General features: G+C 66.8%; 193 protein-coding genes, 6 tRNA genes and 1 other RNA gene (1 of these 200 cut by a window edge). 110 read left to right on the top strand and 90 right to left on the bottom strand.

The window, feature by feature from the left end; all coding sequences use genetic code 11:
- Together ACOGI5_RS15965 and ACOGI5_RS15960 are read right to left on the bottom strand one after the other, a co-directional pair.
- Nucleotides 1-470, bottom strand: partial view of a hypothetical protein gene (locus ACOGI5_RS15965; protein ID WP_419865391.1) — the 5' portion only. The gene continues 43 nt to the left of window position 1, outside the view; the window shows 470 of its 513 coding nt (coding positions 1-470); it begins with the start codon at nt 468-470; the stop codon falls past the left edge of the window.
- A 24-nt stretch (nt 471-494) separates the two neighbouring features.
- Nucleotides 495-1097, bottom strand: coding sequence for a hypothetical protein (locus tag ACOGI5_RS15960; protein WP_419865390.1), 603 nt, complete (start codon nt 1095-1097; stop codon nt 495-497).
- 317 nt (nt 1098-1414) lie between these two features.
- On the opposite strand from ACOGI5_RS15960, the gene ACOGI5_RS15955 reads away from it, so the two are divergent.
- The 7 genes from ACOGI5_RS15955 (at nt 1415) to ACOGI5_RS15925 (ending at nt 7641) form a co-directional block, all read left to right on the top strand.
- On the top strand, nt 1415-2326 hold the full coding sequence (locus ACOGI5_RS15955; protein WP_419865389.1) for a hypothetical protein: 912 nt from the start codon (nt 1415-1417) through the stop codon (nt 2324-2326).
- 575 nt (nt 2327-2901) lie between these two features.
- Nucleotides 2902-3141 (top strand): hypothetical protein, encoded by a 240-nt coding sequence (locus ACOGI5_RS15950; protein WP_419865388.1) that lies wholly within the window; start codon nt 2902-2904, stop codon nt 3139-3141.
- Nucleotides 3141-4805, top strand: a complete 1665-nt coding sequence (locus tag ACOGI5_RS15945) for a protein phosphatase 2C domain-containing protein (protein WP_419865387.1) — start codon at nt 3141-3143, stop codon at nt 4803-4805. Before ACOGI5_RS15950 ends, ACOGI5_RS15945 begins: the two co-directional genes overlap by 1 nt.
- Before the next feature lie 107 nt (nt 4806-4912).
- A complete protein-coding gene (locus ACOGI5_RS15940) occupies nt 4913-5242 on the top strand; it encodes a hypothetical protein (RefSeq protein WP_419865386.1) in 330 nt (109 codons plus the stop codon).
- Between the two features lie 448 nt (nt 5243-5690).
- Nucleotides 5691-6242: a hypothetical protein gene (locus ACOGI5_RS15935; RefSeq protein ID WP_419865385.1), complete on the top strand. Its 552-nt coding sequence runs from the start codon at nt 5691-5693 to the stop codon at nt 6240-6242.
- A gap of 174 nt (nt 6243-6416) precedes the next feature.
- Nucleotides 6417-7121, top strand: coding sequence for a FadR/GntR family transcriptional regulator (locus ACOGI5_RS15930; RefSeq protein WP_419865384.1), 705 nt, complete (start codon nt 6417-6419; stop codon nt 7119-7121).
- 163 nt (nt 7122-7284) lie between these two features.
- Entirely contained in the window at nt 7285-7641 is a 357-nt protein-coding gene (locus ACOGI5_RS15925) for a WhiB family transcriptional regulator (protein WP_419865383.1), read from the top strand.
- 117 nt (nt 7642-7758) lie between these two features.
- Here ACOGI5_RS15925 and ACOGI5_RS15920 read toward each other — a convergent pair whose 3' ends face one another.
- Entirely contained in the window at nt 7759-8601 is an 843-nt protein-coding gene (locus ACOGI5_RS15920) for a hypothetical protein (protein ID WP_419865382.1), read from the bottom strand.
- 803 nt (nt 8602-9404) lie between these two features.
- Between ACOGI5_RS15920 and ACOGI5_RS15915 the strand changes: the two genes are divergently transcribed.
- Nucleotides 9405-11087: a hypothetical protein gene (locus ACOGI5_RS15915; protein ID WP_419865381.1), complete on the top strand. Its 1683-nt coding sequence runs from the start codon at nt 9405-9407 to the stop codon at nt 11085-11087.
- The gene (locus ACOGI5_RS15910; RefSeq protein ID WP_419865380.1) at nt 11084-13063 is read left to right on the top strand and encodes a hypothetical protein; all 1980 of its coding nucleotides are present in this window, start codon (nt 11084-11086) and stop codon (nt 13061-13063) included. Before ACOGI5_RS15915 ends, ACOGI5_RS15910 begins: the two co-directional genes overlap by 4 nt.
- Before the next feature lie 216 nt (nt 13064-13279).
- Here ACOGI5_RS15910 and ssrA read toward each other — a convergent pair.
- Nucleotides 13280-13643, bottom strand: a transfer-messenger RNA (tmRNA) gene (gene ssrA, locus ACOGI5_RS15905).
- Between the two features lie 114 nt (nt 13644-13757).
- On the opposite strand from ssrA, the gene ACOGI5_RS15900 reads away from it, so the two are divergent.
- Complete coding sequence (locus ACOGI5_RS15900) at nt 13758-14684, top strand: 50S ribosomal protein L11 methyltransferase (protein WP_419865379.1); 927 nt, start codon at nt 13758-13760, stop codon at nt 14682-14684.
- Here the strand turns inward: ACOGI5_RS15900 and ACOGI5_RS15895 are convergent.
- Nucleotides 14681-15445: an SDR family NAD(P)-dependent oxidoreductase gene (locus ACOGI5_RS15895; protein ID WP_419865378.1), complete on the bottom strand. Its 765-nt coding sequence runs from the start codon at nt 15443-15445 to the stop codon at nt 14681-14683. The two genes, ACOGI5_RS15900 and ACOGI5_RS15895, sit on opposite strands and share 4 nt — an antisense overlap.
- Nucleotides 15446-15529: 84 nt before the next feature.
- Here ACOGI5_RS15895 and ACOGI5_RS15890 point away from each other — a divergent pair, with 84 nt between their 5' ends.
- Nucleotides 15530-16576 (top strand): ABC transporter ATP-binding protein, encoded by a 1047-nt coding sequence (locus ACOGI5_RS15890; protein WP_419865377.1) that lies wholly within the window; start codon nt 15530-15532, stop codon nt 16574-16576.
- Here ACOGI5_RS15890 and ACOGI5_RS15885 read toward each other — a convergent pair.
- From ACOGI5_RS15885 to ACOGI5_RS15875, 3 genes are read right to left on the bottom strand one after another with little or no spacing between them, the layout of a single operon-like run.
- The gene (locus tag ACOGI5_RS15885; protein ID WP_419865376.1) at nt 16573-17751 is read right to left on the bottom strand and encodes a phytanoyl-CoA dioxygenase family protein; all 1179 of its coding nucleotides are present in this window, start codon (nt 17749-17751) and stop codon (nt 16573-16575) included. The genes ACOGI5_RS15890 and ACOGI5_RS15885 overlap by 4 nt on opposite strands.
- Nucleotides 17752-17764: 13 nt before the next feature.
- The gene (locus ACOGI5_RS15880) at nt 17765-19141 is read right to left on the bottom strand and encodes a replication-associated recombination protein A (RefSeq protein ID WP_419865375.1); all 1377 of its coding nucleotides are present in this window, start codon (nt 19139-19141) and stop codon (nt 17765-17767) included.
- A 34-nt stretch (nt 19142-19175) separates the two neighbouring features.
- The gene (locus ACOGI5_RS15875; protein ID WP_419865374.1) at nt 19176-19565 is read right to left on the bottom strand and encodes a VOC family protein; all 390 of its coding nucleotides are present in this window, start codon (nt 19563-19565) and stop codon (nt 19176-19178) included.
- 158 nt (nt 19566-19723) lie between these two features.
- On the opposite strand from ACOGI5_RS15875, the gene ACOGI5_RS15870 reads away from it, so the two are divergent.
- Nucleotides 19724-21406: a fumarate hydratase gene (locus ACOGI5_RS15870; RefSeq protein ID WP_419865373.1), complete on the top strand. Its 1683-nt coding sequence runs from the start codon at nt 19724-19726 to the stop codon at nt 21404-21406.
- A gap of 19 nt (nt 21407-21425) precedes the next feature.
- Here ACOGI5_RS15870 and ACOGI5_RS15865 read toward each other — a convergent pair whose 3' ends face one another.
- The gene (locus ACOGI5_RS15865) at nt 21426-21869 is read right to left on the bottom strand and encodes a PGPGW domain-containing protein (protein WP_419865372.1); all 444 of its coding nucleotides are present in this window, start codon (nt 21867-21869) and stop codon (nt 21426-21428) included.
- Nucleotides 21870-21996: 127 nt separating this feature from the next.
- On the opposite strand from ACOGI5_RS15865, the gene ACOGI5_RS15860 reads away from it, so the two are divergent.
- A complete protein-coding gene (locus ACOGI5_RS15860; protein ID WP_419865371.1) occupies nt 21997-22872 on the top strand; it encodes an MBL fold metallo-hydrolase in 876 nt (291 codons plus the stop codon).
- A 102-nt stretch (nt 22873-22974) separates the two neighbouring features.
- Here ACOGI5_RS15860 and ACOGI5_RS15855 read toward each other — a convergent pair whose 3' ends face one another.
- Nucleotides 22975-24087: an acyl-CoA dehydrogenase family protein gene (locus ACOGI5_RS15855; RefSeq protein WP_419865370.1), complete on the bottom strand. Its 1113-nt coding sequence runs from the start codon at nt 24085-24087 to the stop codon at nt 22975-22977.
- Between the two features lie 142 nt (nt 24088-24229).
- Between ACOGI5_RS15855 and ACOGI5_RS15850 the strand changes: the two genes are divergently transcribed.
- Complete coding sequence (locus ACOGI5_RS15850; protein WP_419865369.1) at nt 24230-28402, top strand: ABC transporter substrate-binding protein; 4173 nt, start codon at nt 24230-24232, stop codon at nt 28400-28402.
- A gap of 46 nt (nt 28403-28448) precedes the next feature.
- Here ACOGI5_RS15850 and ACOGI5_RS15845 read toward each other — a convergent pair whose 3' ends face one another.
- Complete coding sequence (locus tag ACOGI5_RS15845; protein WP_419865368.1) at nt 28449-29252, bottom strand: tyrosine-protein phosphatase; 804 nt, start codon at nt 29250-29252, stop codon at nt 28449-28451.
- A gap of 41 nt (nt 29253-29293) precedes the next feature.
- Between ACOGI5_RS15845 and ACOGI5_RS15840 the strand changes: the two genes are divergently transcribed.
- Nucleotides 29294-30277: an NAD(P)H-quinone oxidoreductase gene (locus tag ACOGI5_RS15840; RefSeq protein ID WP_419865367.1), complete on the top strand. Its 984-nt coding sequence runs from the start codon at nt 29294-29296 to the stop codon at nt 30275-30277.
- 48 nt (nt 30278-30325) lie between these two features.
- Here ACOGI5_RS15840 and ACOGI5_RS15835 read toward each other — a convergent pair whose 3' ends face one another.
- From ACOGI5_RS15835 to ACOGI5_RS15820, 4 genes are all read right to left on the bottom strand, one after another.
- The gene (locus ACOGI5_RS15835; RefSeq protein ID WP_419865366.1) at nt 30326-31597 is read right to left on the bottom strand and encodes a citrate synthase; all 1272 of its coding nucleotides are present in this window, start codon (nt 31595-31597) and stop codon (nt 30326-30328) included.
- 82 nt (nt 31598-31679) lie between these two features.
- Nucleotides 31680-33017, bottom strand: coding sequence for an acyl-CoA carboxylase subunit beta (locus tag ACOGI5_RS15830; RefSeq protein WP_419865365.1), 1338 nt, complete (start codon nt 33015-33017; stop codon nt 31680-31682).
- Between the two features lie 10 nt (nt 33018-33027).
- Nucleotides 33028-33945, bottom strand: a complete 918-nt coding sequence (locus tag ACOGI5_RS15825; RefSeq protein ID WP_419865364.1) for a LysR family transcriptional regulator — start codon at nt 33943-33945, stop codon at nt 33028-33030.
- A 332-nt stretch (nt 33946-34277) separates the two neighbouring features.
- On the bottom strand, nt 34278-36557 hold the full coding sequence (locus tag ACOGI5_RS15820; RefSeq protein WP_419865363.1) for an aconitate hydratase: 2280 nt from the start codon (nt 36555-36557) through the stop codon (nt 34278-34280).
- 181 nt (nt 36558-36738) lie between these two features.
- On the opposite strand from ACOGI5_RS15820, the gene ACOGI5_RS15815 reads away from it, so the two are divergent.
- A complete protein-coding gene (locus ACOGI5_RS15815; protein WP_419865362.1) occupies nt 36739-38526 on the top strand; it encodes a solute carrier family 23 protein in 1788 nt (595 codons plus the stop codon).
- Here the strand turns inward: ACOGI5_RS15815 and ACOGI5_RS15810 are convergent.
- The 13 genes from ACOGI5_RS15810 to ACOGI5_RS15750 all read right to left on the bottom strand — a co-directional run bounded on the left by ACOGI5_RS15810 (nt 38508) and on the right by ACOGI5_RS15750 (nt 57804).
- On the bottom strand, nt 38508-39593 hold the full coding sequence (locus ACOGI5_RS15810; protein ID WP_419865361.1) for a class I SAM-dependent methyltransferase: 1086 nt from the start codon (nt 39591-39593) through the stop codon (nt 38508-38510). The two genes, ACOGI5_RS15815 and ACOGI5_RS15810, sit on opposite strands and share 19 nt — an antisense overlap.
- A 47-nt stretch (nt 39594-39640) precedes the next feature.
- Complete coding sequence (locus ACOGI5_RS15805; RefSeq protein ID WP_419865360.1) at nt 39641-40447, bottom strand: M15 family metallopeptidase; 807 nt, start codon at nt 40445-40447, stop codon at nt 39641-39643.
- 70 nt (nt 40448-40517) lie between these two features.
- Nucleotides 40518-42467 (bottom strand): ABC transporter ATP-binding protein, encoded by a 1950-nt coding sequence (locus ACOGI5_RS15800; protein ID WP_419865359.1) that lies wholly within the window; start codon nt 42465-42467, stop codon nt 40518-40520.
- 57 nt (nt 42468-42524) lie between these two features.
- Entirely contained in the window at nt 42525-43505 is a 981-nt protein-coding gene (locus ACOGI5_RS15795) for a lysophospholipid acyltransferase family protein (RefSeq protein ID WP_419865358.1), read from the bottom strand.
- Nucleotides 43495-45084: a lactate racemase domain-containing protein gene (locus ACOGI5_RS15790; RefSeq protein ID WP_419865357.1), complete on the bottom strand. Its 1590-nt coding sequence runs from the start codon at nt 45082-45084 to the stop codon at nt 43495-43497. The genes ACOGI5_RS15795 and ACOGI5_RS15790 overlap by 11 nt, the downstream gene beginning before the upstream one ends.
- Nucleotides 45081-47459 (bottom strand): HAD-IB family hydrolase, encoded by a 2379-nt coding sequence (locus ACOGI5_RS15785; protein WP_419865356.1) that lies wholly within the window; start codon nt 47457-47459, stop codon nt 45081-45083. The genes ACOGI5_RS15790 and ACOGI5_RS15785 overlap by 4 nt, the downstream gene beginning before the upstream one ends.
- Nucleotides 47460-47510: 51 nt before the next feature.
- Nucleotides 47511-48497 carry a hypothetical protein gene (locus tag ACOGI5_RS15780; protein ID WP_419865355.1) on the bottom strand — a complete coding sequence of 329 codons (987 nt, stop codon included), beginning with the start codon at nt 48495-48497 and terminating at the stop codon, nt 47511-47513.
- 64 nt (nt 48498-48561) lie between these two features.
- Complete coding sequence (locus ACOGI5_RS15775) at nt 48562-49686, bottom strand: hypothetical protein (RefSeq protein WP_419865354.1); 1125 nt, start codon at nt 49684-49686, stop codon at nt 48562-48564.
- A 65-nt stretch (nt 49687-49751) separates the two neighbouring features.
- Complete coding sequence (locus tag ACOGI5_RS15770; protein WP_419865353.1) at nt 49752-51383, bottom strand: Mur ligase family protein; 1632 nt, start codon at nt 51381-51383, stop codon at nt 49752-49754.
- Entirely contained in the window at nt 51380-52081 is a 702-nt protein-coding gene (locus tag ACOGI5_RS15765) for an alpha/beta fold hydrolase (RefSeq protein ID WP_419865352.1), read from the bottom strand. Before ACOGI5_RS15765 ends, ACOGI5_RS15770 begins: the two co-directional genes overlap by 4 nt.
- 65 nt (nt 52082-52146) lie before the next feature.
- Nucleotides 52147-53874 (bottom strand): 2-isopropylmalate synthase, encoded by a 1728-nt coding sequence (leuA, locus tag ACOGI5_RS15760; protein ID WP_419865351.1) that lies wholly within the window; start codon nt 53872-53874, stop codon nt 52147-52149.
- Nucleotides 53875-54086: 212 nt separating this feature from the next.
- On the bottom strand, nt 54087-56189 hold the full coding sequence (ppk1, locus tag ACOGI5_RS15755) for a polyphosphate kinase 1 (RefSeq protein WP_419865350.1): 2103 nt from the start codon (nt 56187-56189) through the stop codon (nt 54087-54089).
- Between the two features lie 136 nt (nt 56190-56325).
- Complete coding sequence (locus tag ACOGI5_RS15750; protein WP_419865349.1) at nt 56326-57804, bottom strand: acetyl-CoA acetyltransferase; 1479 nt, start codon at nt 57802-57804, stop codon at nt 56326-56328.
- 158 nt (nt 57805-57962) lie between these two features.
- On the opposite strand from ACOGI5_RS15750, the gene ACOGI5_RS15745 reads away from it, so the two are divergent.
- Complete coding sequence (locus ACOGI5_RS15745) at nt 57963-58694, top strand: J domain-containing protein (RefSeq protein ID WP_419865348.1); 732 nt, start codon at nt 57963-57965, stop codon at nt 58692-58694.
- 6 nt (nt 58695-58700) lie between these two features.
- Here the strand turns inward: ACOGI5_RS15745 and ACOGI5_RS15740 are convergent, their stop codons facing one another.
- Genes ACOGI5_RS15740 through ACOGI5_RS15725 form a run of 4 tightly spaced genes read right to left on the bottom strand, consistent with a single transcriptional unit; the run spans nt 58701 to nt 63086 of the window.
- Entirely contained in the window at nt 58701-59546 is an 846-nt protein-coding gene (locus ACOGI5_RS15740) for a VOC family protein (protein WP_419865347.1), read from the bottom strand.
- A 24-nt stretch (nt 59547-59570) separates the two neighbouring features.
- Nucleotides 59571-61157 (bottom strand): sulfatase, encoded by a 1587-nt coding sequence (locus ACOGI5_RS15735; protein ID WP_419865346.1) that lies wholly within the window; start codon nt 61155-61157, stop codon nt 59571-59573.
- A gap of 57 nt (nt 61158-61214) precedes the next feature.
- Nucleotides 61215-61973 carry an SDR family NAD(P)-dependent oxidoreductase gene (locus ACOGI5_RS15730; protein ID WP_419865345.1) on the bottom strand — a complete coding sequence of 253 codons (759 nt, stop codon included), beginning with the start codon at nt 61971-61973 and terminating at the stop codon, nt 61215-61217.
- Nucleotides 61974-62033: 60 nt separating this feature from the next.
- Nucleotides 62034-63086, bottom strand: coding sequence for an LLM class F420-dependent oxidoreductase (locus ACOGI5_RS15725; RefSeq protein ID WP_419865344.1), 1053 nt, complete (start codon nt 63084-63086; stop codon nt 62034-62036).
- 135 nt (nt 63087-63221) lie between these two features.
- Between ACOGI5_RS15725 and ACOGI5_RS15720 the strand changes: the two genes are divergently transcribed.
- Genes ACOGI5_RS15720 through ACOGI5_RS15710 form a run of 3 tightly spaced genes read left to right on the top strand, consistent with a single transcriptional unit; the run spans nt 63222 to nt 64841 of the window.
- Nucleotides 63222-63425 carry a type II toxin-antitoxin system HicA family toxin gene (locus tag ACOGI5_RS15720; RefSeq protein WP_419865343.1) on the top strand — a complete coding sequence of 68 codons (204 nt, stop codon included), beginning with the start codon at nt 63222-63224 and terminating at the stop codon, nt 63423-63425.
- Between the two features lie 23 nt (nt 63426-63448).
- Entirely contained in the window at nt 63449-63664 is a 216-nt protein-coding gene (locus ACOGI5_RS15715; RefSeq protein ID WP_419865503.1) for a type II toxin-antitoxin system HicB family antitoxin, read from the top strand.
- 58 nt (nt 63665-63722) lie between these two features.
- Nucleotides 63723-64841, top strand: coding sequence for a 4-oxalomesaconate tautomerase (locus tag ACOGI5_RS15710; protein ID WP_419865342.1), 1119 nt, complete (start codon nt 63723-63725; stop codon nt 64839-64841).
- 32 nt (nt 64842-64873) lie between these two features.
- Here the strand turns inward: ACOGI5_RS15710 and ACOGI5_RS15705 are convergent, their stop codons facing one another.
- Nucleotides 64874-66184: a cytochrome P450 gene (locus ACOGI5_RS15705; protein WP_419865341.1), complete on the bottom strand. Its 1311-nt coding sequence runs from the start codon at nt 66182-66184 to the stop codon at nt 64874-64876.
- Nucleotides 66185-66250: 66 nt separating this feature from the next.
- Between ACOGI5_RS15705 and ACOGI5_RS15700 the strand changes: the two genes are divergently transcribed.
- Nucleotides 66251-66324, top strand: a tRNA-Val gene (locus ACOGI5_RS15700).
- 30 nt (nt 66325-66354) lie between these two features.
- Here the strand turns inward: ACOGI5_RS15700 and ACOGI5_RS15695 are convergent.
- The 6 genes from ACOGI5_RS15695 to ACOGI5_RS15670 form a co-directional block, all read right to left on the bottom strand.
- On the bottom strand, nt 66355-67218 hold the full coding sequence (locus ACOGI5_RS15695) for an alpha/beta fold hydrolase (RefSeq protein WP_419865340.1): 864 nt from the start codon (nt 67216-67218) through the stop codon (nt 66355-66357).
- Nucleotides 67219-67360: 142 nt separating this feature from the next.
- The gene (locus ACOGI5_RS15690) at nt 67361-68206 is read right to left on the bottom strand and encodes an MBL fold metallo-hydrolase (RefSeq protein ID WP_419865339.1); all 846 of its coding nucleotides are present in this window, start codon (nt 68204-68206) and stop codon (nt 67361-67363) included.
- A 9-nt stretch (nt 68207-68215) separates the two neighbouring features.
- The gene (locus ACOGI5_RS15685; RefSeq protein ID WP_419865338.1) at nt 68216-68995 is read right to left on the bottom strand and encodes an ABC transporter ATP-binding protein; all 780 of its coding nucleotides are present in this window, start codon (nt 68993-68995) and stop codon (nt 68216-68218) included.
- A complete protein-coding gene (locus ACOGI5_RS15680; RefSeq protein ID WP_419865337.1) occupies nt 68995-70404 on the bottom strand; it encodes an ABC transporter permease subunit in 1410 nt (469 codons plus the stop codon). Before ACOGI5_RS15680 ends, ACOGI5_RS15685 begins: the two co-directional genes overlap by 1 nt.
- Nucleotides 70401-71180, bottom strand: coding sequence for an ABC transporter permease (locus ACOGI5_RS15675; RefSeq protein ID WP_419865336.1), 780 nt, complete (start codon nt 71178-71180; stop codon nt 70401-70403). The genes ACOGI5_RS15680 and ACOGI5_RS15675 overlap by 4 nt, the downstream gene beginning before the upstream one ends.
- 106 nt (nt 71181-71286) lie before the next feature.
- Entirely contained in the window at nt 71287-72459 is a 1173-nt protein-coding gene (locus ACOGI5_RS15670; protein ID WP_419865335.1) for an ABC transporter substrate-binding protein, read from the bottom strand.
- 171 nt (nt 72460-72630) lie between these two features.
- On the opposite strand from ACOGI5_RS15670, the gene ACOGI5_RS15665 reads away from it, so the two are divergent.
- On the top strand, nt 72631-73605 hold the full coding sequence (locus ACOGI5_RS15665) for a LysR family transcriptional regulator (protein ID WP_419865334.1): 975 nt from the start codon (nt 72631-72633) through the stop codon (nt 73603-73605).
- On the opposite strand, the gene ACOGI5_RS15660 is transcribed toward ACOGI5_RS15665, so the two are convergent.
- Complete coding sequence (locus ACOGI5_RS15660) at nt 73602-75326, bottom strand: thiamine pyrophosphate-requiring protein (protein ID WP_419865333.1); 1725 nt, start codon at nt 75324-75326, stop codon at nt 73602-73604. The genes ACOGI5_RS15665 and ACOGI5_RS15660 overlap by 4 nt on opposite strands.
- Before the next feature lie 197 nt (nt 75327-75523).
- On the opposite strand from ACOGI5_RS15660, the gene ACOGI5_RS15655 reads away from it, so the two are divergent.
- The 7 genes from ACOGI5_RS15655 (at nt 75524) to pobA (ending at nt 82292) form a co-directional block, all read left to right on the top strand.
- The gene (locus ACOGI5_RS15655) at nt 75524-76579 is read left to right on the top strand and encodes an amidohydrolase family protein (protein WP_419865332.1); all 1056 of its coding nucleotides are present in this window, start codon (nt 75524-75526) and stop codon (nt 76577-76579) included.
- Nucleotides 76579-77262, top strand: coding sequence for a 4-carboxy-4-hydroxy-2-oxoadipate aldolase/oxaloacetate decarboxylase (locus tag ACOGI5_RS15650; RefSeq protein ID WP_419865331.1), 684 nt, complete (start codon nt 76579-76581; stop codon nt 77260-77262). The genes ACOGI5_RS15655 and ACOGI5_RS15650 overlap by 1 nt, the downstream gene beginning before the upstream one ends.
- 28 nt (nt 77263-77290) lie before the next feature.
- On the top strand, nt 77291-78205 hold the full coding sequence (locus ACOGI5_RS15645) for an MBL fold metallo-hydrolase (RefSeq protein WP_419865330.1): 915 nt from the start codon (nt 77291-77293) through the stop codon (nt 78203-78205).
- A gap of 9 nt (nt 78206-78214) precedes the next feature.
- Nucleotides 78215-79303 (top strand): 4-oxalomesaconate tautomerase, encoded by a 1089-nt coding sequence (locus ACOGI5_RS15640; protein WP_419865329.1) that lies wholly within the window; start codon nt 78215-78217, stop codon nt 79301-79303.
- Nucleotides 79300-80175: an amidohydrolase family protein gene (locus tag ACOGI5_RS15635; protein WP_419865328.1), complete on the top strand. Its 876-nt coding sequence runs from the start codon at nt 79300-79302 to the stop codon at nt 80173-80175. The genes ACOGI5_RS15640 and ACOGI5_RS15635 overlap by 4 nt, the downstream gene beginning before the upstream one ends.
- A 117-nt stretch (nt 80176-80292) precedes the next feature.
- A complete protein-coding gene (locus ACOGI5_RS15630; protein ID WP_419865327.1) occupies nt 80293-81042 on the top strand; it encodes an SDR family oxidoreductase in 750 nt (249 codons plus the stop codon).
- A gap of 77 nt (nt 81043-81119) precedes the next feature.
- On the top strand, nt 81120-82292 hold the full coding sequence (pobA, locus tag ACOGI5_RS15625) for a 4-hydroxybenzoate 3-monooxygenase (protein WP_419865326.1): 1173 nt from the start codon (nt 81120-81122) through the stop codon (nt 82290-82292).
- A 24-nt stretch (nt 82293-82316) separates the two neighbouring features.
- Here pobA and ACOGI5_RS15620 read toward each other — a convergent pair whose 3' ends face one another.
- Together ACOGI5_RS15620 and ligA are read right to left on the bottom strand one after the other, a co-directional pair.
- Nucleotides 82317-83174, bottom strand: a complete 858-nt coding sequence (locus ACOGI5_RS15620; RefSeq protein ID WP_419865325.1) for a class III extradiol dioxygenase subunit beta — start codon at nt 83172-83174, stop codon at nt 82317-82319.
- On the bottom strand, nt 83171-83602 hold the full coding sequence (ligA, locus tag ACOGI5_RS15615) for a protocatechuate 4,5-dioxygenase subunit alpha (RefSeq protein WP_419865324.1): 432 nt from the start codon (nt 83600-83602) through the stop codon (nt 83171-83173). The genes ACOGI5_RS15620 and ligA overlap by 4 nt, the downstream gene beginning before the upstream one ends.
- A gap of 131 nt (nt 83603-83733) precedes the next feature.
- Here ligA and ACOGI5_RS15610 point away from each other — a divergent pair, with 131 nt between their 5' ends.
- Entirely contained in the window at nt 83734-84678 is a 945-nt protein-coding gene (locus tag ACOGI5_RS15610) for a Gfo/Idh/MocA family oxidoreductase (protein WP_419865323.1), read from the top strand.
- A gap of 22 nt (nt 84679-84700) precedes the next feature.
- Nucleotides 84701-86005 carry an alkyl sulfatase dimerization domain-containing protein gene (locus tag ACOGI5_RS15605; protein ID WP_419865322.1) on the top strand — a complete coding sequence of 435 codons (1305 nt, stop codon included), beginning with the start codon at nt 84701-84703 and terminating at the stop codon, nt 86003-86005.
- A gap of 70 nt (nt 86006-86075) precedes the next feature.
- Here ACOGI5_RS15605 and ACOGI5_RS15600 read toward each other — a convergent pair whose 3' ends face one another.
- Nucleotides 86076-86402, bottom strand: a complete 327-nt coding sequence (locus tag ACOGI5_RS15600; protein ID WP_419865321.1) for a hypothetical protein — start codon at nt 86400-86402, stop codon at nt 86076-86078.
- A gap of 18 nt (nt 86403-86420) precedes the next feature.
- On the bottom strand, nt 86421-87062 hold the full coding sequence (locus ACOGI5_RS15595; protein ID WP_419865320.1) for a hypothetical protein: 642 nt from the start codon (nt 87060-87062) through the stop codon (nt 86421-86423).
- Nucleotides 87063-87185: 123 nt separating this feature from the next.
- Between ACOGI5_RS15595 and ACOGI5_RS15590 the strand changes: the two genes are divergently transcribed.
- Genes ACOGI5_RS15590 through ACOGI5_RS15580 form a run of 3 tightly spaced genes read left to right on the top strand, consistent with a single transcriptional unit; the run spans nt 87186 to nt 90708 of the window.
- Nucleotides 87186-88673, top strand: a complete 1488-nt coding sequence (locus ACOGI5_RS15590) for a circularly permuted type 2 ATP-grasp protein (RefSeq protein ID WP_419865319.1) — start codon at nt 87186-87188, stop codon at nt 88671-88673.
- Complete coding sequence (locus ACOGI5_RS15585) at nt 88670-89662, top strand: alpha-E domain-containing protein (RefSeq protein ID WP_419865318.1); 993 nt, start codon at nt 88670-88672, stop codon at nt 89660-89662. The genes ACOGI5_RS15590 and ACOGI5_RS15585 overlap by 4 nt, the downstream gene beginning before the upstream one ends.
- Complete coding sequence (locus ACOGI5_RS15580; RefSeq protein WP_419865317.1) at nt 89659-90708, top strand: transglutaminase family protein; 1050 nt, start codon at nt 89659-89661, stop codon at nt 90706-90708. Before ACOGI5_RS15585 ends, ACOGI5_RS15580 begins: the two co-directional genes overlap by 4 nt.
- A 16-nt stretch (nt 90709-90724) precedes the next feature.
- Here the strand turns inward: ACOGI5_RS15580 and ACOGI5_RS15575 are convergent, their stop codons facing one another.
- Nucleotides 90725-92260 carry an acyl-CoA carboxylase subunit beta gene (locus tag ACOGI5_RS15575; protein WP_419865316.1) on the bottom strand — a complete coding sequence of 512 codons (1536 nt, stop codon included), beginning with the start codon at nt 92258-92260 and terminating at the stop codon, nt 90725-90727.
- A gap of 59 nt (nt 92261-92319) precedes the next feature.
- Between ACOGI5_RS15575 and ACOGI5_RS15570 the strand changes: the two genes are divergently transcribed.
- Both ACOGI5_RS15570 and ACOGI5_RS15565 read left to right on the top strand, forming a co-directional pair.
- A complete protein-coding gene (locus tag ACOGI5_RS15570; RefSeq protein ID WP_419865315.1) occupies nt 92320-93702 on the top strand; it encodes an aminopeptidase P N-terminal domain-containing protein in 1383 nt (460 codons plus the stop codon).
- 66 nt (nt 93703-93768) lie between these two features.
- Nucleotides 93769-95070, top strand: coding sequence for an NAD(P)/FAD-dependent oxidoreductase (locus ACOGI5_RS15565; protein WP_419865314.1), 1302 nt, complete (start codon nt 93769-93771; stop codon nt 95068-95070).
- 84 nt (nt 95071-95154) lie between these two features.
- Here the strand turns inward: ACOGI5_RS15565 and ACOGI5_RS15560 are convergent, their stop codons facing one another.
- Nucleotides 95155-95922 carry an NUDIX hydrolase gene (locus ACOGI5_RS15560; protein ID WP_419865313.1) on the bottom strand — a complete coding sequence of 256 codons (768 nt, stop codon included), beginning with the start codon at nt 95920-95922 and terminating at the stop codon, nt 95155-95157.
- Nucleotides 95923-95989: 67 nt separating this feature from the next.
- Here ACOGI5_RS15560 and ACOGI5_RS15555 point away from each other — a divergent pair, with 67 nt between their 5' ends.
- Nucleotides 95990-97345: an LLM class flavin-dependent oxidoreductase gene (locus ACOGI5_RS15555; protein ID WP_419865312.1), complete on the top strand. Its 1356-nt coding sequence runs from the start codon at nt 95990-95992 to the stop codon at nt 97343-97345.
- Between the two features lie 69 nt (nt 97346-97414).
- Here the strand turns inward: ACOGI5_RS15555 and ACOGI5_RS15550 are convergent, their stop codons facing one another.
- Nucleotides 97415-99493 (bottom strand): polysaccharide deacetylase family protein, encoded by a 2079-nt coding sequence (locus tag ACOGI5_RS15550; protein ID WP_419865311.1) that lies wholly within the window; start codon nt 99491-99493, stop codon nt 97415-97417.
- 122 nt (nt 99494-99615) lie between these two features.
- Here ACOGI5_RS15550 and ACOGI5_RS15545 point away from each other — a divergent pair, with 122 nt between their 5' ends.
- The 5 genes from ACOGI5_RS15545 to ACOGI5_RS15525 all read left to right on the top strand — a co-directional run bounded on the left by ACOGI5_RS15545 (nt 99616) and on the right by ACOGI5_RS15525 (nt 107848).
- Entirely contained in the window at nt 99616-100611 is a 996-nt protein-coding gene (locus ACOGI5_RS15545; RefSeq protein ID WP_419865310.1) for a hypothetical protein, read from the top strand.
- 67 nt (nt 100612-100678) lie between these two features.
- Nucleotides 100679-101695, top strand: coding sequence for a hypothetical protein (locus ACOGI5_RS15540; RefSeq protein ID WP_419865309.1), 1017 nt, complete (start codon nt 100679-100681; stop codon nt 101693-101695).
- A gap of 9 nt (nt 101696-101704) precedes the next feature.
- Nucleotides 101705-102589: a hypothetical protein gene (locus tag ACOGI5_RS15535; RefSeq protein ID WP_419865308.1), complete on the top strand. Its 885-nt coding sequence runs from the start codon at nt 101705-101707 to the stop codon at nt 102587-102589.
- A gap of 21 nt (nt 102590-102610) precedes the next feature.
- Nucleotides 102611-105130, top strand: a complete 2520-nt coding sequence (locus ACOGI5_RS15530; protein WP_419865307.1) for a CaiB/BaiF CoA transferase family protein — start codon at nt 102611-102613, stop codon at nt 105128-105130.
- A gap of 93 nt (nt 105131-105223) precedes the next feature.
- Nucleotides 105224-107848, top strand: a complete 2625-nt coding sequence (locus ACOGI5_RS15525) for a CaiB/BaiF CoA transferase family protein (protein ID WP_419865306.1) — start codon at nt 105224-105226, stop codon at nt 107846-107848.
- 41 nt (nt 107849-107889) lie between these two features.
- Here ACOGI5_RS15525 and ACOGI5_RS15520 read toward each other — a convergent pair whose 3' ends face one another.
- The gene (locus tag ACOGI5_RS15520; protein WP_419865305.1) at nt 107890-111321 is read right to left on the bottom strand and encodes a carboxyl transferase domain-containing protein; all 3432 of its coding nucleotides are present in this window, start codon (nt 111319-111321) and stop codon (nt 107890-107892) included.
- Nucleotides 111322-111476: 155 nt separating this feature from the next.
- On the opposite strand from ACOGI5_RS15520, the gene ACOGI5_RS15515 reads away from it, so the two are divergent.
- Nucleotides 111477-112577, top strand: coding sequence for a zinc-binding dehydrogenase (locus ACOGI5_RS15515; RefSeq protein WP_419865304.1), 1101 nt, complete (start codon nt 111477-111479; stop codon nt 112575-112577).
- 7 nt (nt 112578-112584) lie between these two features.
- Here the strand turns inward: ACOGI5_RS15515 and ACOGI5_RS15510 are convergent, their stop codons facing one another.
- From ACOGI5_RS15510 to ACOGI5_RS15500, 3 genes are read right to left on the bottom strand one after another with little or no spacing between them, the layout of a single operon-like run.
- A complete protein-coding gene (locus tag ACOGI5_RS15510) occupies nt 112585-113238 on the bottom strand; it encodes a nitroreductase family protein (protein WP_419865303.1) in 654 nt (217 codons plus the stop codon).
- Between the two features lie 9 nt (nt 113239-113247).
- A complete protein-coding gene (locus ACOGI5_RS15505; protein WP_419865302.1) occupies nt 113248-113982 on the bottom strand; it encodes an SCO6745 family protein in 735 nt (244 codons plus the stop codon).
- 39 nt (nt 113983-114021) lie between these two features.
- A complete protein-coding gene (locus tag ACOGI5_RS15500; RefSeq protein WP_419865301.1) occupies nt 114022-114762 on the bottom strand; it encodes a dienelactone hydrolase family protein in 741 nt (246 codons plus the stop codon).
- Between the two features lie 70 nt (nt 114763-114832).
- On the opposite strand from ACOGI5_RS15500, the gene ACOGI5_RS15495 reads away from it, so the two are divergent.
- Together ACOGI5_RS15495 and ACOGI5_RS15490 are read left to right on the top strand one after the other, a co-directional pair.
- Nucleotides 114833-115648, top strand: coding sequence for an enoyl-CoA hydratase-related protein (locus ACOGI5_RS15495; RefSeq protein ID WP_419865300.1), 816 nt, complete (start codon nt 114833-114835; stop codon nt 115646-115648).
- 85 nt (nt 115649-115733) lie between these two features.
- Nucleotides 115734-117206: an amidase gene (locus ACOGI5_RS15490; RefSeq protein WP_419865299.1), complete on the top strand. Its 1473-nt coding sequence runs from the start codon at nt 115734-115736 to the stop codon at nt 117204-117206.
- Between the two features lie 44 nt (nt 117207-117250).
- On the opposite strand, the gene ACOGI5_RS15485 is transcribed toward ACOGI5_RS15490, so the two are convergent.
- The 7 genes from ACOGI5_RS15485 to ACOGI5_RS15455 all read right to left on the bottom strand — a co-directional run bounded on the left by ACOGI5_RS15485 (nt 117251) and on the right by ACOGI5_RS15455 (nt 124583).
- Entirely contained in the window at nt 117251-118186 is a 936-nt protein-coding gene (locus tag ACOGI5_RS15485; RefSeq protein ID WP_419865298.1) for a DMT family transporter, read from the bottom strand.
- Between the two features lie 111 nt (nt 118187-118297).
- The gene (locus ACOGI5_RS15480; protein ID WP_419865297.1) at nt 118298-119614 is read right to left on the bottom strand and encodes an alkyl sulfatase dimerization domain-containing protein; all 1317 of its coding nucleotides are present in this window, start codon (nt 119612-119614) and stop codon (nt 118298-118300) included.
- Nucleotides 119615-119705: 91 nt separating this feature from the next.
- Nucleotides 119706-120419: an ABC transporter ATP-binding protein gene (locus ACOGI5_RS15475; RefSeq protein ID WP_419865502.1), complete on the bottom strand. Its 714-nt coding sequence runs from the start codon at nt 120417-120419 to the stop codon at nt 119706-119708.
- A gap of 77 nt (nt 120420-120496) precedes the next feature.
- Nucleotides 120497-121213 carry an ABC transporter ATP-binding protein gene (locus tag ACOGI5_RS15470; protein WP_419865296.1) on the bottom strand — a complete coding sequence of 239 codons (717 nt, stop codon included), beginning with the start codon at nt 121211-121213 and terminating at the stop codon, nt 120497-120499.
- The gene (locus ACOGI5_RS15465) at nt 121210-122190 is read right to left on the bottom strand and encodes a branched-chain amino acid ABC transporter permease (RefSeq protein ID WP_419865295.1); all 981 of its coding nucleotides are present in this window, start codon (nt 122188-122190) and stop codon (nt 121210-121212) included. The genes ACOGI5_RS15470 and ACOGI5_RS15465 overlap by 4 nt, the downstream gene beginning before the upstream one ends.
- Nucleotides 122190-123116, bottom strand: a complete 927-nt coding sequence (locus tag ACOGI5_RS15460) for a branched-chain amino acid ABC transporter permease (RefSeq protein ID WP_419865294.1) — start codon at nt 123114-123116, stop codon at nt 122190-122192. Before ACOGI5_RS15460 ends, ACOGI5_RS15465 begins: the two co-directional genes overlap by 1 nt.
- Before the next feature lie 45 nt (nt 123117-123161).
- On the bottom strand, nt 123162-124583 hold the full coding sequence (locus ACOGI5_RS15455; protein ID WP_419865293.1) for an ABC transporter substrate-binding protein: 1422 nt from the start codon (nt 124581-124583) through the stop codon (nt 123162-123164).
- Between the two features lie 252 nt (nt 124584-124835).
- Here ACOGI5_RS15455 and ACOGI5_RS15450 point away from each other — a divergent pair, with 252 nt between their 5' ends.
- Complete coding sequence (locus ACOGI5_RS15450; protein WP_419865292.1) at nt 124836-125561, top strand: hypothetical protein; 726 nt, start codon at nt 124836-124838, stop codon at nt 125559-125561.
- A gap of 73 nt (nt 125562-125634) precedes the next feature.
- On the opposite strand, the gene ACOGI5_RS15445 is transcribed toward ACOGI5_RS15450, so the two are convergent.
- Nucleotides 125635-126069 carry a GlcG/HbpS family heme-binding protein gene (locus ACOGI5_RS15445; protein ID WP_419865291.1) on the bottom strand — a complete coding sequence of 145 codons (435 nt, stop codon included), beginning with the start codon at nt 126067-126069 and terminating at the stop codon, nt 125635-125637.
- Between the two features lie 142 nt (nt 126070-126211).
- Here ACOGI5_RS15445 and ACOGI5_RS15440 point away from each other — a divergent pair, with 142 nt between their 5' ends.
- The 6 genes from ACOGI5_RS15440 (at nt 126212) to ACOGI5_RS15415 (ending at nt 132910) form a co-directional block, all read left to right on the top strand.
- Nucleotides 126212-127162 carry an LLM class flavin-dependent oxidoreductase gene (locus ACOGI5_RS15440; RefSeq protein ID WP_419865290.1) on the top strand — a complete coding sequence of 317 codons (951 nt, stop codon included), beginning with the start codon at nt 126212-126214 and terminating at the stop codon, nt 127160-127162.
- Nucleotides 127163-127298: 136 nt separating this feature from the next.
- Nucleotides 127299-127871, top strand: a complete 573-nt coding sequence (locus ACOGI5_RS15435) for a VOC family protein (RefSeq protein WP_419865289.1) — start codon at nt 127299-127301, stop codon at nt 127869-127871.
- 108 nt (nt 127872-127979) lie between these two features.
- Nucleotides 127980-128948, top strand: coding sequence for a quinone oxidoreductase family protein (locus ACOGI5_RS15430; protein ID WP_419865288.1), 969 nt, complete (start codon nt 127980-127982; stop codon nt 128946-128948).
- Between the two features lie 100 nt (nt 128949-129048).
- Complete coding sequence (locus ACOGI5_RS15425) at nt 129049-130614, top strand: 4-hydroxyphenylacetate 3-hydroxylase N-terminal domain-containing protein (RefSeq protein ID WP_419865287.1); 1566 nt, start codon at nt 129049-129051, stop codon at nt 130612-130614.
- Nucleotides 130615-130805: 191 nt separating this feature from the next.
- Nucleotides 130806-132101: an LLM class flavin-dependent oxidoreductase gene (locus ACOGI5_RS15420; protein ID WP_419865286.1), complete on the top strand. Its 1296-nt coding sequence runs from the start codon at nt 130806-130808 to the stop codon at nt 132099-132101.
- Nucleotides 132098-132910: an alpha/beta fold hydrolase gene (locus tag ACOGI5_RS15415; protein WP_419865285.1), complete on the top strand. Its 813-nt coding sequence runs from the start codon at nt 132098-132100 to the stop codon at nt 132908-132910. Before ACOGI5_RS15420 ends, ACOGI5_RS15415 begins: the two co-directional genes overlap by 4 nt.
- Nucleotides 132911-133021: 111 nt before the next feature.
- Here the strand turns inward: ACOGI5_RS15415 and smpB are convergent, their stop codons facing one another.
- The gene (gene smpB / locus ACOGI5_RS15410) at nt 133022-133486 is read right to left on the bottom strand and encodes an SsrA-binding protein SmpB (protein ID WP_419865284.1); all 465 of its coding nucleotides are present in this window, start codon (nt 133484-133486) and stop codon (nt 133022-133024) included.
- A 118-nt stretch (nt 133487-133604) separates the two neighbouring features.
- On the opposite strand from smpB, the gene ACOGI5_RS15405 reads away from it, so the two are divergent.
- The 7 genes from ACOGI5_RS15405 (at nt 133605) to ACOGI5_RS15375 (ending at nt 138679) form a co-directional block, all read left to right on the top strand.
- Nucleotides 133605-133880 carry a ubiquitin-like small modifier protein 1 gene (locus ACOGI5_RS15405; RefSeq protein ID WP_419865283.1) on the top strand — a complete coding sequence of 92 codons (276 nt, stop codon included), beginning with the start codon at nt 133605-133607 and terminating at the stop codon, nt 133878-133880.
- Nucleotides 133881-133921: 41 nt separating this feature from the next.
- Nucleotides 133922-134869, top strand: a complete 948-nt coding sequence (locus ACOGI5_RS15400) for a PLP-dependent cysteine synthase family protein (RefSeq protein ID WP_419865282.1) — start codon at nt 133922-133924, stop codon at nt 134867-134869.
- A gap of 95 nt (nt 134870-134964) precedes the next feature.
- A complete protein-coding gene (locus tag ACOGI5_RS15395) occupies nt 134965-135711 on the top strand; it encodes a hypothetical protein (protein WP_419865281.1) in 747 nt (248 codons plus the stop codon).
- 60 nt (nt 135712-135771) lie between these two features.
- Nucleotides 135772-136521 (top strand): MBL fold metallo-hydrolase, encoded by a 750-nt coding sequence (locus ACOGI5_RS15390; protein WP_419865280.1) that lies wholly within the window; start codon nt 135772-135774, stop codon nt 136519-136521.
- A gap of 34 nt (nt 136522-136555) precedes the next feature.
- Nucleotides 136556-137284, top strand: a complete 729-nt coding sequence (gene rph / locus ACOGI5_RS15385; protein ID WP_419865279.1) for a ribonuclease PH — start codon at nt 136556-136558, stop codon at nt 137282-137284.
- Between the two features lie 68 nt (nt 137285-137352).
- The gene (gene rdgB, locus ACOGI5_RS15380) at nt 137353-137934 is read left to right on the top strand and encodes an RdgB/HAM1 family non-canonical purine NTP pyrophosphatase (protein ID WP_419865278.1); all 582 of its coding nucleotides are present in this window, start codon (nt 137353-137355) and stop codon (nt 137932-137934) included.
- A gap of 124 nt (nt 137935-138058) precedes the next feature.
- On the top strand, nt 138059-138679 hold the full coding sequence (locus tag ACOGI5_RS15375; protein ID WP_419865277.1) for an ATP-dependent Clp protease proteolytic subunit: 621 nt from the start codon (nt 138059-138061) through the stop codon (nt 138677-138679).
- A gap of 29 nt (nt 138680-138708) precedes the next feature.
- Here ACOGI5_RS15375 and ACOGI5_RS15370 read toward each other — a convergent pair whose 3' ends face one another.
- From ACOGI5_RS15370 to ACOGI5_RS15345, 6 genes are all read right to left on the bottom strand, one after another.
- Entirely contained in the window at nt 138709-139161 is a 453-nt protein-coding gene (locus ACOGI5_RS15370) for a hypothetical protein (RefSeq protein WP_419865276.1), read from the bottom strand.
- A complete protein-coding gene (rpe, locus tag ACOGI5_RS15365) occupies nt 139158-139880 on the bottom strand; it encodes a ribulose-phosphate 3-epimerase (protein ID WP_419865275.1) in 723 nt (240 codons plus the stop codon). The genes ACOGI5_RS15370 and rpe overlap by 4 nt, the downstream gene beginning before the upstream one ends.
- 73 nt (nt 139881-139953) lie before the next feature.
- Nucleotides 139954-141183, bottom strand: a complete 1230-nt coding sequence (locus ACOGI5_RS15360) for an acetyl-CoA C-acetyltransferase (RefSeq protein WP_419865274.1) — start codon at nt 141181-141183, stop codon at nt 139954-139956.
- Nucleotides 141184-141329: 146 nt separating this feature from the next.
- Nucleotides 141330-143642, bottom strand: coding sequence for a xanthine dehydrogenase family protein molybdopterin-binding subunit (locus ACOGI5_RS15355; RefSeq protein WP_419865273.1), 2313 nt, complete (start codon nt 143640-143642; stop codon nt 141330-141332).
- Nucleotides 143643-143794: 152 nt separating this feature from the next.
- Nucleotides 143795-144592 carry an alpha/beta fold hydrolase gene (locus ACOGI5_RS15350; RefSeq protein ID WP_419865272.1) on the bottom strand — a complete coding sequence of 266 codons (798 nt, stop codon included), beginning with the start codon at nt 144590-144592 and terminating at the stop codon, nt 143795-143797.
- 36 nt (nt 144593-144628) lie between these two features.
- The gene (locus ACOGI5_RS15345) at nt 144629-148675 is read right to left on the bottom strand and encodes a hydantoinase B/oxoprolinase family protein (protein ID WP_419865271.1); all 4047 of its coding nucleotides are present in this window, start codon (nt 148673-148675) and stop codon (nt 144629-144631) included.
- Between the two features lie 462 nt (nt 148676-149137).
- Between ACOGI5_RS15345 and ACOGI5_RS15340 the strand changes: the two genes are divergently transcribed.
- The 7 genes from ACOGI5_RS15340 to ACOGI5_RS15310 all read left to right on the top strand — a co-directional run bounded on the left by ACOGI5_RS15340 (nt 149138) and on the right by ACOGI5_RS15310 (nt 157483).
- Nucleotides 149138-149860 carry a hypothetical protein gene (locus ACOGI5_RS15340; protein WP_419865270.1) on the top strand — a complete coding sequence of 241 codons (723 nt, stop codon included), beginning with the start codon at nt 149138-149140 and terminating at the stop codon, nt 149858-149860.
- Between the two features lie 729 nt (nt 149861-150589).
- Nucleotides 150590-150943: a hypothetical protein gene (locus ACOGI5_RS15335; RefSeq protein ID WP_419865269.1), complete on the top strand. Its 354-nt coding sequence runs from the start codon at nt 150590-150592 to the stop codon at nt 150941-150943.
- Between the two features lie 110 nt (nt 150944-151053).
- On the top strand, nt 151054-152379 hold the full coding sequence (locus ACOGI5_RS15330) for an aspartate aminotransferase family protein (RefSeq protein ID WP_419865268.1): 1326 nt from the start codon (nt 151054-151056) through the stop codon (nt 152377-152379).
- Nucleotides 152379-153536 carry an aromatic ring-hydroxylating oxygenase subunit alpha gene (locus ACOGI5_RS15325; RefSeq protein ID WP_419865267.1) on the top strand — a complete coding sequence of 386 codons (1158 nt, stop codon included), beginning with the start codon at nt 152379-152381 and terminating at the stop codon, nt 153534-153536. The genes ACOGI5_RS15330 and ACOGI5_RS15325 overlap by 1 nt, the downstream gene beginning before the upstream one ends.
- A gap of 69 nt (nt 153537-153605) precedes the next feature.
- A complete protein-coding gene (locus tag ACOGI5_RS15320) occupies nt 153606-154940 on the top strand; it encodes an aspartate aminotransferase family protein (protein WP_419865266.1) in 1335 nt (444 codons plus the stop codon).
- Nucleotides 154941-155017: 77 nt separating this feature from the next.
- A complete protein-coding gene (locus ACOGI5_RS15315) occupies nt 155018-156490 on the top strand; it encodes an amidase (protein ID WP_419865265.1) in 1473 nt (490 codons plus the stop codon).
- Nucleotides 156491-156592: 102 nt separating this feature from the next.
- Nucleotides 156593-157483, top strand: a complete 891-nt coding sequence (locus ACOGI5_RS15310) for an acyl-CoA thioesterase (RefSeq protein ID WP_419865264.1) — start codon at nt 156593-156595, stop codon at nt 157481-157483.
- 58 nt (nt 157484-157541) lie between these two features.
- Here the strand turns inward: ACOGI5_RS15310 and ACOGI5_RS15305 are convergent, their stop codons facing one another.
- The 3 genes from ACOGI5_RS15305 to ACOGI5_RS15295 form a co-directional block, all read right to left on the bottom strand.
- Nucleotides 157542-158705, bottom strand: coding sequence for a CaiB/BaiF CoA transferase family protein (locus ACOGI5_RS15305; protein ID WP_419865263.1), 1164 nt, complete (start codon nt 158703-158705; stop codon nt 157542-157544).
- Nucleotides 158706-158716: 11 nt separating this feature from the next.
- Nucleotides 158717-159526, bottom strand: coding sequence for an alpha/beta fold hydrolase (locus tag ACOGI5_RS15300; protein WP_419865262.1), 810 nt, complete (start codon nt 159524-159526; stop codon nt 158717-158719).
- A 63-nt stretch (nt 159527-159589) separates the two neighbouring features.
- Nucleotides 159590-161044 carry an amidase gene (locus ACOGI5_RS15295; protein WP_419865261.1) on the bottom strand — a complete coding sequence of 485 codons (1455 nt, stop codon included), beginning with the start codon at nt 161042-161044 and terminating at the stop codon, nt 159590-159592.
- A gap of 179 nt (nt 161045-161223) precedes the next feature.
- On the opposite strand from ACOGI5_RS15295, the gene ACOGI5_RS15290 reads away from it, so the two are divergent.
- Both ACOGI5_RS15290 and ACOGI5_RS15285 read left to right on the top strand, forming a co-directional pair.
- Entirely contained in the window at nt 161224-161907 is a 684-nt protein-coding gene (locus tag ACOGI5_RS15290) for a hypothetical protein (protein WP_419865260.1), read from the top strand.
- 59 nt (nt 161908-161966) lie between these two features.
- A complete protein-coding gene (locus ACOGI5_RS15285) occupies nt 161967-164417 on the top strand; it encodes a CaiB/BaiF CoA transferase family protein (protein WP_419865259.1) in 2451 nt (816 codons plus the stop codon).
- A gap of 26 nt (nt 164418-164443) precedes the next feature.
- Here the strand turns inward: ACOGI5_RS15285 and ACOGI5_RS15280 are convergent, their stop codons facing one another.
- The gene (locus tag ACOGI5_RS15280; protein WP_419865258.1) at nt 164444-165448 is read right to left on the bottom strand and encodes an isopenicillin N synthase family dioxygenase; all 1005 of its coding nucleotides are present in this window, start codon (nt 165446-165448) and stop codon (nt 164444-164446) included.
- Nucleotides 165449-165596: 148 nt separating this feature from the next.
- Between ACOGI5_RS15280 and ACOGI5_RS15275 the strand changes: the two genes are divergently transcribed.
- Nucleotides 165597-166583 (top strand): NADPH:quinone oxidoreductase family protein, encoded by a 987-nt coding sequence (locus ACOGI5_RS15275; protein WP_419865257.1) that lies wholly within the window; start codon nt 165597-165599, stop codon nt 166581-166583.
- A gap of 72 nt (nt 166584-166655) precedes the next feature.
- On the opposite strand, the gene ACOGI5_RS15270 is transcribed toward ACOGI5_RS15275, so the two are convergent.
- Nucleotides 166656-168341, bottom strand: a complete 1686-nt coding sequence (locus ACOGI5_RS15270) for an AMP-binding protein (RefSeq protein ID WP_419865256.1) — start codon at nt 168339-168341, stop codon at nt 166656-166658.
- A 101-nt stretch (nt 168342-168442) separates the two neighbouring features.
- Between ACOGI5_RS15270 and ald the strand changes: the two genes are divergently transcribed.
- Nucleotides 168443-169555: an alanine dehydrogenase gene (gene ald, locus ACOGI5_RS15265; protein ID WP_419865255.1), complete on the top strand. Its 1113-nt coding sequence runs from the start codon at nt 168443-168445 to the stop codon at nt 169553-169555.
- A gap of 27 nt (nt 169556-169582) precedes the next feature.
- On the opposite strand, the gene ACOGI5_RS15260 is transcribed toward ald, so the two are convergent.
- A complete protein-coding gene (locus ACOGI5_RS15260; protein WP_419865254.1) occupies nt 169583-169975 on the bottom strand; it encodes a very short patch repair endonuclease in 393 nt (130 codons plus the stop codon).
- 254 nt (nt 169976-170229) lie between these two features.
- Here ACOGI5_RS15260 and ACOGI5_RS15255 point away from each other — a divergent pair, with 254 nt between their 5' ends.
- Entirely contained in the window at nt 170230-171420 is a 1191-nt protein-coding gene (locus ACOGI5_RS15255) for an amino acid ABC transporter substrate-binding protein (RefSeq protein WP_419865253.1), read from the top strand.
- On the opposite strand, the gene ACOGI5_RS15250 is transcribed toward ACOGI5_RS15255, so the two are convergent.
- The gene (locus tag ACOGI5_RS15250; RefSeq protein ID WP_419865252.1) at nt 171417-171986 is read right to left on the bottom strand and encodes a peroxidase-related enzyme; all 570 of its coding nucleotides are present in this window, start codon (nt 171984-171986) and stop codon (nt 171417-171419) included. The genes ACOGI5_RS15255 and ACOGI5_RS15250 overlap by 4 nt on opposite strands.
- An 84-nt stretch (nt 171987-172070) precedes the next feature.
- Between ACOGI5_RS15250 and ACOGI5_RS15245 the strand changes: the two genes are divergently transcribed.
- Nucleotides 172071-172640, top strand: coding sequence for a carboxymuconolactone decarboxylase family protein (locus ACOGI5_RS15245; RefSeq protein WP_419865251.1), 570 nt, complete (start codon nt 172071-172073; stop codon nt 172638-172640).
- A 14-nt stretch (nt 172641-172654) separates the two neighbouring features.
- Here the strand turns inward: ACOGI5_RS15245 and ACOGI5_RS15240 are convergent, their stop codons facing one another.
- From ACOGI5_RS15240 to ACOGI5_RS15230, 3 genes are all read right to left on the bottom strand, one after another.
- The gene (locus ACOGI5_RS15240; protein ID WP_419865250.1) at nt 172655-173200 is read right to left on the bottom strand and encodes a beta-class carbonic anhydrase; all 546 of its coding nucleotides are present in this window, start codon (nt 173198-173200) and stop codon (nt 172655-172657) included.
- Between the two features lie 46 nt (nt 173201-173246).
- Nucleotides 173247-173323: transfer RNA gene (locus tag ACOGI5_RS15235), tRNA-Lys, on the bottom strand.
- 58 nt (nt 173324-173381) lie between these two features.
- Nucleotides 173382-173457, bottom strand: a tRNA-His gene (locus tag ACOGI5_RS15230).
- A gap of 152 nt (nt 173458-173609) precedes the next feature.
- Here ACOGI5_RS15230 and ACOGI5_RS15225 point away from each other — a divergent pair.
- The 3 genes from ACOGI5_RS15225 (at nt 173610) to ACOGI5_RS15215 (ending at nt 175628) form a co-directional block, all read left to right on the top strand.
- Nucleotides 173610-174128 carry a glycine/sarcosine/betaine reductase selenoprotein B family protein gene (locus ACOGI5_RS15225; RefSeq protein ID WP_419865249.1) on the top strand — a complete coding sequence of 173 codons (519 nt, stop codon included), beginning with the start codon at nt 173610-173612 and terminating at the stop codon, nt 174126-174128.
- A 69-nt stretch (nt 174129-174197) separates the two neighbouring features.
- Nucleotides 174198-174626, top strand: coding sequence for a hypothetical protein (locus ACOGI5_RS15220; RefSeq protein ID WP_419865248.1), 429 nt, complete (start codon nt 174198-174200; stop codon nt 174624-174626).
- 51 nt (nt 174627-174677) lie between these two features.
- Nucleotides 174678-175628, top strand: coding sequence for an NUDIX hydrolase (locus ACOGI5_RS15215; RefSeq protein ID WP_419865247.1), 951 nt, complete (start codon nt 174678-174680; stop codon nt 175626-175628).
- A gap of 49 nt (nt 175629-175677) precedes the next feature.
- Here ACOGI5_RS15215 and ACOGI5_RS15210 read toward each other — a convergent pair whose 3' ends face one another.
- On the bottom strand, nt 175678-176151 hold the full coding sequence (locus ACOGI5_RS15210) for a cupin domain-containing protein (RefSeq protein ID WP_419865246.1): 474 nt from the start codon (nt 176149-176151) through the stop codon (nt 175678-175680).
- A 137-nt stretch (nt 176152-176288) separates the two neighbouring features.
- Between ACOGI5_RS15210 and ACOGI5_RS15205 the strand changes: the two genes are divergently transcribed.
- The 3 genes from ACOGI5_RS15205 to ACOGI5_RS15195 all read left to right on the top strand — a co-directional run bounded on the left by ACOGI5_RS15205 (nt 176289) and on the right by ACOGI5_RS15195 (nt 180039).
- Nucleotides 176289-176362, top strand: a tRNA-Arg gene (locus ACOGI5_RS15205).
- An 87-nt stretch (nt 176363-176449) separates the two neighbouring features.
- Entirely contained in the window at nt 176450-177133 is a 684-nt protein-coding gene (gene folE / locus ACOGI5_RS15200; RefSeq protein ID WP_419865245.1) for a GTP cyclohydrolase I FolE, read from the top strand.
- 26 nt (nt 177134-177159) lie between these two features.
- A complete protein-coding gene (locus ACOGI5_RS15195) occupies nt 177160-180039 on the top strand; it encodes an ATP-dependent DNA helicase UvrD2 (RefSeq protein ID WP_419865244.1) in 2880 nt (959 codons plus the stop codon).
- Between the two features lie 50 nt (nt 180040-180089).
- On the opposite strand, the gene ACOGI5_RS15190 is transcribed toward ACOGI5_RS15195, so the two are convergent.
- Nucleotides 180090-180746, bottom strand: a complete 657-nt coding sequence (locus tag ACOGI5_RS15190; RefSeq protein WP_419865243.1) for an NUDIX hydrolase — start codon at nt 180744-180746, stop codon at nt 180090-180092.
- A gap of 75 nt (nt 180747-180821) precedes the next feature.
- Nucleotides 180822-181664, bottom strand: a complete 843-nt coding sequence (locus tag ACOGI5_RS15185) for an LLM class F420-dependent oxidoreductase (protein WP_419865242.1) — start codon at nt 181662-181664, stop codon at nt 180822-180824.
- A gap of 276 nt (nt 181665-181940) precedes the next feature.
- Between ACOGI5_RS15185 and ACOGI5_RS15180 the strand changes: the two genes are divergently transcribed.
- Both ACOGI5_RS15180 and ACOGI5_RS15175 read left to right on the top strand, forming a co-directional pair.
- Nucleotides 181941-182132 carry a ferredoxin gene (locus ACOGI5_RS15180; RefSeq protein ID WP_419865241.1) on the top strand — a complete coding sequence of 64 codons (192 nt, stop codon included), beginning with the start codon at nt 181941-181943 and terminating at the stop codon, nt 182130-182132.
- A gap of 104 nt (nt 182133-182236) precedes the next feature.
- Nucleotides 182237-182310, top strand: a tRNA-Pro gene (locus ACOGI5_RS15175).
- Between the two features lie 7 nt (nt 182311-182317).
- Here ACOGI5_RS15175 and ACOGI5_RS15170 read toward each other — a convergent pair.
- The gene (locus ACOGI5_RS15170; RefSeq protein ID WP_419865240.1) at nt 182318-183814 is read right to left on the bottom strand and encodes a CoA-acylating methylmalonate-semialdehyde dehydrogenase; all 1497 of its coding nucleotides are present in this window, start codon (nt 183812-183814) and stop codon (nt 182318-182320) included.
- Between the two features lie 163 nt (nt 183815-183977).
- On the opposite strand from ACOGI5_RS15170, the gene ACOGI5_RS15165 reads away from it, so the two are divergent.
- The 4 genes from ACOGI5_RS15165 to ACOGI5_RS15150 all read left to right on the top strand — a co-directional run bounded on the left by ACOGI5_RS15165 (nt 183978) and on the right by ACOGI5_RS15150 (nt 186770).
- Nucleotides 183978-184502, top strand: coding sequence for a VOC family protein (locus ACOGI5_RS15165; protein ID WP_419865239.1), 525 nt, complete (start codon nt 183978-183980; stop codon nt 184500-184502).
- A gap of 3 nt (nt 184503-184505) precedes the next feature.
- Nucleotides 184506-185459, top strand: coding sequence for an SDR family NAD(P)-dependent oxidoreductase (locus ACOGI5_RS15160; protein WP_419865238.1), 954 nt, complete (start codon nt 184506-184508; stop codon nt 185457-185459).
- Nucleotides 185460-185513: 54 nt separating this feature from the next.
- Nucleotides 185514-186650, top strand: coding sequence for a glycine cleavage T C-terminal barrel domain-containing protein (locus tag ACOGI5_RS15155; RefSeq protein ID WP_419865237.1), 1137 nt, complete (start codon nt 185514-185516; stop codon nt 186648-186650).
- Between the two features lie 48 nt (nt 186651-186698).
- Nucleotides 186699-186770 (top strand) — tRNA-Gly (locus ACOGI5_RS15150).
- A gap of 142 nt (nt 186771-186912) precedes the next feature.
- Here ACOGI5_RS15150 and ACOGI5_RS15145 read toward each other — a convergent pair.
- Nucleotides 186913-187605 carry an ATP-dependent Clp protease proteolytic subunit gene (locus ACOGI5_RS15145; RefSeq protein WP_419865236.1) on the bottom strand — a complete coding sequence of 231 codons (693 nt, stop codon included), beginning with the start codon at nt 187603-187605 and terminating at the stop codon, nt 186913-186915.
- Nucleotides 187602-189194 carry a trigger factor gene (gene tig, locus ACOGI5_RS15140; protein ID WP_419865235.1) on the bottom strand — a complete coding sequence of 531 codons (1593 nt, stop codon included), beginning with the start codon at nt 189192-189194 and terminating at the stop codon, nt 187602-187604. The genes ACOGI5_RS15145 and tig overlap by 4 nt, the downstream gene beginning before the upstream one ends.
- A gap of 212 nt (nt 189195-189406) precedes the next feature.
- On the opposite strand from tig, the gene clpX reads away from it, so the two are divergent.
- The 18 genes from clpX to ACOGI5_RS15050 all read left to right on the top strand — a co-directional run bounded on the left by clpX (nt 189407) and on the right by ACOGI5_RS15050 (nt 210216).
- Nucleotides 189407-190672, top strand: coding sequence for an ATP-dependent Clp protease ATP-binding subunit ClpX (gene clpX / locus ACOGI5_RS15135; RefSeq protein ID WP_419865234.1), 1266 nt, complete (start codon nt 189407-189409; stop codon nt 190670-190672).
- Nucleotides 190673-190719: 47 nt separating this feature from the next.
- Nucleotides 190720-192093 (top strand): bifunctional folylpolyglutamate synthase/dihydrofolate synthase, encoded by a 1374-nt coding sequence (locus ACOGI5_RS15130; protein WP_419865233.1) that lies wholly within the window; start codon nt 190720-190722, stop codon nt 192091-192093.
- Nucleotides 192094-192155: 62 nt separating this feature from the next.
- On the top strand, nt 192156-192644 hold the full coding sequence (gene ndk / locus ACOGI5_RS15125; RefSeq protein WP_419865232.1) for a nucleoside-diphosphate kinase: 489 nt from the start codon (nt 192156-192158) through the stop codon (nt 192642-192644).
- A complete protein-coding gene (locus ACOGI5_RS15120) occupies nt 192644-193702 on the top strand; it encodes a rod shape-determining protein (RefSeq protein ID WP_323673053.1) in 1059 nt (352 codons plus the stop codon). The genes ndk and ACOGI5_RS15120 overlap by 1 nt, the downstream gene beginning before the upstream one ends.
- Nucleotides 193703-193713: 11 nt before the next feature.
- On the top strand, nt 193714-194625 hold the full coding sequence (gene mreC / locus ACOGI5_RS15115) for a rod shape-determining protein MreC (protein ID WP_419865231.1): 912 nt from the start codon (nt 193714-193716) through the stop codon (nt 194623-194625).
- A gap of 107 nt (nt 194626-194732) precedes the next feature.
- Nucleotides 194733-195203, top strand: coding sequence for a hypothetical protein (locus ACOGI5_RS15110; protein ID WP_419865230.1), 471 nt, complete (start codon nt 194733-194735; stop codon nt 195201-195203).
- On the top strand, nt 195196-197337 hold the full coding sequence (gene mrdA / locus ACOGI5_RS15105) for a penicillin-binding protein 2 (protein WP_419865229.1): 2142 nt from the start codon (nt 195196-195198) through the stop codon (nt 197335-197337). The genes ACOGI5_RS15110 and mrdA overlap by 8 nt, the downstream gene beginning before the upstream one ends.
- A complete protein-coding gene (rodA, locus tag ACOGI5_RS15100; RefSeq protein WP_419865228.1) occupies nt 197334-198503 on the top strand; it encodes a rod shape-determining protein RodA in 1170 nt (389 codons plus the stop codon). Before mrdA ends, rodA begins: the two co-directional genes overlap by 4 nt.
- Before the next feature lie 40 nt (nt 198504-198543).
- Nucleotides 198544-200601 (top strand): radical SAM protein, encoded by a 2058-nt coding sequence (locus ACOGI5_RS15095; RefSeq protein ID WP_419865227.1) that lies wholly within the window; start codon nt 198544-198546, stop codon nt 200599-200601.
- Nucleotides 200602-200662: 61 nt separating this feature from the next.
- Nucleotides 200663-201454, top strand: a complete 792-nt coding sequence (locus tag ACOGI5_RS15090; RefSeq protein WP_419865226.1) for a TIGR03936 family radical SAM-associated protein — start codon at nt 200663-200665, stop codon at nt 201452-201454.
- A complete protein-coding gene (locus ACOGI5_RS15085; RefSeq protein WP_419865225.1) occupies nt 201447-203273 on the top strand; it encodes an Rne/Rng family ribonuclease in 1827 nt (608 codons plus the stop codon). Before ACOGI5_RS15090 ends, ACOGI5_RS15085 begins: the two co-directional genes overlap by 8 nt.
- 73 nt (nt 203274-203346) lie before the next feature.
- Nucleotides 203347-203658, top strand: a complete 312-nt coding sequence (rplU, locus tag ACOGI5_RS15080; protein ID WP_419865224.1) for a 50S ribosomal protein L21 — start codon at nt 203347-203349, stop codon at nt 203656-203658.
- Nucleotides 203659-203703: 45 nt separating this feature from the next.
- On the top strand, nt 203704-203955 hold the full coding sequence (gene rpmA / locus ACOGI5_RS15075) for a 50S ribosomal protein L27 (RefSeq protein ID WP_419865223.1): 252 nt from the start codon (nt 203704-203706) through the stop codon (nt 203953-203955).
- Nucleotides 203956-204003: 48 nt separating this feature from the next.
- Complete coding sequence (obgE, locus tag ACOGI5_RS15070; RefSeq protein WP_419865222.1) at nt 204004-205260, top strand: GTPase ObgE; 1257 nt, start codon at nt 204004-204006, stop codon at nt 205258-205260.
- Nucleotides 205261-205381: 121 nt separating this feature from the next.
- Nucleotides 205382-206476 (top strand): glutamate 5-kinase, encoded by a 1095-nt coding sequence (gene proB / locus ACOGI5_RS15065; protein WP_419865221.1) that lies wholly within the window; start codon nt 205382-205384, stop codon nt 206474-206476.
- A gap of 61 nt (nt 206477-206537) precedes the next feature.
- Nucleotides 206538-207770 carry a glutamate-5-semialdehyde dehydrogenase gene (locus ACOGI5_RS15060; protein WP_419865501.1) on the top strand — a complete coding sequence of 411 codons (1233 nt, stop codon included), beginning with the start codon at nt 206538-206540 and terminating at the stop codon, nt 207768-207770.
- A gap of 98 nt (nt 207771-207868) precedes the next feature.
- On the top strand, nt 207869-208750 hold the full coding sequence (locus ACOGI5_RS15055) for an AAA family ATPase (protein WP_419865220.1): 882 nt from the start codon (nt 207869-207871) through the stop codon (nt 208748-208750).
- Nucleotides 208751-208779: 29 nt separating this feature from the next.
- Nucleotides 208780-210216: a vWA domain-containing protein gene (locus ACOGI5_RS15050; RefSeq protein ID WP_419865219.1), complete on the top strand. Its 1437-nt coding sequence runs from the start codon at nt 208780-208782 to the stop codon at nt 210214-210216.
- 9 nt (nt 210217-210225) lie between these two features.
- Here ACOGI5_RS15050 and ACOGI5_RS15045 read toward each other — a convergent pair whose 3' ends face one another.
- Nucleotides 210226-211656 carry a class II 3-deoxy-7-phosphoheptulonate synthase gene (locus tag ACOGI5_RS15045; RefSeq protein ID WP_419865218.1) on the bottom strand — a complete coding sequence of 477 codons (1431 nt, stop codon included), beginning with the start codon at nt 211654-211656 and terminating at the stop codon, nt 210226-210228.
- A complete protein-coding gene (locus tag ACOGI5_RS15040; RefSeq protein WP_419855998.1) occupies nt 211634-212500 on the bottom strand; it encodes a sigma-70 family RNA polymerase sigma factor in 867 nt (288 codons plus the stop codon). The genes ACOGI5_RS15045 and ACOGI5_RS15040 overlap by 23 nt, the downstream gene beginning before the upstream one ends.
- Nucleotides 212501-212853: 353 nt before the next feature.
- Here ACOGI5_RS15040 and ACOGI5_RS15035 point away from each other — a divergent pair, with 353 nt between their 5' ends.
- Both ACOGI5_RS15035 and rsfS read left to right on the top strand, forming a co-directional pair.
- Nucleotides 212854-213447, top strand: a complete 594-nt coding sequence (locus ACOGI5_RS15035) for a nicotinate-nicotinamide nucleotide adenylyltransferase (RefSeq protein WP_419865217.1) — start codon at nt 212854-212856, stop codon at nt 213445-213447.
- 2 nt (nt 213448-213449) lie between these two features.
- Nucleotides 213450-213869: a ribosome silencing factor gene (gene rsfS, locus ACOGI5_RS15030; protein WP_419865216.1), complete on the top strand. Its 420-nt coding sequence runs from the start codon at nt 213450-213452 to the stop codon at nt 213867-213869.
- A gap of 22 nt (nt 213870-213891) precedes the next feature.
- Here the strand turns inward: rsfS and ACOGI5_RS15025 are convergent, their stop codons facing one another.
- Complete coding sequence (locus ACOGI5_RS15025) at nt 213892-215022, bottom strand: DUF3048 domain-containing protein (RefSeq protein ID WP_419865215.1); 1131 nt, start codon at nt 215020-215022, stop codon at nt 213892-213894.
- Nucleotides 215023-215202: 180 nt separating this feature from the next.
- Between ACOGI5_RS15025 and galE the strand changes: the two genes are divergently transcribed.
- Nucleotides 215203-216210: a UDP-glucose 4-epimerase GalE gene (galE, locus tag ACOGI5_RS15020; protein ID WP_419865214.1), complete on the top strand. Its 1008-nt coding sequence runs from the start codon at nt 215203-215205 to the stop codon at nt 216208-216210.
- A 54-nt stretch (nt 216211-216264) separates the two neighbouring features.
- Here galE and ACOGI5_RS15015 read toward each other — a convergent pair whose 3' ends face one another.
- Nucleotides 216265-219480, bottom strand: a complete 3216-nt coding sequence (locus tag ACOGI5_RS15015) for a glycosyltransferase family 2 protein (RefSeq protein WP_419865213.1) — start codon at nt 219478-219480, stop codon at nt 216265-216267.
- Nucleotides 219477-221069 (bottom strand): hypothetical protein, encoded by a 1593-nt coding sequence (locus ACOGI5_RS15010; RefSeq protein WP_419865212.1) that lies wholly within the window; start codon nt 221067-221069, stop codon nt 219477-219479. Before ACOGI5_RS15010 ends, ACOGI5_RS15015 begins: the two co-directional genes overlap by 4 nt.
- 272 nt (nt 221070-221341) lie before the next feature.
- Here ACOGI5_RS15010 and ACOGI5_RS15005 point away from each other — a divergent pair, with 272 nt between their 5' ends.
- Genes ACOGI5_RS15005 through ACOGI5_RS14990 form a run of 4 tightly spaced genes read left to right on the top strand, consistent with a single transcriptional unit; the run spans nt 221342 to nt 226706 of the window.
- Nucleotides 221342-222697, top strand: coding sequence for a sugar transferase (locus tag ACOGI5_RS15005; RefSeq protein WP_419865211.1), 1356 nt, complete (start codon nt 221342-221344; stop codon nt 222695-222697).
- On the top strand, nt 222694-223701 hold the full coding sequence (locus ACOGI5_RS15000; RefSeq protein ID WP_419865210.1) for a glycosyltransferase family 2 protein: 1008 nt from the start codon (nt 222694-222696) through the stop codon (nt 223699-223701). The genes ACOGI5_RS15005 and ACOGI5_RS15000 overlap by 4 nt, the downstream gene beginning before the upstream one ends.
- A gap of 31 nt (nt 223702-223732) precedes the next feature.
- Nucleotides 223733-225448, top strand: a complete 1716-nt coding sequence (locus ACOGI5_RS14995) for an N-acyl-D-amino-acid deacylase family protein (RefSeq protein ID WP_419865209.1) — start codon at nt 223733-223735, stop codon at nt 225446-225448.
- A gap of 34 nt (nt 225449-225482) precedes the next feature.
- Nucleotides 225483-226706 (top strand): CaiB/BaiF CoA transferase family protein, encoded by a 1224-nt coding sequence (locus tag ACOGI5_RS14990; RefSeq protein WP_419865208.1) that lies wholly within the window; start codon nt 225483-225485, stop codon nt 226704-226706.
- A gap of 45 nt (nt 226707-226751) precedes the next feature.
- Here ACOGI5_RS14990 and ACOGI5_RS14985 read toward each other — a convergent pair whose 3' ends face one another.
- The 3 genes from ACOGI5_RS14985 to ACOGI5_RS14975 all read right to left on the bottom strand — a co-directional run bounded on the left by ACOGI5_RS14985 (nt 226752) and on the right by ACOGI5_RS14975 (nt 230069).
- Nucleotides 226752-228086: a bifunctional o-acetylhomoserine/o-acetylserine sulfhydrylase gene (locus ACOGI5_RS14985; RefSeq protein ID WP_419865207.1), complete on the bottom strand. Its 1335-nt coding sequence runs from the start codon at nt 228084-228086 to the stop codon at nt 226752-226754.
- A 151-nt stretch (nt 228087-228237) separates the two neighbouring features.
- On the bottom strand, nt 228238-229227 hold the full coding sequence (locus ACOGI5_RS14980; RefSeq protein ID WP_419865206.1) for a D-2-hydroxyacid dehydrogenase: 990 nt from the start codon (nt 229225-229227) through the stop codon (nt 228238-228240).
- Between the two features lie 47 nt (nt 229228-229274).
- Nucleotides 229275-230069: a 2-keto-4-pentenoate hydratase gene (locus ACOGI5_RS14975; RefSeq protein ID WP_419865205.1), complete on the bottom strand. Its 795-nt coding sequence runs from the start codon at nt 230067-230069 to the stop codon at nt 229275-229277.
- A 99-nt stretch (nt 230070-230168) separates the two neighbouring features.
- Between ACOGI5_RS14975 and ACOGI5_RS14970 the strand changes: the two genes are divergently transcribed.
- Entirely contained in the window at nt 230169-230612 is a 444-nt protein-coding gene (locus ACOGI5_RS14970; protein ID WP_419865204.1) for an ArsI/CadI family heavy metal resistance metalloenzyme, read from the top strand.
- Nucleotides 230613-230686: the final 74 nt, after the last annotated feature.

The following is a 230686-nucleotide window of genomic DNA, read 5'->3' as shown; positions in this document are numbered from 1 at the left end:
TCCACGGTGAACGACACCGAGGTGACCGTGCTGCCCGACTCGGAAGCCTCGTCGTCGTCGGAGGGCTCCGAGAAGGTGACGGTCACGGACTCGTCATCGAAGTCGTCGTCGGCGAGGGCCTCGATGCTGATCGACCCGCGGGTGGTGCGGGTGCCGTCGACGGTGGTGCCCTCAGACACGGTGACGCTGACCGCGGAAGTGTCGGAGACGTCCACGACCCAGTCGGTGAGCGCCGGGTCGCCGCTGCACCAATAGTGGGTGTAGTCGATGCTGCCGGTCGATCCCTCCGCCAGGCTCACTGAAGCGGGGCTGAAGCTGAGGCTGACTCGGCAGTTCGCCGACGTGGCGGCCAGCGCCATCGGCACGGCAATCGCTGCGGCACCGGTTGCGATGACGGCTGTGAGAATCAGCAGCGGCCGCCGCCTGCTCTTTCGGGTGCCGTGTCGGGAGGAATGAGGTCGTGATGGCATCAGCCTGCTGCACCAAACTCTCATCTAGTAGTCGGGTATCAATTTATCGGCACATCTGAGCCGATCTGTCAATGTTGTAGCAGATCCAACAGTGCTGGCCTCGCACTGCTCCGGAGGTGGCCTGCAGGGGATGTCCTGCTCGTTGAGCCATGTCGTCGGCCCAGTTCCGTTCCCGCTTTCGCTGAACATAGAGTTCTGAAGGACCTCAGCGAAGTCAGACGAGGCAGTCCGGAATCTTGGCGTGAGCCTGACCTGTCGCGTGCCCGGGCTCGAACAGGGCGGGCGGGCCGTCTGCAGCGTGAAGCTGTGTATGTCGTTGGTGCAGAACGTGGTCCGTCCCGTGGTCGCGGCGGAGTGGTCGACGACCAGACCGTCCTCGTCGCTCATCTCGAAGTCGAGGAAGAACGGGAACGGCACGTCGCACACCAAAGGACGTGCAACATAGGCGGTGCGGGCGAACTCGGCCACGGACCACACCGCCTGCCCGGCGGCCACATTGCGCGTCTGCGGGGCCCCATCGATTGTCCTGACACCGTTCTGCCAAACTAACCGATCAAACCAGGTCAGCAGATCGCGGCCGGCGCATGGCCGCTTTGTGCGCGACCTCGACGCGATCCAGTCCAACACCGAAGGACTCTGCGTGGTCTCGGCGCCGAATCGGTCGAATAGGAGGAACAGCATTGAACCTCGAAGATTGGCTTACCGTTGCCTCCGCACTGGCGGCGGTTCAATTCGCTTCATCAGGCATCAAGGAATTCAAGACAGCGAGGCGCCTGGAGCCGATCGCAGGCCTGACCCCGAGCGGTGTCGAAGAACTCGGAACCGTGCCGCTGCGCTTCACGGGCGCGGGATCCCTGCCCGCCCGCGTCTTCTTGTGGTGGTACTCGCGGTTGTGGCTTGGGCGCAAGTTCGCCAAGAGCGCGTTCCTTTGCGACACAGCATTCGTGGTCGACAAGGACTACCTCCGAAGGCCGAACGATGACTTCGAAATCGGCGACAAGCTGGTTGCACGGGTCGCTGTCTCGGAGGTGGCCGCTCACGCTTACCGATCATCGAAGCGGACAAGCCGCGGCAACGAAGCGACGGTTGTCCTTGCGCGACCGTCACATCAACCCGGAGACGATCATTACGAGATTCGCTTGATACCCGTCAGGGCGCGCGCGAGAGGCATTCCGTTCGACGAGGTAGACAAGCCCGAGCCCAACCGATGGCTTGAATGGATGATCATCTCTCCAACCAGGCCTCTTACAGATCCAAGCGGTCCTGGCGACTATCTGGATGTGCCGTCATCCGCATTCTGGCTCTTCGCCCGCGCCGACCCCCAAGCAGACATTGCGGCTTCGACTCGGAAGGGTTGGCTCAAGATTCCCGGGATGCGGCTCGCACATGCGTATGGATCGACGGTCGGCAAGGGACTGGCGTCGCTGGTCTTGAAGCTCCTCGTGCTTGCATCATTCGTTATCCCCCTTCGCAATGTCGATATCCCCAAGGCGCCTTCGTTGAGCACGGCGGACCTGGGGCAATTCATGGTCGAGACATTCCAATTTGTCGCCGCCTTGATCGTCACTGCGCTCATGTTCAAGGCGCTCTCGGCGGCAGTCTCACGGCGGTACAGGATCGAGCCGCCATTCGCCAAGGTTCCTGTGAGGCACAAGTGGATCGCCGAGGGAGCGATGGTGACCAAAGAGCTCTTGTGGCCGGGGTCCACCCGGCGCGCGCTCGCACTAGGTAATCGCCTTCGAGGAGTCGACTACTGGCGACAGTTCGTATTCGACACGCTGGAGCCGTTGAAGTTCTCAGTGAAGAACGCATTCGTCCGGGCTTGGAACGACTTTCGGCGGGCCTTGAGGTTCTGAACTCTGAGGCATCCAGCTCGGAAGTCTTTCGCCTCCCGTCTCGCGCAATCAGTGCTGCGCCCACCTCGCCCGGCAGACGCAGCCTCGATACGGCGGACCGACTCCAACCGGCAGATCGATTTCAGGATCACGCGTACGCCAGACACAGGGACTCCCAGAGTGACCGGCAGAACCGGCGCTTCCCCCGTTGGGGCTGGTGCTGGTGGAGCGGATCTGCTGGCAGTGGCGCCCGACCAATAGAGGCCCGACTGTCGGCCTGGCCGCGTTCGGGCATCCACTCCGACGGTGTGACGGCTGCCGAGTCCACAGTGCGAGATTGGCGACGGCCGTCCGCAACGTCGAACCACGCATCTCATTCAGCGTGACGCTGCGAACGGGTGGCTGCGGACCCCAACAGCGGACTCGGCGATCGCCGGCCTCTCAGTCTGATCGTCGCTGGCGAGCCCGCGAGGGTGAACGGGTTTCCGATTCGACCAAACTGACGTTGGTGTCCCGTCGACCTAGCCGCAAATCCTTGCTCGGCGAGGTCCGCTTGAGCGAGGATCCTCGGCCCCTGCGGAGCGGAGATCGGTCTGATGCCCAAGTGGAAGCCTTTTCGATTCACAACTGAGCAGGGGTGGGATGACGTCGAGCGTCTGCGCTCCGAAGCCGTCAACCGCACCCAGCCGCAAATCGTGCTGCACGGACACTGGCACCGAGCCAACCGCGAACATGTCAGCCAGCGCACCGAAATCATCGGCCTCACCAACGACGGACGGCATGACCACACGGCACTGCTCACGCTCAGCGACCCGCCCCGAGCGGACTACCTGTGATGAGCACCGAGTCGTACACGAACTCTGTCGGCGCGACGACCGTGGCGTGGATCAGCGACATCGGTCTGCGCGACGAACAACAGGACCGTGCCGTCGCCCACGTCCTAGTTGACCGATCTTGGCTGATCGCTGTCGCCGACGGTTTGGGCGGTCAGCCGAGGGGCGCGGAGGCATCTGCAGCGGCGATCAGCGTCCTGCCGGAGCGGGTTGCCAGTAAGGATGAGATGACCGCGACCTTCCATGCTGCGCAACAAATGGTGTTCGACCTCGCACCGGAGCAAGCGCGCTACAGGTTCGGCATGATCCGTCGCTGCCCCGCCAGCACGCTGTGCGTCGCTGCGTGGACTCCCGACGCGGGGCTGATCGTCGGTGCCGCCGGGGACACGGTGGCGGTGGTGCTGTGGCAGGAGGACGAGGCGTGGTGCGGACGCAGCATCTTCTTGCCGCATCGCAGCAACGGGATGATCGGCAACATCACTAGGTATCTCGGCACTCCGATTGGCAGAAAACGCGGGCTCGTGACCGACGCGGAACTGCCTGCTGTGCCATGCGCAGTGGCGATCCTCAGCGACGGAGCATGGGAACCGATCGTCACCGGGAGATACCTCGGCGAGTCGCCGCCGTCTGATCCGATCGCCGGCGCGGTCGTTGAGGCCCTCACCCCCGACGACACCGATGCCGACGCCATCGCTGCGCGGATCATCACACGAGCGCAGACAGCAGAACTCGACGACAACGCAACCTTGGCGGTCGTTCATGTCGCGCCAGCCGAGACGCGTCTGCAGCGCATGAGATCGCTGGCTCTCGATGACGCCGAGCGCAGGCTCGGACGGCTGCCTGCGGCGTTCATTTCCGCAGAAACTGCAGGGGAATGTCTCGGCATCAGCGTCGATGCTGCTCGAAGCCTGATGGCGGACATGGAGCGCAGCCGCCAATCGGTGCGTGTGTGCCGCGACGGCTGGGTGCTGACACTGCGCCAAAGAGAAGAACCGGAGCCGCCGTCACTGACCGCCTACCTGCACGACATGATGGAATACCTCGGTGTCGGCTACTACATCAGCTACCCCGCAGCCGCCGAGATACACGGATCGTCACACCATCCGGTCTTTCGGCAGCGAGTGAACGTCGAGGTCAACGACCTCGACAGCCTCGACAGCTTGGAACTCCGCTGCGACGAAGGTCCTGCTGATATGGCGATCACGTACCACCAGATCGACCCCGACCACGGCAGACGAGCGACGCTGCTCGACATCCAAGCCTGGTGTCCGACCGGCGACGGTCGCGGCAAACGCGAGACGTGCACCGCGCGCGTCGCCACCATCGAGACCGCCCTCTTCGACATGGTCGAGCATCCTGATCGGTGCAGCGGAATGGACCATGCCGCCACCATCGCCAGAAAGGCTCTGTACAAAGAGCTGCTCGACGCGGTCCTGCTTGCTGAAGCCTCCGACCGATACGAGCCGCAAGTCGCGCGGCGCGTCGGGTCGCTGCTGCAACATCTCCGCGGCTATCAGCACAGATTCGATCTGCGTCCGCTGCTGCGCCGTGTCCGCACCGGATCAATCGGACCCCCAATAGAGCTCTGCAACGCTGAAGTTGACCGGACCCGCAAGCCCGACCGGTGGGGCGTGACACACGCCCGCAAGCTCGACCCGGACTGCTGACTGCGATGACCGCTGACCGTCAAGCGCCGAAACCCGATACCGCTCCAGCGGGAACGTCCCGGGTCGATCGCGGCGTCGCAGACGGACTACGGCGTTTGGGTATCCAGGTGGACTCGGACTCTCTGATCGACCAGTTCGACTTAGAGCTTCTCGATCTCGACGCGTGGGCCGCTGATCCGAGGCTCCCGGATTCGATACGAAATTCCGACATTGAGACGGTCGCGGTGCCGTTGTCGCCCACAATCGAGGTGGCACAGGTGCAGGGCTGCACGGTGGAGCTGCGCCGCTGGCGGCACTGGAGCGTCTCAGCAGACGAACTGCGATCGAGCACGCACGCTGTGGTGCGAGTTCACGACACGCTCGCGTTCAGCTCGTCGATTTGCTGGCGGGTTGGTTCGATCTCCTGGGTGACGACGCCCTTCGCGCCGCGCTGGTGAGCCTTCTGGATTCACAGGCTCATGCGGAGAGCGGTGAGGTCGCCGACGCTCTGCTGTGCGCCCACGACGGCCTCGTAGCTGCGTCCTGGCTGCTGAGACACGCTTTGCTCCAGGCACTCGGCATCCCGGACGCTCCATCGACAGATACTGTTGTTCGTATGTCGGATGGTCAAGAGCCGCTGGACCCTGAACAAGCAGGAAGTGCCGACGGCCCGCAAAGCTCGATTCGGAGACTTCCTCCGTTGGAGGCATCGCCTTATCAGATTCTCCCCGGCTGAAGCTATTGACTATCGACACATAGGACGCATACCCGAGCAGCTGGACATTGCCCGACCGGGGCGCGCTGCTCGCGTCAACCTCTTGCACATGAGCCTGACTCGGTCCAGTTCGCCGAAAGCATGTTGTGCAGCGCCATCCTTCGAAGTCCGGAACCCGCAGGATGCGTTGAATGAACCAGGTTCACCTAGGTTCACCAAGTGTCGGAAGGTATGAGACGGCGAGCTTCGCGCTGAAAATCAATCTGTTGCCGAGCGAGCGGCTTGAGCATTTTCTGCATTCTTTCCGCCATCGATGCAAGCCGGTCGCTTGCCGAGTGGTCATTTGCAACACGTTTCCGTTCCGCATCGTGCGGAATGCCTACATGTTCTTGCTGGCGGCCATGGCAGCGTTCTCGAGTGTCCTCTTCTTCGCGTTCCGAGACCTAGGCACTGCGAGCTGGTCCGGAATCGTTGGCTCGGTCGCCTCCGCAGCCGTCGATGCCCTAGAGATCGCAGCAGCAACCGCAGCAGGATCCTGCACGATGCTCCTGCTGCTGATCGCGGCCAAGAACATGCACGCGTACTTCTACAGGGAGCGCCGCTATCACCGCGTCGCGAACCTCGGCGTGCCGTGGACAGCGACGGCGACTCGGTGTTTGGCCGACGGCAACCACATCCGTCACGGCTGGACCGTCCACGGATGGGATGTCCTCGGTGCATGGGCAAAGACTCGCCCGAAATAGGACGGGACCAGCCGCTCCCTCGATCGGGATCATGCACAGCGAATCGTGACGACGGTCAACCCCCCCGTACAAGCCTGGCTGAGTGTGTTCATCCGCACTCGCCCCGGTTGCCGCATTTGTAGTATCAGAACATTAATTGCACGGTGGCTCGTGTACGGCTGAAGGGATGCGCAGATGGACATCGACGTTCGCAGCGGCTCCGGTTTGCGTGAACGCACAGTCGAAGCCATCGGACTCGGGATCGTCGACGGCACCTATCCGCCCGGCCACCGGTTCGCCAACCAGGAAGACCTGTCGGCGCAACTGGGGGTCTCGCGCAATGTGCTGCGGGAGGCATTCGGCTCTCTTCGCGACAAGGGCCTGATCGAGGCTCGCCCCAAGGCCGGCACCATCGTGGCGGACACGGCTGCCTGGGCGATGTCCGATCCCGATGTTCTGCGCTGGAGCGCTGCCTCCCGCTCGGCGCCGACGACGCTGCACCACGTCGCCGAGGCGTGTCTGATCATCGAGCCGGCCGCGGCGCGACTGGCGGCGCTTCGGCGAAGCAACGCAGAGTCAGAGGAGATAGTTCGTCTGGGCGAGGCACTGGCGGAGTGCGCCGACGACGATCCCAAGCGCATCGAGACTGAACTGGCCTTGCGCCAGGCCGTTTTCCGCGCTGCAGCCAACCCAATTGTCGCTCACCTTGCAGAGACCATCAGAGGAGCGCTCGTGGGAAGCCCGGGGATGACCGATTCGGTGACCGGTGGTGCTGCGAACCCAATCGGCCTTTATTGCCGCGTGGCCGAAGCGATTCGCGACGGCGACGGCCCCGAAGCAGCTCGCGTCATGGCTGAACTGGTCGAAGCCTCAGCCGCCGACGTGCTGGACCAGCGCTGAGCATCAGATTTCTCGTTGGCGCGTAGGCGCCGCCGCAGCCAACCTCGGCGGACACCCCCAGGGTCGAGAAACTTCGGGGCTCGCAGGGACGGTCCCGTGGCGGATGTTGAGTTCCCGGCGCATCACGAAAGCAAATAATAGTATTATATGACAATATATGTGAATGGCAACTACTCTCAACCAGCTGATCGCCCTGTCCCGGGAAGCGTGGCGGGCAAGCGCAGCCTGCAAAGACGTCGATACGAACATCTTCTTCATCGGACCAGGCAAGTCGCCCGACGCCGCCCTCGCAATATGCAACCGATGCGAAGTCAAAGACGAATGTTTGCAATTCGCGCTCGACAACGAAGAAGACTTCGGAATCTGGGGCGGACTCAACGCCGACCAACGCAAACAGCTGCGTAAACGCGGCGACGCCAAAGAACCACCTCCGCTCGACACATCGAGAGCCCAAGAAAGCACTATCCCACCAGAACCGACCGCACTGCTGACCGCAAGCAAAACCCATTCCGCCGCATGAGGCTCACGGAAGCACCCGGGCGTTCGGGTTCCGCTTCAGACGCCGACGCTTGGCGGTCGCCGTTCGCAACCGGCGCATCTCGAGCGGTGTCGGTCTGGACCGGCGCGGCACCGGTTGTCAGCAGTGGCTGCACGGTCCTGGTTCCGTCGCGGATGCGCATGCTGGACACGGATTGGGAAAGGGACGAGCTGCGCCTTTCGGCAGCTCGCGCATCACTGCCGAGATGTCACGTCCGTGTTGGGAGAGCAGTGACAAGGCACGCTGTGCCGCGTCCAAGTGCGTCGGTCTCGCGCAGAGCAGCTGAACGGCTAGCTGCTCGATGCTGTCGAGTATTCTTGGAATGTCTTCTTCTCGATTCCCGGCGACGCAAAGCTCAAGTGCGCGTGTCGCACCGTCGACACGGTCAGACGGATCGAGGCGCCGCATCAGCGGGAAGTCGCCGTAACTCCCAATAGCGCTGAAGCAATGCAGGTCGAAGTTCCCGTGTTGTCTGATCCACAACAAGTCATGGAGACGTGCATGCAGAAGCACCTCCAGGTTCATGCTGGTGCACTCTTCCCAGATTTCCAGAGTCTCAGCGGGCACGTCTTCCAGCGCCATCGGGTAGCTGCACACGCCTTTCGATGAGCACCCCACAAGCCGTGGCGCATACGGACTCGGCAATGATTCAGCACCGAAACGACGTGGGTAAAGCTCGTATGAAAACGCAAGGGCCAAAGCTCGATACGCAGACTTCGCGGACGCATCACGACCGAACGCGCTGATCGCATCGAACAGATCACCGACTTTGAACGGCCGCGAAGCCGGCGTCAAGAGGTGAAACAAGCAGTAATCACCGACCCAGCTGAGCATGTTTCTCAAGTCTGTACGCCGGTTGTCTTGCTCACAGACTGGACAATCGCTCGCGCATTCGGGCTCCGAGCCACAATCGTCATCGTCAACAATGTGTTCTTCATTCATGAGACTGAGTATGAACACATTTTCAGCCGCAGGGTCGGAATTAGGTTCGATGGCGTATCGGGACAGTGCCTCGGAGCGAAACTGTCACATTTTCGCTTCTTCATCAACCCAACAACCCACCGACCAAATGCGAACCATTTTGCTGAGCAGTAGATCACTGAGAAAGACGAAACCCCAGCGATGCGCCTGCCAAAAGTTTCGCGGAGCAGACGCATCGCCGGAGTTTCAAGGAGTCACAACACTCACTGCATCCAGTATACCGCCGACAAGCAACCCTAGGGCCGCATTGCGCCGGGAACTCGAATACCACGCATCGACTCTGTGACATTGACTGTATGCGATGCCAATAGAGCGAACAAGGCACGCGCAAGCACATTTTGTACACCATTTGCTCTGGATTGATGTCGAATTAACCCAATGGAGCTTTGCTCTGTATCTGCCATAGGTGCAGATCACAGCGATATTCGTGTCGCCATTCAGTGGTTTGCGGTCAGTATGGCCAAGAGTTATCGCGGAAACCCTTGGCAAAATTCATCATTATGTACTATAATGACGGGCCTCTCATTTGAGCAATCTTCGCGGGTTGCTCATCTGAGATACGACAAACAACCTACACAACATTCACTATGTCCACCGACAACGGCTCGGCCGTATCCGATCAAAGCAGGCTCGCAGCAGCTCTCGGATCTGACGCGATCCGTTTCAAAACAGACACGATGTCTGTCAGCGAGCTTGAAATCGGATCGGGAAACGAAACGCTGCGGCCGTCTACAACGCTTGAGACGACAATTGATCAAATTGCGGTGCAACTGAGCCTTCGCTATTCGAACTCGGAGGAATCCCGCAAGACCTACCTGGGCCGCGCTCAGCGAATCTGCGCCGGCTTGGGTCTTGATGGTTATGTCTCATGGAACGAAATGCCGTCCGACTCGCTGCCCGAATGGTGCAACCGAGACGTCAGCGGGCACTTCGGCAAGCCGCAGCGCGCTCCGGCGAAGAAGACAGTGTCGGACAAGCGAAGCGCTGCGCGTGCCACCGTTCAGGCGGCATTCGACGCCGGGCTGATGAGCGAAACGCAGCGCGACCAGCTGCTCAACGCCCTAGTGCGCCGACAGCCCACAACGAATGCTGCAGGCCCATCTGGGAACGCGACGCGCAACCCGGTGATCCTGAAGGGTCCGCTCGCCAGCCGCAGTCAGGTCACCGAGGCTGAGCTGCAGCAGGTCATCGACACGATCCGCGCCACCTACCGCAACCAGCCAGGAGCACTTGCGGACCGAGAGCGACGAGCCCGAGTGTTCATGCGTTGGGCATTCGGCCACATTGTGAGCTCCTGGGACGAATTCAGAGACACGTTCGACGCAGATCTGGTCACTCGCTACTGGGAAGGACGCATCACCCCAGCGGTCGGCATCAGGCAGCCAAGTCGCGAATCGCCGACAGCGGCGAACAGCCGCCGACGCGGAGTAGCCGCGGCGATGGATGCCTTCGTCGAACTCGGCCATCTGGAACCGGACCATGAAGCTGTTCTGGCAGCACACCCGGATCGTCGCGGTCGCCTCGCCCCTGACGCTGCAGACAGCCAGTCCATCGAATCGGCTGTGGCTGCATGGCATCCCAAAGGATGGTCGAAGGACGAACTGAGGATGCTGCCCAAGATCCTGCCGACGGTACGCACCTGGGTGCTCGCCGCTCAACCGACATCCGTCAAATCAGCTCGCGTCTTCATGAGCACGGTTGCAGAGCACACGCTGTTCATCTACCGCCGCGACGACACGCTCGACAGCGAGCACGTCTTGCATCCAGACAACATCAACTATCGAATTCAGAAAAAGCTCCAAGGCTTCGCGAGGTCCACGGTCCGCACGATCCGGTCACGGCTGCTGCACGTCGGCAGAATCGTGGCGCCCTTGGTGTCACCGTCACCGCTGCCGCCGCTCAAGACTTCCGATGGCCAGCAGATCTACAGCGACGCGGAACAGGACGCCTTTCGCCAAGCCGCCGAGCTGGACTGGCCCACGAACCCGGCGGCCCGCATGTTTCTGGTCGGCGTCACCTGCGGCGCCGGGCTCAAAGGCACCGAAGCGGAACTGCTCGGCCCCGGCGACATCCACCCTGTGGACGGCCGTCGGCTCATGGTGCAGGTGACCGGGCCGAACCCCCGACTGGTTCCGATTCGGGCCGCATACACGGACCTGGTCCGCAAAGCAGTCGAGTCCGCAGACGGGCAACGGTTCATTCCATCTGCGGTGTACGGCACCGCTTCGAATCCCGCGAGACAGATCACCGTGCAAGGCGTCGGGGCGCTGTCGCTGCCCCGTGCGCGAGCCACCTGGATCGCTGATCTGCTGCGAGCGGACGTGTCGCTGCGAGTGCTGCGCAAGATCTGCGGTCCTCTTCACAAGGACACCCTCGATCGGCTGCTGGAACAGGTCGCGGGCGACATGGACGCGCAGGAAGCTGTGCTCAAGGGGCTGAGCGCATGATGGCCCTCGCCGCGTTCGACGCATGGCGACGTCAGATCGCCGACGCGGACCACAGTGTTCTGGACTTCGCCGAATGCTGGCGCCGCGAAATCCGAGCCGAACTGCCGCACGACCATCCGGACCCGTCCAACGGCTTGATCAAGCCGACGCACGAAGACATCCGCGACGCCGAAGCGGCAGTCGACCGTTTCCGGATCGCCGCACCGATCGAAAGGGCGTTCGCTTCGACACCTGGGCCGTCATCAAGACTTACCGTCCGAGCAATGCTCGTCGGCATCGTGCTCGGCGCGCTCTGCGGCCGCAGCTACAGCGTCGCGGACATCTGCTCAGCGCTCGCCGGCATGCCGGCCGATGCGGCGGTGCGCCTCGGAGTCCAGCCATCGGACCGGATGCTGCAGCCGATCTCCTACAACACCGTTCGCAAACAGCTCAAACGGCTTGAGAGGCTCCTCGATAAGGGCTTCACTGTCGACGGGAAGGACTATGACATCTACTGGTTCGCCGGATGCCTCGCGCTCGCCCCAGTGCCGCCTGAACTCGTTGACGACATCACTGCGATCGCCATCGACTCCACCGACTACGAAACGAACGCAAGATCGCGGGACTTCCGCAAGGAACGAGACGTCAAGAAGGACAAGTCAACCCATCCCGATGTCGCTGCCGGCAAACGGCTCCGCGACAAGGACATCAAGAAGCTCCGCAAAGCGGCGCCCGACCCGCTGGTCGAGCATCGTCTCGACTCGCTTCTGGAATCCGGGCTCGACGAACCCGATCTCAAGGAACTGCTGCCCGAAGAAGCCGTGTTCGGCACGAAGATCGGGAACTTCGGACCCGACTATCGGCTGATCCGCAGCTATGACATCGACGCGCGACCCGGACACAAGAGCGCCAAGGGCAAGTCCAAAGCAGGATTCTTCCTCGGCTACGACCTGCACCTCGCAGTTGCAGTGCGCGACTTCACGTTCCGAGGCGACCGGGCCAAAGCCAAACTCGGACCCGAAGTGCTGCCATTCATCCTGGGCGTCAGCGTCAAGCCAGCAGCAACGAATCCGGCCGTCGCCGGTCTGGAAGTCGCCGCAATGGCTCGCGGAATCGCACCGCAGATCCGTGATGTGATCGCCGACCGGGCCTACACCAACAAGGCGGACACCTTCAATCGGGCACTTCACTCGCTGGGCATCGACGTGGTCACGGACTACACCAAGGAGGAGCGGATCAGGGACCGGGTCGTCACGATCAACAGAACCCACCAGATTCGGTTCCACTGCGGGACGTTTCTGCATCCCTGGACGCCGCAGAGCCTGCGATCTCCTCCCGCCAAGTTCAAAGGCGAAGCGCTTGCCGACTGGTACAGGCAGCGCAACAGGTACTACCGATACACGCAGAACCAGAGCTACGACGACGGACGCAAACGGATGACATGCCCCGTGCATGACAAGCGAGCCAAGATCGCCGCCACCGCGAACTTCAACAACCGCCATGACGCTCCGCTTCTTCCGACGCCCAAAGGCAAGAAGCTCTGCTGCGAAGGGCACGTCACCATCAGCCTCGAGCTGCTCGACAAGTACCAGGACACCCCCTACGGGACCGCCGCATGGTTCCTCAGCTACGGACGACGCAACCAGGTCGAGAACGCGAACAAGGAACTGCGGCGCACCAGCGGACTCCACGACGAGTCATGCGTCAAGTTCGGGCTCGTCGCGCACATCATCGCTTCGGCCGCAGCCGTGTGCGCCTACAACATTCGCCAAGCCCGCAAACACCGAAAACAGCAAGAAAAGGCAGCGGCTGAGGCTGATGACCAAACAGCGGACACTCCAGCCAAGTCCACGGGCGCCGTGGCCGCCGAACACGACATCGTGCTCTTGACGCCGGCCGAGACCCGCCGCAACGGGCAACAAGACGAGTTTGAACCCGCAGCCGGCAACCTCGGACATGGCTACGGCGACCCGACCAGCCACCCACCGCCGACCTAGCTGCGTCACACTCACAGAAAACTGACGCAGACGGCTCAAGCCGTCTGCCTCAACGCGCCCGATCTCAGATGACCAGAGCCATCCCGGCCGAAACGACGTCGCGCAGCGTCACCCAGACCATCTAGAATGACGCCGGGAGCCAACAGTCAGCACCGAAAACAGCCAAAAATCGCTGTAACTGGCCGGAATAAGCGCACCTAACACGCCTAGAGCCCGCGGTGGAGGTGGCGGGAATCGAACCCGCGTCCTTCAACGTTTCGGTGAGTCTTCTCCGAGCGCAGTCGCTGGGGGATTGTCGGGCGATGGCGGGCAGCGACACCCTGCCAATCGCCGTAGCCGTCTGTGCGTGTCCCCGGCGCCCCGTCGGCACGGGCGGCGGGCGAGCCCTGCAGATGATGGCACCGACGCCCGCAGGACTGGGGCTATCGGGCCGAACTCACAACCTGAGATCAGGCTGCGAGCACCAGATCGTCTTGATCGACGTTGGCGTTTGTATTTTTTTCCGGCTCTTTTTCGTGGATCCGGAGACCACGGCTCGCTTCTCTCACTTCAACCGTCAAAGTCGAAACCGATCACCCCCAAGGCGGTTGCGAAGGCCACGCCGTGCGGCCTCCCTCGGCGGGTTACCACCCTAGCGATGGGCTGTGACGGGCCGAACGCGGCGTCATGACGGTCTGATGGCGAGAATGCAGGGGTGAGCGATCCGCCGCCGGTTGCGCTGTGGGGTGACGAGCGCTACGGCGGTGCATGCCTCGTGCTCGCCGACGATGTCGTGTTGGGGACGGCTGACGGCGGCGGGCTGCCAGATCGTGGCCTGCCCACCCCGTTGATGCCGGAGCAGCTGGCGGCAGCGGCGTTGGCGGTGGCGCACGAATGGCTGGGGCGGGGCCGCTGGGTGAGCCGGATTCGGGTGACTGACGACCGTTCCGCTCGAAGACTGGTGGCAGAGCTGCGCGCCGGCGGTCACGCCGTCGTGCTGGGACCGCCCGACGAGGCGCACGCTGTGGGCTGGCGGAACCGCAACCGTGCGGTGCCGGTCGGCGGGAAGCTGGCCGTTTGCTTCCCCTGGGCAGACGCCGACGCTCCCGCAGTGGTCGAGGTCGACCCAGGCGAGGCGTTCGGAGCAGGCACCCACCCGTCCACCCGGCTCCTCGCCGAGTGGCTCGCTGAGCGCATCACCGGTGGCGAGCGAGTGCTCGACGTGGGGTGCGGCAGTGGGGTACTGGCGCTGATAGCGGCTCGGCTGGGAGCTGCCGAGGCGGTGGGCATCGATATCGAGCCTGCAGCGATCTCGGCAGCCGAGGCCAATGCTCGCCGCAATGGCTTGGACAGGGTGTCCAGCTTCGGCACCTTCCCAGTCGGCCACGCCGAACTTGGCACATTCGACGTGGTTGTCGCCAACATCACCGCCGACGTGCTGATTGCCCTAGCCGGTGACATCGCCGCCCGCGTGGCGCCTGGAGGCCGGCTTGCCGTCAGTGGCATCTCAGCGGGGCAGGCTTCGTCCGTCGCCGCTGCCTATCGCCCCCATGGCATCGAACTGACCGATCCCGTCAGGCTCGACGATTGGGTCTCGGTCGATGGGCGGAGGACCCGAAGCGGAGAGATCCGAGGTGTCTAGGAGTTGGAAGCGGGGTAGTTGGCCCAGGCGGTGACGCCCTGGTAGCCGCCGTCGACCGTGATGGTCTGGCCGGTGACGTAGCGGGCTTCGTCGCTGGCCAGGAAGGCCACCACGTCGGCGATCTCTTCTGGCACTCCCCACCGGCCCAGAGCGATATGGCGCTCGAGGCCGTCGGCGAGGCCGGGGATCTCACGCCCCGCTGCCCACATCTCGGTGATGATGAGCCCTGGCGCCACAGCATTGACCCGGATGCCGAACCGGCCGTAGGTGGCAGCCTGCGAGCGGGTGAGCGAATCCAGCGCAGCTTTGGTCGCTCCGTACGTGGGCAGCTCGCTCACGCCGACCGAGCCGGCGATCGACGACATGTGGATCACCGAGCCGTGCCCGCGCTCGCCCATCTGGCGGGCCAGCGCCCGCGTGGTCTCCAGCGGTGCCAGGTAGTTGAGCTGCAGGACGGCCTGATCGCCGCCGGGTTCGCGCAGCTCACCTCGGCCTGCGTTGTCCACCAAGATGTCGACCCCGCCGAGTTCGCCGACAGCAGCGGCGGCCAGATCAGCGCCTGCTCCGGCTTCGGCGAGATCGCTCTGGATCACCACCGGGTCATGCGGCAGCTCGGCCGCTATCCGGTCCAGATCGTCGGTGGTCCTCGCAGCCAGCGCCACCCGCGCACCGTCCCGGGCCAATGCCCGGGCGCAATGCTCGCCGATGCCCCGGCTTGCGCCCGTCACCAACGCCGTCCGTCCGCTCAGCCTTGACGTCATTCCCAGTCCTTCCCTTCGCGAGGCATCAGTCTGCGTCAAGAAACCTGTTCAGGCAGGCGTCACCGAGTGCGTAGCGTCGTGCACATGGCAGACGGGCGAGGCGGCGGGACGCTTCGGATCACGGGTGCTCACGTTGACTTCGACGGCTTCAGAGCGCTGGACGGGGTGGATCTCGCCGTCGGCGACGGCGAGCTGGTGGTGCTGCTCGGGCCGTCGGGCTGCGGCAAGACCACGCTGCTGCGGGCCGCCTCGGGGCTGCAGCCGCTGGACGCCGGCCAGATCGAGCTCGACGGGCGTGACCTGACCGGTCAGCGACCCGACCAGCGCGGCATCGGCCTGATGTTCCAGGACGAGGTGCTGTTTCCCCACTTCGACGTGGAGGGCAACGTGGCGTTCGGGCTGCGCATGGCCAGAGTGCCCTTCGCCGAGCGGCGTCGGCGAGTGGCGGAAGTGCTCGAGCTGGTGGGCTTGGCGGGCTTCGAGGGCCGTGACGTGGCCACGCTGTCGGGCGGCGAGGCGCAACGGGTCTCGCTGGCTCGGGCGCTGGCTCCCGAGCCCCGGGTGCTGCTGCTCGACGAGCCGTTCGGCTCGCTGGACCGGCTGCTGCGGGAGCGGCTCATCAACGAGCTGCGCCCCGTGCTCGACCAGGTCGGCGTCACTGCCGTTCACGTCACCCACGACCATCACGAGGCGTTTGCCTTGGCCGATCGAATTGCGGTGATGGCGTCCGGCCGCCTGCTGCGGATCGGCACGCCCGAGCAGGTGTGGACCGATCCCCGCACCGCGCAGGTGGCCCGATTCTTGGGCCACACGAATGTGTTCGACTCAGAAGTGCCACCGGCGCTTGCCAGCGCCGCTGGCCGCTCGGACAGCTTCGTCCTGCGGGCCGATCGCATCGAGGTGGAAGCTGCTGACGATGACGGCACAGAAGTCACGGGCGACGAGACGGCGAAGCTGCCCGCCACGGTGGTCCGGCGTCGCTTCCGCGGCGACCGTTACGAGTTGCGGCTGGAAGCAGACATCGGCGGAGTCGCCACCACCCTGGACGCCATCATCCCCCAAGGCCCGGCAGTGGGCGCCAGCGTCAAGCTGCACATCAGCCCAAGCGCCGTACTCGCGCTCGATTCCTAGATGCCGAGGTTTTTGAGGTTGTAGTCCTTGATGGCCTCGCGGGCCGCGTCGTCCCAGACGAACTCGTGCTCACGCCCCGTGTTGGGCTGGTACACGAACGGTGTCTCATCGCTGAAACGCTTGGAACGGGCATCGATTGCCCAGCCGATCACCCGAGATCGCTCGGCGATGTAGGCCTCGTCGTACAGCGAGATCGGATTGTGGACGCCGCCGCTGCGCACGCCCAGCACCGAGCGGCGACGGTGGAAGCCGAAATTGATGGTGACCCGCGGCCGCTCCGACGTGTTCGCGAATGAGCCGTGGATGGCCTGGCGGCTGGTGATCGCAACATCACCGGGTCCACAGATGAGCGGCACCGCATCGGGCAGCCGGTCCGAGCCTGCTGCCTGGCACATCGCCTTGATGTCCACCTTGCCCATGCGATGCGAACCGGGCACCACCCACAGACCGTTGGTGGCATCGCAGCCATAGAGCTGAGCCATGAAATTGAAGCCGTGGGTGCCCTCGTCAAGCTCGGGATGGTCCCAGTGCGTCCAGCCGTCCTGGTGCCAGGCCACCGAGCCGCCGAGGCCTGGGTGCTTGATCCACACCACCTCATTGAACGGCGTGAAGTCAGCACCGTTCAGCGCTTGGGCGACACCCAGCAGGCCAGGGTGCGCGTACACCCGCAGGCAGGCCTCGGAGTACTGCAGCGAGCCGCTGATGACCTGCACCACCCACTCCGGTGCGCCGTCGGGGGCTGCGGGCTCGAACATCTTGAACGGATGGCGTCCGTGGGCGACATCGGTGCCGCCATAGGGATCAGACAGCGGGCGGACGAACGAGATGGCCTTGCCCGCGCGGCCGGCGTCGAGTGCCGGTCGGCCATGCCGGTCGATGTCGGAATCCGGACCGGTGGGGCAGCGGTCGAGCAGGCCGATGACGTCGGCCTCGATGTCGGCCAGCTCGGCGGCGCTGAGCACGCCGGTGAAGACGTAGAAGCCGCAGCGAGAGTAGGCCTCGGCAATGTCGGGATGAAGGCTGCCGTCGGACGTGAAGCGGATGGGGCCGCGGTTGCCGAGCGTCATCGCACGCTCGGTGCCGGCTGCGCGGTAAGCGACCATGTCGTCTTCGACATCGCCGTATTCGACGATGGGCACCTCGGTGAGTCCCAGCGTTGCTGCGTTCGCGGTCATGACCCCATTGTGGTCAGTCGGCAGCCGGTTCGCTGGATTGCACTTCGGAATCTGCCGGGCGCAAGTCGCGCTCACGGCCGTGCTCGGAGGGTTCCCAGTAGACGTTGTCTGCCACCTCGTCGGGCCGGTACTGCTGGGGCACCCAGCCGCTCGGGTCGTCATGCGGGTACAGGTAGCCCTCGCCGTGGCCAAGCGATGCGGCGCCCCGGTAGTGGGCATCTCGCAGGTGGATCGGCACCTCGCCCGCGCCGGCGGCGCGGGCATCGGCGTTGGCCCGGCCAAGCGCCACGGTCACCCGGTTGGACTTGGGAGCGGTGGCCAGCCGCACCACCGCATGCGCCAGGTTCAGCCCGGCTTCGGGCAGTCCCACATACTCGACGGCCCGCGCCGCAGCCTCAGCCACCAGCAGGGCCGAGCTGTCGGCCATGCCGATGTCCTCTGAGGCCAGGATCACCATGCGGCGGGCGATGAAGCGAGGGTCCTCGCCGGCGTCGAGCATGCGGGCCAGCCAGTACAGGCCGGCGTCGGCATCCGAGCCCCGCAGCGACTTGATGAACGCGCTGATCGTGTCGTAGTGGCCGTCGGCGCCGTAGCGAACCGCCTTGGCGTCCACCGCGTGCTCGGCGTCGACCAGTGTGACGTGCGTCCTCCCCGCAGCCGTGTCGAGCGCTGCATGGGCCGCGCCGCTGATCTCGATGGCTTCGAGCGCCTCTACCTCCTGACGGCGTGCGGCGAGCGCCACCGCCACCTCGGTGCTGGTGAGAGCGTGACGGCCGTCGCCGCCGCTGCGGGCAGCAATGTGCTCGATGGCATCACCGTCGGCGGACGCGTCCTCGGCGTCGAGCGCCCGGTCGATGAGCGTGCGCAGCGCGCCGTCGTCGAGCGGCACCAGGCGGAACAGCGTCGAGCGCGACAGCAGTGGCGGGTTCACCTCGAAATGCGGGTTCTCAGTGGTGGCGCCGATCAGCACGATCAGGCCGTCCTCGACTGCCGGCAGCAGCGCATCCTGCTGCGCCTTGTTGAAGCGGTGCACTTCGTCGAGGAACAGGATCGTGCCCCTGCTGTGCTCGCCGAGCCGCAGCCGGGCGTCCGCGATGACCTCTCGGACGTCCTTCACGGTGGCGCTCACCGCCGACAGTTCGCAGAACTCCTTGGCGGTGGATGCGGCGACCACCCGAGCCAAGGTCGTCTTGCCGGTGCCGGGCGGCCCCCACAGGATCACCGACGACAGGCGGTCGGCCTCGATCAGCTCCCGCAGCGGCTGTCCGGGGGCGAGCAGATGGTCCTGGCCGACGATCTCGTCAAGCGTCTGGGGCCGCAGCCGCGCTGCCAGCGGGGCCTGGCGGGCCAAGCGCTCAGCACCCGCAGCTTCGAACAGCCCCTCGCTCACGCCCCGACGGTACGCGCTCGTCGTGTCGGCGGGATCACAGCTCGGGGTGATCCACCTCGTAGGCGCGGATGCGCTTGGCGAAGCTCAGGTCGTGCCCGGCGGGATCGAAGATCGGGAACATGCGCTCACCCCAGGGCGCATCTCGCGGCGCAGCCTGCGGGGTCAGGCCCGCGTCGATTGCCTGCTGATACAGCGCATCCACGTCGTCGACATGAAAGATCACCCGGCCCCAACCGGTCTCGGCCTGGGCAGAATCATCCACGGCGATGAGGTTGACGAAGCACTCGCCGCTGCGCAGCGTGCTGAACGGCGCCTCGTCCCCGCCGTAGGTGAGCCGGAATCCCAGCGCCTCGTAGAACCGCACCGATGCCGCCATGTCGGCGGTCCGCAACGTGATCGCATTGATTGACTCGACGCCAGCCACCCACACATTCTCGCGGGAGCAGAGGGTTCTGCCGCCTCGCCAGCGGGCGCACCTACTCGCGCAGCTCCGTAGCATGAAGCAATGAGCAACTACGCCCACGTGGAGTTGCTTCCCACGGGCCCCGCCGATGTGACCAATCGGCACGTCAGGTCGCGGCGATGAGCAAGTACGCCCACGTAGAACTGCTGCCTACGGGTCCCGCAGACGTCACCTACCGGCACCTCACGTCCGACCATGTCTCAACTGTCACCGCCGCGGGCCGGCGCTTCCTGCAGGTCGAGCCCGAGGGGCTGCGGTTGCTCACTGCTGAGGCCATGCGAGACATCTCGCACCTGTTCCGCACCGGCCATCTGGCCTCGATCGCTGCAATCCTGGACGATCCCGAAGCTTCGGCCAACGACCGGTTCGTCGCCTTGGAACTGCTCAAGAACGCCAACATCGCCGCCGGGGGAGTGCTGCCGAGCTGCCAGGACACCGGCACGGCGATCATCTGGGGCCACAAGGGCGAGCGGGTGCTCACCGGCACCGCAGACGAGCCCGACTTCGAGGACGCCGCAGCCATCTCCCAGGGAGTTGCCGACACCTTTCTCACGTCGAACCTGCGCTACTCGCAGATGGCTCCGCTCGACATGTTCACCGAGCGCAACACCGGCAACAACCTGCCCGCCCAGATCGAGATCTACGCCTCGCCGGGCGACGAGTACGAGCTGGTCTTCATGGCAAAAGGGGGCGGCTCGGCCAACAAGAGCTTCCTGTTCCAGGAGACCAAGGCACTGCTGAACCCCGACAGCCTCACCCGGTTCCTCGACGAGAAGCTGCGCACGCTGGGCACTTCCGCTTGCCCGCCGTACCACTTGGCAGTGGTGATCGGCGGCACTTCGGCCGAATTCGCCGTGAAGGTGGCCAAGTACGCGTCGGCCAAGTACCTCGACACGCTGCCGACCGCCGGCGACGAGGCCGGCCACGGCTTCCGTGACCTCGAATGGGAAGGCCGCATCCTGGAGCTCACCCGCGAGTTCGGCATCGGCGCGCAGTTCGGCGGCAAGTACTTCTGCCACGACGTGCGGGTGGTGCGCTTGCCCCGTCACGGCGCCAGCTGCCCCGTTGGCATCGCCGTGTCGTGCTCGGCCGACCGCCAGGCACTCGGGCGCATCACCGCCGACGGCATCTTCCTCGAACAGCTCGAGACCGACCCCGCCCGCTTCCTGCCTGAGACGGAGGAGCAGGAGTTGTCAACCGGGGTCGTGCCCATCGACGTGGACCAGCCGATGGACGCCATCCGCAACCAGCTCACCCAGCACCCCGTCAAGACCCGCTTGTCGCTCACCGGCACGCTGGTAGTGGCCCGCGACATCGCCCACGCCAAGCTCAAGGAACGCCTCGACGCCGGCGAGGGGCTGCCCGACTACCTGCGCGAGCGGCCCGTGTATTACGCCGGTCCTGCCAAGACGCCGGAGGGCTACGCCTCGGGCTCGTTCGGCCCCACGACGGCGGGGCGCATGGATTCCTACGTGGAGCAGTTCCAGGCCGCCGGGGGCAGCCTCGTGATGCTCGCCAAGGGCAACCGGTCTCGCCAGGTCATCGAGGCGTGCGCTCGCTACGGCGGCTTCTACCTGGGCTCCATCGGCGGCCCGGCGGCGCGGCTGGCCAAGGACTCGATCCGCAAGGTCGAAGTGCTCGAGTATCCCGAGCTGGGCATGGAAGCCGTCTGGCAGATCGAGGTGGAGGATTTCCCGGCCTTCATCGTGGTGGACGACAAGGGCAACGACTTCTTCAGCGAAGTTTCGACCCCCGTGCTGATTTCTGCGAGCGAAGGGGCTTCGCCCCCGCTCGCGACATAAGGAACTGAGGGCCTTGCCCTCAGTTCCGCCAGAACAGGATCACGTCGAGCGGATTGATGTCGCCGACCGTGAACCAGATGGAGGCGGCGATGCCCGCCGCGGCCAGCAGGACCATCGTTGCGATGGTCGAGCGGGGCAGCCTGCCGTCGGCGTCGGACGGCAGTCGCTCGCGCACTTTGCGCAATAGGCGATCGGCCCAAGCAGCATCCCTCGCCAGGATCGCCAGGCCCACGGCGACAACCAGCATCCCCGGACCGGGCAGCGGCATCATGATGATGCCGAGCACCACCACGCTGAATCCGAAGCCCATCCGCACCAGCCGGAGCATCGAGCTGCGCCACGCCTTCTGACGCGTCGGTTCGCGCTCACCGGTCTCCAGCTCGGCCGCGATGGCAGCTTCGCGGAACCGCTCGCTGCGGGTCGGATCGCTCGGATCAGGCGTGTGTCGGTTGGGTTCGTTCATGGCTCCGCACGGCAGGGGTCGGCAAGGCGGCAATAGTGTGGCGCGTCGCAGGTGCTGCGCAACATCACCCCGTCGTACCGATGGGGATCAGCGCTGCGCTCCCGCCCCGCAACGAGGAGTTCCAACGATGCCGACCGTCGAGAAGTCCGCGCCGATCACCTGGACGGTGGGTGATGTCCGCATCACCCGCATCTCCGAGCTGGAGGTGCATTGGCCCTTCGCGGTCCTGCTGCCGGGGGCGGAAGATCTCATCGACGACTATGACTGGCTGCGACCCGATTTCGTCACCGACGACGGCCGCATGCGCCTGTCCATGCACTCGCTGGTGGTCGAGTCAGCGGGCATGCGCATCGTCGTCGATACCTGCGTGGGCAACGACAAGTCTCGCCCGGGCGCTCCGCCGTTCGAGCAGCTGTCCACGCCTTTCCTCGAAGACCTCACTGCCGCCGGATTCGCCCCCGAGACCATCGACGCCGTGGCCTGCACCCACCTGCACGTGGATCACGTCGGCTGGAACACGCGCCTCGTCGACGGCGAATGGGTGCCCACGTTCGGCAACGCCCGCTACCTGTTCGTGAAGAACGAGTTCGACTACTGGCGCGCCGAGCCGCAGGACTATGGCCCCGTATTCGAGGACTCGGTGGAGCCGGTCATGGACGCCGGCCTCGGCGACCTGGTGGCTGCCGATCACCGCATCAATGAGGAGGTCTGGTTCGAATCGACTCCTGGGCACACGCCCGGCCATGTCAGCGTGATCATCGAATCGGCGGGCGAGCGGGCCGTGATCACTGGCGACATGACCCACCACCCTCTCCAGTTCGCGCATCCCGACCTCGCGTCCTCCGCCGACTACAGCCGCGACGGCAGCTCCACCGCGACCCGCCTTGAGGCCTACCCCCGATGGGCCGACGGCCGCCTCATCATCGGCACCCATTTCGCTGGCCGCACCGCAGGCCGCATCGTCGCGACCGAGACGCCGAGCACCTGGCGCTTCGACCCCTGATTCGCCGCCCAGAGGCTGAGCCGGTAGGCGAAGCCGTGGCCCGAGCGGCCCGTGAGCCCGTTTCCAATGAGAATCGGGAACAAGAGCGGGAAACAGCAGCCGCTAGCCGCGAGGCTCGCGGGGCAACCGCAGGATCCGCTCGCCGATGATGTTGCGCAGGATCTGCGTGGTACCGCCCATGATCGTGTAGGCGGGCGAGTACACCACGTTGCGCGACACCCGGTTGGCGAGCATGGTCTCGGCTCCCGCCACGTCGCCCACGAAGCGGGCGACCTCCTGCTCGAACTCGGTGCACCACGTCTTGGTCACCGCTGAGTACTGCGGGAACGGCGTCTGGCGCAGCACGTTGCGCAGCACCATGTCGCGGCCGATCCGGTAGCCGGTCTCGATGCGGGCCATCCGCTGCCGGACGAGCGGGTCGGAGGTGTCGGCCCGGCCCTTCATGTCCAGGTAGAGCCGTTGGTTCGACGCCAGCCGGTCGATGCCGCCCCGCTCGTGCTCGAGCTGGCGCATCGTCTGGGAGAAGCTGTTGTTGAGCTCGCCCACCAGATGGGAGACGGGCACCTCCACGTCGTCGAAGTACACCTCGTTGAAGTGGGCGTCGCCCGAGGCATCTTGGATCGGCCGCACCTCGATGCCGGGTGTGTCCATCGACACGATCAGCTCGCTCATTCCCTTGTGCGGCGGAGCGGCAGGGTCGGTGCGGCAGATGAGATAGCACCAGTTCGCCGTGGCGGCGCCGCTGGTCCAGATCTTCTGGCCGTTCACGATGAAGCGGTCGCCGTCTCGCACGGCCGTCGTGCCGATCGCGGCTACGTCCGAGCCCGCGTCAGGCTCCGACATGCCGATGCACCAGCGGGACCTGCCCGCACGCATCTCGGGCAGAAACCGGGCTTGCTGTTCGGGCGTGCCGTAGGTGAGCAGCACCGGGCCGATCTGGCGATCCGGGAAGAACGAGCTGGCCATCGGAGCGCCCCCGAGCAGCAGCTGCTCGGTGACCACGAACCGCTCGACCTCGGGCCGCCCGTCGCCGCCGGCCTCGACGGGCCAGCACATGCCGATCCAGCCGCGCTCTCCCAGACGCAGCGTGAATTCCTCCGAGTAGCCCACCAGCCAGCTGTCGTCGATCGTGAACAGGTCGGCAGTGGCCTCGCGCACCCACCCGGCTGCTTCGTCGGCCAAGTCGGTCAGTTCCTGGGGCCAGCGGTAATCCATCGCCGAGACCCTACGGCGCACTAGCCAGACGATTCATGAGACCGCGTCTGCCGACCGGCAAGGTTCCACTGAGTCGCCGGGGACGAGCTGTACTCTCCGCGATCGTTCCCTCGCCTCACGAATCCCACGCAAGGACGTGCACATGACCCGAGCCCGTCGCGCCATCTCGGTCCGAGTGTTTGCCGTGCTGCTTGCCACCGCACTCACCTTGCAGCTGGTGGCCCCGGCTGCCGCCAGCGAACACGATGAAGAACCATCGGACCGCCAAGCGCTCGAGGAGCTGTTTGCGGCTACCGGTGGGGACAGCTGGAGCCGCAGCGACCTCTGGGGTTCCGATGCGCCGCTGGGCCAGTGGCACGGCGTCACCACCGACGACGAGGGGCGGGTGGTGCGACTCGACCTGGCCTCCAATGGTCTGTCGGGCGAGCTTCCGGAAGCGATCGGGCAGCTCACTCGCCTGCAGCGTCTCGATCTGGGTGACAACGGCATCCATGGCGAGATTCCTCGGGCCATCGGCGAACTCATCAATCTTCGGGTGCTCGACCTGCAGAACAACCGGCTCTACCGCCAGATTCCCGCTGAGATCGGCGAGCTCACCAACCTGTGGCTGCTCGACGTCAAGCACAATGCCCTCTGGGGCAGGAATCCCGCCGAACTGTGGCAACTCGAGAATCTGCGCGTCCTCGACATGCGGGGCAATCGCATGTCGGGCCCGCTGCCCCCGGAGCTGGGGAACATGTCCCGGCTCTCGCGACTGGTGATCAGCGACAACCTGTTCTGGGGCGAGATTCCCGCCGAGGTCGGCCAGCTCGGCAACCTGGAGTGGCTGGATGTCAGCAACAACAGCCTCTCAGGCGCGATTCCGGTCGAGATCGGCAACCTTGCCAGCCTGACCTGGCTCGACGGGAGCAACAACACGCTGTCGGGCGAGATTCCCGCCGAGTTGGGCAAGCTGTCGCGGCTCATCGCGCTCGATCTGCATGGCAACCAGATGACGGGGCCTCTCCCCGCAGCGCTGGGCGATCTCGGCGAACTCGAGTATCTCGTCATCAGCAAGAACCGCCTGTCCGGGGAGATTCCCGCCGACATGGGCCGGCTCGCCGAACTCAGGCATCTGCGCTTGGGGCACAATCAACTCGCTGGCGCGATCCCCCCGGCGTTAGGCGATCTGGACGAACTGCTCTACCTGCGGTTGAACGACAACCAGTTGACGGGTCAGATTCCCTCCGAAGTGGGCAAGCTCACGAGTCTCAGAGAACTCCGGTTGGAGCGCAACCAGCTCGAAGGCGCCATCCCGAGCGAGCTCGGCGAGCTCGGCAAGCTCCAACTCCTGAACCTGAGCGACAACCAGCTCTCAGGTGCCATTCCTGCCACGCTTGCGGGCGCAGGGCACCTCGTCGAACTCCGTCTCGACCGCAACCTGCTGTCAGGACGCATTCCGAGCGCGCTAGGTGCTCTCACGCGGCTGCAGCACCTCGACCTCAGCGACAACGTTCTCTACGGGCAGATTCCCTATGCGCTGTGGAACCTGACCGAGCTGCGCGAGCTGCGGCTGAATGACAACGAGCTGTCCGGCCCGCTGAAGACGGCAGTGGTCTATCTCACCAAGCTCGCCGAGCTCGACCTGAGCAACAACCGCCTCTCCGGCGAGATCCCCGTCACCATCACCCGCCTCGCGAGGCTGCGCGGCTTGCACATGGCCAACAACCGGTTGAGCGGGTCCATTCCCTCACAGCTCGGCAACCTCAGCCAGCTCGAGAGCCTCGATCTCAGCCGAAACTCGCTGACAGGGGCGTTGCCGGCAGGCCTGGCTCGGCTGACGACGCTCCAGCAACTCGTCGTACACGACAACCAGTTGTCCGGCGAGATCCCAGCGGTACTGGCGAACCTGGATCAGCTGATCAACCTCGACCTGTCCAGGAATGCCCTGACTGGCCACATCCCGCCCGAACTCGGCGGCATGGCCAATCTCCAGCGCATCTCGCTCAGCTTCAACGACCTCGACGGTCCCATCCCCGCCGAATTCGGCAACTTGACGAACCTGCGCATCCTCTTCCTGCGATACAACCGGCTGAGCGGCGAGATTCCGGCTGAGCTCGGCAATCTCAGCCTGCTGTTGCGGCTCAACCTGTGGCACAACGAGCTGACCGGCCCCATCCCGGTCGAACTCGGCAACCTGGTCAACCTCACCCGGCTCGACCTCGACGACAACCAGCTGAGCGGCGAGATCCCAGCAGAGCTCGGCAATCTCGTCGAGCTGACCGAGGTGTGGCTGCGGGGCAACGAGTTGACCGGTGGGATTCCCGCTGAAGTTGGCAACCTCACCAAGCTGCGACGGCTCTACCTCGACGGCAATCAGCTCAGCGGTGCCATCCCGGCCGAATTCGGCGCGCTCAGCAGCCTCAGGCGGCTCTGGCTCCAAGGCAACCAGCTCACCGGTCCCATCCCGGCAGGTCTCGCGGCTCTCCCGGGTCTTGAACAGATCATGCTCGGCGGCACCAACAAGCTGAGCGGCTGCATCCCCGCCGAATGGCGCGAGTTCGACTTCCTGGCCGACGATCTCGACAGCGTCGGGCTCTCCTTCTGCCTTTCCGACGCAATCTCGACGACGCACGAGATCGTGGACGAGCTGCGTCGCAATGCCGATGCCTTTTCCTACGAGATCGGCACCCGCGGCGGCGCGCTCACGCTGGCCACGATCTCTGAGCCGCTGACGTTCAACTTGGCGCTGTCCAATGACGCCGGCTCGTCGAACGTCTTGGGCTACCTCTTCGAGGGCCTCACCGAGACGTCGTGGCTGGACGATGAGGTCGAGCCGCTGCTGGCCGAGTCGTGGGAACGGTCTGACGACGGGCTGCGCTGGGTGTTCCGCCTGCGTGACGATGTGACGTGGCACGACGGCACGCCCTTCACAGCGCACGACGTGGACTTCACCTTCAACCGGGTCATCTACAACGACGACTTCAACGCGTCGAGCCGTGCCACCTTCGAGTTCCGTTATCTCAACGATGACGGAGAGTGGGAGACATCGAAGATGACGGTGGCAGCGCTCGACGATCACACCGTCGAGTTCGTGCTGCCCCAGCCGTTCGCACCGTTCCTGCGTTCGATGGGCACGTCCATCTACCCCAAGCACATCTTTGAAGGGCCCATCACCGCAGGCACCTTCACCGAGTTCTGGAGCATCGACACCGACCCATCCGAGATCGTCGGGACCGGGCCATTCACCATCGGCGAGTACACGCCCGGCGAACGGATCGTCTTCGAGCGCAATCCGCACTACTGGCAGACCGACGCCAAAGGCCAGCAGCTTCCGTACCTCGACCAGGTGGTGCACATAGTGGTGCCGGATCTGGCGTCTGAACTGGCGCTGTTCCGCGACGGCACAGCCGATTTCCACGGTGTGCTGGGCGAGGAGTACGCACTGCTGAAGCCGTTGCAGGAAGACGAGAACTTCACCCTGCACCGCCGGGGTCCCGGCTTCGGCACGACGTTCCTGACGTTCAACCAGAATCCAGGCTCGAACGACGCCGGTGAGCCGTTCGTGGACTCGACCAAGCTGCACTGGTTCAGCAATGTGAACTTCCGGCAGGCGGTCGCCCACACGCTCGACAAGACGGCCATGATCGACGGCGTCCAGCACGGGCGGGGCTACGCGCAGTGGTCGTCGGTGAGCCCGGCCGCCGGCGACTTCCACAACCCCGATGTGCGTCGCTACCCGTACGACATCGACAGGGCGAACGATCTCCTTGACGATCTGGGGTGGATCGACACCGACGGCGACGGCATCCGCGAGGACGACCTGGGCAATCCGATCTCGTTCACGCTGGTGACCAACGACGGCAACGCCGTGCGCCAGGCAGTCACCGAGATCATCCGTGACGGCATGGCTGCGGCGGGTCTCGACGTCACCTTCGAGGTGATCGGCTTCGGAGACTTGGTGTCGCAGCTCACCACCACCTACGACTGGGAGGCCATGGTCATCGGCTTCACCGGCGGCCCTGATCCCTACAGCGGCATCGGTCTGTGGCACAGCTCCCAGTCGTTGCATCTGTGGCATCCGTTCCAGGACGAACCTGCGACCGACTGGGAAGCCGAGATTGACCGGCTCTACATCGAGGCCAGCCAAGAACTCGATCACGACAAGCGAGTCCAGCTCTATCGCGAGGCGCAGGCCATCGCCGCGACCCACGTGCCGTTGATCTACACCACGCTCAGCGAGCGACTGGGCGCCGTGCGCAACGTGTTCCGCAACGCCACGCCGACGCTGTACGGCTACTGGGACATCCGCTACCTGTACCGCACTGATCTGTAGCCGACTCTGCGGGCGGCGCCGTGGGTGACGCTCGTCTCACGCACTCTCAGATCAGCAGGTTCGCTCGCAGCATCTCCAAGGACGCAGCGTCGAGACCGTGCGCGAGCAGGTATCCCTCGGCACCCGTCGCCGTGCGGCCGTTGGACTGGCGCCCGTAGCGGTCATCGAGCTCTGCCAGCACCGTTGCCATCACCCCGCGCGGCGCGCTGAGGATGGCCCGCACGTCGTCGATGTCGATGCCGATCTTGGCGAATTCCGGCGTCAGCTCGGCGATGCGCTGGTGCGAACGCAGCTCGTTCGACAAGCAGTAGTCGTCCAGCACCGCCTCACGGTCCACGCCGAGTGCTTCCAGCAGGAGCGCCGACGCGATCCCGCTGCGGTCCTTGCCGGCCGTGCAGTGGAACAGCATCGGCAGATGATCGACATCGGCGGCAATGGCCACGAGCTGAGCGAACCGCTCGCCGTAGGTGCTGATCATCTGCAGGTACAGCCCAGCCATGTCGTCTTCGCTGACCGACCGCAGCCGCCCCTCGAAGATCTGTTCCACCATGCTGATATCGCCGTCCACGGTGTCGCCCACCGGCAGCGAGATGTGCGAGGCCACGCCGGGCCACAGGCGGGAGCGATCCCGCTCGATCTCGGGCCCGGCACGAAAGTCGATCACCGTGCGGATGCCCCGGCTGCCCAATTCCTCGAGATCGTCGAGGGTCAGCGTGCTCAGCCGATCGGAACGGAACAGCGCTCCCATCCGCACATGGCGGCCTCGCTCGGCGGGGTAGCCGCCGAGGTCACGGCAGTTCCTCGCGCCCTCCAAGGTGACTACCGCATCTTGACGAGCATCCCGACGCACGGGCTCGCAGGGTAATCACTTCCCTACTACCGTCGCCGCTCATGCGCGCAGTGGTGATACCCGAATACGGCGGCGTCGACGTCCTGCGGGTGCAGGACGTGCCAGACCCGGTGCCAGGACCTGATGAAGTGCTCGTCGACGTGGCCTGTTCGGCGATGAACCGCGCCGACCTGCTCCAGCGGATGGGCCTGTACCCAGCACCCGGCCCCAAGCCCGAGTTCGAGATCCCGGGACTCGAGTTCGCGGGCACCATCGCCGCGCTGGGCGAGCGTGTCACCGGCTGGTCGGTGGGCGACGAGGTCATGGGCATCGTGTCGGGCGGGGCGAAGGCCGAGCAGGTCGTGACCCACGAGCGCATGCTGCAGCGCATCCCCTCAGGCGTTGATCTGCGCGACGCCGCAGCCATCCCGGAGGTGTTCATGACTGCCCACGATGCGCTGGTGACCCAGGGCGGGCTGGCCTCGGGCGGCACGGCGCTGGTGCACGCCGGTGCATCGGGCGTCGGCACCGCCGCCATCCAGATCGCCAATGCCATCGGCGCCCGCATCGCGGTCACCTGCTCGACATCCAAGGTTGCAGCCTGCACCGATCTCGGCGCCGACCTCGTCATCGACTACACGCAGGCTGACTTCGCCGACGAGATCGCGGCATGGACGGGCCGCCAGGGCGTCGACGTGGTGCTGGACGTGATCGGCGGCGACTACCTCGCCCGCAACATCGCCTCGGTACGCGTCCAGGGACGCATCATCCAAGTCGGCGTCATGGGCGAGCCGAAAGCAACCTTCGCGCTCGGCGCCCTGCTGCCCAAGCGGGCGTCGCTCATCGGCACCGTGCTGCGTTCACGGCCCATCGAGCAGAAGATCGACGCCAACCAGCGATTCTGTGCCGAGCTGCTCCCGCGCTTCGACGACGGATCGCTGCGACCGATCATCGATTCGCGCTTCGCCCTCGACGACATCGCCGAGGCGCACAACTACATGGCCACCAACGCGAACGTCGGCAAGATCCTGCTGGACGTGAGCTAGCAACCTGAGCCGGCGCCGCTCTCAATGCATGCGGCGGCGCAGAGGCGGCTAGCGGTGCTCGATCGGCACGTAGTCGCGCTGGTCAGGTCCCGTGTACTTCTGGCGTGGGCGGTAGATCTTCTGCTCGGGGTCGCCGAGCATCTCCACCCAGTGCGCGAGCCAGCCCGGCGTCCGCCCGATGGCGAACAGCACGGTGAACATGTCGAGCGGGAAGCCCATCGCCTCGTAGATCAGGCCTGAGTAGAAGTCCACATTGGGGTACAGGCGCCGGTCCTTGAAGTAGGAGTCGCTCAGCGCCACCTCTTCGAGCTTCATGGCGATGTCGAGCAACGGGTTGAGGCCGGTCACCTTGAACACCGCATCGGCGGTCTCCTTGATGATCTTGGCCCGCGGGTCGTAGTTCTTGTACACCCGGTGCCCGAAGCCCTGCAGCAGCACATCGCCGGACTTGGCCCGTTCCACGTACGCAGCCACATTGTCGAAGCTGCCGATCTCGTGCAGCATCCGGATGACCTGCTCGTTGGCGCCCCCGTGCAGCGGCCCGTACAGCCCGCAGGTGGCCGCCGCCACCGCCGAGTACGGATCGGCCCGGCTGGACCCGACCGTGCGCATCGTGGTGGTCGAGCAGTTCTGCTCGTGGTCGGCGTGCAGGATGAACAGCACGTCCAGCGCCCGTGTCAGCGTCGGATCGGGCTCGTAGTCGGGATCGGCCACGTTCCACATCATCCGCAGGAAATTGCCGGTGTAGGTGAGGTGGTTGACCGGGTACTCGTACGGCAGGCCCATCCGATTGCGGTAGGTGAACGCCGCCATCGTGGGCATCTTGGCCATCAGCCGGATGATCTGGACCAGCCGCGTGTAGGGATCGTCGATGTCCTTGGCTTCGGGGTAGAAGGTGGACAGCGCGGCGATGGTGGAGACCAGCGTGCCCATCGGGTGGGCGTCGTAGCGGAAGCCCTTGATGAAGCGCGTGATGTCCTCGTGCACGTAGGTGTGGAACGTGATGTGGTGGATCCACTCGGCCGCCTCGGCCTCGGTGGGCAGCTCACCATGGATGAGCAGGTAGGCGACCTCGAGGAAGCTGGACTGCTCGGCGAGTTGTTCGATGGGGTAACCGCGGTAGCGCAGGATCCCCTCGTCGCCGTCGATCTCGGTGATCTTTGAATCGCAGTTGGCTGTGGAGAGGTAGGCAGGGTCGTAGAACCACAGGCCTCGGTCCAGCTCGCGCAGTGCGGCCGCGGAGATCGTGCCGTCGACCACGGGAACGGTCACCGACTCTCCTGTGCGGTTGTCGGTGATCGTGAAGCTGTCCTGCGCCATCAGTCCCCCTTGTTCGCGCCGCCGAATGTACCCAATATGTCGCTCGGCCGCGAATTGGGCCCGCTATTGGCGGGCGTTTCAGTCAGAGGGGAGTGTTGTCGTGCCGGCGCTGGCGCAAACGCTCGCGCTTGGTCGAGAGCATGTCGAGCGTGTCGATGAGCTTGCGCCTGGTGTCGGCAGGGTCGATCACACTGTCCACATAGCCGCGTTCGGCGGCGACGTAGGGATTCAGGTACGTGTCCTCGTAGTCGGTGACGTAATCGGCGATCTCGTCCTCATCGGCGCCGCGGCGCAGGATCTGGGCCGCCTGGGATGCACCCATCACCGCCAGTTCGGCGCTGGGCCACGCCAGGTACACGTCGTTGCCCATCGTCTTGGAGTCCATGACGATGTAGGCGCCGCCATAGGACTTGCGCAGCACCACGGCCACCCGCGGCACCGTGGCGCGGGCATAGGCAAAGGCCAGCTGGGCGCCGTGGCGGATCATCCCGCGCCATTCGAGATCCTTGCCGGGGTAGAAGCCGGGCGTGTCCACCAGCGTGACCAGCGGCAGGCCGAAGGCATCGCAGAAATTGACGAAACGAGCGCCCTTCTGGCTGGCGGCGATGTCGAGTGTGCCGGCGATGCTCATCGGCTGGTTCGCCAGCACGCCCACTGAGTAGCCGCCCAGCGTGGCGAAGCCCGTGACGAGGTTCGGTGCCCACCCCGCCCGAAGCTCGGTGAGGCAGCCCTCGTCGACAAGCTCCGCGATGATGTCGCGCACGTCGTAGGCACCCGTCGGCACCGACGGCAGCATCTCGCCCGCAGCAGGGGTCAGGCGCTCACGCGGATCGTCGGTTTCGATGCGTGGCGGCAGTTCGTCGCAGTGCGGCGGCAGATAGCTCAGGATCTCGGTGAGCATGTCGAGCACACCCTCGGTGGATGTCACCGCAGACGCAGTTCCCGAGGCGCTGGCATGAATCGGGGCGCCGCCAAGTTCGTCTGGCCCGATGGCCACACCGGTCATCTCGCGCACCGGCACGGGGCCGCTTACGAAGGCGTACGCGTCGTCGGACATCACGACGACATCAGACAACCCGATCAGCAGGGCGATGCCCGAGATGGCTTGTCCTGTCACGCCGGCCAGGACCGGGACCACTCCCGAGCACCGCACGAGTACCCGCGCAGCTTCTCCCCAGCCGTGCAGCGCGGCGACGCCATAGTGCGCGTCGGCGCCGCTGGACGACAGCATGAGCACCACCGGCAGGCGCTTGGCGAGCGCCGTCTGCAGGCCGGCGACGATGGTCTCGCTGTCGGCGGGCGCAAGCGCGCCGCGCCGGTGGGGGCTGTCGGCGGAGATGAGCATGGCCGTCCGCTCGCCGAGCGTGGCGATGCCGGCCGTGACATGTCCACTTGCACCGGCGCGCAGCTGCAGGTCCACTGGCGCGAGGTTATGTGGCCGTGACACCGGGGATACGGCGGGACACGCTGCGTATCACCGAGCGAAGCATGTCGCGGGCCGCCGCCGCCGGCGCCGAGAGCATCCCGCGGCGACGGATGGCCAGTGCCACCTGTCGAGGCGGCAGATCGGCAACCGTCAGCACGCTCCAGTCGCCCCGGTCGGTCCAGACCGGTATGGAGGTGATGGGCACGATGGCCGGCCCGTAACCCTGGAATGCCAGGGTGGCAGTGAGCCGGATGCCGTCGAGCTGTGCCATCGTCCGCAACGACACGCCGCGCCGCGCCGCAGCCGAGTCGATGAGCATGCGCATCACCGAGCCAGGCGGCCCGAGCAGCAGCTCGTGCTGCTCGAGTTCGGCGAAGCTCACTTCTCGATCACCGAGCGCCGCAAGCGCGTGCCCGGTCGGGGCGATGACCACGAACTCTTCAGCGAACAGCGGCGTAGCCACCAGTTCCTCGTGGTCGAGTGGGGCGTTCACCACAGCCAGATCGAGTTCGCCGCCCTCGAGCAGGCGGGTGAGCGCCAAGGTCGTGGCATCGACCACCGTGGCATCGACATCCGGGTGGTGCCGGCGCAGCTCGTCGAGGAAGGGCGGCAGCAGCCAGCGTCCGGGAGTGCCGATGATGCCCAGATGCACGTCGCCGGTGACATGCGACGTCATCGACGCCACATCAGCCCGCATGGCTGCGATCTCGCCGTTGATGCGCTTGGTGCGAGCGAGCACGACCTCGCCCTCGGGGGTCAACGATCCCGCGGCGCGATCCACGAGCACAGCACCCAGCTCGTCCTCCAGTTTTGCGACGTGGCTGGATACGTTCGACTGCACGGTGTGCAGCGCTCGTGCCGCTGCCGAGAACCGGCCGTGTGCAGCTACCGCAGCCAGCGCATCGAGGTATTTCAGATCCATGCCGCCACGCTAGCGCCCGGATGCGGGCCATCTCCAAAAGAGATTGAAACTATCTGCGCTAACTGCTGGCCCGATAACAGGCGCCGGGGTAATTTGCTCCTGAGCGGTTACCCCACACCGCTTCACATATCGCACCGCCGCACGGTGTCCCCCCACCCAGGCGGGCGAGTGCCGGATCGGAGCCCCCGCTCCGACCGGCAACAGGTCGAAGCGTCCCCCACGCCCAGCGACCTCAGCGAAGAAGCCGGCCCTCCCCCCGGGCCGGCTTCCTCGCGTTGTGCTGCCCGCTCTAGCTCGCTGCGCTCGCGGGCCGCTCGGGCCCCGGGGCTCGCTCAGAGCGAGGCGCGGATGATGTTGAGTGCTGAGCCTGCCTTGAACCACTCGACCTGGTCGTCGCTGAACGTGTGGTTGGCCTGGAACGAGAACGTATCGCCCGATGGCTTGCGCACCTCGACGGTGACGGGGCGGCCCGGTGCCAGATCGGCGAGCCCCACCACCGAGATCCGGTCGTCCTCTTCGATGCGGTCATAGTCGGCGGGGTCGGCGAACGTGAGCGGCAGCATGCCCTGTTTCTTCAGGTTGGTCTCGTGGATGCGGGCAAAGCTGCGGCACAGCGCCACGAGGCCACCCCGGAAGCGCGGCTCCATGGCGGCGTGTTCGCGGCTCGAGCCCTCGCCCATGTTCTGGTCGCCGACCACCACCCAGTTCACGCCAGCGGAGTGGTACGCCTTCGCGATCTCCGGGTACGGCTGCGTCTCGCCGGTCAACTGGTTCTTGCCGTGCCCTACGTCGTAACCGTCGAAGGCATTCACTGCGCCGAGGTACAGGTTCCCCGAGATGTTCTCAAGGTGACCCCGGTAGCGAAGCCACGGGCCAGCCATGGAGATGTGGTCGGTGGTGAACTTGCCCTTGGCCTTGACCAGCACCGGGAGATCTGCGTAATCGCTGCCGTCCCACGCCGCGAACGGCTCGAGCACCTGCAAGCGGTCTGACGTCGGTGAGACCCGCACCTCGACACCGCCGCGGTCAGCCGGCGGGGCCACGAAACCGCTCTCGCCGGGATCGAAACCGGCCGGCGGCAGCTCGACGCCCACAGGCGTCGGCAGCGTGACCGGTTCCCCGGCATCGGTGTGCAGCACGCCATCCACGGGATCGAAGTCGAGCGTTCCCGCCAGCGACAGTGCCATGACGGTCTCGGGCGAAGTGACGAAGGCCAGCGTGGCGGCATCGCCGTCGTTTCGCTTGGGGAAATTGCGGTTGTAGGACGTGACGATCACGTTCGCCTGGCCGGGCACGTAGTTCTCGTCGCCGGACCGGTCCCACTGGCCGATGCAGGGTCCGCAGGCGTTGGCGAGCACGGTCGCGCCCAGGGCTTCGAAGTCGGCGAGCAGCCCGTCACGCTCGATGGTGGCTCGCACCTGTTCCGAACCGGGTGTCACGAGCAGCTGAGTCCGTGCCCGCAGCCCCTTGGCGGCGGCGTCCCGAGCGATCGAGGCGGCCCGGGTGATGTCCTCGTAGCTGGAGTTCGTGCAGCTGCCGATCAGCGCTGCGCTGATCTGAAGCGGCCAGCCCTCGGTCTGGGCCTCCGCGCCCAGAGCGGACACCTCGCGGGCGAGGTCGGGCGTGTGGGGACCGTTGATGTGGGGCCGCAGCTGCGACAGGTCGATCTCGATGACCTGGTCGTAGTGGGCGGCAGGGTCGGCCATCGCTTCGTCGTCCGGGCGCAGATGCTCGGCGACTGCGTCGGCAGCTGCGGCGACGTCTGCTCGGCCCGTCGCGGTCAGGTAGCGGGCCATGGCGGCGTCGTAGCCGAACAGCGACGTGGTGGCACCGATCTCGGCACCCATGTTGCAGATCGTTCCCTTGCCGGTGGCGCTCAGCGACTCGGCGCCGGGCCCGAAGTACTCCACGATTGCCCCGGTGCCGCCCGAAACGGTCAGGATCTCGGCGACCTTCAGGATCACGTCCTTGGGCGCGCTCCAGCCCGACAGCTCGCCGGTCAGGTGCACGCCGATGACCTTTGGCCATCGCACGTTCCAGGCGAAGCCGGTCATGACGTCGACGGCGTCGGCACCGCCGACACCGACTGCCACCATGCCCAGCCCGCCGGCATTGGGCGTGTGGCTGTCGGTGCCGATCATCATGCCGCCGGGAAAGGCGTACTGCTCGAGCACGACCTGGTGGATGATGCCGCTGCCCGGTTTCCAGAAGCCTGCGCCGTAGCGGGCGCACACGCTCTCGAGAAAGTCGTAGACCTCCTCGTTGTTCTCCGACGCGGCGAGCAGATCGCGCTTGCCGTCTTCGCGAGCTTGGATGAGATGGTCGCAATGGGTCGTGGTGGGCACCGCCACCTGGTCCAGCCCGGCGGTCATGAACTGCAGCCAGGCCATCTGTGCAGTGGCGTCCTGCATGGCGACACGGTCGGGAGCCAGGTCGACGTAGGAGACACCCCGTTCGAGCTCCTGTTCACGGTGGGACAGGTGCGCGATCAGGATCTTCTCCGACAGCGTGAGCGCTCGGCCCAACCGCTCACGCCCGAATGCCACGGCGTCGGCGAGTCCGGCGTACACCCCTTCGATCAGCTCGATCGGAGTACTCGCATAAACAGCCATGAACGTCTCCCGGTTGCTGGCGACGCCGTCGGCAGGTGGTCGCCACTGCAGCGGCAGCTCGGCTCCGAACGGCGGGGTTCTCAATCTAGAGGTTCACCCCGTGCTCACTCCCGGAGCCAGGCCGCGCAGCGCGGGACTCTCAGCCAAGCTTGTGGATAGTCATTGTTACTAAGGTCATTGCGTGACTGCGGGTGGTGCCCCGCTGGCACCGACGTACGAACCGGATGAGATTCCGACCGGACGGATAGCCGCGGGCATCGCCGGCCAGCTGTCTCTGCTGATGGTGGTGCCGCTGGCGATCCTGCCGGCGCTCGTCGCCCAGCTCGCTGGCGAGACCGATGCGGTGGCAGCGCGCGCGGTCGTGGCCTCGATGGTCGTGTGCGGTGGCACCACCCTGCTGCTGACCATGCGACTCGGGCGGCTCCGCAGCGAGAGTCTCTACGTGGCGACGGTGGACCTCGTCAGCCTGCCGTTCTGCATCCTGGCGCTGGCCAGCGGGGGCCCGGCCACGCTGGCGGCACTCGTCGTGGTCTCAGGGCTGTTCCAGATCGTCATCGGCCTGCGGCTCTCGTACCTGCGCCGCGTGGTGACGCCGCAGGTGAGGGGCACGGTGCTGATCCTGGCGTTCGCATCGCTGGTGCCGGTGCTCGCCGACGCAGGCACCTCGCTGGAAACCCGTCTCGACTGGTTCGTGCCCATCAGCGTGCTGGTGACCGTGGCAATCATCGTGGTCATCGCCCTGTGGGCACCGAGATCGTGGCGCATCTGGGCCCCGGCGGCGGGGGTGGGAGCGGGCCTGGTCGGGGCCATTGCTGTGGGTGCTTACGACTTCGACCTCGTGGCTGACGCTGCCTGGGTGGGCCTGGCCGACATCGGCAGCAGCCCGGGCATCGACATCCACTACCAGACCTTTGTGACGATGCTGCCCTCGTTCCTGATCGTCTCGTTCGCGATCCTCGTCCGCTCCCAAGGCGTCTCGTCGAACACCCGGCTGGTGTCGTGGCGGACGCCACGAGCCCTGGACTTCCGGGAGCTGCAGCGCGCCAACTGGCGCACCGGCGTCGGCACCATCCTGTCGGGTGCCGCGGGCTCCCTGCCGGTGACCATTGCCGGCGTGGGACCTGCGTTCATCAACCAGACCCGGTGCGCATCGCGCCGCGTGGGCATCGTCGCCGGCTGCTTCTTCCTGGTCGCCGCCTTCGTGCCCAAGCTGTGGGCGATTGCGGTCGCGATTCCGCGGCCGATCTTGGCCGCCTATGTCATCGTGGCCCTGGTGCCCCTGGTGGTGCGCGTCGTCATCAGCTCGGTGCAGCGGCTGCGCAGCGTACGTGACGCTGTGCTCATCGTGGCGCCGCTCGCCGTCGGGTTGAGCGTGGAGTTCGGGGTGCTCTCGCTCCCGCAGGGTGCGGTGTGGGAGGCCATCTCGCAGAACGGGTTGACCGCGGGAAGCCTGATTCTGGTCATCGCTGCCGTGGCGAACAGCTTGATGGACCGGCGGGCAAGCATCGAAATCGAGCTCACCGCTGCGAGCACCGCCGAGCTGCGGCAGTTCGTGACGGCATTCGCACAGCGACGCGGGTGCAACGCCCGCAGCGTCGAGCGACTGGAGGCCGTCGCGGAGGAGGCGCTCGCGGTGATCAGCGAGCAGTCCCCGTCCGCGCTTGCCGGCCTGCGGCGCTGGGCGCAGGTGACGCTCGGCATCAACGGGTCGCGGGCCACGCTGGAGTTCGTGTGCGCTCCGAGCGGCGGCCAGAACTTGGAAGAGCGCATCGCACTGCTGGCCGAACCGGAAGCCGAGACTGTCGAGACCGCGATCGAGCGGGACGCCGCGGTGCGGCTGCTGCGGCACTACGCCAGCGACGTCGGCCACCGCCAGTACCTCGAGGCGGAGATCCTCACGGCTGTCGTGGCGGTTCGCGGGTCGCGCCACCGGCAGTGGCTCTTGGAGCGTCAGGGGCGGACTTCGTAATAGAGGTTCGCGGCGTCGTTGAAGTCGTGCTCGGTGAAGCGTGTGAATCCTGCGGCTGCAGTCATCTCCCGGGCTTTGTCGGGGTAGAGGCCGAGGGTGCCCAATCCCATGCCGCCAGGTTCGCTCAGCGCCGATTGCAGGCAGCTCGTGATGGAGAAGCCGTAGAACATGGCCAGCATTGGGTTGCGCTGATCGAGGTTGAAGTCGCCCTTGGAGCGGATGTCCTTGATGAGCAGCGTGCCGTCGGCGTCGAGTGCGGCCCGGATGGCATCCAGCGCGATGTCGGGACGGGGCATGTCGTGGAGGCAGTCGAACGTGAGCGCTAGATCGAAGTCGCCTGTGGCGGGCACGTCGGCAGCGCCGGCCTCGATGAACGTCGTGTTCTCCAGACCCGCGTCCTCCGCACGTTCGGTCGCCTGCTGTACGGCGATGGCCGACGGATCGAAGCCGACGACCTCGGAATTGGGCCACTTCTCTGCGATCAAGCAGGCCGACACGCCCGCTCCGCAGCCGACGTCCAGCACCTTGGCGCCGCGTTCCAGCTTGTCCACGACGCCGTCGAGACCGTTCAGGATGACCGAGGTGAGATTCTGGCGGCTGAATGGCCCGGTGGTGCGGGCAAGGCCGGCTGCCGCCCGGGGACCTTGCTGCTCGTAGGTCATGCCGATGCCGGTGCGGAACGAGTCGAGGATCAGATCCAGGACCTGGTCGCCGAGTCCTCCGCGAAAGGCGCCCATGGCGAAGTGCAGCGAGCCCTCTTCGTCGACGAGCAGTGCCTCGGCCTCGGCCGACAGCGAAAAGGCGCCATCGTCGTGATCGACGAGGCCGGCCGCTGCCACGCCATAGAGCCACTCGCGCACCAGCCTCTCTGCCAGACCGGTCGCCTCAGCCAGGTCATGGCTCGTGGCGGGCTGGGTCTCCGAGAGGGCGGTGAACAGCCCCAGTTGGTCGCCGATGTGCAGCATCGCCGACACCATCTCGCCCTTCTTGTACGTCCACACCTGGAAGGCGAGCTTCTTCAGGAGGTCGGGATCGATATCACGCCGCTCGGTTGCAGTCTCAGCCATCCGCTAGAAGCTACTCGCCACGTTGCCGCCGCTCCCTGGCCGGGAGTTCAGTTGCTGCAGAGGGGATCGTCGCCGGCGGGGGGCTGGTGGAAGCACAAGATCGCCTCGACGCCGACGTAGGTGAACTCCCACGGCTCGGGCACCGGGCCTTGCCGGCCGCCGTCAGGCGGGTAGCTGGGAATCCAGCCGTGCTTCTTGGCATTGGCGAAGTTGTCGGCCGATATCCACCTGTAGGCGGGGGACGAGCCGAAGTGACGGTGACCTGCTTGGCCGATGTCGATCGCGTATCCCGTGTGGTGCTTGGAGTATCCCGGCGGCGCTGACATCTTCAGCCGCTCTGCCAGATCGTCCAACTCGTACGGCGTTTCGAGCGGCCGAAGGAATATCTCTCGCTGATACCGGTGCCCCCGGTAGGCGGACTTCAGCTCCAACTCGAAACCGTGGTCGGCAGCGTCCTGCTGCAGAGCCAGCCATGCAGCAGCGGCAGGCCGCTGCAGCGCTAGCCCGTCATCGATGAGGCGCATCAACGCGTAGTTCGCGGGGAGCGGCCGGCGCTGGTAGCCGCGCTCGACGGCCTCAGCACGAATGTGCTCGTCCATCTCCGCCGACTCGGTGATCGCCGGCGTGGCCGAGATCGACGACAGGTTCGGCAGCGCAGCCATCCGGAACAGCTCGTTGAACTCCTGCCCAGTGAAGTGCGGGAAGGACAGGGAGTCGACGCCGGCGGGCGCGGGCTCGCGCCAGCGGGACTTGGGCTCGTCGATGAGCGTCGGGGGTGCCCACGGTCCGGTGATCGGTTCGTCGACCCGCGCGTGCGTCTCGGCGACGACGGCCCCGAGAGCCGGCGGCGCCATGAGAGATGCCAGACCGAAGGTGAGCGCTGCGACGACCCACCGGCAGCGTCGCCAGCACGGGGACGGGACGTCAGACAACACCAGCGGGTTCATCCGTGCCCACGAGCGTGCGGTACAGGTCGGCGTAGAGGCCATGTGCGGCGAGCAGATCGTGATGGCGTCCCTGCTCGACGAGGCGGCCGCGATCGAGCACCAGGATCTGATCGGCGTCGGTGATCGTCGAGAGCCGGTGCGCGATGACCACCGCCGTCCGGCCGGCGAGCGCAGTTGCGAGCGCGCTCTGCACTAACGCCTCGTTCTCGCTGTCCAGGTGGCTCGTGGCCTCGTCGAGCACCATGATCGCCGGACGCTTCAACAGCACCCGCGCAATAGCGAGACGCTGTTTCTCGCCGCCTGAGAGCCGGTAGCCGCGTTCGCCCACCACGGTGTCCCAGCCGTCGGGCATGCTCTCGATCAGCTCGTCGATGTGCGCCGCCCTGCAGGCCTCGGCGAGTTCTTCGTCAGTGGCGCCAGGCCGGGCATAGCGCAGGTTCGCCGCAATGGTGTCGTGGAACAGATGCGGATCCTGGGAGACGACACCGATGCAGCCGCGCAACGAACCTTGCGTGACATCGCGCACGTCGTGCCCGTCGACGGACACCGAGCCGCTGTCGACGTCGTATAGGCGGGCAACGAGCGCGGCGAGCGTCGTCTTGCCGGCACCCGAAGGCCCGACGAGCGCAACCGTCTGGCCGGGCTCGATGACTGCAGACACCCCGTCGAGTACCGGACCGGTCGCAGCGTCGCTGTGCTGTCCGGGCGTCGCCGGCGCGTCGCTGTGCTGTCCGGGCGTCGCTGGCGCGTCGCTGTGCTGTCCGGGCGTCGCTGGCGCGCCGCCCAACTCGAGCAGCATCTCATCGTCGGCAGTGGGGTAGCTGAAGGTCACGTCCTGCAGTTCGATACGACCGTCCACGGCGCCGAGTTCGATGGCATCTGAGCGGTCCGCAATCGGGTTCGGCAGGTCGAGCACTGCGAACACGCGCTCGAACGAGACCAGCGCCGTCATCACGTCGACTCGGGCGTTCGTCAGGCTGGTCAGCGGCGTGTAGATCCGCACCACCATCAGCCCCATGGCCACCAGCGTCCCGACGGTCAGCGCGCCCGAGATCACCAGGTGCGCGCCGACCCAATACAGCATCGCAGCGCCGACCGCCCCCACGAGGCTCAGGCCGATGAAGAACGCTCGCCCGTAGAGCGCGCTGCGCACGCCGATATCGCGCACGGTTCGCGCAGTGCGGCTGAACCCGGCCCGCTCGACGTCATGTTGCCCGAACAGCTTGACGAGCAGCGCGCCGGCCACGTTGAGGCGCTCGGTCATCACCGTATTCATCGTGGCGTTGTGCTCCATGCCCTGGCGAGTCAGCGCTTGGAGGCGCCGGCCCACTCGCTTGGTCGGCGCAATGAACACCGGCAGCAGCGCTAGTGCGAGCAGCGTCAGACGCCACTCCAGCGCCAGCATCGCCACCAGCGTCGTGGCGAGCACGATCGTGTTGGACACCACCGAGCTGAGCGTGCCCGTGAACGCCCGCTGGGCGCCGATGACGTCGTTGTTCATGCGGCTGATCAGCGACCCTGTCTGCACATGTGTGAAGAAGGCGACCGGCATTCGCTGCACGTGGTCGTACAGGCTGACTCGCAGGTCGAAGATCAGGCCCTCGCCGATGCGTGCCGACCACCAGCGCTCGATGAACGACAGCCCGGCCTCGCAGAACGCCGCCGCCACGATGATCGCAGCCAGCACGTTCAGCTGCGACCGGTCTCCCGCCGGGATGGCCTCGTCGATGATGCGCCCGAACAGGATCGGCGGTACCAGGAACGCCAGCGCGCCGAGCAGTTGCGCCGTGAGGAATCCCGACAGCATCGCCCGGTACGGCCGCGCCAACGCTGCTGCCCGGCGGACCGTGCCCGGCGCTATGTGGCGTCCCTCGACGCCGGCTGGGTCGTGGCCCATCGCGCCGTGGGCAGATGCCATCGATCGCATGCATCGAACGATACGAGCCGCTCCGCGAACCGCAGCGGCAGCGCGGCCCAGGCAGGTCTAGACGTAGGGCCAGCGACGTTTTGAAGCGGGCGTCTCGGCCGAGGCGCCGTCGGGCGGTGTCGGCTCAGTGAGCGCCCAGCGGCGGCGCCACGCCGATGCCGTGGGCCCCTCGAGGCCGGGGCTGTCTGCGCTGTGCAGGCGCCGGCGGGCTGCGAACCAGTTTCCCGTGGCGGTCTCGTCGGCGAGCCCCTCCACCGCGGCCTGCAGCCGCCGCGTGAAGCGGCGGTTGTTCTCGCCCTCACCGAAGTTCAGCGGGCGCCCGAAATTGATCACGGATCGGGCACGCCTGGGCCACGCACGCCCCTTGCGCAGGATGTCGAAGGTGCCCCGGATGTGCACGGGCACCACCGGCACCCCGGCCTGCTTGGCCAGGAATGCCGCGCCGGGTCGGAACTGCTGACCCCAGCCGTCACGGGAACGGCCACCCTCGGGGTAGATCACCAGGCTCCAGCCGTTGCGCAGCAGCGTCACCGCTTTGTCGATGGTGCGACGGTTGAGCGCGGTCCGCTCGATGGGGATGGCGCCGACGAACAGTGCAGAGATCGCCGACGACGCGCGGTTGCCGAAGAAGTAGTCGGCCGCAGCCCCGACCACCAGCCGGTTGCACCACGGCTCGGGAACAGAGGTGGCGATCACCGCTGTATCGACATGACTCTGGTGATTGGCAGCGAACACCGCCGGCCCGTCGAGTTCGCTGAGCCGGTCCACTCCCTTGATCGTCGGCTGGGCGTAGTAGCGCACCAACCCGCGCACGATGGTGTCACGCGCCACCCGCCGGGCAACCCGCGCGGGGAAGCGTCGAGCCCAGTCGGTGTCGTAATTCGCACCCACGTTGACCGGCAGGGGTGTCTGCCCCTGCGGGGTCGCGGCGGCTCGCAGCGGGAACTCGGCGCCGCGCATGATGCGCGTCACCGATGCTTTGGTGCGCTGGGCTCGCTTGGCCCCGAGGTGGGAGACGCCCGGCTTCTCAGACGACATCGGCCATCAGCATTGGCGGATTGTGAAAGTGCGTGATCGACGGGTCGCGTCCGACCACGTCGGTGGCCATCTCCAGCGCATCATTCAGCGTCGAAGCAGATCGGAAGCCCATGCGCTGGACGGCGGCCTTGTCGCCGCCGACGATGATCACCCCACCGAGGTGCTCAAGAGCATGCGCGCACCAGTACCACATGTAGAACGGATGCACGCCGTGGTATGCGTACGACGTCCGGTACAGGTGCCGGTACCACTCGTCTTCGGCATAGCGCTTCTCGTACCGATGCTCGATGATCGCCGGATCGGTGGTGTCGGCCAGCACCTCTTCGAAGAAGTCGATGTAGCTGGGATGGTGCACCGGGTGGAACTCCCACGGCGTGGGGTGCGTCATGATCACCACGCCGCCTTGGCGGACGAGCGGTTTGCCCCGGTACAGATTGAAGAAGTATCCGAGTCCCAGGCACGCCACCAGGATCGGGTTCATGATCGAGTTGACGTTGTAGGGGCAGATGTAGGGCAGCCCCATCGTCATCACGTCGGTCTGGCCCTCCACCCGCACCAGGTGCTGGCGGTAGACGTTCTCCAGCGTCTGGCGGTGGACGGCCTCGACCTCGCCGGCCTGCACCGACGTCAGCCCGTACGGCGCCCGGATCCCTTGGAAGATGCGCCGGGCCTGCCGGCGGGACATCAGGTCCAGCGCCGTCTTGGTGCCCATCAGCATCATGCGGTCTCGCGGCGTCATCTCCCACTCGCGCCGCTTCAGGAAGTCGTACGGCGACGGGAACTCGTTGTTGTTGAGCGTCGTCTCGATCTGGAACACCTTCACGCCGGCTTCTGCCAGCAGGCGTCCCTGGCGCCAGTTGCGGGTGTGCAGCTCGGAGTTCTCGGGGTCCATGAACGATGTCGAGTGCAGCATCGTGTGCACGTTGTGGTGGTGGCGCAGCGCCGTGTAGGGCGACAGGCCGGTGGCCACGCTCTTGTGGCCGCCGTCCATCGACACCAGGTTGATGTTGACGTACACCAGCAGGTCCGATTCAACCGCCCGCGTGGAGATCACCACCTCTTCGCCGGCCTCGGTAGTCCCCAAGTGGGTGAGCGCGTCAGGGTCCTCGGCGTCGAAGTTGTAGAGCTGGCCGTGGGGCGCGAAGGCGTCGTACACGCGGTCGCCGACTGCGTGCCGCAGCTCCGCTTCAGTCATGCGGCGATGCAGCGCGAGCGCGGCGATGAGTTCGACGTCATCGACGCCGGCAGAGGCCGCCATGTCGAGTACCTGCTCGATGATCCGGCCGCGGATGTCGGGGGCGGCCATCGGGGGCAGCGGCAGTGAGAGGTCGTCGAAGGCGATGGTCAGCTTCATTCCCGGCTGCATGTAGGCGGCGAGCGGATCGCGATCGCCCAGCGGATTGGCCAAGGCTTCGGCGATGGCGCGCTCGGGATCGCGCACCGGGTCCAGCGGTTCGTTGGGATACACGACCCGGCTGCCGACGGGCAGCTTCTCCAAGCGGAGTCCCTCGCCGTGGTGGAACAGGATCGGCGGAGTCGTCCGGTCCACCTCGAGGACGAGGCCCTTGCGCGCCGTCACCGTCGAGATCCTTCAGCCCGGACCCGGCGGGACCGATGCGTGCGGTCGAGGCGGTCGGTGTTGGCGCGTACCCGGAACGGCGGCGCGATGGGCAGCAGGGGCCGGGGGCCGCCGGGGGAGCGTTCCCAGTTCTCGCACAGCCATCCCCGTTTGTCGGCGATGGTCACGAGCCGGGTCTCGGGATTGACGGCCACCGGGTAGCCCACGGCCTCCAGCATGGGCATGTCCGAGGCTGCGTCGGCGTACGCCACGCCCTGTGCCAAGTCGAGTCCCTCCTCCGCTGCCCAGTCCACCATCATCTGGGCTCGCACTTCGCCGGTGGGCGGCACATCGATCATCTCGCCGGTATAGCGCCCCTCGCGGCTGTCAATGCGCGCTGCGATGATGTGGTCGAACAGCGGCGCCAGCGGCTGGACCGCCAATTCGAGGGCACCGGTGATGAGCACCGTGCGATGCCCGGCGGCCCGATGCTCGCGCACCCGTCGCAGGCCCGCCGGGAATGCCTTCGTCAGGAACAGGTGGCTGAGCATTTCGGCCGCATCGGCGTCGAGCTGACCCACCGATGCACCCCGGTAGCGCCGGTAGAAGTAGCGCAGGAAATCGGTGCGGTCGCGGCGGTCCCGTCGCCACAGCCCGGGAGTCTCCGCGAGGGTGCGCAGGGCGAAGCGCACTCGCTGGGGAGTGTCCAGCCGCCGGGTGGCGAGCCACGCGTAGGTCTCGACCACGTTGCTGGCGATCAGCGTGTTCTCGAGGTCGAATGCCGCGAAGTGGCGCGCCGGGTCCAGCACTGCAGCTCGCAGGCGCTCATTGCGGCTCGGCCCGGTGCGGGGTTGGGGAGTGGTCTTGACGCGTGCCTGGGCAATGACCGTGGGCAGGTGCACATCGGCGATGTAGGCGGCCCAGTCGATGACCCGCGGATCAAAACCGAACCTGTCGCGGTCGGCCGGAGTCAGCGACTCCCACAGCTCGGTGGTGCGGTCGATCTCGTACAGCGCCTCGCACTTGCCGTAAGCGCCGTACAGCAGGACGTAGTCACGGATCTGCTCGAGCCCGGCCCGCCGCTGAGCAAGCCGGACGGTGAAGTCATTGCGGCCGCGCATCGGGAGGTGATTGACGATCTTCTCCGCGGTGTTGAAGACCGTCATGGCTCGGTCGAGCTGCTCTTCGAGGCCGCTCGCTCCCGCGTAGCGCCACTGGGTGCTGGCCGTGGGATGACCCTTGGAGTCATAGACAGGATGATCCTGGAACCACTGCATGGTCGTCTCGGTCAGCACCTTGAAGCGAAGCGGGTTGACGGCGCCTGAGGCCACTTGGAAGATCTCCGGCTCGGACGCCGGTCCGCGCGCAGCCACGGCGATGATCGCGGCAGCGACCATGTCGACCGGGATGACGTCGATGATGCCCTCGGGGTAGCCCGGGAAGGTATCGAGCTCGCCCTTCGCGAACGAAACGAACAGTGGCTCGGCCATGCGGAAGCCACGGATCCAGCCCGGCGACGGCTCCGCGAAGGCCGATTCGATGATGGACGGGCGAACGATCGAGATCGGCACGTCGCCTTGCAGCTCCACCAGCGCCTGCTCGCCGAGCGCTTTGGAATACGTATAGACGTCGGGCCATCCCAGCGAGGTCGCACGGCTGCGGCCGGCCAGGACCATCTCGTCGTCCACCCATTCCCGCCTCAGCTGTTCGGTCTTGGCCGCCAGCATCGGCAGGCCAGCGGGGCCGAGTTCTTCGCGCGCGTCGCGATGGAATCGGCGCAGGCGCTCGGGGGAGCGGCTGGCGGCGTCGAGATCGGCGCGGGTCCGGCGGGCGGCGGACACCTCGGCCCGCCAGTCGACGTCCATCGAGAACGGCGTGTCGGCCAGGAAGACCTCGGCCGCCGAGCCCCGCCGGTTCCCGGCGACGTAGCACGTCGACACGGCAATGAAGTGAGGAGTCGTGCCCTGGGACTGGCAGGCCTCGAGCAGGCGGTTCGGGCCGAGCAGGTTCGTCTCGATCGATGCGTCGAGCGGGCTGTCGAAGCTGACGGTGGCGGCCGAATGGATGATGACGTCGCAGCTGCAGAACAGCTCGAGGTCCTCTGGGGACAGGCCGAGGCCGTCGACGCTGACGTCGCCGGACACCGTCGTGATGCGCCGGCTGCAGATCTCATCGAAGTCGCTGCCCCACGCAGTGCGAAGGCGCTCGAAGGCATCGTTGCGCAGAATCTCGCGCTGCACGCGCCGGTTGACGTCGGTGCGGCGTCCCGGCCGCACCAGCAGCACGAGCTCGCAGTCGGGCACCGAGCGCAGCAGCCGCTCGACAAGCGCCGTGCCCAAGAAACCGGTTGCACCGGTGATGGCGATGCGCTTTGCGGCCAACGCGTCGGCGATCACGACGTGTTGTTTAGCCCCAATGGGCGCCGGATACGCGCACGACCACCCGATTCAGCCTTCGGCAAGCTCGGCGAAGAGCCGGGCGCACGCCCTGACGGCCCGCCAGCCGCATGACAGGGCGTACCGCTCGTAGTCGCTTCCGGGGGGCCCGAACGTGGCCAGGTCGCGGCATGCCGGTGCGTCGGCAGCGCCGCAGCGCTCCCACAGCTGATCCAGGTAGTCGTCGTGGCCGGGCGGCGCATCCTGGGGCGACCGGCCGGCGAGAGCCGGCGGAGCGCCGTCGTCACCCACCAGCAACACGCAGTCTCGTGTTGTGCGTCCGCCGCAGGTCCAGCCGAAACTGGCGTACGCCGATCCGCCTGGCGCAGACAGCACCAACTGCGAGCAGGCACGGCTGCTGCCGTCGCCGCATGCCGCCCACCAGCCGTCCAATTCGGGAATGTTCCCTGGCGCCGGAAACTCAGGATCGAACTCGATGCCCAGCAGGCCCGCATCGGCGCCTGGCTCGCCGAGCAGCACGCTGCAGTGCAGGTTCTCGCGCCCCCCGCAGCTGAACGCGAAGGCTTCATAGTCGCTGCCCGCGGGCGACTCGTACAGCAGGGCGTTGCAGGCGCTGGCCGAGCCCTGCCCGCACACCACCCAGAGTTCGTCGAGCGCTGGATCGTCGCCAGGCGGGCTGTCGTCTGGATCGAAAAGCGCAGGCGCACGCACGAGCGCTGCGGGCAAGGCCGCGTCGCGCTGCTGCGCAGGGGAGCGCTTCGCGGTGTCCGGCGGTGTGGTGGATCGTGGAGTGCCGGTGTCGAGCGAGCAGATATCGCGGGCGATGTCGGCGAGCGGCTCATCGGCTGGGTCGAGCGGCAACGACAGCTCCGCCGCGTCGTACAGGCCGAGGGCAGCGGCCAGGCGCTCACGCTCGCATGCGGTGAGGTCATCGCCGCCGCTCGACTCGCTGCCGCTCGATGCCGGTCCGGTACCGCTGCACGCCGCAGACAGCACCACCGCTGCAGCACACACAGCGAGCGCCCGGCGCAGTGTCACGCCAGCTTCGCGACTGTGCTTCTGAACCGCTGCGCTGGCGGTGCGGCAGATCATTGGCGCTGTGTCACGCCAGCTTCGCGGCGATGGACCCCACCGAGCGCAGGGCAGTGCCGTCGGCACCTTGCGTCATGAAGCGACGTGTGGGCCCCGCCAGCGCCTCGGCGATGAGGTCGTCGAGCAGCTCGATGAGGCTGTCGCCCTCGTGAGACCAGAAGTACCAGCTCAGCGATCCGGGGATCGGATTGATCTCGTTCACCCACAAGCCGGCCGGGTCATCGCCGCCGTCCCACAGGAAGTCGATGCGCATGACGGATCTAGCCATGACGAGATGGCTCACTTCGGTTGCCGCGGCGCGCAGCGCTGTCTCGATCGGTTCTGGGAGCACCGCCGGCAGCTCGCGTGGCGCCGTCGCCATGCCGCCTCCGCCGGTGAGGTATTTCTCGGCGTAGGTGTAGATCGTGCTGTCGCTGCGCAGCGGCCGTTCCACGGCGCTCAGCCGCAGCTCCGGCCAGGTCCGCACCGAGATGTTCAGATCGATGATGTCGTCGAGGTAGTGCTGCACGACGGCGCCGTCTCGCAACAGCGGCGACGACCGTGCCAGCGCCTGGGCTGTGGCGAGGTCGTCGACGATCTCGATGCCGATCGACGATCCCCCGAAACGCGGCTTCACGATGAGCGGCCCGTCAGTCAGCTCCGCGGCTGCATCTTCGCCGGGCAACTCCTCGGTGAGCAGCCAGAGGGGCAGCGTGGGCAGGCCGGCGGCTTCGGTGGCCCCGCTGAACGCCAGTTTGTCCATGCAGATGGCGGCGCTGCGCTGCCCGGGACCGGTGTAGGCCAGTCCCGTGAGGTCCAGCAGGGCCGGCAAGCCGCCGTCCTCGCCGGGGCCGCCATGACAGCAGTTGACCACCACGTCAACCGGAACCGGTCGGCGACGCCGGTCAGCCCGCACGAATCCCCCGCTGGGATGGGCTGCCAGCTCCACTCCGGACGCCGAGCGCGGCAGACCTTCGGCGAAGGCCGACGCCTCGATATCGGGCGGCACTTCGTGCCATGTGCCGACCGGCGACCAGTACAGCGCCACCGGGCTGCGTCCGGCATCGGCGAGCGCGTGCACCGCCTGCAAACCCGTCAGGATCGAGATGTCATGTTCAGGCGACGGTCCGCCGAAGCAGACGCCGGCGCGGGTCATGGGCACACCAGCGAGGTTCTTCGGCACTCCGCCATGTGCGCCATGTTCTCATGGACGGGAGGCGCTCAGGGGTAGTGGTCCGGGAGGTCGTTCTCGTAAAGGACGGCATCGCCGGGACCGAGATGCGCGCGCACCCACTTCACCGCTTCCTCTCGGTCTGCCATGCAGCGAACTGTGGCGCGATCGTCGGTGCGGTCGTGGATCAAGCTGCGTGCGCCGCGACCGCGCGTCGCTCGGCGCGCGGTGCTTCGGTCCCAGCCGGCAGCACCGCCCACCAGCGCAGTCCGGTTGGTCCGGCCCACGATGAGCACGTCGTCGGCAATCTCCGCGGCATGCTCGCCGAGCTGACGGTTCTCATGTGCCTGACTGCGGCCGAGCTCGACCATGCCTGGCGTGACCACCGCGCGCCGGCCCGCATCGGTATTCGCCAGCATGGACAGGGCAGCGCGGGCCCCGGCGGGATTGGAGTTGTAGGTGTCGTCGATGACCATGACCCCCCCGGGACTGCGCCCGGCAGTACGGCGGTGGTCGGGTGTCGGCAGGTCGCCCAAGCGGCTGGCGATGTCTGCGTCGGAGACTCCCAGGACCGATGCCGCAGCCACGGCGCAAGCGACATTCGCCGGCGCTGCGCCGCCGAGCGGTCCGACGGCGATCTCCCTGCCGAACAATGTGATGCGACGCGAGACGGCAGCCTCGTTGACGAATGCGCCGGCTGGCGCAGGGCTAGGCGCATTGACGGGCAGCACCGTCACATCAGCGCTCGGATCCTGCGTGGAGCATCGGATGACTCGCAGGCCCGAGGCGGCCAACCGGTCGGCCTCTGCGCTCAATCCGTAGGCGTCGATGTTGAGAATTGCGGTGCGACTCGTTGCGAAGATCTCTGCCTTGGCCGCCACAATGCGGTCGAGGCTGCCAAAGCGCTCGAGATGGACCGGGCCGATTGAGGCCAGTATCGACACTGACGGGCGCACCCAGCGAGTCATAGCGGCGATCTCGCCTGCGCCGAAGGTGCCCATCTCAGCGACGAATACTTCGGTGCCGGGCACCAGGTGCTCATTGACGCTGCGACATATCCCTGCGGTGTTGTTGAAGCTGGCCGGCGTCGCCACCACCGCTCGGGACCCCTCGACCAACTGGCGGAGGTAGCCCTTGATGGTGGTCTTGCCGTAGGAGCCGGTCACCGCCACCCGCACGGGATCGACGTCGTCGAGGCGCTGCTGGGCGCGGTGCACCCAGCGGCGAGACAGCACGGCTTCCAGCGGTGTCAGGATTGCCATCGAGACGTCAACCCACAGCGGCATGCCGAACAGCAGCACCGCCACCACCGGTTCGGCCAGCCCCACCAGCAGACCGATGCCCACCAGCACCGCCCACAGCAACGTCAGCGTTGTGGCGACCGTGAAGAGCCGGCGTGTCCATGCCAGCGGGCTGGACCGCCCGCGAATGTCGAGGCCTTGGGGTCCGACGGCGACGGCGGCCGCGGTGATCGCCGGTGCCCACCAGAACGTGCCGCTCAGCACCACGCCCACGGCCGCGGCGAGCGCCAGCACACGGTTGTTCCTGTCGAGCAGCCACCAGCGCCGCGCGAAACGCGACGTTCGCCCCACGCCGTAGTGCTCACGCTGGGCGACTCGCAGCCAGCGGCTGGCCGAGATCATGCCGGCGACCACCGACGTCCAGAGCAGGATCTGGTTCATGCGAGCGACTCACACCGACGATTGATTGCCGCAGACAGGGCCGCTGGCGCCTCGGTCGGCACGAAGTGATCGGCACCGTCGAGCACCGTCAGACGTGCGACTGCCAGCATCCTCGCTGCTCGTTCGGCGACCTCGGGTGGCACTTCATCATCATTGCGGCCCCACAGCAACTCCACTGGCTGGGAGATGGCGTCGAGCTGCGTTTCGTAGGTCTCGTTCACGGCGGCAACGAGCACGTCGCGCATCACGCCGGAGGCGTTCCGGTAGTCGGCGCTGCCGAATCGCTGCCGCATGCGCTCCATAGCGGCCTCGCCGAGCAGGCCGCGGCGGTGCAGCCCGCGGGCGAGTCGATACCGCAGCGCCGGCTTCGTTGCCGGGCGGTCTGCGCGGCGCAGCAGCGGCACGCCGCACAGCACCAGCGACGCGACGCGTTCGGGCCGGCGAACTGCGAGCTCGACAGCAATCCGTCCGCCGAAGCTGTGGCCCACCACGACCATGCGGGCCGCGCAGTCGTCGAGCACCGGTTCGATCAGATCGGCATACGCAGCAGCGCCGCCCGCGGCCGGCGGCGCAGGGCTGGCACCGAAACCCGGCAGGTCGAGGGCGACAGCACCGATGTCCGCACGTGATTGGACGAGATCGGCCAGGGCCGTGTCGAAGTCGGCGTGGCTGCGGCCCCAGCCGTGCAGGGCCAGCACATCGGCCGGTTGATCACCGAGGCGACTGCCGAACAGGGCGCCGCCGGCAAAGCTGGCGAGTGGGCTCAGCGCGCGAGCACCCCGGAATCGGGCTCAGGGTGCGAGCGGTTGATGGCTGACAGCAGCGCTCGGAAGCTGGCCGTGACGATGTTCGGGTGCAGCGCGGCGCCCCAGTACACGTCTCGCGACGGGGTCTCGATCTCCACGTACGCCGCGGCGGTGGCGTCTGCGCCTGCCCCCACGGCGTGCTCGTGGTAGTCGACCAGGCTGACCTCGATGCCGAGCGCGTCGGCCAGTGCGGTCTTGAACGCAGAGAGCGGGCCGTTGCCGCGCCCCTTCGCCCGCACCTCTCCGTCGGGCCCCTTGATGGTCGCTTCCACCTCGGACTCGTCGGACGACTCGGAGTCGAAGTAGCTGCGGTGGCCGAGGTAGGTGTACGGCGATTCGGCATGCAGGTAGGTCTCGTCGAAGGTCTTCTTGATGGCCTCCGGCAGAATCTCGCCGCCCTCGTCGGTGATCGCCTGGATGACGCTGCTGAACTCGATCTGCAGCCGCCGCGGCAGGTCGAGGCCGAAGCTGTTCTTCATCACGTAGGCCACGCCACCCTTGCCCGACTGGCTGTTCACGCGGATCACGTCCTGATAGGTGCGTCCCACATGCGCTGGATCGATCGGCAGGTAGGGCACCTCCCAGAAGTCGTAGTCGTCCGCCAGCGCTTCGAAGCCCTTCTTGATGGCGTCCTGGTGGCTGCCGCTGAACGCCGTGTACACCAGGTCGCCGCCGTAGGGGTGGCGCGGATGCACCGGGAGCTGGTTGCAGTACTCGGCGATGCGGCGCAGGTGGTCGATGTGGCTGATGTCCAGCTCGGGGTCGACGCCCTGGCTGAACAGGTTCATCGCCAGCGTGATGATGTCGACATTGCCGGTGCGCTCGCCGTTGCCGAACAGCGTGCCCTCGACCCGGTCTGCTCCTGCCATCACGCCGAACTCTGCGGCCGCCACGCCGCAGCCGCGGTCGTTGTGGGGGTGCAGCGACAGCACGACAGCATCGCGGTTGTCTACGTTTCGGTGGAAGTACTCGATGAGGTCGCCGTAGGTGTTCGGGGTCGCCATCTCGACGGTGGCCGGCAGGTTCAAGATGATCGGGTCCTCGGCGGTGGCGCCCCACTCGGCGCTGACCGCATTGCACACCTCGAGCGCGTAGTCGATCTCGGTCCCCGTGAACGACTCAGGCGAGTACTCGAAGCGAATCTCGCCGCCCTCGTGCTGTTGCGCCAGCTCCTTGCACAGCCGTGTGCCCGAGATGGCGATGTCGGAGATGCCCTCGGTGTCCAGCCGGTACACCACCCTGCGCTGCAGCTCCGAGGTCGGGTTGTACAGGTGCACGATTGCCTTCTTGGCTCCGGCGATCGATTCATAGGTCCGCTCGATCAGCTCGGGCCGGCTCTGCGTGAGCACCTGGATCCAAACGTCGTCGGGTACCAGGTCTTCCTCGACCAGCATGCGGCAGAACTCGAAGTCGGGTGCGGAGGCTGACGGGAACCCCACCTCGATCTCCTTGAACCCCATCTCGACGAGCACCTCGAACATCTGGCGCTTGCGGGGGACATCCATCGGGTCGATCAGGGCCTGGTTGCCGTCGCGCAGGTCCACCGAGCACCACAGCGGTGCCTCGGCGATGATCTTGTCGGGCCAGGTGCGGTCCGGCAGATGCGCGGGATATGCATAGGTGCCATAGAGGTGGAACGGCATCGAGCTCGGTTGCTGGGCGCTGATGCGCTTGACGTCTGCCATGGGGATCTCCTGCGGTTGGGGCGGTCGTTCGGGTTCTGGTGAATCAGATCGGTCGGGTTCGGGTCACGAAAAAACCCCCTGGCCCGGAGGCGCAGGAGGTTGGGCGAGGACCTGTGCGGTCCTCGCCTAGGTAAGAAGGAGCAGTCCGGTAGCGGAATGCGGTGCGGTGTGAGTCGAGACGCGAATCACGCAGAACATGCTACCAGTGACGGCTAGCGGCGGCGGTCGGCGTGGAGGGCCAGCATCAGCTGGTGGAGATCGGCACCGCAGTGCTTGGTCCATTCGCCGTCGCTGCCGAGCTCCCAGCGTGCGATGCCGTCGTCGAGGTACATGTCGGTGAGCTCGCTGAGCTCGGTCACGAGCGCAGGTGCCTCCACGGGCGCCAGCGCCTCGACGCGGTAGCGCAGGTTCCGCGGCATGGCGTCCGCCGAGCCCAGCAAAATCGTGTAGCCCCGGTCCGGTTTCCCGAACCTGTACACCCGGCTGTGCTCCAAGAAGCGGCCCACGATGCTGCGCACCGAGATGCTCTCGCTCATGCCCTCGACGCCCGGCACCAGGCAGCAGATGCCGCGCACCACGAGGTCGATGCGGCAGCCCTGTTGCGATGCCTCGTAGAGCGCGTCGATCACCTCGTTGTCGACGATGGCGTTCATCTTCATGAAGATGTGGCCGTCGGGTTCGGCGGCTTCGGCTGCGATGTGCTTGACCAGGGATTGGCCGAGAGAGTGCGGTGCGACGGCCAGCTTGCGGTAGTCGGTCTTGCGGCTGTAGCCGGTGAGCGAGTTGAACAGTGCAGCCACGTCGGCTGCGAAATCCCTGTCCGCGGTGAGCAGTCCGAAGTCCTCGTAGATGCGGGCGGTGTCGGCGTTGAAGTTGCCGGTGCCGACGAAGCAGTAATGCGCGATGCCTCGGGACTCACGCCGCACCACCATGGCCAGCTTGCAGTGGGTCTTCAGACCCACGACGCCGTAGGCGACATGCACGCCGGCGCGTTCAAGCAGCCGCGCCCATTCGATGTTGGCGTGCTCATCGAAGCGTGCCTTCAGCTCGACCACGACGACCACCTGCTTGCCGCGCTCCGCAGCCCGTATGAGCGAGTTGACGAGGCGAGTCCGCTCTGAGGTCCGGTACATCGTCAGCTTGATGGCGAGCACATCGGGGTCGTCGGCGGCCTGGCGGATGAACGCGTCGAGACTGGTCGTGAACGACTCGTAGGGCAGATGCACCAGGATGTCCTGCCGCCTGAGGACATCGAAGACGTCGACGCCCGTCTCGGATTCCTCCGCGGTTGTGCGCTGGCCTCCGGTGCCGCCGGCCAGCAGCGCACTGGCTTCGGTAGTCGCGCGCAGCGGCAGCGGCGTCCTCGGGTTGTGGGGCGGCGTCTTGAGATCGTCGCGGTCGATGTCGTACAGCTCGAACAGGTCCGACAGGCCGAGCAGTCCCTTCGAGGTGTAGACGTCGTCGTGGGTCAGCTTCAGCTCGCGGGTCAGCATGTCCAGCGCATCGCTGCCCAGGTCGGGCGCAGCCTCCAGGCGTACGGCGCCGCCGAAGCGCCGCTGGCGCAGCTCGAGCTCCATGTGCTTGAGCAGGTCGTCGGTCTCGGTGTCGTCGATGTCGAGATCCGCATCGCGGGTGACCCGGAACGTGCTGTGGCTGAGCAGTTTCACGCCCGGGAACAAATCGCCCAAGTGTCCGGCGATGACCGATTCAAGCGTGATGAAGCGGTTCTCGTCAGGCAGGGCCAAAAAGCGCGGCAGGATCGGCGGCACTTTCACACGTGCGAATGACGGCCCGCTTCGGGAATGCTCGACGAACACGGCGAGGTTCAGCGACAGGTCCGAGATGTAGGGAAAGGGATGAGCCGGATCGACGGCAAGCGGGGTCAGCACCGGAAAGACCTGCTCGCTGAAGAGCTCAGCCACCCATGCGCGGCCGGTGGCATCGAGATCGTCAGGCTCCACGAAGCAGATTCCCTCGGCGGCCAGCGCTGGCCGCAGTTCCTCTTCGAACAGCGATGAAGCGTCGTGGAGCTGCTGGGCCGCTGCCGCCCGGATCGCCTCGAGCTGCGCCCGTGGGGTCAGGCCGTCAGCGCCGGCTTGGCGCACCCCGGCCTCGATGGAATCGAGCACCGTGGGCACCCGCACCTGGAAGAACTCGTCGAGGTTCGACGCGTGGATGGCGACGAACTTGATGCGCTCGAGGAGCGGCAGTTCCCGATCATGCGCAAGCGCCAGGACACGATGATTGAAGTCCAGCCAAGACAGTTCTCGGTTGAGGTAGCGCTTGGGTGATCGGGCCCCGTTGGCGGCGGACATGACGGCTCAAGCCCCTGTGCGGTTGGCGCAAGGCGCCGTGGGGCGAAGCACCCTGCGCTCGTGAGAGTACGCAATCGGCATCGCTGTCCACAAGTGGCGGAGAGTCCCTGTGGACAACCGCCGGAACAGCCGCAGGTCACATCGGCGCGAACTCGAACGCGTCGCGGACCACGACGTCGGTGCCGATGAACTCGGTTTGCGTCATCTCGACCATGAGTTCGGGGTCAGTGCTGCGGGCCCACTGCCGCCCGTTCGGCGTTCGCACCGCTGCCAGGGCCACTTCGGGAGCCTCCCGGCCGTGCATGACGGTGTATGCCTCGATGGCGGCATCGCCGGTGTAGTCGGCATCGAGATCGACGGACGGGAACTGGTCGATCTCGTCCTGGCAGTTCTGATGGCGGAACCCGCCCTCTGGCGGGGTCGTGGAGTAGATGCCGAAAGCGTGCTTGGTGAGATAGCCGCCGTTCGCCGAGCACAGCCCGACGCTGCCGGGTTCTTCCCGGAGCTGGCCCGCCATCGTGGCGATCGAATGGCCGACGTAGTTGTTGAGCGGACCACCGGCGAAGGTGAGGCCCCCGGTCAGTGTCAGGTCGCGGTCGAGATCGAGGCCCAGCTCGGTGGCCGAAATCTGTACCGCCGAGGGGAAGCACGAGTACAGGTCGACGTAGTCGATGTCGTCGACGCCGACACCGGCTAGCTCCATGACGCGGCGACCGGCCACACGGATGGCAGGCGAGCCGTGCAGGTCGCCTCGATTGGACACGAAATCGGTGTCGCGCCCGTCGGTGCCCGCGTGCGGGAACAGCCACCGATCACGTGGGACACCTGCCGAGGCGGCCGCCTCGGCGGAGCACACGATGAGCGCTGCAGCGAGGTCGAGGTCCCAGTTGGAGTTCATGCACTTCGTGTAGGGAAAACCGATGAACCGGTTCGACGGGCTCGGTTCGCGGATCTCCTCTGCCGTCATCGGCGTGCGGACCCAGGCGTACGGGTTGGCGACGGCGGCCCGGTTGAACTTCTCCCACATCGCCGCAACGCGGTCGCGATGCTGGTCGTGGGTCTCGCCGCGTGAGGCCCTGAAGGCCGACTCGAACATCGGGTACAGGTTGATGGGGTCCCGCAGGCCCCGCTCGACCTCGACCTTGTTGTTCATCACGACGTCGACGCCCAGCACTTCGTCGGGCACCTTGTCGGTCTGGGCGGTGTAGGGGATGCGTTGGTCTGCCCGGCGCGCACGCCGGCGGCTCCAGATCCCTTCGGCCCCGGCGATCAGCACGACATCGGCCTCGCCGGCGGCAATGCGGCTGCACGCCATGTTCACCAGGGACTGCGGGACGTTGCCGCCGTCGGTGGAGAGGCCGGTCTTGCCGGAGGCCCCGAAGCGTTCGTTGAGCAGCGCGGCTGGGTCCGAGTACGGCCAGGCGCCCTTCACGACCCATGTGTGCGTGGCCCGGCTGGTCAAGCCCGGGGCGCCTGCGTCGTGCGCGGCCGCGGCCAGCGCCTCGGCCATCATCGCGACCGGTTCGAGCGCCTCGACAGGAACCTCAGGGCGCTGCTTGAACTGTCCTGCACCGACGAGGACCGGGGTGCGAGGATCGATCTGGCTGTCTGTCATGGCGATGCGGCCTCGTGGTCGGGAACTGCGGGGTGAACGGGACGCGACGTTAGCGAACGGCGTTCTGGCGGGGCCGGGCTGGGTGTCCCGGTCACCTGTGCGGCGCAGCGGCATTGCACTTGACGGGCGGCAGTAGCGTCGCGGGCGGGAGGCCGCCGGTGGCCAAGTTGCCCGATCACTACGCAGCGCTTGGTGTACGCCCCGACGCGGATGCGGCAGAGATACGTCGCGCATGGATCCGGGCGGCCCGTGCCAATCATCCCGATCAGCGCGGCGATGTCAACCAGGAGCAGACGGAGCGCTCGGATCGGCGCATGCGGGCGGTCAACGAGGCGTGGCGGGTGCTGGGGCGAGCGGAGTCGCGCCGCTCCTACGACGAGGAACGCGCAGCTGCAGCGCCGCGACCGCCTCAGCCGTCATCGCCTGCGGGACCGAGCCCGCCTACGGGCAGCGCTGGCACCGGTCAGAGTGCGGCCGATGACCCGTGGTTCGACGACGCCCCGACTGTGGAGCCTGGCGGGCCGGGCGGCTTCGTGGTGCGTCATCGCAGCGCGGCGCTGGTGGTGCGGGTGCTGCCCTGGCTGGCGATCGCCGTCGTCGGCGTGGTGATCTTCGTGGCCAGCGCGTACATGACCGCCGACACCAACCAGGATCCCTCCAGGGTCGCGGCGCTGGAGGTCGGGGAGTGCTTCTGGCAGGCACCCAACGGCGCGCTGCGCACGGTCGACTGCGAGCGGGCGCAGTCCGACGGCGTGCTGGATCAGATCATCACGATGTCGCCTGGGGACCGGTGTCGCCATCCCGATGCCGTGATTCACCCGGCACCGATCGCGGGCCGCCGGCTCTGCCTGGTGCCGGTCGATCGCTGGGAGCCGCGCGTCGCGGAGTAACCGCCGTCAGCCGTGTTCGGTGAGCAGGAGGCGTACGCCCAGATTGTGCTCGGGCGGCACGATGAACATCGCGTCCTGCGGCTCGCCGCCCCCGCACACGCCCACCCGCTGTGCGCCGGGCACGAGGCCGGGATCGTCGATCTGGAAGTGCAGCAGTTGCAGGCGGCCGGAGCGGTTGCCCATCCAGTGGGCCAAGTTGGCCTCGGTCGGCTGGATGAGCTTCAGGTTCCACGGGCCTGACTGCAGATCCACGCCGGCGCCGACGTTGGGGTCCTTCCACTCGTCGGTCCGCTCCATGCCGAGCGGTCCTTCGAACATGGCGGCGGTGGCCTGCACGTCAGCCGTCAGGTGAACGACCGTTGCGATCCTCGTGGTGCTCGCGTGACGGGTGGGCGGCAGCGGCGGGGCGTCGTCCCAGCCCCCGCCTCCGTCCCACGCGACCTGGATCACGATGCCCCAGCTCTGCTTGGGATGCAGGAATGCCTCTTTCCAATCTGGATTCGACTCGTTGACGCCGATCACCTCGTAGCCGGCGGCGCGCAGCGCACCGACGGTGTCGTCGAAGTCCGGCGTCTTGAAGGTGAAGTGGTGCGGCCCCGGACCGTTGCGTGCCAGGAAGCGGCGCAGGAAGTCGCTGCCGGGGTGCTCGATCGGCTCGAGTATCTCGATCCTGGCCCCGCCGTCGAAGCTCACTTGGCAGAAGTAGAAGTCGTCGCCGGCTTGCGATGCCGGGTCGTTGTCCGGGCCGCCGATCCAACGACCGCCCAGGTCGCGGCTGTAGCGGATCACGTTGTCCCAGGCGCGTTCGCTGACCACGGCCACGTGGTCCATGGCGAGCTTGTCGGTCGGCATGGCGGGTGAGGCTACGCAGACCGCTCAGGCGGTGCTCACGGGCATGCCGCGTGCGATGTCGTCGGCTTCCATCATGGCGGCGGCCAGTCGCTCGTACATCTCGGCTCGCCGGGCCGGGTCGCTGCGGCCGAGGGGAGCGATCTCGCTCGGATCGCCCGCAGTGTCGAACAGCTGCTCAGCGCCGTCGCTGTGCCGGGTCAGCCGCAGGTCTGAGGTGACCAGCGTGCGGGTCTTGACCGGCGTCAGCACCTTCATGGACAGCGCGCCCGGGAAGTCGTCCTCGATGAGCACCTCGTCGCGCACGGTTGCCGACGGGTCGTCCAGCACCGGCACGAGGCTTCTGCCCCCGATGCCCTCGTAGGAGGGCACCCCGGCCAGGTCCATCAGCGTGGGGCCGAGGTCGATGCTGCCGGCCAGCGATTCGGTGCGACCCGGCGAACGGCGGGGGTCGACGATCACGTACGGCACCGCGAGCGTGCCGCGGTAGTGCAGGAAGCCCTTCAGCATCAGCCCGTGGTCGCCCATCATGTCGCCGTGGTCGCTGGTGAACACGATGATCGTGTTGTCCGCCTGGCCGAGCCTGCCGAGGGCAGCCAGGATCTGGCCAATGCCTTCGTCGATCATCTCGATCATGCCGTAGGTGGCGGCTGTCGCTTCTCGCAGCATCTGCCGGTCGCCGGCCACCCCGCAGGGCGTCACCCAGTGACGCTGGCTGGCCGGGTGGAGCCGGCTGATGGCCTGCACGTAGCGGGGGGCTCCGTCCAGCGGGTCGTCGACGCTGGACGGCAGCTCCATGTCATCGGGGCTGTGGCGGTCGAACCACTTGCCCGGAGGAGACATGGGGTGGTGCGGGTCTGGGTATGAGGCCCACGCCAGCCACGGCTGGGCCCGGCTGGCGGCATCTTCGATGAAGGCGATGGTCCGCTCGGTCACAAATGTCGTGGAATGGAACTCGGGGCCGTAGGGCGGTTGGTAGATCTGCCACCAGCGATCCGATCGCCGCCGGGCGGGCGACTCCGCGGTCATGGGCACCATGAGATCTTCGAGCCGTCCGCCCCGGTCCAGCGCCCACAGCAGGTGGTGGCCGCTGACACGTGCGCCGTGGTCGATGGACAGCTCGACCTGGGAGAACCCGTAGAAGCTGTCGGGAAACTCCGGCGCGCTGTCGAGGTAGCGCTCGGCGTGCTCCAACGTGTCCCAGCCTGAAGGCCAGTAGTCATCGATGGCGGGTTCGGACAGGCCAGACGGGAACACTGCATTGCGGGACATGCCGTGCTGCAGGTGGGACTTGCCGATGAGCGCTGTGCGGTAACCCGCCTGGCGGAACTGGCGGACGTGGGTATTGGCGCCGGGCTCCAGCGACCGGTCGTTGAAGACCACGCCGTGAGCGCTGGGCATGCGCCCCGTCATGATCGTGGAGCGGTTGGGCATGCAGACCGGGTTCGCCACCCAGGCGTTGTCGAACACCATCCCCCGCGCTGCGAGCGCGTCGAGGTTGGGCGTGCGGACGACTTCGTTGCCGCCGAAGCCGGTGTGATCGGCCCGCTGCTGGTCGGTGATGATGAACAGCACATTGGGCTGCGATGCAGCGCCGTTTGCGCGAGCGGTCATGGCGAATTCCCGTCGATGGTGTGGCGAAGAGGTGTGGCTGGGGATGTTCGGATCGGCTCAGCCGAAGTTCATGGCTGCCGGGTTGCCGCCGTCCACTACCACGGTCTGGCCGGTGATGGACTCGGCCTCGCACAGCATCACGGTGGCGTTGGCGATGTCGATCGGGCTGCCCACCTGGCCGAGCAACGCGCCTCGGCGAGCTCCTTCGGAGATCTCGTCGGGCAGGCGCGCCGCCATGCGGGTGCCTTCCACCAGTCCCGGTGCCACGCAGTTGACGGTGACCGCCGGGGACATTGCCACGGCCAGGCAGTGGGTGAGGTGGATGAGTGCCGCTTTCGAGCAGCTGTAGGCGATGCTGCTGGAGCCGGGGAACAGCCCGCCGACCGAGGCGATGTTCACGACCCGGCCGCCGCCGTCGGCCTGCAGCAGCTCCGCCAGTGCCCGGGTCAGCAGGTACGGCCCCCGCAGGTTGGTCTCCTGCACACGATCCCACGTGGCCGAGTCCAGCGTTTCGAGGTTGCGGAACGGGATGCCGATGTTCCACGCGGCGTTGTTGACCAGCACGTCGCAGCGGCCCCCTTCAGCCACGACCGCCGCGGCGGCGTCGATGGAGGCCTCGTCGCGTTGATCGAGCTGCAGCACATCGGCAGCACGGCCCGCCGCGCGCACCAGATCGGCACTCGTATTCGCGCGCTCGAGGTCGCCCACGTAGGTCACGATCACGTCGGCGCCGGCCGCGGCCAGCGCTTCGCATATGGCGCGCCCGATGTCGCCGGAACCACCGGTGACAACGGCCAGCTTTCCTGTCAGGTCCATGTTCGACTGCCTTTCGATCAGCGCCGCGTGCTGTTCAGTGCCCTGGACTGTTGCACCCGCTCAGTTGGCGACCAGTTCGGCCATGGCCGCGAGCAGCGTCGGCGGGCCTGAGAGCTGCAGCACCGTCACCACCGTGTCGTCCCAGCGCCGCAGGTCTGCCGCGATCTTGTCCATCGGGCCGATGAGCGCGACTTCCTCGACCAGCTCGATGGGGATGGTCCCGGCAGCTTCCTGCTTGTGGCCGGTGAGGTACATGTCCTGCACCTCGTCTGCGATGTGCTGGTAGCCCATCCGGCAGAAGACGTCGTAGTGGAAGTTGGCGTCGCGGGCGCCCATCCCGCCCATGTACAGCGCCAGCATCGGGCGGATCCGGTTCGCGGCGCGCTCGATGTCATCGTCGGGCACGACGCTCATCGGGCAAACCACCTCGAAATCGGCATCGGCAGGGATCCGGCCATCGTCGCCGATCAGCGGCTTGCCTGCGGCCGCGAAGCCGGCGTTCAGCGCATCCACGTAGAACTGGTTGTCCTTGGGGGCGAAGAACAGCGGCAGCCAGCCTTCGCACAGCTCGGCTGCGAGGGCCACGTTGCGAGGCCCTTCGGCGCCGAGGTAGATGGGCACGTCGGCGCGCAATGGATGCACAGTGGACTTCAGCGGCTTGCCGAGGCCCATGCCGCCCGGGTAGGGCATCTGGTAGTGGTCGCCGCTGAAGCTGACGGGCTTGTCGCGCTCGAGGATGGCCCGGACGATCTCGATGTACTCGCGGGTGCGGGCCAGCGGGCGGGGGTAGGGCTGGCCGTACCAGCCCTCGACCACCTGGGGGCCGCTGACGCCGAGGCCCAGGATGAACCTGCCGCCGCTGAGGTGGTCCATCGTGATCGCCGCCATGCCCACTGCGGCCGGCGTGCGCGCGGAGATCTGGATGATGCCGGTGCCGAGGCCGATGCGCTCGGTGTGGCTGCCCCACCACGCCAGCGGCGTCAGCGCGTCCGAGCCGTAGGCCTCCGCGGTCCAGAACGAGTGAAAGCCGAGCTGCTCGGCGAGCTGCAGCGTCTCCAACGCATCGGGCGGCGGACCAGCCGCCCAGTAGCCGACTCCGGTTGCAAGCTTCATGTCACGCCGCCTTGTGGTTTCTCATACTGCAGGAGTGCCCAGTATGGGCGCTCAGCCCGAGGCGTACCTGACTCGGCGCGCCGGTGGGAGAAAATCAAATAGACTGAAATTCATTTAAATCCTACATTTGCTCCAATGCCGACTGTGCGACAGGCGATACGAATCATCACCGCCGATGGTTGGCGTCTCAAGAACATCCGTGGCAGCCATCGTCAATTCGTGCATCCCAGCAGGCCCGGTAAGGTGACAATCGCGGGCCACTTCGGAGACGAGGTTTCGCCGGGCACCTGGAAGAGCATCTTGAGACAAGCTGGCATCGGAGGGAGACCCACAGCATGAGCGACACCGTCACGTCCGAAGCCCTGAACTACACGGTGATCTTGGAGCGGTCCCGGACGGGCTATGGCGCGTACGCGCCTGATCTACCCGGTTGCGTTGCCGTCGGCAGTACCCGTGAGGAAACCGTGGAGACGATGCGCGAAGCGATGGAGTTTCACCTTGAGTCGATGATCAAGGACGGCGACGAGATTCCTGAGCTGACCTCTTCGGCAGTCGAAATCGAGGTGCGCGTCGGCTGAGGCCTCGCCGTCGGGCCCAATGCGGGGGCTGGCAGTCCCGCAGCGAGCGATTCCTTGCGTGCTGATGCGGGGCGGGACGTCGCGGGGACCGTTTTTCGCCGCTCAGGACCTGCCTGGCGATCCGGCGCAGCGCGATGCCGTGCTGACCGCAGTCATGGGCAGCCCGACGGGTCGCCAGATCGACGGGTTGGGCGGCGGCACGACCGTCACCAGCAAGGTGGCCGTGGTGGGGCCATCGTCGCATCCCGATGCTGACGTGGACTACCTGTTCGCCCAGATCGACCCGGTCTGGGGCACGGTGGACACAACACCCACCTGCGGGAACATGCTGGTCGGCGTCGGCCCGTTCGCAATCGAGCACGGACTGATCCCCGCAGGCGATCCGACCACCTCGCTGGTGGTGCGCAACGTCAACACCGGCAGCTTCATCGATGTGGTCTGCTGCACGCCCGGCGGCGAGATGACCTATGACGGCGACTGCGAGATCGACGGCGTCGACGGCGCGGCGGCGCCCATCGAGTTGCGGTTCCGCGGCATCGAGGGCTCGGTGACCGGCTCGATGCTGCCGACCGGTTTCGCCAGCGAGAAGATCCGAGCAGGCGGCGCCGACGTTGAGGTCACCCTGATCGACGTGGCCATGCCGATGGTGATGGTGCGAGCAGCGGATCTGGGCAAGTCGGGGCACGAGGCCCCGGCCGACCTCGAAGCCGATGCCGGGTTCATGGCCGCTATGGAAGCCATCCGCCGCGAAGCCGGCCAGCGCATGGGCCTCGGCGACGTGTCCCGCAGCGTGGTGCCCAAGTTCGGCCTGCTGTCGGCTGCCCGCCACGGCGGCACGATCGCGTCTCGCTACTTCACGCCCACCCAGTGCCATCTGGCCCACGCGGTCTCGGGCGGCATCTGCGTGGCGGCAGCCGTAGCCGTGCCGGGCACGGTCGCGGCGGCGTTGAGCGGCTCATCGGCCGAAGATGCGGCTGGTCGTGAAGTCGGCAATGCTGCCGATGGAACCGAGCTGATCGACCTGCAGATCGAGCACCCGAGCGGGTCGCTGGCGGTTGCGCTGGCCATCGAGCACGCGCGCGGTGACGTACGCATCGTCTCAGGCGGCGTCACCCGCACCGCGCGCAAGATCATGTCCGGCACCGTCCATGTGCCTGCCGAGGTGTGGTCGGGCTGACCCGTTGGTCGGCCTGCCCGTCGCCGGGCTGCTCAGTCCCAGTCCAGCCAGAGTTCCTCGGGGCCCCGGAAGGTGATGTTCGGGAATGTCTGGTATTCCTGCGGCGGCAGCCGCAGCGACGGCACCACCTGAGTCAGGATCTCGAGGGCGATCCGGGCCTCCATGCGAGCAAGGTTGGCCCCCAGGCAGAAGTGGATGCCCTTGCCGAAACTGATGTGGCGATGCGGGTCGGGCCGGGTGAAGTCGTAGTCGTCGACGTCGTACTGCTCGGTGTCAGCGAACGCGCAGGGCTCCCGGTTCGCTGCTGCGAAGTTCAGGAACACCCGCGTTCCCTTCGGCAGGTGCATCCCAGCAAGCTCGGTGTCTCGGGTGGTGACGCGGCGCCAGGCCACCTGGCTGGAGTCGAATCGCAGGGTTTCCTCGACTGCTGTGGGGATGAGCGACGGGTCGGCGCACAGGGCGTCCCACTGGTCGCGCCGCGGCAGCAGGCAGCGCAGCGTGTTGCACAGCAGGTTCGTGACCGGGTCGTGACCGGCGAACGAGATCCCGTAGATGATCGACTCCACCTCGCGGTAGCTGAGGCCGGTGCCGCCGTCGGGGTCGGGGTCGGCATCGTGCGCATCGAGCAGTTCCGAGCAGAAGTCGTCGGTGCGGTTGCGGTGGCGTTCGGCCACGAACTCCCGGCAGTAGCGCCAGTACGCCAGCATTCCCTCGGCCATGTGGGCTTGCTCGGCGGCCGTGGGCTTGCCCCAGGCGAACGCCTTGCGGTTCACGCACCACGACTTGAGCATGAGGTCGTCGTCGGCCGGGAACCCGATGAAGCGGAACACGATCTCCGCCGGCAGTGGGAACGCCACCGCCTTCACGTATTCGGCCGGGGCCGGCCCCGCCAGCATCTCGTCGATCAGCTCGGTGGCCCGCGAGCGCATGTAGTCCTCGAGCGTCCGCAAGCGCCGCACCGAGAAACCGGCCCGGGTGTGGACCCGGATGCGCCCGTGATCGGGCTCGGCACGGTTCGACATGACAGCCTGGGGGTCGTAGTCGGCTGCCGACAGCACGTCTGCTGCCTCGGGCGCCAGGGGGAAGATCGGGTCCTGCACGTTGGATGAGGCATACGTGTCGGGATCCATGAACACCGTCTCGATGTCGGCCATGCGCGTCACCACGACGTGGCCCATCTCGGCGGCATAGAAGACCGGGTGGTCCTCGCGCAGGCGTGCGGCGATGGGGTACGGATCGGCCAGGTACTCCTCGCTCAGCGGTGACCAGCTCTCGTGCACCGGGCACCCAGGAGGCGGCGGAGCCAGCCGATCCGGTGCGGTGTGGTACGAGTCTGTGCTCACTGGGCTTTCCCCCTGCGAAGGCCGAGCGCCCGCCGGCTCCGGCAACGCCTATCATCGTCGGCCCGCGGGCGATTGGCTCAGATGGTTAGAGCGCTGCCTTCACACGGCAGAGGTCACTGGTTCGAGTCCAGTATCGCCCACGTCGCCGGTGCCGGCGGAAACGCGCAGGATCAGCCGTGCTGCGCGAGGTGGGCGAGCAGCAGCTCGGTGAAGACGCCCGGCGCCTCGTCGGTGACGAAGTGGTTCACGCCCGGCAATTCGGCGAACTGGTACGGGCCGGTCACATAGTCCGCAGTGTTCTCGGCTGCCATGCGGCCGACGGTGGCGTCCTCGTTGCCCCACACGAACATCGTCGGCACGTCGATCGCCGGCGTGCTGCTGGACTGGATGCTCGACTGACCCATCGCCCGGTACCAGTTGACCGCGGCATCGAGTGCCTCGTGGCTGCTGAGCGCCGCCAGGTAGGTGTCGATGTCGGCATCCGGAACCGCATTGCGAGCCATCGCACGTCGTAGTGCGCCGGCATTGTCGACCAGCAGCGCGTCGGTTGCCTCGGGACGCTGGAACGCCGGGTGGTGGCGGGAGCGGTGCGGCTGGTCGGGGTCGTCCCGCATGGCGGCCATGAACGCGGCCGGGTGGGGCCTCGAGATGACGCTCAGCGAGATGACTCGCTCGGCGTGATGCGCTGCGAGGAACCACGCCAGGGCACCGCCCCAGTCGTGCCCGACGATGTGAAATCGACTCGCGCCCAGGCTGTCGGCGATGCCCAGTGCGTCGGCCATCAGCAGCTCGACCCGGTAGTCGGCGATGCCGTCCGGGCGTGCACCCTCGGAGTAACCGCGCTGATCAGGGGCGCAGGCCCGGTACCCGGCGTCGGCGAGCGCCGCCAGTTCGGCTCGCCAGGTGTGGCGGGTCTGCGGGAAACCGTGCAGCAGCAGGACGGCCGCACCGTCGTCGGGACCTGCCACGTCCGCGGTGAAGCGCAGCCCGTTTGCCTCGATCACGGCGGTGGCAACGCCGTTCGCACTCGTCATCGTCACAGCCCTTCAGCGGAATGAGATGGCGCACAGCATGCCGCATCAGTTGGACGCGTTGCCGGGGTGGGCGAATTTGGTCGCGTCCCAAAGCCAGCGCGGCGACCGCCGCCGGAGTTGACAGGCTCTCGCGCGCGCCTGCTCAGAACTCCATTGCGTCGAGATCGTCGCACACGATGAGCTGGCCTTCGTAACCGCCTTGACGGATTTCGGCCTCGAACTGCCGCTTCTCATCGAGGTTTCGGGGTGCCGGGACGAGGTGGGTCAGCATGAGGACCCCCGGGTCAGCTCGCTTCGCCATGGCACCCAAGGCGAAGGTATCGCTGTGGTAGTCGCCGATCGTCCGCGCGGTCGGATCGTTCGACCGTTCTACGAATGCATCAACGCGGAACACCTCATGCACGAGCACGTCGCATCCGCGTGCGAAGTCCTCGACTTCATCGCAGACCCTGGTATCGCCGGAGATGACCACGGCCCCGTCCGGGGTCTCGACCCGGTAGGCCACGGCAGGGTCGACGGGATGGTGGTGAACGGTTCGGGAGAGCACGCGGACATCGTCTCGTTCCCAGACGGCAGTGGGCGCTGCGGTTGCGTCGAACCCGATGATCTTCGGTGCCGGATAGGCCCTGCCGCTGTGGTGGACTCGAACGGCAAGGTCCTCGTCATAGGGCTCCAGCATGCGGTCGAGAAAGCGAATGCACGGCCCGTTGGGGGCCACGCAGGTCAGGTTCACCGAGTCCGGACGGTTGAGCCAGGCGCTGAAGATCACGTCGACGACCCCGGTGATGTGGTCGCTGTGATGATGGGTGAGAAAGAGCCCGCTGAGTCGGGCAGGATGTGAACCTGCCTCCGCGATCCGCAGTGCGGTGGCCCGGCCCGCATCGAACTGCAGCACAGTGTCGCCGTGCTCGACCAAGACGCCGGCGCCGGCGCGATGCGGAACCACAGGCGGGCTTCCGGTGCCGGTAATCGTGACTCGCGTCGGCATGTCCGAACCTCAGTGCTTGATCAGGCCGAGAATCTCGGCGCGAATCTGGTTGTATCGCGGCAGGCCCTTGGTGACGATCTGGTCACGAGGTTTCGGCAGGTCGTTGCGGATCTCGTCGTTGACGGTCGCCGGACGGGCGGTGAGCACCACGATCCGATCCGACAGGTAAGCGGCCTCGTCGACGTCGTGCGTCACGAACAAGATGGCCTTGCCCGACGTGGCATGAAGATCGAGGATGAAGTCTTGAAGCTCTGCTCGAGTCTGGGCGTCGACCGCAGCAAAGGGCTCGTCCATGATCATGAGAGGGGCGTCGTAGGCAAGCGCGCGCGCAATGGCGACGCGCTGCTGCATGCCGCCCGACAGCTGCCATGGGTAGGACGTCTCGAACCCGGCGAGTCCTACGGAGGCCAAGGCTTCGTGAGCCTTCTGCTTCTGGGTGGCCCGGTTATGGGACCTCCGCAGCGGCAGCATGACGTTGTCTTCGACGGTCTGCCAAGCGAGCAGCGATCTCGAATAGTCCTGGAACACGAATGCCATGTGTTCGGGCGGTTCGGTGACCTCGACTCCTTCGAGTCGCACGGAACCCGAGGTGGCCAGATCGAGCCCGCTTACAGCACGCAGCAGCGTCGTCTTTCCGGCGCCCGACGGGCCGAGCAGGCAAACGAACTCGCCCGGACCGACTCTGAAGTCGAGCTGGTCGAGCACATGCAGCGGCCCCTTGTCGGTCTGGAAGATCTTGTCGACCTTGGACACCGTGAGGAGTTCATGGCGGGATTCGTCGCCGGTCATCAAACATCCGTCCCTTTTGCATAGAACCAGTGGAGAATGCGCTTCTCGAACTGGGTGACGATGACGTTCAGCAGGTATCCGAGCGCACCCAGCATCGTGGCTGCGGCGAACATGTTGTCGAACTTGAAAGCCTCGTTCTCGGCGCGGAGATGGAAACCGATGCCGCGTGCCTCTCCCACCGATTGCACCACCACGAGCAGGATCACGCCGATCGACACCGATGTCCGCAATCCGGCGAAGATGTTCGGCGCAGCGGCTGGCAGGATCATCTTTGCGTAGCGGTCCCGGCGGCTGATCCGGTAGGACCTTGCGAGGTCGTGTACGGCTGGACTCACCCCAGCGACGCCGTCCATGGCGCCGAGCAGCAGCGGCCACAGCGCGCCGGACATGATCACGATGACGCTCGTGGTCGCGCCACTGCCGGCGAGGGCCACAATCGGCGTGATCAGCAGGATCTTCGGGATGCTGCGGATGAAGTCGAGCAGCGGCCGAGTCGTGGCGCTTGCTCGGCGGCTCGAGCCGATGAGCACCCCGAATGCGATTCCCAGCACCAGGGTCACGCCGATGCCGAGCGCAATCGTCCACAGCGTCGGGAGGATGTCGGAGCCGAACCGCTCGAACCACCAGAACCCCGTCAGGGACTGCCACACCTCATAAGCCGGGGGCAGCCAGGTGCGGTCGCGGTTCGGCCACGGCCAGCTGAGGGCGCCGATCCAGTAGGCCACGAACAGCGTCGCCGGAACCCACGTCTTCAATGCCGCGTTGGCTACTCGCTCGTGGACACCAGCAGGGCCGAAGTCCTCGCTCGGGCCGACAACACCCCGATCGACGGGCACTGTCCTGGCGGCGCGGTCGTGGATGCTCAAGAACCCGATGGTCGCCTGGCCGGCGCTGCTTGCGGCCAGACGCCAGATTCCCAGACAGAACAACAGGCTCGCGCCCGCCACCGCGACCACCATCAGCAAGCCGTCGAGTGCGCCGTCGATCGCCCCGCCAACGATTCGCAACACAATGACGACGACGGCCAGCGCAGCGGCTCTCAGCGGCAGCGACAGCACCTCACGGACAGCAGCCCTCGCTAGGCCCACCGTTGCACCCGTCGTTGAGTCCAGAATCAGGATTTCCGCCTGATCCTGTCCGAGCGAGCACCCGCGACGGCCGACCAGAAGTACCCGGTTGTACACGTGTACGGCTACTGCTGCTATCGACGCCAGCATCATCCCCGATGTCGGAACGTCGACGTCGAACAGTCTCCCGGCGGCGAGGCCGATGAAACCGCCGACGAGGCCACACAACAGGACGACCGCGTAGTCCAGCAACAGTGCGGCGACGAGCCGTTGGGGTGTGCGAACTGGGATCAGCGCGTCGTTGACGCTCGCCGGACCGGTGCGGGCTTCCACGGCCGTCATGACTCCACCGGACGATTGCTGGGATGCCACGCCAGGGTGGTGCGGTCAAGCCAGCCGACGAATTGATTCAGCAGGACGCCGAGAACGCCCGCCGCGAGAATCAAGGCGTACACCTCTGCGTACAGGTCGTCCCCGCGCGCGATCACCACTTCACGGCCGATTCCCGGCGCTGATCCCCAGTACTCGGCTGCCACGTTGACGGTCAGGGCGATCGAAGCCGCGAGCCGGATGCCCGTGATGATGAATGGCATCGCCGACGGCAAGGCCAGCTTGAACAGGCGGTCGCGGGGGCCGATGCGGTACGCGGTCGCAAAGTCGCGCAGTGTCGCGCTCATCGCCCGTGCGCCGTAGACCGACTGGATCATCACCGGAAATCCGGCCGCCGTGGCAACCAGGCCGTACTTCATTCGCACCGCCGAGCCGAACAGGCCCACGAAGATGAAGATGAGCGCCACCCCCGGGATCGACCGCAGGAAGTCCAAGAAACCCAGCGTTGAGTCGGCAAGAAACGACGATCGTCCGATGGCGAGCCCGATGGACACGCCGAGCACGATCGCCAGCGCGAGACCGATCGCCCAGCCCAGCGCTGTGGCCCGGACTGCATGCCAGAAACTGCCGTCCTGAACGAGACGGCCGAGCGCCGCAACAGCATCGGTGAACGAGGGGAAGGTTTCCTTGTTGACGATGCCTGACCCCACGCTCCATGCCGCAGCGACCGCCACGAAGACGAGGATCTGGGGCGTCCGCGTTCGGACGCCAGCGATCAGCGTCGACATCTCGTCGTCATCTCGTCACCGACCATGGCGATGCGACCTCGGGCACGCAACAACCATTGATGATGGCCCGGGCTCATGGTCCGGGCCATCATCAATGGTCAGTTCATCAGTCGAAGACGTTCTCCACATCGACTGGGCCGTCGGTGAGCCCGAGCGCTTCGACAGTGGCGAAGATCGGGCCGAAGTCCCAATCCTCGACAGGGCCGCCGCCCACATTGAGCGACAGAATCGATGTCGCTGCCTGCTCAGGCTTCATGGACGTGATGTCTGGGAGCAGCGCCCGCCAGCGCGCCTCGTCCTCATTGGCGTACGCAGCCGATGCCCGCATCGCTGCATTCCAATGTTCGACAAGATCTGCGTTCTCGGCGGCGAACCCGTCGCTGACGGCAGTCACGCCCACCGGGATCCCGCCGGGGTAGGCGGACAGCGTCGACCCGATGATGACAGCATCGTCCCCGACGACACCGCCGGCAAAGGGATAGGTGAAGCAGGTCGCATCGATGTCGCCGGCGAACAGCTTCTCTTTGAGGTCGCCGTTTGATTCGCCCTGGACATAGGTGGCCGCAGAGTTCGGATCGCCGATCCCGGCATTGATCATCGCCTGCTTGATGACGACTGTGCACAGCGAGCCTGGAGAGCGGATGCCGATGTTCTTGCCGGCGAAGTCGGCCGGGCTGGAGATGCCCGATGCCGGATTGGCGATGAGTACCAGGAAGTCGTTGCCCTCCACGGCGGCGGTACGGACCGAGGCGATCTGGATCGGCTGGGCGGCGTTGGTAACTGACGTCGCCACAGGCACTGCCGCAACGAGGCCGAAATCAATCTCGCCGGCAGCGAGTCCGGTCACGATTCCCGGCCCGTTCAGACCTTCGGCCAGAGTCACGTTCAGGCACTCGGCTTCGAAGAGCCCGTTCTGGAGCGCATAGTTCAGCAAGTCGTTCGGATTCACCGTGGCTGCGACGACATCGTGCATCTCGGAGCACGCCATGTCGTCCATGTCGTCCTCCACCGCCTCGTCCGACATGTCATCCGTGTCGTCTGCGGCCGATTCGTCTGCCGCAGCGTCTTCTGCCGGATCCTCGTCCATGCCGTCATCGGAGTCGACGTCGCTCGCCGTGTCGTCCATGGCGTCGTCATCGGCCGTCTCGATGGGGTCTGCGGCAGCGGTGTCAGCCGCGGCTGTTCCCGTGTCGCTCGTGTCGGCGTCGTCCCCGCAGGCCGAGGCGACGAGAGCGGCCGCGAGGAGCAGGGCGAGCAGTCGCCAGAGTCGAGTGTGCATGATTCCCTCCCAGAACTCGTGAGCCCCGAATGGACCCGTCGGGCGCTCCGACACAGAAGGCGGGCCCTATCGGCGAACGCGGCCTGCGGCATTGAGTTCCCGCAGATGACCGTATGTCGGCCGCTTCATCAGCAAAGGAAGTCTCTAATTATGTCGTGATAGTTTTTGCTTATGGCCCGTGGCCGCCTCGGCCTGCTTGATGTCCGCTGCTTCGATGCCGTCGTGCGCGAGGGGTCGTTCCGGAGGGCCGCATCCGCGCTGCATCTGTCACAGCCGGCGGTGTCAGTGCACGTCAAGAAGCTCGAACAAAGCCTCGGGACCCAACTGCTCCGGCGGACGACGCGTGGCTCAACGCTGACAGATGCCGGGACGGCGATGCTGCCGCACCTCAGGAGTCTCCTTCGCGCAGAAGAATCCACTCAGCAGCACGCCGCTGCGGTCGCCGGAAAACGGTTCGGAAGGGTTCGAGTTGCGGCCGTGAATTCGGCCCTGACCGGGCTCCTGCCCGAAGCCGTGCGGATGGTCCAATCCGATCATTCCGCTTTCGATGTGGAAGTCGCAGAACTGACCTCAAAGGCAGTTGCTGACGGTGTGCATGACGGTACGTTCGACATTGGCGTCGCAGCTCACCCGGTCGATGCTTCGCCTCAATTGCGTGTCGAGACTTTGGCGCGCAGCGGATTGATGCTGGTTGCGCACGAGGATCACCCGTTGCTGCATGGACCGGCGGTCACCCGGGAGATAGTGGCCTCCGAGCCGTTCGTCACGCTGCAGCCCGGCTACACCCTGCGGGACCTCGCCACCGAGTACCTGCGTCCGTACCCGCTCAGAATCGCTGGCGAAGCACTCAATCACGACACAGTTCGACGTCTCGTTGCAGCGCGGCTCGGCGTGACGATCATGCCGAACATGACCTTCGAGATCGTGGGGAAGGGCCAGGGCCTCGGCGCTGTGCCTCTCGCTGACAGCGACGAGATCATCCAGCTCAGCATGCTGCATCCGGGAGATCTCGCCGCTCCAGCAACTCGCGCCGTGTCCAGTGCCATACGCCGCGTCGCTCGACGGAGATTCGGCAGCACCGCGACGACGAGAGTCCACCAACCACTCGGAGAGCATTCTCAGCCGCAGCGAGAGCGGCCCGGCTAGTGGATGGCGGTGTCGGGGTAGGAGACGTGGACCGAGACAAGGGCCTGGCGGCCTGAGCGGCAGACGTCGATGGCTCGTTCAAGCGCTGGTCGCAGCTCATCTGGCTCGTCGACATGCTGTCCGTGGCCGCCGTAGGCCTCGACCAGCTTCGGGTAATCGGGCACTGGCTCAAGGGAGCTGAGCGGCATCCTTGCGACCCGCGCGGCGGCACCCTCGGGGTACACCGCCAGCGTTGAGCGGCGAACGGCGTTCCAGACTCGATTGTCGGCGATGACGGTCAGCAATCCGAGCCCGAGCGATGCCGCGCCATGGTGCACAGCGAGCGGATTGGAGAACACATACGAGCCGTCGCCCGTGGCCCAGATCACCAGCCTCTCAGGATCGGCGAGCTTGGCGCCCAGAGCAGCGCCGCCGCCCCATCCCAGACCACCCGAGATTGCCGGACCGAAGAAGCTGCGCGGACCCGTGAACGACATCACTGCCGGGGCCAAGCCGAGTTCGTTCACGACCGTTGCGTCGCTGCCGATGATTTCGCTCAGCGTGCCGCTCATGAATTCAGGCGACATCGGTTGGCCGCCCGGATCGTGCCCCGCTGCAACCTCCCGATCCCGGCGCGAACGCAGCTGCGCGACAAGTGACGCGCGCCTGCGCTGGGTCGGATCGGCGTCCGCGAACCCGATGCGGTCGAGTTCGGCGGCCAGCGCCTCCAGACCGGCCGAGGCCGTAGAGGTGATGGTTACATCGCTGCGGAACGATCGCACTGGCGTGCCGGAGAACAGCGGATCGGGGCCGATCTGGATGAGGCGGGCATCAGGACGGGGCCGCGTGGCGTGGGGCACCCACGGCACCATCGAGTCGATCACGACGACGCAGTCCGATTTGCCGAGCAGTTCGGCTGGGTTCTCGCCCGCGTACATCGGATGTTCGGTGGAGATCGCCACGCTCGTCCGCCAGAACTGAACGACTGGCAGCGCAAAGCGGTCTGCAGCCGGTCCAAGCGCGTCGAAGAGATCAGGCCCGCCTCCCGACGTGATGACGAGCGGCGCTTCAGCCTTGGCCAGCAGGCGAGCCGCGGCCTCGACCGCTGCCGGGTCGGGATGCGGCGGCGCCGGTGACTCCACGCTGCGCTCGCCCAGCGTGAATCCCTCGGGCAGCGCATCGGCCAGCACTTCCCGGGGCAGGCTCAAGTACACCGGGCCGGCGGGCTGGGCCTGTGCAATCGCCAGCGCCCTGTCAACCTGGTCCACCACCTGTTCGCCGGCGCGTAGCTCGTAGTCCCACTTCACGAATTCGCGGACGACGCCTCCCTGGTCGAACATCTCCTGGCCCCAGTGGATGGGAGCGTTGCGGCTCCCCAGCCGGCCCTGCTCGGTGATGGGCGTGCGGCCCGAGGCAAACAGGATCGGCACCCGGCCCCGTGAGGCGTTCATCAGCCCCATCAAGGAATTGGCCACGCCCACGTTCACATGAACCATCACGCACTGGGGCCGTCCGGTCATCAGCCAGTAACCGTGCGCCATTGAGGTCGCGACGGTTTCGTGAAGAACCTCGACCGTTCGAGGCATGGACAGCGGACCGTCGGCGTTCGCAGCAAGCGCTTCGATGACCGGGGCAAAGTCCGTTCCCGCGTTGCCGAAGATCCACTCCACGCCGCGATCGGCGAGCACAGTCAGAAAGGCTTCAGAGACTGTGCGGGGATGGGCGGGCACGGGAGCACTCATAGCCGGCACAGCATGGCAGATCGGCAATCGCGGCGATCGCGGTTGTCGTGGCTGCCTGATCGGTGGCGTTCCCGAGACGCGAGTTGGATCAGTTGTCGCGACTCAGCGAATATGGTCGCCTCCGGAATCCAGCAGGGCGAGCGCCGCGAGTGCGCCGGCGTGACCAGTCCGGGAATTCTCAGTCGGGGGAGGCTGCCGTGATCATCGACTGCCACGGCCACTACACCACGGCCCCGCCGCAGCTCGGCGAGTACCGCGACTCGCAGCGCGCCGCGCTCGAGGCCAATGCGGATCATGTCGGCGCCAAGGGCTTGCTCGACATCAGCGACGACGAGATCCGCGACAGCATCGAGCAGAACCAGCTTCGCCTGCAGCGCGAGCGCGGCTCAGACCTGACGATCTTCTCGCCGCGGGCGTCGTGGATGGGCCACCACGAGGGCAACGAGCACACCTCCCGCTTCTGGTCAGAGCACTGCAACGACCTCATCCGCTGGGTCTGCGACCTCTTTCCGGGGAACTTCGTGCCGGTCTGCCAGCTCCCGCAGTCGCCCGGAGTGCCCATCGACAGCTCGGTGCGGGAGCTGCGCCGCTGCGTCACCGAGATGGGCTTCGTCGGCTGCAATGTCAACCCCGACCCCTCTGGCGGGTACTGGACCGGCCCGCCGCTGAACGATCCCTACTGGTGGCCGCTGTGGGAAACCATGTCCGAGCTGGACGTGCCCGGGATGATCCACGTCAGCGATACCTGCAATCCGAACTTTCACGCCACCAGCTCGCACTACCTCGGCGCTGACACCACGGCGTTCGTGCAGATGATGATGAGCGATCTGTTCGCCGATCATCCCGGGCTGCGGTTCGTGATCCCCCATGGCGGGGGAGCGGTGCCCTACCACTGGGGTCGGTTCCGGGGCATGGCCCAGGACATGGGCCTGCGGCCCCTCGACGAGTCGCTGCTGGGCAACGTGTACTTCGACACCTGCGTGTACCACCAGCCCGGCATCGACACGCTGGTCGAGGTGATCCCGCCGCAGAACATCCTGTTCGCGTCGGAGATGGTCGGCGCGGTGCGGGGCATCGACCCCACCACGGGCTTCAACTACGACGACACCAAGCGTTACATCGACGCCGCCGACATCAGCGACGATGCCCGCCGCATGATCTTCAGCGAGAATGCCCTGCGGGTGTACCCGCGCCTGGCTGGGGCCCTGGAAGCCCAGAAGAGCGCCGCAGCGGCGGCAGACCGGGAGGGATGATGGCGGCCCGACACATCGTGAAGCGCACTATCGAGCGAGCCGACAGCGAGGTCATCGCAGGCCTGGGCGACGCCGGCACCGCCACCGTTCACGAAGCCATCGGGCGCCGCGGCTATCTCGGCCCCGATCTGCGACCCATCCAGCAGGGCACCAAGGTCGGCGGGTCCGCGGTCACCGTGCTCTCGCATCCCGGCGACAACATCATGATCCACGCCGCTGTGGAGGTCTGCCAGCCCGGCGACCTGCTGGTTGTCACCAACACGGCGCCGTCCACGCACGGCATGTTCGGCGACCTGCTGGCATCGTCGCTCATGGCACGCGGCGTCGTGGGCTTGGTGATGGACGCAGGGGTCCGCGACACCCTGGACCTTCGAGCGATGGGCTTCGCGGCCTGGTCCCGTCACGTGTCCTGCGAGGGCACGGTCAAGAACACCCCCGGCTCGGTGAACGTGCCCATCAGCATCAACGGCGTCATCATCGAGCCGGGCGATGTCATCTGCGCCGACGATGACGGCGTGGTGGCGGTGCCCCGCAGCGAAGCCGCCTGGGCGCTCGAGCAGTCCAACGCCCGGCTCGCCAATGAGCAGGACAGTCGGGCCCGGCTGCAGGCCGGTGAGCTGGGGCTGGACATGTACGGGCTGCGCCAGAAGCTGGCCGATCTCGGCGTGAAGTGGGTCGACTAGGCATGCGGCGTCGAGGCGGGGCGCGTCCATGACTACCGAGGTCATCATCACCGGCACGGGTTCGCCGGTCCCTGACGCCGACCGTGCTGGGCCTGGGGTGCTGGTGCGCTCTGGCGACCTGGCGCTGCAGTTCGATGCCGGTCGCTCCACCGTGCAGCGGTTGGCTGCGGTGGGCATGTGGAATCTGCAGCTCACCGCCGTCTTCGCCACGCATCATCACAGCGACCACCTGACTGGTCTGGCCGATCTCGTGCTGAGCCACTGGGTGATGGCGCGCGGCGACGACTTCACCCCCATCCAGATCGTGGTGCCGGCCGGACCGGCAGAGGACTACGTGAGCGAGATGCTGCACCCATGGCGGCACGACCTCGCCGTGCGTGCCGAGCACTCCCGCCGTTCCAGGACGGTCGAGATGGAGCTGACGGCGTTCGAGGTGCCCGAATCGCCCACCGAGGTGTGGCGCTCGGGTGACGTGGCAGTGAGCGCCGGGCAGGTGCGCCACGAGCCGGTCTTCCCCGCAGTCGGCTATCGCGTCTCGACCCCCGACGGCGATGTGGTCATCACCGGCGACACGCTGGTCTGCGACGAAGTGGCAGAGCTGGCGGCAGGCGCCGACGTGCTCGTCTACGAGGCGATGCTGTTTCCCCAGGTGGAGCAAGGGCCACCGATTCGCCACTTCATCCTCGACTACCACGCCGACACGCGCCTGATCGGGCCCCAAGCGGCCGAGCTGGGCATGCCGACCCTGGTGCTCACACACCTCATTCCGGCCCCGGCCGCAGCCTCGGGGCCATTGCAGAGGCCCGGCGCTGCCGTCTCCGAGCATGATTTCGAGAACCCGATCCGGGAGGGCGGCTACACAGGCGATCTGCTGGTGGCCCGAGACCTCGACAAGGTGGTGCTCGAAGCCGGCGTTCCTCCGCGCATCGAGCGCCGAGACTGAAGCCGCCAGATGATCCCGGGCATCCGCTGCATGGTGATGCGGGGCGGCACCTCCAAAGGCGCCTACTTCGTAGCCGATGAGCTGCCCGACGAACCCGCCGAACGGGACGCGCTGCTCGCCCGGGCCATGGGCTCGCCCGATCCGCGCCAGATCGACGGGATCGGCGGCGCGCATCCGCTGACATCCAAGGTGGCGGTGGTCTCGCCGTCGGCCGATGCCGATGTTGACGTGGAGTACCTGTTCCTGCAGGTCGGCGTAGACGAGGCCTCGGTCAGCGATCGGCAGAACTGCGGAAACCTGCTGGCCGCTGTGGGCCAGTTCGCCGTCGAGCGCGGGCTGGTCACGGCCGGTGGGGAACATGCACGGGTGCGCATCCGCATGGTGAACAGCGGCTCAGTCGCGACGGCCACCTTCCCGCTCGACGCAGGCTGGCCGACCTACGACGGGACGACGGCCATATCCGGCGTGCCGGGCACTGCCGCCGAAGTCCGGCTCGACTTCGAGCACACTGCGGGCTCGTCCTGCGGGACGCTGCTGCCGACTGGTTCGGTGAGCGACGTGATCGAGGGCGTCGAAGCGACCTGCATCGACAACGGCATGCCCACAGTGGTGCTGCGGGCCGCTGATCTGGGCATCGTCGGTGATGAGACGCCGGCGGAGTTGGAAGCAGATCAGCCCTTCACCGAACGGCTGGAGACCATCCGCCTGCACGCCGGCAAGCTGATGAGGCTCGGTGATGTCAGTGCCACGACGGTGCCCAAGATGACGCTGGTGTCCGCGCCTCGAGCCGGCGGCAGCATCTGCACTCGCACGTTCATCCCGCACCGTTGCCACGACGCAATCGGCGTGCTGGGCGCTGTCACCATCGCCACCGCCGTGCGGCTGCCGGGGGGCGTCGGCGCAGAGCTTCTGCAGCCCGGAAACGATCCCGACCTTGTCGACATCGAGCACCCCACGGGCACCTTCGCCGCTCGAGTGGAGATCGAAGACGGCCCCCACGGTCCGACGGTCGGTCGCTCGGGCATTGTCCGCACCGCTCGCAAACTCTTCGACGGCATCGTCTTTCCCAGGAGCGCCCCATCGGGCGACGGCGCATGACAGCACGCACGATCCTGCCGCCGCACCCCTCGCCGCACGCGCCGACTGCGTTCACCCCACCCGCCAACGCAACCGACGCCCACTGTCACATCTTCGGCCCTGCACACAGGTTCCCGTTTGCTCCCGAAGCCACCTACACGCCGCCCGACTCGGGCATCGACGAATTCGAGGTGCTGCAGCAGCGCCTCGGACTGTCTCGCGCCGTGTTCGTGCAGGCCAGCTGCCATGGCACCGACAACGCCGCCATGGTGGACGCGCTCGTGCGGGGCAACGGCCGCTATGCCGGTGTCGCCATGATCGACGAGTCGTTCAGCGAAGCCGACATCGGCGACCTGCACGACGCCGGGGTGCGCGGCACCCGCTTCAACTTCGTGGCGCACCTCGGCGGCGCGCCTGACCTCGACGTGTTCTGGCGATTGGTGGACCGTGTCCAGCCGTTCGGCTGGCACATCGTGCTGCACTTCGATGCGAAGGATCTCCCGACCTACGCAGGGATGCTCGACCGTATGCCGTGCCCGTACGTGATCGATCACATGGCCCGCGTGGACGCCGCTGCCGGACTCGATCAGGAGCCATTCGGAGCGCTGCTCGATCTGATGGGCGACGCACGAGCGTGGGTGAAGGTGTCAGGCGCCGAGCGGCTCACCGCCGACGGATCGCTGCCGTATGACGACGTGGTGCCCTACGCGCAGGCGCTCATCGCCGCGGCACCCGACCGGATTCTCTGGGGTTCTGACTGGCCCCATCCCAACGTCCGCCACATGCCCGACGACGGTGACCTTCTCGATGCGCTGGCGGCGTTCGCGCCCGACGAAGCAACCCGCAACCAGATCCTGGTCGCCAATCCCGCGACGCTCTACGACTTCAGTTGACTCGTGGGCGCGCCAGTGTGCCGGTCACCAAGAAGAATGCTGCTTCGTATCGGTTGAGTCCGTGTGCGGCACTAACTTCCGCCGAACGGACCAGGTCGGCCGATTGCGAGGAACATCATGCAGATCGAGGGCAGCAAGATCGTCGTCACCGGCGGTGCGTCGGGCATCGGCAAGGGAATGTGCGAGCGCTTCGCGGCGCTCGGCGCCGGCGTCGTGGTGGCCGATCTGGATGGCGACGGGGCGCAGGCTGTCGCTGAGGCCATCGGAGGCACGGCCGTGGGGTGTGACGTTGCCGATCAGGAGTCGGTCACTGCGCTCGTGGAGTCGGCGATCGCGGCGATGGGCCACATCGATCTGTTCTGCGCCAATGCCGGCGTCGGCGTGGGCGGCGGGCTCGGCACGCCGCTCGAGCACTGGGACCTCAACTTGGCCGTCAACGTCATGGGTCCTGTGCATGCGGCGCGCGCGGTCATACCGCACATGACTCAGCGGGGCGGCGGGTCGTTCATGGTCACGGCCTCGGGGGCAGGGCTCATCACCGGGCCGGTGTCGTTCAACTACGCGGTGTCCAAACACGCTGCGGTGGGCGTGGCGGAGTGGCTGGCTATCAACCACGGCCCGCAGATCAAGGTGAGCTGCCTGTGCCCGACCATCGTCGATACGCCCATGATCGATCACTTCGGCGCGGGCATGGTGGAGCCGCTGACGGTCGATGAGGTGGTCGACTCGGTGGTGGACGGACTCGCGGATGAGCGATTCCTGATCGTGCCGTCCCCCCAGCCACTGGGCATGTTCCAGATGAAGGCGCAGGACTACGACGGGTTCATCGCCGGGGTGCAGCAGCGGCTGGCGGCGATGCGGGGCTGAGCGTCCGCGCCGGCGGCAGCCAGTGGAGAATTCGGCAATGGTCGTCGTACGGCGGGCGCAGTGGTGAAGATGCAGGGATGAAGACACAGGTCGTGATCGTGGGCGCCGGCCCGGCGGGGACGCTGCTGTCGCACCTGCTCGGCCGAGCAGGCGTCTCCCATGTCGTGCTGGAGCAGCAGTCACGGGACTATGTCCTGGCTCGCATCCGCGCCGGCGTCCTGGAATGGGGTTCGGTGGAGATCCTGCGGGAAGCCGGGCTGGCCGAGCGCATGGACCGCGAGGGTCAGGTCCACGACACCATCAACATCGCGTGGCGCGGTTCGGAGATGCTGTCGATCGACTCGAACGAGCTGCTCGGGCGCCGGATGATGGCGTACGGCCAGACCAACATCCAAGAGGATCTCTACGAGGCAGCAGAAGCTGCAGGCAGCACGATCATCTTCGAGGCAGCCGACGTGGCCATCGGCAACCCCACCGGTCGGCCGTACGTGACCTTCAGCGCCAACGGCGTGCGCGAGCGCATCGACTGCGAGTTCGTCGCCGGCTGCGACGGCTTCCACGGCGTTAGCCGCACGGCCATTCCGGCCTCGGTGCGCACCGAGTTCGAGAAGATCTATCCCTTCGGCTGGCTCGGCATCCTGTCGGAGACGCCGCCGCTCCCGCACCTGATGTACGCGAACCACGAACGGGGTTTCGCGCTATGCAGCATGCGCAACCCGATGCTGAGCCGGTACTACGTGCAGTGCCCGCTCACCGACACCATCGACGAATGGCCCGACGACCGCTTCTGGACCGAGCTGCTCGCACGCATCCCCGCGGATAAGGCGGCGCTCATCGAGACCGGTCCGTCGATCGAGAAGTCGATCGCTCCGCTGCGCAGCTTCGCCGCCGAGCCGATGCGCTACGGCAGCCTTTTCCTGGCCGGTGATGCAGCGCACATCGTGCCGCCGACCGGCGCCAAGGGCCTGAATCTGGCGATCTCCGATGTGCACTACCTGGCACGGGCCTTCGTCGAGCACTACCAGCGGGGCGACGACGGCTATCTCGACAGCTATTCAGACATGGCGCTGCGCCGGGTGTGGGGCGCCATGCGCTTCAGCTGGTCGCTCACGATGCTGCTGCATCGCTTTCCCGACATGAGCGACTTCGACCAGCGTGCGCAGGAGCAGGAGCTGTACCACCTGTCCACATCGCAGCCGGCGCAGATCGCGTTTGCCGAGCAATACGTCGGCCTGCCGCTCGAGCAATAGCGGCACGGAGTGGATCAGCCTGGTTCAGCCGGTTGCGTTCTGCAGGATCAGCAGGCCGTTGCCGGTGTTCGATGTGGGCACGTGATGCATGCGGAAGACCTCGTCCACGTCGTCGTCGAGCACACCACGCATAACGAACCACATCACCAGCTCGATGCCCTCTGAGCCCGCCTCGCGTATGTAGGTGGTGTGGGAGCGAAGGCAGCCCGTATCGGGCTCGGCGACCAGTTCGTCCATGAACGCCAGATCGAACTCGGCATTGACCAAGCCGGCCCGCTCGCCCTGGAGCTGGTGCGACATGCCACCGGTGCCGAAGACGACAACCTTGAGCGAATCGGCATCGGAACCGGCGTAGCTGTCGAGCGCTCGCCGGATCGCCCGCCCGAGACTGAGGCATCGCTTGCCTGACGGCGGCGGGTACTGGATGACGTTGACGCAGATCGGGATGACCCGGCACGGCCAAGCGTCGGGCTCGCCGAACATGACCGACAGCGGCACAGTGAGGCCGTGGTCGACGTCCATCTCGTTGGCGATGGTGATGTCGAACTCGTCGCCGATGAGCGACTCCGCGAGGTGCCAGGCCAGCTCGGGATGTCCCTGCACCGTCGGGACCTGTCGGGGTCCGTAGCCCTCATCCGCTGGTTGGAACTCGGCCGCTACGCCGAGAGCGAAGGTCGGGATGAGCTGCAGCGAGAACGCCGACGCGTGATCGTTGTAGACGACAATGCAAACATCAGGCTGTTGTGCGGCCATCCACTCGCGGGCGGGCTGGATTTTGTCGAAGTACGGGCGCCAGTAGGGCTCGTCCTGCTTGCCGTGGTCGATTGCAGCCCCGACTGCGGGGACGTGTGAAGTGCCGATGCCGCCGACGACGGTGGTCATGACGTGTGCTCTCCCACACCAGGTGTCTCTGCAGGGGAGTCTGCCGATTCGCCAATGCGACGGTTGCCCTCGACCGGGCGACCACCGTCGATCATCATCTGTGTGAACTCCTCACGGCTGATGCCCGACATCGCTCCGCCGACGTCCTGCATGGACAATCCGTCGAAGATCGCAAGCTTGAACGTGTAGTAGATGTTCCCCCCGAGCTGCAGCAGGCTGAGCCAGTCGCGCTCCAACACCGCTCGGCGCTGGGACGGCGAGAGATCGAAACCGTCGAGGTACGCCACTTCGTCTGCCCGGAAGCGCTCTCGGTTGGACTCGGCATTGAGGCTCATACAGAACATGTTCAGGTGGTAGCCCTGCTGCGACCGCCGGCCATCGAAGACGTACGTCCCCGGGATGTCGTCGTAGTCGCGTGTCGTCGCCATGGCGCCCCCTCGGCCAACCGAGGCTATTGACTTCAGATTCTGCCCGGTAAGTCTGTTCGCGCCGAGCGATCAAATCGGAAGCGTCACAAGGTCCGCCTAGGGTCGGGGCCGCCAGCGGACAGGGGAGTGCGGTGAAGATCATCCTTGCCGGAGAGGGCGCCATCGGGCGCAAGCACATCGCTGCGCTGCAGCGGATTGACGATGTCGAGGTGGTCGCCATAGTGGGCGGCCTCGCCGACGACACTGAGGCGTTCGCACACGAGTTCGGCGTCGAGCGATGGACGACCGACCTGAGCGAGGCGCTGGCGCTCGACGCCGATGCGGCGATCCTCGCAACCCCGACGCAGATGCACGCGGCCCAGGCCATCGAGACCATGCGGGCGGGCAAGCACGTGCTGGTCGAGATACCGATGGCCGACAATCTCGCCGACAGCGAAGAGCTGGTGCGGACCCAGCAGGAGACCGGCGTCACCGCAATGGTCTGTCACACCCGCCGCTTCAACCCGAGCCACCAGTGGGTGCACGACCGCATCAGCCGCGGCGGCCTGACGCTGCAGCATCTCGTCGTCGAGACCTACTTCTTCCGGCGCGAGAACCGCAATGCCATGGGCAAGCCCCGCACGTGGACCGACCACCTGCTGTGGCACCACTCGTGCCACACCGTCGATCTCTTCGGCTACCAGACGGGCGAACCGATCACCGCCGGCTGGGCGCAGCAGGGGCCGACGCACCCCGAGCTGGGCATCGCCATGGATATGACCATCGGCATGAGCGTGCCGTCGGGGGCGCTGTGCACGCTGTCACTGTCGTTCAACAACAACGGGCCGCTCGGCACGTTCTTCCGCTATATCTGCGACAACGGCACCTACATCGCCCGATATGACGACCTGGTGGACGGGTACGACAATCCGGTCGACCTGACGGGCGTGGCCATCTCGAATGACGGCATTGAATTGCAGGACCGGGAGTTCATCTCGGCGATCGCCGAGGGACGTGAGCCCAATGCGTCGGTCAACCAGGCGCTCGGTGCGATGGAGACGATCGACATGCTGGAGAAGACGCTCATTGAACGCTGAGGCATCATCACAAGCAGATCCGATGGACACACCGGCGTCGGCCGAGCTGCGGTCCATCGAGCATCTGTTTGCAGAGCAGTTCATTCAGCTCACCGAGCGCGTGTTCGTGGCGGTGGGCTATGGCGTCTCCACGTTCTCCTTCGTGCTGGGCGACACCGGCGTGGTGGCTGTCGACGGCGGCAGCATCCCCGAGCGAACCTCCCATGCGATCGCGGAACTGCGGCGCCGCACCGATCTGCCGATCGTGGCGCTCGTGTACACCCACGGCCATCCCGATCACACCGGCGGTGCCCCCGCGCTGATCGACGAGAACCCCGACATCGAGATCTGGGGAGTGCAGCACTTCGGCGACGAGGCGCGGCGATTCGCCCGCAACGGCGTGTCGATCGCGGGCGCCCGCGGACTGCGCCAGGCCGGATTCAAGCTGCCGCCCGACAAGCGCATCAACAACGGCATCGCACCGGCGGTGTACCCGAAGGCGGGCGCGCTGGCGGGCGGTCCCGGCGGGGGCCCCGACCCGCGCACCTTCCCGACCAGGCGGTTCGAGGGCTCGGCGATCATCGAGATCGGCGGTGTTCGGCTGGAGGTCTCGCACAACCCGGGCGAGACCGAAGACCAGATCATGACGTGGTTCGCGGACGAGCGGGTCGTGTTCGCCGGCGACAACATGTACCGCTCGTTCCCCAACCTGTATGCGATCCGGGGCACGCAGTACCGCGACGTGCGCGACTGGTGCGAATCGGTCGACCGGATCCGTGCCATGGAGGCGGATCATCTGGTGTTGGGCCATACCACGCCGTTCTCCGGCGCAGCCGAGGTCGACGCCGCGCTCGAGACCTACAGCCGCGGCCTGTGGCACATCTACAACGAGACGATCGCCGGCATGAACGCTGGCAAGACACCCGACGAACTGGCACACGAGGTCACGCTGCCGCACGACCTCGCGGATCATCCGCTGCTGGGCCAGTACTACGGCAACGTGGCGTGGTCGGTGCGGGCGATCTTCAACGGCATCCTGGGATGGTTCGACGGCAATCCGGCCCAGATGAACCCGCTGCATCCCGCCGACCGGGCTCGGCGGCTGGCGGCGCTAGCCGGCGGCCCAGAGGCGCTTGTGGCGTCTGCACGGGAGGCGCTCGCCGATGGCGAGGCGCAGTGGTGCGCAGAGCTGTGCGACCTGGTGCTCGCGCTCGACCACGAATCCGATGCCATGACCCGCCTCAAGGCCGACGCGCTCGATGCGCTCGCCTACAACCTGGTGACTGCAACCGGCCGGAACTACCTGCACACCTGCGCGCAAGAGCTGCGGGAATCGCTCGACACCTGAAGGCCTGAGCCCCCGGGCTTGAGCGGCCCGCGAGCGATGCGATCGATATCGCGCCGTGTGCTGTGCAGGATCAGCGGAGGTGGTCGGGAACCTCGACGCCGAGTTCGGTGCCGATGTCGTAGAAGCGCTTGTTGACGGGCACGCCGACGGCGTCGACGATGCGGTTGATGCCTTCGAAGCTGGCGCAGACGGCAGCGGCCCGGGTAGCGGCACCGCTGCCCCCGGCGGCGATGAGGTCGGCTCGGGCTATAGGCAGCTCGTCGAAGTCGAGCAGGGCGATGGCATCGGTGAAGGCGAGGAGTTCGTCGCCGAGGGGGAGCTGCGCGCCGAGCAGGGGCCGGGTGACGGCTGGCACGTTGATCGGCTGGCCTTGGGCGTTGGCGCTCTCACGGAGCATCCAGGTGTGGCCGAACAGTCAGAAGAAGCACTCGTTGAGCCACGACGTTCGGGCGGCCACGAGTTCCATCTGCGGTCGCGTGAGCTCCCTGCCGGGTTCGACGTCGTATTGGTGGATGACCTTGTCGGTGATGTACCACGCCGCGCCCAGGGCCGCCTTGGTGGCCTTCTCGCGCGGGAGGGCCGATAGTGCGGTGGGGGCGAGGGCGACGCCTACGGTCGGGACCCAGGCGTTGACGATGGCCGCCCCATCTGCCACTTCGGGCGCAGGCGCTCCGTCGACGGCGCCGGGCAGCACGTCAAGCTCGACATCGAGGCCGATGCGGTAGGAGTCGATGCTGGCGGTCTGGGCCACAACCGAGACCAATTCGACATAGGCCAAGATGTCCCGGCCGCTGTCCACCCACGCTTGGACGTGGGATTTCCGGCTCGTCATCGCGGCCGCTGCCACGCGGGCCACCGCCTCGGCGACGACGGGGTCGAGGTCAGGTCCTGTCTCGGCCAGACCTCGTGCTACCCGAGCCTGTGCCGCCATGGCCAGCCGCTCGGCCCCGGTGAAGAACGAGCCAGGCGCAGAGATCGCAGCGAGAGCGGACTCGATGGCACCCTCGGCGTCTGGATCGCGAAGCGGTGCCGTTGTGGTCTCTGTGACTGCAGCCATCCGGCGAGCGTAGTCATGACGGCCCCGCCATCAGGCGAGTCAGCCTCTAGCGGACGGTCCCTGCAGCGCTGTGACGGGCGACGATGGCACCGGCACTTGGGCTGACGCGCTATCAAATGGGCCATGGCGGAACTGCGGAAGCCCGACGCCGAGTTCCCTGCCTACGACGAGGCGTTTGACCGTGACGGCTCCGTCCGCCCGCTCTACGCGGCCATCGTCGAGCGTTTTTCCAACTTCGACACGGCTGAGCTGCGGCGCCGCGAGGGCATCATCGAAGAGGAATTCCGCCGCCAGGGCATCACCTTCACCGTCTATGGCGACTCGCAGGGCACCGAGCGGACCTGGCCGATGGACCTGTTCCCCCGGCTGATCGCCGCAACCGAGTGGCAGGAGATCGAGCGGGGTCTGGCCCAGCGCGTCACCGCACTGAACCGATTCCTGGCCGACGTCTACACCGGCGAGGGCGCAGCCATGGCCGACGGCGTGGTGCCTGCGTGGCTGGTGCAGTCGTCGGACGGCTTCGAGCGCAATGCCTTCGGCGTCAGCGTGCCACACGACGCGCACTGCGTCATCGCAGGCATCGATCTGGTGCGCGATGCCGAGGGCCAGTACCGGGTGCTCGAGGACAACCTGCGCAACCCGAGCGGGATCAGCTACGTCATCGAGAACCGGGCGGCGATGACCAAGGCGTTCCCCCGCGTGTGGGAGGACCACACCGTCGAACCGGTCAGCCAGTACGGCCGGATGCTGCGCACGGCGCTCGAATCGGTGGCGCCCACTGGGTCCGGCGACAAGCCGCTCATCGTGATCCTGACCCCGGGCATCTACAACTCGGCCTACTTCGAGCATGCGTTCCTCGCCCGGGAGATGGGCGTGGAGCTGGTCGAGGGCCCCGACCTCGTCGTCGATGAGCATGTCGTGTACCTGCGCACCATCGAGGGCCTGGTGCCGGTCGACGTGATCTACCGGCGCATCGACGACTCCTTCCTCGACCCGGTGTCGTTCCGACCGGACTCGACGCTGGGTGTGCCGGGGCTGCTCGGCGCCATGCGTGCGGGCACGGTGACGGTGTGCAACTCGATCGGCAACGGCGTGGCGGACGACAAGGCCATCCATCCCTACGTCACCGACCTGATTCGCTACTACCTGGGCGAGCAGCCGATCCTGCCCAACGTCGAGACCTATGTGATGTGGGAGCCCGACCAGCGCGAAGCGGCATTCGAGCGGCTCGACGAGCTGGTCATCAAGCCAGTGGGCGAGTCTGGGGGATACGGCATCGTCATCGGCCGTGACGCATCCGACGAGGAGCTGGCGGATGCACGGGCTGAGATCGAACGGGATCCGCGCAACTGGGTGGTGCAGGAGGTGGTGGAGCTGTCCACGCTGGCCTCGTTGTGCGATGACGTGCTCGAACCGCGCCACCTTGACTTGCGTCCGTTCGTGATCACCGGCGAGCGGACGCAGGTGTTCCCCGGCGGCCTGACGCGGGTGGCGATGAGGAAGGGCTCGCTGATCGTGAATTCGTCCCAGGGCGGCGGCTCCAAGGACACCTGGGTGCTGGCCGACGGTGCCCACTCGAACGGTGCCTCGGCACAGGAGCCCGCCCGATGATCCTGGCGCGTCATGCCGATTCGCTGTTGTGGGCCGGCCGTTACCTGGAGCGGGCCGACACCATCGCCCGCTGCGTGTCCGTGGAGACCAACGCCGTGATGCACCGCCAGGCCACCGAGGCCCGGCTGGCCTCGCGCCGGCTGGTGCAGGCGTTGGGATTACAGGACGAGTTCGTGGCCGCGCAGGTCGGCACCGGCCCCTATGCCGTCATGGATTTCCTGGTCTCAGACGATTCGCATCCCGGTTCGGTGGTGTCGTCGGTGCAAGCCGTACGCGAGAACCTGCGCATCGTGCGCGATCGCATCCCGGTCGAGCTGTGGGAGGAGGCCAACAGCCTGCACATCCTGATGCAGAGCGCCAAGTCCGTCGGTGCTGCTGCGCGGGAGCAGACCGGCGGCGAGGTGTCGCGCATGTCGGTCATCACCGCCCGGCGGGGGTGCCGCTCGCTCAGCGGCGTGATGACCGAGTCGATGAGCCGCGACGAGGGCTACGCGTTCATGGAGGCGGGCCGGCTGCTCGAACGCTCGATCCTGACGGTGGAGCTCCTGAAGTCGGGTCTGGGCACCGGGAGCGACGTCTTTGACGGCAACCGCCTGCTGGCGTTCACACACTCGCTGCAGGCCGCACGGCGCGAGCTGGGGCACTCGCCGCAGTGGCATGCAGTCGCGAAGTTCCTCCTGCAGCACGAGCAAATGCCCCGCTCGGTGCTGTGGTGTCTCGGACGGGTCGAGCTGCGCTTGGATGACCTTGCCGCGGCAGCGGGCGCGGTGGCCACTCCCCGCCGGCGCGCCGGGGCACTGCGGGCGCACTTGGAGTACGGCGAGCTCGACGAGCTGCTGGCCGAACCCGAGGCCGAGCTGGCCTACTTGGGCTCGGCGCTGGCTGAGCTTGCCGCCGATGTGCACGCCAGCACGGTGGCGAGATCGAGCTTCGCCGAAGTTCATGCGCAGTTCGTGCGGCCCGGTGACGGGAACGGCAGGCCGCAATGAGACTCGACATCGCCTACCGGCTGCACTTCACCTACGCAGAGCCCGTCTCGGAGTCGCAGAACGAGATCCGGGTACGGCCCCGCGACGACCTGCGCCAGCAGGTGCTGTCGTACCGGCTGACGACAACACCGGCGACCCGGGTGCTGCAGACGCGCGATTACTTCGGCACCACCGTCGACCACCTCGGCATGCGAGCGCCGCATGACGATCTGCTGGTGGTAGCCGAGGCATCGGTAGAGACCACGCCGACCGACGGCGCCCCGGCGCCTGTGAGCTGCGAGCGGCTGAGTGATCAGCAGTTCGTCAACGAGCACGTCGAATACCTCGCGCCGTCCCAGCATGTGCAATGGGGCGAACTGGTCAACGAAGTGGCCTCGTGGGCGGTCCGCGGCGCTGCCGACGACGTGTGCGAGCGCGTGCTGGCCGTTGCCCAGGCAGTGCCCACGGTGCTCGCCTACGAGCGCGGCTCCACCTCCATCGGTGTGACGCTGGAAGAGCTGATCGACGGCGGGCGGGGGGTCTGCCAAGACTTCGCTCACCTCGCTGTGGGCATGCTGCGGTGCATCGGAATCCCGGCGCGCTACGTCTCTGGGTACCTGTTTGCGCTCGACGAAACGAGACCCGACCAGGGTGCTGATGCCCAACCCGCTGACGATGCCAGCCATGGTCTCGTCGGCGAGGACGTGTTCGCTCCGGAGCGTCCCGTCGCGGCCGACCCGACGGCGATCTCCGTGCAGACGCACGCATGGATCGAGGCAGCGGTGCCCGGCTACGGATGGCATGCGCTCGACCCCACCAATGGCGGGCTCGTCGGCGAACGGCACGTCGTGATCGGCTACGGACGTGACTACAACGACGTCCCGCCGGTGCGCGGCGTGTTCAACGGCACGGCTGACGCCAAGGTGGACGCCGAGGTGATCATCGCCCTGCCGACGGCGCCGGTCTCGATGGTCACCGAGCCGATCCGCCGCCAGGCCCGTGTTGCGGTGAGTCCTCCGATTGATGCGGCGGCGCAGCAGCAGGCCGCACAGCAACAGCAGCAGTAGCGAGAGGCTGAGCCGGCTACCAGGGATCGATGGGGTGCTTGCGCCCCTCACGCGGCGCCGGTGCGGGGAACGTCGCCAGCAGGCGGGCGATCAGGTCTCGCGTCTCGGCCGGATCGATGATGTCGTCCAGCAGGAACGACCGGGCGAACTCCAGGCCGGTATTGCGCTCCTTCCACTCGGCGACGCGCCGGTCCCGGATCTCGCGCTGGGTCGCGTCGTCGGGCGCAGCCTCAAGTTCGTCGCGGTACACGATGTTCACCGCGCCCTCGAGGCCCATGCCGCCGAATTCGGCAGTCGGCCAGCCGACATACAGGTCGGGGTCCAGCGCGTCGGAGCCCATGGCGTAGTAGCCGAGGCCATACGCCTTGCGCAGGATCACGCCCAGGATCGGCACGTCGGCAGCACTGACCGCCACCAGGGTGCGGGCGCTGTGGCGCACGATCGCAGATTTCTCCGCAGCCGTCCCGATCATGAAGCCGGGCGTGTCGCACAGGAACAGCAGCGGCAGGTCGTACGCATTGCACAGCTCGACGAAGCGTGAGAACTTGGCCGAGCCTTCGGAATCGATGGCTCCCGCCCCGAACATGGGGTTGTTCGCCAGCACGCCGATGCGGTGCCCCTCGATACGGCACAGCGATGTCGACAGGCATCGCCCGAAAAGCGGGCGCAGCTCCATCACCGAGCCTTCGTCGGCCAGGATCTCCACGATCTTGCGCACGTCATAGGCGCGCCGGGGGTTCTCGGGCACCATCGTGCGCAACGGGGTCTGGTCGTGGGCAACCGGCGGCGGGGGAGCCGCCACGTCGGTGAAGTACGACAGGTACCTGCGGGCTGTCTGCAGGGCCGCTGTCTCGTCGTCGACCACCAGATCGACAGCACCGGTTCGTTCATGCAGCGACATGGGGCCGAGTTCTTCGGGGGTCAAGTCCTCGCCGGTCGCCGAGCGCACCAGCGGCGGCCCCGAGAGTCCCATCGTCGAGTCCTTCGTGGCAATCACCACGTCGGAGGTGCCGGCGATGTTGGCCTGGCCGGCAAAGCTCGGCCCCGACAGGATCGTGACGATCGGCACCAGGCCCGAGAGCCGTGCGAGCTGGATGAAGGTGGTCGCCGTGCCGCTCTCGTAGAACAGCTCGGTGGCGCGTGCTCCGGCGCCTTCTGACCAGAAGATGACGGGCCAGCGGTTGCGCTCGGCCACTTCCATCATCCGGTCCGCCTTGCGATGGTTGGTCGGGCTCTGGCTGCCGCCCATCACGGTGTAGTCGTAGGTGAAGGCGCACACCGAGACGCCGTCGACCTGCCCAACGCCCATGACGAGGCCGTCGGCCGGCCCATCGCCCAGCGAGCGGATCTGGGGCTGTGCGAGCTGGCCGTACTCGACGAACGTGTCCGGGTCGAACAGCGCGGCGATCCGCTCCCGGGCGGTCCAGCGGCCTCGTGCGTGCTGGCGGGCCACTGCCTCGGGACGGGTCTCGTCCAGCGTCGCCTCCCTCGCCGCCATGGCCTTTGCCAGCAGCGGTGGCATCTCGGGTTCAGGGACAGCTTCGTCACTCACGCGCCAAGAACTTAGGGATCGCGCGGGCGGGCCGCAGCGACGGCGTTAGGGTGCGCGGCGTGAAGCCGACTGACGAGGCGTTGGCCGAGCGGCGGGCGCGGGTCGCGAAGCGCTGGGAGCTGACCGACGAGGTGGTGCTGCTGCGGGCGGGCCAACCGGCGGGCTGGTCGGGAACTGATCAGCACTTCGCCTTCCTGCCGCACCCAGATGTGGCCTACCTGACCGCCGTGGGTTCGCCGGGCACGACGCTCGCCTACGACGCCACGGCAGACGGATGGGAGCTGTTCGGACCCCGCTTCACCCCGGAACGGCTGGTGTGGGAGCAACCGCCGACACCCGTCGGACGGCCTCTCGACGAGCTGGAGGAGTGGCTGGCGCAACGCAGTGACCGCACGCTGATCGAGCTGGGCGCCGGCGCCGCGATGCCCGAGGTACTGCCCGCCCCAGCAGAGTCGGTCGACGAATCAGCGCCTGATGGCGCAGCAGGCGAAACCCCCGAGCCGACACCCGAAGCGACTGTGCTCCGGCTGAGTGCTGCGGTCGCGCTTGAGCGCATGACCAAGGACGAGGCCGAGCTGGATGACATCCGGCGCGCTGCGGCTGCCAGCACGGCCGGATTCGAGTGGGTGTACGCCCACGCGGCGCCGGGCATGACCGAACGCGAGATCCAGATCGGCATGGAGGCGCAGTTCTACGCCGCGGGTGCCCCTCGGGTGGCCTACGACAGCATCGTGGCCTCGGGCGCTCACGGCGCGTACCTGCACTACGTGTATGCGGGCGACGACCCGTTGCGACCCGCCACCCGGGCGATCGAGGCCGGCGACCTGCTGCTCATCGACGCCGGCGCGCAGTTCGGCGGCTACGCCAGCGACGTCACCCGCACGATGGTCGTCGGCGCCGACCCCACCGACGAGCAGCAGTTCCTCTGGAACGTCGTGCTGAGCGCCCAGCAGCAGACCATCGACATGTGCCGGCCGGGGGCCGTCTGGAAAGAGGTGCACCTGGCCGCTGCACGCATCTTGGGCGCCGGCCTGGTCGAGATGGGGCTGCTGCGCGGCGATCCAACTGAGTTGGTGACCGAGGGCGTCGTGGCGCTGTTCTTCCCCCACGGGCTCGGCCACCTGCTGGGCCTGTCGGTGCATGACATCACCAGCGTCCCCTACAGCCGTGAGCCCAGCGACGATCCGGTGCTGGCGAAGCTGGGGCCGAACCGAGTCCTCGAGCCCGGCATGGTCACCACCGTCGAGCCGGGCATCTACTTCATCGACGCGCTGCTGGGCGACCCAGCCCGGCGGGAGAAGTTCGCCGAGAGCGTCGTGTGGGAGCGAGTGGACGAGCTGCGCGGGTTCGGCGGCATCCGCATCGAAGACGACGTGCTGGTGACCGACGGCGATCCCGAGGTGCTCACCGCCGCAATCGCCAAGCCGATCCGCATCGGCTGAAGCTGGAAGCGCCCACGACGTGCTTGCAGGAATGTGCGACGGCAAGAAGTACAGGTTGGCTAGGGCATGAGCTACGACGCCATCGTTATCGGCGCAGGTGTCATCGGCACAGCGGTCACCTACGAGCTGGCCCAGCGCGGCTGGCGGGTGGTGGGCGTCGATCGCAACCCTGGCGCCGGCCAGGGTTCCACCAGCTCGTCGTCGGCCATCGTGCGGTTCACCTATTCCACGCGTGCGGGCGTGGCGATGTCCTACGAGGGCTTGCAGTACTGGCTGAACTGGCCGCAGCACATCGGCGACTGCGACGAGGCCGGCTACACCACGTTCACCAAGTGCGGGATGCTGACGCTGATCAGCGGCGACGGTCCGCACCTGCTGCCCGTGCCGCACTTCGAGGCGCTCGGCGTGCCCTATGAGGTCTGGAATCGTGACGAGGCGGTCGCGCGGCTCGGCCACTTCGACCTGTCGCGCTTCGGTCCGCCTCGACAGATCGCAGACCCTGACTTCTGGGCCGAGCCCACCTCGCAGCTCGACGGCGCGCTGTGGACGCCGGAAGCGGGCTACATCGGCGACCCGCAGCTCGCAGCCCACAATCTGCGGCTGGCGGCCGAAGCCGCAGGGGCCGAATTCCGTTTCGGCGAGACCGTCGTGGGGATCGCCGGTTCGGGCCGAGCCGAGGGCGTCGTGCTGGCCGACGGCGCTGTGCTGTCAGCGCCGGTCGTGGTGAATGTGGCCGGCCCGCACAGCAGTGCCATCAACGAGCTGGCAGGGGTGCTCGATGGCATGACAGTCAGCACCCGGCCGCAGCGCAAAGAGGTGTACCACGTGCCCTCGCCGGCAGGTGTCGACTTCGAGCGCGTGGGTGCGGCGATGGCCGACGACGACTGCGGTTGCTACGTGCGACCCGAGGTGGGCAACAACATCCTCATCGGCTCGCTCGAGCTCGACATGGACGACTTGGAATGGCTCAGCACCGACCAGATCGACGGCTGCTCGCAGGACCTCTCTCGCGAGCAGTGGGAGACCCACGTGCTGCGGTTCGCCCGCCGCATGCCCGAATTGGGCCTGCCGCACCAGCCGAGGGGCGTCGTGGGTGTGTACGACGTCACTGACGACTGGATCCCGATCTACGACCGCACGTCGCTCGACGGCTTCTACGTGGCCATCGGCACCAGCGGCAACCAGTTCAAGAACGCGGCGGTGGCTGGCCACTGCATGGCGGAGCTGATCGGCGCTGTAGAAGCCGGCCACGACCACGACGCCGACCCGCTCGTGGTCACGGGCAAGCACACCGGTTTCGACATAGACATGGGCACGTTCTCTCGCAAGCGCGACCTGCACGGCTCGTCGATGTCCGTGCTCGGCTAGGTGGCCCTCAAGCTGCCGCCTCCGCAGCTATAGCACCTGTGTCAACCGGCTAGCGCCAGGCGCTGTGCTTGATGGTTCGCCTGGCTAACGCCATGCGAACACGGGCTGCTCCAGCTCGTCGACACGGGTGTTGAGGCCGTCGTAGGCGACGGCTCGGAACTGGTAGAGCACGGCCCCGGTGGGTGCGTGGATGAGATCGCCGCCGATGGGGACCTGCACGACGGGACGGTCGCTCTCTGGGATGCTCACAAACCGCGGCGAGTCGGGCCGGACCAGCTCGCGCAGCGAGACGCGGTGCACTGATGCGACTTCGGCGGGATTCGCGACCGGCTCCCGGTCGTCGGAGAGCCAGAACACGAACGGGCTGATGACGTAGCCAGAGCGTGTCGGGTAGTCGTCGAGCTGTCCGAGCAGGTCATCGCCGGTCAGCTCCAGCCCGACTTCCTCAGAGCACTCCCGGATGGCTGCTTGCAGCGCCGTCTCACCGTCATCGAGCCGCCCACCTGGCAGCGCCCACTGCCGTGGGTGCCCGCGCAAGTTCGAGCCCCGCCTCGTCAGCAGCACGGCTGCTCCGCCGGCGGTTCCTTCGACATGGCCGGTGAGCGTCGGGTCATCGGCCGCGCCGGGAACCTCGGCCAGCATGTCGCGTCGCTGGGTGGCATCCAGACCGGTGAATTCTGGGTCCGCTCCGTGCAGATCCGCGTGGCTGTCCAGCACGATGACGGCGACCGAGGCGCGCTTGCGGCCCAGTTCCGGATGCCGGCGCACATCGTGGCGGGCCAGGTTCGCCCCAAGTCGTTCCCGCAACGCCTCGTCGTGGGCGATGTCGGCGGTCTGCGGGCCAGGGGGCATAGCCGTCGAGTCTGGCACTTGGCTGTCCCGGCCCGCCGGTGAGCGCGACTCTCTACCATCGCTGGTCGTGAACGCTCAGCGTCAGATCGTGCTGGTGGGCTTCTTGCAGGCGCAGAACTGCACCACCATTCCGGCCGCGTGGCGGCATCCCGATGCCCGTCACGACGTCACCACCTTCGACTACTACCGCCACATCGGCCAAGTGCTCGAGGCCGGCTGCTTCGATCTGGGCTTCTTCGACGACCGCCTGGCGATGCCCGACATGTATGGCGGCGATCACCGGCACACGGTCGAGGCGGGCATCCGCTGCGTCAAGCTCGATCCGGTCACGGTGCTGACCGCCATGGGCATGACGACCAGCCGGCTCGGTCTGGGCGCCACCTACTCGACGACCTACTACGAGCCATTTCACGTGGCCCGTGTGTTCGCCACGCTCGACCACCTCACCGGCGGGCGGGCGGCGTGGAACGTTGTCACGTCGGTGAATGACAACGAGGCCCGCAACATGGGCCTGGCCCAGGCGCCCGCCCACGACGTGCGTTACGACCGGGCGGACGAGTTCATGGAGGTGGTGCACGGCCACTGGGACACGTGGGAGGCCGATGCGATAGCGGCCGACCGCGATGCGGGGCTGTACGCGCACGGCGACCGGGTGCATCGGCTCGACCACCAGGGGCAGTGGTTCTCGTCACGAGGGCCGTTTACCGTGCCGCGCACACCCCAGGGCCATCCGGTGGTGATCCAGGCCGGCCAGAGCGGGCGCGGTACCACCTTCGCTGCCCGCTGGGGCGAGCTGCTGTTCGTGAGCCAGGTCCGTCTCGACAGTGCTGTCGAGCACTACGCCGCCGTGAAGTCGCAGATCGAGGCGCTCGGCCGCGACCCCGACCAGGTGAAGATCACCAACCTGACGTTCCCCGTGGTGGGCCGCACTATGGCCGAAGCCGAGGACCGCCGGGCCGCGTACGACGAGCTGCCGACCTTGGTCGACGACCTGTCGCTGCTGTCAGAGGGGCTGAACTTCGATTTCGCCAGCCGCGACCTCGACGAGCCGCTGTCCGACGACGACCTCGATGCCATGACCGGCATCCAGGGCATTCGCAACCAGGTGCTGCAGATCACCGGACGGGCCAATCCCACCGTCCGCGACTTCGTGCAGGTGTCGGGCCGTGGCCGGCTGGCGCACCCGACCGTGGGCGGCCCGGTCGAGCTGGCCGACTACTTCGAGGAATGGTTCACCGAGCGTGCCGTCGACGGCTTCGTGATCGCGGGCACGCACATGCCGGGGGCGTTCGACGACTTCGTCGAGCTCGTCGTTCCCGAACTGCAACGTCGAGGCCTGTTCCGCACCGAGTACTCCGGCACAACGCTGCGTGACCACCTCGGCCTGCCGGTCCCCGATCCGGGAGCCTGGCGCTTGGCTTAGCTGGCCGTCTGCACAGCAGCGTCAGGACTTCCAGGGGCAGCGTCAGGCGAGTTGCCGTGACCGGCTGGCTCAGCGCAGCGTCGAACGCGCGTGGGCAGCCAATTCGCTGGCGGTGGCGGTGTGGATATTGCCGAGCGCCGTCACTTCGGCGAGCGCTGCGTCGAGGGTCGGCATGCGGAACGGCTGGCCTGCCAGCCACGGCCGCAGCGTCAGCATGAGCAGGCGGCTTCCGGCGGGATGCTCGGTGCCGTCGCGGTGCATGCGGGCTGCGGCGCCGGTGATGATCTCGCGCCAGCCATCCAGCGGCACCCGCCGGTGCCACAGCGCGAACTCGTCGTCGGCTTCGAGGAACAGCGGCGCTGACACCATCGGCGGCGTGCCGAGGGGCCGGTTCACGCCAGCCAGCACGCCCTCGGTTGTCATGAGAACGGGCTGCTCGTCGTTGGGCCAGTCGAGCACGGTGTCAATCCCGGCCTCCGCCAGCAGGGCCGGGGTACGGAACGACTCGACCCCCTCGGCGGAGAACCAGGTGGTCGGGCGGATGCCCGTGGCGGACTCGATGGCGTCGAGGCTTCGAGCGATGGCGTCCCGCTCGTCAGCTTCAGAATTCTTGGACGTGATGAGTTGGGTCGCCGCAATGCCTCGCCCGGCGATCTCGCATCCGCGCTCAACCAGGTGCGAGGCCAGCCACCCGTAGTGCTCAGCAGTCAGCGCATCGACGGCGACGGTGACGGCGATGCCATGGCGATCCAGCAGGTCGAGCAGGCGGAAGATGCCGACCCGGTGGCCGTACTCGCGGATCGTGAGCTGGGGGTAGTCAGGCGCGGGCAGGCGTGCCAGACCGCCGCTTCGACGGCGCAGCGAGTAAGCGTCGGCCGGCGGCTCCCACTCGACGTGCTCGAGAACGACCACAGCGCTGACGGCGAGCGGGCTGCGTCCCGGCCACTCGAAACGGCCGCGGCCCGGCAGCGGGGACCACTCGTAGTAGGGGTGGTCCATGCCGTGCTGGTGCTGGGCCGGGCCGAACTCGTAGCCCCCGGTTCGGCCTGCCGCAGTGCTGTCCCCCGCGGCACGGTTTGCAACGTCGGAATCGGCAGCAGCGGTGCCGATCGCTGACGCACCGGCAGTTGTTGCGCTCGGACGATCAGGCCGCGGTTCAATCTGATCGCCTGCGGTGTCCGGCCTCGGTGGCGTCGAAGCCGGCTCGGGTTCGTGGGCGACGAAGTTGTCGTAGTGATGTTCGAGATAGTGCTCGGCGATACGGCTGGCCGTGGTCTGCCACACGTCGTCGTGGCTCATCAGGTAGTCGAGCATCGCTGCGAGCCCGTCGACCCGGTGCGGCATGCCCATCAGGTAGGGATGCAGCGCCACGCACATCACCCGACCGCCGGCGCCGTCGTCGGCTTCGCGTCGCAGCACGTCGAGCTGCGCCTTCGCCATCGCCACGAATTCGGCGGTGTCGAAGTGCTGCGTGAACACCGGCACGTCGTTGAGTTCCATCGAGTAGGGCACCGACACCAACCGCTGCCCGCTGCGGGTTGCCAGCGGCACGGGCTGGTCGTCGTGGAACCAGTCGGCGTGGTAGATCAGCCCCGCTTCGGCCATGAGATCCGGAGTCAGAACGGTGTTGGAGACCGCCGGGCCGAGCATGCCGCGTAGCTGTTGTCCGGTGTGGCTGCGCAGCGCTTCGATGCACTCGATGTAGAACGCTCGCTCGGCGGTCTCGTCGATCGACGAGATATAGCGGGTGTTGTAGATCCCGTGGGACATGATCTCCCAGCCGCGCTCCACCATGGCAGCGCCCACTTCGGGGTAGTGGTCGAAGACGGCGAGATTGGTGGAGGCCGTGGCGACAATGCCGAACTGGTCCAGCACGTCTGCCATGCGCCAGAAACCCACCCGGTTGCCGTAGTCGCGGTAGCCGTAACCCTGCACATCGGGGTGCGGCGAGCGCACCCAGGTGTTGCGCTGCGGATCCCGTGGCGGCAGGAACTCGTAGTGCTCCACGTTCGGAGCGATCCATAACGCCACCCGTGCATCGTTCGGCCACCGGACCCGCGGCCGATCCACCATCGGCAGGTACCTCACCCGGTGCGGCGGCAAGCTGCCGGGCAGCGGTGCAACCAGCCCAGTTGCCGTGTCATTCATAGGTGGCTCCTCTACCGGTCGCTGATGCGAGCGATCCCGTCGGGGCGGTGGGTTGGGCGCGTGTGACGTTACGCCGACATGCAACTTGAAGTCGCTTGACACCGCACAAGTAGCATCGAACCGTGACCGACGATCAGGACGCGTCCGGCATCAGACCGGTACCGGGCGACAAGCGGCCCCGACCGGCGCTTCCGCCACCCGGGTCAAGCCCCGCACGGCCACGGCGGTACGTCCCCCGGCAGCGGCCCGGTGACCTGCGCCGGATCCCGCAGCTCTTCGGAGACACCTTCTCGCTCCTCGGAAGGCGGTGGCGCCCGCTCGGCGAGTACGCGGTCGTCGGCGCGGCCGGTTACCTCGTGGCGTTCGTGATGCTGTTCCTCGGCCTGAACGCCATGTTCGACGGTCAGTTCTTCGCCAAGCTGGACGAATTGAGCGATCCCAGGGGCGATGCACCGGCGGACTTCGGCGCTTGGCTGGAGTCGTTCGACGTCACGCCCACCGCGACGGCCATCACGCTGCTCGTTTTCTTCATGGTCGCGAGCATGCTCGGCTATTACGTGCAGGACATCGCCACCACCTGGGCAGCGTTCGACGACGTGAACGGGCGGCCGATCAACGACGGCTCGAACTTGGCCACGGCGTTCCGGCGCATGCCGAAGATCGTGCTCCTCGCTGGCGTCATGTGCATGGCTGCGTGCGGGCCATGCCTGCTCTTGACCTTCTTCACGCCGCCAGGGATCTTCGTTCCCTTCCTGATGCTGTGGGCGCTGGCGGCGATCGTGTTCGGCCCCTTGTTCGCCGTCTACTTCGTGATGGCATACCTCGAGCCGGGACTTCCTTCGCCCCGACGCTGGTGGCGCCTGGTGCAGGGTCGCAAGGCCGCCATTTGGGGTCGCATGGTTCTGCTCACGTTGGCATTCGGCGTCGTCGGGTTCGTGGCCTCGTCGATCCTGGGCTTGCTGCCGCTGCCGGACCTGTACGGAGACCTCATCGCCAACGTCATCATCTCGCCGCTGATCGTCGCTGTGCTCGCCGTGGCGAACTTGCTGGTCTACGCAGATCTCGCTGCGGGCGAACAGCCCGCAGACCCGCAAACGGAGGTTGAGCCGCTGGGCTGATGTCGGCAAGTCCGGCTTGACTCGGCACAGTCCTTCCGCTCTCCGAGGGGTTCGCTAGTTTCGCTGCGTGCCCGTCGGCCGACCGCCGCAGCAGGAAACACCGCAGATCGTTCGTCAGATTCCGCGAGCGGCGCCTCTCGGCCCGATCGAAGCATCTGGAGAGCCGCCGAACGACCCGCCTGTTCCGTTCTTCTGGGCTCCTCCCTCCGAGCCTGAACTCCAACCTGAACCCGGACGGCTCCGGCCGATCCCTGCGCTCATCGGCGACACGTTCCGCTTCATCGTCCGCCAATGGCGCCCGCTGCTGGCTACCGCAGCGCCGGCTGCCGCCGCCGTCGTCGCGCAGTGGCTGGCGCTGCAGTGGGCGTACGAGCAGGTCTTCGATGACATCCCCCAAAACACCTCAGGACTCCGGCTCGCGCTCGGCACAGCCCTATCGATGCTGGCGTTCGCGCTCGGCACTCATTTCTTCAGCATCGCGGCAGCCAGCCTCGTCGTGCAGCGTGCCCGCAACGATCCAGCTCATGGCATGGCTGCGGCTCGCATGGCGATGCGCAAGCTTCCGAGGGTCACTGTCATCAACCTCTTGTTCGGGCTCGCACTCGCCGTGGTCTACGTGCCGCTCCAGTTACTCATCTACTCGACGCTCCTCGACTCCGAATTCGGATTCCTCGCGACGTGGCTTCCCTTGGTCGTCGGCATCCTCGCCTACAGCGTCCCGCAGATCAACGTCTACTTCACGGCGATCATGCTGGAGGATCCTCGACCGAAGTTCCGCCGCGCCCGGTATCTCGTGCGCGGCCGACGAGGCCTCGTCCTCGGACGGGCGCTGTTGTGCCAGATCGTGGTGGTCGCGCTTCATGCGGTCTGGCAAGCCGTGGGACCTGAGTTCGACTCTGTTGCTTGGGCCGTCGCTCGCATCTTCTTCACCGTTACCGAGCTGACCATCCTCACGACCGCCCTCACGCTCCTCTATGTGGACTTGGCAGGGGTTTCTGCCGACGAGGCGGCCATGGACCAAGGGGAGGCTCTGTGCGATGGTCTTGAGGGCGTGGGTAGCGAGTTCTCGCAGCGGCCGACTTAGCTTTCCGCCGTGGTTGACGACAGGCGACACCGGCCCATTCCTGACCTCATCGGGGACACGTTCGGCATCGTGGGCCGGCGCTTTCGCGAGATTGCGGTGATCGCCATCGTCGCAGCCGCCGTTGCGGTCGTCTCGGTCGCAGCGTTCACGTCGGCCTTCGACATCGTCAACGACGAGGTCTTCGAGAACCCCAGGTTCGAAGAGTTCTTGGACCTGACAACAAATGAATTCGCCGGGAGCGAAGAAGTTGAAGCGTCGCTAGAAGCCTGGCTCGACTCCATCGACAGAAATCGTCTGGTCAATGCGGGGCTGCTGTTCGCAGTCAGCGTGCTGGTCTGGCTGCTGGGCTGGGCCACGACCATCGCCTTCTCGTTGGTCGCTCTCGACGATGTTGAAGGCCGCCCTTCGGCAATCGGACCCGCACTGGCAACCGGGCTTGCGCGGGTACCGAAGGCGATCCTGCTGTCGATCATCTACCTCGCCCTCTTGCTGGTGCTGGTGGTCGCACTGGGGATTGTCTTGTTCGTGCTGTCCTTCATGCACCCGTATCTGGGCATCGCCGTTTTCGTGATTGGGATCGTGGGCGCTGTCGCATACTTCGTGCCGCTGATCCAGATGCACTACGTCATCGCGTATCTGGAGCCGGGTTTCCCGTCCTTTCGGAGGTGGTGGCGGCTGCTCACCGGGAACAAGGCGGCGACATGGGGGCTGTCAGCGCTGATCGCGCTGGCGAACATCGCAGCGGGGTTAGTCCTGTGGCTTGGCCTGCTCGCGCTGCCGAGTCCCTACGGAGACTTCATCTCCAACGCGATTGCGGGACCCGTCCTCGGCGCGCTGTCGGCCATTGCCTATGCGTTGATGTACGCGGACTTGTCGGGTCGGTCTGCGTGCTGAAATGTGCCCATGAGTGGCGAAATGAACACCGACGCATCCGGAGTGCTGTCCGACTACCGCGTGATTGATCTGACCGATGAGCGCGGCCACTTGGCTGGCGCCATCTGGGCCCAGATGGGCGCCGATGTGATCGCGGTCGAAGCGCCCGAGGGTTCACCGGCGCGACGGCTGGCCCCTTTTGCAGGGGACATCGAGGATCCCGAGCGCTCGCTGCATCACTGGGCCTACAACCGGGGCAAGCGCAGCGTCGTGCTTGACCTCGGCACTCCCGAGGGCGTCGAGCACGCCAAAGCACTCATCGCCGGGGCGGACGTCGTATTCGAATCGTTCGATCCCGGCGAAGCGGAAGCGCTGGGCCTCGGCCGCGAGGTGCTGGCTGAGCTCAACCCTGCGCTCATCCATGTCTCGATCACGCCGTTCGGCAGCGACGGACCGAAGGCCAACTGGGCTGTTTCGGACTTGGCGCTGCAGGCCTCGGCGGTCAACATGGCCGTCACCGGCGACAAGGACCGGGCACCGTTGCGGGCGGGGGGCACGCTTCCGCAGGCCATGCACAATGCGGCCTCCGAAGGGGCTGGCGCGGCGCTCATCGCGCTGTGGGAACGACAGACCCGATCTGGTCTGGGCCAGCACATCGACATGTCCGCCCAGCAGTCGATGAGCCAGGCATCGATGTCGTCCACGCTCAATACGTCCTTGAATGCCACCGTCACCCAGCGGATCGCCGGCGGCGCCAGCCTGCAGGGCATCGACATCCAGTTGATGTGGGCATGTGCCGACGGGCACGCCTCGGTGACGTTCCTGTTCGGGCCAGGGTTCCGGGCGTTCACCCAGAACCTCATGGACTGGGTGCACGAAGAGGGCTTCTGCGACGAGGCCACCCGGGACAAGGACTGGGTGGAGTACGCCATGATGCTGCTCGACGGCCGAGAGCCGGTCTCCGAATACGAGCGGCTCAAGCAGATTCTCACCGAGTTCTTCGCCACCAAGACCAAGGCCGATTTGCTCGATGCGGCCATGACCCGCCGGCTGCTCATCACGCCGGTGTCGACAACGGGCGAGGTCGTCGATTCCGAACAGCTCGCGACCCGTGGGTATTGGGAGGATGTCGACCACAGCGACGCTGTCGCCGGCGCCGGCGCGTTCGATCCCGCCGCGGTGCGCTATCCCGGCGCGTTCGCAAAGTTCACCGATTCCCCATTGGTCAACCTCGGCCGTGCTCCGACGCTGGGCGAGCACACAGCGGACGTCCTGGCTGAGCTGGACGCGGGGGAGCGCTTGCCCGCAGTACCGGCGTCCATCGCCCCGATGGCGCACACGTCGCCGCCGCTCGAAGGCGTCAAGGTGCTCGACTTCATGTGGGCGATGGCCGGGCCGGCAGCGTCCCGGGTACTGGCCGACTACGGCGCCGAGATCATCCGCGTCGAATCGGCCAACAAGCTGGACGCGGTGCGCTCCATCCAGCCATTCCACGACGATGTCGGCGACCCCGACGGCTCGGGCCTGTTCAGCAACCTGAACGCCGGCAAGCGCGGCTTGGCGCTCGACATGTCCAAGCCCGAAGCGTTGGAGGTCATCTGGGACCTCATCGACTGGGCGGATGTGATCCTGGAGTCGTTCTCGCCCAAGGCCATGACCGGTTGGGGCATGGGCTGGGAGCAGGTGCGCGAGCGCCGACCTGATGTCGTGATGGCGTCGAGCTGCCTGATGGGACAGACCGGCCCGCTGGCGATGCTCGCAGGCTTCGGCACGATGGCTGCGGCGATCTCGGGGTTCTTCTACCCGGTGGGATGGCCCGACCGGGCGCCCTCCGGGCCATTCACCGCGTACACCGATTACACCTCTCCCCGCTGGCTGGTGGCCGCCGTGATGGGGGCGCTGGAACACAAGCGCCAGACCGGCAGGGGCCAGTACGTGGATCTGTCCCAGTCCGAGGCGGCGCTGCACCTGATGGCACCGGCGCTGCTTGAGCGCACCACCAACGGGCGCATTTGGGAGGCAGCGAGCAATCGGGACCTGGTGTTCGCGCCCCAGGGTGCGTATCAGACGGCGGCCGGCAGTTCGCCCGGTGAGGACCACGACGACAACTGGATCGCGATCTCCTGCGTCGACGACGATCAGTGGGTTGCGCTGGCGAGTGCGCTCGGTCGCGACGACCTGGCCTCGCTGAGCACGGCCGAGCGCCACTCACGTCATGACGAGCTGGACGAGATCATCTCGGCGTGGACTCGCGGCCGCAACGGCAACGAGCTGATGGCCGAGTTGCAGGCGGCGGGTGTGGCCGCCCACATCGTGCAGAATTCGCCGGAGTTCACCATCGATCCCCAAGTCCTGCATCGCCAGCACCTCATCGAGGTGCCCCACGGCAAGCAGGGCACGACAATCGTCGAGAACACAAGGTTTGTGATGTCGCGCACGCCGGCGTCAGTCACTTATGGGGGTCCCACGCTCGGCGAGCACAGCTTCGAGGTGCTGACCGAGACGCTGGCCTACGACGGTGACCGCATCGCCGAGCTGGCCGTCGCCGAACTGCTGGAGTAGCCGCAGGTCACGTCGACATCGGTCGTGCCGGATCGGGCACTGCCGCCCGCCCGGATCGTGAACAATCGGGCTCGGTCGTGCTGAAATGTGCGGATGCCTGACGCCCAGATCGATTCTGAGTCTCCGTCCACGTCGATGCTGAGCCCGTTCCGGGTGCTGGACCTCACCGACGAGCGAGGCCACCTGTGCGGGGCGATCCTCGCCCAGATGGGCGCCGACGTCATAGCAGTGGAACCGCCGGAAGGATCGTCGGCGCGGCAGCTGGGGCCTTTTGCTGGCGACATCGAAGATCCCGAGCGGTCGCTGCACCACTGGGCCTACAACCGGGGCAAGCGCAGCGTGGTGCTGGACCTGGCAAGCGATGAGGGCGCTGCCAAGCTGCGAGAGCTGGCCGCGGCCGCCGACATCCTGATCGAATCAGCCGGCCCTGGCCGGATGGACGCGCTGGGGCTGGGCTACAGCGCTCTGGCGGAGATCAATCCCGAGCTGGTGTACGTGTCGATCTCGCCGTTCGGCTCCGACGGACCCAAGGCCGAGTGGTCAGTTTCGGACCTGACGCTGCAGGCCGCCGCGGTGAACATGGCGATGACCGGCGATTCCGACCGGGCGCCGCTGCGCACCGGGGGCCTGTTCCCGCAGGCCTTCCACAACGCTGCCTCCGAAGCTGCGGGCGCCGCGCTGATCGCCCTCTGGGAGCGGCAGACGGTCTCGGGCCTCGGCCAGCACGTGGACATGTCGGCGCAGCAGAGCATGAACCAGGCCTGCCAGTCGTACGCGCTGTCCACGCCGCTGGGTGCGACCCCGCCGACCCGTCATGCCGGCGGAGTGCTGGTGGAGGGCTTGCATGTCCAGCTGATGTGGCCGTGCAAGGACGGGCACGCGTCGGTGACGTTCCTGTTCGGGCCCGGCTTTCGGGCGTTCACGCAGAGCCTCATGAACTGGGTTCACGAGGAAGGCTTCTGCGACGAGACCACCCGGGACAAGAACTGGACCGAGTACGCCATGATGCTGCTCGACGGCCGCGAGCCGATCTCGGAGTACGAGCGGCTGAAGCAGGTGCTGGCTGACTTCTTCGCCACCAAGACCAAGGCCGAGTTGCTGGATGCGGCCATGAGCCGCCGGGTGCTGATCACCCCGGTATGGACGGCCGACGAAGTCGTCGACTCGCACCAGCTCGCAGCCCGCGAGTACTGGGAGACGGTCACCCAGACGGCGGGCGCCGCGCAGGACGCCACCCGGGCTGCCGACGTGGAGGGCGCCGACGCCGGGGCGGCTGGTCAGGCAGGCGCCGAGGTGCTGGAGGTGACCTATCCCGGCCGCTATGCCCGCTTCAGTGCCACGCCGATGCGTCCGCTGGGTCCGCCGCCCAAGCTCGGCGAGCACACAGCCGAAGTCTTGGCCGAGCTGGACGCACAGTCCGAAGGTGAGGCAATCCGGGCGAGACCCCGCATCGAGGTCACCGGTGCCGACGTGAGCGCTCAGACAGCCTCGACTGCCCGGCCGCTCGAGAACGTCAAGGTGCTCGACTTCATGTGGGCGATGGCGGGGCCCGCTGCGGCGCGGGTGCTGGCCGACTACGGGGCGGACATCATCCGGGTTGAGTCCGAGACTCGCCTCGAGGTGGCACGTTCGCTCCAGCCATTCCGTGACGACATCGGCGACCCCGAGTACTCAGCGCTCTACAACAACATGAACGCTGGCAAGCGGGGCATCTGCCTGGACATGTCCAAGCCGGCCGCGCTGGATGTCATCTGGGATCTCATCGACTGGGCCGACGTGATCGTGGAGTCGTTCTCGCCCAAGGGCATGGCCGGCTTCGGGATGGGCTGGGAGCAAGTGCACGCTCGGCGGCCCGACGTGATCATGGCGTCGAGCTGCCTGATGGGCCAGACCGGCCCCTTGGCGATGCTCGCGGGCTTCGGCACGATGGCCGCGGCGATCTCCGGATTCTTCTACCCGGTCGGATGGCCGGATCGAGCACCCTGCGGGCCGTTCGGCGCCTACACCGATTACACCTCGCCCCGCTGGCTGGTGGCGGCGGTGATGGGAGCGCTGGAGCACCGGCGCCGCACCGGCGAGGGCCAGTACATCGACATGTCCCAGGCAGAGTCGGCGCTGCACCTGATGGCCCCGGCGGTGCTGGACCGCACGGTGAACGGCCGGGTGGCGCACCGGGTGGGCAACCGTGACCGCCACATCGCTCCCCAGGGCGTCTACCAGACGGCGGCCAGCGAGCAGTTTCCTGCCGTGGTGCCTGACGATGACTGGATCGCGATCTCGTGCGTCGACGAGGGCCAGTGGCAGTCGTTGGCGGCCCTGATGGGGCGTGGCGACATGGGTGATCTGACCCTGGCTGAGCGCCAAGAGCGCCACGACGAGCTCGATGAGGTCATCTCGGCGTGGACCCGTTCCCAGGACGGTGTCGCGCTGATGCATCGCTTGCAGGACGTGGGGGTGGCGGCGCACATCGTGCAGAACTCCCCGGAGTACACCGCCGACCCGCAGATCATCCACCGCGGCCAGCAGGTCGAGGTGCCCCACGCCAAGCAGGGCACCACCATCGTGGACGCCTCCCGCTTCCAGCTCTCGCGCACTCCCGCAGACGTCACCTACGGCGGCCCGACACTCGGCGAGCACTCCTTCGACATCCTCACCGGGGTGCTCGGCTACGACAGCGACCGCATAGCCGAACTCGCCGTCGCCGAACTCCTCGCCTGACTCGGGCGGCCACCCCGCTCAGAGAGCGATCGGCGGGTGCGCTACCAGGTGTCGACCATGGGGCGTTTCTTGCCGGTGCGTGGGGGCGGTTTGGGGGCGGACAGCAGCGCCATGCGGATCCAATCGCGGCTTTCCGCGGGGTCGATCACGTCGTCGATCTCGAAGAACGTGGCGGTGTTGACGGCTTTGCCCTGCTCGTACAGCCGGGCCACCCGCTTCTCGTATTCCGCGATGCGCTCTTCGGGATCTTCGATGGCCTCAAGCTCTCGCCGGTAGCCCAGCTTGACGAAGCCTTCGAGGCCCATGCCGCCGAACTCGCCGGTGGGCCACGACACGGTGAAGATGGGTGCCTTGAAGCTGCCGCCGGCCATGGCCTGTGCGCCCAGCCCGTAGCCCTTGCGCAGCACGATGGTCATGAAGGGCACCGTCACGTTGGCCGCCGTCACGAACATGCGGGCGGCGTGGCGCACCGTGGCCTCGTACTCGGCCTGGGGACCCACCATGATCCCGGGCGTGTCGCACAGGAACAGCAGCGGGATGTCGTGAGCGTCGCAGAGCTGGATGAAGCGGGCGGCCTTGTCGCCGGTGTCAGCGTCGACGGCGCCGCCGAGATGGTGATTGTTGTTGGCGACCACACCGATGGGACGCCCTTCGATGCGCGCCAACGCCGTCACGCAGCCTGGTCCCCAGCCCCTGCGGAGTTCCATCACCGAGTCGACATCGCAGAGCTTGTCGATGATCTCGCGTACGTCGTAAGCCCGCAGCCGGTTCTCGGGCACGAGGTGGCGCAGCTCGCGTTGGTCATGGCATTCCCACTCGTCGATAGCGCCCTGGAAGTACGACAGGTACCGCTTCGCCGCCTCGATCGCCTCGGCCTCGTCGGCCACCAGAACGTCGATGACGCCGTTGGGCCACTGCACGTCCACCGGGCCGACTTCCTCGGGGCGGAACACGCCGAGGCCGCCGCCTTCGATCATGGCCGGGCCGCCGACACCGATGTTCGAGCCTTCGGTCGCGATGATCACGTCGCAGCAGCCCAGCAGCACGGCGTTGCCCGCGAAGCAGCGGCCGTTGGTGACGCCCACTATCGGCACCAGGCCGCTGAGCTGTGCGAAGAACGTGAACGCCCAGCAGTCCAGACCGGAGCCGCCGATGCCGTCGGTGTCACCCGGTCGGCCGCCGCCGCCCTCGGCCAGCAGCACCACCGGCAGGCGGTTGTGCTCGGCGATCTCGAACATGCGGTCCTTCTTGCGGTGGTTGTTCCCGCCCTGGGTGCCCGCGAGCACCATGTAGTCGTAGGACATCACCATCGCCTGTGACTTCTCCGGGCCGAAGAGGTCGCCGTTGACGCTGGCCACGCCTGCCACCATGCCGTCGCCTTGGGTGTTGGCGATCAGGTCCTCCATGGAGCGGCGGCGACGCTGCGCGGCAACCATCAGCGGGCTGTATTCGACGAACGTGCCGGGATCGACCAGGTCGGCCATGTTCTCCCGCGCCGTGCGGTGCCCTCGGCCGTGACGCTTCGCAACCGCGTCGGGCTTGTTCTCGTCGAGGCCGAAGCCGCGGCGCTCGAGAACCTCGGCCAGATCGGGCCGGATGTAGTCGAGATCGACTGAAGATGCTGCTTCGGTCAGCTCGACGTCCACCTCTGCTTCCTCGACGAACAGCAGCGAGTGGCCCTCGTACACGGTGTCGCCGAGCGATACGCCAAGCATGCGCACGATGCCGGTGACCGTGGAGGTCACGACGTGCTCCATCTTCATCGCTTCCATCACGGCGACCTGCTGGCCTTCGGCCACCGGGTCGCCTTCTGCTACGGCGAGCGAGACGATCGTGCCCTGCAGCGGTGCCGCCACGGCAATGCTCCCGTCAGGACCGGTCACCGTGGCCACGGGTACGCCATGAAGTGACGCCGTGCCTGCTGACATCGCCTGTGCCCGCACGGCATCGGAGGCGGCCCGGTCGGCCGGAGCATCGTCGATGTCACCGTGGTGCAGGACTGCCAGCGGGTCGCTGCCGACCACGGCTCCCGCTCGGCCTCCTTCTGGAACGTCGGCCGACGGCGCGGCAGGCGCCCAGACTGACGCCGCCTGCGCGGCGGCCGTGCACAGCGCTTCGGCGTGATCGGCCACGAAGCTGGTGGTGAGCTCGTTGCTGACGACCTCGGGACGGTCGAGCAGCGCCGCGAGAAAGCCCAAGTTCGTGGCGACGCCGTCGATGCGGAACTCGCCTAGGGCTCGGCGTGCCCGGCGCACCGCATCGGTGTAGTCACGGCTGGGGCAGTAGGCGATGACCTTGGCGAGCAGCGAATCGAAGCTGGGGTTGGTGCCGTAACCCACGTAGCCGTAGGTGTCGGTGCGGATGCCAGGGCCGGTGGGCGGTTCGAAGGCGCCGAGCACGCCACCGCTAGGACGCGAGGTGCCGTCAGGCTGCATGGTCTCGGTATTGACGCGGCACTGGATCGCGTACCCCCGCGGCGACGGCACGTCTCGTTGCGCCAGCCCCACGTCGGCCAGGCGGGCGCCGCCCGCGATCCGCAGCTGAGCGGCCACGAGATCGACGCCGGTGACTTCCTCGGTGACGGTGTGCTCGACCTGGATGCGGGCGTTGACCTCGCAGAAGGCGACGTTGGAGGGATCGTCGGCGTCGACGAGGAACTCCCACGTGCCCAGGCTGCGGTAGCCCACCGCCTTGGCCATCTCCACTGCCGCGTCGCAGACGGCGTCGCGGGTCTCGGGCCGCAGCGTGGGCGAGGGCGCGATCTCGACGATCTTCTGGTTCTGCCGCTGCAGCGTGCATTCGCGCTCGCCGAGGTGGGCGACCGACTCGCCGTCGCCGACGATCTGCACCTCGATGTGGCGGGCACGCTCGATGAGGCGCTCCACGTAGAGGTCGCCGTTGCCGAAGGCAGCGGCAGCTTCGCTCGCGCAGCGCTCGTAGGCAGCCTCGAGCTCGTCGATCGCACGCACCACGCGCATGCCGCGCCCGCCGCCCCCGGCGAGGGCCTTGATCATCATCGGCCCGTGCTCGGCGAAGAAGGCCCGTGCGGCCTGGACTGACGTCGGCTCGGAGGTGGCGGGAAGCAGCGGCACATGGTGCTGCTGCGCGAGCGCCCGCGCAGCCAGCTTGTCGCCGAACAGCTCCAGCTGCAGCGCGCTGGGGCCCACGAAGGTGATGTCAGCGGCCTTGCAGGCCAGCGCGAGGGCAGGGTTCTCAGCGAGGAACCCGTAGCCGGGATGGATCGCATCGCAGCCGGCACTCGCCGCGGCGCTGACCACCTGATCGACGTCGAGGTAGGGCGCGACGCCGCGGCCGTCCAAGGACACCGACTCATCGGCGACCCGGGTGTGCAATGAGGCAGCGTCGTCGTCCCCCGCGATCGCAACGGTGCCGATGCCGAGCTCGCTGGCCGCCCGCGCCACCCGCACGGCAATCTCGCCACGGTTGGCAATCAGCAGCTTCTTCAGGCCCATCGATTCTCGTCCCCCTGAGTCACAGCGGCTCATCACGCAACGCTGGCTGCGTCACGATCCGCCGACTAACGCTAGATGTGAAGGCGGCTCGATGCCCACGACGCCGTCGGTCGGCGTCCGCTAGACAGCGGGGCAGCGCAAGGGAGGGGAGTGCGATGCCAGTGGACGCCAGGGTTGTTGTCATCCCGCAGGAGGCCGGTGCCGGACTTGAGGTGCTGGACGTGGCGCTGCCCGATCCGAGCGGGCACGAGGTGGTGGTGAAGCAGTACGCGTCGGGCATCTGCCACAGCCAGCTCCACACCATTCACAACCCGCGGGGGGCGCCGCAGGTGTTGGGCCATGAATCCACCGGTGAGGTGGTTGCGGTGGGCCCCGACGTGACCGGCCTGGCGCCGGGCGACACGGTGATGGTCACCTGGGTGCCGAAGGACCAGGCGAGCGCACGCCGCCCGGGCGGACCCCTGCGGCTCGAACTCGGCGACGGACGCACTGCGACCTCCATCAACGTGTTCACGTGGGCCACCCACACCATCGCGGATGAGATGTTCGTGGTGAAGGTACCCGAGGGCATCGACGTCGAAGCCACGTGCATCATCGGTTGCGCGGTCATCACCGGCGCCGGTGCCGTGCTTCACACCGCAGGCGTGAAGGCAGCGGACAGCGTGGCCGTCTTCGGTGTGGGAGGCGTCGGCCTGGCCGCTGTGGCCGCGGCGAGGTTCGTCGGCGCCGACCCGATCATCGCCGTGGACCTCTCGGAAGAGAAGCTGGCATTCGCGAAGCGTTTCGGGGCCACCCACGGCGTCAACGCCTCCAACAGCGACCCTGTGGAACAGATCAGGGCGCTCACCACCGACGAGCAACGCTTCGACATCCTGCGTCAGCCGCTTCGCGGCGTGGACTTCGCCTTCGACTGCATCGGGCACCAAAGCACGATGGAGCAGATCCACCAGGCCACTCATGCAGGCGAGTTCGGCCAGAGCCGCGGCGGCACGGCGGTGCTCGTCGGCGTACCCCAGCGCAACCTCGAACTCGACACCTTGCATCTGTTCATCGGTGAGCGGGCGTTCATCTCCAGCCTGGGCGGCAGCTGCGAACCGGCGGTCGATTTCCCCCGCTTCCTGCAGTGGCACGCCGACGGCGACCTCGACCTCGATGCGCTGGTGACGCAGCAGTACGCGATTGACGACATCGGCCAAGCAGTCGACGACCTCGAAAACGGACGGATCGCGGGCCGATCGATCCTGGTCTTCGACTGACCGGCGGCTACCAGCCGTTCATGTGGACGAAATCGTCGAACGGCTTGCGGCGTCCGGGTTTGAAATCGGTGCCGATGGTGTGGGCCACGGGCAGCAGTGCCACCTGTTGCACGTCGTCGTAGGGGATGCCCAGGATCTCGGCGACTTCCTGCTCACGGGCTAGGTGCACGGTGGTCCAGCAGGTGCCGAGGCCCCGGTTGCGAGCGGCCAGGCAGAAGCTCCACGCTGCTTGGATGACCGATCCCCAACGCAGCGCCTGCAAGCCTGCGGGTGCGCCGTCGAGCCGGCCTTCGATGCATGGCACGAAGATCGCCGGAGCGCGGGGGAAGTTCTCGGCCAGGTAGCGGGCCGAGTCCATCATGCGCAGCCAGTCGGCACGGGCCGTCGGGTCGGTCTCGGCTGCTGCGGCCTTGGCCAGGTAGTTGTCGTCGATGCGGCCCAGCCAGATCTCCTGGTAGATCGCCCCGACGGCCTGGCACTGCTCTGGGTCAGTCGACACCACGAAATGCCAGTCCTGGCGCAGTGATCCGGTGGGCGCCTGCAGCGCAAGCTCCAGGCATTCCTGCAGGAGCACCTCGTCCACGGGACGGTCGAAGTCGAGCCGGCGCCTGACAGCTCGCGTGGTGGCGAGCGCCTCGTCGACGCTCAGCGACAGTGTCACCCCGCAGCCCTAGCCGGTGAGGGCGGCTTCGATGGCTGCGACACCGTCGGCCAGCGCCTGAGCCTCAGCGTCGTCGAGCACGCCGTAGATCGGGGCAACGAGATCGTCGGTGAGGGCCTCGGCGGCTTCCCACTTCGCACGATGCTCGTCGGTGACTTCGGCGTCGTTGGTCCAGCCGAACATCTCGACGTCGTCGGGACGGCGCACACGGTGAGCCATCTCGGTCTGCAGGCCCGAAGCCACGATGGCCACGAGGTGCAGGCTCCCGCGCAGCTCCCGCAGGATTGCGACATTCTGAAACGCCCGGGCGGCGGCCTCGTCACTGCGGGGCTCGGACGCGATCCCCGCGAAGAGCGCCTGTGCGGAACTGTCGACGAGCCCGGCGTCGATCACCTTGTCGGCCGCGGCATTGAAGGCGTCGAGGTCTGCGACATCGCTGAGCTTGGCGGCGCCGAAAGCGGCTGCGCACTCCATGTAGAGCCGGCCTGCGTCACGCGGTGCCATGACCTCCTTGGCCGAGTTCCAGATCTTCGCGATCAGATCGGGATTGAAGTAGCCGAAGGCGCTGTGCACCACCGTGGCCTCGACATCGCCGAGCACGCCGCCGCGGCCCAGCGCGTAGAGGCGGAAGCCGTCGAGGCCGGCTTCCTTCCCGCGCGCCAGCGTTGCGGGGTCGAAGTAGAACATCGAGCCCATCGTGGCGATGGGCGGGCATACCTTCTGGACAAGTTCACGTGTTTCCATGGGGCGACAGTGTGGCACTGCGCCCCAGCGCCCGCCCGGCTAGTGCAGGCGGCGGGCGAACATGTCCAGCAGCAGTTCCCAGTGGCGCTCAGCCGCTGGCTTGTCGTACACCTCCCGCTGGGGGAAGACGAAGCCGTGATGGGTGCCGTCCACCCAATAGGTCTGCGCGTCGGTGCCGGCATCGGCGAATGCCTTGCACAGGCGGTCGTAGTGCGCCCGGTCGACGTAGTCGTCGTGCTCGGCGGACATCACCAGCACTTCGCCGCCGATGTCGGGCGCCCGCAGGTGCGGCGAGTCGCTCGCATCGACGGCCAGCCGCACCCCGTGGATTGACGCAGCGGCGGTGATCTGGTCGGGATAGTCGGCGGCGAGCCAGATCGCCATGGGGCCAGTCATGCAGTAGCCCGTGGTGCCGACCCGCTCAGTGCTCGCGGCCGGGTCGGCATCGGCATAGCGAAGCAGCGCCGCGGCATCGCGAGAGACCATCGCATTGGACAGGTTGGTCATCAGCTCGAACATGAACTTCCGGCTGGCCGGATCGTCACGCTGCACGATGAAGCCCGGAATGTCGCGGTAGTAGAGGTTCGGCAGCAGCACGTAGTACCCGACGGTGGCGATTCGCCGGGCCATGTCGTGCAGCTCTTCGCGCTTGCCGGGCGCATCCATCAGGAACAGCACGGTCGGGAACGGTCCCGGCCGGCGCTCGCTGGGTTCGGGATGGGTGACGAAGGTGCTCATTTCGCCCTCGCCGGTGTCGATCGATACGTGGTCTTCGAACATCGCTGCCTCCTTGGGTGCGGCCGTGCACTTCCACGGCCTGCCGCCAGCCCTCTGGCATACCATCCCGGCCATGCAGGCACTCGACTTCGAACCGCAGTACTTCGTCTACGAGGAGATCCGGCCCCGGGTGGCCCGCATCACCATCAACCGGCCCGAGGTCCGCAACGCCATCAACACACCTGCCCACAAGGAGTGGTCGGACATCTTGGATCACGCGGCAGCCGACGACGACATCTGGCTGATGGTCATCACCGGCGTGGGCCGGCAGGCGTTCTGCGCCGGGCGTGACCTCAAACACCTGTCGATGGTGCGGCACGCCGACGAGGCCACCCAAGCTGCCGACCGGCAGCTGATGAGCCAGGTCACCCGCCTGATCGAGCGCTTCGATTATCCCAAGCCGCTGATCGCCCAGGTGAACGGCGTGGCGCTCGGTGGCGGCTTCGAGGTGGCCATGGCCTGCGACCTCGTGGTGGCCGCCGACCACGCCCAGTTCGGGCTGACCGAGCCGTTGCGGGGACTGTACGCCGGCGGCGGGGGAGTGCACCGCCTGCCCCGGCAGATCCCGCTGAAGCTGGCGATGGAATACTTGCTGACGGCCCGCACCATGAGCGCGCAGCGAGCGCTGGAGCTGGGCATCGTCAACGACGTGGTGCCCTACGACGAGCTCGAAGCAGCCACCGACCGGCTCATCGACGACATCATGCGGTGCGCGCCGCTGTCCATCCAGGCCACCAAGCAGGCGGCGATGCGCGGGCTCGACATGCCGCTCGGCGAAGCCTTCCACCACCCCTACCCGGCCGTCGCCCGACTGATGGCCAGCGAAGACGTCAAGGAAGGCCCCCGAGCCTTCGCCGAAAAGCGCGAACCCAACTGGCAAGGCCGCTAGCGGGCCGCTGCGCGAGACTGCGCCGTTGACGGCGTGGCTGCGGGCTGGCAAAGCGAGCGGCCGACTCACGGCGACAGGGGCGAAGATGAATGATGCGACGGCGCTGGCAGCACGTGTGCGAGCCGGGGAGACTGCAGCCTCGACAACAGTCGAGGAGGCCATTGCCCGCTGCGAGCGGGTGAATCCGACCATCAACGCGATCGTCGAGGACACGTTCGGCTCCGCTCGGGCGCAGGCCGCTGAACAAGTCGGCGGCGGTCATGGGGACGGCCTGCTGGCCGGGGTGCCGATCGCACTGAAGGACCTGTTCTGCCCGGTGGACGGCGAGCCTGCGTACCAGGGCAACCGTCGATTGGCCGAGCTCGACCACCGTTACACCGAAACCGGGGCTGTGGCGCGCCGATGGGCTGAGGCCGGCGCGATCAGCATCGGCCATTCGCACAGCCCCGAACTCGGCGGCGGGCAGTGCCCGGGCGCGGCCGAGACCATGTTGTATGGGCCCACCCGCAACCCCTGGAACACCGATCACACGGTCCTTGGCTCCAGCGGAGGCGCGGCGGCTGCGGTGGCAGCAGGCATCGTGCCGATCGCGCACGCCAGCGACGGCGGCGGCTCCATCCGCATTCCTGCCAGCGCCAACGGGCTCGTCGGCCTCAAACCGTCACGCGGCCGGATCTCGAGCGCCCCTGCCGGCGAGGGCTGGGGAGGCGGCACCACCGACGGCGCTGTTGCACTGTCCGTGCGCGACGCGGCGCTGGCGCTCGACGTGCTCGCGGGACCCGAACCAGGGGATCCTTACGTGCCCGCCCACCCGGCGCCCTCAGGTGGCTATGTCTCCGAGGTCGGCCAGGACCCGGGCCAGCTGCGCATCGGCGTCAGCTCGACGATCCCGTTCGAGGACACTGATCCGTCCTGCACCCAGGCCGCCGAAGCCGCCGCCGGCCTGCTTGACGGCCTCGGCCACCGGGTCGAGCCAGCACTCCCCGAAGCCATGGCGACCAACGACTACATGTACGACTACGTCCGCATCATGCGCGCCAGCGCCACGGCGACGATGCGTTCCTTCGAGAGCGTGCTGGGGCGTCCGTGGGGCGAAGACGACATGGAGCCGGTCGCGTGGATCAACTACCAGCGCGGCACGAAGATCAGCGGGGCTGACATCCTGGCGAGCCGGGAGCGACTGCACCAATTCACCCGCCGCCTCGTGCAGTGGTGGAACCCTCAACCTGGCCACGGCGACGGCTTCGACCTGCTGCTGACTCCCACACTGGGCGTGGTGCCGCCGCCGGTCGGCTACCTAGTGGAGGGCGACGAGCGCACGCTGGTGCGGCGCTTGGCCAAAGTGACGCCGTACCTGCCGCAGTTCAACGTCAGCGGCCAGCCCGCCATCTCCGTGCCCCTGGGCACACCCGAGGGGGTGTCGCCGGAGGGGCTCCCCATCGGCATCCAGCTCGTGGCAGCGCCTGGCCGCGAAGACGTGCTGCTGCGTGTCGCTGCCCAGATGGAACAGGCGGCGCCGTGGTCGGGCCGCCGCCCGGCGATCCACGCAGCCGACTGAACAAGCGCCCGGCTGCGACCGGCGACGTCTGCTCGCCGTCAGCTCTAGGTCAACTTCGTGCGGGATTGATCGAGCACGACTGCTGCGAGGGCGAACATCACCACCATCATCCCGACGAACTGCCACAGCGACACCTGATCGCCCAGGAACGCCCAGGCCATCAGCGTGCTGGTGACGGGGATGGCCAGCGTCATCACCGAGCCCAGCCACGACGGAATGCGCACCAGCGACCAGTTCATCAGCATGTGGCTAGCGACCCCGGGCCCGACGGCCATGATCCCCAGCCACAGCCACGCACCCGCTGACGGCCAGTCGAAGACCTGCCCCGATGCGAGCGCAAACGGCGTGGCCACCAGCGAGCACACCAGCGCGCTGCCGGCCGTGTACTGCGCCGCGGCAATCTTCTGGGTGCTGAGCTTGGAGAACACGAAGTAGCCCGTCCAGGCGAACAGCGCGCCGAACGCCAGCAGATCGCCGAGCACGCTCCACTCGGGGATGCCGGCCGAGCCGAACACGACGATGGCGATCCCGCCGATCGCCACCAGCGCCATGCCCCAGTGACGCCGGCCCGGCTGCTCGCCGAAGATGCGTGGCGCCAGGAAGAGCATCAGCAGCGGCTGCAATGACGCCACCACCGTGGCGTTGGCGACCGTGGTCATCCGCAGTGCGACGAAGAACAGCATGATGTCGAACGCCAGCGAGAAGCCGCCCCAGAACGAGACCTTGATCGACGACAGCCGCAGCGGCGTCCGATTCGCCCACAGGAACAGAGCGACCAGCCCGGTGTAGAGCCACATCCGCCAGAACACGACCGCCAGCGGCCCGAGTTCGGAGATGCCCTTGGCGATGACGCCTGAAGCGGCCCAGCCCACCATGGCCACGGCTGCAGCGGGCACGCCGAGCGCGCGCTCGGACATCGCGGGTGCGCCGCGCCCCCCGTACGGCGCTCCCGGCGCCGTGCCCGGTCCGCTGTCGGCCATGTGCCTGCTCCGCCCCGCCGTTCCAGCCTGCAAGTCGCGGCCGCGGGCAAGCCGAGCCGATACCCGAAGACTATGCCTCAGCGCCGCCGGGAACCTGTTGCGCAGTCGCCGCTATGGCGTTGTGGCTCTGTCGATGACGTCGCGGGACTCGGCAGCTGCGGCGCTGAAGATGCCGATCGACATCAGCGACTGCTCGGCCGCCCGCCGGGCCTCGTAGATCTCGGCGCGCACGCCATGCAAGCTCGCCGAGCCCGGATCTGCCGCCACTGCCAGCTCGATCAGGTGGCATGCCAGCTTGAGGTCGCCGGCCTCCACCAGCTCCTGCGCCCGCTGCGCGAACGCCTCGGCGCCACCACCCAATCGCACCAGCTCGCCGGCGAGCTCGGCCTTTGGTGAGGGCTTGAGGTATGCCGGGTCGAGATCCCACCATCCCCCGTACAGCCGCCAGATGTTGCGGATCACAAACTCCGGCTCGTCGTACACCGGTCGCATCCACGGGCGTTCCAGCCACTCGGCCGGCAGCGACACGCTCTGGAGAATCTCATCCAGCGACGCTCCCTCGTTCATCAGGTCGAGTGTCTGGCTGACCAGCGTCTCCAGCGATTCGGCCAACGTCAGCAGCACCGTGGCGATCCGCTCGCGGCCCCGCACCGGCGGGCCGTGCGCCGGGACCAGCAGCTCAGGCTCCAATGCGTCCATGCGCCGCAGCGCCCGGGCCCATTCGAGCGGGTAGCGCTGCACCTTCTGCGGGTTACCGGCGTTGGGGAACACCCACACGACCAGATCGCCGGGGCAGATCGCCCGGTGCGAGGGCACCCACGCCCAGGTGTGATCGTCGGTCTCGCCCTTGTCGTGATGCAGCTCGAAATCGAGCCCGCCCACCGACAGCGAATCGTTCTCGCTGTAGGTGCGCGTCGGCCAGAGCGTGTCGCCGGGGAGGAAGCTCGGCTCGTCGCCGGTGATGCCGACACCACGCCGCCGCAGCGACGCACCGAACTGCCGGCGGTTGATGATGAGGTTGTAGCCGTTGGTGGCGTTGTACCGCTCGAAGCGCGGGATCACGTTGTCGTGGCCCACCACGAGCGGCGCCGGCTGGCCACGTTCAGCCGCGTCGGCAGCCAAAGCACCGCTGCCGCCCACATGATCGATATGGCCGTGGGTGTACAGCAGTGCGTTGATGCGATCGCCGGACCAGCCTCGCAGCGAGTCCACCACCGCCGTGCCGTTGAGCGGTCCGCTGGCGTCGAAGCACACCAATCCGTCGTCGGTGCCGAACGCCACCATGTTGCTGAACGCCTCGATCACCGCCACGTTGTCGTCGATCTCGCTCAGCGTGTTGTCCACCCGCACGATGCGCTCGTCGGCCACGCCCGTGTCGATCAGCCTGCTGGACAGTTCGATGGGGTCGACGGTCTTGGTCGGCGCCACAACCCGTCCTTTCGAGAATACGGATTCTGGTTCGACGGACAACCGACGCTGCGGTTGCGAGCCGCCCGCGTCGCCGCCAGCCACCAACGCCTCAGTCCTGGAGCAGGTAGGCCGAGTGCAACACCTCGGGCTCGTTGATCAGCTCGGTGGCGCTCCCGTCGTACCGGATGCGGCCGCCTTCGAGCACGTACGCCTTGGTGGCCATCGCCAGCGCCACCTGGGCGAACTGCTCGATGAGCAGCACGGCCACCCCGCTGTCGGCCACCTCGGCCAGCACCGGCGTGAGGCGTTTCACCACAATGGGCGCCAAGCCCAGCGAGAGCTCGTCCACCACGAGCACCTTGGGTCGCGACACGAGCGCCTGGGCCAGCACCACCATCTGCTGCTCGCCGCCCGACAGCAGGCGCCCGAAATTCTCCCAGCGGCGCTCCAGCTCGGGGAACAGCGACCGTGTGTAGTTGATCCCGTCTTCGGCGGCCTGCTCGTCGAGCGAGTAGGTGGCGACGCGCATGTTGTCGGCGACTGTCAGATCGGTCAACAGCCGACGGCCCTCCGGCACAACCGACACCCCCGCGTGACGCACCCGCTCTGGTCGCCAGCTCGTGATGTCATCGCTGCCCAACGTGACCCTTCCCGAGCGCACACGGGCGAGACCTGCGATCGCGGCCGCAAGGCTGGACTTGCCGGCACCGTTGGGTCCCAGCAGGGTGGTGATCTCGCCCGGCGGCACCTCCAGCGAGACATCGTGGACCACGGGCCGCCCGCCGCGGTCCACGGTCAGGTCGCTGAGCACCAGGTTCGACATCTCGGCGCCACTGGTAGCGACGGCAGCAACGTTGCCGTCGGCGGAAGCGTCGGCGGTTGGTGCGGCGTTGGCCACGGTTACGTCTCCTCGTCACCGACGTAGGCGGCGAGCACTCGCTCGTCGTGCAGCACCTCGGCGGTCGGCCCCGCGGCCACCAGCCGGCCGAAGTCGAGCACGGCGGTCCAGTCGCAGCATGCCTGCACCAGTGACATGTCGTGATCCACCAGGATCACCGTGGCACCGGTGCGTTCGGGCACGCTTCGAATGATCTGTGCCAGATGATCGGTTTCCTCCTCGGGCAGCCCAGCAGCCGGCTCATCGAGCAGCACCACCCTTGGTGTGCCCACGATGGCCCGCGCCACCTCGATGAATCGACGGTCACGCTGGGACAGCGTGCGGACCACCTTGTCGCGGACGTCGCTCAGCCCGACAAATGCCAGCACGTCGTCGACTGAGTCCTGCCGCTCGGCGCGAGAGCCTTCGGCAGCATGTTCGTGGACCGTCCGCACGTTCTCGTACACCGTCAGGCTCTCGATGGTCTGCACCGTCTGGAACGTTCTGCGGACCCCCCAGCGAGCCCGCCGGTAGTCGGCCATGTCCAGGAGGTCGACATCGTCGATGACGATGCGGCCGGCTACTGGGGTCACGAAGCCCGACATCACGTTGAACAGCGTGGTCTTGCCGGCACCGTTGGGGCCGATCAGGCCGCAGTTGCCGCCCGGGAACGTGAGGGTCACCTCGTCGAGCGAGCGGACACCGCCGAACTGCACGCTCAGGTCGGTGATCTCGATCATTCGAGCAGACCCTTCTTCTCCATGGCCTTGGTGGTCTGGATGAGGTTGATCATCAAGCCGATGCCGAAGATGGTCAATGCGAAGTCGTTCCAGAACTGGTGACCGATGACGTTCTGGGTCAAGAAGGGCAGCATGATCGTGGCGAAGAAGGCCGCCAGCAGTGCGCCCCACAGCGAACCGATGCCGCCCATCAGCACGACCGCGATCAGGAACAGCGCTGCCTGCCGGTTGAACTGGTCGACGCCGATCGACCATTGCACATGGGCGCCGTAGAGCCCGCCCGCCACGCCGGCCATGAATGCGGCGAGTCCGAAAGCCATCAGCTTGTAGCGCGTGACGCTGATGCCCGAGGCCAGGGCCGACGGCTCACTCTGGTGCACCGAAGCCCACGCACGCCCGGGCTTGGCTGCGAGGAACGCCACCGCCAGCATGAAGATGACGAACGCCACGATCACGACGAACCGGAAGTACGCAATGTCCCCTTCGGCGAAGGTGGGCCGCGGCACGGGGGCCCGATCGCTCATCGTCAACGCGAGCCCGTTGAAGCCGGGGCCGCCATTCGCGAACTTCAGCCGGAACAGGATGACCTCGACCCCCACGGCGAGCATGAGCGTCACGAGCGCCAGGTAGAGACCGCTGACCCGCAGCGCCGGCAGGCCGATGAGCACGCCGATGACAGCAGCCACGCCGCCGCCGATGACCAGCAGCACCGGGTAGGGGATGTCAGTGGCGAACGCCAGGCGGATCGTCACCCAGGCACCGATGCCGTAGGGCGCAACCTGGCCAAGCGAGACAAGACCGACCCTGCCGTACAGCATTCCGACGCTGGCGGCGACCATCGAGTAGAGCGCCATCTGGGTGAAGTTGAAGATCCACGTGGCGTCGAAGATCGACGGCATGGCGAAGAGCGCAAAGACCATCAGCCCGCCGACCATCGTCGGCTGGAACGCCCGGTGGCCCAACACGCCGCGCACCATCAGGTCATCTCCCGGCCGGCAAGCACGACAGTTCGCCGGCGCGAGATCCACAGGATCGCGACGACTGCGACCACGACGGGAGTCAACCGGCGGAGCTCGGAGAGGAACTTCAGATTGCCGCTGAACGGCGTCAGCAGCGACTCCACCACCCCGATGAGCAGGCTGGCGCCGAAGGTGACCCACAGCGAGCGCAGCTGGCCGACGATGGCGCCCGCCAATGCCGGGATGACGAACCACGTCATCGTGGCCTGATCCATGCTCTTGAAGAGCGAGGGCAGCAGCAGGAACACGCAGCCGCACAACAGGCCGGCACCGAACCACGCGGTGGCCTCGACCCGTTGAACCGGAACGCCCAGCAGACCCGAGGTCTCCCGGTTGTTCGCAATCGCACGCATTGCGGTGCCGGTGTCGGTGCGCTTGAGGTACTGCCCGACGCCGATGACAACGACCAGTGCAAACACCAGCGCCAGGATCTGGTTGGTGGACACGACGGTTCCGCCGACGGTGAAGGTCTCCTTGGGAAAGTGCAGCGAGCGGGGCTTCGATGTGTCCCAGCGCTGCTTCATGATGCCCATCAGAATGAGCGTCAGCGCCACGGTTCCCAACGACTTCACCAGGGCATCACGCTTGTCCAAGATCGGTGCGAAGACTCGCCCATAGATCAGGAACATGAGCGCGCAGATCGCCACCAGCGCCGGGTACAGCAGGATGCTGAGACCCGACACCTGGGGCTCGGGCACCATGATCGAGCCGCCCATGAGCGACCAGACGATGTGGACCCCCATCGACCCGATGGCGCCGAACGCCAGGTTCACCACGCCGGTGGTGCGGAACAGGACGACGATGCTCGTCCCGGTCACCGCATACATCGCCCCGAATGCCAAGCCTTGAATCAGGAATGGCAGCAGTATCGAGCTGTCAGGCATCCGAAGCGAAGTATGCGGTGTGTATCGGGTGTTGCGCTACTCGGATCAGCCGCCCGAGCCCAGGCCGCCCTTCCAGTTGTTCGGCTCGTCCGAGGTCAGGCCGCCGGCGGCCTCAGCCTCGCGCACAGCGACCAGGATCGGATCGATGGCGGCGATCTCGAAGCAGCCGGACTCGTCGATCATGCGATCGACGCCGTCAGGCACCACGTTGTAGTCCCAGTTGTTCGGAACGTTCCCTTGCGGCAGGCCGCCGAAGTACCACGGCTTGCAGAGGTGGTCCGACTGGAAGTTCTTGACCGCTCCGATCGCGGCATTGACCGCAACCGGGTCGTCAAGATCGGCCGGGTCCATGCTGAGCAACGCGTGCACGATGATCCGTCCGGCCACGAATCCCATCTGCTGGAAGCTGCCGAGCGGTGATTCGGGCCAGTATTCGGCGGACACCTGCCGGTACAGCTCCACGTCCGGGCGGGGATCGTCCAGCAGGCTGAACTCGGCGTTGACGTTGACCTTGCCTTCCCAGGCCGCTCCAAGCGCCACGACCACCGAGCTGTCATTCAACGGCGTGGAAGCGCCCCAGATGACCCGGTCGATCAAGCCCTGCTCTTCGGCCGCCTTGAGGATCTTCAATCCCTCGGGCGGGGTGTAGTTGAGCAGCACGCCGCCACCGTCGCCGGCACGGCTCACCAGGTCGAGCGCCACGGAAGTGGCGTCCTGGATCGGCAGCTCGTACTGCACGTCCTCCCACTCGAGGCCGGACTGCTGGATGAACAGCCCGGCGAGCGAGTTGGCGTACTCGGCGGCGGGTGAGACGCCGGTCGTGGTCACGACCTTGTTCACCGGGCCTTTCGCGATGACCGCCTGTGCGGCACCCAGCAGCGAGTAGGCCGGTCCCATATTGGTGGCCGCGATGTTCGGCGAGCTGAAGCACTCGCCGGGCACGCCGGCCAGAACCACGTTGTAGCCCTTCTCCTCGTAGTACGCCGCGTTCACGGGGCAGTCCAGAATCGAGAAGCCGCCGCCGATGGCGACGAGCTGATCAGTCTCGATCAGCTTGCGCGCTGCGGCCGCCGCATCCTCGGGCGTGGCGTTGTCGTTCTCCCAGACCATCTGGATCGGGCGGCCGTGGATGCCGCCGTTGTCGTTGACGCAGTCGAAGTACGCCTGCATCATCAGCGGGCCGCTCGAGAAATCGATGCCCGGTACCGACGTTGTCACGTTGCCGATGACAATGGGCTCGCCAGTCGCCGGCTCCCCGGTGCCCATGCCGCAGAAGTCGCCGGCCTGATCCATGGCCATGTCGTCGGCCATGTCGTCATCGGCCATGTCATCGTCGGCCGGTGCAGGTGCCTCGGTGGCGGCCGGTGCCTCGGTCGCAGCCGGTGCTTCTGTATCCGCGGTGTCAGAGTCGTCGTCACTGGCGCAAGCGGCGGCGACAAGCACGAATACGAATGCGATTGCAGTCAATTTGCGAAGCATGTGGTTCCCCCTCCTTGTGGTGCCCAGGCTCTCGCTGGGCGGGGACGAGCACATGCAGAGCCCTGGTCCCCAGCGATCGTGATCTACGACCGTTCCCGACGGCGAGCATAATCCGAACACAAGAACTGAGCGCACTCAAACTGAGCGCGCTCAGGCCGAGTGCTGATTACATTGCGGCAAGCACAGCACGTGTACGCGTCCATCGAAATCAGGCGGACCGCGCAGAACAAGGGGGATCCCATGGCCGACTCAGAACACCGCCCGGTGCTGCTCACCGATGACATGCGCATGAAGTTCAACGCGGTGTCCACCGCGACGCTGGCCGGCCAGATGCAGCGACGAGGGATGCAGAACAGCTTCCTCAACGGCCTGCGGCCGCTGAACGAGGGTCAGCGGATGCTCGGCTACGCCCACACGCTGCGCTTCGTGCCCAAGCGTGAGGACTTCGAGCGCCGTCTGGAGGGTCAGAACGCCCAGCGCCGTGCCGTTGAGTCCATCGAGCCAGAAGAGGTGCTGATCGTGGAGGCTCGCGGCGAGCCGCACGCCGGCACGATCGGTGACATCTTCACGATGCGGATCAAATCGCTCGGCGCGTCGGGCTTCATTACCGACGGCGCGTTGCGTGACACGCCTGCGGTGGCCGATGTGGGTCTGCCCGTGTACCACCAGTCATCGCATGCTGCGACGCTCGGCCGGCTGCACACGCCGCTTGACCACCAGGTGCCGATTGCGTGCGCCGGCGTGACGGTGCTGCCTGGAGACATCATCGTGGGCGACGCTGAAGGCGCCGTGGTGATCCCGGCGCTGCTCGCCGAAGAGGTGGCCAACGACTCCTACACCCAGGAGATCGAAGAGGAATGGGCCATCGAGCGGGTCGCCGCGGGAGAAAGCTCGATCGGCACGTTCCCGATCGCCAAGGACCGCCGCGCCGAGTTCGAGGAGTGGCTGGCGAATCGCCAGAGCTGACCCGATTGTCAGGGCTGACCCGACAGTTCTGCTCGGAGAGCCCGGGATGACCGGGCAGATGCAGGGAGACCAGCTAGCCGGCGACGGCGTCGGCCCCTGCCTGGGCCACCTCGGTGTCCTGGTCGGCTGAGCCGCCCGACACGCCGATGGCGCCCACCAGATCGCCGTCTACGAAGATCGGTACGCCGCCGCCGAACACGATCAGCCTCGGTGTATGGGTGATGCCGTGCACCAGCGACGGTTCGTCCTTGATGAGGTCCCACCAGTTGCCGCTGGGCATGCCGCCGAAGCCGCACACGGTGAAGGCCTTGTTGAGTGCGATGCCGGCCGACAGTCGCGGCGCGCCGTCCATGCGAGCGGTGGCAACCGGCTCGCCAGAGGAGTCGGTCACGGCAATGCAGAATCGCAAGCCCATGTCCTCGGCCTTCGCCAGTGCGGCGTCGAGCGCCTTGCGGGCTCCGGCAAGCGTCAGCGAGCGTCCTGTGGCGGTATCGGTGTCGTCAGCCATGGCAATCTCCGTCTGTAGCTGGCTTGGAGCGGGCAATCGCGCCGAGGCTACGCTCCGGCTCGCGGGCACGCCGCAGGGCCCCGCTCGGCCGATTCAACCGGTGATGGCACGAGGCGGTGCATCCCCGCAGGGGGAGTGAATCATGGATGTCGGCATCATCATCGGGGAGGCAACGCCGCTCGGCTGGGAACGGTGGCGCCATGTCTGCCAGCTCATCGAGCGGCTGGGGTTCAACTCGCTGTTCAGGTCTGATCACTATTTCAACGGCAAGCAGAAGGACGCCATCGACGTCTACCTGTCGTTCGTCATGGCAGCCGAAGAGACCGAGCGCATCCGCTTCGGCCCGCTGGTCACGCCGGTGACGTTCCGGGAACCGGTCAACGTGGGACGAATGGCCCAGCAGCTCGATGCGCTCGCGCCCGGTCGCTTCATCATGGGTCTCGGCGCCGGCTGGTACCCCGACGAGCACGAGATCTACGGCATTCACTTCCCGGCCGGACCCGAGCGCTACGACCGCCTCGAAGAGGCGATCGCGCTCATGAAGGAGCTCTGGTACTCAGAGTCCGGCAGCTTCGAGGGCGAGTACTACCGCATCAGCGGGACGAACTCGAAGCCTCACCCGCCAGCCGGTCGGCCGCCGATCCTCATCGGGGGCAGCGGGCCGCGCCGGACGCTGCGCATCGTTGCCGAGCACGCCTATGAGTGGAACACCACCCCGCTCGATATCGAGGGCTTCCGAGCTGCGAACGAAGCGCTGGCCCGCCATTGCGACGACGTGGGCCGAGACCCGGCCGACATTCGCAAATCGATGCTGATCTTCGCCACGATCGGGCCCGACGACCACCAAGAGGACATCGTGCTGCAGCGCTTCCTGGACATGATGGCCCCCGAGGGCTCGGGCATCAGCCTCGAGGACGCCATCGCCGCGGGGCACGGTCCATGGCGGGGTTCGATCGAACAGCTCGTGGACCATTGCGGGCAACTGCGCGATCTCGGCCTCGACGAGGTGGTGTTCGAGCACTTCTGCCACGAAGACGACACCGTCCCCGAATGGATGGCCGCCGAGGTCAAGCCCCTGATCGAAGCACTCTGACCTGCAGAGCGCGATAGCTGAGCGCAGTCAGAATTTTCGCGGCATCGGGAGTTGTGACTATGCTCAGCGTCAGAGCAAGCAATCGGAACCAGGCATCGGTTACGACGCTCGTAGGCAGGAATCACAGGGGAAGCCCATGACCGACACCATTGCCAAGCGCACGACGGCTGTGACGCCACGGGGCGTCAACCACCTCGTGCTCAATGTCCGCAACATGGAGGAATCTCATCACTTCTGGAGCGACCTGCTGGGCTTCAAGCAGGTCGGCGCATTGGATGCCGACAGGTACAACGTTCCGCCCTACAAGATGCAGTTCTACAGCGGTGTCATCGACGACGTGAACCACCACGATGTCGCCTTGGTGGAGATGCCCCAGCTGCCCGAACCGCCAGAGCAGTGGGACATGTTCTCGGGCGCCTGCGCCGTGAATCACATCGCCATCACCTACCCCGACCGCGAATCCTGGCTGGAGCAGGTGCAGTTCCTCAAGGACAACGGCGTCAAGATGAACCTGCGGGTCGACCACGGCATGACCCACAGCGTGTACATCAACGACCCCAACGGCTACGGCGTCGAGGTGCTCTACGAGCTGCCGGCCGAGATTTGGGACCACGACATCAACGGCGCGCTCAACTACGCCAAGATCCTGCCCGAAGAGGACCTGCTGGTCGACACCACCGACTACGAGACCGACTTCGACAACGGCTGATTTCGCACCCGAGGGAGTTGAATCAGCCGGAGCTGCATCGGCCGTTCAGCTTCGTCAACGACGCGACTGCCGTGGCGGACGTCCGCGACGCGCCCAGAGGAGAGTGCCATGCACGCGATCCAGGTAACTGAGCCCGGAGGACCCGAGGCCCTCGTGTGGACCGAAGTCGACGACCCGGTCGCCGCGGCCGGGTCGCTCGTGGTCGACGTCGAGGCTGCGGGCGTCAACTACATCGACACCTACCACCGCAGCGGCTTGTACCCGATGCCGCTGCCGTTCATCTCGGGTGTGGAAGGCGCCGGCACCGTCGCCGAGGTCGGCGACGGCGTCGACGGATTCGCCGTCGGCGACAAGGTGGCGTGGACCGGGCACCCCGGCACGTACGCACAGAAGGCCCAGGTCCCCGCCCGCGTCGCGATCGTGCTGCCCGAGGGCGCCAGCACCGAGTTGGGTGCCGCCACGATGCTCCAGGGCATGACTGCCCATTTCCTGGCCTGCTCGACGTTCCCGCTCGAGCCCGGCCACCGCTGCCTCATCCATGCGGGTGCGGGCGGGGTGGGACTGCTGCTCATCCAGATGGCCAAGATGCGCGGCGCGGAGGTGTTCACGACCGTCGGCACGGCGGACAAGGCCGAGCTGGCAGCCGGGGCTGGGGCTGATCACGTCATCAACTACCGGGACGAGGACTTCGGCGACGCCGTCGAGCGGCTCGCCGGCGCCCGACCGCTGGACGTGATCTACGACGGTGTCGGCGCCGACACGTTCGAGCGCGGCCTGGAAGTGCTGCGGCCGCGGGGGATGATGGTCACCTTCGGCAACGCCTCAGGGCCAGTGCCGCCGATGCCGCCGCTGCGACTGTCCGCCGGCGGGTCGCTGTATCTCACCCGGCCGACGCTCGGCGACCACACCGCGACCCGCGCTGAGCTCGAATGGCGGGCCGACGAACTATTCGGCTGGATTGCCGACGGCCGCCTCGACGTGCGCATCGGCGCCCGCTTCCCGATGGCCGATGCACGCGCCGCCCATGAGGCACTCCAGGGCCGCGCAACGACCGGCAAGGTCCTGCTGATTCCCTGAGTTCACCGCGCCGGAGCAAAACTCTGAGCGTGCTCATTCCGATTTCACCTGCGTTAGTGTCTGAGCCGAATCCCGGGCACAACACAGGGGGGAAGCCGAGATGAGCGAGTCGACTGAGACGTGGTCGCCGATGACCGGTGACGAGTACATCGAGAGCCTGCGAGACGGCCGCACGGTGTACTTCCAGGGGGACAAGGTGCGTGACGTCACCACGCACCCCGCGTTCCGCAACAGCGTGCGCTCCATCGCCCGGCTGTACGACGCCCTGCACGATCCCGCCCAGCAGGACGTGCTGATGTGCGACACCGACACGGGCTCGGGCGGCAAGACCCACAAGTTCTTCCGCGTACCCCACAGTGCTGACGACCTCGTCGGCGCCCGCGACGCCATCGCCGGCTGGCAGCGCCTGACCTACGGGTGGATGGGCCGCAGCCCCGACTACAAGGCCTCGTTCCTGGGCACGCTGGGCGCTTTCCCCGAGTTCTACGGCGACTACCACGACAACGCCCTCTACTGGTATCGCCGCAGCCAGGAAGAGGTGTCGTACTGGAACCACGCCATCGTGCACCCGCCGGTCGACCGCCACCTCGGCGCAGACCAGGTGTCTGACGTGTGCATGCACGTGGAGCGCGAGACCGACAACGGCTTGATCCTGTCGGGCGCCAAGGTTGTCGCGACCGGTTCGGCGCTGACCCACTACAACTTCATCGCCCACTTCGGCCCGGTGCCGCTGCAGGACCCGGCCTACGCCATCGTGTGCACGACGCCGATGGACTCGCCGGGCGTCAAGCTCATCTGCCGCAACTCCTACGAGCTGCAGGCCGCGGCCACCGGCAGCGTCTTCGACTACCCGCTGTCGAGCCGGCTCGACGAGAACGACTCGATCCTCGTGTTCGACGAGGTGCTGATCCCGTGGGAGAACGTATTCCTCTACGGCGACCTCGAGAACGCCAACAACTTCTTCCCCGCATCCGGCTTCATCCCTCGCTTCACCTTCCACGGGCTCGCCCGGCTGTGCGTGAAGCTGGACTTCATCGCCGGTCTGCTGTCCAAGGCGCTGCGAGCCACCGGCACCCGTGAATTCCGGGGCGTACAGGCCAAGCTCGGCGAGGTGATCGCCATCCGCAACCTGATGTGGGGCCTGAGCGACGCCATGGCCAAGAGCCCCGACCCGTGGGAGAACGGCGCAGTGCAGCCGTCGCTGCTGTACGGCATGGCCTACCGCACCTTCACGCCGATCCTCTATCCCCGCATCAAGGACATCGTGGAATCGGTGGTCGGCTCGGGACTGATCTACGTCAACTCGAACGCCCGGGACTTCAAGTCCGACGAGATCCGCCCGTACCTCGAGCGGTACGTGCGAGGCTCGAACGGCATCCCGGCCCTGGAACGCATGAAGATCATGAAGCTGCTGTGGGATGCCATGGGCAGCGAGTTCGGCGGCCGTCACGAGCTGTACGAGCGCAACTACGCCGGCAACGACGAGCAGATCCGCTACGAGAACTTGGATGTTGCCGACTTCGAGATCCCCGGCATGGGTTCGATGACCCAGATGCTCGAAGGCTTCGCCGAGCAATGCATGGCCGAGTATGACCTCGACGGCTGGACGATCCCGGGCTTTTTCAATCCCGACGACATCTCGATCGTGGGCCGCGACCTGGGCTGAGCGCCCCCACGAGTGCCAGCCAGTACGCACAGACGCCATAGCTGCGGCGGCGGCAGGAAACTCTGCGACGTTGCGACCAGCCGGATCGCGGGAGCAGGGGATCCTGCCGCCGCCGCAGCGGGCGCAACGTTCCTCGCAGACGCAGAGTCGAACGCGGAGTAGATTTTCTGCCGAGCCGCAAGGAGCACATCGTGAAGTCGATCTTCTTCCACCTGATGCCCTACCCGGAGCTCCCGCCGGATTTTCCGGAGCAGCACCGTTCGGTCTGGGTCGACATCGACCCGAAGCTCTACGACCCCACCGTCGGTCACGAGACCTACAACACATACCTCGACCAGCTTGAGTTCGCGGCCCAGTGCGGGTTCGACGCCGTTGGCATCAACGAGCACCACTCCAACGGCTACGGGCTGATGCCCAGCCCAAACATCATCGCGGCCGCCCTGTCCAGGAACTGCCCCGACACCAACATCGTGGTGCTGGGCGACTCCGTGGCGCTGTACAACCCGCCGCTGCGGGTGGCCGAGGAGATCGCGATGCTGGACGGGATCACCGGCGGGCGCATGATCGCCGGCTTTCCGGTGGGCTCGCCGATGGACACCATCTACGCGTACGGCCAGAACCCGGCCACGCTGCGCGAGCGCTACCACGAGGGCGTCGACCTCATCCGCCAGGCATGGACCACCGATGAGGTGTTCAGCTTCAACGGCAACTACAACAAGCTGCGCTACGTCAACGTGTGGCCCCGGCCGGTGCAGCAGCCGCACCCGCCGATCTGGATTCCCGGCGGCGGCTCAGTGGACACCTGGGACTGGTGCGCCGCCGAAGACCTTGTGTACTGCTACCTGAGCTATTTCGGCTACAAGGCCGGGCTGCGCACCATGCAGGGCTTCTGGAAGAAGGTGCAGGAGCTCGGCAAGGAGACCAACCCGTTCCAGGGCGGCTTCGCCCAGTTCATTGCCGTGGCCGACACGGAGGCCGAGGCGTGGGACCTGTACCGCGAACCCGCTGAGTACTTCTTCAACACGTGCCTGCATGTGTACGCCGGCTACGCCGACCCGCCTGGCTACAAGACGCCGAACACGGTGCGGGCCGGGGTGGAGGGCATGGTGGAGCGAGCCGCCCGCGAGGCCACGGCCCGGCGCGAAGCCAGCGCTGCCGATGCCGCCAAGGCTGGATCTGCCAAGCCCTCGTACGGCTCGAAGAAGCTGAGCTTCGAGGACATGGTGGAGAAGGGCTACATCATCTTGGGCGATCCCACCCAAGTCACGGAGCAGGTGCACGAGCTGGCCACCACCATGAACGTCGGCCACCTCATGGTGTTCAGCCACTTCGGCAACATGGAGCCCGAGCTGGTGAAGATGAACACCGAGATGTACGCCACCAAGGTGATGCCAGAGGTAGCGGGCCTGTTCGAGGACGACTACGAGGACCACTGGTGGCCGAAGACCGACCACCAGCTCGAGCCCGTGGGAAGCCGCGCCCGATGAGTGCAGGCACACCGCTGGCTGGTCACTTCGCACCCGGCACGCTGCCGCTTCGAGACGGGCACATCGGCGTCGTCGAACTCGGCGAGGGTCCTACCGTGGGCTACCTGCACGGAATGCTCGGCAATCCCGGCGTGCACGCAGTGCTCGAGGAGCTTGCCGCAGCGGGACACCGTGTGGTGGCGCCGAGCCTTCCGGGTTTCACCGGCTCCAGCGAACCTGAGGGGTTGCGAACCCTGCACGACTGGGTGGTCGCGACGAGCGAGGTCGTCGATCTGGCCGGACTCGCCGGTGCGCCGCTGGTGGCTTCCAGCGTGGGCGCGATGTTGGCGCTTGAGCTGGCGGCGATCCGGCCCGAGGCGTTCGGCTCGATGGTGCTCGTCGCGCCGTTCGGCCTCTGGGATGATGGCGACCCGGTGGCCGACCCGTTCGGCACGACGCTGAGCGTGCAGCGGGCGATGCTGACCGAGGACACCGAGGCGTCGGCGGCCTTCTTCGACGACCCGACCGACTTGCCAGCCGACATGGTGGTCGAGCACGGCGTGCACCGCTATCTCACGCGCACGGCTGCTGCGCAGCTGATCTGGCCGTTGCCCGAATGGGGATTGGCAGAACGACTGCACCGGGTGGCCAACCCAGTCACACTGGTGCACGGTGCCAAGGACCGCATCATCCCGGCGTCGTACCTGGACCGTTGGGCCGAGGCGCTGCCGAACGTTGCCGGTACGCACCTGCTCGACGACGCCGGCCACCAAGCAGATTTCGACCAGCCCGCTCAAGTTGCACAGATCGCCACAGCGGCCTTTGCCTAGGCAGACACTGATCCCATAGCGGCGGAGGCGGCAGCGAATTCTGCGACGTTGCGACCTGCCGGATCGCTGGTCGCAGAATTCGCTGCCGCCTCCGCCGCGGGCGCGCGGCTGCTAGACGGACCGATCGCGCAGCGCCCGGCGGGCCTCGCGATCGGTCTCTCGCTTGCGGATGGCCTGCCGCTTGTCGTACAGGCGGCGACCCCGGGCGAGCGCGAGTTCCAGCTTGGCCCGCCCATCGCGGAAGTAGATCTCGAGCGGGATGAGCTGCAGGCGGTCCTGCTCAGTGCGGGCCCGCAGCCGGTTGATCTCGGCACGGTGCATGAGCAGCTTGCGAGGGCGTTCCACCTCATGACCCAGATTCGGCGACGCATGGGTCCACGGGGCGATGTGCAGGCCCATCAACCACATCTCGTCATCGCGCACCCGAGCGTACGCATCGCCCATCTGCGCCCCGCCGGCGCGCAGCGACTTCACCTCGGTGCCGCGCAGGACCATGCCGCACTCGAAGGTGTCGAGCACCTCGTAGTTGCGGCGCGCACGGCGATTTGACGCCACGACGGTCCGGTCGCTCACCATCAGCCTGAGGGTACGGCTGGCGCGGCCCGTAGAATCTTGAGTTAGCAGGTCAGGAATTGCCGCGGCGGCGTGCACGTTTCTGGCCGCCAATCGCCCAGCCGCCGAACCGGGAGCTCCGATGGCTGTCACCGTCCGCCTGCCGACCGTCCTGCGCCCCCACGCCAACGGGCAGTCGCGGGTTGCCGCCGAAGGCAGCACCGTGGCCGAGGCCGTGTCGTGGCTGGTCGGCGAGTTTCCGGGCATTGCCCCCAACCTGCTCGCTGAAGACGGCAGCCTGCACCGATTTGTGAACGTCTATGTCAACGACGAAGACGTGCGCTACCTCTCCCAGATGGACACTGCGCTGTCCGATGGCGACGAGCTGTCCATCCTGCCGGCCGTCGCCGGTGGCTGAGCCCGTCCGGCCGCGCACCAGTACGCACGGCTGAGCCGCACGTGGCCGTCTATCGCTCTGTTGACGAGCTGATCGGCGCCACGCCCACCCTTGACGTCAGTCGTCTCAGCCCCAACCCGTCGGTCGAGCTGTACGCCAAGCTGGAAGGCCAGAACCCCACCGGCTCGGTCAAAGATCGGGTTGCGCTGGCGATGCTGGACAGCGCTGAAGCCGACGACCGCCTGGCACCCGGTTCGGTGATCATCGAGCCCTCCTCCGGCAACACCGGCATCGCTCTGGCCATGCTCGGGCAGCGCCGCGGCTACCGGGTCAAGATCGTGCTGCCGGGCAACGTCACCGCCGAACGGCGGCAGATGCTTGAGATCTTCGACGCCGAGATCATCGACAGCCCAGCCGAACAGGGTTCGAATGGCGCGGTGCGGCTCGCAATGGAATTGGCCGAGGCCAACTCCGACTGGACGATGCTCTACCAGTACGGGAACGAGGCCAATCCCGAAGTGCATTACCGCACCACCGGTCCCGAGATCGTCGCCGACGTTCCCGACATCACGCACTTCGTCGCGGGGCTGGGCACGAGCGGCACGCTGCTGGGCGTCGGCCGCTACCTCAAGGAGCACTCGCCGACGGTGCAAGTGTGGGCGGTCGAACCGCCGGCGGGCGAGCAAGTGGAGGGCCTGCGCAGCCTCGAAGACGGGTACGTGCCGCCCATCTTCGAGCAGTGGGGCGGCGTCGATCTGCTCGACCGCAAGATGATCGTGCGCCCGCGGGAGTCGATCGAGGCGACGCGGATGCTGGCAGCCGAAGGCGTGTTCTCGGGCATCTCTGGCGGCGCGGCGCTGGCCGGTGCACGCAAGGCAGCTGCCCGCATTGACGAAGGTGTCATCGTGTTCGTCGTGAGCGACCACGGCTGGAAGTACTTGTCGGTCGGCGCGTGGACGGACGACCTGGACGCTGCGGTTGCCCAAGCCGAGAACGTCATCTACTTCTGACCGTCTCCGCCGCCTCTTCGGCTGTTGATGGCTTGAGAGGCTGTCGTACCGTTGCCGGCATGAGGGGCGCCAGATCCCGTTGCAGACCAGCGGTGATGGCCATAGTGCTGGTAGTGGCTGCGGGCGCCTGCACGGGTCCGCCGCTGCGGGTTGCTCCCACTCCGCCATCCACCATCGCCCTGTCTCTCGACGTCACCGCGACGACGCTGCTGCCCTCGCAAACATCATCTGAGCGTGCCGCTGCAGTGCTGGTGACGGCTCCAGCGGGAAGCGACGTGGGCACGTCTACCGACGCCGCGGCAACGACAACGGCACCACTGCGGCTGGGGGCGGCGGCGGTGCCTCGTCCCGAAGGCGTGGTGCTCGCGAGCGACGGCCTCGGTCTGGTGCCATTCGGCACCGACGCGCAGGCTGCTTTGGATGTCCTCACCGGCGCGCTCGGCCAGCCGGTTGCCGACAGCGGCTGGACCGACACGTTCTCGATCTACGGGGACTGTCCCGGCAGCCGGTTGCGAGCAGTGGAATGGCCAGGTTTCCTGGCCCTGTTCGGGAATGCCGACGACGGCTACCAGCACCGAGACGCCGGCGATGAGCACTTCATGACCTGGCGCCTGGGAGCGTTCGGACCCGACCCGTACATGCTGCAGACTGCCGAAGGGATCGGCGTCGGCGTCGGCCGTGCCGAGGTCGCCGAGGCATACCCAGCGGCCACGTTCCACCCGGCAACCGCCGGCGAGCCGGCCTGGGTATCGCTCGCAACCAGCGGCCGGCTCGTCGGCGCATTCGACGAAGCAGGTGTCCTCCGAACGCTCGAAGCAGGAACGCGCTGCCCGATCGGCTGAAGTTCTGCTGGGGCGGGCACGATGTGAGAAGCCCCGCCTACCTGCGTAGTATCGGCCTCCGTGAGCAAGCTCTCGGTGACGGTGCTGGGTTGTTCGGGCAGCTACGCCGCCGCCGGCGAGTCGTGCAGCGGGTACCTCGTGCGCAGCGAAGCCACGACTCTGTGGGTGGACTGCGGACCGGGCACTTTCGCCAACCTGCAATCCCATGTGCCGCTGGAAACGGTGGATGCGCTGCTGGTGAGCCATCACCACCCTGATCACTGCGCGGAGCTGCCGGTGATCTACAACGCAGCGAAGTGGTACATGGGCATCGAGCACATGCGGGTGCTCGCCACCGAAGGCGTGCGTGAGGTCACTGAGGTGTACGGCGACAGCTCGGATCTCTTCGGCTGGGAGATGGTGAAGGATTCGTCGGAGGCACGCATCGGCGACATCGAGGTGCTGTTCTCCCGCACCGATCATCCGGTGGAGACGCTGGCGATGCGCTTCGAGTGCGACGGCAAGTCGATCGTCTATACGTCCGACACCGGTCGCGGCTGGGCACTCTCTGCGCTCAGCCGCGATGTTGGGCGGCCGTCGCCGGATCTCGTGGTGGGTGAGGGCACGCTGCTGCACGCAACCGACAGCCCCGAGATCCCGCATGTGAGCGCCGCTTGGCTGGCGGCTGACGCCAACGACGTCGGTGCGCGCCAGCTCGTGGTGACGCATGTACCGCCCGGATCGGATCCGCAGGATCATCTGACCGAGGCGGGCGAGGTGTTCAACGGCGACGTGGCAGTCGCACGCACAGGCGCAACGTTCTGGGCGTGAACACTGTGCTGGTCGTGATCGCCGGGACCCGGTCGTGACGCGCGCCGACGGTCGGACGCCGGGCGAACTGCGGCCGGTCACGTTCGAACGCGACTTCACCGACCAGACACCGGGCTCGGTGCTGGTGTCCTTCGGGCGAACCAGAGTGATGTGCACCGTGTCTATCGACGACGACGTGCCGCGCTGGATGCGCGGCCGGGGGACCGGTTGGGTGACTGCCGAGTATGCGATGCTGCCCGGCTCGAGTCCCGAGCGCGTCGGCCGGGAGTCCAAGCGAGGCAAGCAGAAGGGTCGCACGCTTGAGATCGAGCGGCTGATCGGGCGGGCCCTGCGGGCCGTGTGCGACATGGCGGCGCTGGGTGAGCGCGAGGTCACGGTCGACTGCGATGTGCTGCAGGCCGACGGGGGAACCCGTACCGCTTCGATCTGCGGCGGCTATGTGGCGTTGCATGACGCATGCAGCCGTCTGGTCAGCAGCGGAGCCATCAGCCGGCATCCGCTCATCGACGAGTGCGCGGCCATCTCGGTGGGGATTGTGGACGGCGAGGCTCGCCTCGATCTGCCCTACGAGGAGGACTCGCGGGCAGAGGTCGACATGAACGTCGTGATGACCGGCCAGGGGCGATTCGTGGAAGTGCAGGGCACTGCCGAAGGCGATCCGTTCGACGACGCACAGCTCGGCGCGATGCTGGAACTGGCCCGTTCGGGCATCAGCGAGATCGTCGACCTGCAGCGAGCCGCGCTGGCCACACCGCCGACGTGATGCTGCGCACGCACGCGAATCGCTGAGTCGGCAGAACCCGATGCGCGTTGCTGGGGGAGCTTGAGCCCATGCGACTCGTGATGGCCTCCGCCAATCCGCACAAGGCAATCGAAATCGCCGAAGTGCTGCAGGCGGTGATGCCCGATGTCGAGATCGTGCCGCGGCCGCCCGGACTGGGTGATGTGGTCGAGGATGGCGAGACGCTCGAGGCCAACGCGCTGATCAAGGCACGATTCGTGTGCGCGGCGGCTGGTGAGCCGGCCATCGCCGACGACACCGGACTGGAAGTCGACGCGCTGGACGGAGCCCCCGGAGTGCACAGCGCTCGCTACGCCGGGCCTCGACAGGACGCCGCCGCGAACGTGGCCAAGCTCTTGGCGGGCCTACGAGATGTGCCTGCGCACGAGCGCACTGCGCGATTCCGCACCGTGGTAACCGTCGTGTTCTCCGATGGCTCCGAAGTGCTGGCCGACGGAGTTGTCGAGGGGTCGATCGCGACGGAGCCACGTGGTGAGGGCGGGTTCGGCTACGACCCTGTGTTCGTCCCCGGCGAGACGGCTCCGCTCACCTTCGCCGAGATGTCGGCCGAGGCGAAGAACCGGATCAGCCACCGAGGTCGCGCCTTGCGGGCCTTGGCCGAGCGACTCTGAGCTTGGCCGCGGTACCTGTGGCTGCAGCTGGCCCGAGCGGCTGCACGGCGAGGAGGCTCACCCGTCGACGCGGCCGCTCATCGATCAGGCTGGGCTCGAAAGCCCCGTCGGTAGCCTGCGGCGCATGACCGATCTTCCCTCCATCCAGCACTCGAGCCCAGCGTCGGAGCGAGCGTTCGACGCCAGCGGCGTCTCCGGCTGGACCCAGATCTCGAACCGGCTGCTGGATGACCGCATCGTGTTCCTGGGCGACGAGGTGGACGATCAGCTGGCCAACGTCGTCTGCGCGCAGATGCTGTACCTGGAGGGTCAGGATCGGGGCCGTGACATCTCCCTGTACATCAACAGCCCCGGCGGCTCTGTCACCGCTGGCATGGCCATCTACGACACGATGCAGTTCGTGGCCTGCGACGTGGCCACCGTCTGCTTGGGGCTGGGCGCCTCGATGGGGCAGTTCCTGCTGACCGCGGGGGCGCCGGGCAAGCGCTATTGCCTGCCCCACGCCCGGGTGATGATGCACCAGCCGTCGGGCGGCGTCCGGGGCCAGGCATCGGACATTGCCATCCAGGCCGAGCAGATGGCCTACGTCAAGCGCCTGATGGCCGAGCGCACGGCCCTGCACAGCGGTCAGGACGTGGAGCAGATCCTGCTCGACTCCGAGCGGGATCGCTGGTTCACCGCAGAGGAAGCGAAGGCCTACGGCTTGTGCGATCACGTGATCGTCAAGCGCGGCGAGATGATCTAGGAGGGCGCAGCAATGCTCGTGCGCGCGGTTCAGCCAGGCGCAGCGATGCAATTGCGCGTGACGTAGTCCACGACCCGCTGGGTGGCGGCATCCTGCGTTTCGAGGAACGGATCCTGTGCTGCTATCACGGCAGCGGCGCGGTCGAAGGTCTCGCGTGAAGCGGTCTCGGCGACGGCGTTCGAGAGTGCGGCAGTGAGGTCGGCCAGCAGAGCCATGTCGGGGCGGATCTCCGCTGGCGCCGCTGCGGCAGCATCCGCGAACTGCCGGGCAGTGCGATCCATTGCTTCACGGGTGCTCGTGTCGTCGTTGGGGTTGACCGTCAGGCTGAGCTGATCCACGACCAACAAGTGGGCGAATTCAGCGCAGAACTCCTCGACAGAAGGTTCGCCACTGTCGCGCCACAGCGTCAGTCGCAGAGCAAGAGCGAGCGCTACGACGGCGGCGGCGATGAGGAGCCAGCGCCGGCGAGCGGCCACGGTCATTCCGCTCGGAACGCAGCCTCCGCACGGCAGCGCAGGTCCGCGACGCCGTGCGCGAGTCCCTCCTCGTAGCGGTACAGCGCGCTGCCCGATACGAGAACGTTGGCACCGGCCGCAGCAGCACCGCCGATGGTCTCGGCCGAAATGCCGCCGTCCACCTCGATGTCGATACCCGCACCAGACGCCCCGGCCGATCCGTTCACCGAGATGAGCTGCTGCAGGGCAGCGATCTTGGGCTCCATCGTTGCGATATAGGCCTGCCCGCCGAATCCCGGGTTGACGGTCATGACGAGCACCATGTCGACGAGGTCGAGCACGTGCGCCACCGCGTCGATCGGCGTCGAGGGATTGATGGCCACCGCCGCTTGGGCGCCCAGCTCGGCAACCCGGCTGAGCGTCCGATGCAGGTGCGTGATCGACTCGGCGTGGATGATCAGCATCTCGCAGCCGGCACCGACGTAGGCGTCGAGCATGGGGTCGGGGTCGGCGACCATGAGATGCGCTTCGAACATCACGCTGGCGTGTGGCCGGCAGGCAGCGATGACATCGGGGCCGAATGTCAGGTTCGGCACGAAGACGCCATCCATGACATCCCACTGGATCCGGTCGACACCTGCCGCTTCCAAGGCAGCACATTCCTCGCCGAGGCGCGCGAAGTCAGCAGGAAGGACGGACGGCACGATCTGGATGGACCGCGGTGCCGTCGGCGATGACGTATTCACGCGGCCAGTGTTGCCGACGCGCCGCCCTGAAGCGCGGCAGTTACCGGCTCAGCCGCTGGCTTGGGACAGCGATCTAGTTGAGGCGCTCCACGATCATGGCCATGCCCTGACCGCCGCCGACGCACATCGACTCGAGCCCGAAGGTCTTGTCGCGGTCGCCGAGGCCGTTGAGCAGCGTGGTCATGATGCGGGCGCCGGTCATGCCGAATGGGTGGCCCAAGGCAATGGCACCGCCGTTGAGGTTCAGCTGATCGACGATGTCGATGCCCAGCTCGTCGGCAGACGGGATCACCTGGGCGGCGAAGGCCTCGTTGATCTCGACCATGTCGATGTCGCTCATCGTCATGCCAGCGCGCGCCAGCGCCTTCTTGCAGGCCTCGATCGGGCCGAGGCCCATGATCTCGGGGTTCAGCGCCGACACTGCCGACGAGATGATGCGCGCGAGCGGCGTGATGCCCAGTTCCTCGGCGCGCTTGCGGCTCATCACCATGACGGCGGCAGCGCCGTCGTTCAGCGGGCAGGCATTGCCGGCAGTCACCCGGCCGTCAGGGCGGAATGCGGGCTTCAGCTGCGAGACGGCCTCGTAGGTGACGCCCGCACGCGGACCGTCGTCGGTGCTGACCACACTGCCGTCAGGCAGTTCCAGCGGGGTGATGTCCATCTCAAAAAAGCCGCGCCCGATGGCGTCCTCGGCCTTGTTCTGGCTCATCACGCCGTACTCGTCCATGGCCTGGCGGCTCACGCCCTTGTGCTCGGCCACGTTCTCGGCGGTGAAGCCCATGGCGATGTACAGGTCAGGCAGGCCGACCGGCGGTGTCCAGTCGCCGTGACCGCCTTCGCCGCGCACCTTGGTGCGCTCGCCTGCGGCTTTGAACTTGGGATTGGTGGTGCCGGGCAGGCTGTCGGAGTTGCCCTTGTCGTAGCGGCTGACGCACTCGACGCCGGCGGCAATGAAGGCGTCTCCCTCGCCGGCACGGATGGCGTGTGCCGCCATGCGGATGGTCTGCAGCGAGGACGAGCAGTAGCGGTTGACCGTGGTGCCAGGCACGTCGTCGAGCCCGGCCAAAATCGCCGAGGCACGTGCGATGTTGAAGCCGGCCTCGCCGCCGGGCTGCCCGCAGCCCAGCATCAGATCCTCGATCTCGCCATGGGGCAGCTCGGGCACCTTGTCGAGCAGCTTGGTGACGATCTGCGCCGTCATGTCGTCGGGCCGCATCTCGGTCAGCGAACCCTTGAAGGCTCGCCCGATCGGGCTGCGGGTGGTTGCAACGATGACCGGGTCGGTCGCTGCATCAGTACTCATGTGGTGTCCCCTCGCAGGGCGCGCCGGACCCGTCTGCAGAGCCGGTCACGCTGGGTGTGCGAGCACAGAGGCTAGGTCATTGCCCGGCGCTTCGTCCGGGAAGGCGCGCCACTCCGTGTGGGCGGGAAATCGGGTGCCGCGCGGGCTCAGGCGTTCTGCAGTGCCCGCCAGACATTCTGCGGGCTGCATGGCATGTCGATGTGGCCGATGCCCAGGTGGGCTACCGCATCGCACACCGCGTTGTGCACCGCCGGCGTGGAGCCGATGGTGCCCGACTCGCCGATGCCCTTGGCGCCCAGCGGGTTGCGCGGGCTGGCGGTTTCGGTGTTGGACACCTCAAAGCTCGGCAGTTCCGCCGCCGAGGGCACCAAGTAGTCGCCGAGGCTCGGGTTGCGGGGCTGGCCGTCGCCGTCGTACTCGACGTGCTCGTACAGCGCTTGGGCGATGCCTTGGGCAATGCCGCCGTGCTGCTGGCCGTTCACGATCAGCGGGTTCATGATGGTGCCGCAGTCGTCGACGGCGACGTGGCGCACCAGCTCGACCTCGCCGGTGTCGCGGTCGACCTCGACGACGGCCACATGAGAGCCGAACGGGAACGTGGAATCGGTGCCGTCGAAGTTCTCCTCGGCCATCAGGCCTGCCTCGAGACCGGACGGGCGGGCGCTGTCGTCGTTGGCCAGCTGCGCGATGTCGGCCCAGCTCACCGAGCTGGTCGGCACGCCGGCAACGGCGAGCCCGCCTTCGGCCACCACGATGTCTTCAGCAGATGCCTCGAGCAGGTGTGCGGCGAGCTGCTTGCCCTTCTCCAGCACTGCCTGGCTCGACAGGTACACCGCCGAGCCGGCCGTCTGCAGCGAGCGCGAGCCCAGTGTGCCCGCACCCGAGGGCACCTCGGCGGTGTCGGCGTCGAGGTGGGTGACCTGATCCATGGGAATGCCCAGCACTCCCTCGACGATCTGGCTGAACGCCGTGTCGTGGCCCTGACCGTGGCTGGACGTACCCACCCGGATGGTGGCCGTGCCGTCTTCGTGCACCTCAGTGCTGCCGTATTCCACGTGCAGGCCCACGGGAGCGGTGATCTCCACATAGGACGACACGCCGATGCCCAGCAGCTTCGAGTCACCGGAGTCGCGCCGGGCCTGCTGCTCGGCTCGCAGATCGGCATAGCCGGAGGCTTCGAGCACGGCGTCGAGGGCTCGCTCGTACTCGCCCGAGTCGTAGCTCACGCCCGTCTGCAGGGCGGTCGGGAAGGCATCGGGCTGCAGGTAGTTCTTGCGCCGGATCTCGGCAGGGTCCATGCCGATCGCGGCAGCCGCCTTGTCCAGGATGCGCTCCACCATCTGGGTTGCCTCAGGACGCCCGGCGCCTCGGTACGCACCGATTGGCGTGGTGTTGGTGATGACCGTCTGCGAGACGAAGTCGATCACCGGGATGTCGTACACGGCCTGGCTGAGCATGCCGGTCAGCATCGGCAGGATCGCGCCGATGATGGGGTACGCGCCGGCGTCGGCAATCACGTTCGCCTTCAGGCCCACGATGCTGCCGTCGTTGCGCACGCCCATTTCGACGTTCATCACCATGGCGCGCCCCTGCACCATCGACAGCATGTTCTCGGTGCGGTTCTCGGTCCACCTGGCGGGGCGGCCCAGCGCCTGGGCAGCCTTGCCCACCACGATGTACTCGGGGTACACCGCAGCCTTCGGGCCGAAGCCGCCGCCCACCCACGGTGCGGTCACGCGCAGCTGGTCGGGCTCGAGGCCGAGCGCCGGGGCGAGCGCCTCATGCTGGGAGTGGGCATTCTGCACCGACAGGTGCATGGTCATGCTGCCGTCATCGCCGGGGACGGCCACGCAGCCGTTGGCCTCCATCGGGGCGCCGGCCAATCGCTGGGTGACGATGCGCTCCGAGACGACTTGGTCGGCGCCTGCGAGCGCATCAACTCCCGGCCGCTCGCCGGTCTCCTCATCTGGGCCCGGTATGGCGAACGGGAAGCACACGTTGGACGGCTGCCCGTCCCACACCACAGGCGAGTCGGGATCTGCAGCTCGCTCGAAGTCCGAGACAACCGGCAGCGGGCTGTAGTCGACGTACACGGCCTCGGCGGCGTCATTGGCCTGCGCCTGGGTCTCCGCCACTACGGCGGCCACCATGTCGCCGACGAAGCGCACCCGGCCTGCTGCCAATGGCGGCCGGTTGAAATCCGGCGGCATCATCGGGAAGCCTTGGAAGGCATCCATCGGCAGGCTCTCCGCGGTGTACACCGCCACGACGCCCGGCATGGACGAGGCGTCGGAGGTGTCGATGGAGGTGATCTCGGCGTGGGCCTCCGGCGACCGCACGAAGGCGACCCGCGCCGCGTTGACGTCGAGGTCGTCCACGTAGTGATTCGCCCCGGTCAGCAGCCCCGGATCTTCCTTGCGCTGAACAGGATTCCCCAGGATCGAACCCGATGCGGCCATCGCTTGCCCCCTTGTGGCGGGCACCCCGCGCAGGGTGCCGGATTGCGTTCAGAACGGCGTGCCCGGCCGCGGTCGGCCCGGCATCAGCCGCGACAGTAGCCCAATGCTCGGCAGGCGCTGTGCGCTGCAAGACGTGCTGCAGGACTGTTCGATCAGGCTCTGGCTGACGCCGCCGCAGTTCTGTCGAGCGATGCCAGCCAGCTCGCCACAGTGTGCGCTGCGAGGCCCGGGTTCTCGCACATCCACCAATGGCCGACGTCGAGCAGCTCGGTGACTCTGGCGCCGGCACGGGTGGCGATGCGGCGGTGCATGACGCCGCCGCCGGTGAAGTGGTCGCCGGCCGCCAGAATGCACAGGCCGGGCCGCTGGCCGGCTGCGGCGATGTTGAAGCCGAGGTCGGCCATGGCGGGCTGGGCCGCGTCGCGGTACAGCGCCAGGATGCACCGGCCCATGTCAGCGTTGATGTGCGGCACGACGGATTGGGCCACCTCGGGTCCCATGCCGAGGCCGGCGTAGAACGCGATTCGCTCGGGGTCGGGACGGCTGATCATGCGTGCGATGGATGCGTCGCCCTCCGGCGTTTGCCAGAGCTGCGCCGCGTCGTGCCAGACGTAGTCCGCGTCGAACAGGCCGATGACGTCGGTGCACCACGACCGGATCAGATCCGGTCGCTCCATGGCGATGCGCATGACATGACCGCCGCCCCAGTCGTGCCCCAGCAGGTCCACGTGCTCGGTGCCTGCCGCGAGCAGCCCCTCCAGCTCAGCCGCGAGCCAGTCCCGGTACTCGTTCATGGTGGCGCCGAAGCCGTCGGGTGACGGCACGCCGAAGCCGGGGGGCGACAGCGCCACGACATCGTCGGGACCAATGCCGTGGCGCTCGAGGGCGCCGCGCATCGGGTCCCAGATGGCGGTCGTCTCGGGGTTGCCGTGAACGAGCACGAGCGTCATGGACAGCGTCTCCCTGTTCGGGTCTCGGGCGGGGGTTCAGCCGGTCGGCGCAGCGGTTCGGTCGGCTGCGCGCAGCCGGGAGGTCGCTTCGAAGTCGACGGATCGACCGTCGTCGCCGATGACTACGCCGTAGTCGCGGCGGGCGCCCTCGACGCTGACGACGTCGTCCATCACGTCTCGCAGCACGGCGTCGGGCTCGCGCTCGAACGCGTCGCCCCAGCCGCCCCCGCCGGGCGTGTCGGCGATCATGCGTGCGGGACCCATCCGCTTCACGCCGTACTTGGGCGGCACGAACGTCGGGCCGTCGTGCTCCGCGTCGACGGGGACGATCCACTCCAAGCCGACGCCACCAGTGCCGCCGCCGCGCACACCGTGCCCGGTCGGCGTGTCCAGCCCCTCGGCCCGGAATGACCAGATGGCGGGCTCCAGAATGTCGGCCTCGTACCGCACGCCGGTGCCGCCGCGCCGCTGCCCCGGGCCGGCGTTGTCGCAGCGCTGCTCGTGGCGGACATACCGGACGGGGTACATCTGCTCGTGGAACTCCAGGTTCGGCAGGTCGAGGCCGCCGAGCGTGATGAGGTGGCCCATCTGCGGGAAGCCGTCACGTTCGGCAGTTGCGCCGGGGGTGGCCATCGCATGCCACTGGTACATCACCCAGGTGGTGCCGTCGTCGCGGCGGCCGGCGACATGGCCGTGCATGGTCTTGGACCATGCGGCGCAGGCCCGGTCGGGGTCGGCGTGCGCGAGCGCCTGCCATACGGCGATCACGATCTCGTGGGCCACGAAGACCGTGTTCATCGTCATCGGCGCCGGCGGCAGGGCGTTCACGATGCTGCCCTCGGGGGCGATGATCGTCAGCGGCCGGTAGGTGCCCTCGTTGCGCGGGATCGATGTGTCGAAGAATGACGACACGGCCAGGAACACCGAGGAGTAGGTGTTGGCCAGCGAGCTGTTCTTGAAGCCGTCGATCTGCGGATCGGTGCCGGTGAAGTCGAGCGTCATCTCGTCGCCCTCGACGCTCAGGTGCACGCGCACGGCGATGTCTGCCGGACCGAAGCAGTCGTTGTCGGTGCGATCCTCGCCGTAGTAGGCGCCGTCGGGCAGCTCGGTGATGGCTGCGCGCATGCGTCGCTCGCCGTGGGTGAGCACGCCGTCGAGGTAGGCCAGGTAGGGCTCGACGCCCAGTTCGGCCACCAGGCCGAGGACCCGCTCGGCACCGATGCGTGTGGAGCCCAGCATCGCCAGCAGATCGCCGTCGAGCAGCTCGGGCGTCCGGCAGTTGATGAGCAGCAGCTCCCACAGGTCGTCGCGGACCTTGCCGGCCTCGATCAGCTTCATGACCGGCAGCCGGATGCCCTCCTGCCAGATCTCGGTCGCCTCGGGGTTGTAGGTGCCGGCGAGCCCGCCGCCGATGTCGGACTGGTGGGCACGATTGCAGCAGAAGCCGACGAGCGTGGGCTCCCGGCCCCCCTCTTCAGTGAAGACCGGCCTGGCGATGACCCAGTCGGGCAGGTGGTTGCCGCCCGCCACGTAGGGGTCCGACAGCAGGAAGACATCCTCCGGGTTGATGCGTCCTTCGTAGCGCTTCAACAACGCGCGCACGGCAAATCCGCCGCCGCCGGTGTGGATGGGGATGCCGTCGGCATTGGCCACCAGCGTCCCGTCGGGCGTCGTCACATAGCACGAGAAATCGTGGCTCTGGCTGAAGATCGTGCTGCGCGCGGTACGCGTCATCACCCAGCCCATGTGCTTGCTGATCTGGTCGAGTCGGTTCTGCATGACCGCGAGCACGATCGGGTCCAACTCGACTCCGTCCGGTGCCGCCGCAACGCCGTTCGTCTCGCTGCGCGCGCGGCCCGATTGGACGCTGCGGGAAACGGCCGCATCCCCCGTCCCCGCCGCACGCTCGGCTTCGTCGGCTGGTGTCAAGTCGATGAACAGGTCGCCGTTCGCGTCTACCCACAGCCGGTCGCCCGGTCGTGCCACAACCGTCGTGGTCAGTTCCTCGACGAGCGCCGGCCCCGTGATCGTGTGGCCGCGCCGCAGCATCTCGCCGTCGAACACCGGTGTGTCGCACCAGCCGAACGGGCCATGCCAGACCGAGCGCGTCTCGATGGGCTCTGGATCACCCTCAGCGGGCGCGGTCTCGGATGTGGCGACGTCGCCCGTGCTCGCCCGCGCCACCAGGCGAAGTGAAGCGACCATGATCGTGCCGTCCTGCTGGACATGGCCGTACAGCCGCTGATACTCAGTTTCGAAGGCGCCGCGCACTGCTGCCGCGTCGATCGTGGACAGGTCGTCGCCGTAGGCGGGTACGCGGATCGTCCACAGCTGGCCCGGGTGGTGCAGCTCCAGTTCGCAATCGAGCGCCACCTGGTCGGCTGCGAAGCCCTCCCCGTCCATCACGTCGAGGGCTTGTGTGCGCAGGGCTTCGAATCCTGCGTCGATATGGACTGGATCCAGCTCGTCGAGCGAGCCCATCAGGAAGCGCGTGAAGTCCTGGCGGACGTCGGAGTGCAGCATCCCGATGGCGCACAGCGCGCCGGCGTCGCGGGGCACATAGACGCGCTCGCAACCGAGTCCGGCAGCCACTGATGCGCCGTGCATCGGACCGGCGCCGCCTGCGGCGACCATCGTGAAGCGCCGGGGAGAGTGGCCCCGTTCGATCGAGATGTGCTCGGTGGCGCTGAGCAGGTGCTGCTCGACGACCTCGACGATGCCGGCAGCTGCCTCTTCGATGGTCATGCCGAGCGGTTCGGCGACGTGGGTGAGGATCGCTTCGCGGGCGGCGTCGATGTCGAGATCCAAGGTGCCGCCGGCCGACTTGCCCGGTCGCAAACGGCCGAGCACAAGCTGGGCATCGGTGACCGTCGGCAGCGTGCCGCCGTGGCCGTAGCAGGCGGGGCCGGGGTCGGCCCCCGCGCCCTGCGGCCCCACGTAGAGCAGGCCGGCCTCGTCGACTCCCGCAATGGTGCCGCCGCCGGCGCCGATCGTGTGAATGTCGATGGCCGGGGTGGAGACGTGGTAGCCGGCGATCATGATGTCGTCGCGGGTGTCCACCTCGCCGCCCGACATGAGCAGCACGTCGCAGGAGGTGCCGCCGATTTCCATGGAGATCAGGTTCCCGGCGACCGCCGAGGTGTACTCGTCGGTCACGAGCGCTGCGTCCGTGGCGTCGCGGTACAGGTTCAGTGCGCCCACGGCGGCAGCCGGGCCGCTGAGCAGCAGGTTGACGGGCCGCTCGGACACCTGGTCGACCGACGCCGCGCCACCGTTCGACTGGACCAGCAGGATCGAGTGGCGCAGCCCGGCGCCGGCAAGTTGGTCGTTGAGCGTGTGCAGGTACGACACGATCTTCGGCGACAGCGAAGCGTTGACGACGGCGGTGGAGGTGCGCTCGTATTCGCCCATGAGCGGCGACACGGCGGCTGATGTGGTGACCCACGCGCCGTCCCACCGCTCCCTCACCGCCTCAGCAGCGGTGCGCTCGTGTGCATCGCTCACGAACGAGTTCATGAACGCGACAGCGATGGCCTCGACGTCGTGGCTCTCGAAGTTCTCCAGCACTGCGCCGAGGCCGTCGAGGTCGAGCGGGGCGTGCTCGGTGCCGTCGGCGTCGATGCGCCCGCCCAGCGTGGCTCTCAGATAGCGGGGCACGAGCACCGGCGCAAACGGAGCACGGTGATTCCACTGGTCCTCGCGCAGGCCGCGGCGGATCTCCAGAGCATCACGGAAACCCTCGGTGGCGATCAGCCCGACGGTCGCTCCCGTGCCTTCGAGCATCGTGTTGGTGGCGACGGTGGAGCCGTGCACGAACAGCGCGCAGCCTGCGAGCACCTCACCCAGCGGCATGCCGACGTCCACCGCCACGCGAGCTAGCGCCGCGTGCACGCCCCGGCTCGGATCCGCAGGCACCGAGGGAACCTTGGCCACCCAGGTCGCGCCCTGCGCATCGGCCAGCACCAGGTCGGTGAACGTGCCCCCGACGTCCACGCCGATGCGCCACGGCGCGGCGGGCCGCCCCGGCGCGCTGTCCCCGCCGGCTGTGCCGTTGGGGGCAGGCATCGCTGTGGACTCGCTCATGGGCCCAGTCTCGCACCCAGCTCTGCAATCTGCTGCGGTGGCATGTATGGTCTGCTCCCGTGTGTAGGGTTCCACCACATTCAAGATCGATATGATGATATCTACAGATCGAAGAGTCGGACAAATGGCCAACGCCGCGGAATAGTCAAGTTGGTTGACGATAGCACGCGGCCGGATCGCACAAGTTTACCTGAGATTGCAACCACCGCTGAGGAATTAGGCGCCCGCACCAACAAGACCGATGCGAACGAAATGAGGCTTTGAACTATTGTGACCAGACAAAAGAGGCCAGTCAAAGTGGCCGCGATTATGACTGTATCTGCGACAGTCCTAATGGCCGCTCTAGCAGGGATTGCCGGTAGTGCTCCGTCACTTGAAGCGCAGGTTGCCCAACATGCGAAAGAGTTATCGAAGCCGGAATGTAGCAAGGCTATAGACGCATATAGGTACCATGGTCAGATATTGGCACCAAAAGACCCGCTGTTGGTTAAGCTGCAGCGAATACTCGATGAATTGGCAACGCTCGAGTCGATAAAGTCCGATAAGTTCATTTCGAAAGAAATTCGATCGGGCACTGTTGACGCAGTTTGGGCTTTGGCCAACGCATGTAGCAAGGAAGCACTGCCGCGGCTCAGCTCTCCAGGCATCCTTATTGGCAACGACGTCGTCGAGCAGCTGGATGGCCGTGTAGCTCTTGACGACACGACGCTTGGCGCGGTGCGTGCCACGATTTTTGAAGATGTCGAACGTCAGAAGGATTGTGTCCATATTCGATCGCTACATGGCTTCGGAGGTGGCGCCTGCAGTGATGAAAACATGGTGGTGGCCCAGCTCCAACTTTGGTTCTGCGAAACAAGTCGCGCGGAAGACGCCGAGGATGATGTATTTGAATCGCAAGGGTGCCACTCTGCAATTCCGACTACGGCTGATATGGCTGCCCCGGCGATGGTTGTAGTCGGATCGACGGATGAATCAGAATTGTCATTGACGCTTACTGACGGACGGGTACTACGCACGGAGACCCACACTGTGCAAGGCACTGACAAGAGATTCTTCGCAATACCGATACCTGGAACACGCAGTGCGTCAGTCGACTCGATCGACGGTACACCTAAAGCAAGAACACTTGAAAATCAGAAGGTAGATAGGTCCACGTTGCTGCCGTTCCCGGGCATAGGGGAATAACTCTGATGAAGCATAGAGTAATTTTCATAGTTAGTGCATTGCTGCTCTCTGCGCTAGTTTGGTTACCAAGCGCCGGTGCCGATCACCTGCCTTCTCGAAGCGGATACTGGTACCCTTATTGTGCGACTGAGTGGCGGGATCACTGGCCAACTGGGCAGATGCGCGTCTATTTCGATGCTAACGCCAATCAGCTCAAGTGGTGGAGATACCGCATGTACAATTACCCAGTTCACAAGAACAAGAATGACTTGTTGATCCAAGAGTTCTGGGGATGGGGTGGAACGTGGCATTGGGCTAAAGATAATCTCAGGAACTCGCAGTCGGCTGGCATATACCGTCGCGTACCTGAGGTCTACAGTGAGCCAGCGTATGCAGGCCACATGAGTCATACTGATGAAGACTGGATCTATCGCACAAAATTTGTGTTTGATGTTCCTGGGAACGACCCGGAGTGCTATACGCTGACGTATCCTCCGCTACGCTGACGACTCTTTCCCGAAGTTCATTCGTGGGCGCGTGCCATTGCTTGGCCTAGAGTTGCGCATCAATGCCCTGACGGTGCTGTTCGCCGGGCTCGCTATTGCTGCGGCGTGCAGTGGACCAGTCGAGGCCGATGTGACAGTGGCGACTCGAATTCACGGAGTTCTGGAGAGTCGCGCGGAGCGTTTGGAAGACTCTGCAGAGGTCAGATTGACGCGCGACGGCGATCAGCATTGCGTAGATCTCCACTTGGCCGCGCCGACTGGTTGGGAGGAATCCACGAGGGCTGACGAGGCGTTCACGGGTGGGGCGTTCTGTGGTGAGTGGTTCTCGGAAGCGGACGTGCTGGTAGGCGGTTCAGGCCGTGACTACGTGCCGCCGTCATATGGAGGCCTTGAGGCCGAAGGAGACTCGATCTGGGGCGATTTGATCTACGGCGTCGGCCGACCGGGTGTAGATGCTGTAGTGGTGACGAGAGACGGCGTCGATGTTGTGGTACGTACCGACGAATCCGCTGGCGTAGCGGCATTTGTCGTCTGGTGGCGGGGTTCAGGGAATCCGGGCGATCCGGTGCCGATGGTGAGTGTTCGGCCCGCGCGTTGAACTGGCGCCAGGCCGCTGCCGCAACTGGGCTTGAGGTCGCTGATAATCCGAGCGCTGTTTGCGAGACTGAGCCGACGCCACGACGACCTTGGTCGCACGAGGGGGCCGAAATGCGGGAGCAAGATTGGAGCGCACCGCAGTCTGCAGCGCTGTACGAGCGAGCACAGCGCTCGATTCCTGACGGCTCGTCGAGGTCGATGCTGCTGCGGCGCCCGCACCCCATTTATGTCGACCACGCCTCCGGTGCCTGGGTCACCGACGTGGACGGCAATCGCTATCTCGACTGCAACAACAACTTCGCCTCGATCATCATCGGCCACGCCGACCCGGGCATTTCAGCCGCTGTGGCGGAGCGGATGGCACGCGGCTCAGCCTTCTCGCTTGCCAACGACGTCGAGATCGAGCTGGCCGAGCTGCTCTGCGAGCGCGTCGAGAGCTTCGACCTGATCCGCTTCTGCAACTCCGGCACCGAGGCGGTGATGGCCGCGTTGAAGGCCGCTCGGGCGTATACGGGACGTCCAAACGTGATCAAGGTGGAAGGCTCATATCACGGCACCTACGACCACGCCGAGGCCAGCCTCGGAGCCGATCCCACCAACTGGGGAGACGCTGGGGCCCCCCGGACGGTGACCTACGCATTCGGCACACCGACATCGGTTGCCGAAGAGGTCGGCATCATCGCGTACAACGACGCTGAAGGTGCCCGCGCCGCCATCCAGCGCGCCGGGGATCAGCTCGCCGCCGTGCTGGTTGACCCGATGCCGAATCGGGTCGGGATGCCCGACCTCGAGCCTGAGTTCATCACGGCAATCCGGGAAGCCACGCGCAAAGTCGGCGCCCTGGTGGTGCTCGACGAGGTGATCACGTTCCGGCTGGGCCACGGGGGCATGCAGACGCTGGCAGGCATCGATCCGGACTTGACGACGCTCGGCAAGATCATCGGCGGGGGATTCCCGGTAGGCGCGATCGCCGGGCGCACGGGTCCGATGGAGACGTTCGTGCGGATCGACGGCGACCGGGCCAAGGTGCCGTCGGGCGGCACGTTCTCGGCCAACCCGATCACGATGGCGGCAGGCCTCGAGACGATGACTCGCCTCGACCATGCGGCGTTCGCCCGGCTGGACGAAGCGGGAGCAGCGGTGCGCTCGGGTCTGCGGGAGCTCTTCGACCGGGAAGGTCTGGGCTGGCAGGTGACCGGCCGGGGCAGCCTGTTCCGGGTGCACCCCCACCAGCGCCACATCCGCAACTACCGCGACTCCTACCAGTCCAGCGACGAGAAGGCGGTCATCGAACAGTTCGGGTTGCGCATGCAGGCCAACGGCGTGTACTTCATCGGCGACAGCCTCGGATCGCTGAACTTGGCGACCAGCGATGGCGACATCGAGCACTTCCTGATGGCCGCTGCGGCCTCGATGCCGGGGGATAATGCGGGGTGATGCTCGAGACGCAGCTCACGGCACAGACTGAACACGAGGCACCGGTCAGCATCGCTGCGGGCTTCGACCCCGACCCTGCCAAGTCGCTGTCATTGCGTGCAGATGCGTACATCGATCCCCGATGGCACGACATCGAGCAGCGTGAGGTGTTCGCCCGAAGCTGGCAGTGGGTGTGCCATGTCGAGTCGCTGCGCAACCCGGGTGACTACGTGGCGCTGCCGGTCGCCGGAATGCCCATCGCGCTGGTGCGCGGCAATGACGGCGCACTGAGGGCCTTCTACAACGTCTGCCAGCATCGGGCGCACCACCTGCTCGCCGGCGCCGGCAACACCGGCAGCATCGTGTGCCCCTACCACGGCTGGGCCTACGACCTGTCCGGGCAGCTCCATCGGGCCCGCGAGACCGACCATGTGCGGGGATTCGACCCCTCGCAGATCTGTCTCCAGCCGGTGCAAGCAGAGGAATTCGGCGGGTTCATCTACGTCAATCTGGACTCGTCGGCTAAGTCGCTGGCCGCCCAATCCGGCGAGCTCGGCGCCGAGATCGCTCGCTGGGCGCCGGATGTCAACGACCTCACGCACGTTCGCCGCTTCTCCTACGAGATCGCCTCGAATTGGAAGAACGTCGTGGACAACTTCCTCGAGTGCTACCACTGCCACATCGCCCACCCCGACTTCGTGACGCTGGTGGAGATGGACACCTACCGCGTCACCACCCACGGCATCTACTCCAGTCACATGGCCCGTGCCGGCCACTCGGACAATTCGGCCTACGACGTCGAAGGCTCCAGCGTGAAGGATCTCGCCGTGTGGTGGCTGTGGCCCAACACCTGCTTGATGCGCTACCCCGGTCGCGGCAACTTCAGCATCATGCAGATGGTGCCCACCGGGCCCGAGACCACGCATGAGACCATCGACTACTACTTCGAGTCCCCGGAGCTGAGCGAGGCTGACGTCGAGTCGATGCGCTACATCGACGAGATCCTGCAACCCGAGGACATCGGCATTGTCGAGAGCGTGCAGCGCGGCATGCGCACGCCGGCGTTCAGCCAAGGCCGCATCGTGTGCGATCCGGGCGGCTCGGGCCTCTCCGAGCACGGCGTGCATCATTTCCATGGGCTCGTGCTTGATGCCTACCGCCGGGCGGGCGCCGCCTAGTCCCTGCAGCAGGCCATCAATCGGACCTCAGTCCGTCAGCCGGTGCGGCGGCTCTGCGACACTGAGCCGATGGCGGAACGGATCGGGTCATCGGCGAGCAGCGGGCGCTCAGAATCGCAATCGGCTGCGCTGTACGCCAAGGCGCACCAGTGGATTCCCGACGGCGTGTCGCGGGCGACGCTGCTGCGGCGGCCGAACCCGATCTATGTGGATCACGGCAACGGTGCGTGGGTCACCGACGTCGACGGCAACCGCTACCTGGACTGCAACAACAACTTCACCTCGATCATCGTGGGGCACGCCAATCCAGCGGTGACCCAGGCCGTCAGCGCACAGATGGCACGCGGCACCGCATTCGCGATGGCCAGCAACGTCGAGATCGAACTGGCATCGCTGCTGTGCGAGCGGGTGGAGAGCTTCGAGCTCATCCGATTCTGCAATTCGGGAACCGAGGCCGTCATGGGAGCGCTGAAGGCAGCCCGGGCGTTCACCGGTCGGCCGAATGTCATCAAGGTGGAAGGCGCCTATCACGGCACCTACGACCACGCCGAAGCCTCTCTGGCGTCGAGCCCCGCCAACTGGGGCGATGCGGCGGCACCGGTGACGGTGCCGTACTCGTTCGGCACGCCGCACTCGGTGACCGAAGAGGTCAGTGTGATCCACTTCAACGATGCCGAGGGGGCTCGGGCGGCCATTCGCAGCCAGGGCGACCGTCTGGCGGCAGTGCTGCTCGACGTGATGCCGAGCCAGGTCGGTCTGCCGGCCATCGAGCACGACTTCATCGACGCAGTCCGCGAGACCACCCGTGAGGTGGGTGCGCTGCTGGTGCTCGACGAGGTGATCTCGCTCCGGCTGGGCTACGGCGGGGCGCAGACACTGCTCGGCATCGACCCTGACCTCACCGCCGTGGCCAAGATCATCGGCGGCGGGTTCCCGGTCGGCGGGGTCGCGGGACGCGAAGGGCCGATGTCGACGTTCGCCCGGGCCGGCAGCGCCCGTGCCAAGGTGCCGTCGGGCGGCACGTTCACGGCCAATCCCGTCACGATGGCCGCCGGGCATGCAGCCATGAACCTGCTCGACCGCGACGCCTTCGCCCGGCTGGATGAGCTGGGCGAGGCGGTGCGCACCGGCCTGCGCTCGGCGATCGATGCCGCTGGCGTGGACTGGCAGGTGACCGGCCGGGGGAGCCTCTTCAAGGTCCATCCCCACACGAGGCACATCCGCAACTACCGCGACGCGCATCTCAGCAGCGACGAGGCAGTCGAGCTGGAGCGATTCGAGCACGCGATCCAGTCGGCTGGCGTCTATCTGTCCGGTGGGGGATTCGGCAGTCTCAGCCTGGCGACTACCGACGATGACGTCGCCTTTCTCCTGGAGGCCGCTGCAGTCGCGTTCGAAGGCTGACTCTCGGCGACGACACCGGCTTTGGCCACAGACCTGCGTCCGGACGTGGCCGCCGGCTGGCTCCTAGTCTCAGCGCGATGACAGGCGAAACGAAGACAGACCCGAACCTCTTGCCCGCAGTCGAGTTGGCCTCGCTGATCCGGCAGGGGCGTGTGTCGGCAGCTGAAGCACTGGAGGGTGCGATCAGCCGCTACGAGCGCCTCAACCCAGCGGTGAATGCGGTGATACTGACCCGGATCGACGACGCACGCGAGCGGGCCGCTGAGGCCGACGCGGCGCTGGCCGCCGGGGAGTGCTGGGGGCCGCTGCACGGCGTGCCGATGACCATCAAGGAGGCGTTCGACTGGGCGGGCACGCCCTCGACCTGGGGCAACCCCGCATGGGCCGACAACGTGGCCGACAGCGATGCCGTCGCGGTCACCCGGTACACCGACGCAGGGGCGGTCATCTGGGGCAAGACCAACGTGCCGCTCATGCTGGGCGACTGGCAGAGCTTCAACGACATCTACGGCTGCACCAACAACCCGTGGGACCTGACACGTGTTCCCGGCGGTTCCTCCGGTGGCTCGGCTGTCTCACTCGCTACCGGCATGGCATCGCTGGAGTTGGGCTCCGACATCGGTGCGTCCATCCGCAATCCTGCGCACTACTGCGGCGTGTTCGGCCACAAGCCGACGTACGGGTTGGTGCCGGACGGGGGTCACGCGGTACCCGGCGCGCTGGTCAGCAGCGACATCGCCGTGTGCGGCCCGCTGGCGCGCAGCGCCGCCGACCTGGACTTGGCACTGGATGTGCTCGCCGGACCCGATGGCTTCGATGCCGGCGGCTACTCCGTGGCGCTCCAGCCGGAGCATCGCGACACGCTGGGTGCCTTCCGGGTGGGCGTCATGCTCGACACGCCGGTCATCCGCAACTCGACAGCGATGATCGACACGCTGCAGCGAGCAGTAGATGCGTTGGCGGCAGCGGGTGCCGACGTGAGCGAAGCCACCCCTGATATCAACCAGCACGAGTTCAACGAGAACTATCTCATGCTGCTGCGCGCCGCCACCGGCGCGCTGGCTGACGACGCGATGTGGAACGAGGCCCAGTCCCGTGCCCACCGGTACCACGACGGCGAGGGCGACTACCAGTCGCTGGTCGATTACGCCATGACGATGAACCACCGCGAGTGGTTCGCTCACCACAACAAGCGCGAGGGCTACCGGCAGGCGTGGGCCCGATTCTTCGACGACTACGACCTGCTGCTGTGCCCGATCGCTGCCTCGGCGGCATTCGTCCACGACCACACCGGCACTCGGCCCACGCGCACTATCGACATCGACGGCCGCCAGGAGCTCGGCGTGGATCAGCTCTTCTGGGCGGGCTGGAGCTGCAGCGTCTATCTGCCGGGCACGGTCGCACCGGTCGGGATGACCGATGACGGGCTGAATCTGCCGGTCGGCATCCAGATCGTGGCGCCGCATTTGGCAGACCGCCGCGGCATCCGGTACGCCGCCCTCATCGAGCGAACGCTCGGCGGGTTCGTCTCCCCGCCCGGCTACGAGTAACCGCGCCCACGGGTGCCGTTTGCGGGCTGACTCCCGGCGCCGACGACAGCTCGTGCAGCTGATCGGGCCTGCGTGCTGCGCCGTCTGCTAATCAACTAGGCCGTGACAGACACATCCGGGACCGACACCGATGCGGCCGTTGATGCGGCTTTGGACGAACTGCTGGACCAGCTCGACCTGCAGCAGAGCGACGACGGATCGGACACGTTCCGAGGCAAGGGCTCTGGCTTCGACGAGTTCGGCCTGTACGGCGGGCACGTCCTGGCCCAGGCCGTCGTAGCGGCGCAGCGGACCGTCGACGACGACCGGCCGATGAGCTCGGTGCACGCCGTGTTCCTGCGGGGCGGCGATGGCTTGGCGGAAGTCGACTACCAGGTGGAGCGCGTGCGCGACGGGCGGGCATTCTGCACCCGCCGCTCGCAGGCCTTCCAATCCGACCGCCTGATCTTCGAGCTCACGGCCACGTTCCACGTCCCCGAGACGGGCAAGGTCGACATTCAGACCCCGTTGCCCGACGATGCGCCGCCGCCGACCTCAGTTCCCACCTACCAGGAGTGCATTGCGCAGGTGGGCCCCATCTTCGGTGAGCAGTGGTCGTACATGACCCGGCCGGTCGAATACCGGCTCGTGCATGCTCCATGGGCGCCGACGGGGCCGTCACCACGCGGCGGCATCGACTACTGGTTCCGTGCGCCGCGCCGGCTGCCGGACGATCCGGCGATTCACGAAGCGATCATCGCTTACATGAGCGACGACTGTCTCGCCGACAACGTGATCGTGCCCTACGGGGTCACCTGGCTCGACCCCAGCGCGCAGGTGGTCAGCCTGGATCACGCCATGTGGTTCCATGAGCCCGCCCGCGCCGACGAGTGGATCTACTGCCAGCAGCGACCGCTGATGGCCGGCGGCAACCGCGGCACCTCCGAAGCCCGTTTCTGGCAGAATGGCCGGCTGGTGGCCACCGCCATCCAGGAAGCGCTCGCCCGCCTCTGACGTACCCCTCCGGACCGTCAGTCTCCCGCCTCGCACGGCGGGACCGGCAGTGGGGCGCTCAGCCGACGATGCCGTCGGCGCGAAGCTCGGCGATCTCGGCGGGGGAGCGGCCCAGCTCCGTCAGCACCTCATCGGTGTGCTCGCCCTTGGCCGGGGCCAAGCGCTCAAGCTCGGTGGGCGTCTTGCTGAACCGGGCCGGGAAGCGTGTGGTGCGGATCTGGCCCACGTCGGTGTGATGATGAGTGAGCACCGTCTGATTGTGCTTCACCTGGGGGTCATCAAAAACTTCGCTGATGTCGAGCACCGGCGCGCAGGGAACGTCAGCGGCCTCGAGTGCGGTGAGCGCCTCGGCCGTCGTGAACTCGCCGAGCAGTTTGGCGAACACATCCTGGTGCTCATTCGAGTTCCGTATCCGGGCCTGGCGGGTGGCGAAGCGAGAATCCTCGATCAGATGCGGCACACCCAGCTTCACGCACACGCGGGCGTACTGATCGTCCGCCGGCCAGATCGCTCCCACCCAGCCGTCGGTGGTCTTCCACGGGCTGTACCACTCGCTGTAAGAGGGCGTCGGTATGGCGTCGGGCACCGACTCGTTCCAGAAGTAGTCGAGCCACATCCATGACAGCGTCGAATCGAGCAGGTTGACCTCGACATGCTGGCCGCCGGCGCCGTTCGATCTGGCCAGCAAAGCCCCGAGGACAGCATTGGCACCTGTCATCGCCGTGGTCTTGTCCGCAGTGGCGGACTTGACGAAGTCACCGCCCTGCGCCTCGGTCATGCCCGTCAGCGACTGGATGATCGGGTCATAGACCGGTTGGTGCGCATACGGGCCGTCAGGGCCGAAACCCGACACTGACAGGTAGACGAGATCGGGGTTGACGGCGCTGAGATCGTCGTAGCCGATGCGCAGTCGCTCGGCCACGCCGGGTCGGAAGTTCTGGACGAACACGTCGGCGCGCTCGACGAGCTGCAGCAGTACTTCGCGCCCGCGCTCGTCGCGGATGTCGAGGTCCATGCCGCGCTTGTTGCGGTGCATCTGGACCCAGCAGCCCGATTGGTCGCCGACGATCGCGCCGGTCAGGCGCATCACGTCGGAGGCGCCCACCTTCTCGATCATCACCACATCGGCACCCATCTCGGCAAGGTGGGACGACACCCATGCGCCTGCCACCGCGCTGGAGACGTCGATCACCGTGATGCCTTCGAGCGGTCCTGTCCCCATGGATGCCTCCTCTAATGGGCGTGCGGTGTGTGGGCGTGTTGCCGGATGAATCTGGTGACGGCGGCGTTCCATCCTGCGGGGTCTTGGGCGTTCACCGCGTGCGAGGCCGGCAGATCGGCTATCTGCAGGTCGGGGATCTGCCTCGCCCTCGGAAGGAGATGCTGAAAGCGGCCTTCCTCGGTGCCGTTGGTGAGCAGTACGGGCACGGCTACATCCGCCAGGCGTTCCCCGAGCGGGATCCCCGTGTTGGTGAGGCGGAACGAGTTGGCCAGCCCAGCGGCATCGTGCTCGGAGAACTCGCCTGCCAGCTTGGCTCGTACCGCTGGCGAGATGCGCTTCGAGCGGCCTGGGTTGATCCAGCTGTCGCGCAGTACTTCGATGCCGTGCGCCTCGACTTCGAGCGCCCGCTCTTCCACCAGAGTCTCGGTGCGCTCGGCCCACACGGCGGGCTCGCTGAAGGCCGATGACGAGTTGGTGAGCACGGCGCCGATGACGTGAGCGGGGTGCGCGAGCACGTAGTGCAAGGCGAGCGCCGCTCCCAGCGACTGCCCGATCATCCAGATCCGTTCGGCGTCGAGCTCCACTCGAAGCCGCTCGAATTCGGTCACATAGCTGTGCGGCCGGTATCGCTCAGGTTCGACGGGGCCAGGCGATCGGCCGTGTCCCCACAGCTCCATCACCACTGGGCGGCAGACCGTCTGCAGCGCTCCGATGTTGTCGTCCCAGTACGAGCGACTGCCCAGTGCACCATGCACCAGCAGTGCCACTGGGCCGTCACCGTCGTGGACAACTGCGTGAAGCCGTTCTTCGTCTGCGGTCATGGCGCGTCGCAACGGGCTCGCAAGTGGTTCCGACTCTTGGTTGGAGAACGAGCGCTGCGTTGCTCAGAAGCCCGCCGGTCGCTGGAACCCGCCGAGCGCCTCGTTGAGGAAGCGGCCTACGGCCAGCGTCGTTCGGTCTTCCAGGAATGGTCCCGCGATCTGCACCCCGACCGGCAAGTCACCACCGGCCGCGGGCACTGTGCCCACTGGTACGACCGTGGCGGGCAGCCACGACACGCCCGTGGGCCCCATCCACTTGATGATGTCGAAGTAGGGGCGGCTCTCGCCGTTCACGGTGATCCGGCGATTTGTGGCAGGACGGCTGTGGTCGTGACGGACCGCAGCGGTCGGTGTCACCGGCAGCAGCACGACATCCCAATCGGAAAAGAACTCTTCCCATCGCCTGCGCTGCTGCAGCCGGCGCTCGTGCCAGCTCAGCCATTCCCGGTGACGCATTGCTGCGTACCAGATGCCGAGATCCCCCTGAGGCTCTTCGTTCCCCGAGGCGATCTCTTCCAGCTGGGCGAGCGTCCAGGTCCCGGCCTCGGCGGCCGAGAGCAGGTGCAGGAAGGTGTCGACGGCTTTCTCGAACGTGAACGACGGCCGGGCCTCGGTGTCCACGCGGGCCCCAGCCTGCTCCAGCGCGCTGGCTGCTCCTAGGAGCAGCTCCCGGTACTGGCTGTCGATCGGGCACAGCTCCTCGTCCAGCCAGACGGCTACGCGGAAATCAGCGATATCGCCGTGGCGCGCCGGCGGCAGGTCGAGCGAGTACGCCTTGGAGTTCCAGGCATCGGGCCCGGCCAGAATGTCGAGTGCCATCTCGAGGTCGTCGACGTCACGGGCCATCGGGCCCGCCACGGCGATGTCAGCCTGGCTGAGCGTTCCCGGCATGCCGGGGATCTGGCCCAGCGCCGAGACGATGCCGTAGCTGGGCTTGTGCCCGGTGACGCCCGACCAGTGCGATGGGATCCGGATGGAGCCGCCGATGTCGGAGCCGAGTTCGAGCGGGGTATAGCCGGCAGCCAGCGCCGCCCCTGATCCGCCCGAGGAGCCGCCGGGCGTGTGCTCGACGTTGTACGGATTGGCGGTGGTGCCGTACACCTCGTTGTAGGACTGCGCGTCGCCAGCAAACAGCGGCAGGTTGGTCTTGGCGAACACGACCGCTCCGGCGGCCTTGTAGCGAGCGACGGGATCGGCGTCGCGCTCAGGCACGAAATCGGCGAGCGCGGGGGCACCCGAGGTCGTGACGAGTCCCTCGGTCTGGAACGAGTCCTTGATGGTGACGGGAACGCCGTGCAGCGGTCCCAGATCGTCTCCGCGAGCCACTGCTGCATCGGCGTCGTCTGCGGCGGCTCGTGCCCGCTCGGCGTCGAGCGCGACGACGGCGTTGATCGGACCGTCGAGACGTTCCACCCGCGCGAGCGCCGCCTCAAGCAGCTCACGGGACGAAACGTCCCCCGCGGCAACGGCAGCGGCGGTTTCGATGGTCGTGGCGTAAGCGAAATCATCCGCGGCCATGGGCCGAACCTCCTGGACTGACAAGTTGGTGGTGGCCGGACTCGTCCTGGCCACGTTCGTGTTGAACGGTGCAGGCAACCTAGTTCGCCGCATCCGGCCGCTGCCTGCCTGCGCCGGCACCTCGAAACTCGCTTGCCTGCGATGTGCAGCGGCACGACGGTAGGTGCATGCGAAATATCATGAAATTCATCATCCTCGGTACGAGCCTGAGTCTGGTGAGCCTCCACTTGGCGCCAGCAGCATCGGCTGGGCCCGCCTTCACGCTGCGAGGCGGCAGTTCGAGCCTTTCCGTCGGAACACAGGCCGAGCGACCCTCAGCACGCGATCCGGCTCTGGGAGACCTGCACATTGAGGTGGACAGCCGGGATCCTGCCCACAAGGCGGAGCGCGTCGGCGAAGCCGCCAACTTGGGCCTGTCGTCGCTGTCGTTCCCGCGCCCGGTGCCGCTGTTCGCACCCCCGGCGCAGCGGGTCCGCACGCTGGTCGGCATCGACACGTGGTTCTGGGTGCCCGCGGCGAGCTGGCGGCCCATCGTGCGCGTCGTCGCTGCCGGCAGTGTCGTGGTGACCCTCGTCGCCACGCCGGTGACGCTGCAGCTGATGCCCGGCGACGGGTCGCTCTTGGTGTCGTGCCCGGGCCCGGGCCTGCCGTGGCTCGTGCCCGGCACTCGCTCGCTGTGCAGTCACGTCTTCCAGCGTGCCTCTACTGCAGGGCTGACCGGCCGTTTTCGCGGCACAGTCCAGTCCGTCTGGACGGTGCGATGGACTTCGAGCACCGGATTGTCAGGGATCGCCGGTCCGGTAGTCGTTCCCACTCCGGTCTCGCTGCGAGTCGTCGAGGCGCAGCCTGTGTTGGAGCGTTGATCAGAGCCCTCCCGCAGCCGAAGTAGGTTCTGCGCGCAACCAACGGGAAGGGCATCATCGTGCTGGGCTGTCGAGTACTGGATCTGTCGGATCATCGAGGCCAGATGGCGGGAGCGCTGCTTGCCGATCTCGGCGCGGACGTTGTGCTGGTGGAACCGCCGGGTGGCTCCGCCGCGCGCGCCGTCGGCCCGTTCGTCGCCGGGCGCGAGAGCGACCCCGAAGCGTCGCTGTGGTTCTGGTCCTACAACCGCGGCAAGCGCAGCGTCGTGCTCGATCTCGACGATGCGAACGACCAGCAGCAGCTCCGGGATCTCGCGGCCACCGCAGACGTGCTCATCGAGTCGGATGCACCTGGTGCGATGGCTGCCCGCGGTCTGGGGCCCCAGGACCTGGCCGAGGTCAATCCCGGGCTCGTCTATACGTCGGTGACGGCATTCGGCCAATCCGGGCCGAAGGCGGACTGGGCGGCCACCGACCTCATCGTCTCTGCGGCGAGCATGCTGTCCAACGTGGTCGGCGACGAGGATCGACCGCCGCTGCGCATCCCGCTCGACCAGTGCTTCCTGCACGCGTCCGCCGAAGCGGCGGTCGGTTCGCTGATCGCGCTGCGTGAGCGCCAGCGCAGCGGCCTCGGGCAGCACGTCGACGTCAGCGCCCAGCAGGCAGTCACCCAGGCCACGCAGTCAGCGACGCTGTGCCACCTGTACAACTCGCCGGAGCTGCTGCGCATGAGCGGCGGTGCGCGACTCGGTCCGTTCCGGGTGCGGCTGCGCTCGCCTGCCGCCGACGGTTTCGTGTCGGCGACGATCCTGTTCGGGGAGTCCATCGGGCCATTTGGGGCGCGCCTGTTCGAATGGATGCATTCCGAGGGCGGCTGTGCCGACAGCGACTTGGAAATCGACTGGATCAACTTCGTCGAGGGCGTCATCACCGGACGCATCCCGCCCACCGAGTACGAGCGCATCCAGCAGGTCGCAGCGGACTTCACTGCCACGCGCACCAAGGCTGAGCTGCTCGAGGTGGCGTTGGACAAGCGCCTGCTCATCGTGCCGATCACCACGGTGGCGGACGTCGTCGAATCGCCGCAGTACTCCGAGCGTGGCTTCTGGCGCGACATCCCCACCGGCGGCCGCGATTCGGTGCGCTACCCGGGACCGTGCGCGCAGTTCAGCGCGACACCTCTCGACATCTCGACTCCGCCGCCTTCGGTGGGTCAGCACACTGACGAAGTGCTCGCCGAAGCGAGCGCCCCGGTGTCGGTTGCAGTGTCTGAGCGCTCAGTGGCGGCAGCGGCAGCGGGTCACCGCGATCCGGCGCTGCCGCTTGCGGACGTCAAGATCCTGGACTTCATGTGGGTCATGGCTGGGCCGGGTTCCACCCGTGAACTCGCTGACTGGGGTGCCACGGTGGTGCGTGTCGAGTCCACTCACAAGGTGGAAGCCGCCCGCACGATCCAGCCGTTCCTCAACGATGAGGCCGGTGCGGAGAACGGCGGGCTCTACCAGAACATGAACGCCAGCAAGCTCGGCATCACCATCGACATCTCCAAGCCAGAGAGCCGCGATCTCATCCTCGACCTGGTGCGCTGGGCCGACATCGTGACAGAGTCGTTCTCGCCCCACGCGCTGGCCGACCTCAACCTGGCCTACGAGGACCTGCGAGCAGTCAAGCCCGACATCATCATGGCGTCGAGCTGCCTGTTCGGACAGAGCGGACCGCTGTCGTCGCTGGCCGGCTTCGGCACGATGGGCGCGTCCATGTCGGGCTTCTACGAGATGACCGGCTGGCCCGACCGCGACCCCGCTGGCGTCTTCGGCGCATACACCGACTACGTGTCGCCCAAGTTCCTGAGTGCCGCACTGCTGGCCGCCCTGGACCATCGGGACCGTACCGGCGAGGGCCAGTACATCGACCTGTCGCAGGCCGAGTCGTCGATGACCTTCCTGGCGCCCGCAGTGCTCGACTACGACGTGAACGGGCACCTTCCCGACAAGATGGGCAACGACCATCCGACGATGTCGCCCCATGGGGTGTTCGCATCGGCGGGCGATGACCGTTGGATCGCCGTGGCATGTGAGCACGACGACCAGTGGGCTGCCCTCTGCGGTGTGATCGGTGCCGATGACATGGCCGGCCTGGCTGCCGGGGAGCGGCGTGAACGCGCTGGCGAGATCGCCGACCGGATCACTGCGTGGACCTCGCAGCGAGACAACGTCGAAGCGCACGTCGAGCTCCAGGCTGCTGGCGTGCCGGCCCACGCAGTCGCCAATTCCGAAGTGATGACGAACGATCCGCAACTCGCTCACCGCAACCACTTCCGCAACGTGCCGCACGGCTCCAACGGGACGATGTGGGTGGAGGGAGCGCGATTCTCCATGTCACGCAGCTCAGACGGCATCGATCACGCGGGCCCGACCTATGGCGAGCACACCTTCACGGTGCTGGAGGAGTTGCTGGGCTACGACCAGGATCGGATCTCTGAGTTGGCCGTGGCCGGGGTGCTGGAGTAGCTCGGCGCCGGCTCAGCCTCCGGCTGTCAGCTCTCGAACTTGCCGACCTTGGTGCCGGTGACGTTCTCGTAGTTCCGGTTCAGGAACCAGCGCTGGTAGTCGCCGTAGGTGATCGGCTCGTGACGGGCTGGTTGCTCGGCGCTGACCGTCGTGGACACCGGGTCCACGACGGCGTCATCTCGGGCTCCGTAGAAGAACGGCACCGCGTACCGGTCGCCGGCCGACAGGTTGCGTGCCCGGTGCGCTGTCGACAGGTAGACGTTGTTCGTCCAGCGCTTCAGCATGTCGCCGCTGTTGACGAGGTACGAACCGGCCATCTGGGGCGGAGCGATCCAGTCATAGCCCGCTGGTCGGATCTCCAGCCCCGGAACGTCGTTGGCGGGCAGGAACGTGAAGACCGAGCTGTCGGTATGTGGCGCGAGGCCCCACTCGTTGTCGTCGTAGTCCATCGGCGGGTAGTGCGACATGCGCAGCGACACGCTGGGTTCGTCGAAGTGGGGAATGAAGTAGTCCGGGGGCAGGTCCAGCGACAGGGCCAGGATCGGCAGCATCCGTGAGCCCAGCGCGATGAGCTGGTCGATGTACATCTCGCAGCTCTCGGCGAACCCGTCGAGCGGGGGGAACTGATTCTGCGTGTGATAGCCGTACCGGTGGCAGAAGAACGCCTCGTTCTGGTTGGGCTTGCGCACCGGTCCGGCGATGTCCGATGCGTAGGAGGTGCCGCCGCCCATCCCGAGGTAGCCGCCGACCACCTTGCCCATCGGAATCGAGTCCTTGACTGCCTGGGGCAGCGCATGAATCCGCCGGGCCTCGTCGAACATGTGCTCGATCGTGCTGGCAGCTACGCCGTGGTTGACGATGAAGAAGAAGCCCACCTCGGTGAGCGCATCCCGCAGCTCCGCCGCGAGGGTGGCTTGGGCTGCGACATCGGGCACCGGCTCATTCAGCGCAGCCAGATCGAGCACTGGGATGACGTCCGCCGAGCCGTCGGTCTGCCGTGTGACATCGCGGTCGTGTGTCGTGAGCGCCACGTTTCCCCCTTTGCGTCATCCTGAGCGTACGCGCCTGGCTGTCCTGGCGTCCCGGAATGAGGTGACGTGTCGTTGCTACGGTGCAGCCGTCTCGGCCGGGTTCAGTGAGCCGGGCCGAGTGCGCAGGCGATCGAGTCAGGGAGCACCGATGAAGGCGTGGCGACTGAACGAGTTGGGCTACCCGTGGGATGTGCTGGAGCTGGGTGAGTACGACTCTCCCGAGCCCGGGCCGGGCCAGGCACGGATCACGGTGGAAGCCACCGACCTCAACTTCGCGGACATCCTGCACTGCCAGGGCACCTATCAGGAGCGGTGGGATCCCCCCTTCACTCCTGGGATGGGAGCGTCGGGCACGGTCGTTGCCGTGGGTCCCGATTGCGACCTGAAGGTCGGCGACCGCGTGATCGGCTCGGGTGCCGGCGGTTGGGGCGGTTACGCCAGCGAGGCTCTCATCAGGGGCCGTACGGCACGGCACGTGCCTGACGATGTGTCGATCCCGGCTGCCTGCGCCGCGAACGTGATCTACGGCACCGCATGGTTCTCGCTGTACCGGCGGGGCCAGATGCAAGCCGGCGAGACGGTGCTGGTGCTCGCCGCAGCCGGCGGCGTCGGTTCTGCCGCGGTGCAGATGGCGAAGGCGGCGGGCTGCACCGTGCTTGCTGCTGCAGGCGGGGCCGCCAAGGTGGAGACCTGCCGCCAGCTCGGCGCCGACATCGTCATCGACTACGACAACGACGACCTGTACCAGTCGGTCATGGATGCCACGGGCGGCCGGGGCTGCGACATCATCTACGACCCCGTCGGCGGCAAGTACTTCGACGTCGCGCGGCGGCTGGTGGCGTGGGAAGGCCGGCTGCTGGTGGTGGGATTCGCCAGCGGCACGATTCCGCAGGCACCGGCCAACCACCTGCTGGTCAAGAACTACTCAGTTGTCGGCGTGCACATGGGCGGCTACCGCGGCCGCAAAGACGAGGTGCTTGACGAGTGCTACGCCGAGATCTGGCCGCAGGTTGCGGACGGCAGCCTGGATCCGCTGGTCAGCCAAGAGCTGCCGCTCGAAGGTCTGATCGACGGCCTGCGCGACCTGCAAGAACGTCGCACCACCGGCAGGGTCTTGCTTCGTCCCGATCTGTAGGCGCTCAGCCGCGGGCCGCTGTGCTTGCTGGTGCCCGCTCAGCCGCGGGCCGCTGTATTTGCTAGTGCCCGCTCAGCCGCGGGCCACTCTGTAACCGACTGACTCCCGGTCCCACAGGTCCGGGGTGACACCGGCGTCGCGGATGGCCTGCTTGCGGATCTTGCCTGAGGCGGTCTTGTCGAGTTCGGTGACGAAGTGCAGGAAACGCGGCACGCTGTGGCGGGGCATGCGCGGCACGCACCAGTCCAGGAAGTGGACCGGATCGGGCGCCGGCCCGCTGACGGCGACAACCGCCAGCACCTCGTCCTCCCCGCCGGCACCTTCGACGCGCAAGCCGACAACGGCGCTCTCGATCACGCGGTCGTAGCCGTTGATGACCGTTTCCACCTCGTAGCTGGAGATGTTCTCGCCGCGCCGGCGGATGCGGTCGTTCAGCCGGTCCACGAAGTGCAGCCGCCCGGCCTCGTCGAGCTTGCCTGCATCGCCGGTGTGAAACCACAGGTTCCGCCACGCGGCCACAGTGCGCTCGGGCATGCGGTGATAGCCCACGTTGAAGCAGAACGGCACCCTGGGGCGCACCAAGATCTCGCCGGTCTCATTGGGCGCGATCGGCTGGTCGGTCTCGGGGTCGGCCACGATCACGTCGAAGTAGTCGGCCAGCGGCCGCCCGGCGCAGCCCGACATCACCGGGTCGTCGAAGCTGGTGTAGGCAACCATGTTGACCTCGGTCATGCCGTAGCCCTGCATGATCCGCACGCCGAACCGCTCTTCGAATGCGGCGGCCCATTCCGCCGCCACGGGCAGAGCGATGACGGCCCGGAGCAGATGGTCGCGATCGCGGTCGGTCGGGGGGCTGCGCCAGATGAACTCGGGCATAACGCCAAGGGCGTTGGTCAGTGTGATGTGGTGCTGCCGCACGGTGTTGAGCCACTTGCCGGCGCTGAACCGCTTCTCCACGTACACCGAAGCTCCGGCGTGGAGCGACGCAAAGACCTGCATGAACAGGCCGTTCGCATGGAACAGCGGCATGCAGCAGTAGAAGCGATCGTCCGGTGTGATCTGGAGGCTGCGCGCGGTGCCGAGACCGAACAGATAGCAGTGCGCCTGTGGCATCAGCACGCCCTTGGCGGGTCCGGTCGTGCCCGACGTGTACATGATCGTGCAGACGTCGCGCGGCTCGGCCTGCAGCACCGCTTCGGGCCGCACGTCGGCATCCAGCAGCTCCTCGATCGAGACCTCCTCCGAACCCATGAGCACGCCGCCGGCACCGGCGCCGTAGTCGCCGTCGTCAACCAGGATCGTGGCCTGAATATCGGTCTCGGTCGGGGTGAGGGAGCCCGGCTCGATGTCATCGAAGCGTTCCAGCAGCCCGTGGTCGACCGCCACGATGCGCGGCTCTGAGTTGTTGACCTGGTGCTCCAGGAAGGTGCCGCGCAAATCGGTGTTGATCGGCACGAAGATCGCGCGGCGCTTGTGGGTGGCGATCATGAGCAGCATGAACTCGAGGCTGTTGGTGAGCAATCCCAGCAGCCGGTCGCCTGGCCGCAGCCCGAGGTCGGCAAGGGCGGTGGCGAGCCGATCGGTTTGCTCGTCGAGCTGGGCGAAACTGAGCGTGCGGCCGTCCTCGAAAGAGAGAAACTCGCGGTCGCCGTGAGCAGTGGCTGCCTGGTGCACGAGCGCTGGCAAGGTCCAGCCGTCGGTGGCAACGCCGCTGGCGTCTGCGATGCGGGTGTTGGTCCCTTGGTCACGGGTGCCCATCGGCGGAATCGTAGACTTCGCCCGGGCTTCGTCGGCCCGAACGGGTGCGCCCCCTCAGCGGGCGCTTGGGGGAGTTGGGCGCCTGCTTGGGAGGTGACCGCATGCTGATCGGACTGCCTCGTGAGCTGAAGGCGGGCGAGCAACGCGTCGGGCTGACGCCGCACGCTGTGCGCGAGCTAGTGCTGCACGACCACCAGGTCCTCGTCGAGTCCGGTGCTGGCGCAGGCATACGCGTGTCCGACGCCGAGTATGAGGCTGCCGGTGCGCTCATCGGCAGCTGCAGCGAGGTGTGGGAGAAATCCGAGCTGGTGGTCAAGGTCAAGGAGCCGCAGGCGTCCGAACGCAAGATGCTCGGCGCGGGCCAGATTCTCTTCGCCTACCTGCACCTTGCTCCCGACCCCGAACAGACATCGGATCTCGTGGATTCAGGCGCGGCTTGCGTCGCGTACGAGACGGTGACCGACTCGCGCGGCGGTCTGCCGCTGCTGGCCCCGATGTCCCGGGTCGCTGGCCGGCTCGCCGTACAGGCGGGTGCCTGGGCTTTGGAAACGGCCCACGGGGGCATCGGTCTGCTGATCGGCGGCGTGCCGGGCGTGCCGCCTGCCCGGGTCGCGATCATCGGCGGGGGCGTGGTCGGCGAGAACGCTGCTGAGATCGCCATCGGCATGGGTGCCGATGTGCGAGTCCTCGACATCGATCCCGCCGCCCTGGATCATCTCGAGCAGCGCTTCGGTGCCTCGGTGGTCACGGTCACCTCCACCCGGGCGACCGTCGAAACCGAGGTGCTGGGCGCCGATTTGGTCATCGGCGCCGTGCTGGTGACCGGTGCCCGGGCGCCGAAGCTCGTGACGGCCGACTTGATTGAGCAGATGCGTCCCGGCTCGGTGGTGGTGGATGTTGCCATCGACCAGGGCGGCTGCTTCGAGACGTCCAAGCCCACGACCCACGCCGACCCGACCTTCGTGGTCGACGATGTCGTCCACTACTGCGTTGCGAACATGCCCGGCGCCGTGCCGGTCACCTCGACCCGTGCGCTCAGCGATGCCACCCTGCCGAGGGTGCTGGCCATCGCCGAGAACGGCCTCGACGCCCTGCGCACCGATCCCCACCTGCGAGCCGGCCTCAACGTCTACAAGGGCCACGTCACCGAACCCCACGTAGCCGCCGCCCTCGACCTCCCCTACACCGACCCCCTCACCGCCCTCGGCTTCTGACCAAGCTCGGTAGTCGAGCTCCCAGCGTCAGGATTCAGCACGGTGGCTGGCGCGGGCGCGGATGAGTTGCTCGATCTGGGCGGCGGCTTCGTCGGGTGGTTCGTGTTCCCAGATGCGTATGGCGGTCCAGCCGGCGGCGGTGAGGCGGGCGTCGGTATCGGCGTCGCGGGCGCGGTTGCGGGCGATCTTGGTCTCCCAGTACTCGGCGTTGCGCTGAGGCTTCGTGCCGTGTTCGGGACAGCCGTGCCAGAAGCAGCCATCCACGAAGATCGCCACCCGCAGGCGGGGGAACACCACGTCGGCTTCGCGCCGCACGTCAGGCAAGGGTCGGCGGTGCACGAAGTAACGCAGGCCGCGCCGGTGCAGCGCTGAGCGGATCAGACGTTCCGGTCCCGTGTCGCGGGACCGCTGCTTGGACATTCGCTCTGACGCGGGACCCGGCAGCGCCTTTGGCTCCACCCGGCCGGTTCTAGCAGCCGGCTACGGGTAGCTGGGAGTGCGCGGACGACGGGCAGGCACCACCAGTATGAAGAGCGAGAGCGTGTTGTATGGCATTCCTGCACATACGCTGCCGGCCGGTTGCGGACAGGAACCCTCAGCAGACCGGAGACTTGAACATGACTCGAGCTCAATTCGGTACTCCGTGGCGCCGTCGAGCGCAAACTGCGGCAGCGTTGGCTGCGGCCGTGTTGCTGGCGGCGGCCTGCACCGGGGGTGACGCCGGCGACGGCGCTGATGACGGCTTCGACGGCACGGTCCGCATCGGCGCGGCGCTGAGCGAAACGGGCCGGTTCGCTGCCGAGGGCAGGGCCGTCCGTCAGGGTTACGACACTTGGCTGCGCTGGGTGAATGAGGAACACGGCGGCATTCGCGTCGGCGACGGCCGCTACCGGGCCGAGATCGTCTATCGCGACGATGAGTCTGACCCCGACCGGATCGGCGCTCTCATCGAGCAGCTCATCGACGAAGACGAAGTCGACTTCCTGCTCGGCCCGTACTCCAGCACGCTGACCGGACCTGCCAGCGCCGCCGCCGAGGCGCGTGGCGTGATCATGGTGGAAGGCAACGGCGCCTCCGACGGTCTCTTCGAGCGGGGCTACCGCAACCTGTTTTACATCGGCGTGATCGCCTCCGACTACACACGTTCGAGCATCGAGTTGCTCGCCGAACGCGGTGCGCGCACCGCAGTGGTGGCGCATGAAGACACGCCGTTCGCCGCGTCGGTTGCGGAGGGCGCGCAACGCCACCTTGAGGCCAACGGCGTCGAGGTGCTGGCGATGAGGCAGTACCCGGTCGGCGTCGACAACGTCGACGATCTCATGACCGAGCTTGCGGCACTCGAACCGGACATCTTTGTGGGCGGCGGCCACTACGACGACGCCGTGCTGTTCTTGCGCGCGGCACAGGCACAGGGCTTCGGTCCCGACGCCATGCTCATCACTGTCGGCCCCGCCAACCCGCAGCTGCTTGCTGATGTCGGCAGCGGCGCCGACGGGGTGCTCGGGCCCACGCCGTGGGAGCCAGTGATGGCCTACGAGGACGAGAGCTTCGGCTCAGCGAGTGCCTACGCAGACACCTACGAGGACCTCTGGGGCGAAGCGCCCATCTACCAGGCGGCCGGATCGACCACCGCCGCGCTTGCGCTGCACCTAGCCATCGAGGCTGCTGGCAGCCTCGACACCGATGCCGTGCGTGATGCGTTGCGAGATCTCGATATCGACACCTTCTACGGCCCGATCCGCTTCGACGAGCGAGGCGTCAATGTGGCCAAGCCGATGGGCACCGTCCAAGTGCAAGACGGCACCATCGTGGTGGTCGCACCCGCCGCAGCGGCTGAGGGCGAGCTCGTGTACCCGGCTCGCTAGCGACCCATTGTGAAGAACTCGTCGTTGGGTCGCATCGACGTCAGGTGGGCCATCCGGTTCGACAGGGCGAACAGGCCGGTGATGGCGCCGATGTCCCAGATGTCGTCGTCGCTGAACCCATGAGCCCGCAGCTCGTCGTGATCGTCGGTTGAGGCCGACCACGGCTCGCTGCACATCTTCAGGGCGAAATCGATCATCGCTCGCTGCCGATCGGTGAGATCAGCCTTGGAGGGGTCGACGGCCAGTTGATCGGCCAGCAGCGGGTCCTTGGCGCGGATGCGCAGGATCGCCCCGTGCGCCACCACGCAGTACAGGCAGTTGTTGGCCCCGCTGGTGGCCACCACGATCATCTCCCGCTCGGCATTCGTCAGCCCGCTGGGGCCCTCCATCAACGCGTCGTGGTACGCCATGAATGCGCGCATCTCGTCGGGCCGATGGGCCAGTGCGAGGAACACGTTGGGCACGAAGCCGGTCTTGGACTGGATGAGCTCGATCCGCTCGCGCAGGTCGTCGGGCATGTCCGCGATGTCGGGCACGGGGAACGTCGAGATGGCTGGCTCGGTCATGACCGCAGCCTAAGCAAGCGCTCCGGTGAATGACCGATGCAGCTTCTCCTACATTTGCGGGACCGACGAGAGGACTGCCTGCTGATGCACTTGCCACGACCGACCACGCCACGACTCGAGCCGATCCCGAAGGTGGCCGAGCGAGCCCGCGAGGCCATGGCGGACTCGTTCGCCAACGCTGTCAACGTCATTGCGACCATCGCGCACAGCCGCCCCATCTCCAAGGCGTTCGGCGAGTACGCCATGGCGATCCTGTACAGGGGCGACCTGTCACGTCGAAATGTGGAGATCGCTGTGCTGCGCATGGGCTGGAACTGCCAATCCGTGTACGAGTTCGGCCAGCACACGCTGATCGCCCAGGCCGAGGGCATGACCGACCAAGAGCTCTACCTCGTCACCCGGCCCATCGCCGAGGGCAACTGGGCGCCGGCCGAGGCGGCGCTGCTGCAGGTGGTGGACGACCTGTACTCCGACGACTGCGTCTCCGACGCCACCTGGGCCGAGGCGGTATCGCACTTCAGCGAAGCCGAGATGGTGCACCTCATCGCAGCCTCGGGCTGCTACCGGATGGTGAGCGGGCTGCTCAACAGCACCGGCGTGCAGCGCGACGAAGGCGTGCCCGGCTGGCCCACGGCGCCGGCCGCTACAAGCTGACCGTTCTCACACGGCTAGCCGACCGCAGGCACCTCGTCGAGCAGGCCGGTGTCGACGTCGTAGATGAAGCCGCGGACTGCGGTGTCGTGCTCAATGAACGGTGAGGCTCGCAGCGTTGCGATGGCGGCGCGCACGTCGTCGGCGGGGTCCGCGAACGAACAGATGGGCCAGCTGGGCCGGGCGCCCAGGCGCTGGCCGAGGTCGTCGCTGAACGCTGCTTCGTCGAGTCCGCACATGCCGCACTTCGTGTGGTGTATGACCAATATTTCCCGCGTGCCGAGCAGCTGCTGCGAAATGCACAGCGACCGGATGACGTCGTCGGTCACCACCCCCCCTGCGTTGCGCATGACGTGCGCTTCGCCCACCGTCAAGCCCATCTCCGCCAGCGGATCGATCCGGGCATCCATGCAGGTGACGATCGCCACGTGACGGCTGGGTGGCGCCGCCATGCCGGGCGTCTTGACGGCGTCCGCCGCCTGCCGGTTGTGCTCGACCAACTCGTCGGCTGACGGTCGGAACTCAGATGCCGTCGGTTCGCTGGCTTCGCTGTCGTGGCCCATCAGACGACCTCATCAGTGCATACGCCGGGGCGCTCCGGCGAGCCTGTGGTACGCCCCCTGGGACTTGAACCCAGAACCTGCGGATTAAGAGTCCGTTGCTCTGCCAAATTGAGCTAGAGGCGCATGGTGCCCGGCAAGGCTAACGACGCCCTCCCGGCACATGCGGCGGGCAGGGGTGTCGGGCGGATCGAGGGGATTCGAACCCCCGGCCTCCAGTGCCACAAACTGGCGCTCTAACCAACTGAGCTACGACCCGCATGGGGTGGTCAAGGATGCCACGGGCACCGCGGGCTCGCTACTGGATTCGGCGCGGAGCTGACGCCTGCGGGGCCCGGAGTCGAACCGACAACACGGCCGTCCCAGTGGCGGTCTTCAGCCGGGCGCGGCCCGGACGGCGTACCGTATGAACGTGAGCGCGCAGACAACGCAGTCCGGCGGGGCCCGGCAGCCGCCTGTCACCTACATCCCCAGGATCACGGCCCAGTACATCGGGCTGGGATACGGCGAGTACCGCTGGGTGCACAGCGACACGCCGCCGCCATGGACATCGCTGACCAAGCCGATCTCAGAGTGCCGCGTCGGGTTGATCGCCACCGGCGGCATCTATGTCACCGGTCAGACGGCGTTCCACTATCGCGACGACACGACGTACCGGGCGATCCCCACCGACGTCGACACCGCCGATCTGCGGGCCACGCACTTCGCCTACGACTTGACCGATGCGCGTTCGGACATCAACTGCGTGTTCCCGATCGAGGCGCTGCGCACGCTGCGCGACAACGGCGAGATCGGCGAGCTGGGGCCGAATGCCTACACCCTGATGGGTGGCATCTACAGCACTCGCCGGGTCCATGAGGAGCTGATTCCGGAGCTGGCGAAGCGCTGCGTGGCCGACGAGCTCGACGTGGTGCTGCTGGTGCCGGTGTGACCTGTCTGCCATCAGACCGGGGGTCTGATTGCGAGGGCCATCGAGGCCGAGGGCATCCCGACGTTGTCGATGACGAGTGCCCGTGACATCACCCGTGCGGCTTGGCCGCCCCGTTCCGTCTATCTGGACTATCCGCTGGGCCACACCTCGGGCAAGCCGCACGAGCCCGAGCTGAATCTGCAGATCCTGCGCGACACGTTCGCCGCCTTTGAGCACCTGGGCGTCCCCGGTTCGATGGCTCACCTGCCGTATCGCTGGTCGGAGACGGACCGCTGGAAGGACAAGGTGTTCGCGCCGTCCACCAAGGCGGCCGATCTGCCTGAGTGCGCAACTCCCGGCGGCGATGGCGCTCAGCAGGACGCAACCGGCGGTGACTACGAAGACGATCGAGTAGAGCGGCACCCGACGCCGCAACATCAGACCGAAGACGACGCTGCCGCGGCTCGGCTGAGCCACGACGGCGAGGACTGCCTGGTCTGCGCAGGCATCGACTACTGAGTCGCTCGACCGGCCACTCGATCGCGTGTTGACGGAATTGTCGGACCGCCGGTGACTGAAACGCCTGACGGAGCCCCCGAGCGCCGCGCCTCGGTCGGCGCGTTGTCGCCGGGGGCTGGCGGCGACTACGACCCCGCCTCCATCCCGGTACGTGACGCAGCGACGGTGATGATTTTGACCGACGAGCACGATCCCCATGTGCTCATGCTCAAGCGCAATTCCCGTTCGGTCTTCGTGGGTGACATGTGGGTGTATCCCGGCGGTGCCGTCGATCCCGAGGACGCCACGCAGGTCGCGGATGAGACCGTTTCGGGTCTGACGGATGACGAGGCCTCGTTTCAGATCGGCATCGAGCGCGGCGGCATCGCCTTCTGGGTCGCGGCCCTGCGGGAAACGTTCGAGGAAGCTGGCATCTTGCTGGCGCATCACGACCATCCGGTCGGCGTGGAGGATCCCCGGGACCTGCCCTCGGGCATCATCGATCTGTCGCCACCCGATGTGGCCGAGCGGTTCTCTCAGTACCGGGACGAGGTCAATGCCGGCGAGCGGGACTTCATCGAAACGGTGCGCGGCGAGGACCTGCTGCTCGACGGCGACAACGTCTACTTCATCGGCCGCTGGGTGACGCCGATGGGCTCGCCGCGCCGCTACGACACACGGTTCTTCTTGACGGCGATGCCTGATGGCCAGATGCCGTTGCCCGATCACGACGAGGCCGTCGAGCACCAATGGGTTCGCCCGGCGGACGCCATTCGGCGCAACGAGACCGGCGACATGGTGATGATGACGCCGACGATCGGGATGCTGCAGCGCCTTGCCAGCTTCGCGACGATCACCGAAGCCGTCGCGGCAGCGCAGCGCGGCGTTCCGGCCGACGATGAGCACGTGCGGATCCGCTACGACAACGAGGGGCCGCACCGGATCGCCTTCCCTGCAGATCTCGACTATCTGGAGGCGGACGGCAGCACCGAGGTGGGCATCCTGCGCTGGCCGCTCGGCTAGCGCGTCACTCGGGTTGCCGGGCTCCGACAACCTGCGTGAGGCCCGCCTGTCAACTTGCGAGTTCGCGGTCCTGCTCTATGAAGGACTCGATGGTGTTCTCCGCCAGGACGCTGTGGTCGGAGTCGAGCACCTCGAACATCCGCCCGGAGGGCTCGTGCATGGAGAACAGCACCAGTGAGCCTTCGGGGCCGCCGCGCTCCATGTGGACGTCGCCGCCGGGACCGCTGCAGTAGGTGCCGGCAGGCCGTATGTCGTGGTGCACCTCGTTGCCGTCATTATCGATGTCGATGACGTGGTGCTCTCCCTCAAGCACCAGCGAAGTCGTCGTCGCCACGTGACGGTGGAAGTGGCAGTAGGCGTCGGGGGCCCAGCGGATCAGCAGGTCCAGTCGCCCGAGATCCTCATCGTGGCCGAGCACGGCGATGTCGTAGTCGATCGGGTAGCCGAACCGTGGACTGCCGTCGTAGTGGATCCACCGGAGATCGTTCGTATCGAAGCGGAAGCCAGAGTCCTTCTCGGTCACGATCGGTCTCCTTCGAGAGTCAGGTGCCTGCGCAGGCTTGACGCCCGAATGTACTGAGCAGGCCGCCACTGCGCGGTTGAACCCTTGGACCGGCACCGCTTCGGTGGCAGGATGGCCCTTGGGCCCTCGTGGCCAGAGCCCCCGTGGCGCAACTGGACAGCGCAGCGGGCTTCTATCCCGCCGGTTGCAGGTTCGAGTCCTGCCGGGGGCGCATCACGTGGCCCGACTGCGCAGCACCTAAGGGCGCGGCATTCAAATTGGAGATGGTGTCGCCGGGGAACGCGGGTAGGTTCACCGGATGCCGCAGGGCTCAGTTTCTGACACGAGCACTGATTCCGCACTCGACATCGCTGGCGAGACTACGTCGGTCGCCGGGACGTCGATTGCCGAAACGAACGGCGCCGTGACCGACCAGAAGGTGGACACCGACCGCATCGAGAAGGCGGTGAGGGAGATCCTGCTGGCCATCGGGGAGGATCCCGACCGTGATGGCCTGCAGAAGACGCCCAAGCGTGTGGCCCGCATGTACGCCGAAGTGTTTGCCGGGCTGCAGGAAGACCCCGAGCATCACCTGCAGGTGCAGTTCGAGACCGGCCATGACGAGATGGTCATGGTGCGAGACATCCCCTTCTATTCGATGTGCGAGCACCACCTGATGCCGTTCGTGGGCCGTGCCCACGTCGCCTACATCCCCGGTGAGCGGGGCATGATCACCGGTCTGTCGAAACTGGCGAGACTGGTGGAGGCCTACGCCCGCCGCCCCCAGGTGCAGGAACGCCTCACCACCCAGGTGGCCGACAAGCTGATGGAGGTGCTCGAGCCACGGGGGACCCTCGTGGTGGTCGAGGCCGAGCACCAGTGCATGTCGATGCGGGGGGTGCAGAAGCCTGGTTCGCTCACCATCACCTCGGCGGTGCGCGGTCAGTTCCGCAACACGGCCACCCGTGCGGAGGCGATGCACCTCATCGGCGTCGGCCGCTAGCGACTCGTTCGTCTGGCTGCGCCGGAATGGACCCCAGCTCGCTCGCGGGCCCACCCGAGCTGGGGCGCAGCGTGCTGGTGCGCCGGGGCGATCCGGTGCCGGCCGCATGGGCCGATGGTGAATCTCTTCGTGTCAGCACCGGTGAATTCAGTGCAGAGGTCGGACGTCGACTGCGTGATGCATGGCTGACACGCACCCGGCTGGTCATCGAACTCGACGGCGAGTTGCCTGACCCGGCTGCTGTCTGGCATGCCCCGTGGTGGGAGTTGCAGCCTGGCTTGACGCTGCGATCTGAGGTGCTGCTGCATTTGTTGACGGCAAATGCCGTAGATGCTCGTGACCCTGCGTGGGCGCGCTTCGCGCCCGTCGAGGCGGCGCTGCGGCTCGGGGCGACGCGAGCTGGGGGTGCGGGCGATGTGGTCACGGACTCGGGGCCGGTGTGGTGTGACGGCGGGCCGCTGGATGCGTTCGAGCTGCCGTTGGCGGTCGTCCCTGCGGCCAATCTCGCGGCGCTGAGCCTGCGGGGCTTGCGGCTGACGAATCCCGATGCCGATCTGGCGACCGACCAACGCGACGCCGTCGGTCACCTGGGCGGGGCGGCGTGCATCGTGGCGCCGGCAGGATCGGGCAAGACCCGTGTGCTCACCGAGCGAGCCCGGTATCTCGTGCGGGATGTGGGCATCGCCGCCGGAGCCGTGTGCCTCGTGGCGTTCAACGTGCGGGCTCGCCGGGAGATGGAAGAACGCACCCGTGACCTGCCGGGTCTGCAGGTGCGCACGCTGAACAGCCTTGCTCTGGCGATCTGCAACGGCACGGGGCCGTTCGCCCGGCCAGCGCAGCACGGCCGTGTCGAGGTGATCGGCGAGATCGACATCCGTGAGCGCCTCGATGGTTACGTCAAGCGGCGCCGCCGGGCCATGACCGATCAGCTCGCTCCCTGGCTGGAGGCACTGAGTGCCACCCGTCTCGGCCTACGTGACCTCGCCGACGTTGAACGCGACTTCCAGCCCGATGTGCCCGACTTCGCCGAGATCGCACCGCGCTATGTCGCTGATCTCGAGGCCGATGGTCTCGTCGACTTCGATCAGCAGATCATCCGGGCGATCGACATCCTGCTGCGCGACCCTGCGGCTCGGGCCTCGGCCCGCCGCATCTGCGGAGTGCTGCTCGTCGATGAGTTCCAAGATCTGACACCCGCCCATCTGCTGATGATCCGGCTGCTGGCCGGACCGCGAGCCGATGTGTTCGGTGTCGGAGACGACGACCAGACCATCTACGGCTATGCGGGCGCGTCCCCGCAGTGGCTCATTGACTTTGACCGGTACTTCCCCGGTGCGCAACGACATCACCTGCATGTCAACTACCGCTGCCCGCCGCCAGTGGTCGGCGCGGCCGTCAACCTGCTGTCTCACAACCACCTGCGCATCGACAAGCAGATCACGGCAGACAGAGGCCCCGAGGATGCGGATGCTGCGGAAGCCAACGCTGCTGGGGGAGTGGTCACGGTGGCAGACGCTTCGGATACGGCCACCGCTCTGCGGGACACGGTCTCACGCTTGATCGAGGGTGGTGCGCGGCCGTCGAGTATCGCTGTGCTCACCAGGGTCAACAGCACGTTGCTCGTACCGCAGGTCGTGCTGGGGGATATGGGTGTCGCTGCCGATGCTCCCCTTGGACGGGGCTTCCTCGAGCGCACTGGCGTGGCTGCCGCGCTGGCGTGGCTGAAGCTGGCGACCGCTCCGCGTCATTCATTGCCCAGCAGTGCGCTGTCGGATGCGGCACGGCGCCCGCCGCGGGGCATCTCGCCCCGGGTCATCGAGTGGATCGGCGAGCAGCGCAGCCTGGGCGATCTGCGGGCGCTGGCGGGACGTCTCAGCGACGAGCGGACCTCGACCAAGATCACCGAGCTCGCAGACGATCTGGACCTCCTTTGCCAGCGCACCGCCAACGAGCAGCTCACCACGAGGCAGATCTTGGAGGCCGTGCGAGACGAGCTCGGGCTCGGCAGCAGCCTCGACAACCGGCTGGATGCCTCGCGGCGCTCGGTGGACCGCTCGGCGCACGGTGATGATCTGCGGGCACTCATCTCGGTAGCGCATCTGCACCCCGACCCGGCCGGCTTCCCCGGCTGGCTGGCGAGTCGGCTCAATGGCGCAGGCGGGGATGGCCGGGGCCGTGACAGCCGTGACGCGGTGGGATTCGGCACCGACGAGGGCACGGGTCCTCCGCGGCAACCGGGCGGCAGGGCGAGCCCTGGCGGGGCGGGCAGTGGCAGCGATCGTGTGCGGCTGGCAACCGTGCACCGGGTAAAGGGTCTCGAATGGCCCCATGTCATCGTGTACGAGGCTTCGGCGGGCCTGATGCCGCACCGTCTGTCGCACGATGTTGAGGAAGAACGCCGCGTGTTCCATGTCGCCCTGACTCGCTGTTCTGAGTCTGTGACGTTGATCTGCGGCGACGAACCGTCGCCGTTCCTGCCGGAGCTGAGCGAACTGGCCCCACCGCGTCGTGACCCCGCGCTGAACGGGCCGACCGAGCCGAGCCGGTCCGAGCGGTCTCAATCCGATGACTCTGGAGGGTTGTTCTCGGGGTCTTCCGACCCGGAGGCGGGATCGTCGGCGCCCACCGGCAATGCGTCGGGTGCGCGGGCGCGCAAGCCTCGGCCGGAACCGCCGAGCGACCCGCGCGATGCAGCGCTGTTCGAGGCACTACGCAATTGGCGCCGTGAGCGCAGCAAAGCCGACGGTGTACCCGCCTACGTCGTGTTCCCCGACGCGGTGCTGATAGCCCTCGCCACGCAGCGACCTCGCACCGACGCCGAACTCCTCGCCGTGCCCGGCATCGGCCCCGCCAAGCTCGCGTCCTACGGCACCGACGCGCTTGCCATCATCACTGGGCATGCCTGACTGGTCCGCGCCGCGACCATCGCCGGCCACCGTGGGCGGGGCGAACGGAACTAGACGGCGAGGGGGCGCTGGTCGGCGAGGAAGCGCTGGGCCATCACCATCAGCACCACCCAGTACTCGGCGCTGGGCACGAGGTCGCCGAGCGTTACCTCGGTCGTCACCTCGCGTGCGTCGAGATGGCCAGCGGCGGCAACGCCATGCACGGAAATCGGCGGTCCGCCGTTGAGCAGCGCCAGGAGGTCGGCGATCGGCACGTCGAGCACCGCCTCGACTTCGTCGAGTGCCAGCACGTAGTCGGCAAGCGGGCGGTCATCGCGCAGCAGGTACACGCTGGTCAGCTCGCAGTTCAGCGTGCCTTCGCCGCTGTCATCGGCCAGCCTGCGGACGCCGAGCGGCACCAGCTCGGTGCCGGCGGGGGCTATGCCGAGTTCTTCTTCCAGCTCACGCACGCCATCCAGCGGTGTCTCGCCGGCAGCCAAGTGCCCGGCCGCGCTGATATCGATCAGTCCCGGAAAGGCAGCCTTGGAGGGCGAGCGTTGCTGCAGCACGGCCGTCGGCACGCCGTCGCGCAGCGTGACGATCTGGCAGTGGAAGACGCGGTGCCACTCGCCGCGCTCGTGCACCTCGTCCCTGGGGGCGGTCCGTAGGTAACGCCCCACCTCATCGACGACGTCGAGATGCTCGACGCCTGGCGCGCTGTCAGTCACCGCCACATTGTTCCCGCTGGCGTGGCCAGCAGCGTGCAACCCGCGGGTCCGAAGCCGGCGGTGGCTCGGAAGCTGCTACAGCAGCGCCGCGTAGTTGTCGAGAATCGGGAGCACTGTGTCGGCATCTGCCGGCGGCAGGCCGAGCACGACCCGGGTGCAGCCGATCTCGGCGAGGCTCTCGATGATCTCCGGCTTGGGAGGAGTTCCGAACTGCCCGATCTCGATTTCATCGGGGTCGCGGCCGGCCTCGATCGCAGACTCACGGATCTGCTTGACCGGCACCGCAAGGTCGTAGCGACCGGAAATCGGCATCCAGCCGTCGCAGAACTCGACGATGTCGGCAATGGTCTTCGGTCCTGCCGCACCGCCCAGGATCACCTTCGGCCCGCCTTCCTGGATGGGCTTCGGCCATGCCCACGACGAGTCGAAGTTCACCCAGTCGCCGTGGAATTCGGCCTCGTCGTTGGTCCACAGCTCGCGCACCGCCAGCATCATCTCGCGGGTGATGGAGCGCCGGTCGGTGTACTTCACTCCGTGGTTGGCCAGCTCTTCCTTGTTCCAGCCGTAGCCGATGCCCAAGATGAACCGACCGTTCGAGATCCGATCCACAGTGGCGGCCTCCTTGGCCAGCCAGATCGGGTCACGCTGAGCCACAAGCGTGATGCCGGTGCCAAGCATGATGTTCTCGGTGACTGCTGCTGCGGCGCCCAGCGACACGAACTGGTCGTGTGTGCGCCAGTACTCCTCGGGCAGCGGCGGTGCGCCCTCACGACCGCCCCACGGCGTCTCGCGGCTCGTGGGAATGTGGCTGTGCTCGGGGAACCACAGCGACTCGAAGCCACGTTCCTCGGTGGCCTTCGCCAACTCGACCGGCCCGATGGCCTTGTCGGTGGGGAACATCATCACGCCGATCTTCACTGTGGTCCTCCTGATGGGCACGAGTTCGTGGCGGGTACGGCCGGGGTCGGCCGCCGCAGAGAGTAACGGCCATTGATTGATGCTGCCCGCCTGGGCTGCTGGTGAGCAACGCCTCGTCGCGGCCCCGCTGGCTGGCCCATGCGTGCTGCGGTGAGTCACCGAAGATCAGCTTGATGGCGTAGACAGCGGTGGCGCGAGGCGTAGCGTGGTGCCGGCACACAGGGCGAGGGCCCCCGGGCTTGCAGGCACGCTGTGGCCCGACGACTTGGAGGCAGTGTGAAGATCACCATCGATGTCGAGAAATGCATCGGCAGCGGATCGTGCGAGATGATCGCCCCGGGCATCTTCGAGGTGGGCAATGACGGTCTCGTCCAGCTGCTTGAGGACAGTCCCAGCGCCGAGCATCACGCAGTCGTGCGCACGGCTGCAGCGAGCTGTCCCACACAGGTCATCTCCGTAGACGACTGAGCCCGGCCGACCCGGGCCGCTCGACAACCCGCCGGTACCCTCAAACCCGAGAGCTGACCCGTCGGCCAGCATGATCCGGCTGTTCAGGATCAGTTCTTCGAACTCGGGAAGTGGCGCAGCCTGGTAGCGCACCTGCTTTGGGAGCAGGGGGTCGTGGGTTCAAATCCCGCCTTCCCGACTGAGGCTCAGCGAGCTGTGGGGAATCCCAGGTCGACGCCGCGGTCGGCCGGGTCCGGCCAGTGCTCGGTGACGGCCTTGAGCCTCGTATAGAAGCGGATGCCTTCGGGGCCGTGCATGTGGTGGTCGCCGAACAGCGAATCCTTCCAGCCGCCGAACGAGTGGTACGCCATCGGCACCGGGATCGCCACATTCACGCCCACCATCCCCACGGGGGCCTCACGGCGGAACCGTCGGGCCGCTCCGCCGTCCCGGGTGAACAGCGCCACGCCGTTGCCGAACTGGTTGTTCTCGATGAGCTCCATGGCTTCTTCGAATGACTCCACCCGCACCAGGCACAGAACTGGGCCGAAGATCTCGTCCTCATAGACCTTCATCTCCGCGGTGACGTCATCCAGCAGGGTCGGTCCGACCCAGTAGCCATCCGGGTGGCCGTCGACCACCAGGTCACGGCCGTCACGCTGCACCACGGCACCTTCGGATTCGCCCAAGTCGATGTAGCTCAGCACCCGGTCACGGTGCTCGGCTGTCACGAGCGGTCCCATGTCGACGGCTTCGGCGCCGAGCCCGTTGCCGATGCGCAGCCCATCGATCCGCTCGCAGATCGCGTTGGACAGATCATCGGCGATGGCTCCCACGGCCACCACCACTGAGATGGCCATGCAGCGCTCTCCAGCCGACCCGTAACCGGCCGATACCGCCGCGTCGGCCGCCTGGCCGATGTCGGCATCGGGCAGCACGATCATGTGGTTCTTGGCGCCGCCGAGCGCCTGCACCCGCTTGCCGGCCATCGACGCCGTTCGGTGCACATGACGAGCGATGGGCGTCGAACCCACGAAGCTGACGGCGTCGACGCCGGGATGCTCGCACAGTGCGTTCACGGCGTCGGCGTCGCCGTGGAGCACGTTGAACACTCCGTCGGGCAGCCCGGCCTCGGCGAACAGCTCGCCGATGCGCACAGCCACCGACGGGTCCTTCTCGGACGGCTTGAGCACGAAGCAGTTGCCGCAGGCAATGGCCACCGGGTACATCCACATCGGCACCATCGCGGGGAAGTTGAACGGCGTGATGCCGGCCACCACGCCCACCGGCTGACGGACCGTGTAGGCGTCGTGCTCGGTGCTGATGTCGTCGGTGCGCTCGCCCTTGAGCAGCTGGCCGACGCCGCAGGCGAACTCGACCACCTCGATCCCGCGCCGCATCTCGCCGAGGGCATCGGCTCGCACCTTGCCATGCTCGGCCGAGACCATCTCGGCCAACTCCAGGCGGTGCTCCTCGAGCAGCTCGCGGAACGCGAACATGACTGCAGCACGCGACGACAGCGAGGCCTCCCGCCACCCCTCCCAAGCGGTGCGTGCTGCACTCACGGCGGCGTCCACGTCGCCGGGCGAGGCCATCGGAACCGTGGCGACCACGCTGCCGGCGACCGGGTCCGTCACCTCGAACATCGTCTTTGGCGAGCCCGGTGTGCGCTGACCGCCGATCCAGTGGTCGACTTGCCTCATGTGAGTCCTCCTTGCCGGCAGCGTCCGACGTCGAAGCCAGAGCCGGGCGAACGCGCCGAATGCCGATATCTATGAACCTTGATTCTCGCAGCCTTGCGAGGGTGAATCGGAACGCTCGGCCGACGGCGCTGCCAACAGCGGGGCATGGCTAGAGTCCGCGCCCATGAGCGAGGTCAATCCCATTCCCCCGGACCGGCCATTTGTCGTGCCCTACATGACCATCGGCGCCCGCACCGACGGCTCTCCCGGCGGGGCGGCCGATGCCATCGAGTGGTACACGGCCGCCTTCGGTGCCCGCGAAACCAACCGTCAAATGGCACCAGGGGGCGACAAGCTGATGCACGCCGAACTGGTGCTCGGCGACGGTTTGATCTTCCTCGCCGACGACTTCCCGGAATGGGGCGGCGAAGCCTCGGCGCCAGCGGCGCTGGCCGGCTCGACCGTCACGATGCACCGCTATGTGGCCGACTGCGACGCAACCATCGACAAGGCGGTGGCCATGGGCGCCGAGGTGCTCATGCCGCCGGCGGACATGTTCTGGGGTGACCGCTTCGGCAGCATCCGCGACCCGTTCGGGCACAAGTGGTCGATCGCAACCCACGTGCGGGATGTGACTCCTGAGGAGATGGAGGCCGCAGCGGCGGCAATGTTCGCCGAGGGACCCGACCAACAACAATCAGAGGGTTGAGCCATGGCCGTAACTGATCTTGCGGGACGCATTGCCGTCGTGACCGGCGGCGGCACGGGCATGGGCCGCGAACTGGTGCGCCAGCTCGCCGCTGCCGGATGCCATGTCGCTGCGTGCGACCTGAACGCGGAAGAACTCACCCGAACTGCCGAGCTGGCGACCAGCGGCTCCAGCGGTGTGCGAATCACGACGCACGATTGCGATGTCACCGATGCCGATGCCGTCTCGGCCTTTGCCGCCGAGGTGGCCGCATCGCATGAGACCGACCACATCAACCTGCTGTTCAACAACGCTGGCGTCGGAGGCGGCGGCAGCTTTGTGATCGACGATCAGCGTGCCGCGTGGGACACGACCTTCGCGGTGTGCTGGGACGGCGTGCTCAATTGCGCTCGCGCCTTCATGGACATGCTCGTCCGCTCCGATGGCGCAGCGATGGTCAACACCAGCAGCATCAACGGCTTCTGGGCGACCGTCGGTCCCGGCGCCCCGCACACGTCGTACTGCGCAGCCAAATTCGCTGTGAAGGGATTCACCGAGGCGCTGATGCAAGACCTGGAGATGCACGCAGCTCACGTCAGTGCTCACGTCGTGATGCCCGGACACATCGGCACCTCGATTGCACTGAACAGCTTCTCGGTTCACGGCGTTGACGTGCCCCTCATCCGCAAGAACATGGCAGCACGCGGCGTCGATCTCGATGCGTTCAGCGACGAGGATGTCGAAGCGCTTGTCCGGGACCGCAACACCCGATTCCGCGACGACGCGCCGACCTCAGCGGCGCAGGCAGCCGAGATCATCCTCTCGGATGTGCTGGCGGGCCAATGGCGGATCCTGGTCGGCGATGATGCATACCGCATCGACGAGAGGGTGCGAGCCGATCCCGAATCGGCGTACACGCTGGAGTTCTTCGAAGCATTTCGCGACGAAGGCCACCTGCAGGCCTTCCCTCCCCGCTAGCCGGCCTCGCTTCTCCTAGTCACGGAGCTGCGACTCTCCGATGAGGCCAACCAGGTGGAATTGATCGTCGGTCCACGGACCAGAGTCACGCCGTTCACCGAACGCGCGGTGGCGGCGGGCATGACGAAGGCGATGGTGTACAACCACACCCTCCTGCCGATCAGCACCGACGACCCGGTGGCGGAATACCGGGCGCTGACGGAGGCTGCGGCAATCTGGGACGTCGGCTGCGAACGGCAGGTGCAGATCGCCGGACCGGATGCCCACCGGTTGATGACCTATCTCTGCGCCCGTGATCTGCGTGACCTGCGGGTGGGCATGGCTCGCTACGCGCCGATGTGCGACTACCGGGGCCGGCTCGTCAACGACCCGATGGCGCTGCGCATCGACGAGACGACCTTCTGGCTCTCGATCGCCGACAGCGACGTGCTGCTGTGGGCACGAGCCGTCGCGGGCGAAGGCGGGTACGACGTCGAGATAAGTGAACCCGACGTCTGGCCGCTGGCGATCCAAGGCCCCCGTGCCGCCGATGTGGTCGCCGCCGCTCTGGGGGATTGGGTACGCGAACTGCGCTTCTTCCGCTTCGCCCCTCATGATCATGACAACATTCCGATGGTGGTGTGCCGTTCGGGCTGGTCGGGTCAGGGCGGGTTCGAACTCTTCTTGATGGACGGCGCCAAGGGCGAGCAGCTCTGGGACCTGCTGTGGGAGGCAGGCCGGCCCTTCGGTCTTGGCGTCGGCGCGCCGAACAACCCCGAGCGCATCGAGAGCTTCCTGCTGTCGTTCGGGGGCGACACCGATCCCGAGACCGACCCCGACGAGGCGGGCATCGGTCGCTTCGTCAGCTTGAGGGATGACCATGACGGCCCGGCAGGCTCGGTGAGTCACGACTTCATCGGCAAGGAGGCGCTGCGCGCCCGGCGGGCATCGGGCAGCCAGCGACGCTTGGTCGGGCTGGTGATCGACGGCGATCCGCCGTTGCCCCTGCGATCGCCGCGCTCGGTTCAGAGCCCCGACGGCCACCCGGTTGGCACGCTGCGAGCCCTCGCACGCTCGCCGCGCTTCGACGCCAACATCGGCCTTGCGCTGCTGGACCCGCGGTGGTTCGAGCCCGGCACCGAGCTCCAGGTCAGCCTCGATGGCACCAACCGAGCCGCCACCACCACGTCACTGCCCTTCGACCTCGACTGACGGCAGTACAGGCCGGTCCAGCGCGCGCCGCTACCCTCGGCCGTTGCCGCGGACGTAGTTCAATGGCCAGAACCTCAGCCTTCCAAGCTGATGATGCGGGTTCGATTCCCGTCGTCCGCTCGCCAGGGCGTATGAGCGCAGAGGCACAGATGCCATAGCTGCGGAGGCAGCAGGTGAACTCTGCGAGGTTGGAACCTGCTGGATTCCCGGAGCAGAGGGCGCCTGCTGCCTCCGCAGCGGGCACACCCTTCCGCGCAGTCAACTAGGCGGCGCGGATCGGGCCGTCCTCCAGCACCTGGCGGTTCGCGATCACCTCGTCGATGATCCCGTACTCCTTGGCAGCCTCGGCATCCATGATGAAGTCGCGTTCGGTGTCGGTGTGGATGCGCTCGAGGTCCTGACCGGTGTGGTGCGCAATGATCCGCTCGAGCCGCTCGCGCATCCGGTCGATCTCACGGGCCGCCAGCTCGATGTCGGTCGCCTGACCCATCGCCTGCCCGTAGGGCTGGTGCAGCAGCACCCGCGCATTGGGCAGCGCCATCCGCTTGCCCGGCGTGCCCGCCGCCAGCAGCACTGCCGCCGCCGACGCTGCCTGTCCCAGGCAGATCGTGGTGATGTCGTTGCGGATGTACTGGCTGGTGTCGTAGATGGCGAACAGCGAGCTGATGTCGCCGCCCGGCGAGTTGATGTAGATGTTGATGTCCTTGTCGGGATTCTCCGACTCGAGGTGGATCATCTGCGCGCACACCAGGTTGGCCACGACGTCATCGATGGGCGTGCCCAAGAAGATGATGTTCTCCTTCAGCAGGCGGGAGTACAGGTCGTAGGCGCGCTCGCCGCGATTGGTCTGCTCCACAACGGTGGGCACCAGGTAGTTGCGGGCGCGGTATCGCTCGCTGCTGTGATCGCCACCTGGGTGAGCGTCGCGCGAACTTGCGGAGAACTCGGCTATCACGGTGTATCCCCTCTGTCGTCAGAATCAGTGTGATCAAGATTGCTGTCAGTGTCGCCTTCGGCGTCGCTGTCGTCGGCACCTCCAGCATCGCCTGTCGTGGGCAGTTCGAGCGCCGAACGCTCGATGGTGTCGCCGTCCGGTCCGATGAGTGTGGCGGCTTCTATGGCCCATTGCAGCGCCTTGCTCTTGCAAATTGCTGAGGTCAAGTGAGCAAGCCCGTCGGTCTCGGCGATGACCTCGCGTAGCTGGGCGGCGCTGCGGCCGTCAGTCGCTGCCATGCGCTCGAGCTCTCCGTCGATGTCATCGTCGTCGGCTTCCAGGGATTCGGCCACTGCCACAGCACGCAGCGCCAAGTCGAGACGGACGCCTCGTTCGGCGTCGTCTCGCAGCTCCCCGATGAACGACGCCGGCTCCTGACCGGTTGCCTCCAGCCACTCCTCGATCGTCATGTTCCGCTGCTGCAGCCCGCTGCCCAGTTCCTGCATGCGATCCGCGATGGCCCCGCTGACCATGGCGTCGGGAACCGGTCCCTCCACGAGGTCCGCAATCTGTTTCTGCGCCTCATCGCGCAGCACCATGTTGGCCTGCATGATGCGGCCGAAGCTCAGCTGTCGGGTGGTGACGTCGCGCAATTCGGCAACGCTGTCGTGCTCGGTATTCTCGTCGACCCAGTCGTCGGTGAGTTCGGGCAGCACCAACTCCGACACGAGATTGACGGTGATCTCGAAGTCGATCTCCATCTCCGGCTGGACCGGATGCGGCGCGCTGAATGACAGGTCGGCGCCGGCCTCGCAGCCAGTCAGGTGCTCATCGACCTCGGGGACGATGCCGCCGCTGCCGACCTCGTAGAGATAGTCCTGCGCTGAGAGCCCGGGGAGTGGTTCCCCCTCCACGGATCCTTCGATGTCGATCGTGACGCGATCGCCTTGCGCAGCGGCACGATCCACCTGGGCGATATCGGCGAACTGGCGGCGCGTCTCGTCAATACGGGCGTCGATCTCCTCGTCTGAGGGCTCAGGGCTGGGAATCTCGATCTGCAGGTCTTCGTAGCCCGCCACGGACACCACCGGCCGGACCTCGACGGTCGCTTCGAATGCGACCGGTCCGTCGCTGCCGTCGAGGGTGAGCTCCAGTTCTGGCTGGTTCACCACGTCTACGCGGTTGTCGCGCACCGCTTCGGCGTAATAGCGGGGCACCGCCTCTTCGAGCGCCTGAGCGCGGCCGATCTCGGATCCGAAATGCGACTCCAGCACGCGCCGCGGTGCCCGGCCCGGTCGGAATCCGGGAATGCGCACTTCGCGGGCAAGCTTGCGGAATGCAGCTTCGATGTCGGCATCGAATGTCTCGGCGTCGACCTCGACGGTCAGCTTGACGCGAGGTCCGATGAACCTCTCGTTCGCGGCCTCGCTATCGCCTGAGCTGCTGCCGTCCGGACTGCCGTCACCGGCCGAGACGTCAGAATCCTCGGCGTTCGCGCTCCCGGCGTCGTCGCCCTGCGAGGTGTCATCGGGCTGGGAGGGATCGGGTTCAGTAACTGGCGCGGGCCCGATGAAATCCGCTGGATCGAGCGGCGTCAGCGTCGTCTTCACGAAGCGCGGAGCCTACCGGCGCGCCGACGGAGCACCGTTCTGCGCCAGTCGCAGCGTCGCTTTGCCACGTCTCGTGCGGCCGCCCCAGCAGCCCGACAGATCACGTGTAGTCGCGCATGCTGTGCCATCCTTGGCGGACGGCTCGTGTGACACCCCGGTGTTGCACGGCTGTGCAAGAGTCGGCAAGCTCATCCGCAGGAGGGAGGTGCAACGTGGCGAAGTTCGGCGAGGGCGGCGAACTGCTCAAGTGCTCGTTCTGCGGCAAGTCCCAGAAGCAGGTTCGCAAGCTCATCGCGGGCCCGGGCGTCTACATCTGCGACGAGTGCATCGACCTGTGCAACGAGATCATCGACGACGAGATCGAGACGACGACCGAAACGCCGTTCGAAGCGGTGCCCAAGCCCCGCGAGATCTTCGCGTTCCTCGACGACTACATCATCGATCAGGACAGGACCAAGACGATTCTCTCGGTAGCTGTCTACAACCACTACAAGCGCATGCGCCTCGAGCCCTCTGGACCAGGCGCCGCTGAAGACGTTGAGATCGCCAAGTCGAACATCCTGCTGATCGGCCCCACCGGCTGCGGCAAGACGATGATGGCGCAGACGCTGGCGCGCATGCTGAATGTGCCGTTCGCCATCGCCGACGCCACGGCGCTCACCGAGGCCGGCTATGTGGGCGAGGACGTCGAGAACATCTTGCTCAAGCTGTTGCAGGCAGCGGACTTCGACGTGAAGCGTGCCGAGACCGGGATCGTCTATATCGACGAGATCGACAAGATCGCCCGCAAAGCCGAGAACGCATCGATCACCCGCGATGTCTCAGGCGAGGGTGTCCAGCAGGCCTTGCTCAAGATCCTGGAGGGCACCGTGGCGTCGGTTCCCCCGCAGGGCGGCCGCAAGCACCCGCACCAGGAGTTCTTGCAGATCGATACCAGCAACGTGCTGTTCATCTGCGGCGGCGCATTCGACGGGCTCGAGCGCCTCATCGCCGACCGTGTCGGCGAGCGCGGTGTCGGCTTCGGGGCCACACTGCGCAACGCCGCGGACAGCTCAGCGCTCGACATCCTGCCGGACGTGCTGCCCGAAGATCTGCGGCACTTCGGCCTGATACCCGAGTTCATCGGCAGGCTCCCGGTGGTGGGCGTCGTCGATCCGCTGGGCCCCGATGCATTGCGGCGCATCCTCACCGAGCCGAAGAACGCCCTGGTCCGCCAGTACCGTCGGATGTTCGAACTCGACGACGTTGAGCTCGAATTCACCTCCGATGCACTCGAGGCGATCGTGGATCAGGCGATGCTGCGCAACACAGGAGCTCGGGGGCTTCGAGCGATCCTTGAAGAGGTGCTGCTGGGGCTGATGTACGACCTGCCGAGCCGTGACGACGTCGCTCGCTGCATCGTCGACCGCGACGTGGTGCTGGACAAGGTGAACCCGACGCTGGTGCCCCGTACCACCGTGACGCGCCGCGCATCTTGAACCCTGGGCCGCCGAACACCGGGCCGCCAGCATCAGCGTCTGGCCCGTTGCTCGACTACGAGGCCGCCGTCGACTGGCTGGATTCCCACATCGACCTAGAGCGTTTGCTCGGCGGTCCCGAGGCGACACCGCCCACGCTGGACCGCATGTGGACGCTCATGGGTGTCCTGGGCGACCCGCAGGACAGCGTGCCGGCGATTCACATCACCGGAACGAACGGCAAGGGCAGCACGGCCCGGCTGTCAGCAGCACTGCTCGGGGCGTGCGGCCTCGCTGCGGGCAGCTACACGTCACCGCACATCGATCGTGTCAACGACAGGATCGCAGTGGCCAACGAGCCGCTCGACGACGACGCGTTCACGATGGCCATCAGCGAGGTCGCCGTCTTCGAACCGATGGTGACCGAGCGCTTCGGCGAGCGGCCGAACTACTTCGAGGTGATGGCCGCCGCCGCGTACAACTGGTTTGCCTCCGCGGCGCATGTCAACGTGATCGAAGTGGGTATGGGCGGACGCTGGGACGCGACCAACGTGGTGGATGCCGCAGTGGCGGTGATCACCAATGTGGGCGCCGATCATCTCGAGATCATCGGGCCGACGCTGGCAGACGTGGCCCAGGAGAAGGCCGGGATCATCTCCGCTGGGGCGACCGTCGTCTGCGGCGAAACCACACCTGAGCTCAGCGACATCGTGGCCGCAGCGGCCACGCAGGCGGGAGCCGAGCTGTGGCGGCGCGGCGTCGACTGGGACGTTCTGGACCGCCGTCTGGCAGTAGGCGGCCAGCAGGTGACGGTGCGCACGCCGTTCGGCGAGCACGCCGAGCTCTTTGTGCCGCTGCACGGCGCCCATCAGGCAACGAATGTCGCCACCGCCATCAGCTCCGTCGAAGCGTTCTTCGGTCGGAGTCTGGACGACGATGTCATTGCGGCTGCGCTGGATGATGTCTCGCTGCCAGCGCGCTTCGAGATCGTTGCCCGCCGGCCGACGGTGGTCATCGATGGTGCGCACAATCCCGCAGGTGCCGTGGCGTTGCGCGACACGCTGGCGGAGTCGCTGCTGGTCGATGCCGACAGGGCCGACAGCCCCAGGGTGCTGGTCATCGGGGCGAACAGGCCGCACGATCCCGCCGCGTTCTGCGAGGCGCTCGGCCTCGGCTCGTTCGACGCAGTCATCGCCACCGCAGCGCAGTGGCCGCGAGCGCTGCCGCCTGCTGAGATCGCAGCGGCCGTGGAAGCTGCTTGGGGTGCCGACAGGGAGACGACCGGCAGCCGACGCCCGCTCGAGATCATCAACACAGGCAGTGTCTCGGAAGCTGTGCACGCTGCCCGTGAATGGGCCGGTTCCGACGGGATCGCGGTGGTGAGCGGCTCGCTGTACGTGGCCGCTGAAGCGCGGCGACTTCTGGGGGTTGACCCGCATTAGCCTCGGACGCGCAGCCGACGGCGCATCGCGCCACGAAGCGAGCCAGGCCGAGGGAGACAGCGATGCGGCAAACGCTGGTGATCTGCAAGCCCGACGCTGTCGAGCGCGGCCTCGTCGGCGAGATACTGAGCAGGTTCGAGCGCAAGGGGCTTGCCATCGCGGCCTTGGAGCACGGCGTCATTGAGCGCGACACGGCCGAGCAGCACTACGCCGAACACGCCGGCAAGAGCTTCTATGCGCCGTTGCTGGAGTTCATCACGCGCTCGCCGTCGGTGGTCATGGTGCTCGAGGGTCCCGCCGACGCAGGCGACGACGTGTTCGCCGTGGTGCGCACCCTCATGGGTGCCACCAATCCCGCCACGGCGGCGCCCGGCACGATCCGGGGCGACTATGGACTGTCCCCGACGGAGAATCTCGTGCACGGCTCCGACAGCGATGCCTCCGCCCAGCGGGAGATCGCCCTGTTCTTCCCGTCGCTCGCACAAGCAAGCAACACACCGCACAATGGCGCAGCCGAGAGCGCTGCGTCGATCAGTGAGGTGAGCGGCTGATGGCGTCGAACGGGTCATCTCGGCCGCGCCGGCGCGGATCGGTCTTCGGCGGCCGGGACATTGCGGTGGATCTCGGAACTGCGAACACGATCGTGTTCGTGCGCGGCAGGGGAATCGTGCTCAATGAGCCCTCGGTGGTCGCTGTCGACTCCATGACCGGCAACTCGCTGGCGGTCGGCCTCGAGGCCAAGCGGATGATCGGTCGGACGCCGGGCAACATCACTGCGATCAGCCCCCTCAAGGACGGCGTGATCGCCGACTTCGACATCTGCGAGAAGATGCTGCGGCACTTCATCAATGAGGTCAGCCAGACGCGCTGGCCTAAGCCGCGCATGGTGATCTGCGTGCCATCGGGGATCACCGGTGTGGAGCAGCGCGCGGTGCAGGAAGCCGCCGAATACGCGGGCGCCCGCCGCGCCTACATCATCGAGGAGCCGATGGCCGCGGCGATCGGCGCCGGGCTGCCGGTGCAATCGGCGCAGGGAAGCATGATTGTCGACATCGGCGGTGGCACCACGGAAGTGGCCGTGATCTCGCTTGGCGGCATAGTGACGGCCCGCTCGGCTCGCATCGGCGGCAACATGATCGACGCGTCGATCAGCGCTCACGTCAAGAAGGAACACGGCCTCGTCGTGGGCGAGCGGACCGCGGAGGAGATCAAGCTCGCACTCGGATCGGCGTGGCCGCTGCAGCAGGAGATCTATGCCGAGGTCCGCGGCCGCGACATGGTCAGCGGGCTGCCCGAGTCGGTCAGCGTCGACAGCCAGGAGATACGCGAAGCGATCGCGGGGCCGGTCAGCGCCATTGTCGATTCGGTGAAGGCGACGCTCGATGACACAGCGCCAGAGTTGGCTGCCGATGTCATGGACTACGGCATCACGCTCGCAGGCGGCGGGGCGATGCTGCGCGGCCTGCCGGACCGACTGCGCTCGGAGACAGGCGTTGCAGTCCACATCGCGGAGGACCCGCTGTTTGCCGTCGTGCGCGGTTCAGGCCAGACGCTCGAAGAGTTCGACGTCCTCCACGGAGTGCTGTACTCCTCCACCGAGGGGCGCTGACGCCCCCGGTTGTGGCCCGCCGCGCCGGCATTCGGAGACGCACCTGGCTCCGTTTGGCCCTGCTCGTCGTGACGGCAATTGCATTGCTCACGCTTGACGCACGCGGTTCGGGCGGTGTGCTGGACACCGCCCGCGGCGCGACCTTGGACTTGCTGGGACCGGTGCGAACATTCGGCGACTGGGTGGCCGAACCGTTTCGCAACGCGTGGCGCGGGATCGTCAGCTACGACGACTTGGAGGCTGAGAACGCGGAACTGCGCGGCGAGCTGGCTGAAGCAGAGGCATCGGTACTGCGTGTCGGCGAGCTGGAACGGGACCGCCAGGAGCTGCTTGCGCTGGTGGGCGCCCGCGACGCTGCTCCGGCGATTCCCCGCGTCACGGCGCGGGTCATCGACGCACCGGTGTCGAATTTCGAACGCACGATCGAGCTTGCGAAGGGTCGCCGCGACGGCATCCGGGAGGGCATGCCAGTGGAGAGCGGTGACGGACTGGTCGGGCGGGTGGTGCAGGCGAGCACCACACGTTCGCGCGTGGAGCTGCTGACCGACCCGAATTTCGACGCCGGCGTGCGCATCGTCCGGTCCGGGGATGATGGCTTGGCTTCAGGACGGGGGCCGGGTCGTGACCTGGAGGTGAGCTATATCGAGCTGGAGACCGTCGTCATCCCTGGTGAGACCGTGGTGACAAGCGGTTTTGCGGGCAGCACGTTCCCTGCAGGGTTGCTGGTGGGCACAGTCACCGATGTCGAGCCGGATGCTGTGCGGGGCGCGCAGCGGGTCACCGTGCACCCTGCTGCGGATCTTGAGCGCCTTCGCTGGGTGCAGGTGCTGCTGTATGAACCCAACGTCCCCGAGCCGGTGATCGTGGATCGTGAGCCCGACGACGGAACGGCCGATGCGGGCACTGCAGGCGGCCCGTCATGATGGATGACCGATGACGGAGGCCCGATGACGGGGCGCGGGCGATGATGGCCGGCGCCGGGCCGCTGGCCCGGTCGTTGTTGGTGCTGGCCGTTGCCGTTGTCGTTCATGTGGGCCTGCTGGCTCATGTCACCCCGGCGGGAGTCATTGTCGATCCGCTGGTCTTGCTGGCCGTCGCGGGCGGGATGATGGGCGGCCGCAGTACGGGGGCGTCGTTTGGCGGAGGCTGCGGGCTTGCGTCCGACCTCATCCTTCACACACCGTTCGGCATGTCGTTGCTCGTGCTGACACTGGTGGGTTATCTGTCGGGTGCCATCACTGAGCAGATCCCCTCGGCCGGCAGGCTCGTTCGCGCCGCGATTGCGTCACTGCTGGCTGCAGGCGGGATCGGCCTCTTTGCGGGCGCCGGCTGGCTGATGGATCTCGTCTATGTGACAGAGGCACCGATCATTCGCATTGCCATCGTGACCGGCGTCGCGTCGCTGCTGACCAATCCGCTGCTCGAGCGAGCGACTCGCTGGGCGCTCATCATCCGTCCGCGCGTGACGGCCAGTCCGGAAAGCACGGCGCGCGGTGGATGAGCGCGTCCGGCGGCGGATGGCCTTTATCGGCATCGTGATGGTGGGCCTGTTCGGAGCGCTGTTCACCCGCCTGTGGTACCTGCAGGTACTCGAGACTGAGCAGTTCGCAGTGGCTGCGGAGTCGAATCAGGTCCGCATCATCATCACGCCGCCGACCCGCGGCCGCATCCTCGACCGTCACGGTGTGGTGCTCGCCGACAACGTCCGCACCGGCGTGGTGACTTACGACCATTCGAGATACAGCGAGAAGCACACCGAAGCGGTGCTGACCGAGCTGGCTGATCTGCTCGATGTGCCTGCAGAGCGGCTGCGCCTGGGTTTTGCAGACCAGCGCACGCACCCGCTCGCTCCGAAGGTGGTCGCGACGGGTCTCGACGAAGACGGGCTGCTCAGGGTGGCGGAGCGCTCGATCGCCGGAGTGGAGGCGAGGTGGGACTGGGTGCGGGTGTACCCGCAGAACGAGGTGGGCGCGCACATCGTGGGCTACGTCGGGGCGATGTCGGAGCGCCAGCACCGCGAGCTGATCGATGACGGTTACCTGCCCTATGAGCGGGTCGGCAGGGCGGGCATCGAGGGTCTCTTCGAGGCCGAGCTCCATGGGGAGCCGGGGCGCACCAAACTCGAGGTTGACCGGCAGGACCGTGTGCAGCGGATCCTGGCCGATGTCCCTCCCGAGCCGGGACACGACATCGTGCTGTCCATCGATGTCGAATTGCAGGCCGCCGCCGAGTCATACCTGCGGCAGGGGTTGATCGCGGCGCGCAAGACAGTGAGCGAGGACTCCGGTTTCTTCTACCCGGCGCTCACCGGGGCTGCTGTCGTGATGGACGTGCGCAACGGTGACGTGCTGGCCATGGTGTCGCACCCGACCTATGACCCCACGTGGATGGTCGAGGGACTGTCGTTGGCGGAGTACCGGTCGGTGTTCGAGAATCCCTACGCACCCGGCGCGCTCAACAACCTCGCCGTGCAAGGCACCTATTCGCCCGGTTCGGTGTTCAAGCCGGTGACGGCGCTCGCCGGTCTGGACGCAGGGCTCATCTCGCCGCGCGCCGCCTTCCACGACGTGGGCTACTACAGGATCCCCGATGCGCGGGGCTGCACCGGCCGCTGCACCTTCTTCAATGCCGATCGGGCTGCCCTCGGCACTTTGGACCTGTCCGGCGCATTGACCCGCTCGAGCGACGCATACTTCTACAAGGTGTCCGACGATCTGTACTGGATCGACGGACCCGAGCAATGGGCGATCCAGGACATGGCCCGCTCGCTCGGATTCGGGTCTCCGACCGGCGTGCAACTGCCGTTCGAGAAATCGGGCCGGGTGCCCGACAGCGATGTGAAGCGAACCCTCTTCGAGTTGAGCCCTGAGGCCTACAACCCCTACGACGAGCCGGCACGTTGGTTCCCTGGCGACAACATCAACACCGGCATCGGCCAGGGATTCGTGGCCGTGACTCCCATGCAGCTCGCCAACGCCTACGCCACGATGGCCAACGGTGGCACGCTCTTCTCGCCGAACATCGTCGAAGCGGTGGTGTCGCGGCGTGCCGAAGCGTTCGGCGAGCCGGTACTGACCTTCGAACCCCGGGTGCTCGATGTGGTCGACTTCCCCGAAGGGAGTTCGGTCGTGCGGGAAGGGTTGAGCAACGTCACGAACTCCCGGTTGCGAGGAACCGCCGCGAAGGCATTCGAGGGTTATGACCACGAGGGCTACCCGGTGTCAGGCAAAACCGGCACGGCCCAGGCACAGGGTCTGAACGCGGTGCTGCGGCGCAAGAAGGAGGACACGGCGGTGTTCGTTGCATGGGCACCCTCGCACGATCCTCGCTATGCCGTCGCCGTCGTCATGGAAGAGGCCGGCTACGGCGGCGAGGCGGCTGCACCTGTGGCTCGGCGGATCCTGGAGGCAGTGCGGGCGTACGAGCAGCGCTGGCCTGAACCTCAGATCGCGTTCTCGCCGCCCCAACCCGAGTGCCCCGAGGTGCCAGAAGCGCTGCGAGGCGATCCGGCGTTCCTGGGCTACGTGCCCGAAGGCTGCCCGTGGGGCATCCAGCTGCCGCGGGCGAACACGCCGTCGGATGCGGACGGTGACGGCATCCCCGATGTCGACCAGATCGAGGGAGCAGCGTCATGATCGCACGACTGCTGAATCGTTCGCAGACGCGGCGCGAGCTGCAATCTCCCGCGTGGTTCGCCGACTACTCATTGGCGCTGGCTGCGATAGCGATAGCGCTGCTCGGCATCGCGATGAACTACTCCTCCACCTGGCGAAGCCTGTCCTTCGAAGGCGGCGACCCGTGGACCGTGGCGCGACGCCAAGCGATCTTCGTGAGCATCGGCATCGTGGTGATGATCATCGCAGCCGTCGTCGACTACCGGGTGCTGCGTTTCTACGCGACCCCTGCGTACCTGCTGGCGCTCGGAGCGCTGGGGGCGCTGCTGTTCTGGGGGCCCGAGATTCGCAATGCACGGTCATGGTTCGTGCTGCCCGGCGTCGGGTTCCAGGTGCAGCCCTCGGAGTTCGCCAAGCTCGTAGTGATCGTGTCGCTGGCGGCGTTCGTGGCCAGTCACGAGGGATACCTGCGCTTCGACACGCTGTTCAACGCGGGTCTGCTGCTGGTGGTGCCCATGAGCCTGATCTACCTGCAGCCCGACCTGGGCACGATGCTGGTCTTCGTGGCCGTCGCCATGGGCATGCTGTTGGTCGCAGGCGCGCAGCTTCGCCACATCGTCGTCATCACGCTGACCGGAATCCTGGCGCTCGTGCTGGTGTTCAGCATCGACGCGTTCCAAGGCCCCCGCTTGCTCAGTGAGACACAGCGAAACCGCTTGACGGCATTTCTGGATCAAGAGTTCGAGCCGCTGGAAGCCTCGTACAACCTACGTCAGAGCCAGATTGCCATCGGTGCCGGCGGCATCTGGGGCCAAGGCTGGAAGCAAGGCACCCAAACCAATCTGGACTTGGTTCCCGAACAGCACAACGACTTCATCTTCACGGCGCTGGGGGAGGAATTCGGCCTCGTCGGCGGCACGCTCCTGCTCGCGCTGTATGCCTACATGTCCGTGCGCATATGGCAGATCGCACGCGTCGCCAGCGACCCGTTCGGGCGATTACTCACCGTCGGGATCCTCTCCATGTTGCTGTTCCAGGTGTTTCAGAACATCGGCATGACCATCGGCATCATGCCCATCACCGGTATCCCCTTGCCGCTCATGAGCCATGGCGGTTCGGGCACGGTCACCGCTTTCGCGGCGGTAGGCATCGTCATCAGCGTCGGAGCGCGGCGCTACACGCTCTAACGCTTCACTGTCGGGCCGGGCCGGTAGCGTTGAGGTTGCAATGACAACGCTGTGGCCCCGGCTCGAGCCCTTGCTGCCACGTGTCTCCAAGCCGGCGAGGTACATCGGCTGCGAGGACGGGATGCAACGACCGGACGCCGGCCCGCACCTCACGTCGTGGCTTCTGGCCTATCCCGATACCTACGAGATCGGCTTGCCCAACCAGGGCTTGCAGATCCTCTATGAGCTGCTGAACGAGCGCCCGGACGCCAGCGCCGAGCGCACCTACGCACCGTGGATCGACCTCGAGGCCGAGATGCGGGCTGTGGGGCTGCCGCTGTTTTCCGTGGACACGCATCGAGCCGCGGGTGACTTCGACATCATCGCCTTCAACCTCTCGGCTGAGCTCGTGTACACCAACGTGCTCAACTGCATCGATCTGGCGGGGTTGGAGGTACGTTCGGCTCAGCGCGATGATGCCGACCCGCTCATCGGTGCTGGCGGTCATTGTGCATACAACCCCGAGCCCCTGGCGGACTTCGTGGACTTCTTCGTCATCGGAGACGGCGAGGAGGTGGTCTCCGAGATCACCGAAGCAGTCGGTGCCTGGAAGCAAAGCGGCAAGCGCCCGGGCACGCGTGCCACGATCCTGCGGGACCTCGCGGGCATCGAAGGCGTGTACGTGCCGGCGATGTACGACGTCGCCTACGACGGGCCGGCGCTGGCCGCCGTCACGCCGAAACACCCGGACGTGCCAGAGCTGGTTGCCAAGCGCACGGTCGCCGATCTTGCCGAATGGCCGTATCCGCGCCGGCAGCTGGTGCCGGTGACCGAGGTCGTCCATGACCGGCTCTCCGTGGAGGTGTTCCGGGGGTGCACCCGGGGGTGCCGCTTCTGCCAGGCGGGAATGATCACCCGCCCGGTTCGTGAGCGCCCTGCCGCCCAAGTACGCGAGATGGTGACTGCGGGCCTCGAGCGCAGCGGCTACGACGAAGTCAGCCTGATGTCGCTGTCCACGGCCGACTACAGCGGAATCGCCGAGCTCGTGCGCGACACGGTCACCGCCGGCGGAGCCAGCGGCAACGACACAGCCGGCGGAGCCAGCGGCAACGACACAGCCGGCGGAGCCGGTGCATCGGACACAGCTGGCGCCGATGCCAACCGGATCAGCGTTTCGCTGCCCAGCATGCGTGTCGACGCCTTCACCGTCGATGTGGCGGCCCAGGTGTCACGCGCTCGCCGCACGGGGCTCACCTTTGCCCCCGAGGCGGGGTCGTGGCGGTTGCGCCAGATCATCAACAAGCTCATTACCGAGGAGGACCTGTACGGGGCGGTGCGCTCGGCCTACAGCCAGGGTTGGCATCGCATGAAGCTGTACTTCCTCACGGGCTTGCCGTCGGAGATGGACCCCGACACCGAGGCCATCGCACACTTGGCCGATGCCTGCACCCGGATCGGGCAGGAATACACCAAGCGTGCATCGGTGACGGTGTCGCTGGGGGGCTTCGTGCCCAAACCGCATACGCCGTTCCAGTGGTTCGGGCAGAACCCGCCCGAAGAGCTGGCGCGCAAGGTGCGGTTGGTGCGCTCGGCACTGGGTCGCAACCGGCGAGTGCAGCTCAAGTGGCACGACCCGGCCGCTTCGACCGCAGAGGGCATCGCCAGCCGTGGCGACCGACGAGTGGGCGCGGTCATCGAATACGTCTGGCGCAAAGGCGGCACGTTTCAGGAATGGAGCGAACGCTTCGATCTGGGCTTGTGGGAAGAGGCCATGGCAGCGTGCGGCCTCAGCCTCGACTGGTACGTGCATCGCCATCGAGACGAGCACGAGGTGCTGCCCTGGGACCATATTGGCGCCGGGCTGCACCGCGATTTTCTCTGGCATGACTGGCAGGACGCCTTGGCTGGGCATGGCCTGCCTGACTGCCGATGGACCCCGTGCTACGACTGCGGGGCCTGTACTGAATATGGGATCGAGCACATGGTCGCGTCCCCCGTCGCCCCCAATGGCGGCAGTCAGGGGACGGGACAGGATCTCGCGACCGGCCATCTGGTGCCGGTTGAGCTGCGTCCTCGCCAGTTGGCGGGCGCAGGCGCACCGACCGGGGGTGGCGCATGATGCGCCGGGCCCTGTCGCTGGTGCCGAGCTGCAGTGCCGCTCCCACCCTCGTGGGTGGGAGATGGCATTGAGGCTGCGCGTCCGCTTTTCCAAGGTCGGCAAGATCCGGTTCATCGGCCACCGCGACGTGGCCCGTGTGATCGAGCGTGCCGTGCGCAAGGTCGGGTTGCCGGTGTCCTACAGCCAGGGCTTCTCGCCCCGGATGAAGCTGAGCTTCGGCCTGGCGCTGCCCACCGGATACGAGTCGGAGGCCGAATTCGTGGAGCTGCCACTGGTTACCGATGCAGTGCTCGACGCGGGACCGGCGATCGTCTGCCGGAACGGCGCTCACGCACCTTGCGAGCACGAGCCTGCCGCGGCCGGCCCGAGCTACTGCACCATTGCCGGGGCGCTCAGCGAGGCGCTGCCGGTAGGCATGGAGGTGTCCGCTGCGATGCTGACCGACGGCCGAGGCACGTCGCTGCAAGCGGCGGTTCATTCGTGCGGCTGGCAGTTCGAGATCGTGGGCCTCGATGCGACCCCAGCGGCGAAAGCGGTTGCAGACTTCCTCGCCGCCGGTACCGTCGTAACTGAACGGGTGCACAAAGGCGAGACCGTGAGTTCGAATGTTCGACCCAGCGTTGAGGTGCTGCAGGTGGTCGGATGCTCGGATCGAGGGGCGGTGCTGAGCGCCGAGCTGTCAGCAACGCCCCGGGTAGTGCGCCCCGGCGAACTGGTGCCAGCGCTCGCGCCGGCACACGAGATGGGCATAGCCCGGAGAACACATCAATGGACGAGCGGCGCCGCGGGACGAGCCGAACCGGCCGTGCCCGCCATGTGCGCCCAGAGACACAAGGAAACCATCAGTGGATGAATCAACACTGAACGACCCGACACCCGCCGTGCGCAAGCGGCGGCTGGTCGTGCCCCCTACGCAGAACGAATCTGACCAGGACAAACCGGAATCCAAGGCAAAACCCAAGCCCAAGGCGAAGTCGGTACCCAAGGCCAAGTCCAAAGCAGGATCTGGACCCGACCAGAAGTCGAAGGCCGATCCCCCTCAATCCGAGCCTGAGTCTGCGAAACCGCCGGTTCCGCCGGTTCCGCCGCCGTCCCGCAAGCCCAAGATCGGCGACAGCCGCCCGGCGCCGGCTCAACCAGCACCCGATGGTGAGGGTTCCGGTGGGCGCCGCCGTCGCAGGCGGGGCGGCCGGGGACGCGGCGGACGGGGCCGATCCAACGAGGCCGCTACGACGACCGCGGAGACTCGCAACGGCTCCCATGCGCCTGTCGAGGCCATCCTGGCCGACCAGCGGCCGCTGGAGCTCGACGATGAACAGCTCACCGAGCGCCGCGGCAAGTACCGCAACGGCAAGCCGCTGGGTCGGTACCGGATGTGCGTTCATGTTTCTGAGGGAGCGACGCACATCGCCGTGCTCGAAGGCCGGTCACTGATCGAGTACTACGTGAGCCGCCCTTCCGACGATGTCGCCGAGATCTACGGCAATCTCTACCTCGGTCGGGTGCGGCGTGTGCTTCCGGGCATGGAAGCGGCGTTCGTCGACATCGGCACGCCCAAGCAGGCCGTGCTCTATCGAGGCGATCTGACCGTTGCCTCCGACGAGAGCGATGACGACGGCGGATCGGAGCGCAAGCGGGCAGGCGGGCGCCGCGGGCGCTCCGTGGCAGGACCGGCGATCGGCGAGCTGATCAAGAACGGCCAGACGGTCATGTGCCAGGTCATCAAGAACCCGATCGGTCACAAGGGCGCCCGCCTGACCACGGAGGTGTCGCTGCCTGGCCGCTTCGTGGTGCTCATCCCGAACAGCAGCGTGATGGGAATCTCGCGCCGCTTGCCCAGCCGCGAGCGACGTCGGTTGCGCAGCCTGCTGGGCAAGGAGATCCCCGAGGGCTTCGGCGTGATCCTGCGCACGGCGGCGGAGAACGTCACAGCGGCTGAGATCCGCCGTGACATCGAACGGCTCACGCAGCAGTGGACCAAGATCTCCGAGCTGGCGGAACGCTCCGATGCGCCGGTGCTGCTGTTCCGGGAACCCGAGTTGGCCGTGCGCATCATCCGGGAGCAGTTCACCGCCGACTTCCGCGAAGTGGTGATCGATGACCCTGCGCTGTTCGAACAGGTCAAGGGCTATATGGAGGCGGTGGCGGCACCGCTGGTGGATCGCATTCGGTACTACGACCCGGTCGCTGAACGTTTGCCGCTGTTCGAGCGGGTGCACGTGGCTGAACAAGTGCGAAAGGCCACCGATCGCAAGGTCTGGCTGCCATCTGGCGGCTCGCTCATCATCGAGCACACCGAAGCGTTGACGGTGATCGACGTGAACACCGGGCGCAACGTGGGCAAGTCCAGCCTGAACGAGACGCTGTTCCAGAACAACCTGGAGGCCGCTACCGAGATTGCGAAGCAGCTGCGGCTGCGGGACATCGGCGGGATCATCATCGTCGACTTCGTGGACATGGACGACAAGCAACAGCGGGAACAGCTCATGTCGACGCTGAACGAGGCGCTGGCCCGCGACAAGACCCGTACGGCCACAGAACCGATTTCGGACATGGGCATTGTGCAGATGACCCGGATGCGCACCGGTGAGGGGTTGCTGGAGTCGATGTCAGACCCGTGCAATGAGTGCGAGGGCCGCGGCATCCAGTTGCGCGAGTCGCTGTTTGCTTGATTCTGGGCTGCTTGATTCTGGGCCGCAAATTCACTCGCCAATCCGGGAGCCTCATCGGTATCCTCTCCAACCGATGTACGCAGTCATCGCTACCGGCGGCAAGCAGCGCCGCGTCGAGGCCGGCCAGCGGCTCGATGTTGAGCTGCTCGCGGTGCCGCCCGGCGAAGAAGTCACCTTCACGCCCGTTCTGGTGGTGGATGACGGTGCCGTGCTGGCGACGCCCGACGAGCTGGTCGGAGCTTCGGTGACCGGCCGGGTCGTCGGCGAGGTCAAGGGGCCCAAGATCGACGGCTTCACCTACAAGAACGCCACGACCAACCGGCGCAGGTGGGGACACCGGCAGCGCTACAGCACGGTCGAGATCACTCAGATCGCCACCGCCTAGGGGCATCCCAGCAGGCACGCGAGACCGGACAAGAGGGACAGCACCATGTCGAAGACCAAGGGCGGAGGCTCCACTCGCAACGGGCGCGACTCTGTGGCAAAGCGCCTTGGCGTCAAGGTCTATTCGGGGCAGACCATCGACGCCGGCGGCATCATCGTGCGCCAGCGTGGCACCAAGTTCCATCCGGGGCGCAATGTGGGCCGCGGCAAGGACGACACGCTGTTCGCGACAGCTCCCGGCATCGTGCGTTTCGGCTATCGCCGCGGGCGCCGGCTTGTTGACGTCGTCCCGTCGTAGTTCCTCCGTACTTCATCCCGAGACCCGAAAGCGTCTGCGAGGACGCTGATGAGCGACTTTGTCGACGAGTGCCAGCTGCACGCGAAGGGCGGTGACGGCGGGGCGGGCTGCGTGTCCTTCCGTCGCGAGTCTCACGTGCCGCGCGGTGGCCCCGATGGCGGCGACGGCGGGCACGGCGGCGATGTGTGGGTCGTCGCGGATCGCAACGTGGCATCGCTGCTGGCGTTTCGAGACTTCCCGTTCCGGCGTGCGACAGATGGCGGTCATGGCCAGGGGCGCAAACGGCATGGCCGCAACGGTGCCGACGAGCTCGTACGCGTGCCCGAGGGCACGATCGTCCGCGACCGCGACGGCGCTGTGCTGGCGGATCTCGTGCATGCGGGGGATCGCTGGCTGGCGGCTCAGGGCGGGCGCGGCGGCCGGGGCAATGTCCGCTTCGCTTCGAATCGGATGCGCGCGCCCCATTTCGCCGAGCAGGCGGAGTCGGGCGAGGAGCGCTGGCTCGGCCTCGAGCTGAAGCTCATGGCCGATGTCGCTCTGGTGGGATTCCCGAACGCAGGCAAGAGCACCTTCATCAGCGCCGTGTCGGCAGCGCGGCCGAAGGTCGCTTCGTACCCATTCACGACGCTCACGCCCAGCCTCGGAGTGGTCCGGCTCGACGACGGCTCCGGAACCGACGCCGACAGCTTCGAGATGGTGATCGCGGATGTGCCCGGGCTGATCGAGGGTGCCGCGCAGGGCAAGGGCCTCGGGCACCAGTTCCTGCGACATGTCGAGCGAGCCCGGGTGCTGCTGATCATGGCCGATCTGGCGGAAGTCGCCGGCCGTGATCCCCATGAACAGGTCGACGTGCTGCTCGGCGAGCTAGAGCTGCATGACTCAGCGCTCGCAGCGCGGCGGCGGCTGGTGGTGGGTACCAAGGCCGACGTGGCCCACCTGCGCTGGGACGGACCGCGGCTCAGCGCTGTGACCGGTGAAGGCGTGGCCCCGGTATTGGGTCAGCTACGTGATCTGGTGTCTGAAGCCAGGCACGCCGACGAGGCTCCTGCCCAATACGTGGTGCATCGCCCCGAACCCACCGGCATCACGGTCCTGCGCCTCGGCGACGGGGTGTTCGAGATCGAGGGCCGCCAAGCCCGTCGCGCCGTCGCTCTGTCGGATCTCACCGATCCCGCTGCGCTGGCATGGGCGCAGCGGCGCTTGGAGAAGCTTGGCGTGTCGCGGGCCTTGGCTCGCAACGGCGCCCAGTCGGGCGACTTGGTGCGCATCGGTGACTTCGAATTCACCTACGAGCCGGATACATGAACGTGAGACGCGGCAAACCGCACGCGAGAAAACACCTGGCGTGTCGCCCGGAACATCTTCGAGCCGGGTACATGACTCAGGTGACTGCGTTGAGAACCGGAAGACGGCAGGATTGACGTCGATGCCTGCCTCACTGCGGTTGATTGCCAAGATCGGGACGTCGTCGATCACGACATCGGACGGGCGAGTTGATCTCGATGCCGTCGCCAAGCTGGCATCGGACGTCGCTGTAGTGCGCGCGGCCGGCCACGAAGTGATCGTCGTCACTTCCGGCGCGATCACCGCAGGCGTGCAGCGGCTGAGCGTCGATCGACCCGCTGAGCCTGAAAGACTCCAAGCATTGTCAGCCGTCGGTCAGATCGACCTCATGGCCTCCTACCGGGAGCTGTTCGCCGCGGAGGGCATGGTCGTCGGCCAAGTGCTGATCGCCCCGCACGACTTCCGCGATCGCGATCAGTACCTTCACGCCCGAGCCACGTTTCATCATCTGCTCGATCTCGGCGTTGTACCGGTCGTCAACGAGAACGATGCGATCGCCGATGATGCCATCCGCTACGGCGACAACGATCGGATTGCTGCCCTCGTCGCCAACCTGGTGCGCGCTGACGTGCTGATCCTGCTGACCGATATGCCGGGTGTCCTGACTGCCGACCCGAACATCGACCCGCAAGCCTCGCTCATCTCAGAAATCTTGGAGGTGAGCCCGTCGCTGCAGGCGGCGGCGGGCTCTGCGAATGCCGTGGGCAGCGGCGGCATGGCCTCGAAGCTGGCAGCAGCCCGTATGGCCTCGTGGAGCGGTGTGCGCACGGTGATCGCCTCAGCCCGCCGCCCAGACGTGGTTGCCGACGCAGCTGTAGGCCGGCCGGGTGTCGGCACCACCGTGCCTGCACGAGATGCACGGGTCTCCGCTCGCAAGCTCTGGATCGGCTTCGCCGTGGCCGCGAGGGGATCGGTGACCGTTGACGGCGGCGCCCGCCGCGCCGTGTCAGCAGGGGGCAAGTCGCTGCTTGCGGCTGGCGTCGTCGGGCACGAGGGCTCCTTCGCCGCCGGCGAAGCCGTGGACATCGTCGACCCCCAGGGAGAGACGTTCGCCAAGGGCCTCGCGGCCATTGACGCCGAGGGCCTGCGAGCCACCGCTGGCTTGCGCAGCGACCAGTTGCCCGAGGGATTGCACCCGTTGGTCGTGCACCGCGACGATCTCGTCGTTCTGGGGTGATCCGGGGTGATGCCACTAGCCTGCTCGGGTGCCTGACGTGGAGATGCCAGTCGCACCGTCGATGACAGTGCTCGGCGAGCGTGCGAAGGCCGCGGCGACCGTCCTGGCACAAGCACCCGGTGCCGTACGTGACGAGGCCCTGCTGTCGGCTGCAGATCTGCTGGCAGCCGCATGCGACAGCGTGCTCGCAGCCAACCGCGATGACGTGGCCAACGCCGAAGCTGCCGGCACGTCGGCGACGCTCATCGACCGGCTGCGGCTCGACCCCGGTCGTATCTCGGCCATGGCGGCGGGCTTGCGCAACGTGGCGGCCCTTCCTGACCCAGTCGGCCAGGTAGTCGACGGGTGGGTGCGGCCGAACGGTCTGGCGGTGGAGCGGGTCCGGGTACCGCTGGGTGTGGTGGCGATCATTTATGAGAGCCGGCCCAACGTCACCTCGGACGCTTTCGGGTTGTGCCTGAAGTCGGGCAACACTGCGTTCCTGCGAGGCTCCGGGGCTGCACTGAACTCCAACATGGCGATCGCCGACGCGCTGCGCGAAGGCTTGGTCAAAGCCGGCTTGCCCGCAGACGCGCTGGTGTTGGTGACCGATACGCGCCACAGCGCAGCCACTGAGTTCATGCAGTTGCGCGACCACATTGACTGTCTTATCCCTAGGGGCGGACCGGCGCTCATCGCCTCGGTGCTCGCCAATGCCACCGTGCCCTATGTCATAGACGGCGACGGCAACTGCCACGTGTATGTCGATGCAGCGGCAGATCTGGACATGGCGGCCGACATCGTCGCCAACGCGAAGCTCAGCCGCCCCTCGGTGTGCAACGCTGCAGAGTCGCTCTTGGTGCACGGCGACGTGGCTGAGGCGTTCCTGCCCCGCATCGTCGACGACTTGGACGGCGTGGAGCTCGTGGGCGACGCAGCGGCACAGGTCATCGCGCCCCAAATCGGTCCGGCCGGCCCCGACGACTTCTCGACAGAATTCCTCGCGCTCAAGATGAGCGTTGCGGTCGTCGATGACCTCGACACGGCAATCGACCACGTCAACCGGCACGGCACGGGCCACAGCGAGGCCATCGTGACCGGAGATCTCGCCGCCGCCCAGGAATTCACTCGTCGGGTGGATGCCGCCGCCGTGCTCGTCAACGCTTCGACACGCTTCGTGGACGGCGAGGAATTCGGATTCGGCGCAGAGATCGGCATCAGCACCCAGAAGCTGCATGCCCGTGGCCCCATGGGCCTTGAACAGCTCACGACCACCAAGTTCGTGGTGACGGGAACGGGTCACACAAGGGGTTAGCCGTGCCGAGAGGTAGCCGCGGCTGCCACACTGTCTGACCGGTTCGGTTTGCCGGCGGCCCGGTACCCACTCTGACATCCACAGGGGAGACACCCAGAATGAACGAGACAATGTTCGGAGACCTCTCGGGTGTCCGTGAAGGCTTGGCGAAAGTCGAATACCTCGCCGACGACGGCATCGCCAGTGTGGTGTTCCTGGCCGAGCGTCTCGGCAAACCAGTCCTCATCGAGGGACCAGCGGGAACCGGCAAGACCGAGCTGGCCAAGTCGGTGGCTGCGATGAGCGGAGCCCGGCTGATTCGCCTCCAGTGCTACGAGGGGCTCGACGAGGCCAAGGCGCTGTACGAGTGGAACTACAAGAAGCAGCTCTTGCGCATCCAGGCCGACCGGGGCGTCGACGCCGAGCACGAGGACTGGGTGGAGCTGCAGGACGACATCTTCCAGGACGAATTCCTGCTCACCCGTCCGCTGCTCGAAGCCATCAGCGCGCAGGACAAGGTGGTGCTGCTCATCGACGAGGTGGACCGGGTCGAGATCGAGACCGAGGCGCTGCTGCTCGAGATCCTGTCGGACTACCAAGTCTCGATTCCCGAGCTCGGCACGATCATGGCAAGCCAGATCCCTCTGGTGTTCCTGACGTCCAACAACACCCGCGAGCTGTCCGAGGCACTCAAGCGGCGCTGCCTGTTCCTGCACATCGACTATCCCGATCTCGAACGCGAGAAGCAGATCGTTCTGACCAAGGTTGCCGGCATCAGCGAGAACTTGGCCGAGCAGATCGCACGCGTCGTGCGCTCCATCCGCCAGCTCGAGCTGAAGAAGGCACCGTCGGTGTCGGAGACCTTGGACTGGGCCCGCACGTTGGTGCTGCTGGGCATCGAGAACATCGATGTCGAGCAGGCGAAGGAAACGCTTCACATCCTGCTCAAGTACCAGTCTGATATCGAGAAGGCCGCCAAAGAGCTGACGGTCGAGGCCTAGACAGCGCTCGGCGGGGACGGAGACCGGCCATGTTGGATCTGCTCAGCGGCTTCGTCGGAGAGCTGCGCAACGCCGGCCTGCCGGTCTCGTTGACGGAGAACCTCGACGCCATGGAGGCCGTCAAGCACATTCCCATCGAAGACCGCGACGCCTTCAAGTACGCGCTTGCGGCCACGCTCGTCAAGAACGAGCAACATTGGCGGGCGTTCGAGACGGTCTTTGAGGTGTATTTCTCGTTGCGCGGGCCGGAGTACAACGTCGGCGACGAGGACGGCAACGGGGAGTTCGATCCAGACAATCTCGAAGAGTGGACGTCCCAGCAGATGCAGGGCATGGGCGGCCGCGGCGGCGGGCAGGACATGTCGCCGGAGGAGATCGCCGAGATGCTCTTCCGGGCGCTGCTCAACGCCGACGAAGCGATGATGGCGGCCATGGCCCGAGCTGCGGTGACGCAGTTCGCGGGCATGGAGCCGGGGCGGCCCGTCGGCGGCACCTACTACCTGTACCGCACGCTGCGCAACCTAGATCTGGACGGGATGCTGGATCGGCTGATCGAGGAGTCTTCGCAGCGCTACGACGGCGAGATGACACCGTTGGCGGAACGGCTCGAACGCGAAGAATTCGAGAACCGCATCGAGCAGTTGAAGCGTGAAATCGAGGCGGAGATCCGGCGTCGCCTCGTGGCCGACCGCGGCGTCGAGGCAATGGCCAAGACGCTGCGCAAGCCCCTGCCCGAAGACGTCGACTTCATGCACGCCAGCCGTGAGGAGATGGCGAACATCCGCAAGGCCATCCAGCCGCTGACCCGCAAGCTGGCAGCGCGCCTGGCGCGCAAGCGCAAGCACAAGCGGCGCGGCCCGCTCGATTTTCGAGCAACAGTGCGGCGTTCGCTCAGCTACGGCGGCGTGCCCGCAGAGCCGCGCTTCCGCCATCCCCGGCCGAACAAGCCTGAGCTCATCGTGGTCGCAGACATCTCGGGTTCGGTGGCAGCCTTCGCCAGGTTCACGCTGCACCTGGTGTACGCGCTGCAGAATCAGTTCTCCAAGGTGCGCTCGTTCGTCTTCATCGACGGCATCGACGAGGTCACCCACATGTTCCAGAACGAGGAGGACATCACCAACGCAGTGCACCGGGTGAACACCGAAGCCGATGTCGTCTGGGTCGACGGCCATTCCGACTACGGCCATGCCTTCGGCGTGTTCTGGGAGAACTTCGGCAAGGATGTGAACGCCAAGTCGACGATGATGTTCCTGGGCGACGCTCGCAACAACTACCACTCGACGAACGCATGGGTGCTCAAGGAGTGCCAGAAGCGGGCTCGTTCGGTGTTCTGGCTGAACCCAGAGCCCCGGTCGTATTGGGACACGGGCGACTCGGTGATCACCGAGTACTCGACCTATACCGACGGCGTGTTCGAGTGCCGCAACCTGCGCCAGCTCGAGGGTTTCGTCGACAACCTGGCCTAGCCGGTTGACCTAGCCGGCTCCATTTCTGGCCGAGGCCAGCAGGTCGGAGGCCAGGAAGGCCAAGTCGAGTGATTGGCGGCCGTTCAGACGAGGGTCGCACATGGTCTCGTAGCGGTCGCCGAGCTGGTGCTGAGCCAGTTCGTCGCTGCCGCCGATGCACTCGGTGACCGCATCGCCGGTGATTTCGAGATGGATGCCGCCGGGCCATGTCCCGGCCGTGGCGTGAGCGGCAAAATACTGGCGGATCTCGGCCAGGATGGCGTCGAAATGGCGAGTCTTGACCCCGTCGGGGGTGCTGAACGTATTGCCGTGCATGGGGTCGCACTGCCATACCACCGGGTGGCCGGCGTCGGTGACTGCTCGCAGGATGGGTTCGTAGCACGCCACGACGTTGCCGGCCCCCATGCGGCTGATCAGGGTCAACCGGCCCGGGATCCGGTGCGGGTTCAGCGTCTCGCACAACGCCAGTGCCTCGTCGGGCGTAGCGGTGGGGCCCAGCTTCGCCCCGATCGGATTGTGCACACCCCGAAGGAATTCGACATGGGCGCCGTCGAGCTCGCGGGTGCGTTCGCCGACCCACAGCATGTGCGCCGAGCAGTCGTACCAGTCGCCGGTGATGCTGTCGGTGCGGGTAAGCGCTTCCTCGTAGCCCAGCAGCAGTGCCTCGTGGCTGGTGTACAGCTCCACCTGACGCATGGCGCTGTCGTCGGTGTCGAGCCCGCAGGCGTTCATGAACCGCAGAGCTGCATCGATGCCGCTCGCCAGCACTTCATAGCGCTGGCCGGCTGGGCTGGAGGCCACGAACTCCTGATTCCAGTCGTGCACCTGCCGCAGGTCGGCGTAGCCGCCCCGCGTGAACGCCCGCAACAAGTTGAGCGTCGCCGCAGAAGTGCTGTATGCCTCCAGCAGGCGGGACGGGTCGGGCGTGCGGGCCTCAGGTTCGAACGCGATGTCGTTGACAATGTGGCCGCGGAAGATGGGCAGCGTCAGGCCGTCGCGGGTCTCGGTGGCCGAGCTGCGCGGCTTGGCGAACTGACCGGCGATGCGGCCCACCTTCACGATGGGCAGCCCGGCGGAGTACTGCATCACCACGGCCATCTGCAGGATCACCTTGAGGCGGTCGCGTATCTGATCTGCAGTCGAAAGCTCGAACGACTCAGCGCAGTCGCCGGCTTGCAGCACAAAAGCCTTCCCGGCGCAGACGTGCCCGAGCAGCTCAGTCAGCCGCCTGGCCTCGCCTGCAAAAACCAGCGGCGGACGCCGACGCAACTCGGCCAGCGATGCTGCCAGAGCGTCAGCGTCGGGCCAGTCGGGTTGCTGGCCGGCGGGCCGTTCGGCCCACGAGCCGGGATGCCAGTCTGGAGCGTGCTGCAGAGATCCGGCGGGGCTGGGCGCGCCGGACGGTGAGGCTGCGTCGTCAGACAGCGTCTGCGTCGGCATCGATGTCTACAAACTCGCCGTCGGCGGCGAGGCTCTGCAGCTCATCGACGGCGCGCTTGACCAGGCGGCGTGCCGCCTCGGCCGTCACACCCAGCTCTTCGCCGATTTCGCGGTAGCTGCGCTGCTCGCCGTCAATGAGGCCGTTGCGTCGCTTGACGGCATATTGCGCCCGCTCGTCGAGGCGGCCGAGCATGGAATGCACCATGGTCTTGCGAGCCGACTCGATGGCGTAATGCTCCGGACCGGGCGCATCGTCACCGATGAGGTCGATGAGGGCGCTGTCACCGTCGTCACCGACCGTCTTGTCGAGCGAGGTGGGCGTGCTGATCCGCTGCAGCCACGCGTTCTCGTCGTCGAGCGAGTCGCTGTCGCCCCCGTTGTGCCGCAGCGCGGCCCGCAACGTGGCAGAACGGTCCGAAGGCAGGCGGATGAGGCTGCCCTTCTGATCGAGCGCGCGCCCGATCGACTGCCGGATCCAGAACGTCGCGTAGGTGGAGAACTTGAAGCCGCGCCGCCAGTCGAACTTCTCGACGGCATGCTCCAGGCCGAGGTTGCCTTCCTGGATCAGGTCGAGCAGTTCCAGCGTCGGAGGCAGCGGATAACGGCGCGCGATGGACACGACCAGGCGGAGATTCGCCCGGATGAAGCGGTCGCGCGCGGCGGCGGCAGTCTGCACGGCCTTGCGCAGTTCGCGCCGCTCGGCCACGGACAGTTCCTCGTCGCTGTCGAGACGCGTCCTGGCATCGCGTCCTGCTTCGATCTGCTGGGAGAGCATCCGCTCGTCTTCTGCGGTGAGCAGCGCCACCGCGCCGATCTCGTTCAGGTACTGGCCAACTGAATCCATGACATTCGCTCCAACCGGCAGGGGGCAGCCGGTTCTTCGTCTTCGGTTGCATGCCGCCCTGGCATGCCACCCGGCGGGGGGCACCGGGTATGTTCAGCCCTCGCAGGACTGCGGCAGTCCTCACTCAGGCGTGGCACCGCCGTGGTGGCGGGGCCGATCTTGCTTGTACGCCCGCATGCGATGCCAGGCCCGAGAACCCGGACCTTGCGCAGCACTGCGTTGGGCGGACAGTCAAAAATAGCACATGGCGCGTGACGCGCGCAAACAGCCGCTACCGGGGCTTGCTGATCGATGCAGTGGTACCCCGGTGAGCGCTGCAGAAATGATGTGTGGCGTGACTCTACACTGCTGCGGTGCCGCCGCGACAAGCGATCTTCGGGGGCACGTTCGACCCTCCCCACGCCGGTCATGTTGCCGCCGCGATCTGCGCGCGAACCCAGCTCGACATCGAGCTGCTCCACATCGTTGTGGCGAACGATCCGTGGCAGAAATCGGCCGAGCGTCTCGTCACGCCTGCGCATCACCGGTTCGCCATGGCCCTGCTGGCCTTTCGCGACTTCGACGGCATGGTCGTGAGCGATCTGGAGCTCCGGCGAGGCGGACCGACCTACACCATTGACACGGTCTCGGAGCTCGAGCAGCCTGGCACCGAAATGCTGCTGGTGATGGGCCCCGCCGCAGCGCGCGGTGTCTCGACTTGGCACCGTGCCGCCGAGCTCGCTGAGCGTGTGAGCCTGGCTGTACTGCAACCGCGTGGCGCGCCGTCCGTCCATGTCGAAGGCTGGCGTTCCGAGACTGTGCTCATGGAACCGGTCGAGGCGTCAGCCACGTTCGTGCGCGAGTTGTTGAGTCATCGTTCCGCTCAGGAGATCCCCCCTCAGGCAGCTCAGCTCGTACCGCCGGCCGTCATGAGCTACATCGTCGAGCACAGGCTCTATTCTCCGTGAACGTGGCATCGGTTCCGCAGGCGTCCCCGGCCTCTTCCGGGGTTCACGCCCTCCAGCGGGATCCGATCAACTCAGGCGCCGGTGTGCCGCCGCTGGTGCAGGCCGCGGCAGTCGGCGCCGCGGAGATGTCCGCCGAGCGCATCGTGGCACTCGATGTGGGCGATGTACTCGCCATCACCGATTGGTTCATCATCGCGAGCGCTCCCAATGCGCGACGCGTGCGGCGCATCGCCGAGCTGATGGAAGTGCACGTCAAGGCGGCCGGAGGGCCCGGACCGATCCGCACCGAGGGGCTCGACGAGGCGCAATGGGTGCTGCTCGACTTCGGTGAATTCGTGGCGCACGTCTTCCACGAGCCCAGTCGCGAGTACTACGACCTCGAGCGACTGTGGTCGGACGTGCCGCGCCACGAGTTCGACTGATCGACGGGTTGGGCCGACCGGCTCAGGGGGCGATTTCCGCCGTTCCGGCTCTTGCGAGCGAGATCCACGTGCGCCCGGGTGTCAGCGGCACGATGAGGGCGTTGTCGGAACGGAACACCGTGACATCGAGTTCCGACAGGCGCTCCCAGGTGCCTCGAACCAGCATGCCGTCGCTGAAGATCCAAGCCTCACCGCTGCCAGTCAGCACCGGCTCCGGGGTGGCAGCGTTCGCTGGGCTCTGGCGATACCGCACGAACTGCACGATGACGTTCTCTGGTGCGATGCGCACGCCGTCGAAGTCGGTGTGGTCTTTGCCGTTCTGCGTGCGAGCCCATCCGTCAGCGGCTGCATCCCAGCGGTATGACGCCTTGATCTGCCCGTAGTCAATATCCACGCCGCTGACCGCCGTGCCCCGCGACAACGGTTCGCCCTCAGCGCGGAACCGGAAGTACTTCGGCGGCGTCCTGCCTTCGGCTGCACCTGCTGCGTAGATGCGAGCGGTATCGGTGACGAGATTGTGAGGGGCGTTCTTCTCCGGCGAGCGTTCGAACACGCCCTTGGCGATGGCGGCCCCGTCGATGATGGCGATGGCGTCGACTCGGCGCAGGGCTCGCGCGGTGTAATCGTTGGCTCCCGAGTTCACGAAGATGGGCCGGTTGAGGTTCGACAGCAGTGCAAAGTCGCCGGTGCGAGCCGATCGGACAGGGCCGACTATGTCGGCATTGGTGGAATGGAAGATCGCTGCGAATCGCGTGAGACGGGCTTCGACGAGTTCCTCGTAGACGACATCGGCATGGTTGATGCCCCACTGCGGCAAAGCGCGGGGGTGATTGTCGATCTTGACGACTGCGGCGGGCCGGAGAATCTCGGTGGGTGTCGGCAAGCCGGTGAACGGGGCTGTGAATTGCGGCGCTGTGGTCGTGATGGGGGCAGCTGTCTCTGTGACGGCCACCGAGGTGACTGGCGCCGTGGTGGCCGGCGGCACTGTGCCGGCGGATGGCGCAGCGCTGGTCTGCGGTGTGATGGTCGGTGCCGGACCGGCAGTCGGTGCGGGCTCGGCCTCGTGCGTTTCCGGCGGCACCGTGATCTGCGAGCACGCAGTCAGCATCAGTGCTGCGAGCCAGGCCGCCCGGCGCAGGGGTCGACGTGTCATGCCGGCGAAGACGCTGGTACGGCGGCACGTCCCGGCCGCGCCCGGATGGCCTTCGGCGAACGGTTCGCGGACGTGCTCCAAAGATCTGCTCCTTGACATGTGCAGCAGGGCCACCGCGGCCATCCGACCGAACATTCACCATACCGGTCGCCTGTTGCGGGAGGGTGGCACACTGCCCCCATGACCACACTGGTGACCGGCGGGGCCGGGTATGTGGGAAGTCATACCGTCGTGGCACTCTGCGCCGCCGGGCGGGAGGTGGTGATTCTCGACGATTTCTCGAATGCCAAGCACGGAGTCGTCGATGCGCTTCGCGCCTTGACCGGAACACAGCTCGACGTTGTCGAAGCCGACGCGGCCGACCGGGGCGCCATCGAGCAGATCTGTCGTTCTCGCGACATCGATTCGATCATTCACTTCGCAGCGCACAAGAGCGTCCCTGAGTCGGTTCTCGAGCCGCTGCGGTACTACCGGAACAATCTTGCATCGACGCTGACGCTGGCCGAAGCTGCACTTGAGCGAGGCATTCCGCGATTCGTGCTGAGTTCATCCGCTGTCGTGTACGGGGGGGCCGCCGAACTGCCGGTGACCGAGACGTCTCCGCTGGCACCTGAGAGCCCCTATGGAGCGACTAAGCAGATGTGCGAGCGCATTCTTGCTGACGCCTCCGCCGACTCGCGAATGCGGTCGGTCTTGTTGAGATACTTCAACCCCGTCGGCGCACACCCGTCGGGGGACATCGGTGAGATCCCGCTCAGCGAACCGCAAAACCTGGTGCCGGTGGTGATGGAGGTTGCGTTGGGCACGCGCGCCAAGCTCCAGATCTTCGGAGATGACTACGACACTCCTGATGGCACCACTATCCGCGACTACATCCATGTCATGGACCTTGCCGAGGGACACGTTGCCGCTCTTGAAGCCGACTTGGGCTCCTGCACCAGCCGCGCTTTCAACCTAGGCACCGGCGTCGGCACGTCAGTGCACGAGGTCGTGCGAGCGGCCTCGGAGGTGACGCAGCGGGAGATTCCCTTCGATGTCATTGGGAGGCGGCCAGGCGATCTGGCTGAATCGTGGGCTGACTGCCGCCGGGCGGCAACGGAGCTCGGATGGAGCGCCCAGCGGGAACTCAAGCAGATGCTTGGGGACCATTGGCGGTTCCTACGCAGGCACTCGAGCGGTACGTCCTGAAGCGCGCGACAGCATTCAGGGCGCTGCGCGACAGCATTCAGGCTGCTGATGGTGTCAGAGCCCGGCGAACGCGAGATCACGCCCGTCGCGGATTTCCTGTGCTTGCTCTTCGAAGTAAGCGTCGTCGACACCCCAGGTATGCGAGTCCCCATGTCGCACCAGCACATATCCCTTGCCGTGGGTTCGGTAGAGGCGACGCCCGCTCGCGGCAACGTCGTCGATCAACGCCTTGTCGACCCCTGATGGAATGTCCTGCCAGCCGAGGACAGAGTCGAGGTCGCTGCGGGAGATCATCATTGCGCCGCCGGCCAGGCTGAGTTCGGAGCTCAGGCGCTCAGCGCCGCCCCGGAAGCGCTGGATCGTGCGGTTGCTGCGTTCGAGATAGACGTACTCGGCGGCCTTGCCGACGAGGCATGCCCCTGAGAATTCGTGGGCGAGCACGAGATCCCACAAGTGCTCTGGACCGTACAAGTCATCGTCGTCGAACTTCGTGATCAGATCCCCCGATGACGCCGCAACCGCCTCGTTGAGCACGGTGCCGAGCGGAGCGGAACGCGGTACGGGCACTGTCTTGCTCGAGAAGGGGAGGCGCTGGCGAAGCACGTCGATCTCGTCGTGGTCGAAACCTTCGCCGTGCAGGGCCAATACCAGCTCGACATGTGGGTATGTCTGGATCGCCACGCTCGTGATTGCTGTGTCGACCAGCGATGGTCGGCAGGTTGCCAGCAAGACCGAGACCATCGGCAGCGGGGGCGCCTCAAGCTCTGCCACCGCCAGCACTTGGCGGGCACGCGCCCGCAGCGAGTGCTTCCGCAATGCCTCGCGTCGCATAGCGATGCTGTGGGACTCTCGTTGCTGCTCGCTGAATTCTGGGACTGCAGGATCTCTCATCAACGCATAGAGATCGGGTCCCAGCATTTCTCGGAGACTCGGATCCTCATCGATCATGTGAACCACCACGCCGCATGCTGCGAGAGTGGCCAAGGATGCTGCGCGGCGACGAGTGCTCTCATGGAATGCCGCAGTGTCGACGACGTGGTGGAACCGTCGGCAGGCCAGAATCTTGTCGGGGTTCGCGGTCTTGCGGATGTCCAATTCATTCGGCAAGAGCCGCGCGGGACCAAGCGCCGCCGACGTCTTTCGGCAGTCCATCGTCCAATTCACCGGATTGACCTGCTCCGCGTCGAAGGCTGGTACCTGCGAGGCGGGCTCCAAGTCAGCCATCTTGATGATTCGCAACTCGACGTCATCGGCTTGGGGAGGCCGATCGTGCTCGCCGTCAATGAGCAGGACTCGCGCTGCAGGTCCGAGTTCGTCATCTACCCGGCTTGACGCTTCGAAGAGCTGGCTCGCCGTCGGTCCGCGCGCCACGAGGTGCGGTCCCAGCCGGTACGCGGCGGGTCGGATCCCAAGTGTCGACGGGCCGAGTGCTCGGCGCGTTCTCCACATGGTGCGCCGGGATGCGCGCCTGGCCCAGCTCTGTGCACGCAGGGTTTTCCACATAGTGCGTCTCGAAGCGCGTCGAGCCCAACTGTGTGCACGCAGGGTCTTCCACATAGTGCGTCGGGAAGCACGCCGAACCCAACTCTGCGCGCGCAGGGTTCTCCACATGATCCATCTCGCGGCTTGACGGTGCTTCCAAGCGATCCAGCGCACACGCCATGCGAGCGCCGCGCCGACCCAGGTCCCGACGGCCTGGGCAAGCCGCATCGCGTCCCCCGAGCTCCGAACCTGCAGCGCCTGCCGAGACAGGCTTCGGGACATCTCGCGAACCCTGTCGAGTCGCGCTGCGGCGGAAGGCCGAGCGATTCTTCTTGCTGCGGCGGCCTGACGACGATCAGCCCGTGCACTGGATGCGGCTGCGCGCTGTCGGTGTGGCGTCACACGGGCCGCTGGGCTGGGCTGCGCTCTGCCGATCAGGGGTGCCTGCTCGACTCTCAGCTGCTCGGCGGTGGCGTCGCTGCCTTGATCGCAGGGCATGCCCGTGCGCGCGGCTCGATGCACGAGACGCGCTCGGGTCAACGAGATCGACGTGCCGTCCGAGAGATCCAATTGGGTTCGGGAGGCCGACTTGAGCGACCGAGCCATTCGCATCAGATCGTCCGGGGCCAAGTCGGCACCCGCAGGCACGGCGATGTGAAAGGCGGCAGCGGCGAACGCCTCCGCAGCGCCGCCTTCGGGCCCCAAACGCACACGCGCGTCGCCGGCGACGAGCCGACGGAATCGCTCATATCCCGCGCTGTCACCCCGGCACCGCTGAGGGGATTCGTCAACCCAGACGATGAGGTCGTGCAGCGTGCTGCCCAGTATGCGCTCGACCGTCTCGAGCAATGTCTCGGGGTCGGCGTCACCGGGCACCACGGTCACCAGATACTGCGGCACCGAAAAGCTCCGACCGGGCTTTGCCTGCCGGAAGCCGTGGTGCGCGATCAGCTGCGAAATCTTGGCGCGTTGCAATTCCAAGCTGGCCTTCTCGCCGCTGCTCGGCGCTGCGCCCGGACCTTGATGCCAGCACATCGCGTCACGTGCTGGGACGAGCACACCACCGCGTGTGAAAGCGCGGTAGCCGAACTCGGTGTCCTCGCACCCCCACTGGGTGAATGTCTCGTCGTAACCGCCCACCAGTTCGAAGAACGAGCGGGACACGCCCAGATTGCCCCCCGTGACGACACGGAAGAGGTCATCAGCGTCAGACGTGAGATCATCGGTGCGCGCCATGTGGAACTCGATCCATTCCGGCCGGTCGACGGCGCGACCCTTGAACAGCTCCGACAGAGATCCTTTCCGGTTCCTGACGCCGCCTGCGTCGATTCCGGCAACGTCGACGTGCGCTCGAAAACCGAGAGTCAGGACGTCGCTGGCGGCATGGTGCCAACGCGCATGTTCAGCCAGCCAACCGGCTTCGGGCATCATGTCGCAGTCCAAGAACACGATGATGTCGTGCGAGGCGGCCCGGACACCGGTGTTGCGTGCGCGTGCAAGGCCGAAGCCCAGGTCTTCCTGATGCACGACGCGGATTTCGAGCGGGGTTGGCGACGGCGCCTTCAACGGCTCACGTGAGCCGTCGTCGACGATGACAATCTCGAACAGATCCCGGGGGTATGTCTGCGTCTCGAGCGCCGCAAGCGTGAGTGCAAGGGCGTCAAGCGCCTCGAAATACGTGATCACCACGCTGACTGGGCGTTCAGGAACGAAGGCATCCGCTGGGGGCACAGGGAGCGAACGCCAATCGTTGCCTCGTACGTCGGCGGGCGGCACAGGCTGGTTCACTTCGCCAACTCAGCAGCAGTGATCAGCGTGTAGGACTCGCCGACGGCCAGCGCTCGCGCAATGGCGCTGTCGGGCACGAAATCAGGAATGCGGTCGTTGCGGAGAAGTATGAGATCGGATGCGACGACTTCGTCAAGTTTGCTCTCGTCCAGCGACCACACGGGGAGATCAAGATAGTACGACGCCCAGCGGGCTGTCGATAGGCCCGACGTGATCCACACCAAGTCGGCATCGGTGATGTCGGGAGCGGTCGCAAGAGCTTCCTCGACTACAGCACCGGCGTCGGCTGGGTCCGTCAGGTAGAAGTCCCTCGTCGGCCCGGCCACGACGAGTACCAATGTTGCGATCGGGAACACGGCCGCCGCGAGGCCGAGTGGCCAACGCAACTTGGCAGCAGGTCCCCGGAGCGTTCTCCGAGCGGCATCGATGAGCGCAGCCAACCCGATGATCGTGGGAGCCAGCCAGGGAAAATTCCAGAGACGATGGATCCACGCGCCCTGCTGGAAGACAAAGGTCAGCGACGCGGCGACAGCGAGCGTGATCAGAGCAGGGCCACGGGTGCGACGGTCGACGAATGCGGCCACCAGCGCCGGGAGCAGCAGCAGCCTCAGCCACCAAGAGGTCATGAGTTCGTGGCTCGCGAAGCGCCACTGACGCGCCAGGAACTCCCCGAGGCTGAAGTTCCGTTGCTCAATGGCCGTCGAGACGTCGGTTCCCGTGCGGAACGCGACTCGTTCACTGAGTTCGGATACATCGGTGGCGTTGAGCAGCCACGCTGCTGTGAGCAGTCCGCCGGCGACTGCCCCGGCCAAGATCGCGCTCAGCGCCGGTGACCAGCCGAGACGTACCAACTGGCCAAGGCTCCGTATGGGCTGAGAACCCAGTTCGCTCTCTTTTCGGCGTCGTTGGATCGTGCCCACGAACAGCCACGGCACCAGCAATCCCAGCGACGCGATGGCTATCCACGAATGCAGTGCGGTGAGCGCAGCGAGCGCAGCGGCGCCCGCCAGTGCCCAGCGCGGCGGTTTTTCGATCTGGCGCAATCTCGCCACCGTGGCGGTGACGGCGAGGAGCAACGAGAAGCTGATGCCGTGCCGCGCGAAGACATAGAAGAAGCCTGTGCTTGCCATGACCATCACGGCCAGCAACGCCGGTCCCCAGCTCACTCCGACCACGCGCAGCAGCGCTGCCATGAGCGCCACTGTGGCTGCGCCGATCAGAAAATCGGTGATGCGCAGCGCCGGGAGATTGTCGCCGAGGACACCGATGGAGGCGATGGTGATGAACAGCCTGAGCGGCGGATGGTGCGCATAGGTAACGGCGTCCAACGGCGGTTCCGAGCGAGGTGGGACATCGAACTCGGCGCGGATGTACGGATCCATGATCGCGCCGAATCGGGATTCCATTGGTCCCAGCTCCCAGAAATTGCGAGCCTGGAGCCCCGCCCGACCGAAGATGCGGCCATCGTCGCTGTTGCCGAGCGGCAAGTCGAGGTCTGGAGCCCACAGGGCCAGCACAGCGAGACAGATGATGATCACCGCGGTCCAACCTGAGAACAGGCGTCTCAGGAGTTTCTGCCGTGTCGTCATTGCTGGCCCCTGGATCCGGGTCGGCCCGGTCGGGGAAGAACGATCGAGCGGACCGCAGCCTGCCGCAACGAGCGGCCGAGAGAGCGCAGCGTAGCCTTGGTGCCGCGTTCGCCATCGGGAGGTTCATGCGCATCGGCCCCATTCCGGAAACTGCCGAAGGAGACCGGCGCGACGTTCGGGGTACTGGGCCCGCGCCGGCCGGATCGGCGCGTGGCAATGGCGCAGGCGACCGGGCGGCGCCGGTGAGCCTCAGGGCTCGCGATCACGCCGAAATGCCTGTCGAACGTGCGTACGCCGCGAAGTCAGGTGCGCCGCAGTCGTACCAGTCGAGCCGATTCCGATTCCGGGCTCTGTATGTCGTGGACGCCGTGACGTTGTTCGCCTTGATGGTGGCCATCACCGTGGTGCGTTTCGGCCTCGACTGGCCGACATACCCGCGGATGCACTACCTAATCGGATTCGGGGTCGCCACCTTCCTGCACATGACCGTCTACTACTTCGGCGGCCTCTACGAATTCGAGCAACGTCTGGGGCATCGGCCATGGCTGCCGCGCGCCATGCTCCTGACCTTCATGGCGGTGGGCGGCGACGCTACGGTCACGTTGCTGACAGGCCGCTACCTGATGCCCAGGGCGAACCTGGTCGTGCTGGCAGTGGCGGGCGCCGTGCTGATCTCGTTCAATCGCTGGGGTGCACGTCGCGTGCGCCTGCTGCGGTTCGGCAGGCCCCGGATGCTGCTGGTGGGTTCGGCTGCTGACATCGAGTCCGCTGCCGAGCACCTTGCTGATGCCGAGGCCGACGCAGTGGTTGCGGGCAGCCTGACGGACCCTGCGCTGATCATCCCCGAGGCAGATCGGCTCGACGTCACCGAGCTGCTGCTCCTCTCAGGCCAACCACTCGAGTCCATCTATCCCGAGCCGCTCGGCGAACTGGAACTGCGCAATGTCGCCGTGTTCCGGCGGATCACGCCGGCGGACACATTGCTCGGACTGCAGCGCAGCCGCCAGATCGGGGGCATGCCATTCGTCGCGCTCCGAACCCACGCGCTGCCAGCGTGCCGCCTGCGCTTCAAGCGGCTCCTGGATCTGGCGTACCTGGCGCTGCTCGCCCCGTTCGCACTGCCGCTCACTGCCGCAGTGGCCGTCTACGTCAGGATTGTGGGCGGTCGGGGAGTGCTGTACCGGCAGGAACGAGTAGGTCGCGGCGGGGCGCCGTTCGTGCTGCTGAAGTTCCGCACGATGGCGCGTGATGCCGAGTCTGACGGCCCGGTGCTGGCAGCCTCGAACGATCCTCGTGTGATGAGCGGAATGGGTTGGCTGCGCCGCACCCGTCTCGACGAGTTGCCGCAGCTGTGGAACGTGCTGACCGGCACGATGTCACTGGTGGGGCCCCGGCCCGAACGTCCGCAATTCGTCGCACGGCTCGAGAGCGAGATCGCCGGGTACGGCCGGCGACACGACGTGCCGCCCGGCATCACGGGGCTCGCGCAGACGCAGGGTCATTACCAGACCGATCCCGGCTACAAGCTCGGCCACGATCTGCAGTACGTCGTCAACTGGTCGCCGGTGCTCGACTGGGAGATCATGGCGAAGAGCTTCGTGGTCATGGCTCGGCGCAACGCCAGGTGAGCAGCAACGGCGATCTGCCCCTGGTCTCGGTGGTGATTCCAGCGCGTCAGTGCGCTGCAGAGGTGCCCGGCTGTCTCGATGCGGTCAGCGCGCAGACGTATCCCGGGCCGATGGAGGTGATCGTGGCGACGGCACCCAGCACGGATGACACTGAGGCCGTGGCGCGGCGCCGGGCGCACACCACGGGCTCGGATGTTCGGCCGGTGCGGCCCATCCGAGTGGTCTCGAACCCGGCCGGTACCACGTCGTCAGGTCTCAATCTCGCGATCAGTGCGGCAGACGGCGAGATCATTGTGCGAGTCGACGCCCAAGCGAGACTCCCAGCCGACTACGTGGAGCGAGCAGTGGCGACGCTGCAGCGCACTGGCGCAGCGAACGTCGGCGGTGTGCAGCGGCCGGTGGGCCAGGGTGACCTGAGCCGAGTCATCGCCGCAGCGCTGTCGTCGCCTCTTGGGGGAGGTCCGGCCGCTTTCCGGCGGGGAAGCGATGAAGGACCCGTCGACACGGTGTACCTGGGCGTATTCGATGCTGCCGCGCTCGCTTCTGTCGGCGGGTTCGACGAGACGCTGGAACGCAACCAGGACTACGAGCTGAACTGGCGCTTGCGAGAGCAGGGCCACGTGGTGTGGCTGGACCCGAGCTTGGTGGTGGAGTACCAGCCGCGGTCGAACTGGGCAGGCTTGGCGCGCCAGTACTTCGAGTATGGCGCTTGGAAGCGTGTGGTGATCAGCCGCCACCCGCGCTCGATGCGGCCGCGGCAGCTCGCGGCGCCCGCACTGGTTGTGGGCCTGGCGGTGTCGGTGTTCGAGCTGGCGCGTGGTCGCCTGCGCGGCGGCATCTTGCCGGCCGCGTACCTCGGTGCGTGCACGCTCGCCGCGGCCCGGCTGCGTCAGCGTCTTCCTTCGGCCGGTGATCGATTGCGCGCAGCTTGTGCCTTCGCCGTCATGCACCTCTCGTGGGGCGCTGGTTTCTTGCGCAGCGGGCGAGGCAGCCGGGCCCGGTAGCACCGTCGCACCACTCAGTACGCTCACTGCCATGGCTGACGTCGTGATCCGCAACGGGACTGTCGTTGACGGGAGCGGCGGCCCGCCTCGTACCGCCGATGTCGCCATGGACAACGGGATCGTCGCCGACGTCGGCGAGGTGACCGGCCGGGGTCGCCGTGAGATCGACGCCGAGGGCCACCTCGTGGTGCCCGGCTGGGTGGACATTCACACCCACTACGACGGGCAGGCCACCTGGGATCCCGAGATGACGCCGTCGTCGTGGCACGGGGTGACCACCGCGATCTTCGGCAACTGCGGCGTCGGCTTCGCCCCGGTGAAACCGGGCACCGAGGACTACCTCATCAACCTGATGGAAGGCGTTGAGGACATTCCGGGCACTGTCCTCGCCGACGGCATCGATTTCTGCTGGACCAGCTACCCCGAGTACCTCGACGCGCTCGATGCGACACCGAGGGTCATGGATGTCGGCAGCCAGCTGCCCCATGGCGCGCTGCGGTTCTTCGTGATGGGCGAGCGCGGTGCCGATCATGCCGAGACGCCGTCGACCGAAGAGCTCGAGCAGATCACCGAGTTGGTCATCGAAGCATTCGAGGCGGGAGCACTCGGGTTCACCACCAGTCGAACCACCAAGCACAAGGCCGCGGACGGCCGTCTCACGCCGTCGCTGTCGGCAGGCGATCCAGAGCTCGCCGCAGTCGCCACCGCGATGAAGCGGGCCGGAGCCGGGGTGCTGCAGGTGAACTCCGACTTCGGGCCCGGTGAGTTCGCAACACTGCGGGCCGCAGCCGAGTTGTCAGGCCGACCGCTGTCGGTGCTGCTGCTGCAGGTCGACAACGCACCGGAGCTCTGGCGGGAGACCCTGTCTGAGATCCACGCCGCGAACGCAGACGGTGTTGCAGCGAACGGGCAAGTGGGCTGCCGCCCGATCAGCGTGCTGCTGGGGCTCGACGTGTCGGTCAATCCCTTCGGCAATCACCCGGCCTACCGCGAGATCGCTCACCTGCCGACAGCGCAGCGAGCAGCCCGCATGCGCAACGACGAGACGCTGCGGCGGTCACTGGTGGAGGACCGTCCGGCTGACGGCTTCAGCAAGTGGATGGACTACGCCCTCACCCGTGCCTTCGAGCTGGGCGACGTTCCCGACTACGAGCCTGAACCGGGTGCCTCGGTGGCGGCCCGGGCGGCCGATCTCGGCGTCAGCCCGTGGCAGCTGGCACTGGACCTGCTCTCGGACGGTGACGGCGACGCCTTGCTCCTGTATCCCTTCGAGAACTACACGGGCGGCAGCCTCGAGGTGATCCGCGAGATGCTGGCGGACCCCTACACGATCTGCGGGATCGGTGACGCCGGCGCCCATGTGGGCACGATCTGCGACGCGTCATACCCCACGTACCTGCTGACTCACTGGGCTCGCGATCGCACCCGGGGCGAAGGCCTGCCCTTGGAGTTTCTCGTGCACAAGCAGACCCGCGCCAACGCGCTCGCCTACGGGCTGGCCGATCGCGGTTTGCTTGCACCCGGCTATCGAGCCGACATCAACGTTGTCGACTTCGACGCACTGGGCGTGGGTCGGCCCGAGTTGGTGTACGACCTGCCGAGCGGCGGCAAGCGCCTCATCCAGAGATCGATCGGTTACCGCCACACCTTCGTGGCCGGGACCGAGGTGTCGGCCGACGGTGAGTTCACCGGCGCCCGTCCCGGGCGGCTCGTGCGCGGTGCCCAAACGGACCCGGCGACTCACTGAGCCGGTGGGCGCTGAGCCAACGAGTGCTGGGCCAGTGAGTGCTGAGCCGGTCAGCACAGTGCCGACGCCTGGAGCGGATCCAGCTGCTCAAGCGCTTCCGCTCGCGGGCATCGTCGTACTCGATCTGACGATTGCGCGTGCGGGGCCCACCGCTGTCCGCCAGCTCGCAGACTGGGGTGCTGACGTCATACGGGTGGATGCACCTATCGACGGGTTCGAGGAAGGCCGCGAGATATCGCCCGACCACCTGAACATCCATCGCAACAAGCGCTCTGTGGTCATCGACCTGAAGCACCCATCGGGCCAGGAGCTGCTTCATCGGCTTGTCCGCTCGGCCGACGTGCTGATCGAGAACCTGCGACCGACGGTCAAGTACCGGCTGGGCTTCGACTGGGACACCCTGCACGCCGTGAACCCGACCCTCGTGATGGGCTCCATCTCGGGATTCGGCCAAGACGGTCCGTATGCCACACGGGGCGGCGTGGATCAGATCGCCCAAGGTCTCGGCGGGATGATGGCGGTCACGGGGCTGCCCGGCCACGGCCCGGTCCGTGCGGGCGTGGCGATCAGCGACGTGACTGCTGGCCTTCAGCTCGCAATCGGCGTGCTCGTGGCGCTCATCGAGCGATCACGCACCGGCGAGGGTCGCTGGGTGCACACGTCGCTCCTTGAGTCCATGATCGGCATGCTCGACTTTCAAGCGGCTCGCTGGACGGTGGCGGGGGAGGACCCACCTCAGGCCGGCAACGACCATCCCACGATGATCCCGATGGGCACCTACGAGGCGGCCGACGGGCACATCAACATCGCAGCGCCCGGTGGGCGGCTGTGGCGGGCGTTCTGTGCCGAGATCGGCAGGTCCGATCTGCCCGATGACGAGCGTTTCTCATCGACCAAGCTGCGTTCGGCCAACCGGAATGAGCTGAACAAGCTCATCAGCGAACGGCTCGCCACCGCAAGCAGCGACGAATGGGTGGAGCGTCTCAATGCCGCAGGCATCCCATGCGGGCGCGTCAACAGCGTGGCCGAAGCCTTTGCCGATCCGCAGGTTCAGCATCTGGGCATGGCCGCGCCCGTGCATCACCCGGTGATGGGCGACATCCGCATCGTGCGCAATGCCACCCAGATCGACGGGGTGCCCGGTGACATCCGGCGGCCCAGCCCCGCGCAGGGCGAGCACACCGACGAAATCCTGACCCAATTCGGTCTGGAGCCCGCCGAGATCGCCGCCCTGCGCGACGCTGGCGCCGTCCGCTAGCGATGGCGGCCGGCAGTGCTCGCCGGCCGCAGTGGGCGTTGAGCCCTAGATGCTGGCTGCCGCCTCGAAGCCGATGTCGAGATCGGCGATGATGTCGTCGATCGTCTCGATGCCGACCGAGAGCCGGACCAGGTTCGGCTCGACGCCGGTGTCCGACTGCTCCTGAGGAGTCAGCTGGCTGTGCGTCGTGCTCGCCGGGTGGATCGCCAGGCTGCGCACATCGCCGATGTTGGCGACGTGGCTGTGCAGCCGCAGGCTCTCCACGAACTTCTGACCGGCCTTGATGCCGCCGTCGATGCCGAAGGCCAGCACCGATCCCGCGCCATTGGGCAGGTACTTGCGTGCACGCTCGTTGTACGGGCTCGACTCCAGCCCCGCATAGAGCACCCACTCGACCTGCGGATGACCCTCGAGATAGTCGGCCACCGCCACGGCGTTGGCCACGTGCCGCTCCATGCGCAGCGACAGCGTCTCGATTCCCTGCAGGAACAGGAAGGCATTCATCGGCGAGACAGCAGCGCCGATGTCCCGCAGCAGCTGCACCCGAGCCTTCAGGATGAAGGACCCTGCGCCGAGAGCGGGCCAGTAGGCCAGCCCGTGGTAGCTGGGATCGGGCTCGGTGAACATCGGGTGCCGACCCGAAGCGCCGAAGTCGAACGTGCCGCCGTCCACGATGAGGCCGCCGATCGACGTGCCGTGACCGCCGATGAACTTCGTCGCCGAATGGACCACGATGTCGGCCCCGTGTGCCAGGGGCTGGCACAGGTAGGGCGAGGGCACCGTGTTGTCCACGATCAGCGGGACATTCGCGCTGTGCGCTGCGTCCGCGACTCCCTCGAAGTCCAAGATGTCGTTCTTGGGATTGCCGATGGTCTCGCCGTAGAAGGCCTTCGTGTTGTCGCGCACCGCGCCACGCCAGGAGTCGATGTCGTCGGGGTCCTCCACGAAGGTGACCTCGATGCCCATCTTCGGCAGCGTGTAGTGGAACAGGTTGTAGGTGCCCCCGTACAGCGATGGGCTCGCGACGATGTGGTCGCCTGCCTCCGCCAGATTGAGGACCGACAAGGTCTCGGCCGCTTGGCCCGAAGCCACTGCCAGCGCCCCCGGAAGCCCGACCGCCGTGCGCACGCCGCCCTCGAGCGCGCTGATGCGCTCCTCGAGCACGTGCTGGGTCGGATTCATGATCCGGGTGTAGATGTTGCCGATCTCCGCCAGCCCGAACAGGTTCTGAGCATGTTCGGAACTGTCGAAGGTGAACGACGTGGTCTGGTAAATGGGCACCGCGCGGGCGTTGGTGGCGCTGTCAGGCGCTTGGCCCGCGTGGATCATTCGTGTCTCGAATCCCAGCTCGGTGAGTGGGTCTGTGGGTGTTTCGCTCATGTTGAGCTCCATTTCGTACGCCCCATAAGGCGGGCTATGCCTGACCCGGCGGGATTGCCGAGCGCGCAGCACTGTACCGGTAAAACCCGACCTGTCCAGTCGGATTTTCTGTGACAGGTCCGTGTCGGATTTTGAGTGGGTTTCGGGAGGGTCAGAATCCGGTCTGCTTGTCCACGACGCCTTCGAGCGGGCGGCCCTCTCGCAGGGCGACGAGATTGCGGCAGAAGCGCTCCAGGTTGCGCCGTGCGCGGTGCTGGCTCGCCCCGGCGGTATGCGGGGTCATGACGCAGTTGTCGAACGCCCACAGGGGGCTGTCCGGCGGCAATGGTTCCACCGGTGCGACATCGAGAGCGGCCCCGCCGATCCTGCCCTCAGCCAGGGCACGCTCCAGCGACGGACCGTCAATGATCTCGCCACGGGTCACGTTCAGCAGGATGGCGCCGTCGGGCATCGACGCGAACATCTCGTCGTCGAACATGCCCTTGGTCTCGGCGGTAAGGGGAAGTCCCACGGCCAGCACGTCGCTGGTGGCCACGATGTCACCCAGCGACTCAGGCCCGCCGACGGCTTCGACGCCCTCGCCGGGCGGCACCGGGTACAGGTCCATGGCCTGCACATGCATGCCGAACGCGGCGGCACGGCGGGCGATGTGCCGGCCCGTGCCGCCGAATCCCAAGATGCCCATGGTGAGACCTTCAAGTTCCAGCTCGCTGTAGCGCATCTGTTCCCGGAGGTCGTTGTCCCACCCATCCGGGCCGAGTTTGACCGCCGTCGCGATGCGCCTGACCAGCGCCAGCAGCAGACCGAACGCGTGGTCGGCCAGATGGCTGCCGACGAGGCCCTTCTCGCCGGTCAGCACGACGTCGCTGTCGAGGAACTTGGGGTACATGAACATGTCGACACCTGATGCAGTCGCGTGGATCCAGCGCAGCTTCGGGGCGGCATCGAACAGCCACTCGGGCACGATGCCGAGGATGACCTGTGCGTCGGCGGCCAGCGGAACCCCGTCCCGCAGCCGGTCCACGATGTTCACGACCGCGCCCGGCCCTGCGGCCTCGCGGATGGCGGCCTCATCGTCGGGACTGACATCGGGCAGCGTGAGTGTCTTGGTGACCAGCACGTTGAGCGGCCCGTCAGGCACCTCGAGAACGGTCGGGCCGGGGAGCCCAGAGTTCGTAGGAGTGGCGCTCATGAGATGACGGCTTCCACGTCGCCGATCTGGCTGTAGCTGGTCATCCAGCGTTGGCCGGGCTCGACACGAAAGCGTGCGTACGCGCCCGTGATGACGCATTGACCCGGCTCGAGTGCCATACCGTGCCGGTGCAATGTGGCCGCTAGCCGGGCAATCGACAGGTAGGGGTTGTCGACCTCGTCCGCGGCGGTGCAGCTGAAGCGCTCCTCGCCGTCGCAGGAAACCGTCACCACGCAGCGGTCGAGTTCTGCAGCAGGCGGGGCCTCGACGCCCGAGCCCCGCACGATGGCCCAGTTGGTCAGGTTGTCGGCCACGAGCATGGCGAGATTGCCCCCGACGGCGACCCGCGCCTCGTTCACCTCGTAGCCGGCGCATACCTGCGAGATGCGGGCGGGCACTGAGGCCGGATCGACATCATCGCCGGCGATGCGCTCACCGATCACGAAGCACATCTCGGGCTCGATGCTCACCTTGCTGATCTCCGCCGACGGGATGCCAGCGGGTGATGCGAGTACCCGGTTGACGTGCCCGAACGGCCGGTCGTCGATGCCCACCGTCGTACGGGCCCGATCCGACGTGAGCCCGACCTTCCAGCCGGCATGCACAGCGCCGTTCGAGACCGCCCGGCGCTGCATCTCGCACTGGATGGCCAGTCCGTCCTCAAAGCCCAGATCTGCAAATGCTGCGGTGGGCGCATCGCCGCCTGTCGCGTAGTAGTTCGACAGCGCCTCGGCCGCGGCCAGCTGTGCCGGACTGAGTTGCAAGGGGCTTGGTTGTCCGGTGGCACTCACAGCGGCGCACCCTAGGGCTTCGTGTCCGCCGATTGCAGCGGCACGATGTGTCCGGGATCGTCCTTTGCGGTGCTGGATGGTCGCCGTAGTGTGGCCCTCATGAGGTTGCAGCTGGCACTCAATGTGGACGACATCGACGAGGCAGTCGACTACTACTCGCGGCTCTTCGGTGCCGAACCGGCCAAGCGGCGTGAGGGCTATGCCAATTTCGCGATCGACGAGCCGCCGCTGAAGCTGGTGCTGTTCGAGAATCCCGGCAACGGGGGCACCATCAACCATCTCGGGGTCGAAACCGAATCCGCCAGCGAGGTGGAGCAGGCGCATGCCCGCATGGTTTCCGCTGGCCTGACCACCTCCACCATCGACGAGACCATGTGCTGCTACGCCGAGAAGGTGGAGACCTGGGCCACCGATCCGCACGGCATCGACTGGGAGTGGTACGTGAAGCAGGGCGACGTCGAGGTGATGAACAACGTGGTGCTGTCACGACGCGGCGAAGGCACCGAGCGAGCGAGCCACTCCGACGAGACTTGCTGCGCATAGCTGCGGCGAGAGCCAAGCGACTTGGTGCAGCCGCTGCCTGCTGCTGCGCGGCTGCGGGCTGAGCCCCGAGCCGG

It is taken from the genome of Candidatus Poriferisodalis sp., assembly GCF_965208925.1.
GTDB lineage: Bacteria > Actinomycetota > Acidimicrobiia > Acidimicrobiales > Poriferisodalaceae > Poriferisodalis.
This window is presented reverse-complemented; position numbering and strand designations above follow the sequence as displayed.

Excerpts from the sequence above, each read along its gene's own strand:
- ACOGI5_RS15950 (WP_419865388.1), top strand. The coding sequence starts at position 2,902 with ATGCCCAAGTGGAAGCCTTTTCGATTCACAACTGAGCAGGGGTGGGAT.
- ACOGI5_RS15945 (WP_419865387.1), top strand. The coding sequence starts at position 3,141 with ATGAGCACCGAGTCGTACACGAACTCTGTCGGCGCGACGACCGTGGCG.
- ACOGI5_RS15935 (WP_419865385.1), top strand. The coding sequence starts at position 5,691 with ATGAACCAGGTTCACCTAGGTTCACCAAGTGTCGGAAGGTATGAGACG.
- ACOGI5_RS15930 (WP_419865384.1), top strand. The coding sequence starts at position 6,417 with ATGGACATCGACGTTCGCAGCGGCTCCGGTTTGCGTGAACGCACAGTC.
- ACOGI5_RS15925 (WP_419865383.1), top strand. The coding sequence starts at position 7,285 with ATGGCAACTACTCTCAACCAGCTGATCGCCCTGTCCCGGGAAGCGTGG.
- ACOGI5_RS15920 (WP_419865382.1), bottom strand. The coding sequence starts at position 8,601 with ATGAATGAAGAACACATTGTTGACGATGACGATTGTGGCTCGGAGCCC.
- ACOGI5_RS15910 (WP_419865380.1), top strand. The coding sequence starts at position 11,084 with ATGATGGCCCTCGCCGCGTTCGACGCATGGCGACGTCAGATCGCCGAC.
- ACOGI5_RS15895 (WP_419865378.1), bottom strand. The coding sequence starts at position 15,445 with ATGACGTCAAGGCTGAGCGGACGGACGGCGTTGGTGACGGGCGCAAGC.
- ACOGI5_RS15890 (WP_419865377.1), top strand. The coding sequence starts at position 15,530 with ATGGCAGACGGGCGAGGCGGCGGGACGCTTCGGATCACGGGTGCTCAC.
- ACOGI5_RS15885 (WP_419865376.1), bottom strand. The coding sequence starts at position 17,751 with ATGACCGCGAACGCAGCAACGCTGGGACTCACCGAGGTGCCCATCGTC.
- ACOGI5_RS15870 (WP_419865373.1), top strand. The coding sequence starts at position 19,724 with ATGAGCAAGTACGCCCACGTAGAACTGCTGCCTACGGGTCCCGCAGAC.
- ACOGI5_RS15865 (WP_419865372.1), bottom strand. The coding sequence starts at position 21,869 with ATGAACGAACCCAACCGACACACGCCTGATCCGAGCGATCCGACCCGC.
- ACOGI5_RS15860 (WP_419865371.1), top strand. The coding sequence starts at position 21,997 with ATGCCGACCGTCGAGAAGTCCGCGCCGATCACCTGGACGGTGGGTGAT.
- ACOGI5_RS15855 (WP_419865370.1), bottom strand. The coding sequence starts at position 24,087 with ATGGATTACCGCTGGCCCCAGGAACTGACCGACTTGGCCGACGAAGCA.
- ACOGI5_RS15850 (WP_419865369.1), top strand. The coding sequence starts at position 24,230 with ATGACCCGAGCCCGTCGCGCCATCTCGGTCCGAGTGTTTGCCGTGCTG.
- ACOGI5_RS15840 (WP_419865367.1), top strand. The coding sequence starts at position 29,294 with ATGCGCGCAGTGGTGATACCCGAATACGGCGGCGTCGACGTCCTGCGG.
- ACOGI5_RS15835 (WP_419865366.1), bottom strand. The coding sequence starts at position 31,597 with ATGGCGCAGGACAGCTTCACGATCACCGACAACCGCACAGGAGAGTCG.
- ACOGI5_RS15825 (WP_419865364.1), bottom strand. The coding sequence starts at position 33,945 with ATGGATCTGAAATACCTCGATGCGCTGGCTGCGGTAGCTGCACACGGC.
- ACOGI5_RS15820 (WP_419865363.1), bottom strand. The coding sequence starts at position 36,557 with ATGGCTGTTTATGCGAGTACTCCGATCGAGCTGATCGAAGGGGTGTAC.
- ACOGI5_RS15810 (WP_419865361.1), bottom strand. The coding sequence starts at position 39,593 with ATGGCTGAGACTGCAACCGAGCGGCGTGATATCGATCCCGACCTCCTG.
- ACOGI5_RS15805 (WP_419865360.1), bottom strand. The coding sequence starts at position 40,447 with ATGGCGCCGCCGGCTCTCGGGGCCGTCGTCGCCGAGACGCACGCGCGG.
- ACOGI5_RS15800 (WP_419865359.1), bottom strand. The coding sequence starts at position 42,467 with ATGCGATCGATGGCATCTGCCCACGGCGCGATGGGCCACGACCCAGCC.
- ACOGI5_RS15795 (WP_419865358.1), bottom strand. The coding sequence starts at position 43,505 with ATGTCGTCTGAGAAGCCGGGCGTCTCCCACCTCGGGGCCAAGCGAGCC.
- ACOGI5_RS15775 (WP_419865354.1), bottom strand. The coding sequence starts at position 49,686 with ATGACCCGCGCCGGCGTCTGCTTCGGCGGACCGTCGCCTGAACATGAC.
- ACOGI5_RS15770 (WP_419865353.1), bottom strand. The coding sequence starts at position 51,383 with ATGAACCAGATCCTGCTCTGGACGTCGGTGGTCGCCGGCATGATCTCG.
- leuA (WP_419865351.1), bottom strand. The coding sequence starts at position 53,874 with ATGGCAGACGTCAAGCGCATCAGCGCCCAGCAACCGAGCTCGATGCCG.
- ppk1 (WP_419865350.1), bottom strand. The coding sequence starts at position 56,189 with ATGTCCGCCGCCAACGGGGCCCGATCACCCAAGCGCTACCTCAACCGA.
- ACOGI5_RS15750 (WP_419865349.1), bottom strand. The coding sequence starts at position 57,804 with ATGACAGACAGCCAGATCGATCCTCGCACCCCGGTCCTCGTCGGTGCA.
- ACOGI5_RS15740 (WP_419865347.1), bottom strand. The coding sequence starts at position 59,546 with ATGCCGACCGACAAGCTCGCCATGGACCACGTGGCCGTGGTCAGCGAA.
- ACOGI5_RS15735 (WP_419865346.1), bottom strand. The coding sequence starts at position 61,157 with ATGACCGCTCGCGCAAACGGCGCTGCATCGCAGCCCAATGTGCTGTTC.
- ACOGI5_RS15730 (WP_419865345.1), bottom strand. The coding sequence starts at position 61,973 with ATGGACCTGACAGGAAAGCTGGCCGTTGTCACCGGTGGTTCCGGCGAC.
- ACOGI5_RS15725 (WP_419865344.1), bottom strand. The coding sequence starts at position 63,086 with ATGAAGCTTGCAACCGGAGTCGGCTACTGGGCGGCTGGTCCGCCGCCC.
- ACOGI5_RS15720 (WP_419865343.1), top strand. The coding sequence starts at position 63,222 with ATGCCGACTGTGCGACAGGCGATACGAATCATCACCGCCGATGGTTGG.
- ACOGI5_RS15695 (WP_419865340.1), bottom strand. The coding sequence starts at position 67,218 with ATGACGAGTGCGAACGGCGTTGCCACCGCCGTGATCGAGGCAAACGGG.
- ACOGI5_RS15690 (WP_419865339.1), bottom strand. The coding sequence starts at position 68,206 with ATGCCGACGCGAGTCACGATTACCGGCACCGGAAGCCCGCCTGTGGTT.
- ACOGI5_RS15685 (WP_419865338.1), bottom strand. The coding sequence starts at position 68,995 with ATGACCGGCGACGAATCCCGCCATGAACTCCTCACGGTGTCCAAGGTC.
- ACOGI5_RS15680 (WP_419865337.1), bottom strand. The coding sequence starts at position 70,404 with ATGACGGCCGTGGAAGCCCGCACCGGTCCGGCGAGCGTCAACGACGCG.
- ACOGI5_RS15675 (WP_419865336.1), bottom strand. The coding sequence starts at position 71,180 with ATGTCGACGCTGATCGCTGGCGTCCGAACGCGGACGCCCCAGATCCTC.
- ACOGI5_RS15670 (WP_419865335.1), bottom strand. The coding sequence starts at position 72,459 with ATGCACACTCGACTCTGGCGACTGCTCGCCCTGCTCCTCGCGGCCGCT.
- ACOGI5_RS15665 (WP_419865334.1), top strand. The coding sequence starts at position 72,631 with ATGGCCCGTGGCCGCCTCGGCCTGCTTGATGTCCGCTGCTTCGATGCC.
- ACOGI5_RS15660 (WP_419865333.1), bottom strand. The coding sequence starts at position 75,326 with ATGAGTGCTCCCGTGCCCGCCCATCCCCGCACAGTCTCTGAAGCCTTT.
- ACOGI5_RS15650 (WP_419865331.1), top strand. The coding sequence starts at position 76,579 with ATGGCGGCCCGACACATCGTGAAGCGCACTATCGAGCGAGCCGACAGC.
- ACOGI5_RS15645 (WP_419865330.1), top strand. The coding sequence starts at position 77,291 with ATGACTACCGAGGTCATCATCACCGGCACGGGTTCGCCGGTCCCTGAC.
- ACOGI5_RS15640 (WP_419865329.1), top strand. The coding sequence starts at position 78,215 with ATGATCCCGGGCATCCGCTGCATGGTGATGCGGGGCGGCACCTCCAAA.
- ACOGI5_RS15635 (WP_419865328.1), top strand. The coding sequence starts at position 79,300 with ATGACAGCACGCACGATCCTGCCGCCGCACCCCTCGCCGCACGCGCCG.
- ACOGI5_RS15630 (WP_419865327.1), top strand. The coding sequence starts at position 80,293 with ATGCAGATCGAGGGCAGCAAGATCGTCGTCACCGGCGGTGCGTCGGGC.
- pobA (WP_419865326.1), top strand. The coding sequence starts at position 81,120 with ATGAAGACACAGGTCGTGATCGTGGGCGCCGGCCCGGCGGGGACGCTG.
- ACOGI5_RS15620 (WP_419865325.1), bottom strand. The coding sequence starts at position 83,174 with ATGACCACCGTCGTCGGCGGCATCGGCACTTCACACGTCCCCGCAGTC.
- ligA (WP_419865324.1), bottom strand. The coding sequence starts at position 83,602 with ATGGCGACGACACGCGACTACGACGACATCCCGGGGACGTACGTCTTC.
- ACOGI5_RS15605 (WP_419865322.1), top strand. The coding sequence starts at position 84,701 with ATGGACACACCGGCGTCGGCCGAGCTGCGGTCCATCGAGCATCTGTTT.
- ACOGI5_RS15600 (WP_419865321.1), bottom strand. The coding sequence starts at position 86,402 with ATGCTCCGTGAGAGCGCCAACGCCCAAGGCCAGCCGATCAACGTGCCA.
- ACOGI5_RS15595 (WP_419865320.1), bottom strand. The coding sequence starts at position 87,062 with ATGGCTGCAGTCACAGAGACCACAACGGCACCGCTTCGCGATCCAGAC.
- ACOGI5_RS15590 (WP_419865319.1), top strand. The coding sequence starts at position 87,186 with ATGGCGGAACTGCGGAAGCCCGACGCCGAGTTCCCTGCCTACGACGAG.
- ACOGI5_RS15585 (WP_419865318.1), top strand. The coding sequence starts at position 88,670 with ATGATCCTGGCGCGTCATGCCGATTCGCTGTTGTGGGCCGGCCGTTAC.
- ACOGI5_RS15580 (WP_419865317.1), top strand. The coding sequence starts at position 89,659 with ATGAGACTCGACATCGCCTACCGGCTGCACTTCACCTACGCAGAGCCC.
- ACOGI5_RS15565 (WP_419865314.1), top strand. The coding sequence starts at position 93,769 with ATGAGCTACGACGCCATCGTTATCGGCGCAGGTGTCATCGGCACAGCG.
- ACOGI5_RS15560 (WP_419865313.1), bottom strand. The coding sequence starts at position 95,922 with ATGCCCCCTGGCCCGCAGACCGCCGACATCGCCCACGACGAGGCGTTG.
- ACOGI5_RS15550 (WP_419865311.1), bottom strand. The coding sequence starts at position 99,493 with ATGAATGACACGGCAACTGGGCTGGTTGCACCGCTGCCCGGCAGCTTG.
- ACOGI5_RS15530 (WP_419865307.1), top strand. The coding sequence starts at position 102,611 with ATGAACACCGACGCATCCGGAGTGCTGTCCGACTACCGCGTGATTGAT.
- ACOGI5_RS15525 (WP_419865306.1), top strand. The coding sequence starts at position 105,224 with ATGCCTGACGCCCAGATCGATTCTGAGTCTCCGTCCACGTCGATGCTG.
- ACOGI5_RS15520 (WP_419865305.1), bottom strand. The coding sequence starts at position 111,321 with ATGGGCCTGAAGAAGCTGCTGATTGCCAACCGTGGCGAGATTGCCGTG.
- ACOGI5_RS15515 (WP_419865304.1), top strand. The coding sequence starts at position 111,477 with ATGCCAGTGGACGCCAGGGTTGTTGTCATCCCGCAGGAGGCCGGTGCC.
- ACOGI5_RS15505 (WP_419865302.1), bottom strand. The coding sequence starts at position 113,982 with ATGGAAACACGTGAACTTGTCCAGAAGGTATGCCCGCCCATCGCCACG.
- ACOGI5_RS15500 (WP_419865301.1), bottom strand. The coding sequence starts at position 114,762 with ATGTTCGAAGACCACGTATCGATCGACACCGGCGAGGGCGAAATGAGC.
- ACOGI5_RS15495 (WP_419865300.1), top strand. The coding sequence starts at position 114,833 with ATGCAGGCACTCGACTTCGAACCGCAGTACTTCGTCTACGAGGAGATC.
- ACOGI5_RS15490 (WP_419865299.1), top strand. The coding sequence starts at position 115,734 with ATGAATGATGCGACGGCGCTGGCAGCACGTGTGCGAGCCGGGGAGACT.
- ACOGI5_RS15485 (WP_419865298.1), bottom strand. The coding sequence starts at position 118,186 with ATGGCCGACAGCGGACCGGGCACGGCGCCGGGAGCGCCGTACGGGGGG.
- ACOGI5_RS15475 (WP_419865502.1), bottom strand. The coding sequence starts at position 120,419 with ATGTCGAACCTGGTGCTCAGCGACCTGACCGTGGACCGCGGCGGGCGG.
- ACOGI5_RS15470 (WP_419865296.1), bottom strand. The coding sequence starts at position 121,213 with ATGATCGAGATCACCGACCTGAGCGTGCAGTTCGGCGGTGTCCGCTCG.
- ACOGI5_RS15465 (WP_419865295.1), bottom strand. The coding sequence starts at position 122,190 with ATGGTGCGCGGCGTGTTGGGCCACCGGGCGTTCCAGCCGACGATGGTC.
- ACOGI5_RS15460 (WP_419865294.1), bottom strand. The coding sequence starts at position 123,116 with ATGCCTGACAGCTCGATACTGCTGCCATTCCTGATTCAAGGCTTGGCA.
- ACOGI5_RS15450 (WP_419865292.1), top strand. The coding sequence starts at position 124,836 with ATGGCCGACTCAGAACACCGCCCGGTGCTGCTCACCGATGACATGCGC.
- ACOGI5_RS15445 (WP_419865291.1), bottom strand. The coding sequence starts at position 126,069 with ATGGCTGACGACACCGATACCGCCACAGGACGCTCGCTGACGCTTGCC.
- ACOGI5_RS15440 (WP_419865290.1), top strand. The coding sequence starts at position 126,212 with ATGGATGTCGGCATCATCATCGGGGAGGCAACGCCGCTCGGCTGGGAA.
- ACOGI5_RS15435 (WP_419865289.1), top strand. The coding sequence starts at position 127,299 with ATGACCGACACCATTGCCAAGCGCACGACGGCTGTGACGCCACGGGGC.
- ACOGI5_RS15430 (WP_419865288.1), top strand. The coding sequence starts at position 127,980 with ATGCACGCGATCCAGGTAACTGAGCCCGGAGGACCCGAGGCCCTCGTG.
- ACOGI5_RS15425 (WP_419865287.1), top strand. The coding sequence starts at position 129,049 with ATGAGCGAGTCGACTGAGACGTGGTCGCCGATGACCGGTGACGAGTAC.
- ACOGI5_RS15415 (WP_419865285.1), top strand. The coding sequence starts at position 132,098 with ATGAGTGCAGGCACACCGCTGGCTGGTCACTTCGCACCCGGCACGCTG.
- smpB (WP_419865284.1), bottom strand. The coding sequence starts at position 133,486 with ATGGTGAGCGACCGGACCGTCGTGGCGTCAAATCGCCGTGCGCGCCGC.
- ACOGI5_RS15405 (WP_419865283.1), top strand. The coding sequence starts at position 133,605 with ATGGCTGTCACCGTCCGCCTGCCGACCGTCCTGCGCCCCCACGCCAAC.
- ACOGI5_RS15395 (WP_419865281.1), top strand. The coding sequence starts at position 134,965 with ATGGCCATAGTGCTGGTAGTGGCTGCGGGCGCCTGCACGGGTCCGCCG.
- rdgB (WP_419865278.1), top strand. The coding sequence starts at position 137,353 with ATGCGACTCGTGATGGCCTCCGCCAATCCGCACAAGGCAATCGAAATC.
- ACOGI5_RS15375 (WP_419865277.1), top strand. The coding sequence starts at position 138,059 with ATGACCGATCTTCCCTCCATCCAGCACTCGAGCCCAGCGTCGGAGCGA.
- ACOGI5_RS15370 (WP_419865276.1), bottom strand. The coding sequence starts at position 139,161 with ATGACCGTGGCCGCTCGCCGGCGCTGGCTCCTCATCGCCGCCGCCGTC.
- ACOGI5_RS15360 (WP_419865274.1), bottom strand. The coding sequence starts at position 141,183 with ATGAGTACTGATGCAGCGACCGACCCGGTCATCGTTGCAACCACCCGC.
- ACOGI5_RS15355 (WP_419865273.1), bottom strand. The coding sequence starts at position 143,642 with ATGGCCGCATCGGGTTCGATCCTGGGGAATCCTGTTCAGCGCAAGGAA.
- ACOGI5_RS15350 (WP_419865272.1), bottom strand. The coding sequence starts at position 144,592 with ATGACGCTCGTGCTCGTTCACGGCAACCCCGAGACGACCGCCATCTGG.
- ACOGI5_RS15345 (WP_419865271.1), bottom strand. The coding sequence starts at position 148,675 with ATGAGCGAGTCCACAGCGATGCCTGCCCCCAACGGCACAGCCGGCGGG.
- ACOGI5_RS15330 (WP_419865268.1), top strand. The coding sequence starts at position 151,054 with ATGCGGGAGCAAGATTGGAGCGCACCGCAGTCTGCAGCGCTGTACGAG.
- ACOGI5_RS15325 (WP_419865267.1), top strand. The coding sequence starts at position 152,379 with ATGCTCGAGACGCAGCTCACGGCACAGACTGAACACGAGGCACCGGTC.
- ACOGI5_RS15320 (WP_419865266.1), top strand. The coding sequence starts at position 153,606 with ATGGCGGAACGGATCGGGTCATCGGCGAGCAGCGGGCGCTCAGAATCG.
- ACOGI5_RS15315 (WP_419865265.1), top strand. The coding sequence starts at position 155,018 with ATGACAGGCGAAACGAAGACAGACCCGAACCTCTTGCCCGCAGTCGAG.
- ACOGI5_RS15305 (WP_419865263.1), bottom strand. The coding sequence starts at position 158,705 with ATGGGGACAGGACCGCTCGAAGGCATCACGGTGATCGACGTCTCCAGC.
- ACOGI5_RS15300 (WP_419865262.1), bottom strand. The coding sequence starts at position 159,526 with ATGACCGCAGACGAAGAACGGCTTCACGCAGTTGTCCACGACGGTGAC.
- ACOGI5_RS15295 (WP_419865261.1), bottom strand. The coding sequence starts at position 161,044 with ATGGCCGCGGATGATTTCGCTTACGCCACGACCATCGAAACCGCCGCT.
- ACOGI5_RS15290 (WP_419865260.1), top strand. The coding sequence starts at position 161,224 with ATGAAATTCATCATCCTCGGTACGAGCCTGAGTCTGGTGAGCCTCCAC.
- ACOGI5_RS15275 (WP_419865257.1), top strand. The coding sequence starts at position 165,597 with ATGAAGGCGTGGCGACTGAACGAGTTGGGCTACCCGTGGGATGTGCTG.
- ACOGI5_RS15270 (WP_419865256.1), bottom strand. The coding sequence starts at position 168,341 with ATGGGCACCCGTGACCAAGGGACCAACACCCGCATCGCAGACGCCAGC.
- ald (WP_419865255.1), top strand. The coding sequence starts at position 168,443 with ATGCTGATCGGACTGCCTCGTGAGCTGAAGGCGGGCGAGCAACGCGTC.
- ACOGI5_RS15260 (WP_419865254.1), bottom strand. The coding sequence starts at position 169,975 with ATGTCCAAGCAGCGGTCCCGCGACACGGGACCGGAACGTCTGATCCGC.
- ACOGI5_RS15250 (WP_419865252.1), bottom strand. The coding sequence starts at position 171,986 with ATGACCGAGCCAGCCATCTCGACGTTCCCCGTGCCCGACATCGCGGAC.
- ACOGI5_RS15245 (WP_419865251.1), top strand. The coding sequence starts at position 172,071 with ATGCACTTGCCACGACCGACCACGCCACGACTCGAGCCGATCCCGAAG.
- ACOGI5_RS15240 (WP_419865250.1), bottom strand. The coding sequence starts at position 173,200 with ATGGGCCACGACAGCGAAGCCAGCGAACCGACGGCATCTGAGTTCCGA.
- ACOGI5_RS15220 (WP_419865248.1), top strand. The coding sequence starts at position 174,198 with ATGACGAGTGCCCGTGACATCACCCGTGCGGCTTGGCCGCCCCGTTCC.
- folE (WP_419865245.1), top strand. The coding sequence starts at position 176,450 with ATGCCGCAGGGCTCAGTTTCTGACACGAGCACTGATTCCGCACTCGAC.
- ACOGI5_RS15195 (WP_419865244.1), top strand. The coding sequence starts at position 177,160 with ATGGACCCCAGCTCGCTCGCGGGCCCACCCGAGCTGGGGCGCAGCGTG.
- ACOGI5_RS15170 (WP_419865240.1), bottom strand. The coding sequence starts at position 183,814 with ATGAGGCAAGTCGACCACTGGATCGGCGGTCAGCGCACACCGGGCTCG.
- ACOGI5_RS15165 (WP_419865239.1), top strand. The coding sequence starts at position 183,978 with ATGAGCGAGGTCAATCCCATTCCCCCGGACCGGCCATTTGTCGTGCCC.
- ACOGI5_RS15160 (WP_419865238.1), top strand. The coding sequence starts at position 184,506 with ATGGCCGTAACTGATCTTGCGGGACGCATTGCCGTCGTGACCGGCGGC.
- ndk (WP_419865232.1), top strand. The coding sequence starts at position 192,156 with ATGCGGCAAACGCTGGTGATCTGCAAGCCCGACGCTGTCGAGCGCGGC.
- ACOGI5_RS15120 (WP_323673053.1), top strand. The coding sequence starts at position 192,644 with ATGGCGTCGAACGGGTCATCTCGGCCGCGCCGGCGCGGATCGGTCTTC.
- rodA (WP_419865228.1), top strand. The coding sequence starts at position 197,334 with ATGATCGCACGACTGCTGAATCGTTCGCAGACGCGGCGCGAGCTGCAA.
- ACOGI5_RS15095 (WP_419865227.1), top strand. The coding sequence starts at position 198,544 with ATGACAACGCTGTGGCCCCGGCTCGAGCCCTTGCTGCCACGTGTCTCC.
- ACOGI5_RS15090 (WP_419865226.1), top strand. The coding sequence starts at position 200,663 with ATGGCATTGAGGCTGCGCGTCCGCTTTTCCAAGGTCGGCAAGATCCGG.
- rplU (WP_419865224.1), top strand. The coding sequence starts at position 203,347 with ATGTACGCAGTCATCGCTACCGGCGGCAAGCAGCGCCGCGTCGAGGCC.
- rpmA (WP_419865223.1), top strand. The coding sequence starts at position 203,704 with ATGTCGAAGACCAAGGGCGGAGGCTCCACTCGCAACGGGCGCGACTCT.
- obgE (WP_419865222.1), top strand. The coding sequence starts at position 204,004 with ATGAGCGACTTTGTCGACGAGTGCCAGCTGCACGCGAAGGGCGGTGAC.
- proB (WP_419865221.1), top strand. The coding sequence starts at position 205,382 with ATGCCTGCCTCACTGCGGTTGATTGCCAAGATCGGGACGTCGTCGATC.
- ACOGI5_RS15060 (WP_419865501.1), top strand. The coding sequence starts at position 206,538 with ATGACAGTGCTCGGCGAGCGTGCGAAGGCCGCGGCGACCGTCCTGGCA.
- ACOGI5_RS15055 (WP_419865220.1), top strand. The coding sequence starts at position 207,869 with ATGAACGAGACAATGTTCGGAGACCTCTCGGGTGTCCGTGAAGGCTTG.
- ACOGI5_RS15050 (WP_419865219.1), top strand. The coding sequence starts at position 208,780 with ATGTTGGATCTGCTCAGCGGCTTCGTCGGAGAGCTGCGCAACGCCGGC.
- ACOGI5_RS15045 (WP_419865218.1), bottom strand. The coding sequence starts at position 211,656 with ATGCCGACGCAGACGCTGTCTGACGACGCAGCCTCACCGTCCGGCGCG.
- ACOGI5_RS15040 (WP_419855998.1), bottom strand. The coding sequence starts at position 212,500 with ATGGATTCAGTTGGCCAGTACCTGAACGAGATCGGCGCGGTGGCGCTG.
- ACOGI5_RS15025 (WP_419865215.1), bottom strand. The coding sequence starts at position 215,022 with ATGACACGTCGACCCCTGCGCCGGGCGGCCTGGCTCGCAGCACTGATG.
- galE (WP_419865214.1), top strand. The coding sequence starts at position 215,203 with ATGACCACACTGGTGACCGGCGGGGCCGGGTATGTGGGAAGTCATACC.
- ACOGI5_RS15010 (WP_419865212.1), bottom strand. The coding sequence starts at position 221,069 with ATGACGACACGGCAGAAACTCCTGAGACGCCTGTTCTCAGGTTGGACC.
- ACOGI5_RS15005 (WP_419865211.1), top strand. The coding sequence starts at position 221,342 with ATGCCTGTCGAACGTGCGTACGCCGCGAAGTCAGGTGCGCCGCAGTCG.
- ACOGI5_RS14995 (WP_419865209.1), top strand. The coding sequence starts at position 223,733 with ATGGCTGACGTCGTGATCCGCAACGGGACTGTCGTTGACGGGAGCGGC.
- ACOGI5_RS14985 (WP_419865207.1), bottom strand. The coding sequence starts at position 228,086 with ATGAGCGAAACACCCACAGACCCACTCACCGAGCTGGGATTCGAGACA.
- ACOGI5_RS14970 (WP_419865204.1), top strand. The coding sequence starts at position 230,169 with ATGAGGTTGCAGCTGGCACTCAATGTGGACGACATCGACGAGGCAGTC.